General features: G+C 60.1%; 225 protein-coding genes, 6 tRNA genes, 3 rRNA genes and 2 pseudogenes (2 of these 236 only partly in view). 158 read left to right on the top strand and 78 right to left on the bottom strand.

What is annotated here, in order from left to right; translation table 11 throughout:
- The 3 genes in view from BLR69_RS18610 to BLR69_RS18600 are tightly spaced (at most 1 nt apart) and all read left to right on the top strand, a layout consistent with a single transcriptional unit that may run on beyond the window.
- Positions 1-379, top strand: partial view of an aminoglycoside phosphotransferase family protein gene (locus BLR69_RS18610; RefSeq protein WP_071494313.1) — the end only. The gene continues 647 nt to the left of window position 1, outside the view; the window shows 379 of its 1,026 coding nt (coding positions 648-1,026); the start codon falls outside the window, past its left edge; its stop codon occupies positions 377-379.
- The gene (gene murU / locus BLR69_RS18605) at positions 376-1,050 is read left to right on the top strand and encodes an N-acetylmuramate alpha-1-phosphate uridylyltransferase MurU (RefSeq protein ID WP_071494312.1); all 675 of its coding nucleotides are present in this window, start codon (positions 376-378) and stop codon (positions 1,048-1,050) included. The genes BLR69_RS18610 and murU overlap by 4 nt, the downstream gene beginning before the upstream one ends.
- Before the next feature lies 1 nt (position 1,051).
- Positions 1,052-1,819 (top strand): TerB family tellurite resistance protein, encoded by a 768-nt coding sequence (locus BLR69_RS18600; protein WP_071494311.1) that lies wholly within the window; start codon positions 1,052-1,054, stop codon positions 1,817-1,819.
- 3 nt (positions 1,820-1,822) lie between these two features.
- Here BLR69_RS18600 and BLR69_RS18595 read toward each other — a convergent pair whose 3' ends face one another.
- A complete protein-coding gene (locus BLR69_RS18595; RefSeq protein ID WP_071494310.1) occupies positions 1,823-2,797 on the bottom strand; it encodes an alpha/beta hydrolase family protein in 975 nt (324 codons plus the stop codon).
- A gap of 77 nt (positions 2,798-2,874) precedes the next feature.
- Here BLR69_RS18595 and BLR69_RS18590 point away from each other — a divergent pair, with 77 nt between their 5' ends.
- The 14 genes and pseudogenes from BLR69_RS18590 (at position 2,875) to BLR69_RS18525 (ending at position 17,867) form a co-directional block, all read left to right on the top strand.
- Positions 2,875-4,860 (top strand): PAS domain-containing sensor histidine kinase, encoded by a 1,986-nt coding sequence (locus BLR69_RS18590; protein WP_071494309.1) that lies wholly within the window; start codon positions 2,875-2,877, stop codon positions 4,858-4,860.
- 18 nt (positions 4,861-4,878) lie between these two features.
- The gene (locus BLR69_RS18585; protein ID WP_016977885.1) at positions 4,879-5,508 is read left to right on the top strand and encodes a response regulator; all 630 of its coding nucleotides are present in this window, start codon (positions 4,879-4,881) and stop codon (positions 5,506-5,508) included.
- 224 nt (positions 5,509-5,732) lie between these two features.
- Positions 5,733-6,845 (top strand): annotated as a pseudogene (locus tag BLR69_RS18580) (ABC transporter ATP-binding protein).
- Positions 6,846-6,888: 43 nt separating this feature from the next.
- Positions 6,889-7,929, top strand: a complete 1,041-nt coding sequence (locus tag BLR69_RS18575) for an ABC transporter substrate-binding protein (RefSeq protein WP_071494308.1) — start codon at positions 6,889-6,891, stop codon at positions 7,927-7,929.
- 156 nt (positions 7,930-8,085) lie between these two features.
- On the top strand, positions 8,086-9,318 hold the full coding sequence (locus BLR69_RS18570) for an ABC transporter permease (RefSeq protein ID WP_071494307.1): 1,233 nt from the start codon (positions 8,086-8,088) through the stop codon (positions 9,316-9,318).
- Positions 9,319-9,330: 12 nt separating this feature from the next.
- Complete coding sequence (locus BLR69_RS18565) at positions 9,331-10,155, top strand: ABC transporter permease (protein ID WP_017739612.1); 825 nt, start codon at positions 9,331-9,333, stop codon at positions 10,153-10,155.
- 85 nt (positions 10,156-10,240) lie between these two features.
- Positions 10,241-11,389, top strand: a complete 1,149-nt coding sequence (locus tag BLR69_RS18560) for an iron-containing alcohol dehydrogenase (RefSeq protein WP_071494306.1) — start codon at positions 10,241-10,243, stop codon at positions 11,387-11,389.
- 84 nt (positions 11,390-11,473) lie between these two features.
- Positions 11,474-12,148, top strand: a complete 675-nt coding sequence (rpe, locus tag BLR69_RS18555) for a ribulose-phosphate 3-epimerase (protein ID WP_025857056.1) — start codon at positions 11,474-11,476, stop codon at positions 12,146-12,148.
- Positions 12,145-12,963: a phosphoglycolate phosphatase gene (locus BLR69_RS18550; protein ID WP_071494305.1), complete on the top strand. Its 819-nt coding sequence runs from the start codon at positions 12,145-12,147 to the stop codon at positions 12,961-12,963. Before rpe ends, BLR69_RS18550 begins: the two co-directional genes overlap by 4 nt.
- Positions 12,964-13,033: 70 nt before the next feature.
- Positions 13,034-14,515 carry an anthranilate synthase component I gene (gene trpE / locus BLR69_RS18545; RefSeq protein WP_025857058.1) on the top strand — a complete coding sequence of 494 codons (1,482 nt, stop codon included), beginning with the start codon at positions 13,034-13,036 and terminating at the stop codon, positions 14,513-14,515.
- 10 nt (positions 14,516-14,525) lie between these two features.
- Positions 14,526-15,119 (top strand): aminodeoxychorismate/anthranilate synthase component II, encoded by a 594-nt coding sequence (locus BLR69_RS18540; RefSeq protein ID WP_071490220.1) that lies wholly within the window; start codon positions 14,526-14,528, stop codon positions 15,117-15,119.
- A 9-nt stretch (positions 15,120-15,128) separates the two neighbouring features.
- On the top strand, positions 15,129-16,178 hold the full coding sequence (gene trpD, locus BLR69_RS18535; protein WP_071494304.1) for an anthranilate phosphoribosyltransferase: 1,050 nt from the start codon (positions 15,129-15,131) through the stop codon (positions 16,176-16,178).
- Complete coding sequence (gene trpC, locus BLR69_RS18530) at positions 16,175-17,011, top strand: indole-3-glycerol phosphate synthase TrpC (RefSeq protein WP_071494303.1); 837 nt, start codon at positions 16,175-16,177, stop codon at positions 17,009-17,011. The genes trpD and trpC overlap by 4 nt, the downstream gene beginning before the upstream one ends.
- Positions 17,012-17,171: 160 nt before the next feature.
- On the top strand, positions 17,172-17,867 hold the full coding sequence (locus tag BLR69_RS18525) for a lipoate--protein ligase family protein (protein ID WP_071494302.1): 696 nt from the start codon (positions 17,172-17,174) through the stop codon (positions 17,865-17,867).
- On the opposite strand, the gene crp is transcribed toward BLR69_RS18525, so the two are convergent.
- Positions 17,864-18,508 (bottom strand): cAMP-activated global transcriptional regulator CRP, encoded by a 645-nt coding sequence (crp, locus tag BLR69_RS18520; protein ID WP_071494301.1) that lies wholly within the window; start codon positions 18,506-18,508, stop codon positions 17,864-17,866. The genes BLR69_RS18525 and crp overlap by 4 nt on opposite strands.
- A gap of 246 nt (positions 18,509-18,754) precedes the next feature.
- Between crp and BLR69_RS18515 the strand changes: the two genes are divergently transcribed.
- Positions 18,755-19,177 (top strand): OsmC family protein, encoded by a 423-nt coding sequence (locus BLR69_RS18515; RefSeq protein ID WP_005792019.1) that lies wholly within the window; start codon positions 18,755-18,757, stop codon positions 19,175-19,177.
- 126 nt (positions 19,178-19,303) lie between these two features.
- Here BLR69_RS18515 and coq7 read toward each other — a convergent pair whose 3' ends face one another.
- The 6 genes from coq7 to hemJ form a co-directional block, all read right to left on the bottom strand.
- Complete coding sequence (coq7, locus tag BLR69_RS18510) at positions 19,304-19,951, bottom strand: 2-polyprenyl-3-methyl-6-methoxy-1,4-benzoquinone monooxygenase (protein ID WP_015886151.1); 648 nt, start codon at positions 19,949-19,951, stop codon at positions 19,304-19,306.
- Positions 19,952-20,067: 116 nt separating this feature from the next.
- Complete coding sequence (locus BLR69_RS18505; protein WP_010206940.1) at positions 20,068-20,406, bottom strand: histidine triad nucleotide-binding protein; 339 nt, start codon at positions 20,404-20,406, stop codon at positions 20,068-20,070.
- A gap of 46 nt (positions 20,407-20,452) precedes the next feature.
- Complete coding sequence (locus BLR69_RS18500) at positions 20,453-21,241, bottom strand: SDR family NAD(P)-dependent oxidoreductase (RefSeq protein ID WP_071494300.1); 789 nt, start codon at positions 21,239-21,241, stop codon at positions 20,453-20,455.
- Positions 21,242-21,304: 63 nt separating this feature from the next.
- Entirely contained in the window at positions 21,305-22,267 is a 963-nt protein-coding gene (locus BLR69_RS18495; protein ID WP_071494299.1) for a DUF805 domain-containing protein, read from the bottom strand.
- A 69-nt stretch (positions 22,268-22,336) separates the two neighbouring features.
- On the bottom strand, positions 22,337-23,299 hold the full coding sequence (locus BLR69_RS18490; protein ID WP_071494298.1) for an NAD(P)H-dependent flavin oxidoreductase: 963 nt from the start codon (positions 23,297-23,299) through the stop codon (positions 22,337-22,339).
- A 24-nt stretch (positions 23,300-23,323) separates the two neighbouring features.
- Positions 23,324-23,752, bottom strand: coding sequence for a protoporphyrinogen oxidase HemJ (hemJ, locus tag BLR69_RS18485; RefSeq protein ID WP_071494297.1), 429 nt, complete (start codon positions 23,750-23,752; stop codon positions 23,324-23,326).
- 136 nt (positions 23,753-23,888) lie between these two features.
- Between hemJ and argC the strand changes: the two genes are divergently transcribed.
- Positions 23,889-24,923 carry an N-acetyl-gamma-glutamyl-phosphate reductase gene (gene argC, locus BLR69_RS18480; RefSeq protein WP_010206935.1) on the top strand — a complete coding sequence of 345 codons (1,035 nt, stop codon included), beginning with the start codon at positions 23,889-23,891 and terminating at the stop codon, positions 24,921-24,923.
- Between the two features lie 165 nt (positions 24,924-25,088).
- The gene (erpA, locus tag BLR69_RS18475; protein WP_003176443.1) at positions 25,089-25,439 is read left to right on the top strand and encodes an iron-sulfur cluster insertion protein ErpA; all 351 of its coding nucleotides are present in this window, start codon (positions 25,089-25,091) and stop codon (positions 25,437-25,439) included.
- Between the two features lie 67 nt (positions 25,440-25,506).
- Here erpA and BLR69_RS18470 read toward each other — a convergent pair whose 3' ends face one another.
- Positions 25,507-26,598 carry an anhydro-N-acetylmuramic acid kinase gene (locus BLR69_RS18470; RefSeq protein WP_071494296.1) on the bottom strand — a complete coding sequence of 364 codons (1,092 nt, stop codon included), beginning with the start codon at positions 26,596-26,598 and terminating at the stop codon, positions 25,507-25,509.
- A gap of 2 nt (positions 26,599-26,600) precedes the next feature.
- Complete coding sequence (locus tag BLR69_RS18465) at positions 26,601-28,019, bottom strand: peptidoglycan DD-metalloendopeptidase family protein (protein ID WP_071494295.1); 1,419 nt, start codon at positions 28,017-28,019, stop codon at positions 26,601-26,603.
- A gap of 209 nt (positions 28,020-28,228) precedes the next feature.
- Between BLR69_RS18465 and tyrS the strand changes: the two genes are divergently transcribed.
- The 55 genes from tyrS (at position 28,229) to bfr (ending at position 70,866) form a co-directional block, all read left to right on the top strand.
- The gene (tyrS, locus tag BLR69_RS18460; protein WP_071494294.1) at positions 28,229-29,428 is read left to right on the top strand and encodes a tyrosine--tRNA ligase; all 1,200 of its coding nucleotides are present in this window, start codon (positions 28,229-28,231) and stop codon (positions 29,426-29,428) included.
- A gap of 552 nt (positions 29,429-29,980) precedes the next feature.
- A 16S ribosomal RNA gene (locus BLR69_RS18455) occupies positions 29,981-31,517 on the top strand.
- Between the two features lie 161 nt (positions 31,518-31,678).
- Positions 31,679-31,755, top strand: a tRNA-Ile gene (locus tag BLR69_RS18450).
- A 30-nt stretch (positions 31,756-31,785) separates the two neighbouring features.
- Positions 31,786-31,861, top strand: a tRNA-Ala gene (locus BLR69_RS18445).
- A gap of 249 nt (positions 31,862-32,110) precedes the next feature.
- A 23S ribosomal RNA gene (locus BLR69_RS18440) occupies positions 32,111-35,002 on the top strand.
- Between the two features lie 155 nt (positions 35,003-35,157).
- Positions 35,158-35,273, top strand: a 5S ribosomal RNA gene (rrf, locus tag BLR69_RS18435).
- The 16S, 23S and 5S rRNA genes sit together here with 2 tRNA genes alongside, the layout of an rRNA operon.
- A gap of 168 nt (positions 35,274-35,441) precedes the next feature.
- Complete coding sequence (birA, locus tag BLR69_RS18430) at positions 35,442-36,401, top strand: bifunctional biotin--[acetyl-CoA-carboxylase] ligase/biotin operon repressor BirA (RefSeq protein WP_071493738.1); 960 nt, start codon at positions 35,442-35,444, stop codon at positions 36,399-36,401.
- Positions 36,391-37,140, top strand: coding sequence for a pantothenate kinase (locus BLR69_RS18425; protein WP_071493737.1), 750 nt, complete (start codon positions 36,391-36,393; stop codon positions 37,138-37,140). The genes birA and BLR69_RS18425 overlap by 11 nt, the downstream gene beginning before the upstream one ends.
- Before the next feature lie 7 nt (positions 37,141-37,147).
- Positions 37,148-37,594: a hypothetical protein gene (locus tag BLR69_RS18420; protein ID WP_071493736.1), complete on the top strand. Its 447-nt coding sequence runs from the start codon at positions 37,148-37,150 to the stop codon at positions 37,592-37,594.
- A 143-nt stretch (positions 37,595-37,737) separates the two neighbouring features.
- A tRNA-Tyr gene (locus BLR69_RS18415) sits at positions 37,738-37,822 on the top strand.
- Positions 37,823-37,846: 24 nt separating this feature from the next.
- A tRNA-Gly gene (locus tag BLR69_RS18410) sits at positions 37,847-37,920 on the top strand.
- Positions 37,921-37,945: 25 nt separating this feature from the next.
- A tRNA-Thr gene (locus BLR69_RS18405) sits at positions 37,946-38,021 on the top strand.
- Between the two features lie 162 nt (positions 38,022-38,183).
- Positions 38,184-38,259 (top strand) — tRNA-Trp (locus BLR69_RS18400).
- A 45-nt stretch (positions 38,260-38,304) separates the two neighbouring features.
- A complete protein-coding gene (gene secE / locus BLR69_RS18395) occupies positions 38,305-38,673 on the top strand; it encodes a preprotein translocase subunit SecE (RefSeq protein ID WP_003194658.1) in 369 nt (122 codons plus the stop codon).
- 9 nt (positions 38,674-38,682) lie between these two features.
- The gene (nusG, locus tag BLR69_RS18390; protein WP_003176436.1) at positions 38,683-39,216 is read left to right on the top strand and encodes a transcription termination/antitermination protein NusG; all 534 of its coding nucleotides are present in this window, start codon (positions 38,683-38,685) and stop codon (positions 39,214-39,216) included.
- A 117-nt stretch (positions 39,217-39,333) separates the two neighbouring features.
- Positions 39,334-39,765, top strand: a complete 432-nt coding sequence (rplK, locus tag BLR69_RS18385; protein ID WP_003176435.1) for a 50S ribosomal protein L11 — start codon at positions 39,334-39,336, stop codon at positions 39,763-39,765.
- Positions 39,765-40,460, top strand: a complete 696-nt coding sequence (gene rplA, locus BLR69_RS18380; protein WP_003232403.1) for a 50S ribosomal protein L1 — start codon at positions 39,765-39,767, stop codon at positions 40,458-40,460. The genes rplK and rplA overlap by 1 nt, the downstream gene beginning before the upstream one ends.
- 200 nt (positions 40,461-40,660) lie before the next feature.
- Positions 40,661-41,161, top strand: coding sequence for a 50S ribosomal protein L10 (gene rplJ, locus BLR69_RS18375; protein ID WP_016969477.1), 501 nt, complete (start codon positions 40,661-40,663; stop codon positions 41,159-41,161).
- 78 nt (positions 41,162-41,239) lie between these two features.
- On the top strand, positions 41,240-41,605 hold the full coding sequence (gene rplL, locus BLR69_RS18370; RefSeq protein WP_003210093.1) for a 50S ribosomal protein L7/L12: 366 nt from the start codon (positions 41,240-41,242) through the stop codon (positions 41,603-41,605).
- 219 nt (positions 41,606-41,824) lie between these two features.
- The gene (gene rpoB, locus BLR69_RS18365; RefSeq protein ID WP_071493735.1) at positions 41,825-45,898 is read left to right on the top strand and encodes a DNA-directed RNA polymerase subunit beta; all 4,074 of its coding nucleotides are present in this window, start codon (positions 41,825-41,827) and stop codon (positions 45,896-45,898) included.
- A 64-nt stretch (positions 45,899-45,962) separates the two neighbouring features.
- Positions 45,963-50,162 carry a DNA-directed RNA polymerase subunit beta' gene (gene rpoC, locus BLR69_RS18360; RefSeq protein ID WP_058424562.1) on the top strand — a complete coding sequence of 1,400 codons (4,200 nt, stop codon included), beginning with the start codon at positions 45,963-45,965 and terminating at the stop codon, positions 50,160-50,162.
- 216 nt (positions 50,163-50,378) lie between these two features.
- Positions 50,379-50,750 (top strand): 30S ribosomal protein S12, encoded by a 372-nt coding sequence (gene rpsL, locus BLR69_RS18355; RefSeq protein ID WP_002555494.1) that lies wholly within the window; start codon positions 50,379-50,381, stop codon positions 50,748-50,750.
- Positions 50,751-50,868: 118 nt separating this feature from the next.
- Positions 50,869-51,339 carry a 30S ribosomal protein S7 gene (gene rpsG / locus BLR69_RS18350; RefSeq protein WP_002555493.1) on the top strand — a complete coding sequence of 157 codons (471 nt, stop codon included), beginning with the start codon at positions 50,869-50,871 and terminating at the stop codon, positions 51,337-51,339.
- A 30-nt stretch (positions 51,340-51,369) separates the two neighbouring features.
- The gene (gene fusA, locus BLR69_RS18345; RefSeq protein ID WP_010206921.1) at positions 51,370-53,475 is read left to right on the top strand and encodes an elongation factor G; all 2,106 of its coding nucleotides are present in this window, start codon (positions 51,370-51,372) and stop codon (positions 53,473-53,475) included.
- Positions 53,476-53,505: 30 nt separating this feature from the next.
- Positions 53,506-54,699: an elongation factor Tu gene (gene tuf / locus BLR69_RS18340; RefSeq protein ID WP_003176426.1), complete on the top strand. Its 1,194-nt coding sequence runs from the start codon at positions 53,506-53,508 to the stop codon at positions 54,697-54,699.
- Positions 54,700-54,858: 159 nt separating this feature from the next.
- Positions 54,859-55,170, top strand: a complete 312-nt coding sequence (rpsJ, locus tag BLR69_RS18335; RefSeq protein WP_003186070.1) for a 30S ribosomal protein S10 — start codon at positions 54,859-54,861, stop codon at positions 55,168-55,170.
- A gap of 81 nt (positions 55,171-55,251) precedes the next feature.
- Positions 55,252-55,887 (top strand): 50S ribosomal protein L3, encoded by a 636-nt coding sequence (rplC, locus tag BLR69_RS18330; protein WP_003194649.1) that lies wholly within the window; start codon positions 55,252-55,254, stop codon positions 55,885-55,887.
- A gap of 12 nt (positions 55,888-55,899) precedes the next feature.
- Positions 55,900-56,502 (top strand): 50S ribosomal protein L4, encoded by a 603-nt coding sequence (gene rplD, locus BLR69_RS18325; protein ID WP_003176424.1) that lies wholly within the window; start codon positions 55,900-55,902, stop codon positions 56,500-56,502.
- Complete coding sequence (rplW, locus tag BLR69_RS18320; RefSeq protein ID WP_002555488.1) at positions 56,499-56,798, top strand: 50S ribosomal protein L23; 300 nt, start codon at positions 56,499-56,501, stop codon at positions 56,796-56,798. The genes rplD and rplW overlap by 4 nt, the downstream gene beginning before the upstream one ends.
- 14 nt (positions 56,799-56,812) lie before the next feature.
- Positions 56,813-57,637 (top strand): 50S ribosomal protein L2, encoded by an 825-nt coding sequence (gene rplB / locus BLR69_RS18315; RefSeq protein WP_003186055.1) that lies wholly within the window; start codon positions 56,813-56,815, stop codon positions 57,635-57,637.
- A 16-nt stretch (positions 57,638-57,653) separates the two neighbouring features.
- The gene (gene rpsS, locus BLR69_RS18310; protein WP_003232420.1) at positions 57,654-57,929 is read left to right on the top strand and encodes a 30S ribosomal protein S19; all 276 of its coding nucleotides are present in this window, start codon (positions 57,654-57,656) and stop codon (positions 57,927-57,929) included.
- 11 nt (positions 57,930-57,940) lie between these two features.
- Positions 57,941-58,273 carry a 50S ribosomal protein L22 gene (gene rplV, locus BLR69_RS18305; protein WP_003103908.1) on the top strand — a complete coding sequence of 111 codons (333 nt, stop codon included), beginning with the start codon at positions 57,941-57,943 and terminating at the stop codon, positions 58,271-58,273.
- A gap of 13 nt (positions 58,274-58,286) precedes the next feature.
- Positions 58,287-58,973, top strand: coding sequence for a 30S ribosomal protein S3 (gene rpsC, locus BLR69_RS18300; protein ID WP_003176422.1), 687 nt, complete (start codon positions 58,287-58,289; stop codon positions 58,971-58,973).
- 12 nt (positions 58,974-58,985) lie between these two features.
- Complete coding sequence (rplP, locus tag BLR69_RS18295) at positions 58,986-59,399, top strand: 50S ribosomal protein L16 (RefSeq protein WP_003176421.1); 414 nt, start codon at positions 58,986-58,988, stop codon at positions 59,397-59,399.
- Positions 59,399-59,590, top strand: a complete 192-nt coding sequence (gene rpmC, locus BLR69_RS18290; protein WP_002555481.1) for a 50S ribosomal protein L29 — start codon at positions 59,399-59,401, stop codon at positions 59,588-59,590. The genes rplP and rpmC overlap by 1 nt, the downstream gene beginning before the upstream one ends.
- Before the next feature lie 2 nt (positions 59,591-59,592).
- Positions 59,593-59,859, top strand: coding sequence for a 30S ribosomal protein S17 (gene rpsQ, locus BLR69_RS18285; protein ID WP_003176419.1), 267 nt, complete (start codon positions 59,593-59,595; stop codon positions 59,857-59,859).
- 23 nt (positions 59,860-59,882) lie between these two features.
- Entirely contained in the window at positions 59,883-60,251 is a 369-nt protein-coding gene (gene rplN, locus BLR69_RS18280) for a 50S ribosomal protein L14 (RefSeq protein ID WP_002555479.1), read from the top strand.
- A gap of 11 nt (positions 60,252-60,262) precedes the next feature.
- A complete protein-coding gene (gene rplX / locus BLR69_RS18275) occupies positions 60,263-60,577 on the top strand; it encodes a 50S ribosomal protein L24 (RefSeq protein ID WP_003176416.1) in 315 nt (104 codons plus the stop codon).
- A gap of 22 nt (positions 60,578-60,599) precedes the next feature.
- Positions 60,600-61,139, top strand: coding sequence for a 50S ribosomal protein L5 (gene rplE / locus BLR69_RS18270; protein WP_003194642.1), 540 nt, complete (start codon positions 60,600-60,602; stop codon positions 61,137-61,139).
- Positions 61,140-61,152: 13 nt separating this feature from the next.
- Entirely contained in the window at positions 61,153-61,458 is a 306-nt protein-coding gene (gene rpsN, locus BLR69_RS18265) for a 30S ribosomal protein S14 (protein ID WP_003176414.1), read from the top strand.
- A 206-nt stretch (positions 61,459-61,664) separates the two neighbouring features.
- Positions 61,665-62,057: a 30S ribosomal protein S8 gene (rpsH, locus tag BLR69_RS18260; RefSeq protein ID WP_010206883.1), complete on the top strand. Its 393-nt coding sequence runs from the start codon at positions 61,665-61,667 to the stop codon at positions 62,055-62,057.
- Positions 62,058-62,069: 12 nt separating this feature from the next.
- Positions 62,070-62,603, top strand: coding sequence for a 50S ribosomal protein L6 (gene rplF / locus BLR69_RS18255; protein WP_003194640.1), 534 nt, complete (start codon positions 62,070-62,072; stop codon positions 62,601-62,603).
- Positions 62,604-62,613: 10 nt separating this feature from the next.
- A complete protein-coding gene (gene rplR / locus BLR69_RS18250; RefSeq protein WP_003186037.1) occupies positions 62,614-62,964 on the top strand; it encodes a 50S ribosomal protein L18 in 351 nt (116 codons plus the stop codon).
- A gap of 3 nt (positions 62,965-62,967) precedes the next feature.
- On the top strand, positions 62,968-63,468 hold the full coding sequence (gene rpsE, locus BLR69_RS18245) for a 30S ribosomal protein S5 (protein WP_003176409.1): 501 nt from the start codon (positions 62,968-62,970) through the stop codon (positions 63,466-63,468).
- Positions 63,469-63,470: 2 nt separating this feature from the next.
- Positions 63,471-63,647: a 50S ribosomal protein L30 gene (gene rpmD / locus BLR69_RS18240; protein WP_003176408.1), complete on the top strand. Its 177-nt coding sequence runs from the start codon at positions 63,471-63,473 to the stop codon at positions 63,645-63,647.
- A gap of 3 nt (positions 63,648-63,650) precedes the next feature.
- Entirely contained in the window at positions 63,651-64,088 is a 438-nt protein-coding gene (gene rplO / locus BLR69_RS18235) for a 50S ribosomal protein L15 (RefSeq protein ID WP_003176407.1), read from the top strand.
- Positions 64,089-65,417 carry a preprotein translocase subunit SecY gene (gene secY, locus BLR69_RS18230; RefSeq protein WP_003176406.1) on the top strand — a complete coding sequence of 443 codons (1,329 nt, stop codon included), beginning with the start codon at positions 64,089-64,091 and terminating at the stop codon, positions 65,415-65,417.
- 28 nt (positions 65,418-65,445) lie between these two features.
- Positions 65,446-65,562, top strand: a complete 117-nt coding sequence (gene rpmJ, locus BLR69_RS18225) for a 50S ribosomal protein L36 (protein ID WP_002555468.1) — start codon at positions 65,446-65,448, stop codon at positions 65,560-65,562.
- Between the two features lie 129 nt (positions 65,563-65,691).
- The gene (gene rpsM, locus BLR69_RS18220) at positions 65,692-66,048 is read left to right on the top strand and encodes a 30S ribosomal protein S13 (RefSeq protein WP_024077676.1); all 357 of its coding nucleotides are present in this window, start codon (positions 65,692-65,694) and stop codon (positions 66,046-66,048) included.
- 30 nt (positions 66,049-66,078) lie between these two features.
- A complete protein-coding gene (gene rpsK / locus BLR69_RS18215; RefSeq protein ID WP_002555466.1) occupies positions 66,079-66,468 on the top strand; it encodes a 30S ribosomal protein S11 in 390 nt (129 codons plus the stop codon).
- Between the two features lie 18 nt (positions 66,469-66,486).
- Positions 66,487-67,107: a 30S ribosomal protein S4 gene (gene rpsD / locus BLR69_RS18210; protein WP_003176404.1), complete on the top strand. Its 621-nt coding sequence runs from the start codon at positions 66,487-66,489 to the stop codon at positions 67,105-67,107.
- 22 nt (positions 67,108-67,129) lie between these two features.
- A complete protein-coding gene (locus tag BLR69_RS18205) occupies positions 67,130-68,131 on the top strand; it encodes a DNA-directed RNA polymerase subunit alpha (RefSeq protein WP_003176403.1) in 1,002 nt (333 codons plus the stop codon).
- A gap of 41 nt (positions 68,132-68,172) precedes the next feature.
- Positions 68,173-68,559 (top strand): 50S ribosomal protein L17, encoded by a 387-nt coding sequence (gene rplQ, locus BLR69_RS18200; RefSeq protein WP_003176402.1) that lies wholly within the window; start codon positions 68,173-68,175, stop codon positions 68,557-68,559.
- 238 nt (positions 68,560-68,797) lie between these two features.
- A complete protein-coding gene (locus tag BLR69_RS18195) occupies positions 68,798-70,246 on the top strand; it encodes a catalase (protein WP_071493734.1) in 1,449 nt (482 codons plus the stop codon).
- A gap of 155 nt (positions 70,247-70,401) precedes the next feature.
- A complete protein-coding gene (gene bfr / locus BLR69_RS18190; RefSeq protein ID WP_071493733.1) occupies positions 70,402-70,866 on the top strand; it encodes a bacterioferritin in 465 nt (154 codons plus the stop codon).
- 66 nt (positions 70,867-70,932) lie between these two features.
- Here the strand turns inward: bfr and uvrA are convergent, their stop codons facing one another.
- Entirely contained in the window at positions 70,933-73,767 is a 2,835-nt protein-coding gene (uvrA, locus tag BLR69_RS18185; RefSeq protein ID WP_071493732.1) for an excinuclease ABC subunit UvrA, read from the bottom strand.
- Positions 73,768-73,945: 178 nt separating this feature from the next.
- Here uvrA and BLR69_RS18180 point away from each other — a divergent pair, with 178 nt between their 5' ends.
- Positions 73,946-75,340, top strand: coding sequence for an MFS transporter (locus BLR69_RS18180; protein ID WP_071493731.1), 1,395 nt, complete (start codon positions 73,946-73,948; stop codon positions 75,338-75,340).
- Positions 75,341-75,349: 9 nt separating this feature from the next.
- Positions 75,350-75,865 carry a single-stranded DNA-binding protein gene (locus BLR69_RS18175; RefSeq protein ID WP_003232445.1) on the top strand — a complete coding sequence of 172 codons (516 nt, stop codon included), beginning with the start codon at positions 75,350-75,352 and terminating at the stop codon, positions 75,863-75,865.
- Positions 75,866-75,922: 57 nt separating this feature from the next.
- On the opposite strand, the gene BLR69_RS18170 is transcribed toward BLR69_RS18175, so the two are convergent.
- A complete protein-coding gene (locus BLR69_RS18170) occupies positions 75,923-76,840 on the bottom strand; it encodes a LysR family transcriptional regulator (RefSeq protein ID WP_071493730.1) in 918 nt (305 codons plus the stop codon).
- Between the two features lie 102 nt (positions 76,841-76,942).
- On the opposite strand from BLR69_RS18170, the gene tam reads away from it, so the two are divergent.
- Complete coding sequence (gene tam, locus BLR69_RS18165) at positions 76,943-77,704, top strand: trans-aconitate 2-methyltransferase (protein WP_071493729.1); 762 nt, start codon at positions 76,943-76,945, stop codon at positions 77,702-77,704.
- A gap of 21 nt (positions 77,705-77,725) precedes the next feature.
- On the opposite strand, the gene BLR69_RS18160 is transcribed toward tam, so the two are convergent.
- Positions 77,726-78,289, bottom strand: coding sequence for a cysteine hydrolase family protein (locus BLR69_RS18160; RefSeq protein ID WP_071493728.1), 564 nt, complete (start codon positions 78,287-78,289; stop codon positions 77,726-77,728).
- A gap of 96 nt (positions 78,290-78,385) precedes the next feature.
- Here BLR69_RS18160 and BLR69_RS18155 point away from each other — a divergent pair, with 96 nt between their 5' ends.
- Complete coding sequence (locus BLR69_RS18155) at positions 78,386-79,345, top strand: GlxA family transcriptional regulator (protein ID WP_071493727.1); 960 nt, start codon at positions 78,386-78,388, stop codon at positions 79,343-79,345.
- A gap of 18 nt (positions 79,346-79,363) precedes the next feature.
- Here BLR69_RS18155 and BLR69_RS18150 read toward each other — a convergent pair whose 3' ends face one another.
- From BLR69_RS18150 to BLR69_RS18140, 3 genes are read right to left on the bottom strand one after another with little or no spacing between them, the layout of a single operon-like run.
- Positions 79,364-80,311, bottom strand: a complete 948-nt coding sequence (locus BLR69_RS18150) for a lysylphosphatidylglycerol synthase domain-containing protein (RefSeq protein WP_071493726.1) — start codon at positions 80,309-80,311, stop codon at positions 79,364-79,366.
- Positions 80,301-81,563, bottom strand: a complete 1,263-nt coding sequence (clsB, locus tag BLR69_RS18145) for a cardiolipin synthase ClsB (protein WP_071493725.1) — start codon at positions 81,561-81,563, stop codon at positions 80,301-80,303. Before clsB ends, BLR69_RS18150 begins: the two co-directional genes overlap by 11 nt.
- The gene (locus BLR69_RS18140) at positions 81,560-82,339 is read right to left on the bottom strand and encodes an endonuclease/exonuclease/phosphatase family protein (protein ID WP_071493724.1); all 780 of its coding nucleotides are present in this window, start codon (positions 82,337-82,339) and stop codon (positions 81,560-81,562) included. The genes clsB and BLR69_RS18140 overlap by 4 nt, the downstream gene beginning before the upstream one ends.
- Positions 82,340-82,495: 156 nt before the next feature.
- Between BLR69_RS18140 and BLR69_RS18135 the strand changes: the two genes are divergently transcribed.
- Together BLR69_RS18135 and BLR69_RS18130 are read left to right on the top strand one after the other, a co-directional pair.
- Positions 82,496-84,580, top strand: a complete 2,085-nt coding sequence (locus BLR69_RS18135; protein WP_071493723.1) for a mechanosensitive ion channel family protein — start codon at positions 82,496-82,498, stop codon at positions 84,578-84,580.
- Positions 84,581-84,666: 86 nt separating this feature from the next.
- Complete coding sequence (locus BLR69_RS18130; protein WP_076955295.1) at positions 84,667-85,551, top strand: sugar nucleotide-binding protein; 885 nt, start codon at positions 84,667-84,669, stop codon at positions 85,549-85,551.
- Between the two features lie 137 nt (positions 85,552-85,688).
- Here the strand turns inward: BLR69_RS18130 and BLR69_RS18125 are convergent, their stop codons facing one another.
- The 5 genes from BLR69_RS18125 to BLR69_RS18105 form a co-directional block, all read right to left on the bottom strand.
- Positions 85,689-86,387 (bottom strand): OmpW/AlkL family protein, encoded by a 699-nt coding sequence (locus tag BLR69_RS18125; protein ID WP_071493721.1) that lies wholly within the window; start codon positions 86,385-86,387, stop codon positions 85,689-85,691.
- A gap of 94 nt (positions 86,388-86,481) precedes the next feature.
- On the bottom strand, positions 86,482-86,994 hold the full coding sequence (locus tag BLR69_RS18120) for a DUF3299 domain-containing protein (RefSeq protein WP_071493720.1): 513 nt from the start codon (positions 86,992-86,994) through the stop codon (positions 86,482-86,484).
- An 11-nt stretch (positions 86,995-87,005) separates the two neighbouring features.
- Positions 87,006-88,271, bottom strand: a complete 1,266-nt coding sequence (locus BLR69_RS18115; RefSeq protein ID WP_071493719.1) for an ABC transporter permease — start codon at positions 88,269-88,271, stop codon at positions 87,006-87,008.
- A gap of 1 nt (position 88,272) precedes the next feature.
- On the bottom strand, positions 88,273-88,983 hold the full coding sequence (locus tag BLR69_RS18110) for an ABC transporter ATP-binding protein (protein WP_071493718.1): 711 nt from the start codon (positions 88,981-88,983) through the stop codon (positions 88,273-88,275).
- A 6-nt stretch (positions 88,984-88,989) separates the two neighbouring features.
- Entirely contained in the window at positions 88,990-89,580 is a 591-nt protein-coding gene (locus BLR69_RS18105; RefSeq protein ID WP_071493717.1) for a DUF2796 domain-containing protein, read from the bottom strand.
- Between the two features lie 130 nt (positions 89,581-89,710).
- Here BLR69_RS18105 and BLR69_RS18100 point away from each other — a divergent pair, with 130 nt between their 5' ends.
- Positions 89,711-90,058, top strand: a complete 348-nt coding sequence (locus BLR69_RS18100) for a hypothetical protein (protein WP_071493716.1) — start codon at positions 89,711-89,713, stop codon at positions 90,056-90,058.
- 31 nt (positions 90,059-90,089) lie between these two features.
- On the opposite strand, the gene trxA is transcribed toward BLR69_RS18100, so the two are convergent.
- Genes trxA through BLR69_RS18085 form a run of 3 tightly spaced genes read right to left on the bottom strand, consistent with a single transcriptional unit; the run spans position 90,090 to position 92,109 of the window.
- Entirely contained in the window at positions 90,090-90,962 is an 873-nt protein-coding gene (gene trxA, locus BLR69_RS18095; RefSeq protein WP_071493715.1) for a thioredoxin, read from the bottom strand.
- Positions 90,963-90,994: 32 nt separating this feature from the next.
- On the bottom strand, positions 90,995-91,657 hold the full coding sequence (locus BLR69_RS18090; protein ID WP_071493714.1) for a class I SAM-dependent methyltransferase: 663 nt from the start codon (positions 91,655-91,657) through the stop codon (positions 90,995-90,997).
- Positions 91,654-92,109 carry a YbaY family lipoprotein gene (locus BLR69_RS18085; protein ID WP_071493713.1) on the bottom strand — a complete coding sequence of 152 codons (456 nt, stop codon included), beginning with the start codon at positions 92,107-92,109 and terminating at the stop codon, positions 91,654-91,656. Before BLR69_RS18085 ends, BLR69_RS18090 begins: the two co-directional genes overlap by 4 nt.
- Positions 92,110-92,249: 140 nt before the next feature.
- Here BLR69_RS18085 and nrdR point away from each other — a divergent pair, with 140 nt between their 5' ends.
- The 11 genes from nrdR to BLR69_RS18030 all read left to right on the top strand — a co-directional run bounded on the left by nrdR (position 92,250) and on the right by BLR69_RS18030 (position 100,541).
- Positions 92,250-92,714 carry a transcriptional regulator NrdR gene (nrdR, locus tag BLR69_RS18080; RefSeq protein ID WP_010206843.1) on the top strand — a complete coding sequence of 155 codons (465 nt, stop codon included), beginning with the start codon at positions 92,250-92,252 and terminating at the stop codon, positions 92,712-92,714.
- The gene (ribD, locus tag BLR69_RS18075) at positions 92,711-93,847 is read left to right on the top strand and encodes a bifunctional diaminohydroxyphosphoribosylaminopyrimidine deaminase/5-amino-6-(5-phosphoribosylamino)uracil reductase RibD (RefSeq protein WP_071493712.1); all 1,137 of its coding nucleotides are present in this window, start codon (positions 92,711-92,713) and stop codon (positions 93,845-93,847) included. Before nrdR ends, ribD begins: the two co-directional genes overlap by 4 nt.
- 47 nt (positions 93,848-93,894) lie before the next feature.
- Positions 93,895-94,557: a riboflavin synthase gene (locus tag BLR69_RS18070; protein WP_071493711.1), complete on the top strand. Its 663-nt coding sequence runs from the start codon at positions 93,895-93,897 to the stop codon at positions 94,555-94,557.
- Between the two features lie 15 nt (positions 94,558-94,572).
- The gene (gene ribBA / locus BLR69_RS18065) at positions 94,573-95,664 is read left to right on the top strand and encodes a bifunctional 3,4-dihydroxy-2-butanone-4-phosphate synthase/GTP cyclohydrolase II (protein WP_071493710.1); all 1,092 of its coding nucleotides are present in this window, start codon (positions 94,573-94,575) and stop codon (positions 95,662-95,664) included.
- 90 nt (positions 95,665-95,754) lie between these two features.
- Complete coding sequence (gene ribH / locus BLR69_RS18060) at positions 95,755-96,231, top strand: 6,7-dimethyl-8-ribityllumazine synthase (RefSeq protein ID WP_003176356.1); 477 nt, start codon at positions 95,755-95,757, stop codon at positions 96,229-96,231.
- The gene (nusB, locus tag BLR69_RS18055; RefSeq protein WP_010206836.1) at positions 96,228-96,728 is read left to right on the top strand and encodes a transcription antitermination factor NusB; all 501 of its coding nucleotides are present in this window, start codon (positions 96,228-96,230) and stop codon (positions 96,726-96,728) included. Before ribH ends, nusB begins: the two co-directional genes overlap by 4 nt.
- An 18-nt stretch (positions 96,729-96,746) precedes the next feature.
- Positions 96,747-97,712: a thiamine-phosphate kinase gene (gene thiL, locus BLR69_RS18050; protein WP_071493709.1), complete on the top strand. Its 966-nt coding sequence runs from the start codon at positions 96,747-96,749 to the stop codon at positions 97,710-97,712.
- Between the two features lie 66 nt (positions 97,713-97,778).
- The gene (locus tag BLR69_RS18045; RefSeq protein ID WP_071493708.1) at positions 97,779-98,498 is read left to right on the top strand and encodes a substrate-binding periplasmic protein; all 720 of its coding nucleotides are present in this window, start codon (positions 97,779-97,781) and stop codon (positions 98,496-98,498) included.
- Between the two features lie 230 nt (positions 98,499-98,728).
- The gene (ribA, locus tag BLR69_RS18040; RefSeq protein ID WP_016978544.1) at positions 98,729-99,346 is read left to right on the top strand and encodes a GTP cyclohydrolase II; all 618 of its coding nucleotides are present in this window, start codon (positions 98,729-98,731) and stop codon (positions 99,344-99,346) included.
- Positions 99,343-99,762: a nuclear FMR1 interacting 1 family protein gene (locus BLR69_RS18035; RefSeq protein WP_071493707.1), complete on the top strand. Its 420-nt coding sequence runs from the start codon at positions 99,343-99,345 to the stop codon at positions 99,760-99,762. Before ribA ends, BLR69_RS18035 begins: the two co-directional genes overlap by 4 nt.
- Positions 99,759-100,541: a cobalamin-binding protein gene (locus BLR69_RS18030; protein WP_071493706.1), complete on the top strand. Its 783-nt coding sequence runs from the start codon at positions 99,759-99,761 to the stop codon at positions 100,539-100,541. The genes BLR69_RS18035 and BLR69_RS18030 overlap by 4 nt, the downstream gene beginning before the upstream one ends.
- Here the strand turns inward: BLR69_RS18030 and BLR69_RS18025 are convergent.
- The 7 genes from BLR69_RS18025 to ycaC all read right to left on the bottom strand — a co-directional run bounded on the left by BLR69_RS18025 (position 100,538) and on the right by ycaC (position 107,619).
- Positions 100,538-102,427 carry a TonB-dependent receptor domain-containing protein gene (locus tag BLR69_RS18025; protein WP_071493705.1) on the bottom strand — a complete coding sequence of 630 codons (1,890 nt, stop codon included), beginning with the start codon at positions 102,425-102,427 and terminating at the stop codon, positions 100,538-100,540. The genes BLR69_RS18030 and BLR69_RS18025 overlap by 4 nt on opposite strands.
- Before the next feature lie 141 nt (positions 102,428-102,568).
- Positions 102,569-104,467: a 1-deoxy-D-xylulose-5-phosphate synthase gene (gene dxs, locus BLR69_RS18020; protein WP_071493704.1), complete on the bottom strand. Its 1,899-nt coding sequence runs from the start codon at positions 104,465-104,467 to the stop codon at positions 102,569-102,571.
- Positions 104,468-104,577: 110 nt separating this feature from the next.
- Positions 104,578-105,465, bottom strand: coding sequence for a (2E,6E)-farnesyl diphosphate synthase (gene ispA, locus BLR69_RS18015; protein WP_071493703.1), 888 nt, complete (start codon positions 105,463-105,465; stop codon positions 104,578-104,580).
- The gene (locus tag BLR69_RS18010) at positions 105,462-105,704 is read right to left on the bottom strand and encodes an exodeoxyribonuclease VII small subunit (RefSeq protein ID WP_003176346.1); all 243 of its coding nucleotides are present in this window, start codon (positions 105,702-105,704) and stop codon (positions 105,462-105,464) included. Before BLR69_RS18010 ends, ispA begins: the two co-directional genes overlap by 4 nt.
- 124 nt (positions 105,705-105,828) lie before the next feature.
- Positions 105,829-106,206 (bottom strand): MerR family transcriptional regulator, encoded by a 378-nt coding sequence (locus BLR69_RS18005; protein ID WP_071493702.1) that lies wholly within the window; start codon positions 106,204-106,206, stop codon positions 105,829-105,831.
- Positions 106,145-106,789, bottom strand: a complete 645-nt coding sequence (locus BLR69_RS18000; protein ID WP_071493701.1) for an NAD(P)H-dependent oxidoreductase — start codon at positions 106,787-106,789, stop codon at positions 106,145-106,147. The genes BLR69_RS18005 and BLR69_RS18000 overlap by 62 nt, the downstream gene beginning before the upstream one ends.
- 197 nt (positions 106,790-106,986) lie before the next feature.
- Positions 106,987-107,619 (bottom strand): isochorismate family cysteine hydrolase YcaC, encoded by a 633-nt coding sequence (gene ycaC / locus BLR69_RS17995; protein WP_024077632.1) that lies wholly within the window; start codon positions 107,617-107,619, stop codon positions 106,987-106,989.
- 370 nt (positions 107,620-107,989) lie between these two features.
- On the opposite strand from ycaC, the gene BLR69_RS17990 reads away from it, so the two are divergent.
- From BLR69_RS17990 to BLR69_RS17955, 8 genes are read left to right on the top strand one after another with little or no spacing between them, the layout of a single operon-like run.
- Positions 107,990-108,571, top strand: coding sequence for a YjfI family protein (locus tag BLR69_RS17990; protein ID WP_071493700.1), 582 nt, complete (start codon positions 107,990-107,992; stop codon positions 108,569-108,571).
- Between the two features lie 17 nt (positions 108,572-108,588).
- Entirely contained in the window at positions 108,589-109,287 is a 699-nt protein-coding gene (locus tag BLR69_RS17985; RefSeq protein WP_071493699.1) for a PspA/IM30 family protein, read from the top strand.
- Positions 109,288-109,342: 55 nt separating this feature from the next.
- A complete protein-coding gene (locus BLR69_RS17980; RefSeq protein WP_071493698.1) occupies positions 109,343-109,903 on the top strand; it encodes a rhomboid family intramembrane serine protease in 561 nt (186 codons plus the stop codon).
- A 52-nt stretch (positions 109,904-109,955) separates the two neighbouring features.
- Entirely contained in the window at positions 109,956-110,990 is a 1,035-nt protein-coding gene (locus BLR69_RS17975) for an ion channel (RefSeq protein WP_071493697.1), read from the top strand.
- Positions 110,977-111,651: a DUF2491 family protein gene (locus BLR69_RS17970; RefSeq protein ID WP_071493696.1), complete on the top strand. Its 675-nt coding sequence runs from the start codon at positions 110,977-110,979 to the stop codon at positions 111,649-111,651. Before BLR69_RS17975 ends, BLR69_RS17970 begins: the two co-directional genes overlap by 14 nt.
- 15 nt (positions 111,652-111,666) lie before the next feature.
- Complete coding sequence (locus BLR69_RS17965; protein ID WP_071493695.1) at positions 111,667-112,095, top strand: DUF350 domain-containing protein; 429 nt, start codon at positions 111,667-111,669, stop codon at positions 112,093-112,095.
- 18 nt (positions 112,096-112,113) lie between these two features.
- Entirely contained in the window at positions 112,114-112,824 is a 711-nt protein-coding gene (locus tag BLR69_RS17960) for a DUF1190 domain-containing protein (RefSeq protein WP_071493694.1), read from the top strand.
- Positions 112,825-112,836: 12 nt separating this feature from the next.
- The gene (locus BLR69_RS17955; RefSeq protein ID WP_071493693.1) at positions 112,837-113,994 is read left to right on the top strand and encodes a glutathionylspermidine synthase family protein; all 1,158 of its coding nucleotides are present in this window, start codon (positions 112,837-112,839) and stop codon (positions 113,992-113,994) included.
- Positions 113,995-114,314: 320 nt separating this feature from the next.
- Here BLR69_RS17955 and BLR69_RS17945 read toward each other — a convergent pair whose 3' ends face one another.
- From BLR69_RS17945 to exaC, 9 genes are all read right to left on the bottom strand, one after another.
- The gene (locus tag BLR69_RS17945) at positions 114,315-115,091 is read right to left on the bottom strand and encodes a LexA family transcriptional regulator (protein ID WP_071493692.1); all 777 of its coding nucleotides are present in this window, start codon (positions 115,089-115,091) and stop codon (positions 114,315-114,317) included.
- 214 nt (positions 115,092-115,305) lie between these two features.
- Complete coding sequence (gene ppa / locus BLR69_RS17940; protein ID WP_003219382.1) at positions 115,306-115,833, bottom strand: inorganic diphosphatase; 528 nt, start codon at positions 115,831-115,833, stop codon at positions 115,306-115,308.
- 109 nt (positions 115,834-115,942) lie between these two features.
- Positions 115,943-116,758, bottom strand: a complete 816-nt coding sequence (locus BLR69_RS17935; protein WP_071493691.1) for a M90 family metallopeptidase — start codon at positions 116,756-116,758, stop codon at positions 115,943-115,945.
- Positions 116,759-116,764: 6 nt separating this feature from the next.
- Complete coding sequence (locus BLR69_RS17930) at positions 116,765-117,421, bottom strand: DedA family protein (RefSeq protein ID WP_058424604.1); 657 nt, start codon at positions 117,419-117,421, stop codon at positions 116,765-116,767.
- Positions 117,422-117,727: 306 nt separating this feature from the next.
- A complete protein-coding gene (locus BLR69_RS17925; protein ID WP_017735604.1) occupies positions 117,728-118,186 on the bottom strand; it encodes a GNAT family N-acetyltransferase in 459 nt (152 codons plus the stop codon).
- 92 nt (positions 118,187-118,278) lie between these two features.
- Entirely contained in the window at positions 118,279-119,112 is an 834-nt protein-coding gene (gene eutC, locus BLR69_RS17920; RefSeq protein WP_071493690.1) for an ethanolamine ammonia-lyase subunit EutC, read from the bottom strand.
- Positions 119,109-120,503 carry an ethanolamine ammonia-lyase subunit EutB gene (locus tag BLR69_RS17915; RefSeq protein WP_071493689.1) on the bottom strand — a complete coding sequence of 465 codons (1,395 nt, stop codon included), beginning with the start codon at positions 120,501-120,503 and terminating at the stop codon, positions 119,109-119,111. The genes eutC and BLR69_RS17915 overlap by 4 nt, the downstream gene beginning before the upstream one ends.
- Before the next feature lie 52 nt (positions 120,504-120,555).
- Positions 120,556-121,989, bottom strand: a complete 1,434-nt coding sequence (eat, locus tag BLR69_RS17910) for an ethanolamine permease (protein ID WP_071493688.1) — start codon at positions 121,987-121,989, stop codon at positions 120,556-120,558.
- A gap of 210 nt (positions 121,990-122,199) precedes the next feature.
- Entirely contained in the window at positions 122,200-123,720 is a 1,521-nt protein-coding gene (exaC, locus tag BLR69_RS17905; protein WP_071493687.1) for an acetaldehyde dehydrogenase ExaC, read from the bottom strand.
- A 272-nt stretch (positions 123,721-123,992) separates the two neighbouring features.
- Between exaC and BLR69_RS17900 the strand changes: the two genes are divergently transcribed.
- The 7 genes from BLR69_RS17900 (at position 123,993) to BLR69_RS17870 (ending at position 132,755) form a co-directional block, all read left to right on the top strand.
- Positions 123,993-125,882: a sigma-54-dependent Fis family transcriptional regulator gene (locus BLR69_RS17900; protein WP_071493686.1), complete on the top strand. Its 1,890-nt coding sequence runs from the start codon at positions 123,993-123,995 to the stop codon at positions 125,880-125,882.
- A 178-nt stretch (positions 125,883-126,060) separates the two neighbouring features.
- Positions 126,061-126,690, top strand: coding sequence for a hypothetical protein (locus tag BLR69_RS30800; RefSeq protein ID WP_134435000.1), 630 nt, complete (start codon positions 126,061-126,063; stop codon positions 126,688-126,690).
- On the top strand, positions 126,690-127,307 hold the full coding sequence (locus tag BLR69_RS17890) for a hypothetical protein (RefSeq protein ID WP_134434999.1): 618 nt from the start codon (positions 126,690-126,692) through the stop codon (positions 127,305-127,307). Before BLR69_RS30800 ends, BLR69_RS17890 begins: the two co-directional genes overlap by 1 nt.
- 177 nt (positions 127,308-127,484) lie before the next feature.
- Positions 127,485-130,427: a hypothetical protein gene (locus BLR69_RS17885; RefSeq protein WP_134434998.1), complete on the top strand. Its 2,943-nt coding sequence runs from the start codon at positions 127,485-127,487 to the stop codon at positions 130,425-130,427.
- 75 nt (positions 130,428-130,502) lie between these two features.
- Positions 130,503-131,852, top strand: a complete 1,350-nt coding sequence (gene mpl / locus BLR69_RS17880) for a UDP-N-acetylmuramate:L-alanyl-gamma-D-glutamyl-meso-diaminopimelate ligase (RefSeq protein WP_071493682.1) — start codon at positions 130,503-130,505, stop codon at positions 131,850-131,852.
- Entirely contained in the window at positions 131,849-132,478 is a 630-nt protein-coding gene (ubiX, locus tag BLR69_RS17875) for a flavin prenyltransferase UbiX (RefSeq protein WP_028618086.1), read from the top strand. Before mpl ends, ubiX begins: the two co-directional genes overlap by 4 nt.
- Entirely contained in the window at positions 132,471-132,755 is a 285-nt protein-coding gene (locus BLR69_RS17870) for a YceK/YidQ family lipoprotein (protein ID WP_071493681.1), read from the top strand. Before ubiX ends, BLR69_RS17870 begins: the two co-directional genes overlap by 8 nt.
- Before the next feature lie 113 nt (positions 132,756-132,868).
- Here BLR69_RS17870 and BLR69_RS17865 read toward each other — a convergent pair whose 3' ends face one another.
- From BLR69_RS17865 to BLR69_RS17855, 3 genes are all read right to left on the bottom strand, one after another.
- Positions 132,869-133,510, bottom strand: a complete 642-nt coding sequence (locus BLR69_RS17865; protein ID WP_058427782.1) for an oxidoreductase — start codon at positions 133,508-133,510, stop codon at positions 132,869-132,871.
- Positions 133,511-133,539: 29 nt separating this feature from the next.
- On the bottom strand, positions 133,540-135,258 hold the full coding sequence (locus tag BLR69_RS17860; RefSeq protein WP_071493680.1) for a C13 family peptidase: 1,719 nt from the start codon (positions 135,256-135,258) through the stop codon (positions 133,540-133,542).
- 105 nt (positions 135,259-135,363) lie between these two features.
- Positions 135,364-135,819, bottom strand: coding sequence for a MaoC family dehydratase (locus BLR69_RS17855; protein WP_003194496.1), 456 nt, complete (start codon positions 135,817-135,819; stop codon positions 135,364-135,366).
- 181 nt (positions 135,820-136,000) lie between these two features.
- Between BLR69_RS17855 and BLR69_RS17850 the strand changes: the two genes are divergently transcribed.
- From BLR69_RS17850 to BLR69_RS17840, 3 genes are read left to right on the top strand one after another with little or no spacing between them, the layout of a single operon-like run.
- On the top strand, positions 136,001-136,354 hold the full coding sequence (locus tag BLR69_RS17850; RefSeq protein WP_058427780.1) for a CidA/LrgA family protein: 354 nt from the start codon (positions 136,001-136,003) through the stop codon (positions 136,352-136,354).
- A complete protein-coding gene (locus BLR69_RS17845) occupies positions 136,351-137,067 on the top strand; it encodes an LrgB family protein (RefSeq protein WP_071493679.1) in 717 nt (238 codons plus the stop codon). Before BLR69_RS17850 ends, BLR69_RS17845 begins: the two co-directional genes overlap by 4 nt.
- Positions 137,068-137,088: 21 nt before the next feature.
- Positions 137,089-137,682 (top strand): LON peptidase substrate-binding domain-containing protein, encoded by a 594-nt coding sequence (locus BLR69_RS17840; protein ID WP_071493678.1) that lies wholly within the window; start codon positions 137,089-137,091, stop codon positions 137,680-137,682.
- Here BLR69_RS17840 and BLR69_RS17835 read toward each other — a convergent pair.
- Complete coding sequence (locus tag BLR69_RS17835; RefSeq protein WP_071493677.1) at positions 137,676-138,992, bottom strand: bifunctional DedA family/phosphatase PAP2 family protein; 1,317 nt, start codon at positions 138,990-138,992, stop codon at positions 137,676-137,678. The two genes, BLR69_RS17840 and BLR69_RS17835, sit on opposite strands and share 7 nt — an antisense overlap.
- 178 nt (positions 138,993-139,170) lie before the next feature.
- The gene (locus BLR69_RS17830; protein WP_071493742.1) at positions 139,171-139,854 is read right to left on the bottom strand and encodes a DNA-3-methyladenine glycosylase; all 684 of its coding nucleotides are present in this window, start codon (positions 139,852-139,854) and stop codon (positions 139,171-139,173) included.
- A 174-nt stretch (positions 139,855-140,028) separates the two neighbouring features.
- Here BLR69_RS17830 and BLR69_RS17825 point away from each other — a divergent pair, with 174 nt between their 5' ends.
- The 13 genes from BLR69_RS17825 to BLR69_RS17765 all read left to right on the top strand — a co-directional run bounded on the left by BLR69_RS17825 (position 140,029) and on the right by BLR69_RS17765 (position 152,503).
- Entirely contained in the window at positions 140,029-141,294 is a 1,266-nt protein-coding gene (locus BLR69_RS17825) for a glutamate-5-semialdehyde dehydrogenase (protein ID WP_071493676.1), read from the top strand.
- Positions 141,294-141,938, top strand: coding sequence for a nicotinate-nucleotide adenylyltransferase (gene nadD / locus BLR69_RS17820; RefSeq protein WP_071493675.1), 645 nt, complete (start codon positions 141,294-141,296; stop codon positions 141,936-141,938). The genes BLR69_RS17825 and nadD overlap by 1 nt, the downstream gene beginning before the upstream one ends.
- Before the next feature lie 69 nt (positions 141,939-142,007).
- Complete coding sequence (gene rsfS / locus BLR69_RS17815) at positions 142,008-142,502, top strand: ribosome silencing factor (RefSeq protein ID WP_003176298.1); 495 nt, start codon at positions 142,008-142,010, stop codon at positions 142,500-142,502.
- Positions 142,503-142,511: 9 nt separating this feature from the next.
- Positions 142,512-142,979, top strand: a complete 468-nt coding sequence (rlmH, locus tag BLR69_RS17810; RefSeq protein ID WP_003176297.1) for a 23S rRNA (pseudouridine(1915)-N(3))-methyltransferase RlmH — start codon at positions 142,512-142,514, stop codon at positions 142,977-142,979.
- 15 nt (positions 142,980-142,994) lie between these two features.
- A complete protein-coding gene (mrdA, locus tag BLR69_RS17805; RefSeq protein ID WP_071493674.1) occupies positions 142,995-144,893 on the top strand; it encodes a penicillin-binding protein 2 in 1,899 nt (632 codons plus the stop codon).
- 31 nt (positions 144,894-144,924) lie between these two features.
- On the top strand, positions 144,925-146,028 hold the full coding sequence (gene rodA, locus BLR69_RS17800; protein ID WP_042570827.1) for a rod shape-determining protein RodA: 1,104 nt from the start codon (positions 144,925-144,927) through the stop codon (positions 146,026-146,028).
- A gap of 17 nt (positions 146,029-146,045) precedes the next feature.
- Positions 146,046-147,056, top strand: a complete 1,011-nt coding sequence (gene mltB, locus BLR69_RS17795) for a lytic murein transglycosylase B (protein WP_071493673.1) — start codon at positions 146,046-146,048, stop codon at positions 147,054-147,056.
- Positions 147,056-148,054 carry a septal ring lytic transglycosylase RlpA family protein gene (locus tag BLR69_RS17790; RefSeq protein ID WP_071493672.1) on the top strand — a complete coding sequence of 333 codons (999 nt, stop codon included), beginning with the start codon at positions 147,056-147,058 and terminating at the stop codon, positions 148,052-148,054. Before mltB ends, BLR69_RS17790 begins: the two co-directional genes overlap by 1 nt.
- Positions 148,055-148,234: 180 nt before the next feature.
- Positions 148,235-149,392, top strand: a complete 1,158-nt coding sequence (locus BLR69_RS17785; protein ID WP_058427771.1) for a D-alanyl-D-alanine carboxypeptidase family protein — start codon at positions 148,235-148,237, stop codon at positions 149,390-149,392.
- An 84-nt stretch (positions 149,393-149,476) separates the two neighbouring features.
- On the top strand, positions 149,477-149,752 hold the full coding sequence (locus BLR69_RS17780) for a DUF493 domain-containing protein (protein ID WP_015886061.1): 276 nt from the start codon (positions 149,477-149,479) through the stop codon (positions 149,750-149,752).
- Positions 149,752-150,399 carry a lipoyl(octanoyl) transferase LipB gene (gene lipB, locus BLR69_RS17775; protein WP_058427770.1) on the top strand — a complete coding sequence of 216 codons (648 nt, stop codon included), beginning with the start codon at positions 149,752-149,754 and terminating at the stop codon, positions 150,397-150,399. Before BLR69_RS17780 ends, lipB begins: the two co-directional genes overlap by 1 nt.
- A 26-nt stretch (positions 150,400-150,425) precedes the next feature.
- On the top strand, positions 150,426-151,427 hold the full coding sequence (lipA, locus tag BLR69_RS17770; protein ID WP_166794335.1) for a lipoyl synthase: 1,002 nt from the start codon (positions 150,426-150,428) through the stop codon (positions 151,425-151,427).
- Between the two features lie 155 nt (positions 151,428-151,582).
- On the top strand, positions 151,583-152,503 hold the full coding sequence (locus BLR69_RS17765; RefSeq protein WP_071493671.1) for a S66 peptidase family protein: 921 nt from the start codon (positions 151,583-151,585) through the stop codon (positions 152,501-152,503).
- Positions 152,504-152,615: 112 nt separating this feature from the next.
- Here the strand turns inward: BLR69_RS17765 and BLR69_RS17760 are convergent, their stop codons facing one another.
- From BLR69_RS17760 to leuS, 5 genes are all read right to left on the bottom strand, one after another.
- Positions 152,616-153,941: a lytic murein transglycosylase gene (locus tag BLR69_RS17760; RefSeq protein WP_071493670.1), complete on the bottom strand. Its 1,326-nt coding sequence runs from the start codon at positions 153,939-153,941 to the stop codon at positions 152,616-152,618.
- A 61-nt stretch (positions 153,942-154,002) separates the two neighbouring features.
- A complete protein-coding gene (gene arfA, locus BLR69_RS17755) occupies positions 154,003-154,167 on the bottom strand; it encodes an alternative ribosome rescue factor ArfA (RefSeq protein ID WP_003176285.1) in 165 nt (54 codons plus the stop codon).
- A 221-nt stretch (positions 154,168-154,388) separates the two neighbouring features.
- Positions 154,389-155,426, bottom strand: a complete 1,038-nt coding sequence (gene holA / locus BLR69_RS17750) for a DNA polymerase III subunit delta (protein ID WP_058427766.1) — start codon at positions 155,424-155,426, stop codon at positions 154,389-154,391.
- Between the two features lie 39 nt (positions 155,427-155,465).
- Positions 155,466-156,071: an LPS-assembly lipoprotein LptE gene (locus BLR69_RS17745; RefSeq protein ID WP_071493669.1), complete on the bottom strand. Its 606-nt coding sequence runs from the start codon at positions 156,069-156,071 to the stop codon at positions 155,466-155,468.
- Positions 156,072-156,159: 88 nt separating this feature from the next.
- Entirely contained in the window at positions 156,160-158,766 is a 2,607-nt protein-coding gene (gene leuS, locus BLR69_RS17740) for a leucine--tRNA ligase (protein ID WP_071493668.1), read from the bottom strand.
- Positions 158,767-159,027: 261 nt separating this feature from the next.
- Between leuS and BLR69_RS17735 the strand changes: the two genes are divergently transcribed.
- Positions 159,028-159,345 (top strand): hypothetical protein, encoded by a 318-nt coding sequence (locus BLR69_RS17735; protein ID WP_058427763.1) that lies wholly within the window; start codon positions 159,028-159,030, stop codon positions 159,343-159,345.
- A gap of 98 nt (positions 159,346-159,443) precedes the next feature.
- Positions 159,444-160,205, top strand: coding sequence for a YdcF family protein (locus tag BLR69_RS17730; RefSeq protein WP_071493667.1), 762 nt, complete (start codon positions 159,444-159,446; stop codon positions 160,203-160,205).
- Between the two features lie 123 nt (positions 160,206-160,328).
- Here the strand turns inward: BLR69_RS17730 and lnt are convergent, their stop codons facing one another.
- The 5 genes from lnt to miaB all read right to left on the bottom strand — a co-directional run bounded on the left by lnt (position 160,329) and on the right by miaB (position 165,751).
- On the bottom strand, positions 160,329-161,852 hold the full coding sequence (lnt, locus tag BLR69_RS17725) for an apolipoprotein N-acyltransferase (RefSeq protein WP_071493666.1): 1,524 nt from the start codon (positions 161,850-161,852) through the stop codon (positions 160,329-160,331).
- Positions 161,853-161,860: 8 nt separating this feature from the next.
- Positions 161,861-162,700, bottom strand: coding sequence for an HlyC/CorC family transporter (locus tag BLR69_RS17720; RefSeq protein WP_010206772.1), 840 nt, complete (start codon positions 162,698-162,700; stop codon positions 161,861-161,863).
- Positions 162,701-162,741: 41 nt separating this feature from the next.
- A complete protein-coding gene (ybeY, locus tag BLR69_RS17715; protein WP_058427760.1) occupies positions 162,742-163,200 on the bottom strand; it encodes an rRNA maturation RNase YbeY in 459 nt (152 codons plus the stop codon).
- A complete protein-coding gene (locus BLR69_RS17710) occupies positions 163,193-164,197 on the bottom strand; it encodes a PhoH family protein (protein ID WP_058427759.1) in 1,005 nt (334 codons plus the stop codon). Before BLR69_RS17710 ends, ybeY begins: the two co-directional genes overlap by 8 nt.
- A 225-nt stretch (positions 164,198-164,422) precedes the next feature.
- Positions 164,423-165,751 (bottom strand): tRNA (N6-isopentenyl adenosine(37)-C2)-methylthiotransferase MiaB, encoded by a 1,329-nt coding sequence (miaB, locus tag BLR69_RS17705; protein ID WP_071493665.1) that lies wholly within the window; start codon positions 165,749-165,751, stop codon positions 164,423-164,425.
- 131 nt (positions 165,752-165,882) lie between these two features.
- On the opposite strand from miaB, the gene BLR69_RS17700 reads away from it, so the two are divergent.
- Positions 165,883-166,209: a DUF1820 family protein gene (locus BLR69_RS17700; protein ID WP_003194436.1), complete on the top strand. Its 327-nt coding sequence runs from the start codon at positions 165,883-165,885 to the stop codon at positions 166,207-166,209.
- An 8-nt stretch (positions 166,210-166,217) separates the two neighbouring features.
- On the opposite strand, the gene BLR69_RS17695 is transcribed toward BLR69_RS17700, so the two are convergent.
- From BLR69_RS17695 to BLR69_RS17680, 4 genes are all read right to left on the bottom strand, one after another.
- Positions 166,218-166,772 (bottom strand): tetratricopeptide repeat protein, encoded by a 555-nt coding sequence (locus BLR69_RS17695; protein WP_071489908.1) that lies wholly within the window; start codon positions 166,770-166,772, stop codon positions 166,218-166,220.
- 225 nt (positions 166,773-166,997) lie between these two features.
- Positions 166,998-168,281 (bottom strand): glutamate-1-semialdehyde 2,1-aminomutase, encoded by a 1,284-nt coding sequence (gene hemL, locus BLR69_RS17690; protein ID WP_016973898.1) that lies wholly within the window; start codon positions 168,279-168,281, stop codon positions 166,998-167,000.
- Between the two features lie 17 nt (positions 168,282-168,298).
- Complete coding sequence (gene thiE, locus BLR69_RS17685) at positions 168,299-168,922, bottom strand: thiamine phosphate synthase (protein ID WP_071493664.1); 624 nt, start codon at positions 168,920-168,922, stop codon at positions 168,299-168,301.
- 18 nt (positions 168,923-168,940) lie between these two features.
- Positions 168,941-169,738, bottom strand: a complete 798-nt coding sequence (locus BLR69_RS17680; RefSeq protein ID WP_071493663.1) for a hydroxymethylpyrimidine/phosphomethylpyrimidine kinase — start codon at positions 169,736-169,738, stop codon at positions 168,941-168,943.
- Between the two features lie 275 nt (positions 169,739-170,013).
- Between BLR69_RS17680 and BLR69_RS17675 the strand changes: the two genes are divergently transcribed.
- The 4 genes from BLR69_RS17675 to BLR69_RS17660 all read left to right on the top strand — a co-directional run bounded on the left by BLR69_RS17675 (position 170,014) and on the right by BLR69_RS17660 (position 176,488).
- A complete protein-coding gene (locus BLR69_RS17675) occupies positions 170,014-172,404 on the top strand; it encodes a hybrid sensor histidine kinase/response regulator (protein WP_071493662.1) in 2,391 nt (796 codons plus the stop codon).
- Positions 172,405-172,473: 69 nt separating this feature from the next.
- Positions 172,474-174,129, top strand: coding sequence for an acyl-CoA dehydrogenase family protein (locus BLR69_RS17670; protein ID WP_071493661.1), 1,656 nt, complete (start codon positions 172,474-172,476; stop codon positions 174,127-174,129).
- Positions 174,130-174,308: 179 nt separating this feature from the next.
- Positions 174,309-175,781: an AMP nucleosidase gene (amn, locus tag BLR69_RS17665; RefSeq protein ID WP_161630243.1), complete on the top strand. Its 1,473-nt coding sequence runs from the start codon at positions 174,309-174,311 to the stop codon at positions 175,779-175,781.
- A 71-nt stretch (positions 175,782-175,852) separates the two neighbouring features.
- Complete coding sequence (locus tag BLR69_RS17660; protein ID WP_071493660.1) at positions 175,853-176,488, top strand: pseudouridine synthase; 636 nt, start codon at positions 175,853-175,855, stop codon at positions 176,486-176,488.
- Here the strand turns inward: BLR69_RS17660 and BLR69_RS17655 are convergent.
- A complete protein-coding gene (locus BLR69_RS17655; RefSeq protein ID WP_025999909.1) occupies positions 176,483-176,692 on the bottom strand; it encodes a DUF2788 domain-containing protein in 210 nt (69 codons plus the stop codon). The two genes, BLR69_RS17660 and BLR69_RS17655, sit on opposite strands and share 6 nt — an antisense overlap.
- Before the next feature lie 76 nt (positions 176,693-176,768).
- Between BLR69_RS17655 and BLR69_RS31200 the strand changes: the two are divergent.
- Positions 176,769-176,891 (top strand): annotated as a pseudogene (locus BLR69_RS31200) (outer membrane lipoprotein carrier protein LolA); the annotation flags it as partial.
- An 11-nt stretch (positions 176,892-176,902) separates the two neighbouring features.
- Here the strand turns inward: BLR69_RS31200 and BLR69_RS17650 are convergent.
- Positions 176,903-177,382: an Lrp/AsnC family transcriptional regulator gene (locus tag BLR69_RS17650; RefSeq protein WP_003194418.1), complete on the bottom strand. Its 480-nt coding sequence runs from the start codon at positions 177,380-177,382 to the stop codon at positions 176,903-176,905.
- Positions 177,383-177,779: 397 nt separating this feature from the next.
- Here BLR69_RS17650 and BLR69_RS17645 point away from each other — a divergent pair, with 397 nt between their 5' ends.
- A complete protein-coding gene (locus BLR69_RS17645) occupies positions 177,780-178,814 on the top strand; it encodes a DUF6515 family protein (protein ID WP_071493659.1) in 1,035 nt (344 codons plus the stop codon).
- On the opposite strand, the gene BLR69_RS17640 is transcribed toward BLR69_RS17645, so the two are convergent.
- Positions 178,811-179,704 (bottom strand): cation diffusion facilitator family transporter, encoded by an 894-nt coding sequence (locus BLR69_RS17640; RefSeq protein ID WP_071493658.1) that lies wholly within the window; start codon positions 179,702-179,704, stop codon positions 178,811-178,813. The genes BLR69_RS17645 and BLR69_RS17640 overlap by 4 nt on opposite strands.
- Before the next feature lie 9 nt (positions 179,705-179,713).
- A complete protein-coding gene (locus BLR69_RS17635) occupies positions 179,714-180,133 on the bottom strand; it encodes a polyribonucleotide nucleotidyltransferase (RefSeq protein WP_071493657.1) in 420 nt (139 codons plus the stop codon).
- Positions 180,134-180,385: 252 nt separating this feature from the next.
- Here BLR69_RS17635 and hrpB point away from each other — a divergent pair, with 252 nt between their 5' ends.
- Complete coding sequence (hrpB, locus tag BLR69_RS17630) at positions 180,386-182,896, top strand: ATP-dependent helicase HrpB (RefSeq protein WP_071493656.1); 2,511 nt, start codon at positions 180,386-180,388, stop codon at positions 182,894-182,896.
- A gap of 40 nt (positions 182,897-182,936) precedes the next feature.
- Here hrpB and BLR69_RS17625 read toward each other — a convergent pair whose 3' ends face one another.
- On the bottom strand, positions 182,937-184,025 hold the full coding sequence (locus BLR69_RS17625) for an endonuclease/exonuclease/phosphatase family protein (protein ID WP_071493655.1): 1,089 nt from the start codon (positions 184,023-184,025) through the stop codon (positions 182,937-182,939).
- 40 nt (positions 184,026-184,065) lie between these two features.
- Positions 184,066-184,725 carry a YciC family protein gene (locus BLR69_RS17620; protein WP_071493741.1) on the bottom strand — a complete coding sequence of 220 codons (660 nt, stop codon included), beginning with the start codon at positions 184,723-184,725 and terminating at the stop codon, positions 184,066-184,068.
- Between the two features lie 176 nt (positions 184,726-184,901).
- On the opposite strand from BLR69_RS17620, the gene BLR69_RS17615 reads away from it, so the two are divergent.
- The 3 genes from BLR69_RS17615 to BLR69_RS17605 all read left to right on the top strand — a co-directional run bounded on the left by BLR69_RS17615 (position 184,902) and on the right by BLR69_RS17605 (position 186,889).
- A complete protein-coding gene (locus tag BLR69_RS17615) occupies positions 184,902-185,657 on the top strand; it encodes a DUF2076 domain-containing protein (RefSeq protein WP_071493654.1) in 756 nt (251 codons plus the stop codon).
- Positions 185,658-185,775: 118 nt separating this feature from the next.
- Positions 185,776-186,252, top strand: coding sequence for a LabA-like NYN domain-containing protein (locus BLR69_RS17610; protein WP_025858209.1), 477 nt, complete (start codon positions 185,776-185,778; stop codon positions 186,250-186,252).
- 25 nt (positions 186,253-186,277) lie between these two features.
- The gene (locus BLR69_RS17605) at positions 186,278-186,889 is read left to right on the top strand and encodes a 3'-5' exonuclease (RefSeq protein ID WP_071493653.1); all 612 of its coding nucleotides are present in this window, start codon (positions 186,278-186,280) and stop codon (positions 186,887-186,889) included.
- A 152-nt stretch (positions 186,890-187,041) separates the two neighbouring features.
- On the opposite strand, the gene BLR69_RS17600 is transcribed toward BLR69_RS17605, so the two are convergent.
- Positions 187,042-187,338: a DUF6124 family protein gene (locus tag BLR69_RS17600; protein WP_071493652.1), complete on the bottom strand. Its 297-nt coding sequence runs from the start codon at positions 187,336-187,338 to the stop codon at positions 187,042-187,044.
- Positions 187,339-187,832: 494 nt separating this feature from the next.
- On the opposite strand from BLR69_RS17600, the gene BLR69_RS17595 reads away from it, so the two are divergent.
- Positions 187,833-188,096 carry an acyl carrier protein gene (locus BLR69_RS17595; protein WP_058427743.1) on the top strand — a complete coding sequence of 88 codons (264 nt, stop codon included), beginning with the start codon at positions 187,833-187,835 and terminating at the stop codon, positions 188,094-188,096.
- Between the two features lie 89 nt (positions 188,097-188,185).
- On the opposite strand, the gene BLR69_RS17590 is transcribed toward BLR69_RS17595, so the two are convergent.
- Positions 188,186-188,647 (bottom strand): Lrp/AsnC family transcriptional regulator, encoded by a 462-nt coding sequence (locus BLR69_RS17590; RefSeq protein ID WP_010174823.1) that lies wholly within the window; start codon positions 188,645-188,647, stop codon positions 188,186-188,188.
- A 161-nt stretch (positions 188,648-188,808) separates the two neighbouring features.
- On the opposite strand from BLR69_RS17590, the gene yedA reads away from it, so the two are divergent.
- Together yedA and BLR69_RS17580 are read left to right on the top strand one after the other, a co-directional pair.
- The gene (yedA, locus tag BLR69_RS17585) at positions 188,809-189,705 is read left to right on the top strand and encodes a drug/metabolite exporter YedA (protein ID WP_071493651.1); all 897 of its coding nucleotides are present in this window, start codon (positions 188,809-188,811) and stop codon (positions 189,703-189,705) included.
- A gap of 48 nt (positions 189,706-189,753) precedes the next feature.
- Complete coding sequence (locus BLR69_RS17580) at positions 189,754-191,088, top strand: DEAD/DEAH box helicase (protein ID WP_071493650.1); 1,335 nt, start codon at positions 189,754-189,756, stop codon at positions 191,086-191,088.
- 121 nt (positions 191,089-191,209) lie between these two features.
- Here the strand turns inward: BLR69_RS17580 and BLR69_RS17575 are convergent, their stop codons facing one another.
- The 3 genes from BLR69_RS17575 to BLR69_RS17565 all read right to left on the bottom strand — a co-directional run bounded on the left by BLR69_RS17575 (position 191,210) and on the right by BLR69_RS17565 (position 196,740).
- The gene (locus BLR69_RS17575; protein WP_071493649.1) at positions 191,210-192,436 is read right to left on the bottom strand and encodes a TIGR03862 family flavoprotein; all 1,227 of its coding nucleotides are present in this window, start codon (positions 192,434-192,436) and stop codon (positions 191,210-191,212) included.
- A 73-nt stretch (positions 192,437-192,509) separates the two neighbouring features.
- The gene (locus BLR69_RS17570; RefSeq protein WP_071493648.1) at positions 192,510-195,590 is read right to left on the bottom strand and encodes a type III effector HrpK domain-containing protein; all 3,081 of its coding nucleotides are present in this window, start codon (positions 195,588-195,590) and stop codon (positions 192,510-192,512) included.
- Between the two features lie 229 nt (positions 195,591-195,819).
- On the bottom strand, positions 195,820-196,740 hold the full coding sequence (locus tag BLR69_RS17565) for a histone deacetylase family protein (protein ID WP_071493647.1): 921 nt from the start codon (positions 196,738-196,740) through the stop codon (positions 195,820-195,822).
- 75 nt (positions 196,741-196,815) lie between these two features.
- On the opposite strand from BLR69_RS17565, the gene BLR69_RS17560 reads away from it, so the two are divergent.
- From BLR69_RS17560 to BLR69_RS17550, 3 genes are all read left to right on the top strand, one after another.
- On the top strand, positions 196,816-197,385 hold the full coding sequence (locus BLR69_RS17560) for a GNAT family N-acetyltransferase (protein ID WP_071493646.1): 570 nt from the start codon (positions 196,816-196,818) through the stop codon (positions 197,383-197,385).
- Between the two features lie 158 nt (positions 197,386-197,543).
- Complete coding sequence (gene tesB / locus BLR69_RS17555; RefSeq protein ID WP_025858197.1) at positions 197,544-198,413, top strand: acyl-CoA thioesterase II; 870 nt, start codon at positions 197,544-197,546, stop codon at positions 198,411-198,413.
- Entirely contained in the window at positions 198,410-199,009 is a 600-nt protein-coding gene (locus BLR69_RS17550) for an HAD family hydrolase (protein ID WP_071493645.1), read from the top strand. Before tesB ends, BLR69_RS17550 begins: the two co-directional genes overlap by 4 nt.
- 100 nt (positions 199,010-199,109) lie before the next feature.
- Here BLR69_RS17550 and BLR69_RS17545 read toward each other — a convergent pair whose 3' ends face one another.
- The 3 genes from BLR69_RS17545 to BLR69_RS17535 are packed head-to-tail and all read right to left on the bottom strand — an operon-like array spanning position 199,110 to position 201,443.
- Positions 199,110-200,084 (bottom strand): hypothetical protein, encoded by a 975-nt coding sequence (locus tag BLR69_RS17545; protein WP_071493644.1) that lies wholly within the window; start codon positions 200,082-200,084, stop codon positions 199,110-199,112.
- On the bottom strand, positions 200,085-200,972 hold the full coding sequence (ypfJ, locus tag BLR69_RS17540) for a KPN_02809 family neutral zinc metallopeptidase (protein ID WP_071493643.1): 888 nt from the start codon (positions 200,970-200,972) through the stop codon (positions 200,085-200,087).
- Positions 200,973-201,026: 54 nt separating this feature from the next.
- On the bottom strand, positions 201,027-201,443 hold the full coding sequence (locus BLR69_RS17535; protein WP_071493642.1) for a membrane lipoprotein lipid attachment site-containing protein: 417 nt from the start codon (positions 201,441-201,443) through the stop codon (positions 201,027-201,029).
- A gap of 199 nt (positions 201,444-201,642) precedes the next feature.
- On the opposite strand from BLR69_RS17535, the gene BLR69_RS17530 reads away from it, so the two are divergent.
- On the top strand, positions 201,643-202,521 hold the full coding sequence (locus tag BLR69_RS17530) for a DMT family transporter (RefSeq protein ID WP_071493641.1): 879 nt from the start codon (positions 201,643-201,645) through the stop codon (positions 202,519-202,521).
- Positions 202,522-202,534: 13 nt separating this feature from the next.
- Here the strand turns inward: BLR69_RS17530 and BLR69_RS17525 are convergent, their stop codons facing one another.
- Positions 202,535-203,869 (bottom strand): MFS transporter, encoded by a 1,335-nt coding sequence (locus tag BLR69_RS17525; protein ID WP_071493640.1) that lies wholly within the window; start codon positions 203,867-203,869, stop codon positions 202,535-202,537.
- 220 nt (positions 203,870-204,089) lie between these two features.
- Here BLR69_RS17525 and quiC point away from each other — a divergent pair, with 220 nt between their 5' ends.
- A complete protein-coding gene (quiC, locus tag BLR69_RS17520; protein ID WP_071493639.1) occupies positions 204,090-205,991 on the top strand; it encodes a 3-dehydroshikimate dehydratase QuiC in 1,902 nt (633 codons plus the stop codon).
- 77 nt (positions 205,992-206,068) lie between these two features.
- The gene (locus tag BLR69_RS17515) at positions 206,069-206,710 is read left to right on the top strand and encodes a TetR/AcrR family transcriptional regulator (protein WP_033897904.1); all 642 of its coding nucleotides are present in this window, start codon (positions 206,069-206,071) and stop codon (positions 206,708-206,710) included.
- Positions 206,711-206,787: 77 nt separating this feature from the next.
- Here BLR69_RS17515 and BLR69_RS17510 read toward each other — a convergent pair whose 3' ends face one another.
- Positions 206,788-207,636 (bottom strand): shikimate dehydrogenase, encoded by an 849-nt coding sequence (locus BLR69_RS17510; protein WP_071493638.1) that lies wholly within the window; start codon positions 207,634-207,636, stop codon positions 206,788-206,790.
- Entirely contained in the window at positions 207,633-208,082 is a 450-nt protein-coding gene (gene aroQ, locus BLR69_RS17505; protein ID WP_010206717.1) for a type II 3-dehydroquinate dehydratase, read from the bottom strand. Before aroQ ends, BLR69_RS17510 begins: the two co-directional genes overlap by 4 nt.
- 207 nt (positions 208,083-208,289) lie before the next feature.
- On the opposite strand from aroQ, the gene BLR69_RS17500 reads away from it, so the two are divergent.
- The 9 genes from BLR69_RS17500 (at position 208,290) to BLR69_RS17460 (ending at position 219,030) form a co-directional block, all read left to right on the top strand.
- Positions 208,290-208,811 carry an RNA polymerase sigma factor gene (locus tag BLR69_RS17500; protein WP_058427728.1) on the top strand — a complete coding sequence of 174 codons (522 nt, stop codon included), beginning with the start codon at positions 208,290-208,292 and terminating at the stop codon, positions 208,809-208,811.
- Between the two features lie 63 nt (positions 208,812-208,874).
- Positions 208,875-209,873 (top strand): FecR family protein, encoded by a 999-nt coding sequence (locus tag BLR69_RS17495; RefSeq protein WP_071493637.1) that lies wholly within the window; start codon positions 208,875-208,877, stop codon positions 209,871-209,873.
- A 232-nt stretch (positions 209,874-210,105) separates the two neighbouring features.
- Complete coding sequence (locus tag BLR69_RS17490; RefSeq protein WP_071493636.1) at positions 210,106-212,763, top strand: TonB-dependent receptor; 2,658 nt, start codon at positions 210,106-210,108, stop codon at positions 212,761-212,763.
- Positions 212,764-212,844: 81 nt separating this feature from the next.
- Positions 212,845-213,465 (top strand): heme acquisition protein HasA, encoded by a 621-nt coding sequence (locus BLR69_RS17485; protein WP_071493635.1) that lies wholly within the window; start codon positions 212,845-212,847, stop codon positions 213,463-213,465.
- 162 nt (positions 213,466-213,627) lie between these two features.
- The gene (locus tag BLR69_RS17480; protein WP_071493634.1) at positions 213,628-215,364 is read left to right on the top strand and encodes a type I secretion system permease/ATPase; all 1,737 of its coding nucleotides are present in this window, start codon (positions 213,628-213,630) and stop codon (positions 215,362-215,364) included.
- Positions 215,361-216,686 carry an HlyD family type I secretion periplasmic adaptor subunit gene (locus tag BLR69_RS17475; protein ID WP_071493633.1) on the top strand — a complete coding sequence of 442 codons (1,326 nt, stop codon included), beginning with the start codon at positions 215,361-215,363 and terminating at the stop codon, positions 216,684-216,686. Before BLR69_RS17480 ends, BLR69_RS17475 begins: the two co-directional genes overlap by 4 nt.
- Entirely contained in the window at positions 216,683-217,999 is a 1,317-nt protein-coding gene (locus tag BLR69_RS17470; RefSeq protein ID WP_071493632.1) for a TolC family outer membrane protein, read from the top strand. The genes BLR69_RS17475 and BLR69_RS17470 overlap by 4 nt, the downstream gene beginning before the upstream one ends.
- Positions 218,000-218,134: 135 nt before the next feature.
- Positions 218,135-218,563, top strand: a complete 429-nt coding sequence (locus tag BLR69_RS17465; protein ID WP_071493631.1) for a DUF4160 domain-containing protein — start codon at positions 218,135-218,137, stop codon at positions 218,561-218,563.
- Entirely contained in the window at positions 218,560-219,030 is a 471-nt protein-coding gene (locus BLR69_RS17460) for a DUF2442 domain-containing protein (RefSeq protein WP_071493630.1), read from the top strand. The genes BLR69_RS17465 and BLR69_RS17460 overlap by 4 nt, the downstream gene beginning before the upstream one ends.
- Here BLR69_RS17460 and trmA read toward each other — a convergent pair.
- Together trmA and BLR69_RS17450 are read right to left on the bottom strand one after the other, a co-directional pair.
- Positions 219,013-220,092 (bottom strand): tRNA (uridine(54)-C5)-methyltransferase TrmA, encoded by a 1,080-nt coding sequence (gene trmA, locus BLR69_RS17455; RefSeq protein ID WP_071493629.1) that lies wholly within the window; start codon positions 220,090-220,092, stop codon positions 219,013-219,015. The genes BLR69_RS17460 and trmA overlap by 18 nt on opposite strands.
- Complete coding sequence (locus BLR69_RS17450) at positions 220,089-221,384, bottom strand: NCS2 family permease (protein ID WP_071493628.1); 1,296 nt, start codon at positions 221,382-221,384, stop codon at positions 220,089-220,091. The genes trmA and BLR69_RS17450 overlap by 4 nt, the downstream gene beginning before the upstream one ends.
- Before the next feature lie 173 nt (positions 221,385-221,557).
- Between BLR69_RS17450 and BLR69_RS17445 the strand changes: the two genes are divergently transcribed.
- The 3 genes from BLR69_RS17445 to BLR69_RS17435 all read left to right on the top strand — a co-directional run.
- The gene (locus BLR69_RS17445) at positions 221,558-222,004 is read left to right on the top strand and encodes a DUF4879 domain-containing protein (protein WP_071489947.1); all 447 of its coding nucleotides are present in this window, start codon (positions 221,558-221,560) and stop codon (positions 222,002-222,004) included.
- Positions 222,005-222,100: 96 nt separating this feature from the next.
- Positions 222,101-222,607 (top strand): (2Fe-2S)-binding protein, encoded by a 507-nt coding sequence (locus tag BLR69_RS17440; RefSeq protein ID WP_071493627.1) that lies wholly within the window; start codon positions 222,101-222,103, stop codon positions 222,605-222,607.
- Positions 222,604-222,987, top strand: partial view of an FAD binding domain-containing protein gene (locus BLR69_RS17435; RefSeq protein WP_071493626.1) — the 5' portion only. 606 nt of this gene lie beyond the right edge of the window; only the first 384 of its 990 coding nucleotides appear in the window; the start codon lies at positions 222,604-222,606; the stop codon falls past the right edge of the window. Before BLR69_RS17440 ends, BLR69_RS17435 begins: the two co-directional genes overlap by 4 nt.

The following is a 222,987-nucleotide window of genomic DNA, read 5'->3' as shown; positions in this document are numbered from 1 at the left end:
GGATTTCCAGGATGCGGTCTACGGGCCGGTCACCTATGACATCACCTGCCTGTTCAAGGACGCGTTCCTCAGTTGGCCCAAGGCCCGCGTGCGGGACTGGCAGCGCGGCTACTGGGAGCGTGCCGCGAAACTGGGCATCCCGGTGCAGGCGGACTTCGAGGACTTCCTGCGCGCCAGCGACCTGATGGGGGTGCAGCGCCATCTCAAGGTCATCGGCATCTTCGCGCGCATCTGCCATCGCGACGGCAAGCCACGTTACCTGGCCGATGTGCCGCGCTTCTTTGCCTATATAGAAGCGGTGCTGGCCGACCGCCCGGAGCTGAGCGAACTGGGTGAATTGCTCGCCAGCCTGCGCCAGCCCGCCGAGGCAGGCGTATGAAGGCGATGATCCTGGCGGCCGGCAAAGGCGAGCGGATGCGTCCGCTCACCTTGCATACGCCCAAACCGCTGGTGCAGGCCGGCGGCAAGCGCCTGATCGAATATCACCTGGAGGCGCTGGCCAAGGCCGGCTTCACGGATATTGTGATCAACCATGCCTGGCTCGGCCAACAGATCGAGAGTTACCTGGGGGATGGTGCGCAGTTTGGCGTGCGCATCCGTTATTCCGCCGAGGGTGAGCCGCTGGAAACCGGCGGCGGGATTTTCCAGGCACTGCCGTTGCTGGGGGATGAACCGTTCCTGGTGGTCAATGGCGACATCTGGACCGATTACGACTTCACCCGGCTCAAGCAACCGCTTCAGGGTCTGGCCCATCTGGTGATGGTCGATAATCCGGCGCATCACCCCTCGGGTGGCGATTTCTACCTGGATCAAGGTTTGCTTCATGATGCGGCGGCCGGTGCCGATAACCTGACCTTCAGTGGCATTTCCGTGCTCGACCCCAAGCTGTTCGAGGGGTGCAGCGCGGGTGCCTTCAAGCTGGCGCCGCTGTTGCGGGCAGCCATGGCCAAAGGTCTGGTAACGGGGGAACACATGGCGGGACGCTGGATTGACGTCGGCACGCTGGAGCGCCTGGCACAGGTCGAAACCCTGCTGACAGCGGGGCAGTAGCATGCTGTGGCCAGGGACGCTGATCGGCGCGGGGGCTGGCTTTGCCATTGCCAGTATTCCGGGGGCCATGTTGGGTGCACTGTTGGGGCAGGCGCTGGACCGCCGCCTGCAACTGCACAGCTGGGCGCAATTGCGCGAGCGCCTAGGTGGGCGCCCAGCGTTGCGCAACGACGAGTTGTTGTTTGTGTTGCTGGGGCGTCTGGCCAAGAGCAATGGACGCGTGGTCGATGGGCATATCCATCAGGCGCGCCAGGAGATGCGTTCGCTGGACATGACCGAGTCGGCCCAGCGCCGTGCCATTGCGGCGTTCAATCGCGGCAAGTCCGGCGCTGACCGGGTGCGCAGCTACTTGCGTGTGCTCAAGGCGCAGCCCCATGCCGCCGAAGGTGTCTTGCGCGCGTGCTGGCGTATGGCGTGGGCCGATGGCAAGGCGGATGACGCCGAGCGCGACCTGATCGACCTGTGGGGCAAATGGCTGGGCTGGACGCCACAACAGCTCCAGGCGTTGGCCGCTGACTTCAAGCCTGAGCACAGGCCATTGGTCAGTCGCGGCATCACGTATCAGGAGGCGTTGCGCTTGCTGGGAGTGACGGCCACCACCGAGCCATCGGGAATCAAGCAGGCTTATCGCCGGCTGCTCAGTCGCCATCACCCGGACAAGATTGCCGGCACGGGTGCCAGCCCCGCGCAGGTGCGTGAGGCGACCGAGCGTACCCGTGAATTGCACAACGCCTATACGTTGATTCGCGAGCGCCGGGATTTTCGCTAGGTTTCAGTCGACGCTGGCCTGCGGGCTCAACCAGCCGCGAACCCTGCGATACAACTGCTCCTGCCCGGCATCACTGTTGCCGGGCAAGGCTTTCAACGACACCTGCTTGTAACCGTCATTCTTCAAGCGCTTGGCCGCCTGGGCGCGGGCCACGGCGTTTTTGCGTGATTGAGCGCTGTCTTGATAGAAGACATCGGCGGTCGGCAACTTCAGGCCGGGGGCCAGTTGTTGCACATCCGGATGGCGCCCGGTAGGCGTCTGCGCCGCGACCATGACGAACTTCTGCACCTGGGACGGCTGCTTCTCGCTCAAATAACGTGCGGCCCACCAGGCGCCGGTGCCATGCCCTAGCAGTACCACGCTACGTGCGCTCTGGGTCTGGGCGAAGGCCACGGCGGCGTCGATGCGCGCGAAGATGCGCGAAGCGTCGCTCTTGTCCTGTTCATCGGCGCCAGGTACCACGGCCGGGTCGGTGCCTTCGGCTTCGGCGCTGGCGGCTTGTTCGATAGGTTTGTCGGCGGTACTCGCCTCTTTGCTACTGGTGTCGACGGTGGCCTTGGGCGCTTCCATCACGCGTGGTGGCAGGGTGTCCACAGTCACATCCGGCAGCGACAGGCTGAGGGTGCCCCAATCGGCATCTGGCAATTTGTGCCGCAACGGGCTGATTGCTTGCGGCCAGTCAGCACTTTCGCCGGCGCCCGGTACGATAATCACCACACCCTCGGGCTCGGCGCTGTTGGCCGGTTTCCACAGGGCGAGGAATGAATCGCTGCCGGCCTGCAATTGTTGCTGTTCCTGTTGCGGTATTTTGCGCTCCAGGGCGCTGGCCTCCTCCTGGCTACGCTCGAGCAAAGGCTGGCGTTCGACCGGTTTTTCGGCGGCCGGTGCAGGGGCGTCAGCGGCCTGTGCGGAAAAGGCACTGGTAATAAGTAGCGACAGGCACAATGCTGGCAGTGCCGAACGGTGAACAAAGGGCATCGTAAATTCCCGGCCAGAAGTGATTCCGGCAGCCTAATGGGTTGGTCAGTATTTGTCAGTGATGTGAGACGTCAATCATGGTTTTTCGCTGTCTGCTGGTTATCGGCTGTTGGTGCCTTGCCTTGATGGCCAATGCCGCCACTGTGCCCGCCACGCCCCAGGCGCAGCTCAATGCGCAGCAACGCGAGTGGCTGGCCCAGCACCCGGAGCTGCGGGTGGGCCTGGTGTTGCAGGCGCCCTACGCGCAATACGACCGGCGTTTGCAACGGCTGTCCGGGGCGAACGTCGAGTTGATGCAGTGGTTGGCCAGGGCACTGAACATCGAGCTGACCTGGCGCAACTTCCCCAACCAGGAGCAACTGGAAGCCGCCGTGCGCGAGGGCGAAGTGGACATCGCCCCCGGCCTGCAACAAACCCCGGCCGGTTTACGCCTATGGTTGTTCACCGACCCTTATATGCGTGTGCCGCAGCACATTGTCGGTATCCGCGAGGGCGCTGGTGCGGTGGAGTTGGAGAAACTCGATGAGCAATCCCGCGTCGCCGTGCGCATGCCCAGCGCCGTGGCGGACTACCTGCGCAGCACCTACCCCGGCCTCAACCTGCAAGGCGTGCCGATGGAGCGCCAGGCCCTGCAGCTATTGGTGAGCCAGCAGGCACGCTACGCAGTGGTGGATGAGGCGCAATTGAGTCGCTTGTCCGGCGAGGCGGAGTTCGCCGGGCTGGCGGTGGTGGGGGATATCGGCCTGCCACAGTTGCTGCGGGTGGCCACGCGCCGGGAGTGGCCGGAGCTGGCCAGCATCATGGAAAGCGCCTTGCGCGCCATCCCCGCCCGCGACCTGGACCAATTGCATAGCCGCTGGCTGCAACCCAAGTACCCACGCCTGACGGAAACCCCGGGTCTGTGGCAAAACCTCAGCCTGTTGCTGGGCCTGTTTTTGCTCGCCAGTCTGGCTGTCGTGTTCTGGCAGCGCCGCCAGCAACGGGTGCTCGAACATGGCCTACTGGCCGCCCGCGAAGAAAGCGCCGCCCGCGCCGAAGCCTTGCGGCTGACGCAGTTTTCCATTGATCAGAGCACCGTGGGCATCTTGTGGGTCAACTGGGACAGTCATGTGCGCTACGCCAATCGCGCCGCTGAAAGCATGCTGGGCTACGGCTCCGGAGCACTGATCGAGCGGCCATTGGCTGACCTGGATCCAAGCCTGGACATGGACCGCTGGCTCAACCTGTGGAAACGCGCGCGAGCCAGCGAAGACGGCCCGCAGAACTTTGCCGCCGATTGCCGGCGTGCCGATGGCAGCATCCTGCCGACCAACGTGTCCTTGAGTTTTCTGCGGTTTGCCGAGGCTGAATACCTGGTGGTCTACCTTAACGACGTCACCGAGTTGCGCCGGACGTTGGCCGCGTTACTGCAAAGTGAAGCGCAGCTGCGCGAACTGTCCGCGCACCTGGAAACGGTGCGTGAAGAAGAAAAGGCCCGTATCGCCCGTGAAGTGCACGACGAACTCGGGCAGATGCTCACAGTGCTCAAGCTCGAAACCTCGATGTGCGAGCTGGCCTATGCGCAACTCGACCCCGGTTTGCACGAGCGCTTGAACAGCATGAAGCGCCTGATCGCCCAGTTATTCCAATTGGTACGCGATGTGGCGACGGCGCTGCGCCCGCCGATCCTGGATGCCGGCATTGCCTCGGCCATCGAATGGCAGGCGCGACGTTTCGAGGCGCGCACACAAATCCCCTGCCTGGTCCAGGTGCCGGATAATCTTCCGACCCTGAGCGATGCCAAGGCCATCGGCCTGTTCCGCATCCTGCAGGAGGCGCTGACCAATGTGATGCGCCATGCCCAGGCGCATACTGTCGAACTGACCTTGGCATTGGAAGGCACGCATCTGCGGCTGACCATCAGTGATGACGGCGTCGGTTTCGTCCAGGCCCAGGGCCGTCCCGTATCGTTCGGCCTGGTCGGTATGCGCGAGCGGGTGCTGATCATGGGCGGGCAATTAAGCCTGGACAGCGAGTTGGGGGAGGGCACCACCCTGAGTGTCACGGTGCCGTTGGATGCATAACACCAAGAGGAAAGCCCTGTGATCCGTGTACTGGTAGCCGAAGACCACACCATTGTTCGTGAAGGCATCAAGCAGTTGATCGGCCTGGCCAAGGACCTGCTGGTGGTCGGTGAGGCGAGCAATGGCGAGCAGTTGCTGGAGACCTTGCGCCACGTGGCCTGCGAGGTGGTGCTGCTGGACATCTCGATGCCCGGCGTCAACGGCCTGGAAGCGATTGCGCGCATCCGTGCGCTGAACAATCCGCCGGCCATCCTGGTGTTGTCGATGCACGACGAAGCGCAAATGGCCGCCCGTGCCTTGAAGGTGGGTGCCGCGGGTTATGCCACCAAGGACAGTGACCCGGCGCTGTTGCTCACGGCGATCCGCAAAGTAGCGGCCGGCGGGCGCTACATCGACCCGGACCTGGCTGACCGCATGGTCTTCGAAGTCGGCCTCACCGACACCCGGCCGTTGCATTCGCTGCTTTCCGAGCGCGAGTTCTCGGTTTTCGAACGCCTGGCCCAGGGTGCCAATGTCAACGATATCGCCCAGCAGTTGGCGCTGAGTAGCAAGACCATCAGCACCCACAAGGCGCGGTTGATGCAGAAGCTCAATATCACCTCGCTGGCCGAGTTGGTGAAGTACGCCATGGAGCACAAGCTGCTCTAAGCACATACCTGATAACGACACCGCGAAAAACCCGCCGAGCCCATTCTTGCCGCTTGCCGCTCACCCCTTGGCGCTGCACCGTCCCGTATGCGTCATCTGTGTAGGGCAATCCCTACCCCCAACCTTCCATCCGGCTGATGCAATTCTCTCCTGGCCCCCGATTTCCGGGGCCTTGCGCCTGGACTACGCTTGTTCCACAGCAGTCCAAACAAAAAGGTGCGGGTATGAGCGAGGTGGATTCAAATGATGTGCTGGTCAGCTTTCGTGGCGTGCAGAAGAGCTACGACGGCGAGAACCTGATCGTCAAAGACCTCAACCTGGAGATTCGCAAGGGCGAGTTCCTCACCCTGCTCGGGCCTTCCGGTTCGGGCAAGACCACCAGCCTGATGATGCTCGCCGGCTTCGAGACGCCGACCGCAGGGGAAATCCAGCTGGCCGGGCGGTCCATCAACAACGTGCCGCCGCACAAGCGTGACATCGGCATGGTGTTCCAGAACTACGCCTTGTTCCCGCACATGACCGTCGCCGAGAACCTGGCGTTCCCGCTGTCGGTACGGGGCTTGAGCAAGACCGATATCAGCGAGCGGGTCAAACGCGTGTTGAGCATGGTCCAGCTCGATGCCTTCGCCCAGCGCTACCCGGCGCAACTCTCTGGCGGCCAGCAACAGCGAGTGGCGCTGGCCCGGGCGCTGGTGTTCGAACCGCAATTGGTGCTGATGGACGAACCCCTCGGCGCCCTCGACAAGCAACTGCGCGAACACATGCAGATGGAAATCAAGCACCTGCACCAGCGTCTCGGTGTGACCGTGGTGTATGTGACCCATGACTAGGGCGAGGCGCTGACCATGTCCGACCGCGTGGCGGTGTTCCATCAGGGCGAGATCCAACAGATCGCCGCGCCGCGCACCTTGTACGAAGAACCGAAGAACACCTTCGTCGCCAACTTCATCGGTGAGAACAACCGCCTCAATGGCCGCCTGCACAGCCACACCGGCGAGCGCTGCGTAGTGGAGCTGGCGCGGGGTGAGAAGGTCGAGGCGCTGGCGGTGAACGTCGGCCAGGTCGGCGGCCCGGTAACCCTCTCGGTGCGCCCGGAGCGCGTCAGCCTCAATGGTTCCAGCGAAAGCTGCGTCAACCGTTTCTCGGGGCGGGTGGCGGAATTCATCTACCTGGGCGACCACGTGCGCGTGCGCCTGGAAGTCTGCGGCAAGACCGATTTTTTTGTGAAACAACCGATTGCCGAGCTGGACCCAGCCCTGGCGGTCGGCGACGTGGTACCGATTGGCTGGCAAGTCGAGCACGTTCGCGCACTCGACCCACTTCTAGAGGCGAATTGATCGCCCCCTGGCTTCACCAACCCTGCACGTGGAGAGAACAACAATGTTGAGATCCCTTAAGTATTCGGCGCTGGCCATTGGCTTGATCGGCGCAACCCAGGCCATGGCCGGCCCGGACCTGACGGTCGTGTCCTTCGGTGGCGCGAACAAGGCGGCCCAGGTCAAGGCGTTCTACGCGCCGTGGGAAAGAGCGGGCAATGGCAAGATCGTCGCCGGCGAGTACAACGGTGAAATGGCCAAGGTGAAAGCCATGGTCGACACCAAAAGCGTGTCCTGGGACCTGGTGGAAGTGGAATCGCCGGAACTGTCCCGCGGTTGCGACGAAGACATGTTCGAGCCGCTGGACCCGAAACTGTTCGGCAACACCGCCGACTACGTGAAAGGCGCGATCCAGCCTTGCGGCGTGGGTTTCTTCGTGTGGTCGACCGTGCTGGCCTACAACGCCGACAAACTCACCTCCGCCCCCACCAGTTGGGCAGATTTCTGGGACACCAAGAAATTCCCGGGCAAGCGCGGCCTGCGTAAAGGCGCCAAGTACACCCTGGAATTCGCCTTGATGGCCGACGGCGTGGCGCCGAAAGACGTGTACAAAGTGTTGGCCGGTAAAGATGGCCAGGACCGTGCATTCAAGAAACTCGATGAACTCAAACCGTCGATCCAGTGGTGGGAAGCCGGCGCACAGCCGCCGCAGTACCTCGCTTCCGGTGATGTGGTGATGAGCTCGGCCTACAACGGCCGCATCGCCGCCGTACAGAAAGAAAGCAACCTCAAGGTGGTGTGGAACGGCGGCATCTACGACTTCGACGCCTGGGCCATCCCTAAAGGCCTGGCCAAGGACCGTGCCGAAGCGGCGAAGAAATTCATCGCCTTCTCGGTACAACCTCAGCAACAGAAGACCTACTCGGAAAACATCGCCTACGGCCCGGCCAACACCCAAGCCGTGCCGTTGCTGGCCAAGGACATCCTCAAGGACATGCCGACCACCCCGGAAAACATCGCCAACCAGGTGCAGATCGATGTGAGCTTCTGGGCGGATAACGGCGAGCAGCTGGAGCAGCGCTTCAACTCTTGGGCGGCCAAGTAACAACTGTGTGTGAACCCCTGTAGGAGCGAGCTTGCTCGCGAAGATCGTTAACGAAAACGCAGCGTGTCTGGTTTGACGCGGCGCTCTCAGGTTCTTCGCGAGCAAGCTCGCTCCTACAGAGGGATAGCGATTCATTTTTAATATCCGGAGTTTGTCATGGTCATCGCTGCTCCCAGTCCCACTCTAAAACAGCGCCTGGCGCGTGCCGAGCGGCTCAATCGCTGGAAGGCCCAGGCCTTGATTGCGCCGCTGGTGCTGTTCTTGCTGCTGGTGTTCCTGGTGCCGATCATTGCGTTGCTGTTCAAGAGCGTCGGCAACCAGGAAGTGGTGGGTGGCTTGCCGCGTACCGTGGTTGCGGTGACGGCCTGGGACGGCCGTGGCTTGCCGGGTGAACCGGTGTACCAGGCCCTCAGCGAGGATCTGGGCGAAGCGCGCAAGAACCAGACCCTGGGCGATCTGTCCAAGCGCTTGAACATGGAACTGGCCGGCTACCGCAGCCTGCTGACCAAAACCGCGCGGGCGCTGCCGTTCAGTGAAGCGCCCGGCTCTTATAAAGAAGCGTTGGAAAACCTCGATGAACGCTGGGGCGACCCGGCGTACTGGCAGGCGATCCGGCGCAACACCAGCAGTCTGACGCCGTTCTACCTGCTGGCGGCCGTCGACCATCGCATCGACGACCTTGGCGAAGTCGCCCCGGCCACGCCGGACCAGGCGATCTACCTGGACATCTTCGCCCGTACCTTCTGGATGGGCCTGGTGATTACGGCCATCTGCCTGCTGCTGGCCTATCCCTTGGCGTACCTGCTGGCCAACCTGCCGGCGCGCAAGAGCAACTTGCTGATGATCCTGGTGTTGTTGCCGTTCTGGACCTCGATCCTGGTACGGGTAGCGGCGTGGATCGTGTTGCTGCAATCGGGCGGCCTGATCAACAGCGCGTTGATGGGCATGGGCCTGATCGATAAACCCTTGGAGCTGGTGTTCAACCGCACCGGGGTCTACATCTCGATGGTGCACATTCTGCTGCCGTTCATGATCCTGCCGATCTACAGCGTGATGAAGGGCATCTCGCCCACCTACATGCGTGCGGCTATTTCCCTGGGTTGCCACCCGTTCACCAGCTTCTGGCGCGTGTACTTCCCGCAGACCTATGCCGGCGTCGGCGCCGGCTGCCTATTGGTGTTCATCCTGGCGATTGGTTACTACATCACCCCGGCCCTGCTGGGCAGCCCGAACGACCAGATGGTCAGCTACTTCGTGGCGTTCTACACCAACACCAGTATCAACTGGGGCATGGCGACGGCGTTGGGCGGCTTGCTGCTGCTGGCCACCGTGGTGCTGTACCTGATCTACAACCGGCTGGTGGGCGCCAGTCGCCTGCGCCTGAGCTGAGGAGACCTTGCGATGCTGAGCCCTTATATGTCGCCCGTTGAACGGGTCTGGTTCTACAGCTTGCGGATCCTCTGCGGCTTGATCCTGTTGTTCTTGATCCTGCCGGTGCTGGTGATCATCCCGCTGTCGTTCAACAGCGGCAGTTTCCTGGTGTACCCGCTGCAAGGTTTTTCGCTGCACTGGTACCAGGATTTCTTCGCCTCCGCCGAGTGGATGCGGGCGCTGAAGAACAGCATCATCGTTGCGCCGGCGGCCACGGTGTTGGCGATGGTCTTCGGCACTCTGGCGGCCATCGGGCTGACCCGTGGCAATTTCCCCGGCAAGGCGCTGGTGATGGCGCTGGTGATTTCACCGATGGTGGTGCCGGTGGTGATTATCGGTGTGGCCAGCTACCTGTTCTTTGCACCGTTGGGCCTGGGCAACAGCTTCTTCTCGTTGATCGTGGTGCATGCGGTGCTGGGCGTACCGTTTGTGATCATCACGGTGTCGGCCACGTTGCAGGGGTTCAACCACAACCTGGTGCGGGCGGCCGCCAGTCTCGGGGCTTCGCCACTCACGGCATTCCGCCGGGTGACCTTGCCGTTGATCGCGCCGGGGGTAATTTCCGGCGCGCTGTTTGCCTTCGCCACGTCGTTCGATGAAGTGGTGGTGACGCTGTTCCTCGCCGGCCCTGAGCAAGCGACTTTGCCGCGCCAGATGTTCAGCGGCATCCGCGAAAACCTCAGCCCGACGATCGCGGCGGCGGCAACCTTGTTGATTGCCTTCTCGGTGTTGCTGTTGTTGACCCTGGAATGGCTGCGTGGGCGTAGCGAGAAATTGCGTACAGCGCAGGTGTAAAGACCATTCGCCCGATGAATGGCTGACAACACGCCATAAGGAGCTACTCTTGTGCCAGCCCATTTCTTAATAAGAGGCCGCGCACATGAGTACTTCCTCATTCAAGATCGCCCACAAACTGCTGACCGGCGCTGGCGCCATCGAACAACTGGCCTTTGAGCTCACCCGCCTGGATGTGGACAACCCGCTGATCGTCACCGACGCCGCGCTGGTCAAGTCCGGCACCGTCGCGCTGGCCCTCGAACACTTGGGCGAGCGCACCTACGAAATTTTCGACCGCGTACTGCCCGACCCGGAAATCGCCATCGTCGAAGATTGCATGCGCGCTTACCGCGAAGGCGGGCATGACGGCCTGATCGGCATGGGCGGTGGCAGCGCCATCGATATCGCCAAAAGTGTTGCCGCCTACGCCGGTTACCACGGTGCGCTGGCGGACCTCTTTGGCGTCGACCAGGTGCCGCGCAAAGGCCCGCCGCTGATTGCCATCCCGACCACGGCCGGCACGGGTTCGGAGGTGACCAATGTGGCGATCCTCTCCGACAAGGCCGCACAGCTTAAAAAAGGCATCGTCAGCGACTACCTGCTCCCGGATGTGGCGCTGATCAGCCCGCAAATGACCCTGACCTGCCCGCGCAGCGTCACCGCCGCCAGTGGCGTAGATGCGCTGGTGCATGCCATCGAATCCTACCTGTCGCTGAATGCCTCGCCGATCACTGATGCGTTGGCGATTGGCGCGATCAAGCTGATCGCCAATGCATTGCCCAAGGCCTACGCCAACCCGGCCAACCTGCAGGCCCGCGACGACATGGCCACTGCCAGCCTGATGGCCGGCATGGCGTTCGGCAATGCCGGGGTGGGGGCGGTGCATGCGTTGGCGTATCCGCTGGGTGGGCGCTTCAATATCGCCCACGGCGTGAGCAATGCGTTGTTGCTGCCCTACGTGATGCACTGGAACAAGCTGGCCTGTGTCGAGCGCATGCAGGACATCGCCCAGGCGATGGGCGTGAATGTCACCGGCTTGAGCGTCAACGATGCCGCCGACCAAGCCGTCGAGGCGATGACGCGACTGTGTGCCGCAGTGGAGATCCCGGCGGGCTTGCGCAGTTTCGGGGTGCCCGAGGACGCGATCCCAGCCATGGCGGTAGAAGCGGCGGGTATTGAGCGCTTGATGCGCAACAATCCACGCAAGCTCAGCGCGGCCGATATCGAGAAAATCTATCGGGCGGCTTACTAACCGTTGAGTTAGGTCACGGTGCGCGCGGCAAAGCATGAGGTATACAATGCGCGCCATCGTGATTTAGCTCAAAAAAGGTGCGTCATGCAGCCCTTCGTCATTGCTCCATCGATTCTCTCCGCCGACTTCGCCCGCCTGGGTGAGGAAGTGGACAAGGTGTTGGCCGCGGGTGCCGACTTCGTGCACTTCGATGTCATGGACAACCACTACGTACCCAACCTGACCATCGGCCCGATGGTGTGTGCGGCGCTGCGCAAGTATGGCATCACCGCGCCGATCGATGCGCACCTGATGGTCAGTCCGGTGGATCGCATCATCGGTGACTTCGTGGAAGCCGGCGCGACCTACATCACCTTCCATCCGGAAGCCTCGCTGCACGTCGACCGCACCCTGCAACTGATCCGCGAAGGCGGCTGCAAGGCGGGCCTGGTGTTCAACCCGGCCACGCCGTTGAGTGTGCTCGAGTACGTGATGGACAAGGTCGACATGATCCTGCTGATGAGCGTCAACCCAGGCTTTGGCGGGCAGAAGTTCATTCCGGGCACCCTGAACAAGCTGCGTGAAGCCCGCGCGCTGATCGATGCTTCCGGCCGCGACATCCGCCTGGAGATCGACGGCGGGGTCAACGTCAACAATATCCGTGAAATCGCAGCGGCCGGTGCCGACACTTTCGTGGCCGGCTCGGCGATCTTCAATGCACCGGACTACCAGGAAGTCATCGACAAGATGCGTGCCGAACTGGCGCTGGCGCGTCCATGAGCGGCTTTGAGCAGCTGTTCCCCGGCAAATTGCCACGGCTGGTGATGTTCGATCTGGACGGTACCTTGATCGACTCGGTGCCCGACCTGGCGGCGGCGGTGGACGAGATGCTGCTCAAGCTGGGGCGCAAGCCCGCCGGGATCGAGTCGGTGCGTGAGTGGGTCGGCAACGGCGTGCACATGCTGGTACGCCGGGCCTTGGCCAACCATATCGATGCCGAAGGTGTCGATGAGGTCGAGGCTGAACACGCCCTGGAACTGTTCAACGCCGCCTATGAAGACGGCCACGAACTGACCGTGGTTTACCCCGGCGTGCGTGACACCCTCAAATGGCTGAGCAAGCAGGGCGTAGAAATGGCCCTGATCACCAACAAGCCGGAACGCTTCGTCGCGCCGCTGCTGGACCAGATGAAAATCGGTCGGTATTTCCGGTGGATCATCGGTGGCGACACTCTGCCGCAGAAAAAACCCGACCCGGCGGCGCTGTTTTTCGTGATGAAAATGGCCAATATCCCGGCTTCGCAGTCGTTGTTTGTCGGCGATTCGCGCAGTGATGTGCAGGCGGCGAAGGCCGCAGGTGTGCAGTGTGTGGCCCTCAGCTACGGCTATAACCATGGTCGGCCGATCGCCGAAGAGTCGCCGGCAATGGTCATTGATGACCTGCGCCTGTTAATCCCCGGTTGCTTGGGAGCGGGCGCTGAGATAACGTTGCCCGATACCGATCCGTCCCCTTCTGGAAATTCCATCGTGGTGGTCACTCGCAAACTCTGGATGAAAGTCATCAAGGCCCTGGCCCGCTGGCGTTGGCGCGCCTGACTGATCCTGGCCGCGCCCTGCGGCACGTTTGCATACCTGACTGTTAGACCCTCAAGCCACGAGGCATATCATGACCCGCGAAGAATTCCTGCGTTTGGCCGCTGCCGGCTACAACCGCATTCCCCTGGCCTGCGAAACCCTGGCCGACTTCGACACGCCGCTGTCGATCTATCTGAAACTGGCCGACGAGCCTAATTCCTACCTGCTCGAGTCGGTACAGGGCGGCGAGAAGTGGGGGCGTTACTCGATCATAGGCCTGCCGTGCCGCACGGTGCTGCGGGTACATGACCATCATGTGAGCATTACCCATGATGGCGTCGAGATCGAAAGCCATGATGTCGAAGACCCGTTGGCGTTCGTCGAAGCCTTCAAGGCGCGCTACAACGTGCCGACCATTGCCGGCCTGCCGCGCTTCAACGGCGGCCTGGTGGGGTACTTCGGTTATGACTGCGTGCGTTATGTGGAAAAACGTTTGGGCAAGTGCCCGAATCCGGACCCGCTGGGCGTGCCGGACATCCTGCTGATGGTCTCCGATGCGGTCGTGGTGTTCGACAACCTCGCCGGCAAGATGCACGCAATCGTGCTTGCCGACCCGTCCCAGGCCGATGCGTTCGAGCAAGGCCGTGCCAGCCTCGAAGCCCTGCTGGAAAAACTGCGCCAGCCGATCACTCCGCGTCGCGGCCTGGACCTCAGCCGTCCGCCGGCGGCCGACCCGGTGTTTCGCTCCAGCTTTACCCAGGATGATTACGAGCGCGCTGTCGATACCATCAAGGAATACATCCTCGCCGGTGACTGTATGCAGGTGGTGCCGTCGCAACGTATGTCCATCGACTTCAAGGCTGCGCCGATCGATCTGTACCGTGCATTGCGCTGCTTCAACCCCACGCCGTACATGTACTTCTTCAACTTTGGTGACTTCCACGTGGTAGGCAGCTCGCCAGAAGTGCTGGTACGTGTCGAAGACAACCTGATCACCGTGCGCCCGATCGCCGGCACGCGCCCACGGGGTGCGACTGAAGAAGCCGACCTGGCGCTGGAAGAAGACCTGCTGAGCGACGACAAGGAAATCGCCGAGCACCTGATGCTCATCGACCTGGGCCGTAACGACACTGGGCGGGTCTCGGAAATCGGTTCGGTGAAGCTCACCGAGAAGATGGTGATCGAGCGTTACTCCAATGTGATGCATATCGTCTCCAACGTTACCGGCGAGTTGAAGGCTGGCCTGACCGCGATGGACGCGTTGCGCGCGATTCTGCCGGCGGGCACCTTGTCGGGTGCGCCGAAGATCCGCGCGATGGAAATCATCGACGAGCTGGAGCCGGTCAAGCGCGGCGTCTACGGCGGCGCCGTGGGTTATTTCGCCTGGAACGGCAACATGGACACAGCCATTGCGATTCGCACGGCCGTGATCAAGGACGGGGAGCTGCACGTGCAGGCCGGTGGCGGGATTGTCGCCGACTCGGTGCCGGCCCTCGAATGGGAAGAAACCCTGAACAAGCGCCGCGCGATGTTCCGCGCCGTTGCGCTGGCTGAACAGACCCCCAATTCCTGAGGTTTCCCCCATGTTGCTGATGATTGATAACTACGATTCCTTTACCTACAACGTTGTGCAGTACCTGGGCGAGCTGGGTGCAGAGGTCAAGGTGGTGCGCAACGACGAACTGACCGTCGCCGAGATCGCTGCCCTGAACCCGGAGCGCATCGTGGTTTCGCCCGGCCCGTGCACGCCGACTGAGGCGGGCATTTCCCTGGAAGCGATCCAGTATTTCGCCGGCAAGCTGCCGATCCTGGGCGTATGCCTGGGCCACCAGTCCATCGGCCAGGCCTTTGGCGGTGACGTGGTGCGTGCACGGCAGGTGATGCACGGTAAGACCAGTCCGGTATTCCATCATGATCAGGGCGTGTTCCATGGGCTTAACTTGCCGGTGACCGTGACCCGCTACCATTCGCTGGTGGTCAAGCGCGAAACCCTGCCGGATTGCCTGGAACTGACCGCCTGGACCCAACTGGAGGACGGCTCGGTCGACGAGATCATGGGCCTGCGCCACAAGACACTGAATATCGAAGGGGTGCAATTTCACCCCGAGTCGATCCTGACCGAGCAGGGCTACGAGCTGTTCGCCAATTTTCTCAAGCAGAGCGGCGGCACGCGCTAAGGACTTTCCATGGATATCAAGACTGCCCTGAGCCGTATTGTCGGCCACCTGGACCTGAGCACCGCTGAAATGAGCGATGTGATGCGCGAGATCATGACCGGTCAATGCACCGACGCGCAGATCGGCGCGTTCATGATGGCCATGCGTATGAAGAGCGAGAGCATCGACGAGATTGTCGGCGCCGTGTCGGTGATGCGCGAGTTGGCGGACAAGGTTGAGCTCAAGACCCTCGACGGTGTCGTCGACGTGGTTGGCACCGGCGGTGACGGTGCGAACATTTTCAACGTGTCGACGGCGTCTTCTTTTGTCGTCGCAGCGGCGGGCTGCACCGTGGCCAAGCATGGTAACCGTGCGGTCTCCGGCAAGAGCGGCAGTGCCGACTTGCTGGAAGCGGCGGGCATCTACCTGAACCTGACCCCGGTGCAAGTGGCGCGCTGCATCGACAGCGTCGGCATTGGCTTCATGTTTGCCCAGTCCCACCATGGTGCGATGAAGCACGCCGCCGGCCCGCGCAAGGACCTCGGCCTGCGCACCCTGTTCAACATGCTCGGCCCGCTTACGAATCCGGCCGGTGTGAAACACCAGGTGGTGGGCGTGTTCAGCCAGGCGCTGTGCCGACCATTGGCCGAAGTGCTGCAACGCCTGGGCAGCAAGCATGTGCTGGTGGTGCACTCCAAGGATGGCCTGGACGAATTCAGCCTGGCAGCGCCGACCTTCGTGGCGGAGCTGAAGAATGACCAGATCACCGAATACTGGGTCGAACCGGAAGACTTGGGCATGAAGAGCCAGAGCCTGCACGGCCTGGCGGTGGAAAGCCCGGCGGCGTCCCTGGAACTGATTCGCGATGCCCTGGGGCGTCGCAAGACCGAGAACGGGCAAAAAGCGGCTGAGATGATTGTTTTGAACGCTGGCGCGGCACTTTACGCAGCCGATCACGCCTATAGTCTTAAGGAAGGTGTCGCCTTGGCCCACGATGCGCTGCACACCGGTCTGGCTCGTGAGAAGCTCGAAGAGCTGGGAGCATTCACCGCAGTATTCAAGATGGAGAATGAAGGATGAGTGTGCCAACCGTTCTGGAAAAGATCCTGGCCCGCAAGGCTGAAGAAGTCGCCGAGCGCCGTGCCCGCGTGAGCCTGGCCGAGTTGGAAGCCCAGGCAAAGATCGCCGACGCACCCCGCGGCTTCGCCAATGCATTGATCGCCCAGGCCAAGCAGAAGCAACCGGCCGTGATCGCCGAGGTTAAGAAAGCCTCGCCGAGCAAAGGCGTGATTCGCGAACACTTTGTGCCATCGGAAATCGCCGTCAGCTATGAGAAGGGTGGGGCGACTTGCCTGTCCGTGTTGACCGATATCGACTACTTCCAGGGTTCCGACCTGTTCCTGCAGCAGGCTCGCGCCGCGTGCAAGTTGCCGGTGATCCGCAAGGATTTCATGGTCGACCCTTACCAGATCGTCGAAGCCCGTGCCCTGGGCGCCGACTGCGTGCTGCTGATCGTTTCCGCGCTGGATGACGTGAAGATGGCCGAGCTGGCTGCCGTCGCCAAAAGCGTCGGCCTCGACGTGCTGGTGGAAGTGCACGACGGTGATGAGTTGGAACGCGCCCTGAAAACCCTCGACACACCGCTGGTGGGGGTCAACAACCGTAACCTGCACACCTTCGAAGTCAGCCTGGAAAACACCCTCGACCTGCTGCCGCGCATCCCGCGTGACCGTCTGGTGATTACCGAGAGTGGCATCGTCAACCGCGCCGATGTTGAGTTGATGGAGATCAGCGGCGTTTACTCGTTCCTGGTGGGCGAGACGTTCATGCGTGCCGAGAACCCGGGAGCTGAATTGCAGCGCCTATTCTTCCCGGAGCGTGGTGTGGCGGTCAGTGGCTCGACATTAGACTGACTTGAACACGATCAAGATTTGAAATGCAGTCTAAATGTGGGAGCGGGCTTGCTAGCGAAGGCGGTGGGTCAGTCACTGAATATGTGTCTGATGTACCGTATTCGCGAGCAAGCCCGCTCCCACATGGGATCTTGTGTTTATTCAGATAGGTAGGTGTTTGATGGTTAAGCCGGTGTCGATGACTGTTGAAACTGGGTTGGCCGCCGAGCAAGACCTGCTGGCTGCTGTTTGCGCAGGTGAGCGGGAGTATGGGTTGTTGTTCTGGCAACCCAGCGACCAGGCTTTGGTTATGCCGCGTCGGTTGAGCCGCTTGCCGGCCTTTGAAACTGCCAGCCAAGTCTCCGCCGACGCCGGTTGGCCGGTGCTGCTGCGTGAAACCGGCGGCGAGCCGGTGCCGCAGTCGAGCGCCACGGTCAACATCGCCCTGGTCTACGCCCCGCCGCGCAGTGAAGGCGACCAGAATCGTATCGAAACCGGTTACTTGCGTTTATGCCAACCGATCTGCGACTTGCTGATCGAGTTGGGTGGCGAAGCGTCTGTCGGCGAGATCGACGGCGCATTTTGCGACGGTCGCTACAACGTCAATCTCAATGGTCGCAAAATGGTTGGCACTGCCCAGCGCTGGCGTCAAAGCGGGGGGCGCCCGGTGGGCCTGGTGCACGGTGCACTGTTGCTGGAAAACGATCGTGAAGAACTGATCGCGGCGGTCAACCGCTTCAATCAAGCCTGCGGTCTCGACCAACGGGTGCGTGCCGAGAGCCATATCGCCCTGCACGAAGCCTTCCCGGCGCCGGATGCGATCAGCCGGCTCGACACCTTGTACCGTCAGATGTTGGCCAGCTTCCTGCCGGTTTAACGGGTCCCGAACACCACCATCGTCTTGCCTTTGACGTGCACCAGGTTGCGTTCTTCCAGGTCTTTGAGCACGCGTCCGACCATCTCCCGTGAACAGCCGACAATGCGCCCGATTTCCTGGCGCGTGACCTTGATCTGCATGCCATCGGGGTGCGTCATGGCGTCGGGTTGCTTGCACAGGTCAAGCAGGCAGCGGGCAACGCGGCCGGTGACGTCGAAGAATGCCAGGTCGCCGACTTTGCGTGTGGTATCGCGCAGTCGTTGCGCAATCTGGCCGCTGAGGACGTAAAGGATATCCGGGTCGTGCTGGGCCAGTTCGCGGAACTTGGCGTAGCTGATCTCGGCCACTTCGCACTCGACCTTGGCGCGCACCCATGCGCTGCGTTCCTGCTCCTTGCCGGCTTGTTCGAACAGCCCCAGCTCCCCAAAAAAATCCCCGGTGTTCAGGTAGGCGATGATCATTTCGCGACCGTCTTCATCTTCGATCAGGATGGTGACCGAGCCTTTGATGATGAAGAACAGCGTTTCGGAACGTTCGCCGGCGCAGATGATGTTGTGCTTGGCCGGGTAGCGGCGGCGCTGGCAATGCATCAACAGTTTGTCGAGATTCTTGATCTTGGGTATGGGAGTAAGGGCAACCATGGTTGTATCCCGAAAAGACTGCGCGAAATAGTTGGAGTTGTTGTATTCATCGGTATCGGCATTGATACACGCTGTATAAAGGGTGGCATTACGCCATCGATTTGGCGTCAGCTTAACAGACACATTCTGACTCGATTAACCAATTTTCCGCGCAAACCCTGCTATTGATCGCTTTTGTGCGAAACGCTGAGGCACGGAGGCGCTGTGCTAAGCTGGCGACCCTTTTTTTACAGTGGAGTCTGGGCGATGAAGGCACGCATCCAATGGGCGGGCGAAGCCATGTTCCTCGGTGAGTCGGGCAGTGGTCATGTGGTGGTCATGGACGGCCCGCCGGAAGCCGGTGGCCGCAACCTGGGCGTTCGCCCGATGGAAATGCTCCTGCTTGGCGTAGGCGGTTGCAGCAATTTCGACGTGGTCAGCATCCTGAAGAAGTCGCGCCAGGCTGTGGAGAGCTGCGAAGCCTTCCTGGAAGCCGAGCGTGCCACTGAAGATCCGAAGGTATTCACCAAGATCCATATGCATTTCGTGGTGAAGGGCCGGGCGCTGAAAGAGGCGCAGGTGAAGCGCGCTATCGAACTGTCGGCTGAGAAGTATTGCTCGGCGTCGATCATGCTGGGCGCGGCCGGTGTGGCCATCACCCATGATTACGAGATCATCGAGCTGGGTTGATTGACCGAGCACTACTGTAGGAGCGAGCTTGCTCGCGAAAAACTTCAACGATGACGCGGGCATCCAGAATGTCCGAGTCGCCTGAGGCGTTCTTCGCGAGCAAGCTCGCTCCTACAGGGGGTTGCTTTAGATTCGGTACGTGCTTTTAGTCATGACCTTGGCCAATAGGCTCATGCCAAACCGCACCGGCGCTGGAAAGCGAAAACCACCGGCATCCAGTGCGCTTTCTGCGTGATGTTCTTCATCGATACGCATCTGTTCAAGAATGGCCCGGGATTTTTCGTCTTCGGCCGGCAGTTGTTCCAGATGCTCGTCCAGGTGTTTGCACACCTGATGTTCAGTCGCTGCGACAAAGCCCAGGCTGACCTTATCGCTGATCAGGCCGGCAGCGGCGCCGATCCCAAACGATAAACCGTAAAACAGCGGATTCAACACACTTGGGTGACTGCCCAGTTGGCGAATGCGTTGTTCGCACCAGGCCAGGTGATCGATTTCTTCCTCGGCGGCATGCTCCATGGCGGCGCGAACCTGCGGCAGCTTGGCGGTCAGCGCCTGGCCTTGGTACAGCGCCTGGGCACAGACTTCGCCGGTATGGTTGATACGCATCAGGCCGGCGACGTGGCGGGTCTCGGTCTCGCTCATCTGCGCGTCGGGCTGCACGATGGCGGGCGAGGGGCGATACGGTTGGCCGCTGAAGGGCAGCAGCGTGCGCATAGCCATGTCGGCTTGCAGCAACAGACGGTCAATCGGCGAGTAGTGACGTTGGGTAGTCATGCTGACCTCTGGGAAGAATCTCGGCGGCCAGTTTACCGCAAGAGAGGGGCAAGCGTTTGCGTTGCGTCAAGGGCATTGGGTCGCAGCCAGGGGCCGCGACCCTTGTTCGGGGGGAATCAGCCCGGCGGCCAGTTCATCTGGCGCTGACCCAGCACATGCATATGGATGTGATAAACGGTTTGCCCGCCTTTCGGGTTGCAGTTCATCACCACCCGAAAGCCTTCCTCACAGCCTTGTTCCACGGCTAGGCGTTGGGCAGTGAACAGAATATGGCCGGCCAAGGCTTTGTCTTCTTCGGTCAGGTCATTGAGGGTGGGGATGTGCTTCTTGGGAATGACCAGGAAATGCACAGGTGCCGCCGGATGAATGTCCTTGAACGCCAGGACCTGGTCATCTTCGTAGATGATGTCCGCGGGTATTTCTCTGTTGATGATCTTGGTGAACAGAGTATCCACAGCTGTTTCTCCATTATGAAAGTGCAGGGTGAGTGTACCCAGCCAGTCAGCGCGGGCAATAGGCCTTGTTGATGGCGCCGGCGATCTTGCGGGTCAGCCAGCGTGGGCTGAAGCGTGGGCTGAAGGCGATCCAGCGGTTGCGACGGCCAGGAATGATGATGGCTTTGTTCTTTTCCAGGGCGCGCACGGTATAGAGTGCCACTTCTTCGGGGCTCATCAGCTGTTGGCTGCGGTCGAGCTTGGCGGTGTCCATTTGCGCAGTGCCGAAAAATGCGGTGCGCGTCGGGCCGGGGCAGAGGACCGAGACCTTGATGCCGCAGGTCTTCAACTCTTCACGCAGGCCTTCGGAGAAATGCAACACATAGGCTTTGCTGGCGTAGTAGGTACTCATCCAGGGGCCGGGCTGGAATGCCGCCACGGATGCCACGTTGAGAATCTGCCCGCCACCGTGCAGCGCCATGGTGTTGCCAAGGGCGTGGCACATGCGGGTCAGTGCGAGGACGTTGACCTCGATGAGGTCTTGTTCGGTCATCCAGTCCTGGGCCAGGAATGGCCCGCTGGTGCCGATACCGGCGCAGTTCACCAGCAGGTCGATCTGGCGCTCGCCTTCCTCAAGCTCCAGCAGGAACCCGGACAAGCGCAGCGGCTCGCCCAGGTCGCAGGCCCGGAACAGCACCTCGACGCCAAAGCGTTGGGTCAATTCGATTGCAATGCTTTCCAACTGATCACGCTGGCGGGCCACCAGAATCAAGCTGCGGCCGCGGCGGGCCAATGCTTCGGACAATGCCAGGCCGATGCCACTGGAGGCGCCGGTGATCAGAGCGTAACGGGTCATGCCTTTCTCCATCGCAACGCCGCCGTGCCCGTGACAGAGGCATCACAGGCCGGGGGCGTTTCTTCACTGTTCCGGAGAGTCTACAGGTTCGTCTGCTTCATCAGCACTTTGCGCTTCGTCTTCTTCTACAGTCGTAGCTTGATCAGCGTCTTCATCGGAGGTGATGGAGCTGCTTTCATAGCTGCTGTCCATGTTGGCTTCGAGCTGGTTCAGGTAGCCGTTCATGCCCAGGGTGACCACGACGGCCAGCATCACCGGAATAAACGCCAACCACAGTGCCGCCAGGACTTTCACCGCCGTGGAGTTGCGTGGCGGTGGTGCACCGTACTGGTTGGCGCCCGCATTGCCCGGCAATACGAGCAATAGGATCGGGAAGACGCTGTTCACCAGTGGCACCAGGTTGAGGAGGTACAACCAGCCCGACCAGCCCAGGTCATGCAGGCGCTGCACGCCGATCTGCACACTGACCCACACCAGCGCCACAAACAGCGCGAGACCCAGCAGTACACCGATGATGGTGCCCGCAATCGGTGATGCGGTGGCCACGGCAAAGCTGACGGTGCTGATGATGCCGCCCGCAACCAGCATCGCCAGGGTCAGCACCAGGGTCCATGCCAGGTAGCGCAGGCGACCGATGCGGCCATGGATAGTGAAGACTTTGAGAGTGGAGTACTCCGGCAGGTCATCACCTACTGCTGCGCGGGGAGGAGCATAAGGTGAGGCGGCCGGACGAGCGAAGTCAGAGGGGCCGGAATCCGTCTCGTGGGTTTCGGCCAGGCTGAAGGCCACGGGCTGTTCAGGTTCGATACGTGCGTCGACACCGGCGTTTTTCAGCGCGGTGAGGTAGGTTTCCGCATCCGGGCGGGACAGGTCGCGCTTGAGCGCCACCGGGCGGCCGGTAAAGAGCTTCTCGATGGCTTCGACTTCGCTCTTGAACAGCTCGGCCAGGTTCAGTTTGGCCGTGGTGCTTTCGACACCCGGGAGCAAGGCTCCATCAAACACAATCTTGAAACGGTTGTCGCTCATGCGGGCTTCCTTGTCACTTGTTCAGGGAGGTGGTGCAAGCCTGCTCAGTCGGCAGGCCTGGCGGTTGGGTCAGCGTGGCCAGCGCAGGTGCGCGGCCTGTTCGCGTGCCTTGCGGTATTCGGCATCCAGGCGGGCAACGAGTTCATCGACGCTGGGCAAATCATCAATCTCACCGACGCCTTGGCCGGCCGACCATACAGTCTTCCAGGCCTTGGCCTCATCGCTCAACGGCTTGAGCTTGGAGCCGAAGTTGACTTCACCTTTGCCTTGCAGCGCGGCGAGGTCGAAACCGGCGTTTTCCAGGCTCTGGCGCATAAAGCTGGCGGGTACGCCGGAGACAGCGGGAGTGTGCACGATGTCGGCGGCGCGCGATGTGAGCAGCATCTCTTTATACGCATCCGGGGCATGGCTTTCGGTGGTGCCGATAAAGCGCGTGCCGAAATAGGCCAGGTCCGCGCCCAGCAGTTGGGCGGCGAGTATCTCATGCCCGTGGTTGAGGCAGCCGGCTAGCAGCAGGGTTTTGTCGAAGAACTGGCGAATCTCGGCAATCAGCGAGAATGGGCTCCAGGTGCCGGCATGCCCGCCGGCGCCTGCGGCGACGGCGATCAGGCCATCCACGCCGGCTTCGGCGGCCTTCTCGGCATGGCGGCGGGTGGTGACGTCGTGGAACACCAGGCCGCCGTAGCTGTGCACGGCGTCCACCAGCTCTTTGACCGCCCCCAGGCTGGTGATGATGATCGGCACTTTATGCTCGACGCAGATCGCCAGGTCTGCCTCCAGCCGTGGGTTGCTGTGGTGCACGATCAGGTTGACGGCGTAAGGCGCAGGGTTGTCCAGCAGCGCCAGGCCCGCTTCGATCTCTTCCAGCCAGGCCTTGAAACCACTGCTTTCGCGTTGGTTGAGCGCCGGAAAACTCCCGACCACTCCATTGCGGCAGCACGCCAGGACCAGTTGCGGGTTGGAGATGAGGAACATCGGCGCCGCCACGACGGGCAGGCGCAGACGTTGTTCAAGCAGAGCGGGCAGCGACATTGGAGGTACCCCGAGTAATTGAAGTTAGAACGGTTTGACCACGACCAAAATTACGATAGCCAGCAATATCAGAACGGGCACTTCATTGAACCAGCGATAAAAGACATGGCTGCGGGTGTTTTCGCCACGGGCAAAGCGTTTTACCTGCGCGCCGCACATATGGTGGTAGCCGATGAGCAATACGACGAGGGTCAGCTTGGCGTGAATCCACCCGCCCGACTGAAAGATGCTTGGGTTCAGGTAGATCAGCCAGCCGCCGAAAATCAGCGTGGCAATCATTGCCGGTCCCATGATGCCGCGGTACAGCTTGCGCTCCATGACACTGAAACGCTCTTTGCTGACGGTGTCCTCGCTTTGGGCGTGGTAGACGAACAGGCGTGGCAAGTAGAACAGCCCGGCAAACCAGCAGACGATGCTGACGATGTGGAAGGCTTTGATCCATAGATAGAGCATTTCTAGTTATTCCCAGGTTCACGGTAACTGAAGATAGTAGTGGCTCATGCGCCCGTACGTCACGTTGACGGTTGTCGCAGGACGATACGGCCCCTATTATCGACGGCTTTCCAGTGGGTTCGTTGAGGGCAGGTTTATGGTCAAGGTCGGTATCGTCGGCGGCACGGGTTATACCGGTGTCGAATTGCTGCGTCTGTTGGCTCAGCATCCGCAAGCTGAGGTAGTGGTCATCACCTCCCGATCCGAGGCCGGGCTGGCCGTGGCCGATATGTACCCGAACCTGCGAGGCCACTATGACGGCCTGGCGTTCAGCGTGCCGGACATCAAGACCTTGGGCGCCTGCGATGTGGTGTTCTTCGCCACGCCGCACGGGGTTGCCCATGCGCTGGCCGGTGAACTGTTGGCTGCGGGTACCAAGGTCATCGACCTCTCGGCGGACTTCCGTCTGCAGGACGCTGACGAGTGGGCCAAATGGTACGGCCAGCCGCACGGCGCGCCGGAGTTGTTGGAAGAGGCGGTGTACGGCCTGCCGGAAGTGAATCGTGAACAGATCAAGCAAGCGCGCCTGATTGCGGTGCCAGGTTGCTATCCAACCGCCACACAGTTGGGCTTCCTGCCATTGCTGGAAGCGGGGCTGGCGGACGCTTCGCGCTTGATCGCGGACTGCAAATCGGGCGTCAGCGGTGCCGGTCGTGGTGCTGCGGTCGGTTCGCTGTACTCTGAAACGTCGGAAAGCATGAAGGCTTATGCGGTAAAAGGGCATCGTCACTTGCCGGAAATTCGCCAGGGGCTGCGCCGTGCGGCTGGGAAGGATGTGGGCCTGACCTTCGTTCCGCACTTGACCCCAATGATCCGTGGCATTCACTCCACGTTGTACGCCACTGTGGTCGATCGCTCGGTCGACCTGCAGGCGCTGTTCGAAAAACGGTATGCCAACGAACCGTTTGTCGATGTGATGCCGGCCGGCAGCCATCCGGAAACCCGCAGCGTGCGCGGTGCCAACGTGTGCCGGATTGCCGTGCACCGCCCGCAGGATGGTGACCTGGTCGTGGTGTTGTCGGTGATCGATAACCTGGTCAAGGGCGCGTCCGGCCAGGCGGTGCAGAACATGAACATCCTGTTTGGCCTGGATGAGAAGTTGGGCCTGTCCCACGCGGGCATGCTGCCTTAAGGCTGTTTCGTCGCTAAGCAAAAGGCCCGTTGATCGGGCCTTTTGTGTTTTTAATGGCGACAGCGCAGATTGATATACCGTAACAATAGTTGACCGCTTTTCTAGGAGAAGCGGATAATGCCGGGCATTACGCATATGGCGGCGCTACGCCGGGAGATTATCAGCATGAGCGTTGAATCCTTCACCCCCACGGCTTTGCAATTCACCCACGGTGCTGCGCACAAGGTGAAGAGCCTGGTCGATGAAGAGGGTAATGATCGCTTGAAGCTGCGCGTATTCGTTACGGGCGGCGGTTGTTCAGGGTTTCAGTACGGTTTTACCTTCGATGAAGATGTGGCCGATGATGACACCATCGTTGAGCGCGAGGGCGTGAGCCTGGTTGTGGACCCGATGAGCTTCCAATACCTGGCAGGTGCTGAGGTGGATTACCAGGAAGGTCTGGAGGGTTCGCGTTTCGTGATCAAGAACCCTAACGCTACAACCACCTGTGGTTGCGGGTCTTCGTTCTCGATCTGATCGGTAGCGGATGCAAAAACGCCGCTTGGCTGTGATGGGCCAAGCGGCGTTTTGCTGTCTGGAGATTTTACGCTGGGTAGATGGCGCCCAGTACCCTAAGTCCTCGTGCCCCGGTGACACTTGGGCGGTTGGCTGCGATACCTTCGAGGCAGCAATGGGCCAGCCAGGCGAAGGCCATGGCCTCGACCCAGTCGGGGTCTACGCCGTAGGCGGCGGTGCTGCTGACTTGAATTGACGGTAGCAGGGCGGCCAGGCGATTCATCAGCGTGGCGTTGTGGGCGCCGCCACCACACACCAGCAGTGTTTCGGTCTGGGGTTGGGCAGACTGCAGGGACTCGGTGACGGTCAGTGCGGTCAGTTCCAGCAGGGTGGCCTGAACATCCTGAGGCTCGAATGTTGGTAAGCGACCCAGGTGTTGGTGCAGCCACGCCAGATTGAACACTTCGCGGCCGGTGCTCTTGGGGCCCGTGGTCACGAAGAAAGGGTCGCTGAGCAGGGCGTTCAGTAGCGCAGGCTCGACCTTGCCGCTGGCCGCCCAATGGCCATCACGGTCAAAGTGTTCACCGCGTTGCTGGTGAATCCAAACATCCAGCAGGACGTTGCCTGGGCCGCAGTCGAAGCCGGCTACAGGTTTGCCGGTCTCAATCAGACTGAGGTTGCTGAAACCTCCAACATTCAATACGGCACGGTTACCGCTGTGCTCGCCAAACAGTGCTTCATGGAACGCAGGGACCAATGGGGCGCCCTGGCCGCCGGCGGCGACGTCGCGGCTACGGAAATCGCTGACCACCGTGATGCCTGTGAGCTCGGTGAGCAAGGCCGGGTAGCCGATCTGTACGGTAAAGCCCCGGGCGGGTTCATGGCGGATGGTCTGGCCATGGCTGCCAATCGCGCGAATGTCCTGGGGCTTGAGGTTTTGCTGGTCGAGTAAAGCGTGGATACCTTGAGCAGCAAGATTTACCCAGTTCTGTTGGGCAATGGCTGAGCGGGCGATCTCATCCGGCCCGCTGGCGCAAAGAGCAAGCAGCTCGGTGCGCAGGGTATCGGGCATGGGAATGTAGTGTGCGGCGATCAGCTTGATCGCCGGGGACTGCTCGATCAAGGCGATGTCCAGGCCATCAAGGCTGGTCCCGGACATCACACCGATATAGAGCGCCATACTTAACGCTTCGCCGAAGCCAGCAGGGTGGAGCGCTCTTGATCCATGCGCGCCATCAACGGCTGGCTCTGTTGCATGAAGCGGGCGCGTTCAGCCTTGGCGATCGGGTCGGCCATGGGCAGTTTCTGGCCCAGTGGGTCGACGTGAACGCCATTGACCTGGAACTCATAGTGCAAGTGCGGACCGGTGGACAGCCCGGTAGTGCCGATATAGCCAATCACCTGGCCTTGTTTCACGGTGCCGCCGGTTTGCACGCCTTTGGCGAAGCCTTGCATATGGCCATACAGCGTACGGTAGGTATTGCCGTGCTGGATGATCACGGTATTGCCGTAGCCGCCACGACGCCCTGCCAACAGGACTTTACCGTCACCGGCTGCCTTGATCGGCGTGCCACGTGGTGCGGCGTAATCGACCCCTTTGTGGGCGCGGATTTTGTTCAGAATTGGATGCTTGCGACCCATGGAGAAACGCGAGCTAATACGAGCGAAGTCCACCGGCGTACGGATGAAGGCCTTGCGCATGCTGTTGCCGTCGGCGGTGTAGTAGCTGCTGTTGCCTTGTTTGTTGGTGTAACGCACGGCGGTGTAGGTCTTGCCGCGGTTAGTGAAGCGTGCGGAGAGAATGTTGCCGGTGCCGACGACTTTGCCATTGGCGACTTTCTGCTCGTAGATCACGTCGAATTCGTCGCCTTGGCGGATGTCCTGAGCGAAGTCGATGTCGTAGCCGAACACGCTGGCCATATCCATGGTCATGCTGTGGGACAGGCCTGCCCGCGCGGCGGATTGTGACAGGGAGCTGTTGATCACGCCGTGTACGTAGGCGGAGCGCATGACCGGTTTGGTGGTGATGCGATTGAAGGCAAAGCCTTTGGCACCCTTTGTCAGAGTAATGCTTTCGAGGTCGCTGACATTGCTGTGCAGGTTGTTCAGCTGGCCATCGGGGGTGAATTCAAATTCGAGCTTCTGGCCGTGCTTGAGCTGAGTGAACTGTTTGGCTTGTTTGTCGCTGGCGAGTACTTCATTGACCGTGGTAGCGGGAAGGCCAACTTTCTCGAACAGGGTCGATAGCGTATCGCCTTTGGCCACGATGACTTCGCGGTGCTGAGGGTTCTTGGCCGCGTCGGCAACAGGTGCTGATGAGCTCTGGGTAGCTTGTTGGGTGTCTTCGGGACTGCTTTCTATCTGGGCGAACGGCGATTCGGTGGCCGCGTTTGTGGCTTGCTGCGCGTCGGAAGCGTCTTGATCTTGTGTCAGTTGTTCAACTGGGCTTTCCAGGTCAAGGCTCAGGGATGTTCGTTTGGCTTCTACGTCACTGGAAGGGAATACCAGGAGTGCCAGGCTGAGAAGGGCAGCGATACCACTTGCGGCGAGCAGGTGGGTCTTCGGGTAAAGCGGCGGCGCTTTAGACGGTTCAGTGGTCATAGGTAATTTTGACTTTGAAGATGAAATGGAAAAGATGAATGACATGATGAAGATGAAATAACTGTATAAAATATAACCAAATCATCTGTGGCGCAAGCTCGCGAACGCTGGGCTTGCTGAACGGTGTCCGTTCGCAGGGCAAAACTTGTAATTAGTCCCTGATCTTGTATGGTTGGTTCCCTTTTGAATCTGAGCCTTGCGGGTCTGTTATGAAGTCGGTTGAAGAGCAGCTAGCGCTGATAAAACGTGGTGCGGAAGAACTGTTGGTCGAAGCTGAGCTGATCGAAAAGCTCAAGCGTGGTCAGCCCCTGCGTATTAAGGCTGGCTTTGATCCGACTGCGCCGGATCTGCACCTGGGGCATACCGTGCTTATTAATAAGCTGCGCCAGTTCCAGGAGTTGGGGCACCAGGTCATCTTCCTTATAGGTGACTTCACCGGAATGATCGGTGATCCGAGCGGCAAGAGCGCCACGCGTCCGCCGCTGACCCGTGAGCAGGTGCTTGATAATGCCGAGACCTACAAGACTCAGGTATTCAAGATTCTCGATCCGGCCAAGACCGAAGTGGCGTTCAACTCCACTTGGATGGATCAGATGGGGCCGGCGGACTTCATTCGCTTGACCTCTCAGTACACTGTTGCGCGCATGCTTGAGCGTGATGACTTCGACAAGCGCTACTCCACCAATCAGCCGATCGCCATTCACGAGTTCCTCTATCCGTTGGTTCAGGGCTATGACTCGGTAGCGTTGCGTGCGGACGTTGAGCTGGGCGGCACTGATCAAAAGTTCAACCTGTTGATGGGGCGTGAGCTCCAGCGTGCATATGGGCAGGAAGCCCAGTGCATCCTGACCATGCCGTTGTTGGAAGGGTTGGATGGCGTCAAGAAGATGTCCAAGTCCCTGGGGAACTATGTCGGTATCCAGGAGGCGCCGGGCGTTATGTACGGCAAGCTGGTTTCGATTCCTGATGCTTTGATGTGGCGTTACTTCGAGTTGCTGAGCTTCCGGTCGATGGATGAAATCAATGCGCTGCGTGCTGATGTAGAGGCAGGCGCTAATCCGCGTGACGTGAAGATTAAGCTGGCGGAAGAGATTGTTGCGCGTTTCCATGGTGAAGATGCTGCGGCCAACGCTCACCGCGCTGCGGGTAATCGCATGAAGGATGGGGAGCTGCCTGATGATCTGCCGGAGATCGAGCTGTCTGCTGCCGAGGCGATGCCGATTGCTGCTGTGCTTAATAAGGCGGGCCTGGTTAAGAACTCGGCAGTTGCACGCGACCTTCTGGGCTCGGGTGGTGTGCGTATAGATGGTGAGGTTGTGGATCGCACCTTTATATACGAGCTAGGTGCTACCCACGTTTGTCAGGCTGGGAAGAAGTCATTTGCGCGTATTACGCTCAAATCCGAATAAAACTGAAATTAGGTGTTGACGGCGAATTATATCTGTCTATAATTCGCCCCACTTCCGGCGCAGTCGAAACGGAAAATTCCTTGGTAAACAAAGAGTTACGCGGAATTCGACAGCGACTTGCTTCAGATCATCGAAGTCCAGAAGGAGTTGGTAGAGCAGTGTTGTTTGGCTCTATTAACGTTTCGATCCTCTCGGTCGAAAGTGGAGAAAAGAGGTGTTGACAGCAGCGTGTAACGCTGTAGAATTCGCCTACCGCTAACGAGAGATCGGAAGCGCAAGTGGTTGAAGTTGTTGAAGAAATCTTCGAAAACTTCTGAAAATAATCACTTGACAGCAAATGAGGCTGCTGTAGAATGCGCGCCTCGGTTGAGACGAAACATCTTAACCAACCGCTCTTTAACAACTGAATCAAGCAATTCGTGTGGGTGCTTGTGGAGTCAGACTGATAGTCAACAAGATTATCAGCATCACAAGTTACTCCGCGAGAAATCAAAGATGTAACCAACGATTGCTGAGCCAAGTTTAGGGTTTCTTAAAAACCCAAAGATGTTTGAACTGAAGAGTTTGATCATGGCTCAGATTGAACGCTGGCGGCAGGCCTAACACATGCAAGTCGAGCGGTAGAGAGAAGCTTGCTTCTCTTGAGAGCGGCGGACGGGTGAGTAATGCCTAGGAATCTGCCTGGTAGTGGGGGATAACGTTCGGAAACGGACGCTAATACCGCATACGTCCTACGGGAGAAAGCAGGGGACCTTCGGGCCTTGCGCTATCAGATGAGCCTAGGTCGGATTAGCTAGTTGGTGGGGTAATGGCTCACCAAGGCGACGATCCGTAACTGGTCTGAGAGGATGATCAGTCACACTGGAACTGAGACACGGTCCAGACTCCTACGGGAGGCAGCAGTGGGGAATATTGGACAATGGGCGAAAGCCTGATCCAGCCATGCCGCGTGTGTGAAGAAGGTCTTCGGATTGTAAAGCACTTTAAGTTGGGAGGAAGGGTTGTAGATTAATACTCTGCAATTTTGACGTTACCGACAGAATAAGCACCGGCTAACTCTGTGCCAGCAGCCGCGGTAATACAGAGGGTGCAAGCGTTAATCGGAATTACTGGGCGTAAAGCGCGCGTAGGTGGTTTGTTAAGTTGGATGTGAAATCCCCGGGCTCAACCTGGGAACTGCATTCAAAACTGACTGACTAGAGTATGGTAGAGGGTGGTGGAATTTCCTGTGTAGCGGTGAAATGCGTAGATATAGGAAGGAACACCAGTGGCGAAGGCGACCACCTGGACTAATACTGACACTGAGGTGCGAAAGCGTGGGGAGCAAACAGGATTAGATACCCTGGTAGTCCACGCCGTAAACGATGTCAACTAGCCGTTGGAAGCCTTGAGCTTTTAGTGGCGCAGCTAACGCATTAAGTTGACCGCCTGGGGAGTACGGCCGCAAGGTTAAAACTCAAATGAATTGACGGGGGCCCGCACAAGCGGTGGAGCATGTGGTTTAATTCGAAGCAACGCGAAGAACCTTACCAGGCCTTGACATCCAATGAACTTTCTAGAGATAGATTGGTGCCTTCGGGAACATTGAGACAGGTGCTGCATGGCTGTCGTCAGCTCGTGTCGTGAGATGTTGGGTTAAGTCCCGTAACGAGCGCAACCCTTGTCCTTAGTTACCAGCACGTAATGGTGGGCACTCTAAGGAGACTGCCGGTGACAAACCGGAGGAAGGTGGGGATGACGTCAAGTCATCATGGCCCTTACGGCCTGGGCTACACACGTGCTACAATGGTCGGTACAGAGGGTTGCCAAGCCGCGAGGTGGAGCTAATCCCATAAAACCGATCGTAGTCCGGATCGCAGTCTGCAACTCGACTGCGTGAAGTCGGAATCGCTAGTAATCGCGAATCAGAATGTCGCGGTGAATACGTTCCCGGGCCTTGTACACACCGCCCGTCACACCATGGGAGTGGGTTGCACCAGAAGTAGCTAGTCTAACCTTCGGGAGGACGGTTACCACGGTGTGATTCATGACTGGGGTGAAGTCGTAACAAGGTAGCCGTAGGGGAACCTGCGGCTGGATCACCTCCTTAATCGACGACATCAGCTGCTCCATAAGTTCCCACACGAATTGCTTGATTCATTGAAGAAGACGATAAGAAGCAGCCAGAGATGGATGTAGCTTAGTTGGTTAGAGCGCACCCCATGCTCTGTGGTAAAGAGCAGGGTGAGGTCGGCCTTGTAGCTCGAAATTGGGTCTGTAGCTCAGTTGGTTAGAGCGCACCCCTGATAAGGGTGAGGTCGGCAGTTCGAATCTGCCCAGACCCACCAATTTTGTGTGGGAAACGCCTGTAGAAATACGGGGCCATAGCTCAGCTGGGAGAGCGCCTGCCTTGCACGCAGGAGGTCAACGGTTCGATCCCGTTTGGCTCCACCACTACTGCTTCTGAAAGTTTTGAAAGCTTAGAAATGAGCATTCCACCAAGACGGTGATGAATGTTGATTTCTAGTCTTTGATTAGATCGTTCTTTAAAAATTTGGGTATGTGATAGAAAGATAGACTGAACGTTACTTTCACTGGTAACGGATCAGGCTAAGGTAAAATTTGTGAGTTCTCGTAATTGAGAAATTCGAATTTTCGGCGAATGTCGTCTTCACAGTATAACCAGATTGCTTGGGGTTATATGGTCAAGTGAAGAAGCGCATACGGTGGATGCCTTGGCAGTCAGAGGCGATGAAAGACGTGGTAGCCTGCGAAAAGCTTCGGGGAGTCGGCAAACAGACTTTGATCCGGAGATGTCTGAATGGGGGAACCCAGCCATCATAAGATGGTTATCTTGTACTGAATACATAGGTGCAAGAGGCGAACCAGGGGAACTGAAACATCTAAGTACCCTGAGGAAAAGAAATCAACCGAGATTCCCTTAGTAGTGGCGAGCGAACGGGGACTAGCCCTTAAGTGGCTTTGAGATTAGCGGAACGCTCTGGAAAGTGCGGCCATAGTGGGTGATAGCCCTGTACGCGAAAATCTCTTAGTCATGAAATCGAGTAGGACGGAGCACGAGAAACTTTGTCTGAATATGGGGGGACCATCCTCCAAGGCTAAATACTACTGACTGACCGATAGTGAACTAGTACCGTGAGGGAAAGGCGAAAAGAACCCCGGAGAGGGGAGTGAAATAGATCCTGAAACCGTATGCGTACAAGCAGTGGGAGCCTACTTTGTTAGGTGACTGCGTACCTTTTGTATAATGGGTCAGCGACTTATTTTCAGTGGCGAGCTTAACCGAATAGGGGAGGCGTAGCGAAAGCGAGTCTTAATAGGGCGTCTAGTCGCTGGGAATAGACCCGAAACCGGGCGATCTATCCATGGGCAGGTTGAAGGTTGGGTAACACTAACTGGAGGACCGAACCGACTACCGTTGAAAAGTTAGCGGATGACCTGTGGATCGGAGTGAAAGGCTAATCAAGCTCGGAGATAGCTGGTTCTCCTCGAAAGCTATTTAGGTAGCGCCTCATGTATCACTGTAGGGGGTAGAGCACTGTTTCGGCTAGGGGGTCATCCCGACTTACCAAACCGATGCAAACTCCGAATACCTACAAGTGCCGAGCATGGGAGACACACGGCGGGTGCTAACGTCCGTCGTGAAAAGGGAAACAACCCAGACCGTCAGCTAAGGTCCCAAAGTTATGGTTAAGTGGGAAACGATGTGGGAAGGCTTAGACAGCTAGGAGGTTGGCTTAGAAGCAGCCACCCTTTAAAGAAAGCGTAATAGCTCACTAGTCGAGTCGGCCTGCGCGGAAGATGTAACGGGGCTCAAACCATACACCGAAGCTACGGGTATCACGTAAGTGATGCGGTAGAGGAGCGTTCTGTAAGCCTGTGAAGGTGAGTTGAGAAGCTTGCTGGAGGTATCAGAAGTGCGAATGCTGACATGAGTAACGACAATGGGTGTGAAAAACACCCACGCCGAAAGACCAAGGTTTCCTGCGCAACGTTAATCGACGCAGGGTTAGTCGGTCCCTAAGGCGAGGCTGAAAAGCGTAGTCGATGGAAAACAGGTTAATATTCCTGTACTTCTGGTTATTGCGATGGAGGGACGGAGAAGGCTAGGCCAGCTTGGCGTTGGTTGTCCAAGTTTAAGGTGGTAGGCTGAGATCTTAGGTAAATCCGGGATCTTAAGGCCGAGAGCTGATGACGAGTTAACTTTTAGTTAACGAAGTGGTTGATGCCATGCTTCCAAGAAAAGCTTCTAAGCTTCAGGTAACCAGGAACCGTACCCCAAACCGACACAGGTGGTTGGGTAGAGAATACCAAGGCGCTTGAGAGAACTCGGGTGAAGGAACTAGGCAAAATGGCACCGTAACTTCGGGAGAAGGTGCGCCGGTGAGGGTGAAGGACTTGCTCCGTAAGCTCATGCCGGTCGAAGATACCAGGCCGCTGCGACTGTTTATTAAAAACACAGCACTCTGCAAACACGAAAGTGGACGTATAGGGTGTGACGCCTGCCCGGTGCCGGAAGGTTAATTGATGGGGTTAGCTAACGCGAAGCTCTTGATCGAAGCCCCGGTAAACGGCGGCCGTAACTATAACGGTCCTAAGGTAGCGAAATTCCTTGTCGGGTAAGTTCCGACCTGCACGAATGGCGTAACGATGGCGGCGCTGTCTCCACCCGAGACTCAGTGAAATTGAAATCGCTGTGAAGATGCAGTGTATCCGCGGCTAGACGGAAAGACCCCGTGAACCTTTACTATAGCTTTGCACTGGACTTTGAATTTGCTTGTGTAGGATAGGTGGGAGGCTTTGAAGCGTGGACGCCAGTTCGCGTGGAGCCATCCTTGAAATACCACCCTGGCAACTTTGAGGTTCTAACTCAGGTCCGTTATCCGGATCGAGGACAGTGTATGGTGGGTAGTTTGACTGGGGCGGTCTCCTCCTAAAGAGTAACGGAGGAGTACGAAGGTGCGCTCAGACCGGTCGGAAATCGGTCGTAGAGTATAAAGGCAAAAGCGCGCTTGACTGCGAGACAGACACGTCGAGCAGGTACGAAAGTAGGTCTTAGTGATCCGGTGGTTCTGTATGGAAGGGCCATCGCTCAACGGATAAAAGGTACTCCGGGGATAACAGGCTGATACCGCCCAAGAGTTCATATCGACGGCGGTGTTTGGCACCTCGATGTCGGCTCATCACATCCTGGGGCTGAAGCCGGTCCCAAGGGTATGGCTGTTCGCCATTTAAAGTGGTACGCGAGCTGGGTTTAGAACGTCGTGAGACAGTTCGGTCCCTATCTGCCGTGGACGTTTGAGATTTGAGAGGGGCTGCTCCTAGTACGAGAGGACCGGAGTGGACGAACCTCTGGTGTTCCGGTTGTCACGCCAGTGGCATTGCCGGGTAGCTATGTTCGGAATAGATAACCGCTGAAAGCATCTAAGCGGGAAACTAGCCTCAAGATGAGATCTCACTGGAACCTTGAGTTCCCTGAAGGGCCGTCGAAGACTACGACGTTGATAGGTTGGGTGTGTAAGCGCTGTGAGGCGTTGAGCTAACCAATACTAATTGCCCGTGAGGCTTGACCATATAACACCCAAGCAATTTGACTACTCTAACGAGCATCAGATTGCGGTGTGTGAAGACGAAATGAACCGAAAGTTCGACGTTCACAAAACACCGAAAGCTGTCACATACCCAATTTGCTGAAGCGAGGCCTAGGCCACGACTCAGTACCCGAATTTCTTGACGACCATAGAGCATTGGAACCACCTGATCCCATCCCGAACTCAGTAGTGAAACGATGCATCGCCGATGGTAGTGTGGGGTTTCCCCATGTGAGAGTAGGTCATCGTCAAGATTAAATTCCAAAACCCCTGATTGCTAACGCAGTCAGGGGTTTTGTTTTGGGCGGTCGAAAAGTGCGATTAGGCTCGTGTCTTTAATCTCCAGTTCTAAAGTCTGCCCTTTCTATGCAATGACCTTGCGCATGGCTATCATGCCTGCCTCATTGTGAGGCGATACTTGCATGCTGACGTTGTTAAAACTTCTGAAAGATGGCCGATTCCACTCCGGAGAAGCACTTGGTGTCGCCCTTGGCGTCAGTCGCAGTGCTGTCTGGAAGCAGCTGCAGCACCTGGAGGCAGAGCTGAATCTGCCAATCCACAAGGTGCGAGGGAGGGGGTATCAGTTGGCATCACCGCTGGTGTTCTTGAGTGCTGAAGAGATCGCGCTGAATGCGCCATCCTTGGCATGGCCCGTTCATATCTCTGACTCCATTGACTCCACGAATGCTGAAGCTTTGCGGCTTGTGGAGGCTGGCTGCGCGGCGCCGTTCCTGGTGCTCGCGGAGCAGCAAACTGCGGGAAGAGGCAGGAGAGGGCGAAAGTGGGTCAGTCCGTTCGCACAAAACGTTTATTACAGCCTCGTGTTGCGTATTGAGGCAGGTCTACGGCAATTGGAGGGACTAAGCCTGGTTGTGGGCTTGGCAGTCATGCAAGCCTTGCGAGAGTCGGGGGTACATGGCGCGACCCTGAAGTGGCCAAACGATGTTTTGGTAGGACAGAAGAAAATTGCTGGAATTTTGCTGGAGTTGGTAGGGGATCCCGCGGATATCTGTCACGTAGTCCTCGGAATCGGTATCAACGTGAATATGCAGAGGGCGGACGAGGTAGATCAGCAATGGACCTCAGTACAGCTTGAGACGGGGGCTCCGGTGGATCGAAATCTTCTGGTGTCGCGATTGGGGCGACAGCTGCAAGGCTACCTTGAGCGGCATCGGGAAGGCGGTTTTATCGCGCTTCAAGGAGAGTGGGAGCAAAATCACGCCTGGCAGGGCCGGCCAGTCTCCCTCATAGCGGGTGTCAACCAGGTCGATGGGGTTGTGCTGGGAGTAGATCGCCAGGGGGCATTGCGTTTGAATGTTGATGGTGTCGAGAAAGTCTACAGTGGTGGTGAGTTAAGCCTGAGGTTGCGTGATGATTCTTGAGCTCGACTGTGGAAATAGCTTTATCAAATGGCGTGTCCTTGATGCTGATAGCCCTGGTGCCTCGTCGGAGGGGATTGTTGGATCGGATTTGGCATTGATTGAAAGTCTGTTGGCGCTTCCTGGATTGTTGCTGACGCGCTGCCGATTGGTGAGCGTTCGTGCTCTGGAGGAAACAAGCAAGTTGGTCGCGGCTCTTCATGAGGCATTCGGTATTGCTGTTTCGTGTGCTGCTCCCGCGCGCGCGATGGCTGGCGTGCGCAACGGCTACGAAGATTTCGAGCGCCTGGGTCTTGATCGCTGGTTAGCGATGCTTGGTGGATTCAAGCTCGCGCGAGGCGCTTGCCTTGTGCTTGATTTTGGTACTGCAGCCACAGCAGATTTTATTGCGGCGGATGGCGAGCACTTGGGTGGTTTCATCTGCCCGGGTATGTCTCTCATGAGAAATCAACTGCGAACTCATACGCGCAAGATACGTTATGGCGATGCGGCTGCTGAAAGGGCGCTTGAGCGCCTTTCCCCTGGTCGTACGACCGTTGAGGCGGTAGAGCGCGGCTGTACACTGATGCTCAGGGGGTTTGTATTGACTCAGTTGGAGTTGGCACGAAGCTACTGGGGGGATGATTTCACTGTGTTCCTGACTGGGGGGGATGCTGATTTGGTGGTGGATGCAGTGCCGCAGGCGCGACTCGTGCCGGATCTAGTGTTTGTTGGTTTGGCGATGGCTTGTCCTTTGTCCTGAGGTGGTTATGCGTTGGCTTTTTTTGCTTTTACTTGTTCTCAACGCCTTCTATTACATATGGCACCAACAGGAAGCGCCGTTGCGAGCTAAAGATGTAACGCCTCTGAGTCTTTACAAGGGCTCACAGCAGGATATCCGCCTGCTCAGTGAGTCATCTGATGCTGTGGTGCGCAGAGATCGCGTGAAAACACCCGAAGTGCAAAATACTTGCCTGTATATCGGTGGTTTTGCGGATGAGCGTCAAGCGCAGTCTGTTGAGCAGCGGCTCACAAGCCTGGATATAAAGGTCAAGCTTCTATTGCTCAATACTCCGGATGCCTCCGGTTACTGGCTGCGTGTAGCCCCTGAAAGTCGACGCCTGGCTGACGATCTGCCCTTTGAAAACCTTGCTAAGGAATTCAATGAGTTAAAACATAAAATAATGTTGTGCGAAGGCGTTGCATCTCTCGAATAGTTTGCATAGAATGGCGCCCGCTTCGCAGTGAAGACCTTTAAGGTCTACAGTGTGAAGCGAAGGTCAACGCAGCTAACCTCATATTTTTAAATGAGAAAATGCTTGACAGAAGGTCGGCGTAATGTAAAATGCCGGCTCGCTTAGGAGGGGTTCCCGAGCGGCCAAAGGGATCAGACTGTAAATCTGACGTCTACGACTTCGAAGGTTCGAATCCTTCCCCCTCCACCATTTTTAGCGTGAGCTGCAAGCTCCGCGGGTATAGTTTAGTGGTAGAACCTCAGCCTTCCAAGCTGATGATGCGGGTTCGATTCCCGCTACCCGCTCCAAGTTTGCAGGTTGTGCAAGTGTTTCGCTCTTGTAGCTCAGTTGGTAGAGCACACCCTTGGTAAGGGTGAGGTCAGCGGTTCAAATCCGCTCAAGAGCTCCATATGACAAGGCAGATATGAAAATATCTGCCTTTGTTTTAACAGCTGCCTCGGCTTGTTGGTGTTGTATCTGGCTTTTATCGTCGGATGATTTCAAGTCTAGTGGGGTTGGTTGTTGTAAAGTCTTTTTCAGGCCTGCATAATGGTCGGCCTGATTTTGTTTTAGGTCAGTAGCTCAATTGGCAGAGCGACGGTCTCCAAAACCGTAGGTTGGGGGTTCGATTCCCTCCTGACCTGCCAGATTCACGTGGTGTATCTGGCTTTCTTTTCACAGGATCTTCATAGATGACTCCTAAGGCTGAAGCTCAAAGCTCTCGTTTCGATCTGGTCAAGTGGCTCGCAGTAGTCGCCTTGGTGGTCGTAGGCGTTGTTGGCAATCAGTACTATTCTGCTTCGCCGATCCTGTACCGCGTACTCGCTTTGCTTGCCCTCGCTGCTGTAGCTGCCTTTGTAGGCCTGCAGACTGCCAAAGGCAAGTCTTTCGCGGTCCTGGTAAAGGAAGCTCGCACCGAAATTCGTAAAGTCGTTTGGCCGACTCGCCAAGAAACTACGCAGACCACGTTGATCGTTGTGGCTGTTGTTCTGGTTATGGCGTTGCTGTTGTGGGGGCTTGATTCCCTGCTCGGTTGGCTTGTTTCCTTGATTGTTGGCTAAGGGTGTCCCGTGGCTAAGCGTTGGTACGTTGTGCATGCTTACTCGGGTTACGAGAAGCATGTTATGCGCTCTTTGCTGGAGCGCGTAAAGCTGGCAGGCATGGAAGATGGCTTCGGCGAAATTCTGGTTCCCACTGAAGAAGTGGTTGAAATGCGGAATGGTCAGAAGCGCAAAAGCGAACGTAAGTTCTTTCCAGGCTATGTGCTGGTTCAGATGGACATGAATGAAGGTACTTGGCACCTGGTCAAGGACACTCCTCGTGTTATGGGTTTCATTGGCGGTACCGCTGATAAGCCTGCTCCCATTACCGACAAGGAGGCGGAAGCGATTCTGCGTCGTGTTGCTGATGGTAGTGACAAGCCTAAGCCGAAGACGTTGTTCGAGCCGGGTGAGGTTGTTCGTGTCACAGACGGTCCGTTTGCTGATTTTAACGGTACTGTCGAAGAAGTTAACTACGAAAAGAGCCGGATCCAAGTGGCAGTGCTCATTTTCGGTCGCTCTACTCCGGTAGAGTTGGAGTTCAGCCAGGTCGAGAAGGTCTAGCTGAGCAAGCATCCCAACCCCGCAGCCTTAGGCTGTGGGGTTTTGTCGTCACTGGGATAAACGCGCAAGTAACCGGGGAGCCTTTCGAGGCGTTCGAACCCGTAATTGGAGTGCCTCATGGCCAAGAAGATTACCGCTTACATCAAGCTGCAAGTGAAGGCCGCTCAGGCCAACCCTAGCCCACCCGTCGGTCCAGCTCTGGGTCAGCACGGCGTGAACATCATGGAGTTCTGCAAGGCCTTCAACGCCCGTACTCAGGGTCTTGAGCCAGGTCTGCCGACTCCAGTGATCATCACTGTATACAGCGACCGTAGCTTTACTTTCGAAACCAAGTCGACTCCGGCTTCGGTTCTGTTGAAGAAGGCTGCTGGTCTGACTAGCGGTTCCGCTCGTCCGAACACCGTTAAGGTTGGCACCGTAACTCGTGCTCAGCTGGAAGAAATCGCGAAAACCAAAAACGCGGATCTGACTGCAGCTGATATGGATGCAGCCGTGCGTACCATCGCCGGTTCTGCTCGTAGCATGGGCCTTAACGTGGAGGGTGTGTAATGGCTAAGCTGACCAAGCGCCAAAAGGCTATCGCCGGCAAAATCGAAGCAGGCAAGGCCTACAACTTTGTAGACGCCGCTGCCCTGCTGACCGAGCTGTCGACTGTCAAGTTCAGCGAGTCCGTTGACGTTGCTGTAAACCTGGGTGTTGACCCACGTAAATCCGACCAGGTCGTTCGTAGCGCTACTGTGCTGCCACACGGTACTGGCAAGACTGTACGTGTAGCTGTCTTCACCCAGGGCCCGGCAGCTGAAGCTGCTCTGGCTGCTGGCGCTGACCGCGTTGGCATGGACGACCTGGCTGCCGAAATGAAAGGCGGCGACCTGAACTACGACGTAGTTATTGCATCCCCGGATGCAATGCGTGTTGTAGGTCAGTTGGGTCAGATCCTGGGTCCACGTGGTCTGATGCCTAACCCGAAAGTCGGCACCGTAACGCCAGACGTAGCTACCGCGGTTAAAAACGCCAAGGCTGGTCAGGTTCGTTATCGCACCGACAAAAACGGCATCATTCACACCTCCGTTGGCAAAGTCGGCTTCGATGCCGTCAAGCTGAAGGAAAACGTTGAGGCCCTGATCGCTGATCTCAAGCGTATCAAGCCAGCTTCCTCGAAAGGTATCTACGTCAAGCGCGTTACCCTGAGCACCACTATGGGCCCAGGTCTGGTCATCGACCAAGGCTCGTTGGACGTATAAGACACAGATTGACGCGAGAGATCGCGCCAATTGAAAAAAATTGGGGTCCCTGCCTGGCGGGGGCTATCCAAGACCGTAGGCGACGCAAGTCTTAAACCAAAAGCCTACGCAGATGGTGCTCCCGGTTCCTTACCGAATCAGACACCAAAACGACATCCGGCTCCGGCCAGATGAAACGGTAACAAGCAGGAGTTAAACCCGTGGCAATTAATCTCGAAGACAAGAAGGCCATCGTCGCTGAAGTCAACGAGGCTGCCAAAGCTGCTCTGTCCGCTGTCGTGGCTGATGCCCGTGGTGTGACAGTAGGCGCTATGACCGGACTCCGTAAAGAGGCTCGTGAAGCTGGCGTATACGTACGTGTTGTACGTAACACCCTGCTCAAACGCGCTGTTGCTGACACTGAATACAGTGTCCTCAACGACGTGTTCACCGGCCCGACTCTGATCGCGTTCTCCAAAGAACATCCAGGCGCTGCTGCCCGTTTGTTCAAGGAATTCGCCAAGAGTCAGGATAAGTTCGAGATCAAGGCAGCTGCGTTCGAGGGCAAGTTCCTCGCAGCTAACCAAATCGACGTACTGGCAACACTGCCGACCCGCGACGAAGCCATTTCGCAGCTGATGAGCGTGATTCAAGGCGCTACCAGCAAGCTGGCTCGTACTCTGGCCGCAGTTCGCGAGCAAAAAGAAGCTGCCGCAGCCTAAGGCTGAGCGACTTCTCTCGCGTATTTTTGTTTATTTCGATGGCCGAGTAGGCCGTCCCCCAATTCAGGAAATACAGCAATGTCTATCTCCCAAGACGATATCCTCAACGCCGTAGCTGAAATGTCGGTTCTGCAGGTTGTTGAGCTGATCAAAGCTTTCGAAGAAAAATTCGGCGTTTCCGCTGCCGCTGCTTCCGCTGGCCCAGCTGTTGCTGCTGTTGCTGCTGAAGAGCAAACCGAATTCAACGTCATGCTGCTGGAAGCTGGCGAGAAGAAAGTAAACGTGATCAAGGCAGTACGTGAACTGACCGGTCTGGGCCTGAAAGAAGCCAAGGCTGTAGTTGACGGCGCTCCTGCCCAGGTTCTGGAAGCAGTGTCGAAAGACGCCGCTGACAAAGCCAAAGCAGTGCTGGAAGAAGCAGGCGCTAAAGTCGAGCTGAAGTAAGCATCGACCTTGCGTCTCCAGCCCAAGCGTTAAGCTGAAGGCTGATGGCTGGTGGCTCTTGCCACCGGCCTTTTTCCGTTCTTGGCTGTCGACTCGGTCGCCGCCAATAACGCGCTGTAACCACCCGATGCGGTGGTGCAAACCATGGGGTTTGCAAGATTTTCTGGCTGCTCCCGTCGGAGGGGCCAAACAAGCAGGTGACCAAGCTGGGGAACGCTGATGGCTTACTCATATACTGAGAAAAAACGTATCCGCAAGGACTTTAGCAAGTTGCCGGACGTCATGGATGTCCCGTACCTTCTGGCTATCCAGCTGGATTCGTATCGTGAATTCTTGCAGGCGGGAGCGACCAAAGATCAGTTCCGCGACGTGGGCCTGCATGCGGCCTTCAAATCCGTTTTCCCGATCATCAGCTACTCCGGCAATGCTGCGCTGGAGTACGTCGGTTATCGCCTGGGCGAACCGGCATTTGATGTCAAAGAATGCGTGTTGCGCGGTGTTACTTACGCCGTACCTTTGCGGGTAAAAGTGCGCCTGATCATTTTCGACAAAGAATCGTCGAACAAAGCGATCAAGGACATCAAAGAGCAAGAAGTCTACATGGGCGAAATCCCATTGATGACCGAGAACGGTACCTTCGTTATCAACGGTACCGAGCGTGTAATCGTTTCCCAGCTGCACCGTTCCCCGGGCGTGTTCTTCGACCACGACCGCGGCAAGACGCACAGCTCCGGCAAGCTCCTGTACTCCGCGCGGATCATTCCGTACCGTGGTTCGTGGTTGGACTTCGAGTTCGACCCGAAAGACTGCGTGTTCGTGCGTATCGACCGTCGTCGCAAGCTGCCGGCCTCGGTACTGCTGCGCGCGCTCGGTTACACCACCGAGCAAGTGCTGGACGCCTTCTACACCACTAACGTATTCAGCCTGAAGGATGAAACCCTCAGCCTGGAACTGATCGCATCGCGTTTGCGTGGTGAAATTGCTGTCCTGGACATCCAGGATGAGAAAGGCAAGGTCATCGTTGAAGCGGGTCGTCGTATCACGGCGCGCCACATCAACCAGATCGAAAAAGCCGGTATCAAGTCGCTCGACGTTCCTTTGGAATACGTCCTGGGTCGCACCACCGCCAAGGTCATCGTCCACCCGGCTACAGGCGAAATCCTGGCTGAGTGCAACACCGAGCTGAACACCGAGATCCTGGCCAAAATCGCCAAGGCTCAGGTCGTTCGCATCGAGACCCTGTATACCAACGACATCGACTGCGGTCCGTTCATCTCCGACACTCTGAAGATCGACTCCACCAGCAACCAATTGGAAGCGCTGGTCGAGATCTATCGCATGATGCGTCCTGGTGAGCCACCAACCAAAGACGCTGCCGAGACCCTGTTCAACAACCTGTTCTTCAGCCCTGAGCGCTATGACCTGTCTGCGGTCGGCCGGATGAAGTTCAACCGTCGTATCGGTCGTACCGAAATCGAAGGTTCGGGCGTGCTGTGCAAGGAAGACATCGTCGCGGTACTGAAGACCCTGGTCGACATCCGTAACGGTAAAGGCATCGTCGATGACATCGACCACCTGGGTAACCGTCGTGTTCGCTGCGTAGGCGAAATGGCCGAGAACCAGTTCCGCGTTGGCCTGGTGCGTGTTGAGCGTGCGGTCAAAGAGCGTCTGTCGATGGCTGAAAGCGAAGGCCTGATGCCGCAAGACCTGATCAACGCCAAGCCAGTGGCTGCGGCGGTGAAAGAGTTCTTCGGTTCCAGCCAGCTTTCCCAGTTCATGGACCAGAACAACCCGCTCTCCGAGATCACCCACAAGCGCCGTGTTTCTGCACTGGGCCCAGGCGGTCTGACCCGTGAGCGTGCAGGCTTTGAAGTGCGTGACGTACACCCGACGCACTACGGTCGTGTTTGCCCGATCGAAACGCCGGAAGGTCCGAACATCGGTCTGATCAACTCCCTGGCTGCCTATGCGCGCACCAACCAGTATGGCTTCCTCGAGAGCCCGTACCGCGTGGTGAAAGACGCCCTGGTCACCGACGAGATCGTGTTCCTGTCCGCCATTGAAGAAGCTGATCACGTGATCGCTCAGGCTTCGGCCACGATGAACGACAAGAAAGTCCTGATCGACGAGCTGGTAGCTGTTCGTCACTTGAACGAGTTCACTGTCAAGGCGCCGGAAGACGTCACCTTGATGGACGTTTCGCCGAAGCAGGTAGTTTCGGTAGCAGCGTCGCTGATCCCGTTCCTGGAACACGATGACGCCAACCGTGCGTTGATGGGTTCCAACATGCAGCGTCAAGCTGTACCGACCCTGCGCGCTGACAAGCCGCTGGTAGGTACCGGCATGGAGCGTAACGTAGCCCGTGACTCCGGCGTTTGCGTCGTGGCTCGCCGTGGCGGCGTAATTGACTCCGTTGATGCCAGCCGTATCGTGGTTCGTGTTGCCGATGACGAAGTTGAAACTGGCGAAGCCGGTGTCGACATCTACAACCTGACCAAATACACCCGTTCGAACCAGAACACCTGCATCAACCAGCGTCCGCTGGTGAGCAAGGGTGATCGCGTTCAGCGTAGCGATATCATGGCCGACGGCCCGTCCACCGACATGGGTGAACTGGCACTGGGTCAGAACATGCGCATCGCGTTCATGGCATGGAACGGCTTCAACTTCGAAGACTCCATCTGCCTGTCCGAGCGTGTCGTTCAAGAAGACCGCTTCACCACGATCCACATTCAGGAACTGACCTGTGTGGCCCGTGACACCAAGCTTGGCCCAGAGGAAATCACTGCAGACATCCCGAACGTGGGTGAAGCTGCACTGAACAAACTGGACGAAGCCGGTATCGTTTACGTAGGTGCTGAAGTAGGCGCAGGCGACATCCTGGTCGGTAAGGTCACTCCGAAAGGCGAGACCCAACTGACCCCGGAAGAAAAACTGCTGCGTGCCATCTTCGGTGAAAAAGCCAGCGACGTTAAAGACACCTCCCTGCGTGTACCTACCGGTACCAAAGGTACTGTCATCGACGTACAGGTCTTCACCCGTGACGGCGTTGAGCGTGATGCTCGTGCACTGTCCATTGAGAAGACCCAGCTCGACGAGATCCGCAAGGACCTGAACGAAGAGTTCCGTATCGTTGAAGGCGCGACCTTCGAGCGTCTGCGTTCCGCTCTGGTAGGCCACAAGGCTGAAGGCGGCGCAGGTCTGAAGAAAGGTCAGGATATCACCGACGAAATCCTCGACGGTCTTGAGCACGGCCAGTGGTTCAAGCTGCGCATGGCTGAAGATGCTCTGAACGAGCAGCTCGAGAAAGCCCAGGCCTACATCGTTGATCGCCGCCGTCTGCTGGACGACAAGTTCGAAGACAAGAAGCGCAAACTGCAGCAGGGCGATGACCTGGCTCCAGGTGTGCTGAAAATCGTCAAGGTTTACCTGGCAATCCGTCGCCGCATCCAGCCGGGCGACAAGATGGCCGGTCGTCACGGTAACAAGGGTGTGGTCTCCGTGATCATGCCGGTTGAAGACATGCCGCACGATGCCAATGGCACCCCGGTCGACGTCGTCCTCAACCCATTGGGCGTACCTTCGCGTATGAACGTTGGTCAGATCCTTGAAACCCACCTGGGCCTCGCGGCCAAAGGTCTGGGCGAGAAGATCAACCGTATGATCGAAGAGCAGCGCAAGGTCGCTGACCTGCGTAAGTTCCTGCACGAGATCTACAACGAGATCGGCGGTCGCAACGAAGAGCTGGACACCTTCTCCGACCAGGAAATTCTGGATCTGGCGAAGAACCTGCGCGGCGGCGTTCCAATGGCTACCCCGGTGTTCGACGGTGCCAAGGAAAGCGAAATCAAGGCCATGCTCAAACTGGCAGATCTGCCAGAAAGCGGCCAGATGCAGCTGTTCGACGGCCGTACCGGCAACAAGTTCGAGCGCCCGGTTACTGTTGGCTACATGTACATGCTGAAGCTGAACCACTTGGTAGACGACAAGATGCACGCGCGTTCTACCGGTTCGTACAGCCTGGTTACCCAGCAGCCGCTGGGTGGTAAGGCTCAGTTCGGTGGTCAGCGTTTCGGGGAGATGGAGGTCTGGGCACTGGAAGCATACGGTGCTGCTTACACTCTGCAAGAAATGCTCACAGTGAAGTCGGACGATGTGAACGGTCGGACCAAGATGTACAAAAACATCGTGGACGGCGATCACCGTATGGAGCCGGGCATGCCCGAGTCCTTCAACGTGTTGATCAAAGAAATTCGTTCCCTCGGCATCGATATCGATCTGGAAACCGAATAACACGTGACGCGAATCGAGAGCGTGGCAGTGATGCCCGCTCTCTGCTCCGCCAGGAGGAAAGGCCTTGAAAGACCTACTGAATTTGCTGAAAAACCAGGGTCAAGTCGAAGAGTTCGACGCCATCCGTATTGGGTTGGCATCGCCTGAGATGATCCGTTCGTGGTCGTTCGGTGAAGTTAAAAAGCCGGAAACCATCAACTACCGTACGTTCAAACCTGAGCGTGACGGCCTGTTCTGCGCCAAGATCTTTGGCCCGGTAAAGGATTACGAGTGCCTGTGCGGTAAGTACAAGCGCTTGAAGCACCGTGGTGTGATCTGCGAGAAGTGCGGCGTTGAAGTGGCGCTGGCCAAGGTTCGTCGTGAGCGCATGGCGCACATCGAACTGGCTTCGCCGGTTGCCCATATCTGGTTCCTGAAATCGCTGCCGTCCCGTATCGGCTTGCTGATGGACATGACCCTGCGTGATATCGAACGTGTTCTCTACTTCGAGAGCTATGTCGTTATCGATCCAGGCATGACCACCCTTGAAAAAGGTCAGTTGCTGAACGACGAGCAGTACTTCGAAGCGTTGGAAGAGTTCGGCGACGATTTTGATGCCCGTATGGGGGCCGAAGCTGTCCGCGAACTGCTGCACGCTATCGACCTGGAGCACGAGATTGGCCGTCTGCGTGAAGAGATTCCGCAAACCAACTCCGAAACCAAGATCAAGAAACTGTCCAAGCGTCTGAAGTTGATGGAAGCCTTCCAGGGTTCCGGCAACTTGCCAGAGTGGATGGTGCTGACCGTTCTGCCGGTTCTGCCGCCAGACCTGCGTCCGTTGGTACCGTTGGATGGTGGTCGTTTCGCGACTTCCGACCTCAACGACCTGTACCGTCGCGTGATCAACCGTAACAACCGCTTGAAGCGCCTGCTTGATCTGTCCGCTCCGGACATCATCGTGCGCAACGAAAAGCGTATGTTGCAAGAAGCTGTCGATGCCTTGCTCGACAACGGTCGTCGTGGCCGTGCTATCACCGGTTCGAACAAGCGTCCTCTGAAATCCCTGGCTGACATGATCAAGGGTAAGCAAGGTCGTTTCCGTCAGAACTTGCTCGGTAAGCGTGTTGACTACTCCGGTCGTTCGGTAATTACCGTAGGTCCGACCCTGCGTCTGCACCAGTGCGGTCTGCCTAAGAAGATGGCACTTGAGCTGTTCAAGCCATTCATTTTCGGCAAGCTGGAAATGCGCGGTCTCGCGACCACCATCAAAGCGGCCAAGAAAATGGTCGAGCGCGAACTGCCAGAGGTCTGGGACGTTCTCGCCGAAGTGATCCGCGAACACCCGGTTCTCCTCAACCGTGCACCGACCCTTCACCGTCTGGGTATCCAGGCGTTTGAACCGGTATTGATCGAAGGTAAGGCTATCCAGCTGCACCCGTTGGTCTGTGCTGCGTACAACGCCGACTTCGACGGCGACCAAATGGCCGTGCACGTACCGCTGACACTGGAAGCCCAGTTGGAAGCGCGTGCGTTGATGATGTCCACCAACAACATTCTGTCGCCAGCCAACGGTGAGCCAATCATCGTTCCGTCGCAGGACGTTGTATTGGGTCTGTACTACATGACGCGTGAAGCGATCAACGCCAAGGGCGAAGGTCGTGTGTTCGCTGACCTGCAAGAAGTTGACCGTGTGTTCCGTGCCGGCGAAGCCGCACTGCACGCCAAGGTCAAAGTGCGGATCAACGAAACCGTCAACGATCGTGATGGCGGCAGCGTGAGCAACACTCGTATTGTCGACACTACTGTCGGTCGTGCGTTGTTGTACCAGGTTGTGCCAAAAGGTCTGTCGTACGACGTCGTCAACCTGCCGATGAAGAAGAAGGCGATCTCCAAGCTGATCAACCAGTGCTACCGCGTGGTTGGTTTGAAAGAGACCGTGATCTTCGCTGACCAGTTGATGTACACCGGTTTTGCCTATTCGACTATTTCCGGCGTTTCCATCGGTGTTAACGACTTCGTTATCCCGGATGAAAAAGCCCGCATCATCAGTGCTGCTACTGATGAAGTGAAAGAGATCGAAAGCCAGTACGCCTCCGGCCTGGTAACCCAGGGTGAGAAGTACAACAAGGTAATCGACCTTTGGTCGAAGGCTAACGACGAAGTTTCCAAGGCGATGATGGCCAACCTCTCGAAAGAGAAAGTCATCGACCGTCACGGCGACGAAGTTGACCAAGAGTCCTTTAACTCGATGTACATGATGGCCGACTCGGGCGCACGGGGTTCTGCTGCGCAGATCCGTCAGCTCGCCGGTATGCGTGGCCTGATGGCCAAGCCGGACGGTTCTATCATCGAAACGCCGATCACTGCGAACTTCCGTGAAGGTTTGAGCGTACTTCAGTACTTCATCTCGACTCACGGTGCTCGTAAGGGTCTTGCGGATACCGCGTTGAAAACCGCTAACTCCGGTTACCTGACTCGCCGTCTGGTAGACGTTGCACAAGATCTGGTTGTAACCGAGATCGATTGCGGCACCGAGCACGGCCTGCTGATGACGCCGCACATTGAAGGCGGTGACGTTGTAGAGCCGTTGGGTGAGCGCGTATTGGGTCGTGTTATTGCCCGTGACGTATTCAAGCCAGGTACTGAGGAAGTCATCGTTCCTGCCGGCACCTTGGTAGATGAGAAGTGGGTCGAGTTCATCGAACTCAACAGCATCGACGAAGTGATCGTTCGCTCGCCGATCAGCTGCGAAACCCGCTACGGCATTTGCGCCAAGTGCTACGGCCGTGACTTGGCTCGTGGTCACCAGGTGAACATCGGTGAAGCGGTCGGCGTTATCGCTGCCCAGTCCATCGGTGAGCCGGGTACCCAGCTGACCATGCGTACATTCCACATCGGTGGTGCGGCAAGCCGGACCTCCGCAGCTGATAGCGTTCAGGTGAAGAATGGCGGTACTGTCCGTCTGCACAACCTGAAACACGTTGAGCGAGTGGATGGCCACCTGGTTGCTGTGTCTCGTTCCGGTGAGCTGGCAATCGCTGATGACTACGGTCGTGAGCGTGAGCGTTACAAGCTGCCGTACGGTGCTGTTATTTCGGTTAAAGAAGGTGACAAGGTCGACGCTGGCGCAATCGTGGCCAAGTGGGATCCGCACACTCACCCAATCGTTACCGAAATGAAAGGTACCGTGACCTACGTGGGCATGGAAGAAGGCATCACGATCAAACGTCAGACTGACGAATTGACCGGTATGACCAACATTGAAGTACTCGACGCCAAAGATCGTCCAGCTGCTGGCAAGGACATCCGTCCTGCCGTGAAGATGGTTGATGACAACGGCAAGGATCTGTTGCTGCCAGGCACTGACGTAATCGCTCAGTACTTCCTGCCAGCCAACGCCCTGGTCGGTGTAGCGGATGGTGCGAAGATCGCGATCGGTGATGTTATCGCGCGTATCCCGCAAGAAACTTCGAAAACCCGTGACATCACCGGTGGTCTGCCGCGTGTTGCTGACTTGTTCGAAGCTCGTCGTCCAAAAGAAGCGTCGATTCTGGCTGAAGTCAGCGGCACCATCGCGTTCGGTAAGGAGACCAAGGGCAAGCGCCGTCTGGTCATTACCCCGAACGACGGTAGCGATCCGTACGAAGAGCTGATTCCGAAGTGGCGTCACCTGAACGTCTTCGAAGGCGAACAGGTAAACCGCGGCGAAGTTATCTCTGACGGTCCAAGTGATCCGCACGACATCCTGCGTCTGTTGGGTGTGAGTGCACTGGCCAAGTACATCGTTAACGAGATCCAGGACGTTTACCGCCTGCAAGGCGTGAAGATCAACGATAAGCACATCGAGACCATCCTGCGTCAGATGCTGCGTAAAGTTGAAATCGCTGAATCCGGCGATTCCAGTTTCATCAAGGGCGACCAGATGGAATTGACTCACGTACTGGTGGAAAACGAGCGCTTGGCGACCGAAGACAAATTCGTGTCCAAGTTCACTCGCGTGCTACTGGGTATCACCAAGGCGTCGTTGTCGACTGAATCGTTCATCTCGGCGGCTTCCTTCCAGGAGACCACCCGCGTACTGACCGAAGCAGCGGTAACCGGCAAGCGCGATTACCTGCGCGGCCTGAAAGAAAACGTGGTTGTGGGTCGTCTGATCCCAGCCGGTACCGGTTTGGCTTACCACAGCGAGCGTAAGCGTCGCCGTGATGCTGACAAGCCGTTGCGCGTAAGCGCCAGTGAAGTGGAAGCTGCACTGACCGAAGCGCTGAACTCCAGCGGTAACTGAGTTCTGCACTAGATAAGTCTGGGCCCCGGCAGCCCCATTCGTCGGATCGAGGCATTTTTGCCCCGGTTCGGTGAGTGGGGATGTCGGGGCCTTGCCTTGACTGGGGGCAAGATCCTCTTTAGACTCTTGTACCCCTAAATTTGGCGGGAATTCGTTCCTGCCATTTTGCTTTTCTTGCAAGACAATAGCGTCGCAAGACAACAGTGGAGCTAGTAGATGGCAACTATCAACCAGCTGGTACGTCAGCCGCGTAAGCGTATCGTCGAGAAATCCGACGTGCCTGCGCTGCAGAACTGCCCGCAACGTCGTGGCGTATGCACTCGCGTGTATACCACTACGCCGAAAAAACCTAACTCGGCACTGCGTAAAGTATGCCGTGTGCGCCTGACCAACGGTTTCGAGGTTTCCTCGTACATCGGTGGTGAAGGTCACAACCTGCAAGAGCACAGCGTGGTACTGATCCGCGGCGGTCGTGTAAAAGACTTGCCAGGTGTTCGTTACCACACCGTACGCGGCTCCTTGGATACTTCCGGCGTTAAAGGTCGTAACCAGGGTCGTTCGAAGTACGGTACCAAGAAGCCTAAGTAGTAGCGGCTTTTTGTAACACTGAATCATCTTATTTTCTGAGTCGATAAGAGTAAGGTCGGAGGCGTCCCGAAAGGGCACCGATTCCGAGCGAACCTGAAGACCGTTTGAGGGCTTATCCATGCCAAGAAGACGCGTAGCAGCCAAGCGCGAAGTGCTTGACGATCCAAAATACGGAAGCCAAATCCTGGCCAAGTTCATGAACCACGTGATGGAAAGCGGCAAGAAAGCCGTTGCCGAGCGTATCGTTTATGGCGCGCTGGAGAAGGTTAAAGAACGCAAGAACAGCGATCCCCTGGAAATCTTCGAGAAAGCTCTCGACGCCATCGCTCCGCTGGTCGAAGTGAAGTCGCGCCGTGTAGGCGGTGCTACTTACCAGGTTCCGGTCGAAGTTCGCCCGTCCCGTCGTAACGCTCTGGCAATGCGCTGGTTGGTAGACTTCGCCCGTAAGCGCGGCGAGAAGTCTATGGCTCTGCGTTTGGCCGGCGAGCTGTTGGACGCTGCTGAAGGTAAAGGTGCTGCTGTTAAGAAGCGTGAAGACGTGCACCGTATGGCTGAAGCTAACAAAGCTTTCTCGCACTACCGCTTCTAATCTTAGCTTCACTAATTTTGCGAGGGCTTTATGGCTCGTACTACTCCGATTAGCCGCTACCGTAACATCGGTATCGTTGCTCACGTGGATGCTGGTAAAACCACCACCACCGAGCGCGTACTGTTTTACACCGGCAAAAGTCACAAAATGGGCGAGGTGCATGATGGCGCCGCGACCACAGACTGGATGGTTCAGGAGCAGGAGCGTGGTATTACCATTACTTCTGCTGCTATTACCGCCTTCTGGAAAGGTTCCGAGAAGCAGTACAAAGACGAGCACCGTTTCAACGTAATCGATACCCCGGGCCACGTAGACTTCACCATTGAAGTTGAACGTTCCCTGCGCGTACTCGACGGCGCTGTCGTTGTGTTCTGCGGTACCTCGGGTGTTGAGCCTCAGTCGGAAACCGTATGGCGTCAAGCCAACAAGTACGGCGTTCCACGTCTTGTTTACGTAAACAAGATGGACCGTGCTGGTGCCAACTTCCTGCGCGTGATCGGTCAGATCAAGCAGCGTCTGGGTCACACCCCGGTGCCAATCCAATTGGCTATCGGTTCCGAAGATAACTTCCAGGGTCAGATTGATCTGATCAACATGGAAGCTGTTTACTGGAATGATTCCGACAAAGGTATGGTTCCTGTTCGCAAGCCTATCCCTGCAGAGTTGCAGGAACTGGCTGACGAGTGGCGCAACAACATGGTGGAGGCTGCGGCCGAAGCCAGCGAAGAGCTGATGAACAAGTACCTCGAAGGTGAAGAACTCACCAACGTGGAAATCAAGGCTGCTCTGCGTCAGCGTACTATCGCTGGTGAGATCGTCCTGGCTGTTTGCGGTTCTTCCTTCAAGAACAAGGGTGTTCCCCTGGTTCTCGACGCCGTTATCGACTACCTGCCGGCTCCAACCGACATTCCTGCTATCAAGGGTACCAATCCTGATAACGAGGAAGAAGAAATGGAGCGTCACGCCGATGACAGCGAGCCGTTCTCGGCTCTGGCGTTCAAGATCGCAACCGACCCATTCGTGGGTACTTTGACCTTCGTCCGTGTTTACTCGGGCGTGTTGGCCTCCGGCGACGGCGTGATCAACTCGGTTAAAGGCAAGAAAGAGCGCGTGGGTCGTATGGTGCAAATGCACGCAAACGCCCGTGAAGAGATCAAGGAAGTGCGCGCTGGTGACATCGCGGCCCTGATCGGCATGAAGGACGTCACCACGGGTGAGACTTTGTGCGACGCTGCCAAGCCAATCATCCTGGTTCGCATGGACTTCCCGGAGCCGGTTATTTCGGTTGCCGTAGAGCCTAAGACCAAGGATGACCAGGAAAAAATGGGTATCGCTCTGGGCAAGCTTGCTCAGGAAGATCCATCTTTCCGCGTCAAGACTGATGAAGAGACTGGTCAAACGATCATCTCCGGCATGGGCGAGCTGCACCTGGACATCCTGGTTGACCGGATGCGCCGTGAGTTCAACGTCGAAGCCAACATCGGTAAGCCTCAGGTTTCCTATCGTGAGCGCATCACGAAGAACTGTGAAATCGAAGGCAAGTTCGTTCGTCAGTCCGGCGGTCGTGGTCAGTTCGGTCACTGCTGGATCCGTTTTGCTCCTGCTGACGAAGGTCAGGAGGGTCTGCAATTCGTGAACGAAGTAGTGGGTGGTGTGGTTCCTAAGGAATACATCCCTGCTATCCAGAAGGGTATCGAAGAGCAGATGAAGAACGGTGTTGTTGCCGGCTATCCGCTGATCGGCCTGAAAGCAACCGTTTTTGACGGTTCTTACCACGACGTCGACTCCAACGAGATGGCGTTCAAGGTGGCTGCTTCCATGGCAACCAAGCAACTGGCCCAGAAGGGCGGTGGTGAGTTGCTTGAGCCAATCATGGCGGTAGAAGTTGTTACACCTGAAGACTATATGGGTGATGTCATGGGCGACCTGAACCGTCGTCGCGGCATGATCTTGGGTATGGAGGACACGGTTTCCGGCAAAGTGATTCGCGCCGAGGTTCCGTTGGGTGAGATGTTCGGTTATGCGACCGACGTTCGCTCCATGTCCCAGGGTCGCGCAAGCTACTCTATGGAATTCAAAAAATACAACACAGCTCCGGCGCACATCGCTGAAACTGTATCCAAAAAACAAGGCTGATTCAGTCCTTTAGGCAAGGAGTTAATTGTCGTGGCTAAAGAAAAATTTGATCGTTCCCTACCGCACGTCAACGTTGGCACCATCGGTCACGTTGACCACGGTAAAACCACTCTGACTGCTGCTCTGACTCGCGTTTGCTCCGAAGTTTTCGGTTCCGCAATCGTTGATTTCGATAAAATCGACAGCGCACCAGAAGAAAAAGCTCGTGGTATCACCATCAACACCGCGCACGTTGAATACAACTCGCTGATCCGTCACTACGCTCACGTTGACTGCCCAGGTCACGCTGACTATGTGAAGAACATGATCACCGGTGCTGCTCAAATGGACGGCGCTATCCTGGTTTGCTCGGCCGCTGATGGTCCGATGCCACAAACCCGTGAGCACATCCTGCTGTCCCGTCAGGTAGGTGTTCCGTACATCGTGGTTTACCTGAACAAGGCTGACCTGGTAGACGACGCCGAGCTGCTGGAGCTGGTTGAGATGGAAGTGCGCGATCTGCTGAGCACTTACGACTTCCCAGGCGACGACACTCCGATCATCATCGGTTCTGCTCGTATGGCTCTGGAAGGCAAAGACGACAACGAAATGGGCACCACGTCCGTTCGTAAACTGGTTGAGACTCTGGACAGCTACATCCCAGATCCAGTCCGTGTTATCGACAAGCCGTTCCTGATGCCAATCGAAGACGTATTCTCGATCTCCGGTCGCGGTACTGTTGTAACTGGTCGTATCGAGCGCGGTATCGTCAAGGTTCAAGATCCACTGGAAATCGTTGGTCTGCGTGACACTACCGTCACCACCTGCACCGGTGTTGAAATGTTCCGTAAACTGCTCGACGAAGGTCGTGCTGGCGAGAACTGCGGCGTTCTGCTGCGTGGTACCAAGCGTGACGACGTTGAGCGTGGTCAGGTTCTGGTCAAGCCAGGTTCGGTTAAGCCGCACACCAAGTTCGAAGCTGAAGTGTACGTGCTGAGCAAAGAAGAAGGCGGTCGTCACACTCCGTTCTTCAAAGGCTACCGTCCACAGTTCTACTTCCGTACTACCGACGTAACTGGTAACTGCGAACTGCCGGAAGGCGTAGAAATGGTAATGCCAGGCGACAACATCAAAATGGTTGTCACCCTGATCAAAACCATCGCTATGGAAGACGGTCTGCGTTTCGCAATCCGTGAAGGCGGCCGTACCGTTGGTGCTGGCGTTGTAGCTAAAATCATCGAGTAATTATCTCTTCTGAGATAGCTCTGATGTTTTGAAAAGGCCCCCGCTCAGCGGGGGCCTTTTTTATTGGGTTGACACCTATCAGGGCCGTCTATAGAATTGCGCCTCCTTTTAACGGGCGTATTGCGCTCGCTGGGAATAGCAGCCGGAGTCTGAAATCCAATGCAAAATCAGCAAATCCGTATCAGGTTGAAGGCTTTTGACCATCGCCTGATCGACCAATCCACCCAGGAAATCGTGGAAACCGCGAAACGTACTGGTGCACAAGTGCGTGGTCCAATTCCACTGCCTACCCGTAAAGAGCGGTTCACCGTTCTGGTCTCCCCGCACGTCAACAAAGACGCGCGTGACCAGTACGAGATCCGTACTCATAAGCGCGTACTGGACATCGTCCAGCCAACGGATAAAACCGTTGATGCACTTATGAAGCTCGATCTGGCGGCCGGTGTGGAAGTACAGATCAGCCTCGGCTAAGACTCGGGTCTTAGTCGTGTAACGCTCTGAAATGGGCGGCCATAGCGGGTGAAAGCCCCGTACACTCATGAGGTTTACAACATGACTATTGGTGTAGTCGGTCGTAAATGCGGTATGACCCGTATTTTCACCGAAGAAGGTGTCTCCATTCCGGTCACGGTCATTGAGATCGAGCCGAATCGCGTCACCCAGTTCAAAACTGAAGAAACCGATGGCTATCGTGCAGTGCAAGTCACTGTCGGCGAGCGTCGTGCTTCGCGTGTGACTGCTGCTCAAGCAGGCCACTTCGCTAAAGCAAACGTTGCAGCTGGTCGCACTGTTATGGAGTTCCGTCTTGAAGACGGCGACTACCAGGCTGGCGATCTGATCAACGCTGAAATCTTCGCTGCTGGTCAACTGGTTGATGTAACCGGTCAGTCCAAAGGTAAAGGCTTCCAGGGTACGATCAAGCGTTGGAATTTCCGTGGCCAAGACAACACTCACGGTAACTCCGTTTCCCACCGCGTCCCGGGCTCTATTGGCCAGTGCCAGACTCCTGGTCGTGTATTCAAGGGCAAAAAAATGTCCGGTCATATGGGCGCTGAGCGCGTGACCGTGCAGTCCCTCGAAGTAGTGCGCGTCGACGCTGAACGCAATCTGTTGTTGGTCAAGGGTGCTGTTCCTGGCGCTACTGGCGGCAACCTGGTTGTACGTCCAGCGGCCAAGGCTCGCGGTTAAGGGGAAGCTGACATGCAATTAAATGTAAATGACGCTCAAGCGATCGAAGTTTCCGAACTGACATTTGGCGGCGAATTCAACGAGACGCTGGTTCACCAAGCAGTCGTGGCCTACATGGCCGGCGGCCGTCAAGGTAGCAAGCAGCAAAAGACCCGTTCCGACGTGCGTGGTGGCGGTAAGCGCCCTTGGCGTCAGAAAGGTACTGGCCGTGCTCGTGCCGGTACTATCCGTAGCCCAATCTGGCGTGGCGGCGGTACCACTTTCGCAGCTCGTCCGCAGGATCACTCGCAGAAGCTCAACAAGAAGATGTACCGCGCAGCTCTGCGCTCCATTCTTGCTGAACTCGTGCGTACTGACCGTCTGGTCGTGGTTCAGGACTTCGCTGTTGAAAGCCCGAAAACCAAAGATCTGCTGGGCAAACTGAACAACATGAGCCTGACCGACGTTTTGATCGTGTCGGAAGCTGTTGATCAGAACCTGTACCTGGCTGCTCGCAACCTGCCACACGTTGATGTCCGTGACGTGCAAGGTTCCGATCCAGTTAGTCTGATCGCATACGACAAGGTGTTGATCACCGTGTCGGCCGTGAAGAAATTCGAGGAGCTGCTGGGATGAACCAGGAACGCGTATTTAAAGTTCTGCTTGGCCCGCACGTTTCCGAAAAGGCTACGGTTCTGGCTGACAAGAAAGGCCAGTTCGTTTTCAAGGTTGCAACTGACGCAACCAAGCTGGAAATCAAGAAGGCCGTCGAAAGCCTGTTCAGCGTGAAAGTAGAGCGTGTTACTACCCTGAATGTTCTGGGTAAGAGCAAGCGCACTGCTCGCGGTCTGGGCAAGCGTAATGACTGGAAGAAGGCAGTTATCTCCCTTCAGCCAGGCCAAGATCTCGATTTCAGCAGCAGTGCTGAGTAAGGAAGGGGTGCATCATGGCAATCGTTAAATGCAAACCGACTTCCCCTGGCCGCCGTTTTGTGGTCAAGGTGGTCAACCAGGAGCTGCATAAAGGCGCTCCTCACGCACCGCTGCTCGAGAAAAAATCGAAGTCTGGTGGTCGTAACAACAATGGTCGTATTACCACTCGTCACATCGGTGGTGGCCATAAGCAGCATTATCGTCTGGTCGACTTCCGTCGCAACGACAAAGATGGCATCGCTGCCACTGTCGAGCGTATCGAATACGATCCAAACCGTACTGCTCACATCGCTCTGCTGCTGTACGCAGATGGCGAGCGTCGCTACATCATCGCCCCTAAAGGCGTGAGCGCTGGCGACCAGCTGATCGCAGGTGCCCTGGCGCCGATCAAGCCGGGCAACGCTCTGCAACTGCGCAACATTCCAGTTGGTAGCACCGTACACGGCATCGAATTGAAGCCAGGTAAAGGCGCGCAAATCGCTCGTTCCGCTGGTGCTTCGGCTCAGCTGATCGCTCGTGAAGGTGTCTACGTGACCCTGCGTCTGCGTTCTGGTGAGATGCGTAAAGTGCTGGCTGAATGCCGCGCGACCCTGGGCGAAGTCTCGAACTCCGAGCACAGCCTGCGTTCGCTGGGTAAAGCTGGTGCCAAACGCTGGCGTGGCGTTCGCCCAACCGTTCGTGGTGTTGCCATGAACCCGGTTGACCACCCACACGGTGGTGGTGAAGGTCGTACCTCTGGTGGTCGTCATCCGGTATCGCCATGGGGCTTCCCGACTAAGGGCGCGAAGACTCGTGGTAATAAGCGTACCGACAAAATGATCGTCCGTCGTCGCAAGTAAATAGAGGGATACGACAGTGCCACGTTCTCTGAAAAAAGGTCCTTTTATTGATCTTCACCTACTGAAGAAGATCGAAGTGGCGGCGGAAAAGAACGATCGCAAACCAGTTAAGACCTGGTCGCGTCGTTCGATGATCCTGCCACAAATGGTCGGTCTGACCATCGCTGTACACAACGGTCGCTTGCACGTCCCAGTTCTCGTGAACGAAGACATGGTCGGCCACAAACTAGGCGAGTTTGCCGGTACCCGCACTTATCGTGGGCACGTGGCAGACAAGAAAGCCAAGCGTTAAGGGGTAAGGAAATGGAAGTAGCCGCTAAGTTGTCGGGCGCTCGAATCTCCGCCCAGAAAGCCCGCTTGGTCGCCGACCAGATCCGCGGGAAGAAGGTGGGCGAAGCGCTCAACCTGTTGGCTTTCAGCAGTAAGAAAGCCGCCGAGATCATGAAGAAAGTGCTGGAGTCGGCCGTAGCCAACGCCGAGCATAACGAAGGCGCAGACGTTGATGACCTGAAGGTCAGCACCGTTTTCGTCAACGAAGGGCGTTCGCTGAAGCGCATCATGCCACGTGCCAAAGGCCGTGCTGATCGCATCGTCAAGCGGTCTTGCCATATCACTGTCAAGGTTGCTGACAAGTAACGGAGTCGAAGAGATGGGTCAGAAAGTACATCCCATTGGCATTCGCCTGGGAATCGTCAAGGAGCACACCTCCGTCTGGTACGCAGACGGTCGGACTTATGCGGACTACTTGTTCGCTGATCTGAAGGTGCGTGAGTATCTCCAAGACAAACTAAAAAGCGCGTCCGTAAGCCGTATCGATATCCATCGTCCGGCGCAAACTGCACGTATCACCATCCACACCGCTCGTCCAGGTATCGTTATCGGGAAGAAAGGTGAAGATGTTGAGAAACTGCGTCAGGACCTGACCAAGCAAATGGGTGTGCCTGTGCACATCAATATCGAAGAGATCCGCAAGCCGGAGCTCGACGGTATGCTGGTTGCGCAGAGCGTAGCTCAGCAGCTGGAGCGTCGCGTAATGTTCCGTCGCGCTATGAAGCGCGCTGTACAGAACGCCATGCGCATTGGTGCCAAAGGCATCAAAATCCAAGTGAGCGGTCGTCTCGGCGGTGCTGAAATCGCACGTACTGAATGGTATCGCGAAGGTCGTGTGCCACTGCACACCCTGCGTGCCGACATCGACTATGCCAACTACGAAGCTCACACCACTTACGGTGTGATCGGTGTAAAGGTTTGGATCTTCAAAGGCGAAGTAATTGGTGGTCGCCAAGAAGAACTGAAACCACAAGCACCAGCGCCTCGTAAAAAAGCTGCTAAGTAAGGGGTACGCCAAATGTTGCAACCTAAGCGTACGAAGTTCCGCAAGCAGATGACAGGCCACAACCGTGGTCTGGCTCAGCGCGGTAGCAAAGTCAGCTTCGGCGAGTTCGCGCTGAAGTCTGTAGCTCGTGGTCGTCTCACCGCTCGTCAGATCGAGTCAGCGCGTCGTGCACTGACCCGTCACGTGAAACGTGGCGGCAAGATCTGGATCCGTGTATTCCCGGACAAGCCGATCTCCAAAAAACCTCTCGAGGTTCGGATGGGTAAAGGTAAGGGTAACGTGGAATACTGGGTAGCCCAGATTCAGCCAGGCAAAGTCCTGTATGAAATCGAGGGCGTTTCTGAAGAGCTGGCGCGTGAGGCTTTCGCCCTGGCTGCTGCAAAGCTGCCGCTCGCCACCTCCTTTGTTAAACGGACGGTGATGTGATGAAAGCGAATGAACTTCGTGAAAAATCCGCACAGCAGCTGAACGAGCAACTGCTCGGCCTGCTGCGCGACCAGTTCAATCTGCGTATGCAGAAAGCAACTGGCCAGTTGGGGCAGTCTCATCTGCTCTCGCAAGTTAAGCGTGACATCGCTCGCGTGAAGACTGTGCTCAACCAGCAGGCAGGTAAGTGATCATGGCTGAAGCCGAAAAGACTGTCCGTACGCTGACTGGCCGTGTTGTCAGCGACAAGATGGACAAAACCATCACCGTTCTGATCGAGCGTCGCGTTAAGCACCCGATCTACGGTAAATATGTTAAGCGTTCGACTAAGCTGCACGCGCACGACGAAACCAATCAGTGCCACATCGGCGACAAAGTCACTATTCGTGAAACTCGTCCGCTGGCCAAGACCAAGTCTTGGGCACTGGTTGATGTTCTCGAACGCGCTGTGGAAGTCTAAGGACTAGGGGTCGGAGAAATTATATGATTCAGACTCAATCCATGCTCGATGTGGCCGATAACAGCGGCGCTCGCCGTGTTATGTGCATCAAGGTGCTGGGTGGCTCCCATCGTCGTTACGCTGGTATCGGTGACATCATCAAAGTTACCGTGAAGGAAGCAATTCCTCGCGGTAAAGTGAAAAAAGGCCAAGTGATGACTGCTGTTGTAGTCCGCACTCGTCACGGCGTACGTCGTGCTGATGGCTCCATTATCCGCTTTGATGGCAACGCTGCTGTTCTTCTGAACAACAAGCAAGAGCCGATCGGCACCCGTATCTTTGGGCCAGTGACCCGTGAACTTCGTACTGAGAAGTTCATGAAGATCGTCTCGCTCGCCCCAGAAGTGCTGTAAGGAGATCCGACATGCAAAAGATTCGTCGTGACGACGAGATCATCGTGATCGCCGGCAAAGACAAAGGTAAGCGCGGTAAGGTGCTTAAGGTTCTCGCTAATAACCGTCTGGTTATCGGTGGTCTGAACCTGGTCAAGCGTCATACCAAGCCTAACCCGATGTCGGGCGTGCAGGGCGGTATCGTCGAGAAAGAAGCTCCGCTGGACGCTTCTAACGTCGCCATCTTCAACGGCGAAACCAACAAGGCTGACCGCGTTGGTTTCAAAGTAGAAGACGGTAAGAAAATTCGTGTCTTCAAGTCGACCCAAAAAGCGGTTGATGCTTGAACACTGCTAGGTAGATTAGACCATGGCACGACTACAAGAGATTTACCGGAAGGAAATCGCCCCTAAGCTTAAGGAAGAACTTAAGCTTGGGAACGTGATGGAAGTTCCGCGCGTTACCAAAATCACCCTGAACATGGGTCTGGGCGAAGCGATCGGTGACAAAAAAGTCATCGAGCACGCTGTTGCTGACCTGGAAAAGATCACCGGCCAGAAAGTCGTTGTGACCTACGCTCGGAAATCCATCGCTGGCTTTAAAGTCCGTGAAGGTTGGCCGATCGGCGTCAAAGTGACCCTGCGCCGTGAGCGTATGTATGAGTTCCTGGATCGTCTGCTGTCGATCTCCCTGCCTCGGGTTCGCGACTTCCGCGGCCTGAATGCCAAGTCCTTCGATGGTCGTGGTAACTACAGCATGGGCGTGAAAGAGCAGATCATCTTCCCGGAAATCGACTACGACAAGATCGATGCTCTCCGCGGTCTGGACATCACCCTGACCACCACTGCCAAGAACGATGATGAAGGTCGCGCCCTGTTGCGTGCTTTCAAATTCCCGTTCCGCAACTGATTGGAGTAGGACCATGGCCAAGATGAGCATGAAAAACCGCGAGCTGAAGCGTCAGCTCACGGTTGCCAAGTACGCCAAGAAGCGTGCAGCACTGAAAGCAATCATCGTTGATCTGAACGCAAGTCCAGAAGCACGTTGGGAAGCGACAGTTGCCCTGCAGAAGCAGCCACGTGACGCAAGCGCCTCGCGCATGCGTAACCGCTGCCGCCTGACCGGTCGTCCACACGGCGTTTACCGCAAGTTCGGCCTCGGCCGTAACAAACTGCGTGAAGCGGCAATGCGTGGTGACGTACCAGGTCTGGTTAAAGCCAGCTGGTAAGTACTTTCGAAGTCCAAGTGGTTCGCATCGCAAGATAACGACCACCGGTGACCTTGAATCTGGAACAAGCCCCTTTTGGGGCTTGTTTCATTTCTGGAGTGTGTCTAAAATACGCGGCTCGCCTGAGCCCGTGTGTTTTACCCGGAGATTCTCGGCGACATATGTAGCCGCAAGGCTAATTTTTTTGTATTAGGAGCGTCTAGCCCATGAGTATGCAGGACCCGTTAGCGGACATGCTAACTCGTATCCGTAATGCCCAGATGGCTGAAAAGTCCGTCGTAAGCATGCCATCTTCCAAGTTGAAGGTAGCTGTTGCCAAAGTCCTGAAAGACGAAGGCTACATTGCGGGTTATCAGATCAGCAGCGATGTAAAAGCACTGCTGTCCATCGAGCTGAAGTACTTCGAAGGCCGTTCGGTCATCGAGGAAGTGAAGCGCGTTAGCCGTCCAGGCCTGCGTCAGTACAAGTCCGCTGAAGATCTGCCGAAAGTTCGTGGCGGTCTGGGCGTGTCTATCGTCTCCACCAACAAAGGTGTGATGACGGATCGTGCTGCGCGCGCTGCCGGTGTCGGCGGCGAAGTTCTTTGCACTGTGTTCTAAGGGGGGATAAGCATGTCTCGCGTCGCTAAGAACCCCGTTAAGCTGCCAGCCGGTGTCGAAGTCAAATTCGCAGGCCAACAGCTTTCGGTGAAGGGTGCCAAGGGTACTCTTGAACTGAACATCCATTCGTCCGTTGAGATCGTTGAAGAAGCTGGTGAGCTGCGTTTCGCTGCTCGCAATGGCGATCAACAAACTCGCGCAATGGCCGGTACCACGCGTGCGTTGGTAAACAACATGGTCCAAGGCGTAAGCCAAGGCTTCGAGCGTAAGCTCCAGCTGGTCGGTGTTGGTTACAAAGCGCAAGCAAAAGGCACGGTTTTGAACCTGGCCCTTGGCTTCTCGCACCCTGTGGATTACGAACTGCCAGCGGGCATCACTGCTGAGACCCCTAGCCAGACCGATATCCTGATCAAGGGCATCGACAAGCAGCTGGTAGGTCAAGTGGCCGCTGAGATCCGCGACTTCCGTCCACCAGAGCCGTACAAAGGCAAAGGTGTGCGCTACGCGGACGAAGTCGTCCGTCGTAAAGAAGCCAAGAAGAAGTAGGGCATAGCAAATGACCGACAAAAAAGTTACTCGACTGCGTCGCGCTCGCAAAGCACGCCTGAAAATGCACGAACTCGAAGTCGTGCGTCTCTGCGTGTTCCGCTCGTCGCAGCACATCTACGCCCAGGTCATCTCGGCCGACGGCAACAAAGTCCTGGCAAGCGCCTCGACTTTGGATAAAGAACTGCGTGATGGTGCCACCGGCAACATCGACGCGGCCACAAAGGTTGGCCAGCTGGTCGCTACGCGTGCTAAGGCCGCTGGCGTCTCGCAAGTGGCTTTCGACCGCTCTGGCTTCAAGTACCACGGTCGCGTGAAAGCGCTGGCTGATGCTGCTCGTGAAGCTGGGCTGGAGTTCTAAGTTATGTCAAATAACGACCAAAAGCGCGACGAAGGCTACATTGAGAAGCTGGTTCAAGTTAACCGCGTAGCCAAAACCGTTAAAGGCGGCCGTATCTTCACTTTCACCGCGTTGACCGTGGTAGGTGATGGTAAAGGGCGTGTTGGCTTCGGCCGTGGCAAGTCACGTGAAGTGCCTGCTGCGATCCAGAAGGCAATGGAAGCTGCTCGTCGCAATATGATCCAAGTTGATCTGAACGGCACCACTCTGCAGTACGCAATGAAGTCCGCCCATGGCGCTTCGAAGGTGTACATGCAGCCTGCTTCTGAAGGTACCGGTATCATCGCTGGCGGCGCTATGCGTGCTGTCCTCGAAGTTGCTGGCGTTCAGAACGTTCTGGCCAAGTGCTACGGCTCGACTAACCCGGTAAACGTGGTTCACGCCACTTTCAAAGGTTTGAAAGCTATGCAATCTCCTGAGTCCATCGCTGCCAAGCGTGGTCTGACTGTCAAGGAGATCTTCTGATCATGGCTACCGTTAAAGTAACGCTGATCAAAAGCATGACCGGCCGCATCCCTAACCACAAACTGTGTGTTAAAGGTCTGGGTCTGCGTCGCATCGGTCACACTGTAGAAGTCCAGGATACTCCCGAGAATCGCGGGATGATCAACAAGGCTTACTACATGCTGCGTGTAGAGGGTTAATCGATGAAACTCAATGATCTGAGTCCAGCGCCGGGTTCCCGTCGCGAAAAGCATCGTCCGGGCCGTGGTATCGGTAGCGGTTTGGGTAAGACTGGTGGCCGTGGCCACAAAGGTCAAACCTCCCGCTCCGGTGGCACCATCGCTCCAGGCTTTGAAGGCGGTCAACAGCCGCTGCATCGTCGCCTGCCTAAGTTCGGTTTCGTTTCCCTGAAGGCCATGGATCGCGCAGAAGTGCGTCTGTCCGAGCTGGCTAAAGTGGAAGGCGACATCGTTACTGTGCAGACCCTGAAAGATGCCAACGTGATCAACGTCAACGTGCAGCGTGTGAAAATCATGCTGTCCGGTGAAGTGACTCGCGCTGTCACTATCGGCAAGGGAATCGGCGCCACCAAAGGTGCGCGTTCGGCTATCGAAGCAGCTGGCGGCAAGTTCGAGGAATAAATGGCTAAGCAAGGTGCTCTCTCAGCGCTCGGCAAAGGCGGTATGTCTGAACTTTGGGCTCGTCTGCGTTTTCTGTTCCTGGCGATTATCGTCTACCGAATAGGCGCACACATCCCGGTTCCAGGTATCAACCCGGACCGACTCGCAGACCTGTTTCGACAGAATGAGGGGACCATTCTTAGCTTGTTCAACATGTTTTCCGGCGGCGCGCTGGAACGGATGAGCATCTTTGCACTGGGGATCATGCCGTACATCTCGGCATCGATCATCATGCAACTGATGACCGCCGTCAGCCCGCAGCTGGAGCAGTTGAAGAAGGAAGGTGAAGCTGGCCGTCGCAAGATTAGCCAGTACACCCGCTACGGCACTGTCATCCTCGCCTTGGTCCAAGCTATCGGCATGTCCGTTGGCCTGGCCGGGCAGGGTGTTGCGTTCACTGGTGACTTTGGCTTCCATTTCGTCGCGGTATCCACTTTTGTGGCTGGTGCGATGTTCATGATGTGGCTGGGTGAGCAGATTACTGAGCGTGGTGTTGGCAACGGTATCTCGATGTTGATTTTCGCAGGTATCGTCGCCGGTCTTCCGAGAGCGATTGGGCAGTCTTTCGAGTCTGCACGTCAGGGTGATATCAACATTTTTGCCTTGGTTGCCATCGGTTTGCTGGCAGTAGCGATTATCGGTTTTGTGGTGTTCATTGAGCGTGGCCAGCGTCGTATTGCTGTTCACTACGCCAAGCGTCAGCAGGGCCGTAAGGTTTTTGCTGCGCAGACCAGCCACTTACCGCTGAAAGTGAATATGGCCGGTGTTATTCCGGCAATTTTCGCGAGCAGCATTTTGCTGTTTCCGGCTTCGTTGGGTACCTGGTTTGGTCAGTCTGAAAATATGGGCTGGCTGCAGGACCTCTCTCAGTCGATCGCTCCTGGTCAGCCGTTGAATATTCTGCTGTTTAGTGCAGGGATTATTTTCTTCTGCTTCTTCTATACGGCGTTGATGTTCAATCCGAAAGACGTAGCGGAAAACCTGAAGAAGTCCGGTGCCTTTATTCCGGGCATCCGTCCAGGTGAGCAGTCTGCACGCTACATTGATGGCGTTCTGACTCGTTTGACCCTGTTCGGTGCTCTATATATGACGGCCGTGTGCTTGTTGCCCCAGTTCCTGGTGGTTGCAGCAAACGTTCCGTTCTACCTTGGCGGGACCTCGTTGCTGATCGTGGTCGTGGTTGTGATGGACTTCATGTCCCAAGTACAATCGCACCTCGTTTCGCACCAGTACGAATCCCTGATGAAGAAAGCCAACCTGAAGGGCTACGGCAGCGGCATGTTGCGCTGAGTACCCCATAAGGTTCGAGGAGTTGGTGATGAAAGTTCGTGCATCGGTGAAAAAGCTGTGCCGTAACTGCAAGATTATTCGCCGCGAAGGTGTTGTTCGAGTAATTTGCAGCGCGGAACCGCGTCACAAACAGCGCCAAGGCTGAGTGTGATCCGCTTGAAGCCCGGCAGCTAGTGCGCTGCCGGGTTGATTATTTGTTATTACAGCGATATTATCTCGCGCCCTATTTCTTGGCTTCCGGGGCGTAGGTAGCTGTCAATTGGAGTCCCACTGAATGGCCCGTATTGCAGGCGTTAACATTCCAGATAACAAGCACACTGTTATCTCGCTGACCTACATCTATGGTGTTGGTCGCACTACTGCGCAGAAAATTTGCGCAGTTGCTGGGGTAAACCCAGCCGCTAAGATCAAGGATCTGAGCGACGAGCAGATTGAATTGCTGCGTGGCGAAGTGGCGAAGTTCACCACTGAAGGTGACCTGCGTCGCGAAATCAACATGAAAATCAAGCGTTTGATGGACCTCGGTTGCTATCGCGGTCTGCGTCATCGTCGTGGTCTTCCAGTGCGCGGTCAGCGTACCAAGACTAACGCGCGTACCCGTAAAGGTCCGCGTAAGCCGATCCGCAAGTAATCGCCCCAGCGAATCGACAGGAAAATTATCATGGCAAAACCTGCTGCTCGTCCTCGTAAAAAAGTTAAAAAGACAGTGGTTGATGGCATCGCCCACATCCATGCTTCTTTTAACAACACCATCGTGACCATCACCGACCGTCAAGGTAACGCGCTTTCTTGGGCTACCTCCGGTGGTTCGGGTTTCCGCGGTTCCCGCAAGTCCACCCCGTTTGCTGCTCAAGTAGCTGCTGAACGTGCTGGTCAAGCTGCGCTGGAATACGGCCTGAAAAACCTCGACGTTAACGTCAAAGGTCCAGGTCCAGGTCGTGAGTCTGCTGTCCGTGCTTTGAACGGCTGTGGCTATAAGATCGCCAGCATCACCGACGTGACGCCAATCCCGCACAACGGGTGCCGTCCGCCGAAGAAGCGCCGCGTGTAATCCAGGAGATTGTAAAGAATGGCTCGTTACATTGGTCCAAAATGCAAACTCGCTCGTCGCGAAGGCACCGATCTCTTCCTGAAGAGCGGCGTGCGCGCGATCGAATCGAAGTGCAACATTGAAGCAGCACCTGGTATCCACGGCCAACGCCGCGGTCGCCAGTCCGATTACGGCACCCAACTGCGTGAAAAGCAGAAGGTCCGTCGTATCTACGGCGTTCTCGAGCGTCAGTTCAGCGGCTACTACAAAGAAGCTGCTGGCAAGAAAGGTGCAACCGGTGAAAACCTGCTGCAACTGCTCGAATGCCGTCTGGACAACGTTGTATACCGTATGGGCTTTGGTTCGACTCGTGCCGAATCCCGTCAGCTGGTATCGCACAAGTCGATCAGCGTTAACGGTCAGACCGTAAACGTTCCGTCCTACCAGGTTCGTGCTGGTGACGTGGTCGCAGTTCGCGAGAAAGCAAAAAACCAACTTCGCATTGTCCAAGCTCTCGATCTGTGTGCCCAACGTGGCCGCGTAGAATGGGTAGAAGTAGACACTGAGAAGAAGTCGGGCGTTTTCAAGAACGTTCCTGCTCGCAGTGATCTGTCCGCCGACATCAACGAAAGCCTGATTGTCGAGCTCTACTCCAAGTAAGGGCTAGAAAATAGGTGCATCCATGCAGATTTCGGTAAATGAGTTCCTGACACCCCGCCACATTGATGTGCAGGTTGTCAGTCCAACCCGCGCCAAAATTACTCTCGAGCCTCTCGAGCGTGGTTTTGGCCACACCCTGGGCAACGCGCTACGCCGCATCCTGTTGTCCTCAATGCCCGGCTGTGCAGTAGTCGAGGCCGAGATTGACGGTGTGCTCCACGAGTACAGCGCCATCGAAGGTGTACAGGAAGACGTAATTGAAATCCTGTTGAACCTTAAAGGTCTGGCTATCAAGCTGCACGGCCGTGACGAAGTTACGCTGACCTTGTCGAAGAAGGGTTCGGGGGTGGTTACCGCTGCCGATATTCAGCTGGATCATGATGTCGAGATCGTTAACCCCGATCACGTAATCGCTAACCTGGCGTCTAACGGCGCCCTGAACATGAAGCTCACTGTAGCTCGTGGTCGTGGTTATGAACCGGCCGACTCGCGTCAGAGCGATGAAGACGAAAGCCGCAGCATTGGTCGCTTGCAGCTTGACTCTTCGTTCAGCCCGGTTCGCCGTATCGCATACGTGGTGGAAAACGCCCGTGTCGAACAGCGTACTAACCTGGACAAGCTGGTTATTGATCTGGAAACCAACGGTACCCTGGATCCTGAAGAGGCTATCCGCCGCGCTGCAACCATCCTGCAACAGCAGTTGGCTGCGTTCGTCGACCTCAAAGGTGACAGCGAACCAGTGGTAATCGAGCAGGAAGACGAGATCGATCCGATCCTGCTTCGCCCGGTTGACGATCTGGAACTGACTGTACGTTCGGCTAACTGCCTTAAGGCGGAAAACATTTACTACATCGGTGACCTGATTCAGCGTACCGAAGTAGAACTGTTGAAGACTCCGAACCTGGGCAAGAAATCCTTGACTGAAATCAAGGACGTTCTGGCCTCCCGCGGTCTGTCCCTCGGCATGCGCCTCGACAACTGGCCGCCTGCAAGTCTTAAGAAGGACGACAAGGCGACTGCCTGATCGTCGTAATCACCGAACGTGAGTTTGGTAAGGAATGAACCATGCGTCATCGTAAAAGTGGTCGTCACCTGAGCCGTACCAGCTCGCACCGCAAGGCCATGTTCCAAAACATGGCGGTGTCGCTGTTCGAGCACGAGCTGATCAAAACTACACTGCCGAAAGCTAAAGAACTGCGTCGCGTTGCTGAGCCGCTGATCACTTTGGCCAAGACAGACAGCCTGGCTAACCGCCGTCTGGCTTTCGACCGTACTCGTTCGAAAGCTATTGTTGGTAAGCTCTTCAACGACCTGGGCAAGCGTTACGCTACCCGTGAGGGTGGCTACCTGCGCATCCTCAAGTGCGGTTTCCGCGCTGGCGACAACGCGCCTATGGCGTACGTCGAGTTGGTTGATCGTGCTACTGCTGGCGAAGCTGTAAGCGCCGAGTAAGACGACAAGCTGTAACGAAGAACCGGGCCTAGTGCCCGGTTTTTTGTGCGCGTAAGAAAAGCGCGATTTGTACAATTTTCTGTCGGTTGTGCTTGGCACTATGAGTCGCGGGGAGTTTGGTAGTTATTTTCTATCGAAGCCTACAATTTAATGAATTTGTAGACGTCATATTGATGATCAATACTCCCTCCAAGCCGATTAGCCGGCAGTTCCAAGTCCGACCTGAGGGAAATTGAACATGAGCCAGAATAAAATCCTTACTACCGCCAGCGGCGCTCCCGTTGCGGACAACCAGAATTCCCGTTCTGCCGGCCCGCGCGGTCCGTTGCTCCTCGATGATTTTCATCTGATCGAGAAGCTCGCTCACTTCAACCGCGAAAACATCCCTGAGCGCCGCGTACACGCCAAGGGCTCGGGTGCCTACGGGACCTTCACGGTTACCCAAGACATTACTCAATACACCAGCGCCAAACTGTTCGAATCTGTCGGTAAGCAAACGCCTACCTTCTTGCGGTTCTCCACTGTGGGTGGCGAACGCGGTTCGGCTGACACCGAGCGCGACCCACGCGGCTTCGCCCTGAAGTTCTATACCGAAGAAGGCAACTGGGACATCGTTGGCAACAACACCCCGGTATTCTTCATTCGCGACCCATTGAAGTTCCCTGACTTCATCCACACCCAGAAGCGTCTGCCGCAAAGCAACCTGAAGAGCGCGCAAATGATGTGGGACTTCTGGTCTCACTCGCCAGAGGCGCTGCACCAGGTCACCATCCTGTTCTCGGACCGTGGCATCCCTGATGGCTACCGCCACATGCACGGCTTTGGCAGCCACACCTATAGCCTGATCAACGCCAAGGGCGAGCGTCACTGGGTCAAGTGGCACTACAAGACCAAACAGGGCATCAAGAATCTGGCACCCGCCGAAGCTGCTCGCCTGGCCGGTACTGATCCGGACTATGCCCAGCGCGATCTGTTTGGTGCGATCGAGCGCGGTGATTTCCCGAAATGGCGCGTGTGCATCCAGATCATGACCGAGGCCCAGGCCAACGCTCATTACGAGAATCCTTTCGATGTGACCAAAACCTGGTCGCAGAAGGAATTCCCTTTGATTGAAGTCGGCGAACTGGAGTTGAACCGCAACCCGCAGAACTACTTTGCTGAAGTGGAACAAGCCGCATTCGGCCCAAGCAACATGGTTCCAGGCGTCGGCCTGTCGCCGGATCGCATGCTGCAAGGTCGTGTATTCGCCTACGCAGATGCCCACCGCTACCGTGTCGGCACCAATCACCAGCACTTGCCGGTGAACGCCCCACGTAGCCCGGTGAACAGCTACCAGCGTGATGGTTCGATGGCGTTCGGCAGCAACGGCGGTGCAGCACCTAACTACGAGCCGAACAGCTACTCCGATGCGCCTAAACAAGCACCTCAATACGCTGAGCCTGCCTTGGCCTTGAGCGGTGCGGCTGATCGCTACGATCACCGTGAAGACACCGATTACTACAGCCATGCCGGTGCACTGTTCCGCTTGATGAGCGATGAGCAGAAAGACTTGCTCACCAACAACATTGCCGGCGCAATGGGGGGTGTTTCCACTGACGTAGTTCAGCGCCAGCTGCAGCATTTCTATAAGGCCGATCCGGCTTATGGAGAAGCAATCGCAAAGGCACTGGGTGTATCGCTTAACTGACTCTAAACGATAAGCAGAACCGCCCTCATTTGGGCGGTTTTTGCGTTAAATCCGCCACTTTTCTCGGAAAATCTTCACTTTTCTGCCGTTGGTCCCGTGACCTTCGAGTCATCATGGTTCAAACTACAGACTTTCAAGCAGGGAGATGTAGGGCGATGCAAGGTCACCCCGACGTAATCGATTACCTCAACACGTTGCTGACGGGCGAACTGGCGGCTCGTGACCAATATTTCATCCACTCGCGTATGTACGAAGACTGGGGCTTTACTGAGCTCTACGAGCGTATCAACCACGAAATGGAAGAAGAGGCACAGCACGCCGACGCACTGATGCGCCGTATCCTCATGCTCGAAGGCACGCCGCGTATGCGTCCCGATGACCTGGATGTGGGCACCACGGTCCCTGACATGCTCGCTGCCGACCTGCGCCTCGAGTACAAGGTCCGCGCCGCGCTTTGCAAAGGCATCGAGCTCTGTGAGCAGCACAGCGACTTTGTCACGCGGGAAATCCTGCGCGTGCAGTTGAATGACACCGAAGAAGATCACACCTACTGGCTGGAAAAGCAGTTGGGCCTGATCAAGCTGGTCGGCCTTGAGAATTACCTGCAATCGCAGTTCTGATTCCCGGATACGAAAAAGCCCCTGTCACCGTAAAGTGACAGGGGCTTTTTATTGAGCCTGGAAAAGTCAGGCCCGGTCGCGTTCCAGCAACGGCTTCAAGTAGTAACCAGTGTGCGACTGCGGCATTTCGGAGACCTGTTCCGGCGTGCCCACAGCGATAATCTGGCCACCCTTGGAACCACCTTCCGGCCCAAGGTCTACGAGCCAATCGGCGGTCTTGATCACGTCAAGGTTGTGCTCGATCACTACCACGGTGTTGCCGTGGTCGCGCAGGCGGTGCAGCACGTCCAACAGTTGCTGGATATCCGCGAAGTGCAGGCCGGTGGTCGGCTCATCAAGGATATACAGGGTCTTGCCGGTATCGCGCTTTGACAGCTCGCGGGACAGTTTCACCCGTTGCGCTTCACCACCGGACAGCGTGGTCGCCGACTGCCCCAGCTTGATATACGACAGGCCCACATCCATCAGGGTCTGCAGCTTGCGCGCCAGTGCCGGAACGGCGTCGAAGAACTCCCGCGCTTCCTCGATGGTCATCTCGAGGGTTTCGTGGATGCTCTTGCCCTTGTATTTGATCTCCAGCGTTTCGCGGTTATAGCGCTTGCTCTTGCACACATCGCACGGCACGTAGATGTCCGGGAGGAAGTGCATCTCCACCTTGATCAAGCCATCGCCCTGGCACGCTTCACAGCGGCCACCCTTGACGTTGAACGAGAACCGGCCCGGTCCGTAGCCCCGTGAGCGGGATTCCGGTACGCCCGCAAACAGCTCACGAATCGGTGTGAACAGTCCAGTGTAGGTTGCCGGGTTGGAGCGTGGGGTACGGCCAATCGGGCTTTGGTCGATATCGACCACCTTATCCAGGTGTTCCAGGCCCTTGATGCTGTCATGGGCCGCCGCTTCCAGGGTGGTCGCGCCATTCAGGGCGGTGGCACTCAAGGGGAACAGCGTGTTGTTGATCAGCGTCGACTTGCCGGAGCCGGAAACACCGGTCACGCAGGTCAGCAGGCCCAGCGGGATTTCCAGGTCAACATTGCGCAGGTTATTACCACGCGCGCCTTTGAGGTGCAGCGCCAGCTTCTTGTTGCGTGGCGTACGCTTTGCCGGTACTTCGATCTTCACCCGGCCGGACAGGTACTTGCCGGTCAGCGAGTCCGGGTGCGCCATGACTTCGGCAGGCGTGCCCTCGGCGACAATATGTCCGCCATGCACGCCCGCGCCCGGGCCGATATCAACCACGTAATCCGCCAGGCGAATCGCGTCTTCATCGTGCTCGACCACGATCACCGTGTTGCCGATATCCCTCAGGTGTTTCAACGTACCGAGCAGGCGATCGTTGTCCCGTTGATGCAAACCAATCGACGGCTCATCAAGAATGTACAACACCCCCACGAGACCGGCGCCAATCTGGCTGGCCAGGCGGATGCGCTGTGCTTCGCCGCCAGACAAGGTATCGGCGCTGCGATCCAGCGACAGGTAATCCAGGCCAACGTCGACCAGGAATTGCAGCCGCTCGCGGATTTCCTTGAGGATCTTGTCGGCGATCTCCCCACGGCGACCGGTCAGCTTGAGCACGCCAAAGTACTCGCAGGCATCACCGATCGGCAGATTGGTCACCGCCGGCAATGTTTTCTCGCCCACCCAGACATGCCGCGCCTCACGACGCAGGCGAGTGCCGCGGCAATCCGGGCAAGGCTGGGTGCTGAGGAATTTCGCCAGCTCTTCGCGCACGCTGGCCGATTCGGTCTCGCGGTAGCGGCGCTCAAGGTTCGGCACAATGCCTTCGAACGGGTGGGAGCGCTTGACGATATCGCCACGGTCGTTCAGGTACTTGAAGTCGACGTTCTGCGAACCGCTGCCGTGAAGAATGACCTTCTGCTGGTCCGCCGGCAGTTGGTTGAAGGGCACTTCCAGACTGAATTTATAGTGTGCCGCCAACGACCCCAGCATCTGGAAGTAATAGACGTTGCGTCTGTCCCAGCCGCGTATGGCGCCCTCCGCCAGCGTCAGGTCACCGTTGACCAGGCGCTTGATGTCGAAGAACTGCTTCACGCCCAGGCCATCGCAGGTCGGGCAGGCGCCGGCCGGGTTGTTGAAGGAAAACAGCTTGGGTTCCAGTTCGCTGATGGCGTGGCCGCAGATCGGGCAGGCAAAGCGCGCGGAGAAGATGATTTCTTCGCCCGGCTCGTCGTCCATCGGCGCCACCAGTGCAATACCGTCGGCCAGTTTCAATGCGGTTTCAAAGGATTCCGCCAGGCGCTGCTGCAGGTCGGCGCGCACCTTGAAGCGGTCGACCACGACATCGATAGAGTGCTTCTTCTGCTTGTCGAGCTTCGGCGCTTCGTCCAGCTCATACAGCTTGCCGTTGATCCGCGCGCGCACAAAACCTTGCGCCCGCAGCTCTTCGAAGACGGAAAGGTGTTCGCCCTTGCGCTCACGGATCACCGGTGCCAGCAGCATCAGCTTGGCGCCTTCCGGCTGGGCCAGTACCAGGTCGACCATCTGGCTGACGGTCTGGGCTTCCAGGGGAATGTCGTGGTCCGGGCAACGCGGAATACCCACGCGTGCATACAGCAGGCGCAGGTAGTCGTAGATTTCGGTGATGGTGCCCACGGTGGAACGCGGGTTATGAGAAGTCGACTTCTGCTCGATGGAGATCGCCGGCGACAGACCTTCAATGGTGTCGACATCGGGCTTTTCCATCATCGACAGGAACTGCCGGGCATAGGCCGACAGCGATTCCACATAGCGGCGCTGGCCTTCGGCATACAGTGTGTCGAACGCCAGCGACGATTTGCCGGACCCGGACAAGCCGGTGATGACGATCAGTTTGTCCCGGGGCAGGGTCAGGTCGATGTTTTTCAGGTTGTGGGTTCTAGCCCCACGAATCAGGATCTTGTCCAAGATGGCCTCGCACGGCGGGCATAAATAATGCCGGAGTATACGGCTAAAGACTGGATGAATATACACTGTCAAAAGGCCGTGTGCAGCCTTAGATGAAAGCTGCGCGGCAAAGCGCCGCATATACCCTCTCAATCGATGGGACTGGTAGAATCGCCGCCGGTTCACACGAGGTTTTTCCATGCACGATCCCCACAGCGAACGCATGAGTAGCGGCGAGACCCGAGCGGCAAGCGGTCTGGCCCTGGTGTTCGCCTTCCGTATGCTGGGCATGTTTATGGTGTTGCCGGTGCTGGCGACCTATGGCATGGATCTCGCTGGCGCGACCCCTGCATTGATCGGTCTGGCCATTGGTGCCTATGGCCTGACCCAGGCGATTTTTCAGATACCGTTCGGGATCATTTCCGACCGCATTGGTCGCCGCCCGGTGATCTACCTGGGGCTGATCGTGTTTGCCCTCGGGAGCGTGCTCGCGGCTCAAGCCGATTCCATCTGGGGCGTGATCGCCGGGCGTATCCTCCAAGGCGCCGGCGCGATTTCTGCTGCGGTCATGGCGTTGCTGTCGGACCTGACCCGCGAACAACACCGCACCAAGGCCATGGCCATGATCGGCATGACCATCGGCCTGTCGTTTGCCGTGGCCATGGTGGTCGGCCCCTTGCTGACCCGCGCGTTCGGGCTGCACGGGCTGTTTCTCGCCACCGGCGGCATGGCGCTGTTCGGCATCGTGATCGTGGCCTTTATGGTGCCGCGTTCCACCGGCACGTTGCAGCACCGTGAGTCCGGCGTTGCGCGCAAAGCCTTGTTGCCGACGCTCAAGCACCCGGACCTGCTGCGCCTGGATTTAGGTATCTTTGTATTGCACGCCATGCTGATGTGCAGCTTTGTTGCGTTGCCCCTCGCGCTGGTGGAAAAAGCCGGCCTGCCGAAGGAACAGCACTGGTGGGTCTACCTCACAGCGTTGCTGATTTCGTTCTTCGCCATGATCCCGTTCATCATCTACGGCGAGAAGAAACGCAAAATGAAACGAGTTTTGCTCGGCGCCGTCGCGACGCTGATGCTCACTGAGCTATTCTTCTGGCAGTTCGGCGACAGCCTGCGGGCGCTGGTAATCGGCACGGTGGTGTTCTTCACCGCGTTCAACCTGCTGGAGGCATCGTTGCCTTCGCTGATCAGTAAAGTTTCACCGGCCGGCGGCAAAGGGACGGCGATGGGGGTGTATTCCACCAGCCAGTTCCTGGGTTCCGCACTGGGCGGCATCATGGGTGGCTGGATGTTCCAGCATGGCGGTTTGTCGGTTGTGTTCCTTGGATGCGCAGGTCTGGCTGCCCTCTGGCTGGCCTTTGCTGTTACCATGCGCGAACCTCCCTATGTGACGAGTCTGCGTTTGCCGTTATCGCCCGAAGCGATCCGCGAAGCCGGTCTGGTCGAGCGCCTCAAGGCCGTTACTGGGGTTACCGATGCCGTGGTTGTTGCTGAAGAAGCCGCCATCTACATCAAATTGGACACCGAATTATTGGATCGCGCGACGCTCGAGCAACTGGTCAATCCAGTGTCGACAGCGCGCCCAGCCTAGGAGAACGTTATGGCCCGTGGGGTTAACAAAGTCATATTGGTCGGTACGTGCGGCCAGGATCCCGAAGTTCGCTACTTGCCTAACGGTAACGCCGTGACCAACCTGAGTCTGGCGACCAGCGAACAGTGGACCGACAAGCAGACCGGCCAGAAGGTCGAGAAAACCGAATGGCACCGTGTGTCGATGTTCGGCAAGGTCGCAGAGATCGCCGGCGAGTACCTGCGCAAAGGTTCGCAGGTCTACATCGAAGGCAAGCTGCAGACCCGCGAGTGGGAAAAAGACGGCATCAAACGTTACACCACTGAAATCGTGGTCGACATGCAAGGCACCATGCAGCTGCTGGGCGGCCGTCCACAGGGCGACCAACAGGGCCAGGGCGGCATGTCCAACTCGGCACCGCGTCCACAGCAGTCGCGTCCGCAGCCAAGCCAGCAGCCGCAGCGTGAGTCGCGCCCAGCGCCACAACAGGCCGCGCCGCAGCCCGCTCCGGATTTCGACAGCTTTGATGACGATATCCCGTTCTGAGGTTTAAAACCCGGAACACACAGAACCCCCGCTGGCTAAGGCCTCGGGGGTTTTTTATTACCCGTGATCAGCTTCAGTCGACGCGGCGGTGACAACCATCTCCTTGAACCGCTGCAACACCGCCGAACCATCATCTATCCGCGTCGCCAAATGCAACGGCGCCACCAGGCTGCGACACTCCGTCAGTTCCCGATAAACGATGCCGTCCCCGCGCAGGCGCTGCATCGACGCCGGGACGATAGACACCCCAAGCCCCGCCGCCACCAGGCTCAGGGTCGCGGTCATGCGCGGGGCTTCCTGGACCACCTTTGGGCTGAACCCTGCCTCACGGCAGGCCACCAGAATCGCGTCGTACAAGCCCAATCCCACGCGCCGCCGATACAGCACGAAAGATTCCGTCGCCAGCGCTGCCAAGGGCAGGGGAGATCCCCAGTTGATTGCCAAGGGATGCTCCGTCGGTAGCGCCAGTAACATGGGTTCCACCAGGATAGGTTCGTCCTGCAGTGATTGCGTCCCGCTAAGGGGCGAGCGGATAAACGCCGCATCGAGCTTCTCGTGCATTAACGCGTCCAGCAGTTCGCCGGTCCCGGCTTCCTCCAGCACCACTGTCACGCCAACAAAGGTTTCGCGAAACCGCCGCAATACACTCGGCACAAAGGGATGCAGCGCCGCCGAGCTGGTAAACCCGATCGCCAGGCGCCCACGCTCACCGCGTGCGGCGCGGCGCACCAACTCTGCAATTCCGTCTGCCTGGGCGAGAATCTGCCGCGCTTCGTCCAGTAACGCGAGCCCGGCTGTAGTGGGGCGTACGCCACGGGGCAAACGCTCCATCAAGACCACCCCCAATTCGGCCTCAAGACTTTGCAACATCCGCGTCAACGGTGGCTGCTGCATGCCTAAGCGTTCGGCGGCACGGGTGATATAGCCTTCTTCGGCAATGGCAATGAAGGCCTTGAGTTGGCGAAGTTCCAGCATTGGGATACTTTTCAGGTATGGGAGTGCGTCAATCCTGGCATTTGTTCTCATGGCTCACAAGATTTAGGCTTGCAGCCACCCTCAAAAAGAAGGAAAGCCGTGATGACCTGGTCAGCCAAGCAGTACACGATGTTTGAACAGCAGCGCACCCGTCCCGTTCGCGACCTGGTTGCGGCCATTCCAAACACTGACGTCCGCACCGCCGTGGACCTGGGCTGCGGCCCCGGCAACTCCACCGAAGTGCTGGCCGAGCGCTTTCCTCAAGCCCATGTCACCGGCATGGACAGCTCCGATGACATGCTGGCCGACGCCCGTAAACGGCTGCCGGCGCTGAACTTCGAACTGGCGGATATCGGTGCCTGGAAGCCTGCGCAAGCCTTCGATGTGATCCTGGCCAACGCGTCCCTGCAATGGCTGCCGGACCACGCCACGCTGTACCCGCACCTGGTTCACCAACTGACCCCTGGCGGTACGCTGGCGGTACAAACCCCGGACAATCTTGATGAGCCCGCCCATCGGCTGGCCCGCGAAGTCGCCGCCGATGGCCCCTGGTCTAAAAAAATCGGCGCGGTCAAACACAATGAGCGCCACGCCGCGAGTTACTACTACGAGCTGCTGAGTCAGCACTGCAGCACCGTCGATGTGTGGCGCACCACCTATCTCCACCCGCTGGCGGATCACGCGGCAGTGGTGGAGTGGTTCAAAGCCTCGGCGCTGAGACCCTTTCTCGCACCGTTGACTGGCGATGAAAAAGCCGCGTTCCTACAGGAATACCAGGCGCGGATCACCCAGGCTTACCCAGCCTTGGCCGATGGCACCGTGCTGCTGCCGTTTCCGCGCCTGTTCATCATCGCGACCCGCTGACGCCGTAGCGACAAGTGGCGGTCATGCCGCCGCTGCTTGCGCCTTCAGGTATTCATCCGCAGACACCACACCCGCATAACCAAACGCAAGCGACGCCATGTAGGCGCCATGCACCTGCGCCGCCGGGATCACCTGCCCATTGAATTCCAGGTCCCGAGTCGCACAGGCGTCATGAATCACTGTAACCCTGTAGCCCAGGTCCGCCGCCGCCCGCACCACCGCGTCGATGCACATATGGCTCATGCTGCCGACCACCACCAGGTCCGTGATGCTGCGCTGTTCCAGCAGGGCACGCAGGTTGGTCTCGCGGAACGCATTCACGAAATGCTTGAGCACCACTGGCTCATTGCCCTCGTTCAGCACTTTGCCATGCAGGTGCGCGCCCTTGGAGCCCGGCGTGAAGAATGGCGCGTCATCGGAGGTGAACTCATGACGTACATGAATCACCGCATCACCCGTCTTGCGAAACGCTTGCAGCACCTGCGCAGCCTTGTCCGCCGCGGCGTCAACGCCGTCAAGTGGCCACTTGCCCTGGGGGAAGTAGTCGTTCTGGATATCGATTAGGATGAGCGCTTGCTTGGCCATGTGTGTTGCCTCGTGATGGGTTGATGGGCCCAGTATCTTAGCTGGCGCCCGCACCTGGCATTGGCTGCACCGACAATAACAGGGGGAAAACTGACAATGGTCGTTGTTGAGCTGGGCGTGTTGATCTACCAGGGGGCGCAACTGGCCGCCGTGCACGGCTTGACCGACCTGTTCGGCGTGGCCAATCGCATCGCCGCCGAGCATCAATCCGCGCAGTTGCCATTGCTGCGGGTCAGCCATTGGCAGGTGGACACCGCCGGCACACCGGTGCGCGTCTTCAGCAGCCATCCCGGTCCCGAGCAACCGATGATGGCGGTGCTGGTGCCGCCGTCGATCGGTGAGTTTACAGAAGAGCAGGCACCCCCAGCGCTGCTGGAATGGATTCGCCAACAACACGCGGCAGGCACGGTACTGGGCGGTGTGTGCATTGGCTCGATCATGCTGGCGCGCAGTGGACTGCTCGACGGGCGCAGCGCTACCACCCATTGGTCTTCCGCCAAGTCTTTCGCCACCCGCTACCCGGCGGTGCGCCTGGAGGCCGACAAGCCTATCGTCGATGACGGCGACTTGATCACCACCGCCGGCTTGATGGCCTGGTCCGAACTCGGCCTGCGTCTGGTCGACCGCCTGATGGGCCCGAGCATTGCGGCGGACACGGCGCGTTTCCTGGTGATCGAGCACAGTGACAGTGCCAGCCAATGTGGTAGTAACTTCGCGCCGATTCTTGGCCACGGTGATGCGGCCATTCTCAAGGTTCAGCACTGGTTGCAGGCCAGCGGGGCGGTGGATGTCTCTCTTGCGGCGATGGCTCAGGAAGCCGGGTTGGAAGAGCGCACTTTCCTACGGCGCTTTCGCAACGCCACTGGCTTGAAACCCACCGAATACTGCCAGCACCTACGAGTGGGCAAGGCGCGACAGATGCTGGAGTTCACCAACGGCACTATCGACCATATCGCCTGGACGGTGGGCTATCAGGACCCCAGCGCCTTTCGTGCGACGTTCAAGAAAATCACTGGCCTGGCGCCCAGCGATTACCGCAGCCGCTTTGGGGTTTGAGTCACCGCCGGCAGTGAATCAGGCAGGTGCCTTCTTCACCCGCAATGCCTTGGCCTTCGCCTCCACACCTAGGTACATCACCAGCGCAATCAGCAGCGGCACAATGAAATAAATGGCGCGGTACGCAATCAGCCCGGCGAGCAAGCTGCCCCGCGACGCTTCATGCTGCAACAACGCAATGAACACTGCCTCCAGCACGCCCAGCCCGGCGGGGATATGGGTGAGAACCCCGGCAATCGCGCTGATCAGCAACACACCCAATACCAACGGATAGTCGAGCTTGGCCGGCAACAGCGTGAAAATCACCGCCGCCATCAGCGACCAGTTCAACGCTCCCAACAGCAACTGCAAACACGCCATGCGCACCGACGGCAGGTTGATTTCCATACCGCGAACCGTCCACGCCCGCTTTTTCGAAAACTGGCAGGCCACCAGGTAACCCAGGCTGGCCAGCACCAACAACGCGCCGATGCCTTGTAATGCCGTGGTGCTGACTTTCCACCCCGGTGGCATCGTGACCAGGCCGCTGCTGAACACCACCCCGGCAATTGCCATGTAACCAAACCAGTTGGTAGCCAGGCTCAGGCCGAGGATCTTGGCGATATTGCCGGTGCTTACGCCCAACCGCGAATACAGCCGATAACGCATGGCGATGCCGCCCACCCACGCGCTCAGGTTGAGGTTGAACGCATAGCTGATGATGCCCACCGGCAAGATCTGCTTCCACACCAAGTTCTGGCGGATGTAGGTGCGGCCAATCAAGTCGAAGCTGGCGTACACCAGGAAACTGCACAGCGTCAGCGCACTCGCGATCAGCAGCGTGCGTAGCTTGAAGTCGCCCAGGGTCTGCACCACTTCACTCCAGTCGATGCGTCGCGCGAGCAGAGTGAACAGCACGATCAGCAGCAGGAAGAAGGCGATTGTCAGCGGTTTCTTCCACTGTTTGAACCGGGATTCAGCGGTCATTGGCCTGGCTCCCAATGGGTTTCAGACGTGGCTTGTGGGCAGGTAGCCAACCCGTCAAGGCCGGGAAGTGACGCATCACATGAAACACCAGGAAACCCACGGTCAATCGCCAGAGCCACAGGCGTGGCTTGCGGTTTTCCGGCATGGTCTGGCAATGGTTTTTGGCGAGTGTTTCCAGGCGCTCGTACAGCTGTTGATTGAACCCTCGGTCGCGGATCAACACGTTGGCTTCCAGGTTCAGCGACAGGCTCAACGGGTCCAGGTTACTCGAACCCACGGTGCTCCATTCGTCATCCACCAGCGCCACCTTGCCGTGCAGTGGCCGCTGGCAATACTCGTGAATCACGACGCCATCCTTGAGCAGATAGTCGTAGAGCATGCGCGCCGCCAACTTGGCCAACAGCACGTCGGGCTGGCCCTGCATGATCAGCTGAACGTGCACGCCACGGCGTGCGGCGTTGCGGATTTCGCGCAGCAGGCGGTAGCCGGGGAAGAAGTAGGCGTTGGCGATCACCACGCGCTGTTGCGCCTTGCTCAGTGCATGGATATACGCCTCTTCGATGTCATCGCGATGCTGCACGTTGTCGCGGTAGATCAAGCGCACCAGGCCTTCACCGTTGTCGCTGGACCACAACGCAGGCCGCTGCTGGCGCCGCCGCCAACCACGTCGCGTACGCACCTGGCGGCCACTTTGGGCCAGGGCGAAATGATGCAGGTCGGCCACCGCCGGGCCTGTCACCCGCACCGCATAATCTTGCTTGGCTTCGGGGCCGAAATCGCCCAGGTGATCGGCGGAAAAGTTGATCCCGCCGATAAACGCGACTTCGGCGTCCACCACCACAATCTTGCGATGCAAGCGGCGAAACCAATTGGTACGGATGCCCAGGGTCTTGGATGCGGGGTCAAACATCTGCACGATGACGCCAGCCTCGGCCAGCTCGCCAAGAAAGGGCTGGCTCAATTCGCCACAGCCGAATCCGTCCAGGCTTGCCACCACCTTTACCCCGCGCTGCGCGGCCTCGATCAGAATGCCTTGCAGCTCGTGGCCCACCTTGTCTTCGAAAAGAATGAAGGTCTCCAGCAGGATCTCCCGCCGCGCCACGCGCATGGCCTCGAACACCTTGGGGAAGTACGCCTCGCCGTTCTCCAGCAACTCGATCTGGTTGCCGCTCTGCCAGCCGTAATCCAGGTCGCGGGCCTTGGCCTCGTCGGGCGGTTGGTCGGTGGCGATGTGTTCTACGGCGACGTTCATAGTTCGATCTCCACCGACAGCGGCACATGGTCCGACAGATGGGACCAGGGCCGTGTGGTCAGTACCCGGGCGTTATGCACCTTCAAATTGCGCACGTAGATCCGGTCCAGCGGCAGCAACGGCAGACGCGCCGGGAACGTGCGTGCGGGTTTGCCGTGGGTTTCGACAAACACTTCCTTGAGACCGCTGCGGCTCAGGTCGGCCTTTTGTCGCCAGTCGTTGAAATCACCGGCAACAATTAACGGCGCGTCGGCCGGGATCTCGCTGATGCGCTGCTCGATCAGGCGCAATTGCTGTTGGCGATGCACCTCGCGCAGGCCCAGGTGAATACAGATGGCATGCACCTCCTGGCCGGTGCCCGGCAGGCGTAGCACGCAATGCAGCAGGCCACGGTTTTCATGGCCGCTCTGGGAGATGTCGAGGTTGTCGTAGCGCACGATCTGGAATTTCGACAGCAACGCGTTGCCGTGGTCGCCGTGGGGGTAGACCGCGTTGCGGCCGTAGGCGTATTGCGGCCAGATGCTGTCGGCCAGGAACTCGTACTGCGGCATATTCGGCCAGTCGCTGAAGCGCTGCGGATGACGCTCGTGGGTGCCGTGGATTTCCTGCAGGAACACCATGTCGGCACCCACACTGCGCACCGCTTCACGTAGCTCCGGCAGGATGAAGCGTCGATTCAAGGCGGTGAAGCCCTTGTGGATATTGACCGTCAACACCGTGAAGCGAGTGATGGCGACACTGGGGGTGATGGGCACCCAGTCGGGGATCGCAGCCATGATTGCTCCTGTGAAAGAAGTGGGGGCCTGGCCCCCGTGTATGGCTGACTGTGATTTTTGGCTGAAAGTTTCCGGCTTCCTACAGACGGCAGAGGGGAACGTTCAAGGCGCAAACCCGTCAGTTCCTTACAGACCCTTTTGAAGGAGCCCGGTGTTTTGCTGAATCCCAAGACTGCATTACTGCTCGGCGTGCTGCTGTTTTGCGGCAGTGGCGCGCTACACGCTGCGGCCACTGCGCCGGAACCCGAAGCGCCGGCCAAGCCGGAGCTGCTGGTGGAAGGTGGCCTTCTCGGAGCGATCAGCTCCAGCATTGATGATGTTCAGCAGAAGCTGGACCTCAACCAGAACTTCATTGACGAATGGCGCCTGCGCGCCGACCGGGCCGCGAACGAAGTCGGCCGCCTGGTCAACCAGACCGCTGAGCGTTCGCCTTGGAGCGTCGCCGGGGACTTTCTGTTGCTGTCCGGGGTGTGGGTCGGCGCCTTTACGCTGCTGACGCTACTGGGGCGTGTGATGGTGCGACGCCTGGGGCAACGCATGTTTTTCGCACGGCGCAAACGCTTCCAGGCCGTGCTCGGCTATGTCGTGCCGTACACACTCCCGGCTTTGGTTTGCCTGCCCCTCACGTTGTACATCAGCCATTTTCTACCGACCTCCGTGGGTCGCGCGCTGGCGCTGTGTTTTGCCTACGCCACCAGCAGCGGCATCTTTTCCACCTCAATGCTGTTGTGCGTGATCGTCATGTTCAATGTTGGCCACAAACGCCCGGCGGTGCAGATCATTCGCGACTACTGCCCCAAGCCGCTGTTCCTGATCGGCTTCCTCGCCGCCCTCAGCGACGCGCTCACCAGCCCGCAGATCGCACGCCAATTGGGCGGTAATATCACCAGTAGCATCGCGGTATTCACCGGCCTGTTTGCGACGGTGATCTTCGGCGTGCTGGTGGTTCGCCTGCGCCGCCCGGTCGCCCACCTGATCCGCAATCGGCCTTTGGCCCAGCGCCTCAAACACCCGGCCCTGCAGCAATCACTGCGCATCTTTTCGGGGCTCTGGTACTGGCCGATCCTGCTGATGGTGCTGGTCTCGGCGATCAACCTGATCGGTGCCGGCGACGACAACCAGAAGGTGCTGCGCTGTGCGTTGTTCACCACGATCCTGCTGATCGGCACGGTATTTCTCAGTACGGTACTGCAACACCTGTTCAAATCCCGCAGCCAGGTGGCAATCCAGCGCAGCAGTGCCTACAAAGAGCGCTTCCTCAGTCTGCTGCATGCGCTGTTGCGCATCGTCATGGCGGTGGCGTTTATCGAAGTGCTCGGGCGTATCTGGGGCGTGTCGTTGTTTGAATTCGCCGAGCGCAACTCGATTGGTCGCGCGATCAGCGACTCCCTCAGCAGCATCGGCCTGATCCTGCTGATGACCTGGCTGTTCTGGGTGGTGCTCGACACGGCGATCCAGGAAGCGCTGAAACCGCCGGTCAACAAACGCTCCAGCCGCCAACCCAGTACGCGGGTGAAAACCATCCTGCCGCTGCTGCGCAATGCGGTGAAAATCATCCTGGTGGTGATCTGTGCAATCACCACCATGGCCAACCTCGGCATCAACGTCGCCCCGTTGCTGGCGGGTGCCGGGGTGGTCGGCCTGGCGATCGGTTTCGGCTCCCAGCAACTGGTGCAGGACGTGATCACCGGCCTGTTCATCATCATCGAAGACACCCTGTCCATCGGCGATTGGGTGGTGCTCGACTCCGGCCATGCCGGCACCGTCGAAGGCCTGACCATCCGCACCCTGCGCCTGCGCGACGGCAAGGGCTTTGTGCACTCGGTGCCGTTTGGCCAGATCAAGGCGGTCACCAACCAGTCGCGGCAATTTGCCTATGCGTTCTTCTCGGTGCAGTTCACCTACGACACGGACGTGGACAAGGCAGTGGAGTTGATCCGTGAAGCGGGGCAGTCGATCCGCGACGACGTATTCCTCAAGTACAACCTGCAAGGGCCGCTGGAGGTATTTGGCGTGGACAAGATGGACCTCAACGGCGTGGTGCTGACGGCGCAGTTCCGCACGGTGTCGGGCGGGCAGTATGCGGTGAGCCGTGCGTTCAACCAGCGCCTGAAAAAGCTTGTGGATAACTGTGCCGAGGTGCACTTCGCGCAGACTTATCCACAGCAGGTCATGGTGCCTGCGCGGGCGGCCCTTGAGCAGGAGCCTGGGGAGGTTGACGCGAAGATAGTTAATCCGTGACGGTTGCGCTACAAACCCGCAAAATGCAACGATTCTGGCCAATACCAGAAAACCTTCGTTCCAAACAGACCGGGCCTGCTCAATCTATGCGAATGCGCCTTATGTTACTGGGCGGCGGGAATGCCCTCGGGCAGGCGCTGATTCGCCTCGGTGCAGAGGAAGACATCGGTTTCCTCGCACCCAAACCGCCCCAAGACGGCTGGGATGCCGCAAGCCTCACCCAATTGCTCGACGACACCCGTCCCGATGCGTTGATCAACCTCGCCTACTACTTCGACTGGTTCCAGGCCGAAGCGGTCAGCGAAACCCGCCTGGCTGCCCAGGAGTTCGCCATCGAGCGCCTGGCCGAGCTGTGCCAACACCACAACATCACCTTGTTGCAACCGTCCAGCTACCGCGTGTTCGATGGCTCCCGCGCCACCGCCTACAGCGAAAAAGACGAGCCGGTGCCCCTGGGCCTGCGTGGCCAGGCGTTGTGGCGTATCGAACAGAGCGTGCGCGCCACCTGCCCGCAACATGTGCTGTTGCGGTTCGGCTGGCTGCTGGATGACAGCGTCGACGGCACTCTCGGGCGCTTCCTGGCCCGGGCCGAGAAGCCGGATGAGTTGCTGATGGCGGACGACCGACGCGGCAACCCGACACCGGTGGATGACGCGGCACGGGTGATCATTTCGGTGCTCAAGCAACTCGATTGTGCGGCGCCGTTGTGGGGCACTTACCACTACGCCGGCCATGAAGCGACCACGCCGTTGGCGCTGGGCCAGGCGATTCTCACCGAAGCGCGCAACTACCATCCGTTGGCGATCGAGTCCCCCACCGCCCAGGCCCATGCGGCCCGGCCGGATGCGAGTGAAGAACCGCAACACGCGGTGCTCGCCTGCAAGAAAATCCTCCACACGTTCGGCATCAAGCCACGGGCGTGGCGGGCGGGGTTGCCGGCATTGCTGGACCGTTACTACCGCCATACCTGAAGAAACATAGAACCAAAATGTGGGAGCGGGCTTGCTCGCGAAGACGGAGTGTCAGTCAACAGATTCATTGACTGACCCACCGCTTTCGCGAGCAAGCCCGCTCCCACATTTGCTATGCGGTGTTTGTTGGATCTCAGTTAGAACTTGTAGCCGATACCCACCATGTAAACCATCGGGTCCACGTCAACGTTCACCTTGGCGCGAGTACCTTGGCCCAGGGCATTGTTGTCCACGGTGGCCTTGGTGCTGATGTCGATGTAGCGCGCCTGGGCGTTGATCATCCACTTGTCGTTGATCATATAGTCGGCGCCGATCTGTGCGGCCCAGCCCCAGGAGTTCTCAGCCTTGAAGTTGCTGAAGCCTGCGCCTTGGGCACGGCTGCCGACGTGCTCGTCGTAGATCCAGGTGTAGTTGATACCGGTGCCCACGTACGGCTGGAAGGCCGACTTGTTGTCCAGTGGGTAGTACACGACGCTCAGGGTCGGCGGCAGGTGTTTCAGGGTGCCGAGCTTGCCGTTGGCGGCGCCGAGGGCGGTGCCCTTGATCTTCACGTCATGCTCGAACGGCGTGGCGGCCAGCAGTTCGATACCGACGTGGTTGGTCAGCATGTACGCGAAGTTCAAGCCCAACTGAGTGTCGCTGCTCATGGTCGCCTTGCCGCCCAGGTTGGCACCGGCCAACGGGCCTTGGTCAACCTTGACGTGGCCGCTGTCGGCCTTCGGGTTCACGGTGATTGCACCGGCGCGAACCAGAATGTCGCCCGCTTCGTGAGCGTGTGCGACGGGGGCAACGAGGGCGAGCGCGAAGAGGGACGCGCCGAGCAGAGACTTGTTCATGGGAGCTCCAAAGGACGTTTAAAAGTTGTAGGTCCAATGGTAAAGATCGTTCCGTTCGGTCTTTTGACTCAGCTCAATGAAAGGGCGATAAGCGTTATTCGGGCAATTCGTACATGTAAATCTTCTCGGCCTCCATCTGGTAACCGGCATCGGCGAGCTCGCTGGTGGACGGTTTGACCTGCATTGCACCCTCGATCCAGTACGGCTGATACAGCTCATCGAGCTTCACGCCGATTTCGCTTTTGACATGCACGATCTGGTTCGACGGCGGCGGCGGCACATGGATGCATGCGCCGAAATACGGCACCAGCAAGAACTCGGTGGTGCGGCCGTTTTCACTGACTTCCAGTGGCACGATGTAGCCGGGCAAGCGAATGTGCTGGCCATCGAGCGCTGGCACCACCGGCGCGTTGGGCAGGTCCTGCTTGGCTGCGGGGGCCGATTCCAGGGCATCCGCCATGCTGGAGAGATTGTGCAGGGGTTGCATGTTCGGCACTTCCGGCGGGGCATCCGGCGGTATCAGCTCCGACCATGTCAGTTCTTTAGGCTCGGCTGCCCAGGCGGGCAGGGCAAGCAGCAGCAACAGTGCAAACAGGACGCGACGCATCAAGGCCTTCCTCATAAACGTATGGACAGGCCATCGGCCAGGGATTGCCGATAGGCGCGCCACGCGGGCACGCTGCCCATCAACAGCGCGGCGCCCAGGATACCGGCGAGCAGCGTCCATTCATATTCGCTCGGCCACGACATCGGCAGGTCCAGGCCGTAGTTGGCCTGCAGATACCCGCGTGAAGCGGCGATGCACACATACAACAACCCCACGCCGGCGATCACGCCGGACAACGCCAGGGCGAAGGCTTCGAAGACCAACAGCGTCGCGATATGCCAGGGCCGTGCACCCACCGAACGCAAGATCGCCATTTCGCGGCGGCGTTCGTTGAGGCTGGTGAGGATCGCCGTGAGCATGCCGATCAAGCCGGTGAGCACCACAAACAGCGAGATCACGAACAGCGCTTTTTCGGCGGTGCCCATCATGCTCCACAGCTCTTGCAGCGCCACGCCGGGCAGGATCGCCAGCATCGGCTCGCCACGAAATTCGTTGATCTCCCGTTGCAGGGCGAAGGTGGAGATCTTGTTGTTCAGGCCGAGCATGAACGCGGTGATGGCCTGCGGCGTGAGGTCCATGTTGCGCGCCTGGTCGGCGCTGATGCGGCCTTTGCCCTGGGCCGGCACGCCGTTGTGCCAGTCGATGTGGATCGCTTCCATGCCGCCGAGGCTGATGTGCAAGGTGCGGTCCACCGGGGTGCCGGTGCGCTTGAGAATGCCGACCACGGTGAACGGTTTGTCATCGTGCTTGACCAGGCTGACCACCGCTACGCCATGGGCCAGTACCAGTTTGTCGCCGAGTTTGTAGTGCAACGCGTCGGCGACTTCGGCGCCGAGTACCACTTCGAACGGGTCGGTGGCGAAGGCGCGACCGCTGGCCAGTTCGAGGTTCTGCTTGCGCCCGTATTGGTAGTGCTCGAAGTAGGATTCGTTGGTGCCCATCACGCGGTAGCCGCGGTGGGAGTCGCCGAGGGAAATCGGAATCGCCCATTTCACCTGGGGGCTGGCGGCGAAGTGTTCGAAGCTGTCCCAACGGATGTTGTTGGTGGCGTTGCCGATGCGGAACACCGAGTACAGCAGCAGGTTCACTGAACCGGAACGGGCGCCGACGATCAGGTCGGTGCCGCTGATGGTGCTGGCAAAGCTGTTGCGCGCTTCAACGCGCACGCGTTCCACCGCGAGTAGCAAGCAGACTGAAAGCGCGATGGCGAACGCGGTGAGAATCGCGGTAAAACGGCGGTTAGCCAGGCTGGCCATGGCTAGACGGAACAGATACATCTCAAACCTCTGCGGGCGTGGCGGCGCGATTGAGTTCGGCCAGCGACAGGTTGCGGTCGAACAGCGAGGCCAGACTCTGGTCGTGGCTGACAAACAACAGGCTGGCGCCCGCTTCGCGGCACTCGGCGAACAGCAGTTGCAGGAAAGCTTCGCGGGCGTCGTAGTCCAGGGCCGAGGTGGGTTCGTCGGCGATCACCAACTCCGGCTGACCGATCAGTGCGCGGGCGGCGGCGACGCGTTGTTGCTGGCCGATGGACAGCGAGTCGGCGCGGCGTTCCAGCAGGTCTTTGTCTTTCAAACCCAGGTGCGCGAGCAGGGCTGCGGCGGCCTGATCAACGCTGCCATGGCGCTGCTTGGCGCGCTGCGCTCGCAGTTTGGAAAAGTGGCAAGGCAACTCGACGTTCTCGCGCACCGACAGGAACGGCAGCAGGTTGAACTGCTGGAAGATATAGCCGGTGTGGTCGACGCGAAAACGGTCGCGGGCGCCGGCCGAGAGTTCGGTCAGCTCCTGGCCGAGCAGGCGGATGCTGCCCTGGCTGGGTTTCTGCACGCCGCCGAGCAAGCCGAGCAGGGTGGTTTTGCCACTGCCGCTCGGGCCCTTGAGAAACAAGGTTTCCCCCGCTTCCAGGCGGAACGCGGGGATATCCAGCAACTGTGGATGACCGGGCCAGTTGAAGCCTAGGTCGGACAGTTCGATCAATGCGTGGGTCATGTGAACTCAGAACTTCAGAGTGGCTGCTGTGGCCGTCGCTTCCACACCTTGTTGGCCGCTCGGGCCGATCAGTTGTACCTGAATTTTCTGGGTGGCGGGGAAGGTCTTGAATACCTGGGTCAGGTCCAGGTTGCTCAGCGCTGTCGGCGTGGCGCAGGTGAACTGGTAGTGGGCGTGAATTTCGCTGTGGTCGTGATGATGCTCGTGGGCGCCGTCTTTGGCGTCATCATCGTCGTCGTCATGGTCGGCTTCGGGCTTATCGCCGAACAGCGGGCTGTTGAGTTCCTGGCTGCTGACCACACAACCGGCGGCCTTGGGCAGGTTGAACAGGACGACTGGGTTTTCCAGCTGTTTGCGTGCAGCGGCGACCTTGGCTTTGTCCGCCGGGGTGGTGGCCAGGTGTTCAAAACCCACCAGGTTCATCGCCGGGCTGTCCAGTTCAAGCTCCAGGGCCTGGCCGTCGAGTACCGCGTTGAGGCGGCCGACGCCATGCTCGTGGGCGCCAAGGCTGCCGTGTTCATGGTCGTGATCATCATGGGCATGGGCAACCGCCAATGGCAGCAGGGCGAACGGCAAAGCAAGCAACAGACGGCGCATGGGAAGACTCCAGAACATGAAAGTTGTGTTATGTGATCTTATAACAATAGCGTCAGAGTTTGACCGCCCGCTTGGCGTTGCGCAAGCCGCATGGGAGCATGCCCGTCAGAAAAGTGCAGGAGTAAGGACGATGTTGCGAATTCGTGGAACCGTCGGCGACCTGCCGGTGGACTTGACCCTGGAGCTGGATGACGGCGACTGGGCACGGCTGGGCGCGCAATTGCAGGCGACGCCTGTCCCCGCTGCAGCGCCAGTGGAACCGGTCAAGCAGAATGACGACCTGTGGCAGAACGCCCAGGACCTGTTGCGCAAGGCCGGGCAGCTCAGCGGCCTGGAATTGCTCGATCAGTTGGAAGGATTGGCCGGCGATGCGGTGTCAGGCAAGCGCCTGCTGGTGCGCTTGCGCCATAGCGCCCATGTCAAGGTCAGCAGCGGCGGGGATACGCCCCTTTATACCTGGACCCACACCCCCTTGTAGGAGCGAGCAAGCTCGCTCCTACAGTGGAGGGTTAATACAACGCGGCAAACAACTTGCGGCGGTACACGCTCACCAGCGGGTGATCATTGCCCAGCAGTTCGAACACCTGCAGCAAAGTCTTGTGCGGCAGACCTTCGCTGTAGCTGCGGTTGCGGATGAACAACTTGAGCAAACCTTCCAGCGCCGCGTCGTACTGCTGGCGCGCCAATTGCTGGATCGTCAACTGGTAGGCCGCTTCATCGTCCTGCGGATTTTGCGCCAGGCGGCTTTTCAGGTCGGCGGCGTCGGGCAGGTCGGCCGCCTGGCGCAGGAAGGTGATCTGCGCCTTGGCCCCGGCGAGAGCGGCCTTGTGGTCGTCGCTTTTCACCGCGTCCAGCACAGTCTGGGCTTCGCCCAATTCACCACGCTCGGCCAGGCAGCGTGCGTAGAGGATCAACGCGGCAGCGTTGGTGTTGTCTTCGCCCAACAGCGCGACCAGCACCGCTTCGGCGTCGCTGATGCGACCTTCGGCAAACAGTGCTTGAGCCTGTTCCAGCGGATCGGCTGCAGCCGGCGGTGGCATCTGCACATGCGGTTCCAGCATCGCCCGCACCGCCGACTCCGGCTGCGCCCCGGCAAACCCGTCCACCGGCTGGCCATCCTTGAATAGCACCACCGTCGGCAGGCTGCGAATACCAAAACGCGCAACGATATCCTGCTCGGCCTCGCAGTCGACCTTGGCCAGCAGCAACTCACCCTGATAACTCTCGGCAATCTGCGCCAGCAGCGGCATCAACGCCTTGCACGGCGCGCACCACTCGGCCCAGAAGTCCACCAGTACAAGTTTTTCAAAGGAGTTCTGGATCACCGCCTGGTCAAAATTGGCGGTAGTGACGTCGAAGATGTACGGCGTGGGCTGACTCATGGGGCGTCTCGAATAAAGCGGGAATGGGGCAACTATAAGGGCTGGCGCCGCGAATGGTACAGGCTCACCTTGCGAAACTCCCAAGGCTCCGCCAGGTCGGGCAATGTCAGCGCATCAAGGATCTCCAGCCTTTGATAATCCGGGTGCTGAAAATCTCTTACTCGCGAATCCGCCACCAGCGTTTCGCGGCCACGGGTCAGGAACTGATCCAGCAGCGGAAGGTTCGCGCGGTCGTAGAGCACGTCGGCCACCAGGATCAGGTCGAAGCGATCGGCTTCGGCAAAAAAGTCTGCGGAGTAACCCAGTTCCACACCGTTGAGCTCGGCATTCGCCCGGCAGGCCGCCAGCGCCAGCGGGTCGAGGTCGCAGGCCACCACTTCCAGGGCGCCCGCTTTGACGGCCGCAATCCCGGCCACGCCGGAGCCGGCGCCAAAGTCCAGTACGCGCTTGCCTGCAACCCACTCCGGGTTCGCCGCCAGGTAGCGCGCCAACGCCAGGCCACTGGCCCAGCAAAAACTCCAGTAGGGCGGTTCATGCAGGATGCGCCGGGTTTCCTCGGGGCTGAAGGCGCGGTCCATGTTGTCCGCATCCAGCAACCACAACGACAACTCGGTGCCCTGCAGTGGGCAGGGCACCAAGTGTGCGTCGCCGATCAGTTCGCTCAGGGCGGCTTGCAGGCCCAGCGGTGGCGTCATGGGGCCTTGATGAGTTGCAGGGGGCCGGTGGTCTGGGTGATCGCCTGGGTGATGCGCACGGCGGGCAAGTGCAGGATCAACTGGCCGGACTGGCTGGCGCGACCGCGCAACTCAACCCGCGCACCGACCGGGAACGCCTCGGGGTTGAAGCGCAGGCGAAAGGCCAACGGTTGACCATTGCCGGTCAACACGCTGCTGGCCAGCAATTGCTGCGGGCGCGAACGGTCGTCGATCACCAGCAGCGCCATCTCGACTTCGGCACCGGCCGGAATGTTGCTCAGGCTGCCGCTGATTTCCCGCTGATAGGCGGGCAGGGGGCCGAGGTCTTCAATACCGGGGACTTTTTTCTCTTGCGCGGGCGTCGGTTGAGGCGTGGTCGGTTTGGGGGCTTCGCTGCTGCAGGCGACCAGGAAACTGAACAGGGTGATCAAAACAAGTGGTCGTAACTGCATGTACGGCTCCAGAAAGGACAAAATCCGTGGCTTAAAAAATATGAAACATAATAGTCAGCCTATATACCGTAAAGGCTATGGCTTGTCTTGCCACGGGGATGCGCTACCATGGCCCTCCCTTTATTTGTTGCCTGCCCACCATGCACTGTCCCTTCTGCGGTGCCAACGACACCAAGGTCATTGACTCGCGTCTGGTCGCCGAGGGCGATCAAGTGCGTCGCCGGCGCGAATGCCTGGCCTGCGGTGAACGTTTCACCACCTTCGAAACCGCCGAACTGGTGTTGCCGCGCCTGATCAAATCCGACGGCAGTCGCCAACCCTTCGACGAAGAAAAACTGCGCGCTGGTATGCAGCGTGCCCTGGAAAAACGCCCGGTGAGTGTCGAGCGGCTGGAGGCGGCGCTGGTGCATATCAAGCACAAGCTGCGTGCCACCGGCGAGCGCGAGGTCAAGAGCCTGGTGGTGGGAGAGTTGGTGATGGGCGAGCTGCAAAAGCTCGACGAAGTCGCCTACATCCGTTTCGCCTCGGTGTATCGACGCTTCCAGGACCTCAATGAGTTCCGCGAAGAAATCGACCGCCTGGCCCGGGAGCCTGCCAAAGAATGAACCCACCGTCTGCCGAACAAGCGGTGCTCGACGCCCATTACATGGCCCGCGCCCTGGAACTCGCGCGCAAGGGTTTGTACACCACCCATCCCAATCCGCGTGTGGGCTGCGTGATTGTGCGCGATGGGCAGATTGTCGGCGAAGGCTGGCACGAGCGCACCGGCGAACCCCATGCCGAACCCAACGCCCTGCGTGCCGCCGGTGACAAGGCCCGTGGCGCCACGGTGTACGTGACCCTCGAACCCTGCAGCCACCATGGGCGCACGCCGCCGTGCGCGGACGCGTTGGTAACGGCCGGTGTCGCACGTGTGGTGGCCGGCATGCAGGACCCGAACCCCGAAGTGGCCGGGCGCGGCATGCAGCGTTTGGCGCAGGCCGGGATCGAGGTCCTCAGTGGCGTTCTGGAAGCCCAGGCCCGCGCGTTGAATCCGGGGTTTCTCAAGCGCATGGAACACGGCCTGCCCTTCGTGCGGGTCAAGCTGGCGATGAGCCTGGACGGTCGCACTGCCATGGCCAGCGGCGAAAGCCAATGGATCACCGGCCCTGCTGCCCGCGCCGCTGTGCAGCGCCTGCGTGCCGAGGCCAGTGTGGTGCTGACCGGCGCCGATACGGTGCTGGCCGACGGCGCCCGCCTGACCGTGCGCGCCGCCGAACTCGGTCTGGACGAAGCCACCACGGCGCTCGCCATGTCGCGTCCGCCGTTGCGCGTGCTGATCGATGGCCGTTTGCGCGTGCCGCTCAATGCCCCGTTCTTCAAGGCCGGGCCGGCGTTGGTAATCACCTGTGTGACCCCGGAGAACCAGTTCCCCCGTGGCCCCGAGTGCCTGGTGGTGCCGGGCGTCGATGGCCAGGTTGATCTGCGTTCGGCGTTGGTCGCCTTGGCCGCCCGTGGCGTCAACGAAGTGTTGGTAGAGGCTGGCCCAAGCCTGGCGGGGGCATTTGCCCAGCAAGGCCTGGTGGATGAGTACGTGATATTCATCGCCGGCAAGTTCCTCGGTTCCGCCGCCCGGCCTTTGCTGGACTGGCCGCTTGAGAAACTGGCCGACGCCCCCCAACTCAAGATCACTGAAATGCGTGCTGTAGGCGACGACTGGCGAGTCACTGCCATCCCGCTTCCACCCGCGAGCGTATAATTCTGACCGGGCGCTCAAGTGCCCGTCCCGTTCTCCAGGAGAAGGCCATGTTCACCGGCATTATCGAATCCATCGGCAGCATCCGCGCCATGACTCCCAAGGGCGGCGACGTGCGCCTGCTGGTTGAAACCGGCAAGTTGGACCTGGGCGACGTCAAGCTGGGCGACAGCATCGCCGTCAGCGGCGTGTGCCTCACCGTCATCGAACTGCCGGGCAACGGCTTTGCCGCCGACGTCAGCCGGGAAACCCTGGACTGCACCGCGATGAACGACCTCAAGGCCGGCAGCCCAGTGAACCTGGAAAAGGCCCTGACCCCGACCACCCGCCTCGGCGGTCACCTGGTCAGCGGCCACGTCGACGGCGTCGGCGAAGTGGTATCGCGCAGCGAAAACGCGCGTGCGGTGGAATTCCGCATCCGCGCGCCCAAAGAGCTGGCCAAGTACATCGCCCACAAAGGCTCGATCACCGTCGATGGCACCAGCCTCACCGTGAACGCCGTGAACGGCGCCGAATTTGAACTGACCATCATTCCCCACACCCTCAGCGAAACCATCATGGCGTCTTACCAGCCGGGTCGCCGGGTGAACCTGGAAGTGGACTTGCTTGCCCGTTACCTGGAGCGCCTGTTGCTGGGCGAAAAGGCCGCAGAGCCTGTAACCGGGAACATCACCGAAAGTTTTCTGGCCGCTAACGGCTACCTGAAATCCTGACCAAGGGGGTGCCGCGTGGCGCTCAATAGCATCGAAGAACTGGTTGAAGACATCCGCCAAGGCAAGATGGTCATCCTGATGGATGACGAAGACCGCGAGAACGAAGGCGACATCATCATGGCCGCCGAGGCCTGCAAGCCTGAGCACATCAACTTCATGGCCAAGCACGCCCGTGGGCTGATCTGCATGCCCATGAGCCGTGAGCGCTGCGAGTTGCTCAAGCTGCCATTGATGGCGCCGCGCAATGGCTCGGGTTTTGGCACCAAGTTCACCGTATCGATTGAAGCCACTACCGGCGTCACCACCGGGATTTCCGCCGCCGACCGCGCCCGTACGGTACAAGCCGCCGCCGCGAAAGATGCCAAGGCCGAAGACATCGTGAGCCCTGGCCACATCTTCCCGCTGATGGCCCAACCGGGCGGCACCCTGGCCCGTGCCGGCCACACCGAGGCCGCCTGCGACCTGGCGCGCATGGCCGGTTTCGAGCCGAGCGGCGTGATCTGCGAAGTGATGAACGACGACGGCACCATGGCCCGTCGCACCGAACTCGAAGCCTTTGCCGCCGAACACAACCTCAAGATCGGCACCATTGCCGACCTGATTCACTACCGCATGATCCACGAACGTACCGTTCAGCGGATTGCCGAGCAGCCGCTGGACAGTGAACTGGGCCAATTCAATTTGGTGACCTACCGTGATTCGGTGGAAGGCGATGTGCACATGGCCCTGACCCTGGGCAACATCTGCGCCGAAGAGCCGACCCTGGTGCGGGTGCACAACATGGACCCATTGCGCGACCTGCTGATGGTCAAGCAGCCGGGCCGTTGGAGCCTGCGCGCCGCCATGGCTGCGGTCTCCGAGGCAGGCAGCGGTGTGGTGCTGTTGCTCGGCCATCCGTTGGATGGCGATGTGCTGCTGGCGCATATCCGCGAAACGGCGGACCACGCGCCGGTGAAAAAACCGACCACCTACAGCATCGTCGGTGCCGGTTCGCAGATCCTGCGTGACCTGGGCGTGCGCAAAATGCGCCTGATGAGCGCACCGATGAAATTTAATGCGATATCCGGTTTCGACCTGGAAGTAGTAGAATACGTGCCCTCCGAATAAAGGCCGGCGATTTTCGCCCCTTGTTCGCGGTTCAAATATCACTAAGGGACGCGTCATACACGCGTCCCGGCTCTTTAAGAGATTTGTCGAATGACCCTGAAGACCATCGAAGGTACCTTCATCGCCCCCAAAGGCCGCTATGCCCTGGTGGTTGGCCGCTTCAACAGCTTCGTGGTTGAAAGCCTGGTAAGCGGTGCCGTTGACGCCCTGGTTCGCCACGGCGTTAGCGAAAGCGACATCACCATCATCCGTGCCCCTGGCGCCTTCGAAATTCCACTGGTTGCGCAAAAAGTTGCTCAACAGGGTGAATACGCGGCGATCATCGCCCTGGGCGCGGTCATTCGTGGCGGCACGCCGCACTTCGAATACGTGGCTGGCGAATGCACCAAGGGCCTGGCCCAGGTGTCCATGGAGTTCGGCGTACCGGTTGCGTTCGGCGTGCTGACCGTGGATTCCATCGAACAAGCCATCGAGCGTTCCGGCACCAAGGCCGGCAACAAAGGCGCTGAAGCTGCCCTGTCCGCCCTGGAAATGGTCAGCCTGCTGTCGCAGTTGGAGGCCAAGTGATTTCCGACGAGAGCGACAACTTCAACCCGCGCGAGCCACGTCCAGCCGATGCTGGCAAACCGTCCAAGAACGAGAAGCGTCGCGCTGCTCGTCAGTTGGCGACCCAGGCGCTTTATCAGCGTCACCTGGCGGGCGCGTCGTTGAACGAGATCGAAGCACAGTTTCGCGTCGACAACGATTTCACTTTCGCCGACCTGCCGTACTTCCACGACATCCTGCACGGTGTACATGCCCATCTGACCGAGATCGATACAGCCCTGGCGCCTTGCCTGGACCTGACCATCGAAGAGCTGGACCCGGTTGAGCTGTGCGTGATGCGCCTGTCGGCCTGGGAGCTGCTGTATCGCGTCGACGTGCCATACCGCGTGGTGATCAACGAAGGCATCGAACTGGCGAAAGTCTACGGTTCGACCGACGGCCACAAGTTCGTCAACGGCGTGCTCGACAAGCTGGCCCCGCGCCTGCGTGAAGCCGAAGTGAAGGCGTACAAGCGCTGAATCGCGCTTGAAACCTGAATGGGCGAGTTTGAGCTGATCCGCAACTACTTCGCCGCCGCGCCCTGTGCGCAGGGCGGTGAAGGCATTGCGTTGGGGATCGGCGATGACTGCGCCTTGCTGGCGCTTCCCGCTGGGGAGCAGTTGGCGATCTCCACCGATACTCTGGTGGCCGGGGTGCATTTTGCCGACCCCTGCGACCCCTTCCTGCTTGGCCAGCGCTCGTTGGCCGTGGCGGTGAGCGACCTGGCGGCCATGGGCGCCAACCCCCTCGCATTTACCCTTGCCTTGACCACGCCGACCGTCGATGCCGATTGGCTGCAACGCTATGCCCAAGGGTTGAACCTTATGGCGCAACGCTGCGGTGTGGGCCTGGTGGGCGGCGATACCACCCGTGGCCCCCTGAGCTTGACCCTGACCGTGTTCGGTCGTGTGCCGGCCGGGCAAGCCTTGACCCGCAGCGGTGCGCAGCCGGGTGACCTGCTGTGTGTCGGCGGCGAGCTGGGCAATGCCGCCGGTGCCTTGCCACTGGTATTGGGCCAGCGCAGCGCCGACACAGCCATCGCCGAGCCGTTGCTTGCCCACTACTGGTCGCCGCAGCCGCAGTTGGCCCTGGGGCTGGTGCTGCGTGGCAAGGCTACGTCTGCGATGGATATTTCCGACGGACTCCTGGCCGATTGCGGGCATATCGCGATGGCGTCAAAGGTCAGCCTGTTGATCGAGCGCGAGCGCTTGCCACTGTCCCAGGCGCTGCTGGCGTTTGTCGGCGCTGATGAGGCGCGCGTGGCAGCCCTGAGTGGGGGGGATGACTACGTGCTGGCGTTCACACTGCCATCCGCCGAACTGGCGCCGTTGCTGGCCGATGGTTGGCCGATCCATGTGATCGGCCGGGTCGAGGCAGGGCAGGGCGTTACGTTGCTCGATGGCAACGGGCAGGACATCACGCCGGCCATCCGTGGTTATCAGCATTTTCGCGAGACGCCCTGAATCGGCGACCTGCGCTACCCTCTATAGCGTTATCAAGGATGCAAGGCCCTGTAGGAGGTCGTCACCATGGATGTGCGCCGCTGGCTGCTGATACTGCTGTGTGCCTTTACGGCCGTGGTCCAGGCGCAGGACGTGCCTGGCAAGATCATGCTGGCCAGTGAGGAATGGAACGACTACACCAACAAAGACGGCACGGGCCTGGCCTGGGATGTGTTGCGTCAGGTCTTCGAGCCCACCGGCATCAAATTGCAGACCCGCTCCGTGCCTTACACCCGTTCGGTCGGCCTGGCCCAACGCGGCGAGGTGGATGGCTGGGTCGGTTCCTACCGCGATGAAGCCGAAGGCGTGTTGTACCCCCACTGGAACTTTGACTCCGACCATATCTACGCCCTCGGGCTGGCCAGTACGCCGGCGCCAACCGTGGTCACGCTGGGCAACTTCCGCCTGGCCTGGGTGCGCGGCTACAAGTATGAGGAGTACTTGCCCAATGTGCGCCGTTTCAACCAGGTCGAGCGCCGCGACGGCATTTTGCCGATGCTGCAACACGGCCGTGCGGACTTCTACATTGATGCGTTGACCGAGGCGAAATACGTGCTCAATCAGGCGGATGATCGCTCAAAGTTCGCCTTGACCCATATCGCTGAACTCCCGCTCTACATCGGGTTTGCCGACAACGATCGAGGGCGTAGCCTCATGGCCGTATTCGACGAACGCATGGCGGCCCTGGTGAAAAGCGGCGAGTTGAAGCCGATATTCGAGCGCTGGAAACAACCCTATCCGTTCTAGATTCCTGTAGGAGCGAGCTTGCTCGCGAAAAATATTAACGATAACGCTGGCAGTCTGGGTGAACGCGGCGCTTGCGGATTTTTCGCGAGCAAGCTCGCTCCTACACATAGAACCAAGATGAAGGCCAATCGAACCTATTGATCTTTATCAGCGATAATTCAGCTTAAGCGTCTGTAGGAACCTGCTGTTACAATGGCCGCCTTTGTAAAAACTGAAATCAGGAGCACACGGTGCCCGTCGTTTTCGTCGCCGCTTCCAAGCTGCCTACCCCTTTTGCCACGTTCACCATGAACGGCTTCCTCGAAGAAGCCACCGGGCGCGAGCATGTCGTGCTCAGCCTGGGCGATATCGCCGATGGTGCGCCGGTGCTTGGCCGGGTGCACTCCGAATGCCTGACTGGTGATGCGTTGTTCAGCCAGCGTTGCGACTGCGGTTCGCAACTGGAAGCCGCCATGCGCGCGATCGCCCGTGAGGGGCGTGGTGTGCTGCTTTACCTGCGCCAGGAAGGCCGTGGTATTGGCCTGATGAACAAGATCCGCGCCTACGAGCTGCAAGATGGCGGCGCCGATACTGTCGAGGCCAACGAGCGCCTGGGCTTTGCCGCCGACCAGCGTGACTACGCGATCTGCCTGCCGATGCTCGAGCACCTGGGCGTCAAATCCCTGCGTTTGATGACCAACAACCCGCGCAAGGTCAAGGCCTTGACCGAGATGGGCATCACCGTGGCCGAGCGTGTGCCGCTGCACACCGGGCACAACCCGCACAACAAACTCTACCTGGCCACCAAGGCCAGCAAGCTCGACCACATGATGGGCAACGAGCACCAGGGCGAGGTCGACCGCGCGTGACCCGAGGCCAGGTGAAACGGCGACTGTCCTTCAATTGGTGGCAGTACCTGGCCCTGGCGCTGCTCCCCCTGTTTGTACTCAACCTGGTGTTCGGCCAGGCCGAATCCCTGCTGCCGGTGCTGGCCATGCCGTTCTTCATTGCCGGCGTGGCCTCGATGTTCCTCAGCCTGCGCTACTTCAACGGCTATAAACACGCGTTGATCGCCACCTCCAAAGCCCTCGATACCCCCGAAGAACCGGCTGCCTGGATCACCCTGGCGGCCCGTCGGCGTACGGCGTTGCTGGTTGCCGCCGTACCGGCCTGGATCGGCGCGTTGTCGGTCTTCGTCGGGTTGGAAGCGGTGCCGCTGTTCCTGTTGGCGCTGTCCACCGTGGTGCTGTTCTACCTCTACCGCATTCCCCGCCAACTGGGATGATTCGTCACTGGCTGGCAGTGTTGCTGGTATTCAGTGCCCAGGCGCTGGCGGCCGAGCGTGTGGTGAGCCTGGCGCCGTCCCTCTCTGAAATCGTGGTCGAACTGGGCGCAGCCGATGTGCTGGTCGGCGTGCTCGACGGCGGCGAACGCCCGGCAGCGTTGGTGCAAGTGCCATCAGTGGGGCAATACGGTCAGTTGGACATGGAGCGCCTGCTCAGCCTCAAGCCCGACCTGATCCTCCTCTGGCCCGGCAGCGTCGGCCCGGCCCAGCGTGAGCAACTGCAGCGGCTGAATATCCCGGTGTACGTCGCCGAACCCCATAGCCTTGAACAGCTCACCACCCAGGTCCAGGCCATTGCCGAGCAATTGGGCCGCGCTGACGCGGGTCGACGGTTGGCCGCGCAGTTGCGCCAACGCCTGGCCGAGCTGCGTCAGCGCTATCAGCGCGCCGAGCCATTGCGCGTGTTTTACCAGGTATGGAATCAGCCGCTGTACACCGTGGGTGGCGGGCAGATCATCAGCGATGCGTTAAGGGTGTGCGGCGCGCGCAATGTGTTTGATGATCTCAAGCTGCCGGCGCCGCAGGTGAGCATCGAGTCGGTGTTGCAGCGTGATCCGCAGATGATTCTGGTGGGCGACCAGGCGCAGAAGGACGCCTGGAAGGTCTGGCCGACGATGGTTGAGCGGGTGCGGCTGGTGCCGGATAAAGGCCTGGAGCGGCCCAGCGGGCAGATGCTGGAAGCCGTGGCCCGATTGTGTGAAGTGATCGTGCCCGGCTAGAGGTCCGGCGTCCAGGTCACGCCAAGCATCAGCGCCCGGCCTTCTTCCCGGTAGCCATATTGCTGGCCCTGGTACTGATACAGTGCCCGGCTGTAGGCCTTGTCCAGCAGGTTATCGAGCTTCATGCTCAGCGTGACTTCACGGTTCAGCGTCCAACTGGCGCGCAGCCCGAGCAATCCATAGCCAGCCAACGGTTGCTGGTTCTTCGCGTCGTCGTAGCTGCTGCTGACCGCTTGCCAGCTGGCGCCGACGCCGAATTGGTCGAATTGGCGATCCAGGTCCAGGCTCACGGTGCGCCTGGCGCGACGTGCCAGCGTACGCCCGGAATCGCGGTCTCGTGGATCAATCAGTGCCAGCCCCAGGCTGCCTTGCCAGCCGAACAGCTCTTGCTTGAGCGCGGCTTCGAAGCCGTTGATGCGCGCTGAGCTGACGTTTTGCGGGCCATCGCTGTCGAACACGATCGCATCCTGGATGTCGGTGCGGTACAGCGAAGCTTCCAGACGGCTGGTGTCGCTGAGTTGGCTACGCCATTGCACTTCGTAGCTTTTCGAGGTTTCGGGCTTCAGGTTCGGGTTGCTGTTCTTGAAGCCGTACTCGTCCGGGTAATACAGGTCATTGAACGTCGGGGCACGGAAGCCCTCGCTGTAGCTCAACAGCAGGTCATTGTCCGGGTTGACCGGCAACGTCAGGGTGCCGCTCCAGCTGTTATGCCCGCCAAACTGCTGGTTCTGGTCACGCCGCAGGCCCAGCTCGGTGGAAAACCATTCGCCATGGAAGCGGTGCTGCACAAAGGCCGCACGGTTCCAGCGGCTGTTTTCGGTGAGGGTGGTGGAGCCGTGAAAGCGGTCTTCGTACCAGTCACCGCCGAGAATCAGGCTGTTCTGCTCGTTCAGCGTCAGGTCGTTCTGCCAGTTGACCGAGTCGCGGTAAGTGTTGAACACGCTGAAGTCATCGCTGAGGGTGTCGCGCTTGGTGTCGCGGTTCTCGCTATGACCCAGTTCCAGGCGCGATTGCCAGCGCTCGTTGAGCGTGGCGTCGATATAGCCGCTGGCGCTGCTCACGGTGTAATCGGTGTAGGGTTTTTGCCCCACTGTTTGCCCGGTGGCGAGGTCGTAGCGGCCGAAGCTGTTGTCGTATTCCGACTTGCCCCGGTTATCCAACAGGTTGAACCCCACCTCCAGCGCATCGCTGAACGAATGGCTGAGGTTCAGGCTGAGGGACTGGTTGCGGTAGGCATCATGGTCGCCATCGCTGGGGAACGAGGTGTGCGTTGAGTTGATACCGGCGGTTTCATCCAGGCTCGCGCCAAGGTTGAAACGCGTGTGCTCATCGCCGCCGGAGAGGCCGAGGCTGCGCTCCCAGGTCTTATTACTGCCAAACCCGAGCTTCAGACGTGGTTGCAGGCCCTGCCCGGCATTGCGCCGGGTGAACACCTGGATCACCCCGCCAATCGCATCGCTGCCGTAGATCACCGAACGTGAGCCGCGCAGTACTTCGACCCGCTCGATCTGGTCGACGTTCAGATATTGCAGGCCGCTGTCGCCGGAGGTGGTATTGGCGATGCGCTGGCCGTCCACCAACACCAGGCTTTGTGCGGATTTGGTGCCACGGATATAAATCCCCGGCAGGCTGCCGCGACCACCGGTAGGCGCTACCTGCACGCCGGGTACGCGGCTGAGCAGGTCGGTGAGGCTGGTGGGTTGCAGGCGATCGATGTCGTCGCGGGTGAACACGCTGTTGGCGGCGCTGCTGTCGTTGCGCGCCTGGACCTGGCGGTTGGCGCTGATGACCACGTTGGGGAGCTTCAGCGCGTCGTCGCGGGTGTCGGCGAATAGTTCGGGGGAGGTCAGGAGTAACAGGGGCAGGGTGAGGCGAAGGCGATTCATGAGCTGTCCATGGCATTTGAAGGTGGCACAAATCAAATGTGGGAGGGGGCTTGCCCCCGATGGCGTCGTGTCAGTCAGCAAAGTCTTTGACTGAAGCACCGCTATCGGGGGCAAGCCCCCTCCCACATGTTGATCCGGTTTCTACAGGCCCAGCAGTGCCATGCGCTCGCGCACCGAAGCTTCGATACCGGCCTCGTCCAACCCACACTCCGCCAGCATCTGCGCCGGTTTGGCATGTTCGACGTACGCATCCGGCAAGCCCAGGTGCAGCACCGACTTGAGGATATTCTCCCGCGCCAGGAACTCGCTGACCGCCGCACCAGCGCCGCCCATGATGGCGTTTTCTTCGACGGTCACCAGCAGCTCATGGTTGCCGGCAATTTCGCGCACCAGGGCTTCATCCAGGGGTTTGACGAAGCGCATGTCGACCACAGTGGCGTCGACCTTCTCGGCGACTTTGAGTGCTTCGGCCAATTGCACGCCGAACACCAGGAAGGCGGCCTTGCTGCCTTGGCGACGCACGATGCCCTTGCCGATCTCGATAGGCTCAAGGTCCTTTTCGATCACTGCATTCGGGCCATTGCCGCGCGGGTAGCGCACGGCGGCCGGGCCGTTGTACAGGTGGCCGGTGCTGAGCATCTTGCGCAGTTCGTTTTCGTCGCTCGGTGTCATCACCAACATGCCGGGGATGCAGCGCAAGTAGGACAGGTCGAAGCTGCCGGCGTGGGTCGGGCCGTCTTCGCCCACCAGGCCGGCGCGGTCGATGGCGAACAGTACGTCGAGGTTCTGCACCGCCACGTCATGCACCAATTGGTCGTAACCGCGTTGCAGGAAGGTGGAGTAGATCGCCACCACTGGCTTGGCGCCTTCACAGGCCATGCCGGCGGCAAACGTGACCGCGTGCTGCTCGGCAATCGCCACATCGAAATAGCGCAGCGGGAAACGCTCGCTGAACGCCACCAGGTCGGAGCCTTCCTTCATCGCCGGGGTAATGCCCACCAGGCGCGGGTCGGCGGCGGCCATGTCGCACAGCCATTCGCCGAACACACCGGAGTACTTCGGCCCGCTGGCTTTTTTCGGCGCGGCGGCGGGGGCGTCCAGGGGTTCCAGCTTGGTGATGGCGTGGTAGCCGATCGGGTCGACTTCCGCCGGGGCGAAGCCTTTGCCTTTCTTGGTGACGATATGCAGGAACTGCGGGCCCTTGAGGTCACGCATGTTGCGCAGCGTGGCGATCAGGGTCGGCAGGTCGTGGCCGTCGATGGGACCGATGTAGTTCCAGCCCAGTTCTTCGAACAGCGTGCCGGGCACCAGCATGCCCTTGGCATATTCTTCGGTACGCCGGGCAATTTCCCACGCGCCGGGCAGACGCGAGAGCACCTTCTTGCTGCCTTCACGCATGCTGGCGTAGGTGCGGCTGGAGAGGATCTTGGCCAGGTAGTTGGACAGGCCGCCGACGTTGCGCGAGATCGACATGTCGTTGTCGTTGAGGATCACCAGCATGTTGGCGTCCACTTCCGGCGCATGGTTGAGCGCTTCGAAGGCCATGCCGGCGGTCAGCGCGCCATCACCGATCACGGCAATTGCCTTGCGGTCGCTGCGTTGCAGGCGGGCGGCAATCGCCATGCCCAGCGCGGCGCTGATGGAGGTGCTGGAGTGGCCGACGCCAAAGGTGTCGTACTCGCTCTCGGCGCGGCGCGGAAAGGCGGCGATGCCGTCCTTCTGGCGCAGGGTGCCCATCTGTTCGCGGCGGCCGGTGAGGATTTTATGCGGATACGCCTGATGGCCCACATCCCACACCAGCCGGTCGTCCGGGGTGTCGAACACGTAATGCAGGGCGATGGTCAGCTCGATGACGCCCAGGCCGGCACCAAAATGCCCACCGGTCTGGCCGACCGTGTAGAGCAATTCCAGGCGCAACTCATCGGCCAGGGTTTCCAGCTCGGCTTCACCGAGTCGACGCAGGCCGGCCGGCGTGACAGCACGGTCGAGCAGGGGCGTGGACGGGCGCTTGCGGGGAATCTCTTGAAACGTCGTGGGCATCAGGCGAATCGTTATAGGTATAGAAGAGGCGGCAGTTTACCTCAAGCATCGCAAACTGCCCACGCAGAGCGCCGAACTTGGCCGATATGCGGCCCTAAAGGCCGCCGTTATCAGTGCCGACGTTCGACGATATACCGCGCCAAGTCACGCAGTGGCTCGGCCGCCGCGTCGAAAGGTCGCAGGGCATCCAGGGCCTGGTCGCGCAGTTCCAGGGCATAGGCCTTGGCGGCTTCCAGCCCGAGCAGCGCAGGATAAGTCGGTTTGTCCCGAGCGATATCGGCGCCTTGGCGTTTGCCCAGGGTGGCGGTGTCACTTTCTACGTCGAGAATGTCGTCCTGCACCTGGAACGCCAGGCCGATGGCCAGTGAGTAGGTCTTCAGTGCGGCCAACTGAGCGGCGTCGGCCCGCCCGCTGGCAAGTGCTCCCAGGTGTACGGCGGCTTCGATCAGGGCACCGGTCTTGTGGCGGTGCATGTATTCCAGCGCCTGTTGATCAAGCTTCTGGCCGACCGAGCCGAGGTCGATGGCCTGGCCGCCGACCATGCCGGCCGGGCCTGCCGCCACGGCCAGGGCGGTGACCATGCGCAAACGGATCTCGGCATTCACGCTGCTCAATGCCGGGTCCAGCAGTGCGCTGAACGCCAGGCTTTGCAGGCCGTCACCGGCGAGGATTGCGCAGGCTTCATCGAAGGCTTTGTGGGTGGTGGGCTGGCCGCGACGCAGATCGTCGTCGTCCATCGCCGGCAAATCGTCATGCACCAGGGAGTAGGCGTGGATCAACTCCACCGCACAGGCCGCGCCGTTGGCCTGTTCGGCGCTTGCGCCCAAGGCTTCGCAGGCAGCGTAGGCCAGCAACGGACGCACGCGCTTGCCACCATTCATCACGCTGTAGCGCATGGCTTCATAAAGACGCTTGAGTTCGGGACTTGGCGCAACAAACAAGGGTTCCAACGCCGCATTGACCCGGGCTTGGCTACTGGCCTGATACGCGTCGATCATTCGGGCTGTTCCGCATCGAAAGGTTCTTCGGCCAACTCCCCGTCACGTTCCAGCAACACCTGCACCTTCTGCTCCGCCTGCGCCAGGGCGCTTTGGCAGTCACGGGTCAGGCCGATGCCTTGCTCAAACGCCGTCAGCGAGTCTTCCAGCGACAACTCGCCGTTCTCCAGCCGCTCGACCAGGGTTTGCAGGTCGGCGAGGGATTGTTCGAAATCGAGTGCAACTTTTTTGCGGGCCATGGCGGCTATTCCGGTAGACGGTAAACCGGCGCGACACTAGCAGACATGGGGACTCTGGGCAAATGAGCGGGGAGGATGCTCAGGGCTATGAGCCGAATAAGCGGTCTATTCGGCTCATCGCCGGTCAGGAACTTTGCGCCATTGAGGAACACTGTCCTTGTGCTGTTTTTAGCTGTGTTTCAAAAGCCTGCAATCCCACATGCATTTCCTGCAACCTGGCAATTTTCAGGACTAGTTCCTGTTTTTTGCCCGCGATGGCCTGATCCGCCCGATCCCAAGGCAATTCACCACCTGCATGGCCTTGAAGGATTTCCTGCAACTCCTTGAGCTTGAACCCCAACTGCTGTGCGCACTTGATGAACATCAGCAACTCCACGCTCTGCTCCGAATAGACCCGGTACTGGCCTTGGCGCTGCGGCGCGGGCAGAAGCCCGATCGCTTCATAATGACGAATCGCCTTGATGGTCGTGCCGGACAACTGCGCGGCTTTGCCGATGTACATGAAAACTCCCTTTTCCGATTAAAGCGCCGGCCTGTTCCAGCCACCGGTCCCGCTGCGCGGCAGTAGAGCCCAACACCGGCCCCAACAGCAACGTCTTGGTCGTCTCGACCCCACACAGGCCCAGCGCGGTCTTGCGCATCTGGTGGATGCCGGGCATGCGGTAGAACCAGCGGTAATACCACGGCGGCGTGTCCAGGGTCGCCAACAGGTGAGCGGTCCGGCCACTCAGGAGTTTGTCGGGAAACGCCTTGCCTGTTTGGTACTTGAAGGCAAAACCGGGTAGGAAAACGCGGTCGATAAAGCCCTTCATCAAGGCAGGGATGCCGCCCCACCAGATTGGGAAAACGAATGTCAGGTGGGTGGCCCAGAGGATGTCGGATTGGGCACTGAGCAAGTCGGGTTCCAGCGGTTGGATCTGGCTGTAGCCATGGTGCAGGACGGGGTCGAAAGCCAGGTCGCCCAAGCGCAGGACACGCACTTCATGGCCTGCGGTTTTTGCAGCGTGGGTGTAGGTGTCGGCCAGGGCAGAGCAAAAGCTGTTTGCGGATGGATGGCCGAGAATAATCAGGATGTGCGTTGGCATGGGTGAGGTCCTGAACAGGGCGTTTCAGGGTAGGGGTTGCCGTATAGGGGAGAGTCAACAAATGTTGGTCGGGGTACCGTTTTAAGAGTCAACCTTTTCAAGGCCTTCAGGTAGAACTGGCGGTAAGTAACCTGTGGCCTGCGCACAGCAACAAAAGCCTGCTTTTCAGAGCAGGCTTATGGCGAGGTTCAGTTGATTTACTTCTGATGAGCCGTCAGCGCCGCATAACCATTCATCAAATTGCGATAGTTAGGAATGCGCTGGGACAACAGGTTCCCCAGGCCTTCGATATCGTTGCGCCAGTCGCGGTGCAGCTCACAGGCCACCGAGAACCAGTTCATCATCTGTGCTCCGGCCTGGGTCATCCGGCTCCACGCCGCTTGTTGCACCGTGGTGTTGAACGTGCCCGAGGCATCGGTCACCACGAACACATCAAACCCTTCCGCCAGCGCCGACAAGGTCGGGAACGCTACGCACACATCGGTGACCACACCGGCAATGATGATCTGCTTGCGGCCGGTGGCCTTGATTGCCTTGACGAAGTCTTCGTTGTCCCACGCATTGATCTGGCCAGGGCGGGCGATGTACGGCGCGTCCGGGAACATCTCTTTCAGCTCCGGCACCAGCGGGCCGTTGGGGCCTTGTTCGAAGCTGGTGGTGAGGATGGTCGGCAGGTTGAAGAACTTGGCCAGGTCAGCCAGGGCGAGCACGTTGTTCTTGAACTCGTTGGGCGAGAAGTCCTGCACCAGGGAGATCAGGCCGGTCTGGTGGTCGACCAGCAGGACTACGGCGTCGTCTTTGTTGAGGCGGTTGTAGGTTGCAGTGCTCATGGTTGAATCCTTTTTTGTTTGGGTTGGTTGGGCGTTGCGTTCAACATGGGCACAGATTAATGGGTGGGCTGCGGGGGATAAATCGGCTGGGATAGGTAATACCGTCAACTCAAAGGAGACAATTGTCTCTTGAGCAAGAAGCCGGGTCCTTTTTGTGACAGGAAAATGTAAGGAAAAAAATCTCACGCGTGAGCTATTGAGAAGCGCGAAAATAGCCTGTAGATTTTCTCACGCGTGAGTTTTTCACAACGAGGTCAGCACCATGAAAAGCAGCTCTCCATCGAGCCCGCCAACAGGGCCCGATACCGATTCAGCCAGCCTTCAGGGAGAGCGCTTGAAGCCGTCCGCGAAAAAACCATCGAGCTTTTACATGAAGCAGATGCGCGCGGGCCTGGCGGCCGCCGGCTATGTGAAACACGAGACTTGGGTGCTTCCCGAAAACCGAAGCCTGCTCAAGCAGATGGAGAAACAGCTTCGCCAGCCGATCCTGGCTGGCTCATTCATGTCGGAGAATTTCATGAGCGCAGGTAACAACTGGAATATCGACCGCCTCTTCACGGCGCTTCAGGCTTTGGACGAAGTGGTCTCCAACGACATTACGCTTTCTCTGGTTCAAGGTTCCGAGTCGAGCATCAAGCTGGAGATGAACGACTTCGGCGGCTTGCCGATTTACATCGCGGTAGTGGGCGAGCAGATCATCGTCGACACGGTGCTGGTCGATGTGGAGTCCATCAACGATGTCGCGAAATTCAATGACGCGGTGTTGCGCAGCCGGGAAATGTTCCCGCTGTCCTCCATCGGTATCGAGTCCATGCCGAACGGGCAGGTGGTCTACAACATGTTCGGCGCATTGAGCTCCGACTCCAGCCTGACCAACATCGTGACCGAGGTGAAAACCCTGGTCGACAACGTGCAACGCGCCAGCGAAGCCTTTGAACGTTTCTTCAATTAAGCATTCGGGAGTATCCAATGACTCAATCCATCTGGAGCAAACTGTTCACCGCGCTGCGTGGCGGTGCCAGCGAAGTCGGCGAATCAATCGTCGACCAGCAGGCCCTGCGCATTCTCGATCAGGAAATTCGCGATGCAGACACCGCGCTGGCCAATGCCAAGCGTGAGCTGGTCAGCATCATGGCCAAGCACAAGCTGGCGACGGATCGCGTCGGCGAGTACGACGCCAAGATCAAGGACCTGGAGTCCAAGGCGATGGCCGCCCTGCAGGCCAATCGTGAAGACCTCGCCCTGGAAGTGGCCGAAGCCATTTCGACCCTGACCAGCGAGCGGGACGCCGAGCACAAGCAGGCCACCGAGTTCGGCGCCTACGCGGACAGCATGCGCAAGGACATCACCAAGGCCGAAAGCCGCATCAAAAGCCTGCGCCAGCAAGTGGACATGGCCAAGGCGCGTGAAAGCGTGCAGAAGGCTCAGGTCAGCGCCTCCATCGCCAGCGGTGGGGCCAACGGCAAGCTGGAGACCGCCGTCGGTACGCTGAATCGTCTGCAGGCCAAGCAGCAGCAACGTGCCGCTGAACTGCAAGCCCAGGACGAACTGGCCGAAGCGTCGACCGGTACCGACCTGGAACGCAAGCTGCGCGAAGCCGGCATCACGCCGAACGAAGGCAGCGCCAATGCGATTCTGGAACGGCTGAAGCAAAAGTCGGCCGAGTAAGTAACGGCGGTGCAGGAAGGGCAGTGTCTGCCCTTCTTCTTATGTCGAGGTCAGGATGGATGCCCTGAAGGGTTTCAAGACAATCGCAGGCCTGGCGCTGTTCATGGTCGTGTTGCAACTGGTCAATGTCGCGACCGGTTACAGCCTCATGGCATTCGGCCTGGTCCCGAGAACGCTGCAGGGGCTGTTCGGCATCCTCGCCTCACCGTTTTTGCACGGGTCGTTTGCGCACCTCAGCGCGAACCTGATTGCTTTTTTGATCCTGGGCACGCTGGTCATTATCGAAGGGCTCAATCGATTTGTGACCGTCAGCGCGATCATCATCCTGCTGGGCGGCTCGCTGGTCTGGCTGTTCGGTTTTGCGGGCGTGCACGTGGGGGCCAGCGGTTGGGTCTTCGGTCTGTGGGCCTACCTGTTGTCGCGCGCCTGGTTCCGTCGGAGCTGGAGCAACCTGACAACGGCCGCTGTGGTGGCGGTGCTGTATGGCGGACTGGTCCTTGGCTTTCTGCCTCGCCAGGGCGTTTCATTTGAGGGGCATTTGTTTGGTGCATTCGCCGGATTTATTGCAGCCAAGGTACTTCTCTCTACGCCGCGCAGCAGGTTTAATGCCGGCTGAACGCACTTGCGCCTCCAGGCGATGACAAGTACCCAGGGAATCAGGGGCAAGAATGTCGATTTTTCTGTTGTTGCGCAGGTACGCCTCGTCCCTGTTTCACCGCTTCGGCTGGGCGGGCCTGGTCATCGCCTTGGGCGTACACCTGAGCACGGCTTATCTGGGCCTGGTGGTGCTGGGCGAACAGCACCTCACCGCCTTCGCCACGTTTGTTTACTTCTATCTCACCACCACGCTGACCGTCGGCTATGGCGATCTTGCACCGCAGACTTCCGCCGGGCGGGTTTTCGTGGCTGCCTGGATCATGCTCGGCGGCATTGCGCTGCTGACCGCAGCCATCGGCAAAACCACCAGCAGCGTCATCGATGCATGGAGAAAAGGCATGAAGGGCAAAGGCGATTTCACCGGCAAGGTCGGGCATACCGTGCTGATTGGCTGGGAAGGCGAATCCAGTGAACGGGTGATCAAGTTGCTGCTGCAGGACGAAACCTCGAACGACAACCTGATCGTCATCTGCGACTGCGCCCTCGACGAAAACCCGATGCCGGGCAAAGCGGCATTTGTCCGCGGTGACAGCCTGTCTTCCACTGCGTTATTGCTGCGTGCCGGTGTGCCCGGTGCCGAGCGTGTACTGGTGCGAACCCCGTCTGACGACCTGACGTTGGCCACGGTGCTGGCGGTGAATCAACTCAACCCTGTGGGGCATGTGGTCGCGCACTTCAATGAAAGCGAAATTGCCGCACTCGCCAGCTCCTACGCGCCGCGCCTGGAATGCACCTCAAGCATGGCCATCGAGATGCTGGTACGCGCCTCTCAGGACCCAGGTTCGTCGGTGGTCATCAATGAACTGCTGTGCGTGGGGCAGGGCGCCACCCAATACCTGATGAAATTGCCCGAGGCCTTTGAAGCCACCTTCGGCGACCTGTACACCCGGATGAAAGAGCACCACAACGCCACCCTCATCGGCTATCGCGCCAAAGGCGCCCAGCAACCGTCGATCAACCCGCCCAGCGCCACGCGCGTAGAGGGTGGCGAACTCTTCTACATCGCCTCCACCCGCCTCAAGGAAATCTCCAATGGGATGGTTTAAACAGTTGATGGGGCTCGAGGCCCCGAACGCGAACCCACAACCGAACCACGCCGCCGCCGACCCCCTGCCCACCACTGGGCCGCTGGGTCTGGCACCGGGCAAAGGCGTGATGTTCGACAGCACCCTGAAATTGTTGCTGGATGGCAAAACCTCGGTGGTCATCCCCGGTTCCCAGGAAATCTGGAGCAATGGCACCGTCGACCTCGGGCAGTCCACCTGGCTGTCGCGCTACTACATGAACGACGAAGACTACTGGTTGCAGGTGCACACCACGGGTGACATCGCCGGGCAGGTCGAGTCCGTCATCCTGTTCAACTACCTCAGTTACGTCACCATCAGCAGCGAAGCCGAACTGCGCCGGCTGGCGGGGCCGCAGAGCCTGATCGGGTTGCCGACCTACACTCACGACGGCGTCGAATACGCGCGCGTATGGGGCAGCGAGGAAGGCCAGACCGAACTGGTGGCCATGAGCGAGCGCGTGATCAACCCCGAGGATTCCTACAGCGTCGAGCACCGCTCGATGCTATATGCCCGTGACACCGGCCTGACCGATCGACGCGAGTTCCTGCTGTTTTCCGTCGAAGAAGACGCCGAAGGCACCATCAGCCTGAGCATTTCGCTGGGCATTTCGCTGTACACAACCGACCTGAACGCGCTCTAAACAAGGAAGCCATTCATGCTAGAAGCTCTCTCCATCTCCCTGAACAAAGCCGCCGTGCTCGGATTTGTGATCTACATCCTCGGGGCCGCCGTACTGTTCGCGCTGTTCCAGTTCATCTACACCCGCATCACCCCGCACAAGGAGTTCGAGCTGATCCGTGCGGGTAACGTCTCCGCGGCAGTCGCCCTGGGCGGTGCCATCGTCGGTTTCGCCATTCCGGCGAGCAACGTGATTGCCTACTCGGTCAGCGTGCTCGACTTTGTCGTCTGGGCAGTGATCGCCGCCGTCGTCCAACTGTTGGCCTTTTTGCTGACCAGCCTGGTGCTCAAAGGCACGTCCCAGCGCATCAAGAACGGCGAACTCGCGGCCGGCATCTACGTCGCCGCCGTGGCCATCAGCGTTGGCATGTTGAATGCCGCGTGCATGACGCCTACCCAGAACTGATCGCGCACGGAGCTCCCGATGAAACGAAGCAAGTACGTCCAGCTGTCGCTGGCAGCGTCGGTCGCCATGGCGATTTCCGGCTGCGGCCCGACGGAAAAAACCTACGACCTGCAGAAGAAGTACAACTTCCAGTCCGTCCAGCAGTGCGCCGATGAAAAACTGCCGGTGGACGTCTGCTCGGACGCCTACATGACCGCCATGGCCGAGCACCGCCGCATTGCACCGGTGTACGACAGCCAGGCCGATTGCGATGCCGACTTTGTCGCCGACTGGTGCCAGCAGGACTCCACCGGCAAGTTCATCCCCCGGCTGGGCGGTTTCGAACTGACCGCCGAAGGCCAGGTGACACAATCCCAGGTCGACGCGGCCAACGCTCAAGCCGGCTCCCAAGCGAACAGTGGCGGCTCAGGCTTTTCCACCAGCAGCCTGCTGACCGGCCTGCTGATCGGCAACATGCTGAGCAACAATCGCAACAGCTACCGCTCCGAACCGGTGTACCGCTATCGCGATGATCGTGGCAACTACGGCAACTCGACGCTCAACCAGCGCGTCTCCAATGGCGCGACCTTCGGCCGTTCCAACCAGGCCCGCTACGGCAGCAGCAATTACACCAATACGCTGCGCACGCCCAGCAAGTCGAGCTCCGTGGCGTCGGCCACCTCCCGTGGCGGCTTCGGCAGCAAGGCCAGCGCACGCAGCGGCTGGGGCGGCGGTGGGTCGAGCAGTTAAGGAAGACGCGCCATGAAGAAGATCCACTGCGCAGAACGTCATGACTGGAAACAGACCGCCGACAGCCTCGGCTTTCTGTTCCACACCATCGACAACGAACCCTACTGGGACGAAAGCGCGTACTACCAGTTCACGCTCAAGCAAATCGAGCAAGACCTCGAAGACCCGACCACCGAGATCCACGACATGTGCATGGACCTCGTCGCCCGCGTGGTCCACAGCGAAGAACTGCTCGACCGCCTGAGCATCCCCGCGCCCTTCTACGACATGATCCGCACCTCATGGCTCGAAGGCCACCCGCACCTCTACGGGCGCATGGACTTCTCCTACAACGGCACCGGCCCTGCCAAGCTGCTCGAACTCAACTACGACACCCCCACCAGCCTCTACGAAGCCGCGGCGTTCCAATGGGGCTGGCTGGAACAATGCATCGAACGCGGCCTGCTGCCCAAACACGCCGACCAATTCAACAGCATCGACACCAAACTGCACCAGGCCTTCGCCCAACTGCAGGTCAACCAGCCGTTCTACTTCGCCTCGATGAAAGACTCGGTCGAAGACAAAGGCACCACCGACTACCTGCGCCTCGTCGCAGAAAAAGTCGGTATCGAATCCCGCCACATCGACATCGAAGACATCGGCCTGACCGCAGAAGGTCGCTTCGTGGACCTTGAAGATCGCTGGATTCCCCACCTGTTCAAGCTGCATGCCTGGGAGTTCATCTTTCACGAACCCTTCGGTGCGGCGATTGCCCAGTGCGACACGCAGTTTTTCGAGCCCGCGTGGAAATCCATCCTGTCCAATAAAGGCATCCTGCCGTTGTTGTGGGAGTTCAACAAAGGTCACCCGAATTTGCTGGCGGCTCACCTGGATACCGAGCCGGGTAAAGCTGTGCCAAAGGGCTGGGTGCGCAAGCCGTTCTTCTCGCGGGAAGGAGCGAACATCGAGCTGCAAACGGCGGATGGGGTGGTTGTGAAGGAGGATGGGCCATATACGGATGCGCCGTTTATCCTTCAGGAATTTGCGCCGCTGCCACGGTTTGGGGACAGCTATACGTTAATTGGGTCCTGGGTGATTGGGGACCAGGCGGCCGGCATTGGGGTGCGGGAGGATAATAGTTTGATTACGAAGGATTCGAGTCGGTTTTTGCCGCATTTGATACTTGATTGAGCGTCTTAATATCTGGAATAGACAGCCGGAAGACGATGGGCCGTAAATCGCTCCATTTTGGTCATTCAACTGTCCAGCAGTGTGTTGGGCAGTTGGCTTTGGAGTTTTACAGACATTAAAAAGCCGGCTTGTGGCCGGCTTCTCGGGGACTGCTTCAGCTTGTTTTTGACAAACCTCACCAGCCTTCAAATCGCTCAGCCCACATCACGTCTGGCTGAATAGTAGGGGCATCCGCGGGAACTCCTCCGCTTCGCCGGGCAAGGTGGATAGCGCAAAGCCACCCCCTGCCAAATGTGGGCCGCATGATACCCACATTCACCTCAGTTGCCCACCTCCGGATCCGATTTAGAGCCTTCCCAGCCCAATAAATGCTCATCCAGCGGCACGGGCGGGCGGCGGTTATTCAGGGTGGACCACCAGAATACCCAGCCCACAATCTGGAAGTTTTGCTCGAAGCGCTGCTCGTAGGTGAGGTATTCGTCGGGATGCTCGCCGGCATTGTGGCTGCGCATGCGCAACCCGCCCCCAGGTCGGTTGTAGAGGTATTTGATGCGCAGCATGCCGTCGTGTTCTACCGCGTAGATTTCGCCGTCGATGATTTGCGTGCGGCCTCGGTCGATGGCGAGGGTGGCGCCTTGTTGGATGATGTCGATCATGCTGTTGTCGACCATGTAGGCGCCCAGGGCGCGGTCGGGTTTTACGTTGAGGGCCTGGAGGGTGTGAAGGGTGATGCGGATGCATTCGGTAGAGGTGAATGAGGGGTGGAGGTCGATCTCCACGTCGGTTTTTTCCGGGACGCAGGCGGGGCCTGTGAGGTATTTGCCGCTGGCTTCGCGGGTGGTGGGCAGTCCTTTTCGTGAGCTCGGGCCTTCCAGCAGGAAGTTGGCCGGTGGGTGTTTGGGGCCTTCGCCGGTGCGCAGCCAACGGCTGGAGATGCACAGCAGTTCTGCGATCTCGTTGAGTCGGCCCATGGGTACACCGCGCTTGAACCAGTTGTTCACGTGCTGGGGCGTGACACCGCGGTTCTTGGCGAAGTCGGAGGCGGAAAGATGAACTTCCCGTAGTAGCGCTTTTAAACGATCACCTGATGTATTCATAAACGCAGAGTTTACTGGCCGGAATTAGAGATCAAATAAACCATGCGTTGAGTTGCGCTTGTAGGGTTTTGCTTAGTTGTAGCCTGATACTTCGGATTTCGTTTTAAGTTAAACGTTGTTTATAAAGTATTGAACTTGTTGTTTAATTTTTCCCACAAAAAAAGCCCCGAATGATCGGGGCTTTTTCAATTGCCGAGGCAATGAGGAGCGGGTATCAGCCTTTGTAGGCGGCAACCGACTTCAGGATCTCGGCGCGGGCGGCGTCTGCGTTGCCCCAACCGTCGATCTTCACCCATTTGCCTTTTTCGAGGTCTTTGTAGTTCTCGAAGAAGTGTTTGATCTGCTCCAGCAACAGCGGCGGCAGGTCGGTGTATTCCTTCACGTCCACGTACAGCTGAGACAGCTTGTCGTGTGGCACCGCGATCACTTTGGCGTCGCCGCCGCCGTCGTCGGTCATGTTCAGGATGCCGACCGGGCGAGCACGGATAACCGAACCTGGGGTCACTGGGTAAGGGGTTACCACCAGCACGTCGAGGGGGTCACCATCGTCAGCCAGGGTGTTGGGGATGAAACCGTAGTTGGCCGGGTAGAACATCGGGGTGGCCATGAAACGGTCAACGAACAGGCAGTCGCTGTCTTTGTCGATTTCGTATTTGATCGGCGCGTGGTTGGCCGGAATCTCGATGGCGACGTAGATGTCGTTCGGCAGGTCTTTGCCAGCCGGAATCTTGCTGTAGCTCATTGGGCGTTGCCCCCGTTAATTGGCCATGAAACATGGCCGGATTGGCCTAAAAGTGGCGGCGATTATAGGCACATTCTGACGCCGATGCCATGCGCCAGACGTCGTACGGTCATTCGCCCTGTGGCTGATAGCGCGGGTCGCTGGCTTGCAGTTGGCTGAGGCGGGCCAGGGGATCCTGGCGATAAAATCGGCTGAGTTGGGCGTACACCTGTGGATAACGGCTGACCAATAAATCCGGGGCGCTGAAAAAATATTCGCTGGTGACGGCAAAGAATTCAGCGGGGTTTTCGGCGGCGTAGGGGTCGATCTCGGTCTCGGCGTCCGGGTTGGCGTCCAGCTGGCGATTGAGGTCGTCGTAGGCGCTCTGCATCACGCTGGCCCACTCCTGCACGCGCATGTCGTGGTGCAGCGGTGGCAGGCCGTTGGCGTCGCCGTTGAGCATGTCGAGCTTGTGGGCCAGTTCGTGGATGACCAGGTTGTAGCCTTCCCACTGACCGCTGGACAGCACGCCGGGCCAGGCGAGTATCACTGGGCCTTGTTGCCAGGCTTCGCCGCTGTGCTCGCCGTCCCACTCGTGTTCGACACCGCTGCTGTCGCGGTGGCGCTGGGGGCTGAGGAAGTCGTCGGGGTACAGCACGATTTCGTGGAAACCCTGGTACCAGTCGAGGTCGCCCAGGTTCATCAGCGGCAGTTGCGCCTGGGCGGCGAGCAGCAGGCGTTGTTCCTGGTGCAGTTCGACGCCGGGCAGGGCGGTCAGGTGTTTTTCGGCGAGGAACAGCACGCAGGCTTCGCGCAGCCACTGGTCCTGCTCGGCGCTGATGCCGTCGAGAAAGGTCAGGTGGTGGCGCACCCGTTGCCAGGTGTCATCGGCAATCGGGTGCTTGGCCAGCAAGCGCCGGCGACGCCAGGCGCTGAGGGACCACATCGCAGGTTACTGCGGCTTGGCTTCGGAGGACGCGCGGCCAAACCGGCTGCGGAACACACCAATGATCATCGGCACCAGCGACAGCAGGATGATGAACACCACCAGCAGCGACAGGTTTTTCTTGATGAACGGCACGTTGCCGAAAAAGTAGCCCAGGGTCACCAGGCCGCCGACCCAGAGGATGGTGCCGAATACGCTGAAGCCGAAGAAGCGCGGGTAGGGCATTTTTGCGATGCCGGCCACGAACGGCGCGAAGGTGCGCAGGATCGGCAGGAAGCGCGCCAATGTCACGGTTTTGCCGCCGTGCTTGTCGTAGAAGTCGTGGGTCTTTTGCAGGTAGTCGCGGCGGAAGATCTTCGAGTTCGGGTTGCTGAACAAGCGCTCCCCGGCCGTTCGCCCGATCACATAGTTGGTGCTGTCGCCCAGGATCGCCGCCAGCATCAACAGGCCAGCCAGCAGCACCGGGTCCATGCCGCCGCCCGCAGCGACTGCGCCAGCGATGAACAGCAACGAATCACCCGGCAGGAACGGCATGACCACCAGGCCGGTTTCGCAAAAGATGACCAGGAACAGAATGGCGTAGATCCACGGACCGTAATTGGTTACCAGCAGGTCGAGGTAGACGTCGAGATGCAGGATAAGGTCGAGCGGGTTGAAATCCATGGATGGCACCTGTGTGGATGGCCCGACTCAGCAGGCCTGTGCGGAAGCTCGGGTAATAAGGCTACAAGTGTATGCCGCATTTCTTACAACCCTGAAAGGTCCGCATTATACGGATTGAGAGGTGAAAAGCGTGTTGGTTTTGTAGCGAAGGATGTCGTGGTAATTTCGGGCAAACATCCAGTCTGAATGTGGGAGGGGGCTTGCCCCCGATGGGGTAATGTCAGTCAATACATCTGATACTGACCCACCGCAATCGGGGGCAAGCCCCCTCCCACAGGGGATTTGTGGTGTTTTTGATAGCGGTGTTCAGTCTTCACTGATCGGCAACACGTAGTTCTTGAACTCCGTGTCTTCGCGAAACCCAATGGACTCATAGGTCTTCTGCGCCACTTCGTTGTCACTGCTGGTCGACACGCGCAGTCGCACCGCGTGGGTCTCCTTGGCCATCTTCTTCGCTGTGCGCATCAGGTTGTCCGCCACCAGTTGCCGGCGTGCATCTTCAGCCACATAGATGTCATTGAGGATCCACACCCGCTTGAGCGACAGCGACGAAAAGCTCGGATACAGCTGGCAAAACCCCAGCAGCTTCTTGTCATCATCATCCGCCAGGGCCAGGTAGATCACCGACTCCTTGCGGCGCAGGCGCTTTTCCAGAAAGGCCCGCGACGAATCCGGGAACGGCAAAGCCCCGTAGAACTCACGGTATTTGACGAACAGCGGGGTCAACAGGTCCAGGTGTTCCAGGGTCGCTTGAGTAATCCGCATGCCAGGCCTCAACTTCCAAATGGGGGATGACCACACAAGCGGCCGTGACTCGATGCTGCCTAATGGCGCGAAAAAGCGCAATCGTGCAGCGATCAGTCATCCGGTGAACTGAGTAGGAAATTGCCTTTCATCAGGTCCGGATCATCCGATTCGATGGTCTGCACCTGCGCCTCGTCCTTGAGATTGACCCCCGACAGCTGCCGGCGACACGCCTCTCGCATCAAGTAAAGCAGGCGGTGAGCGGCCATGCCGTAGCTCAGGCCTTCCAGGCGCACATTGGAGATGCAGTTGCGATAGGCGTCGGTGAGGCCGACCTTGGGGTTGTAGGTGAAATACAGGCCCAGGCTGTCCGGCGAGCTGAGGCCCGGCCGTTCGCCGATCAGGATGACGGTCATCTTGGCCCCGAGCAATTGACCCACTTCATCCGCCACCGCCACGCGGCCCTGTTCCACCAGGATGACCGGCGCCAAGGACCAACCGTCTGCGCTGCTCTGTTCTTCCAGGCGTGTCAGAAATGGCAAGGTGTGTTTGTGCACCGCCAATGCCGACAGGCCATCGGCGACCACCACCGCCAAGTCCACGCCGCCGGGATTGGCCGATGCATGATCGCGCAGCAATTGGGCCGACTCATCGCTCAGGCGCCGCCCCAGGTCCGGGCGTTGCAGGTACAGGTGGCGGTCGGTGGCAGCACTGTGCAGCAACAGGCTGTCACGCCCACGCTCGGCCAACTGACTGCGCAGGCCCGCATGGTCGAAGGGCAGATGCACCGCATCCCGTGCCTGGGCGTGGGCAAACTGGAAATCCAGCTGTGCGCTAGTGGGGATGCTGGTGCCGGTGCGGCCCAGGGCAATACGGGCTGGCGTCAGGCGGCGCAGTTCCAGCCATGGGTTCTCAGGCAGGTCGAGTTGCACAGGCGGCTCCTTCATCCCAATTGCGCCAAGGCTTGGCGAAACGCCGGTGGCAGGCTGTTGCCGAAGTGCACCTTGCCGTCGGCTTGCGTAAAGATGCCCATTTTCGCCAGCCACTGCTCAAACTCCGGCGCCGGTTTCAACCCCAGGGTCTGGCGGGCGTACAAGGCGTCGTGAAACGAAGTGGTCTGGTAGTTGAGCATGATGTCGTCGGAGCCGGGAATGCCCATGATGAAGTTGATCCCGGCCACGCCCAGCAGGGTCAGCAGGGTGTCCATGTCGTCCTGGTCGGCTTCGGCGTGGTTGGTGTAGCAGATGTCACAGCCCATCGGCACGCCGAGCAGCTTGCCGCAGAAGTGGTCTTCGAGGCCGGCGCGGATGATCTGCTTGCCGTTGTACAGGTATTCGGGGCCGATAAAGCCTACGACGGTATTCACCAAAAACGGTTTGAAATGTCGCGCCACCGCGTAGGCGCGGGTTTCGCAGGTTTGCTGGTCGACGCCAAAGTGCGCGTTGGCCGACAAGGCGCTGCCCTGGCCGGTTTCGAAATACATCAGGTTCTGGCCCAAGGTGCCGCGATTGAGGCTCAAGCCCGCTTCGTAACCTTCCTGCAGCACGCTCAGGCTGATGCCGAAGCTGGCGTTGGCCGCCTCGGTGCCGGCAATCGACTGGAACACCAGGTCCAGCGGTACGCCACGGTTGATCGCCTCGATGGAGGTGGTGACGTGGGTCAGCACGCAGGCCTGGGTGGGGATTTCATAGCGTTGGATGATCGCGTCGAGCATCTCCAGCATGGCGCAGATCGAGGCGATGCTGTCGGTGGCCGGGTTGATGCCAATCATGGCGTCGCCGTTGCCGTACAGCAGGCCATCGAGAATGCTCGCGGCGATGCCGGCCGGTTCGTCTGTCGGATGGTTGGGCTGCAGCCGCGTGGACAAGCGCCCGCGCAGGCCCAGGGTGCCGCGAAACTGCGTGACCACGCGGATCTTCTGCGCGACCAGTACCAGGTCCTGCACGCGCATGATCTTCGACACGGCAGCGGCCATTTCCGGTGTCAGCCCTGGCGCCAAGGCGCGTAGGGAATGTTCATCGGCTGCGTCGCTGAGCAGCCAGTCGCGCAGGCCGCCGACGGTCAGGTGGCTGACGGCGGTAAACGCCTGTTTATCGTGGGTATCGATGATCAGCCGGGTGACTTCATCGCTTTCGTAGGGGATCAGCACTTCTTCGAGAAAGTGTTTCAGCGGGATATTCGCCAACGCCATTTGCGCGGCCACCCGTTCACCGTCGTTCTGCGCGGCGACGCCGGCGAGAAAGTCCCCGGAGCGTGCCGGGCTGGCCTTGGCCATCACGTCCTTGAGGCTGTCGAAGCGGTAGGTCTGTGCACCCACCGCGTGGGAAAAACTTGCCATACAGTGTCTCCTTGGCGACGCAGGCACGCGCCTGCGTCGAGGTTTACGGCTATCAGTGCAAGGCGGCCTCTGCGGCCTGGATCGCCGCGAATTCCTCTTCGGGCGTGCCCGCTACCAAGTGATGCCGGCTGTAGAAAGCAAAGTAAGCAATTAATACTCCATAGATGATGGCGGCGCCAATCACCACCCGTGGATCCACCAGAAAGCCCGCCACCACGGCCACGCAGGCCAGCACCAAGGCCATGCCGGAGGTGAACATGCCGCCCGGCGTGCGGTATGGACGGTCCATTTTGGGGCGACGGATGCGCAGGGTGATGTGTGCGGCCATCATCAGCACGTAGGAAATGGTCGCGCCAAACACCGCCACCAGAATCAGCAGGTCACCCTGGCCGGTCAGCGACAGGCCAAAACCGATGATGCCGGGGATGACCAGGGCCAGTACCGGCGCCTTGCTTTTGTTGGTCTCGGACAGTTTGCGTGGCAGGTAGCCGGCACGCGACAGCGCGAAGATTTGTCGCGAATAGGCGTAGATAATCGAGAAAAAGCTCGCGATCAGGCCCGCCAGGCCTACTAGATTTACGAAACTACCCATCCAGGTGGAACCGCCATAGGACAAGGCCAGCGCTTCAACCAGCGGGTTGCCGGATTTGATCAGGGCGTAGGTCCCGGCACCGCCCGGCGCGATCACCAGGATCAGCAAGGCAAAGCTGGTCAGCACCACAATGGCGCCGATCAGGCCGCGCGGCAGGTCGCGTTTCGGGTTCTTGGTTTCTTCGGCGGCCAGCGGCACACCCTCGACGGCCAGGAAAAACCAGATGGCATAGGGGATTGCCGCCCACACACCCACATAGCCGAACGGCAGGAACGTACTGGCGCCCTTGGCCTCGGTCACCGGGATGTCCAGCAGGTTGGCGACACTGAAGTGCGGCACCATCGACACCAGGAATACACCCAAGGCAATCGCGGCCACGGCGGTAATCACAAACATCAACTTCAAGGCTTCACCGACGCCAAAGATGTGGATGCCGATAAAGATGATGTAGAACGCCAGGTAAATCATCCAGCCGCCGATGCCGAACAGTGACTCGCAATACGCGCCGATAAACACCGCGATGGCGGCGGGGGCGATGGCGTATTCGATCAGGATGGCAGTGCCGGTGAGGAACCCTCCCCACGGCCCGAATGCACTGCGGGCGAAGCCGTAGCCACCACCGGCGGTGGGGATCATGGAAGACAGTTCGGCCAAAGAAAAGCACATGCACAGGTACATGGTGGCCATCAGCAATGTGGCCAGGAACATACCGCCCCAGCCACCCTGGGCCAGGCCGAAGTTCCAGCCGGCGTAGTCGCCGGAGATCACGTAGGCAACGCCAAGGCCGACCAGCAGCACCCAGCCGGCGGCGCCTTTTTTCAGTTCGCGTTGTTGGAAGTATTGGGAGTCGACTTTTTCGAAGTCGACAGAAGAACTTGTAGGTTCGCTAGACATGGGAAAAGTACCTTCCGTTGTTATTGTTTTAACTCGGCCTCTTCGTGCCGAATGCACTTCGCAAGTACTTATGAAGACTTAAATGTGGGAGCGGGCTTGCTCGCGAAAGCGGTGGGTCAGTTAATAAATCAGTGACTGTTAGACCGCTTTCGCGAGCAAGCCCGCTCCCACATTTTTAATTGCATTTCAACTGTGAGAGCGGGTTGTCAGTTAGAAGAACCCAAGAGGATTAATGTCGTAACTCACCAGCAAGTTCTTGGTCTGCTGGTAGTGATCCAACATCATCTTGTGGGTTTCACGTCCAACGCCGGACTTCTTGTAGCCACCGAACGCGGCATGCGCCGGGTAGAGGTGGTAGCAGTTGGTCCACACGCGGCCCGCCTTGATCGCGCGGCCCATGCGGTAGGCGCGGTTGATGTCGCGGGTCCACACGCCGGCGCCCAGGCCGAACTCGGTGTCGTTGGCGATCGCAAGGGCTTCGGCTTCGTCCTTGAAAGTGGTGATGCTCACCACCGGGCCGAAGATTTCTTCCTGGAACACACGCATCTCGTTGGTGCCCTTGAGCAGGGTCGGCTGGATGTAATAGCCGCCGGCCATGTCACCGGTGAGCTTCTCGACCTTGCCGCCGGTGAGCAGTTGCGCGCCTTCGCCCTTGGCGATTTCCAGGTAGGACAGGATCTTGTCGAACTGCTGCTCGGACGCCTGGGCGCCGACCATGGTGTCGGTGTCCAACGGGTCGCCGCGTTTGATCGACTCGATCTTCTTCATCACCACTTTCATGAAGTCGTCGTAGATCGACTCTTCCACCAGCGCACGGGAAGGGCAGGTGCACACTTCGCCCTGGTTGAAGAACGCCAGTACCAGGCCTTCGGCGGCCTTTTCGATGAACGAAGGTTCGGCTTTCATGATGTCGGCGAAGAAGATGTTCGGCGACTTGCCGCCCAACTCAACGGTGGACGGAATGATGTTCTCGGCCGCCGCATGCATGATGTGCGAACCCACCGGGGTGGAGCCGGTGAAGGCAATCTTGGCGATGCGCTTGCTGGTGGCCAGGGCTTCGCCGGCTTCCTTGCCGAAACCGTGCACCACGTTCAGCACGCCGGGGGGCAGCAGGTCGCCGATCACTTCCAGCAGCACGTTGATGCCCAGCGGGGTTTGCTCGGCGGGCTTGAGCACCACGCAGTTACCGGCGGCCAGCGCCGGGGCGAGTTTCCACGCGGCCATCAGCAGCGGGAAGTTCCACGGGATGATCTGGCCGACCACGCCCAGTGGCTCATGAAAGTGATAGGACGCAGTGTGCTCGTTGATTTCGGCACTGGTGCCTTCCTGGGCGCGGATGCAACCGGCGAAGTAGCGGAAGTGGTCGGCGGCCAGCGGGATGTCGGCGTTGAGGGTTTCACGCACCGCCTTGCCGTTGTCCCAGGTTTCGGTGATGGCCAGCAGTTCGAGGTTCTGTTCGATGCGGTCGGCGATTTTCAGCAGGACCAGCGAGCGGTCCTGGGCCGAGGTCTTGCCCCAGGCGTCGGCGGCGGCGTGGGCGGCGTCCAGGGCCTTGTCGATATCTTTGGCGGTGGAGCGCGGGAATTCGGCGATTGCCTTGCCGTTGACCGGCGAAGTGTTGGTGAAATAGTTGCCATCGACCGGCGCAACGAACTCGCCACCGATGTAGTTGCCGTATTTGGCCTTGAACGAAACGATGGCGCCTTCAGTACCGGGGTGTGCGTAACGCATGGTGGGTATCTCCTGGCTTTTATGTTTATTGGGAGCGCAGCGCAGCGAGCGCTTGATAAGCGTAGAGCAAAGGTTGGGCCACTGCTGTGTGAGCCAGCTAAATCAAAGGGTTGGGCATTGTTGCAAGGCGTTGCTGTGGCAGGGCTGATACAGCCTGTGTGACAGTTTGTGCCATAAACGGTACGGCCCGTGACCGGCGGGTCGGCCCGGGATTGCATTGCCTGGATGGCTGGGGGATGCTGGGGGTTCTGACGCAGGGAGAATAATAAGAAATGCACAACGATCATTTCAGTCGCCATGCCCAGCAAGTGCTCACTGTGGCGCATGGCCGCGATCCGTCCAGCGATCCCTCCATCGCCCGCTCCTGGCTGCGTTGCCTGGAGGACTACCACCTCGACCCTGCGCAAACCATCGCCCCCACCGTGCTTGAGCACGGCCGTTTGCTGGAAAGCCGCGAGCGTCTGCAACAGGTGCTGCACATCGCCGGCAGCGAGATGAACAGCCTGCATCAGCAGCTGTCCGGCGCCGGGCATGCGGTGCTGCTGACCGATGCGCGGGGCGTGATCCTCAACTGTGTCACCGCGCCATCCGAGCGCAAGATCTTCGAGCGCGCCGGGCTGTGGCTCGGTGCCGATTGGAGCGAAGCGTGCGAAGGCACCAATGGCATCGGCACCTGCCTGGTGGAGCGCCAATCCCTGACCATTCATCGTGACGAACACTTCCGTGGCCGCCATACCGGGCTGACCTGTTCGGCGAGCCCGGTGTTCGATCCCCATGGCGATCTGCTGGCTGTGCTGGATGTGTCATCCGCACGGGAAGCGGCGTCGCGTCAGAGCCAGTTCCACACCATGGCGCTGGTCAATCTGTCGGCGAAGATGATCGAGAGTTGTTACTTCCTGCGTCATTTCGAAAACCATTGGCTGCTGCGTTTTCATCTGCAGGCGGAGTCGGTGGGGTTGTTCAGCGAAGGGTTGCTGGCGTTTGATGGGGAAGGGCGCATCTGTGCGGTCAACCAGAGTGCGTTGAACCTGTTGGGGCAACGGCGTGACGGGTTGTTGGGGCAGCCAGTAGAGGCATTTTTCGATTGCTCCCTGGATCAATTGCTCGGCCGCGCCAGCGCGAATGCCACGGCCAGTTGGCCCTTGCGCACGCGGGATGGCCGGCATCTGTTCGCCGCTTTGCGTGGGCAAGCGCGCAGCGCGTCAGCCCCCATCGCCAAGCCTGAGCCTTCACGGCTGCCCAGCATTTGCCTGGGCGATTCGGCGATGCAAGATGATTTTCGCAAAGCGCTGCGGGTATTTGAGCGTGATGTGCCACTGCTCATCAATGGCGAGACCGGCTCCGGTAAAGAAGCCTTCGCCAAGGCTGTGCACCACGCCAGTCAGCGCGCCGGTAAAGCGTTTGTAGCGCTCAATTGCGCGGCCATTCCGGAAAGCCTGATTGAAAGCGAGCTATTCGGCTATCGTGGGGGCAGTTTCACCGGTGCCCTCAAGGATGGCATGCGCGGCAAGCTCCAACAGGCCGACGGTGGCACACTCTTCCTTGACGAAATCGGTGATATGCCACTGGCTTTGCAGACCCGTCTTTTAAGGGTGCTGGAGGATCGCCTAGTGGTCCCCATCGGCGGCGAGCCTCAAGCCGTGGATGTCCGGATTATCAGCGCCACGCACCGAAACCTGTGTGAGCGCGTGCGGGCCGGCAGCTTCCGCGAAGACCTGTATTACCGGCTTAACGGCCTGGAAATTGGCTTGCCGGCGTTACGTGAACGCAGTGACAAGTCGCAATTGCTGGACTTCCTGCTGAGGGAGGAGGCCGGTGAGCAATCGGTCAGTGTGGAGCCCGCAGCGCGCGAGGCATTGCTGGCCTTCGCCTGGCCGGGCAATGTCCGTCAGTTGCGCACGGTATTGCGCACACTGGTGGCACTCAGCGATGACGGGTGGATAGGGATGTTGGATCTGCCCGGTATGGTGCAATACACCCCTGTTCAACACGCCAACGAGTCACTCCTCGATAATGCCGAGCGCCAGACGTTGCTGACGGCATTGGAGCAACAGCACTGGCATATGACGTGCACGGCGCAAGCGCTGGGAATAAGTCGTAATACTCTTTATAGGAAGTTGCGCAAATATAAAATTCAACGGCGTGCGGCGGTATCTAGTTAATGTGAGCGTGCTCTGAAGTTTTTATGGCAGTCTTTAGATTCGGGTGGGGCGCTTTATCTAATAGGCAGTGATGGGTGCAGGCCGGAGGGAACTGTTTTTTTACCGGTGACCACGTAATGAACAGAAGCCATAAGGTTTCGCTGTTGGATTTAATATCCGTTCATGATGAGGTGGCTATATGCCGACAATCAAACCACCCGCGGTTAATGTATCTAAACCTCTGCCGGGGCCGTCTAAAGCGGTTCCGCATTACGCGCCTTCAGGCAGTTATTATAATAAGGAAGGGCGGCTGGTCAATAAGCAAGGTCAGTTGCTCAATGACAAAGGGCAGGCGATTAATAAACAAGGCCATCTGATTAATTCGAATAACCAGCGGATCAACGAACATGGACAACGGGTTAATAATAACGGTCAAGCCGTCGATAACAAGGGCCGCCTGATCAATGAAAAGGGGCATTTGATAAATGCCCAAGGCAAGCTTGTCAATGAGAAAAATCAGCTCGTCGACCCCCAGGGCCGCTTGATCGATCACTCGGGTCGCTTGGTCAGCGCTGAGGGGCACTTGGTGGATAGGGATGGAAAGCGCGTCAATCGAGAAGGCTTTCTGATTGATCGCACTGGAAGGCCGCTCGATAAGAACGGCAAGGTAGCAAGGGATCAGGCCAGCGCCGTCAAGGGCAATAACGAGCCTCATGTGCAAACGCTTCCGCCCAAAATCAACCAACAGATCATCGATTGGAAGAACAAAGTCCCTGCGCCCGCTGCTACGCCTAAAATGACGATTGCGGAAAAGCCACGACCCGGATGATGAATGCCGAAAAAATGGTCAAGTCTGGTGTGATTCCATCGTCGCCATCTGTGGCGCATGTCGCGCGCGATGCGGCGATCAGTGCCGGGATAACAGGGATAGTGTCCGCGCCAATTAACATTGGGGCATATGCCGGGTCTACGGCCGCTTCTGAACAAATCAAGGCGTCCTATCTACCTCAACCCATGATTCCGCCGACGCCCAGCGGTAAGTCTGTGGTCGAGCGTCCAGAGGCGCCAGTGGCCACTGACCTCAATAATCTCTATTCGAGAATGAATGAGGCTCAGGTGCTTGCGTTCACGGTGGCCAATCAGTCGATGGTGCTCAAGTTTGGGGATACCGAAACGGGTTTTTTGCCGGATCAAAACTGGTCGAAAGATCCGCTGGAGCGCATGAGCCAACTTGAAAACCTGTTGGACTTCGCTGAGCAACATACGAAGGATGTTGCCGATCAATATGAAGTTTTCTTCAAACCTCATCTGGCTGCTGAACCCGCTGCCGGTGGTGTTGAAGGACTGGAAAGTCGCATGAATACACTCGAAGAACGAATAGCCAAGGTGAGTAAGGCACAGGCTGATATCTTGCTGAAATTGGAAAAGCGCGCGAGTAAAGAGTGAGCGGGTCTGCGCAAAATATCGTTGTTGGCTTTTGCAGTGAATGTTGATTTTACAACGTCGATAGGGAAGGTTTAGTAGACGGTCATTGGGAGTAAGCCTGGCGCTGAATGGAGTCTCTGTGACAGGCTTTTATGAAAGATTGCCCCGTCGTGCGCAATAGCTTTCGAGAATGTCGCCATGATTTCCAACTATCTGGATTCATCACGTTCTATACCGCTTTATCCTCAAACCGATTCGCCGATAGATAACAAATTTAACGGTGCAACTCCTCCAGATAAATCCATAACTTTCCCCCCCTCACGATATCGACGCAGTGCCGAGTCTCCACAAACGGCTGATTATGGTGGGCTACTCACCAAAGAAGTCCCTTTGGCGGCTGACGCCCAAGCCAAATTACGCCAGGTAGTTGCCACTTGGAAAACCGCTCAACCGAAAGCAAAAACTGATGAAGCCAGCGGTATGCCGAGCCTTGTCGAACTCTTGCGGCTTACCCTTCCTGAACCCTTACGGTCTGGTAAGGGTGAACCTGAAAAAATCCTTAACGCCATTCTCGATTCTCCAGAAGGCATGGCGTTGGCCAGGTTGCTCCAGGACAGCATCGACGCAGTACCCACGGCTACCAGCCTGCAGGAAGTACTGCTTAGCGCGCTATTGTTGGATGTGGATTCGGCAGGAGGCCTGGAGCGTAATAATCTGGCAGGGTACTCGTTGCGTCAGCCAGATAATTGGGGCTACAGCGCTGCGCAAATTGTCACGCGTTTTGAAGAGCATCTGGCCACTCGGTTCGGCGAAGCCAATGCCAAAATCATCGCCTTTCAACTGTTGTCGGTGTCTGCCCCCGAGTTTCTCGTAAAGGAGCTGCCCTCGGCGCTGGTGTATGGTTCCCACCAATGGGCCTCCTTCAGTGCAGCGGTGGCTCGGCAAGAGGCGAGTCACCCGGGATCAACGCATGCGAAAACCTATGCGCAGATCATGGAACTCGATGAGAGAGCGCCTGTTTCTGAGCTTGAAAAGCTTCAGCAACAACTCGCTCAGATGACGGCCGTTATCGACTGGGGTATTGCCAACGGCATTATTGTTGAAAAAAGCGATGATGCGTACACCCCCGAGGAAGTCGAAAGCGCATTGAAGGCCATGCAAGCACAGTATAAAACCTTGGCTGATTCCGTTGATGCGCTGTCCACGGCGATGCCAACCCGGCGAGAGTTGGCGCTCGTTGAGCTGAGGCGCGTGTATGGCGTCGAAAATGAAGCTTTTTTTGAGCAGAAGCTGCTGGCGGATGTCCCGCCGGGGTCGCCCGGCCGAAAAGCCTATTCGCTGCTGGATATTTACATGTCAGGTGATCTGGGTAAGCACTTCTGGATCTCCAGCGACCCTGACTTCAATACCGTGAAAGTGAATTTGGGTTTTCAGAAGTTACCAAATATCAAACAGCAGTTTGATGAAAGCTTCGACAAATACATCCAAGGGCTCAAGGACGGTTTTGCCGCGCAGTTTAAGTATCAACTCTCATTGCTCCCGCTCGAAGATCGGCGGCTGATTGAATACGGCAAGGTCACGACATTCTCTCTCCAGACGCCCGGTGTCAATCAGGGCCCCGTCAGCGCCGATCATAAAATTCAAGCGTATATAGGCAGCGGCGCGGTACTTATCAGGGCTGAACGTGATGGGAAGGTTTGTCATTATTTGTATTCACCCGCGCAGGGCCGAATCATCAAGGATGCCGACCCTTCCAGGCCCGGCCTGCAGTTTCCAGGCTCTCGTTTGTACTTCTCCATGTCGCTGCCTGATTCGCCGGGCGGTAAAGCACCACCGGTTACTATCCTGTGGCAGGCAGTCGGTAGTACATCGCCGAAAAACGACCCGGTGGACTTTTCCGCCTATCGTATCTATCCCTCCAAATCGTTGGAGGCCGGTATACCCGGAGAGCATCCCGCCCCGCCGACGACTTTTTTTTCGTCTAAAACCGATGAACTGTCAGTCGCTGTCGGTGCTTATTTCACGCGAGGTTTGGATGAGGCGAAAGCAACGGCCAATGGCAGCACAGAGCAAGAGCGGGAAAGCGCGCGTTCACAGGCCGTCAAGGCGTTCTTTTTAAGCCTGATTCCTTTCTACAGTGCGGTTGAAAGTTTTATTAATGGCAGGCCCGCTGAAGGCTTTTTCAATTTAGTGCTGGATGTGTTTGGCTTTTTTATTCCGGGGTTAAAAGGCGGGGTCCAAGGCGTCAAGCAGGGTGTTAGAGCCGGATTGGGCACGACGCTGAATTTCATCAAGGGTTTTGGCAAGGCCGGCGTGAAAGCGCTTAACCCTCTAGCAGGTATTTATGACGTGGGCCGTGGTGTATTTAAACTGGGTAAGGCCGGCTTTAAAAAAATCAGCCGTCTTGGCGGGCGTGGCCGCAGTTTTGATCTTCCCCAACCAGGCAACAAAGACGGGATTGCCGAAGGCCTCTACAGGCCGTTGGGCGCTAATAGCGATGCGGTTCCCGTCGTTGCCGTGGAGCGCAACGGAAAATGGTATGCCTTCGACCCTGTGACCCAAACGCCATACGGTGCGCCATTGAAGGACTTTGTCCAGTCCTCTGCTTCCGCTTTTGTCGGTCAGGTCAAGCGCTGGGCAATGGAAGCGGTGACCGATGCTGGCATTGTGGCAGCTGTCATTGAGGTGCAAAAAGCTCTTCAAAACCACTATGAGCGTCCTGCTGCTCCTGGCGGCGGTATTAACCCCGGCGACGTAGAAGTTGCAGACCTGGGCCCGGCAGTTGAACCCGTTGACCCTGCCCTTCGCGCTCGCGTCGACGCTGCAACGCAGGGCGCCAGTGAGTTGGGTAAGTTGTTGTTGCAATTGATGCCGGGTGTTGTGGTGGACATCCCGGAATGGTCCAGCGAACCGCTGCAGGCCGTCGATCAGTTGGAGGCTTTCGTGGAGTTGCTTGAGGAACTCACCATTGATCTTGCACAGGCTTATGAGGTTTTCTTCAAGCCGTACAAACACGAAGACTCCGTCAGTCAAGGCAACGGGGACGTTGCGGATCGACTGAACACAATTGAGAAAAAAATAGCTGCCATACGTGACGCGCTGACGCAGGTGTCGACACGGCATACGCAAGCCGCCGCATAGCGTGGGCGGCTCACCTAAAGAGTGCGATTTCCCCGTCCCTGCGCTAACCTGCCTCGATGTTTTACGAGGTCGACTATGCACATTCATATTCTCGGTATTTGCGGCACATTCATGGGCTCGATGGCGGTTCTGGCCAAAGAACTGGGCCATCACGTCACCGGCTCCGACGCCAACGTCTATCCGCCCATGAGTACGCAACTCGAGGCCCAGGGTATCGAGCTGACCCAAGGCTACGACCCGGCGCAATTCGACCCGGTCCCGGACCTCGTGGTGATCGGCAATGCCATGTCCCGTGGCAACCCGGCGGTCGAATACGTCCTTAATAAAGGTTTGCCTTATGTGTCTGGCCCGCAGTGGCTGGCCGACCATGTATTGCAAGGCCGTTGGGTATTGGCAGTCGCCGGCACCCACGGCAAGACCACCACCAGTAGCATGCTGGCCTGGGTGCTGGAGCACGCGGGCATGAGCCCGGGTTTCCTGATCGGTGGCGTGCCGCAGAACTTCTCGGTGTCGGCCCGCCTGGGCGACACGCCGTTCTTCGTGATCGAGGCGGATGAATACGACAGCGCGTTCTTCGACAAACGCTCCAAGTTCGTTCACTACCGCCCACGCACCGCGATCTTGAACAACCTCGAGTTCGATCACGCCGACATCTTCCCTGACCTCGCGGCCATCGAGCGCCAGTTCCACCACTTGGTGCGGACCATTCCCAGCGAAGGCCTGGTGATCCACCCGACCACCGAGCCGGCCTTGCAGCGCGTAATCGAGATGGGTTGCTGGACCCCGGTGCAAACCACCGGCACGGGCGGGCAGTGGCAGGTCAAGTTACTCAGTGAAGACGGTTCGCGCTTTGAAGTGCTGTTCGAAGGTGAAGCCCAGGGCATCGTCGAGTGGGACATGACCGGCCAGCATAACGTTGCCAACGCTTTGGTGACCCTGGCGGCTGCGCGGCATGTAGGTGTGGTGCCGTCCATGGGCATTGCCGCGCTGAGTGCATTCAAGAGTGTGAAGCGGCGTATGGAAAAAGTCGCCGATGTGAATGGGATTACCATCTACGACGACTTTGCCCACCACCCCACGGCGATTGCCACCACCCTGGATGGGCTGCGCAAGCGGGTTGGCGATGCGCCGATCATCGCGATTGTCGAGCCGCGCTCCAACTCGATGAAGCTTGGCGCGCACCGCGACGGCCTGCCGGAAAGTGTCAACGACGCCGACCAGGTGGTCTGGTACGCACCGGCCAACCTCGGCTGGGACCTGCCGGCGATTGCCGCCTTGTGCACCGTACCGTCCATCGTCTGCGACTCCATCGAAGACATCATCGAACACGTCAAACACCAGGCTAAGCCAGGCACCCATGTGGTGGTCATGAGCAACGGTGGCTTTGGCGGCCTGCATGGCAAACTGGCCGAGGCGTTGAAATGAGCGGCCCTGAGCGCGTCACCCTGGCGATGACCGGCGCATCCGGTGCGCCCTATGGTCTTCGCCTGCTCGATTGCCTGGTGCGTGAAGACCGCGAGGTGCACTTCCTGATCTCCAAGGCCGCGCAGTTGGTGATGGCCACCGAGACCGACGTGGCGCTGCCACCCAAGGTGCAGACCATGCAGGCATTTCTCACCGAATACACCGGTGCGGCGGCGGGGCAGATCAAGGTCTACGGTAAAGAAGACTGGATGTCGCCGGTGGCGTCCGGCTCCGGTGCGCCGGCGGCGATGGTGGTGGTGCCGTGTTCCACGGGCACTTTGTCGGCGATTGCCACGGGGGCCTGTAACAACCTGATCGAACGGGCGGCGGACGTGACCTTGAAAGAGCGCCGCCAGTTGATCTTGGTACCCCGTGAGGCGCCTTACTCCAGTATTCACCTGGAGCATATGCTCAAGTTGTCGAACATGGGCGTGACCATTCTGCCGGCCTCTCCGGGTTTCTATCACCAGCCGCAGACCATCGATGATCTGGTGGACTTTGTGGTGGCGCGCATTCTCAACCTGTTGAACATTCCCCAGGACATGCTGCCACGTTGGGGCGAGCACCATTTGAGCAGCGATGAATAAGGCACTGTTGGTCCTGCTGGCGCTGCAACTGACGGGCTGTGCCACCGCACGGACGTTGGACGCGGCGCAACCGGGCGCACCGGTGGTGTATGCCGGCACGCGGTTGGATTTGTATGCAATGAATGGCGGCTGCTGCGCCAAGGACAGGTTTGGTGCCGAGGCGCCGGGTTATCCTGGGGTGGATCTGCCGGCGAGTGCGTTGCTCGATACCTTGTTGTTGCCGCTGTCGGTGTTGACGGTACTTGGGGTTGGCTTCAACGCTACGGGTGGTCTTTAAATGACAAGTGGCTGTGCTGGCCTCATCGCGGGCAAGCCCGGCTCCCACAGGGAACGCATTCCACATGTGGGAGCTGGCTTGCCTGCGATGACGCCCTTCCGTTCACCACAAAACTACTTGCCTAGCTTGCGCAACTCGTCCGACTCCACCACCCGCACCCCATCCTGTTCTTCCAGCGCCAGGCGCCACATGGCGCGGGCCAGTTCGCACACTTCGATGCCACGGTATTTGCCCGGAATCAATCGCGACAGCGGCCCGGCCAGTTGCTCCGCCAGGCGCGGTTCCAAGCGCTCCCCCAGCAACAACGATGGCCGCACGATGGTCAGTTGTGGCCAGTCCTGCGCCCTCAAGGCTTGCTCCATTTCCCCCTTGACCCGGTTGTAGAACACCGAGGATTTCGGGTCGGCGCCAATTGCGCTGATCACGATCAGGTGCCGCGCGCCCATTTCCCGCGCGCGCTTGGCGAAGGCCACGACCATGTCCAGGTCAACCGCGCGAAAGGCGGCTTCGGAGCCGGCTTGTTTGATGGTGGTGCCCAGGCAGCAGAAAGCGATATCGACGCGGCCGCTCAGTTGCGGCAAGAACACCGCCGGGTCGCCTACCGGGTTTTCCAGGTGAGGGTGTTCGGCCAGCGGCTTGCGGCTGGGTGCGAGCACGCGGGTCACGGTGGGTTCGTTGAGCAGGCGGTCGAGCAGGTGTTCGCCAGTAAGGCCTGTGGCTCCGGCGAGCAAGATATGCTGAGGCGTCAGGTACATGGTGTTTCCCCCTTGTTACACGTTACAGCTTAGTTGCCTTTGGCTTCCTTGCTATCCATTGAGACGCTTTCCAGCGCCTTTCGTGCCTGCTGTTTGCGTAATAGTTGCCAATGGGCGATCACACCCTTCGGGGCCCAGATCTGCGGTTCGGAGGCTTCGAAGTTGTCCGCCTGTTCGCGTTCGGCCACATGCAGTTGCGCCAGCTTGAAGGCTTGCTGCAAGTCGTCGGTCTGGTTGAGGGCTTGGGCGAAGAGGGCGTCGCCGAAGTAGGTGAAGTCGGCTTCCTCGGAGCAGCCGAAGGACACGCGGTCTGCCCGGGAGGCGGTCATGATCAGCGTGTGCTCATCCTTCAAGGCGGGGATGAAGCCGCCGGAGTAGCAGGCCGAAATCACCACGATCTTGTCGCGGTTCTTCAGTGGCGCCAGCACGGCGGCCAGCTCATCGGCTGGCAGGTCGGCCAGCTCCATGCGCGGTTGGTCCAGCACCAGTTCGTGTTCGTGAGTACCGTGGCTGGTCATGTAGATGAACACCAGGTCTTCCGGGCCAGTGCGTTCGGCCAGGGTTTGCACGGCGCGGCGCAAGCTTTCGCGGGTGGCCAGGGGGCGATCGGTGATGTGATCGCGGTGGTTGACCAGGCGAATCTGCCCGCGTGCGCCGAAGCGGGTGGCGAGCATGTTGCTGACATAATCGGCTTCGCGCAGGAACACACTTTGTTTACCGTCGCCGGCCACGGCCAGGGTGTACAGCTCCACGGCGGGGGTGGAGGCAGGCACGGCGGCGAGGGCAGCATCCAGCAGGCGGCCTTGGGCCAGCACGCCAATTTCCAATGGGTCGGGCAGCAGTTTGCCGTCGGCATCACGTACGCGCATGCCATTGACCCAGGTGCCGGCCTGCACGGTGCCATCGGTGAGCACCAGGGTGCCTTTGCCTTGATAGCTGTCGCTGTCGAAACCGCCGATATAGAAGCTGCCATCGGTGAGGTTCAGGCGGCCTTCGCCGGTAAAGCGCCAATCAGCGAACTGGCCGACGTAGTGGCTGCCGTCTACACCGATCAACTCGCCCTTGCCGCTGAGCGCGCCTTCCTTGAACTGGCCGATCCACACGTCGCCGTCGGCATTCTCGTAGCGGCCCTTGCCGTTGAGCTGGTTCTGCTTGAACTGGCCAACATAGATGTCGCCATCGGCGCTGTTGAAGGTGCCATTGCCTTCCAGCTGGCCATCGACGAAGTGGCCGCTGAACTGGTTGCCGCTGTCGTCGTTGCGCTGGCCTTCGCCATTCGGTTTGCCGTGGGCGAACTGGCCCTGGTACTGGCTGCCGTCCGCCAGTTCCAGGCGACCGAGGCCGGAATACTGGTCGTCCTTGAATTCGCCGCGGTAGGTCATTTGCCCCTCTTTGAGGGTGCCTTCGCCATTGCGTCGTCCGTTCTTGAAACCACCGACATAGTGGCTGCCCGCCGTGGTCAGGCTGCCCTGGCCATCGAACAGGCCTTGCTGGAACCGGCCTTTATAGACCTCGCCGTTGCTGCCATGCCATTCGCCCTGGCCGTGCCACTGGCCCTTGTCGAACTGCCCGGCGTACCAGCTGCCGTTGGGGTAGTCCACACGGCCCTGGCCCTGCAGCAAGCCATCGACCACATCGCCCCGGTAGCGGCCGCCATCGGGCAGGCGCGCATCGGGCGGCAACAGCGATTCGCCGTCTCCGCAAGCGGTGAGCAACAGGGCAAGGGCGAGGGGAGCGAGTGGGCGCATAGCGGGATCCGGATAATTGAGCGCCGAGTATGCCGCAGCTGCGAGTTTCATACATAAATTTACATACCCTGTGGTGAGGTTTATTTCCTCACCACAGGCGCGGTCTTACACGAAGCAGAGGGACAACGACTCGGCAATGTAAGCCGGTTTTTCCTGGCCTTCGATTTCCAGGGTGGCGGTGGCTTTGAACAGCCACTGGCCTGGCTTTTTCTCGGTGACATCGGTCAGGGTCACGTTCAGGCGCACCTTGGAATTGACCTTCACCGGCTGGATGAAGCGCACGCTGTCCAGCCCATAGTTGACCGCCATCTTCAGGCCTTCGGGCATGATCAGGATGTCTTCCATCAGCTTGGGCATCAGTGACAACGACAGGAAACCGTGGGCAATGGTGCTGCCGAACGGGGTTTGCGCGGCCTTGACCGGGTCGACATGGATGAACTGATGATCGCCCGTGGCCTCGGCGAACAGGTTGATGCGCGCCTGGTCGATGGTGAGCCATTCGGAACGTCCCAGTTCCTTGCCGACATAGTCTTTGAGCTGCGCTACGGGTACATAGGGCATTGCGTCTCTCCTTGGTTCATCATTTTTGCCGCCCTGCAGGGCGTGTTTTTTATGGGCTACAGAGAACCAATGTAGATCATCATGGCCAATCGGCCCGGTCAACCCACCATGCTTTTGGCGAATGCCGATGCATAGGGCGGGCATGCTTATAATGCGGGCGAGTTTCGAGGGGGAAGAACGGATGCTGTTACGGGGCCTGACCTGGCTGGTGCTGTTTCAACTGATCGGCACCGCGATCAATCATTTGCTGGTGCCGGTGCTGCCGGGGCCGATCATCGGGCTGCTGCTGATGCTGGGCTTTCTGGTCTGGCGCGGCGAAGTCGGCGAGCCATTGAGCCTGGCCGCCAGCAGCCTTTTGCGTTACCTGCCGTTGCTGCTGGTGCCGCCGGCGGTGGGCGTGATGGTTTACGCCAAGGACATCGCTGCGGACTTCTGGGCCATCGTCGGCGCGCTGGTGTTATCGCTGGTGATTGCCATGGGCTTTGTCGGCGTGTTGATGCAGCAGATGGTCAAGCGCAAGGAGAAGGACCAATGACCGTCGACTGGCAGGGCGCCTGGATGGCGGTGATCCATCACCCGTTGTTCGGCATTGGCATCACCCTCGGTGCCTATCAACTGGTACTGGCCGGTTTCGAGAAAACCCGCTGGATCTTCCTGCAACCGGTACTGGTGTCCATGCTACTGGTGATCGGCGTGCTGATCAGCTGTGGCCTGAGCTACGCCGAGTACCGCAAGAGCACCGAGATCATGGGCATCCTGCTGGGCCCGGCGACGGTGGCCCTGGCGGTGCCGCTCTATTTGAACCTGCGGCGTATTCGCCAATTGTTCTGGCCGATTTTTACTACGCTGGTGATAGGCGGGGTGTTGGCCACCGGCCTTTGCGTACTGCTGGGCTGGTGGTTTGGCGCCGAACATAGGATGTTGATGACCATGGCGCCCAAGTCGGTGACCTCACCGATCGCCATGCTGGTGGCCGAGCAGATCGGCGGTGTGGCGGCATTGGCGGCGGTGTTTGTGCTGATCACCGGGGTGATCGGCGCGATGATCGGCCCGGCCTACCTGTCGCGGCTCGGCGTGCACAGCCCTGAGGCGCGAGGCATGGCCCTGGGCATGACCGCCCACGCGGTCGGCACCTCGGTGGCGTTGCAGGAAAGCGAAGAGTGCGGCGCCTTTGCGGCGCTGGCCATGAGTCTGATGGGCGTGGCCACGGCAGTGTTCCTGCCGCTGGCTGTGTCGGTGATCGTTTAAACCGGGTTTAAGGAAACCTTTATGAGTCTGGCGCTGTTCCCGCTCAATACCGTGCTGTTCCCAGGCTGCACTCTCGACCTGCAACTGTTCGAGGCGCGCTACCTGGACATGATTGCCCGCTGCATGAAAAAGGGCGAAAGCTTCGGCGTGGTGTGCATCCTCGACGGCAAGGAAGTGGGCCTGGCCCCGGACGGTTACGCGTTGATTGGGTGCGAGGCACTGATCCGCGACTTCAAGCAGCAGGACAATGGCCTGCTGGGGATTCGTGTCGAAGGTGGTCGCCGGTTCCGGGTGCGCGACGCCGGCGTGCAGAAAGACCAACTGCTGGTGGCCGACGTGCAGTGGCTCGAAGAACTGCCGGACCAACCGCTGGAAGAAGAGGACGCTGACCTGCTGGCGTTACTCCAGGCCTTGGCCGAGCACCCGATGGTGGCCTCGCTGGACATGGACGCCCACGCCGACGGGCAGCAAGCCTTGGGCAATCAGCTGGCGTATCTGCTGCCCTTCACCGAGGCCGACAAGATCGACCTGTTGCAACTCGATGATCCGCAGCAGCGCCTGGATGCGATCCAGATGCTGCTCGATGAGTTGCAGGGCGAGCTGTTCACTCAATAGGCATAACGCAGCAGGGCGTGGGGCGTGCCGGTGAGGGCGATAAAGCTGAGCACCGCCACCAACGCCGGCAGCAACAGCCACCAGGCTTTTTGCGGCATGGCCGGCAGTGGGCTGCGGTACTGGCTGACACCCAGGCTGAACGCACACACCGTCATCGCCAGCAGCGTGCCGGCCAGGATGTCCGTGGGCCAATGCGCGCCGAGGTAGACCCGCGACAACGCGATGAACGCGGCGGGAATACAGCCCAGCAGCATCCAGGTCAGGCGCAACCGGATGGGTTGCCCGCGCCCGGCCAGGACCGCCAGGGCCAGGAAGAACGCAAATGCGCCGGATGCATGGCCGCTGGGCATACTGAAACTGGTCAGCGGGTCTGTGAGGATTTCCGGGCGGCCACGGGCAAAAAACAGCTTGGTTCCGGTGTTGATTACAGCCGCCCCGGCGAGAGTCGCGCCGACAAACAGCGCATGGCGCCATTGCCGAGCCACTAGCAGCAAGCCGGTAAACACGGCACTGGCGACGAACATCTTCTTGAACTCGCCCAGTTGGGTGATGCGCACCATTACTTCGTCCAGCCAGGGGCTGCGGTGTTCCTGCACCAGGGCGCTCAGGCCCTGGTCAAAATCGTTGAGATGGGGGTAGCCGATAAACAAGGCGATCAACATCGTCAGGCTGGCGCAACCGATCCATAGGGTGGCACGACGATGGCCGCGCAGGCTGCTGTTCAAGCTCAGGCCCACCACCACCGCGATACAGGCGGCTACCACCCCCGCTTCAGGCCAGAAACCCTCCGGCAATGGCAGGCGGAACGCCGCGCCGGTTGCCCAGCCTGGCAGCAGGTACGCCACCGACCAGCCCGCCGCCGCCACGATGCTCACCGCCGCGAAGCGCGGGAAGGGCATGTCGCACATCCCGGCCACCATCGGCAACATGGGCCGCAGGGGGCCGATGAAGCGCCCGACCAGCAGGCTGGCAATGCCGTACTTGTGGAAGTAGGTTTCGGCGCCGTTCATCCACTCAGGGTGATGACGCAAGCCGGGCAAACGCCGGATGTTCTGATGGAAATGTCGCCCCAGGTAGTAGGAAACCCCGTCGCCCAGCAAGCCGCCGAGGAAACCCAGCAACAGGGTTTCGCTCAGTGACAGCGCGCCGCTGCCGGCGAGGGCGGCAATGGCAAACAACAATACCGTGCCTGGCACGATCAGCCCGGCGATGGCCAGGCATTCCACACAGGCGACAATAAACACCGCGACCGCCAGCCATTCGGGGTTCAGGGTCAACCAGCCGGTAATGCTATCGAGCCATTGGCCCATACACTCAACTCCATTATTGAAATACATAACTTGAGACAGTGAAGATCAACTGTGGGAGCGGGCTTGCTCGCGAATGCGGTGTGTCAGCAATGCATGCATTGACTGACACACCGCATTCGCGAGCAAGCCCGCTCCCACATTGGTTCTGCGTCAATGCAGACTTCAATGTTCCATTGGCTCAAACCCATAAATAATCCCGGCCTTCGACCTGGCCCCGGCGCAGCGGGTTCCGCGTGCAATAAGGCGCATAACCAGCATCGACGAAGCGGTACATCAGGTGTTCATCACGTCCGCTGGGGATACCCAGGCGGGTGGTCTGGATGATCTGGGCCGGGGTCTGCCCCACATCCTCCACGTAGAGCCGTTCCTGATCGAAGCGCTTGGCGTCCCACATCGGAACTTTCAGCCCCAGGGCTTTGCACAGCAGGGTCTGGCCGGCGCACAGCTTTTGCGAGGCGCGGGGGCTGCCGTCGGGGTTCGGGTTATTCAACAACATCTGCGCCAGGCTCGCCGGGCCGGATAATTCATCGACCCATGGATAGGCTGATTTGATCAACACGGCATTGCCTGGCCCATGGGCGCTGAAGTTCAGCGAATCGCCACCGCGGGCGTAGTACATGTAGATATGCCCGCCATCCAGAAACAAAGCCTTACGCTTTTCTGTGTAGCCCAATGAGGCGTGACTGCCTTTTTCCGCCACGTAATAAGCTTCGGTTTCGATAATTCGCGCCGAAAGCCAGGTTTCGCCGACGCGATGGCGGATGACTTTTCCGAGCAGTTCCCGCGCAAGTGTTTGCGCGTCACGGTCGAAGAAGCAGTCGGGCAGGGCGCTGGCGGGGAGTCGGGGCGATGAACTGGGCATGGCGGTCAGGGTAAATACGGCAAAATGTGACGGAATCATAACAACTCCCGCCTTAATTACTGCTGAACCCCAGGTTTTTACAGTTCATTTCGACCATCCGCCCCTCACCGCTGTCAGTCGGGCGGCGTCACAGCTATAATCTGCCGCTTTCCTCCCTGCCAAGACTCCCTGACCATGACTGAGTCCGTTCTTGACTACATGACCCGCCTGGGTCGCGCTGCCCGTCAGGCCTCGCGGTTGATCGCCCGTGCGAGCACCGCGCAGAAGAACCGTGCCCTGCTGGCCGCCGCCGATGCTCTGGATGCTTCGCGCTCCGAGCTCAGCGCCGCCAACGAACTGGACCTGGCCAACGGCCGCGCCAATGGCCTGGAGCCGGCCCTGCTGGACCGCCTGGCCCTGACCCCGACACGTATCGACGACATGATCGAAGGCCTGCGTCAGGTGGCCAAGCTGCCTGACCCCATCGGTGAAATCCGCGACATGCGTTACCTGCCGTCCGGCATCCAGGTCGGCAAGATGCGCGTGCCCCTGGGCGTGATCGGCATCATTTATGAGTCGCGTCCGAACGTGACCATCGACGCCGCGAGCCTGTGCCTCAAGTCCGGCAACGCCACCATCCTGCGCGGCGGCTCCGAGGCGATCAATTCCAACCGTGCCATCGCGGCCTGCATCCAGCAGGGCCTGGCCGTGGCCGAGTTGCCCGCCGAAGTGGTGCAAGTGGTGGAAACCACCGACCGCGCCGCCGTGGGCGCGCTGATCACCATGCCGGAATTCGTCGACGTGATCGTTCCGCGCGGTGGCAAGAGCCTGATCGAACGCGTCAGCCGCGATGCCAAGGTGCCTGTGATCAAGCACCTGGACGGCGTGTGCCACGTGTACATCGACATCGCCGCCGACATCGACAAGGCGATCCGCATCGCCGACAACGCCAAGACCCACCGCTACGCCCCGTGCAACACCATGGAAACCCTGCTGGTGCACGTCGGCATTGCCGAGCGCGTGCTGCCGCCGCTGGCTGCCATCTACCGCGACAAGGGCGTTGAATTGCGCGGTTGCGAGCGCACCCGTGCGCTGCTGGGCGCGGACGTGATCGAGGCGACCGAGCTGGACTGGTACACCGAATACACCGCGCCGATCCTGTCGATCAAGATCGTCGATGACCTCGACGAGGCTATCGAACACATCAACACCTACGGTTCCAAGCACACCGATGCCATCGTCTCCGAGCATTTCAGCGATGCGCGGCGCTTCCTCAACGAAGTGGATTCCGCTTCGGTGATGATCAACGCCTCGACGCGCTTTGCCGACGGCTTCGAATACGGCCTGGGCGCGGAGATCGGGATTTCCACCGACAAGCTCCACGCCCGCGGCCCGGTCGGGCTGGAAGGCCTGACCAGCGAGAAGTACGTGGTGTTCGGCGACGGTCATGTGCGCACTTGATGGGTAAACGCATCGGGCTGCTCGGCGGTACCTTCGACCCCGTGCACATCGGCCATTTGCGCAGTGCCCTGGAAGTCGCGGATGCCCTCGCGCTGGACGAGCTGCGCGTGATGCCCAACGCGCGCCCGCCCCATCGCGATACGCCTCAGGTGTCGCCGCAGCAACGCCTTGAGATGGTGCGCCTGGCGGTGGAAGGCATAACGCCGCTGGTGGTGGACGACCGCGAACTCAAGCGCGATAAACCGTCCTACACTGTTGACACTCTGGAACTGATACGTGCCGAGTTGGCCGCGGATGACCAGTTGTTTTTGCTTCTGGGCTGGGACGCTTTTTGCGGCCTGCCCTCTTGGCATCGCTGGGAGGAACTCCTCCAGCATTGCCACATCCTGGTTCTGCAACGCCCGGATGCCGACAGCGAACCGCCGGATGCCTTGCGCAACCTGCTGGCCGCGCGGTCGGTAAGTGACCCCTTGGCCCTGACCGGGCCGAACGGGAATATTGCATTCGTCTGGCAGACCCCGCTTGCGGTGTCCGCCACCCAGATCCGTCAACTGCTGGCCAGCGGGAAGTCGGTACGTTTCCTGGTGCCTGACGCGGTCCTGGCCTACATCGATGCGCACGGGCTTTACCGTGCGTCGAACTGAAAAGGCGCGCTTGAACGCACGAAAATTCGTGCAGCAAGCGCCCGAACATACGAGCAAAACGAGTTTTATATGACGAACAAAGACGTAAGCAAAGTTAAGCGCAAAGGCACCTTCAAAAGCGCGCCATTGCCGGTTGAAGCCCACGTAGGCCCGGAACTGGCCGGCGAAGAGCTGGTAAAGGTCGCGGTGGCTGCCCTGGAAGACGTTAAAGCCCAGGACATCCAGGTGCTGGACGTGCGCGACAAGCAAAGCATCACCGACTTCATGATCATCGCCACCGGTACCTCGAACCGTCAGATCGGCGCGATGCTCGATAAAGTCCGTGAAGCCGTCAAAGCCCAAGGCGTGAAGCCGCTGGGTGAAGAAGGCAAGGGCGACAGCGACTGGGTGCTGCTGGACATGGACGATGTGATCGTTCACATGATGACCTCTAACGCCCGCCAGTTCTACGACCTGGAGCGTCTGTGGAAAGGCGCCGAGCAGAGCCGTGCCGCCGATGGCAAGCACCACAGCCCGGAAGTGGGCCACGCGCACTTCGACAAGCTGAACAAAGACCAGGAATAAGGAACGGCTGTGCGCCTGCGTCTGATTGCTGTCGGTTCACGCATGCCCAAGTGGGTGGAAGAAGGCTGGCACGAGTATGCCAAGCGTCTGCCCGCCGAGCTGTCGCTGGAACTGGTAGAGATACCGCTCAATACCCGGGGCAAGAATGCCGATGTGGCGCGCTTTATCCGTCAGGAAGGCGAAGCCATGTTGGCCAAGGTCGGCCCCAACGAGCGCATCGTCACCCTCGAAGTGCACGGCAAGCCCTGGAGCACCGAGCAACTGGCGGTGGAGCTGGATCGCTGGCGCCTGGACTCGCGTACGGTCAACTTCATGGTCGGTGGCCCCGAAGGGCTGGCGCCGGAAGTCTGCGCGCGGGCGGACCAGCGCTGGTCGCTGTCGGCGTTGACGCTGCCGCACCCGTTGGTAAGGATCCTGATTGGTGAACAGCTGTATCGCGCCTGGACAGTCCTGTCCGGGCACCCTTACCACAAATAATCTGCGCCCCTCCCGATGACCCAACCGATCCGCATCAAGGACCACGAGAAAGACGCACGTCTCGTACGCGCACGCGTGGTGTTTGGCGCAATCATGGTGGTGGCGTTGTTGGGTGTGCTGATCGCCCGCCTGTATTTCCTGCAGGTGATCCAGTACGACTATCACTCCACGCTGTCGGAAAACAACCGGGTGCATGTGCAGCCGATCCCGCCGACCCGTGGGCTGATTTTCGACCGTAATGGCGTGGTGGTGGCGGACAACCGGCCCAGCTTCAGCCTGAGCATGACCCGCGAGCGCTCCGGCGACTGGCAGCATATCCTCGATGTGATCGTCGAGGTGCTGCAGCTGACGCCGGAAGACCGGGTGATCTTCGAGAAACGCATGAAGCAGGGGCGCCGGCCTTTCGAGCCGGTGCCGATCCTGTTCGAGCTGACCGAAGAGCAGATCGCGCGGATCGCGGTGAACCAGTTCCGTCTGCCGGGTGTGGAAGTGGTGGCGCAGTTGGTGCGGCATTACCCGCAAGGGCCGCACTTTGCCCACTCCGTTGGCTACATGGGGCGGATCAACGAGAAAGAGCTGAAAACCCTCGATCCGGTGAATTACAGCGGCACCCACCATATCGGCAAGACCGGCATCGAGCGTTTCTACGAGCCCGAGTTGCACGGTCAGGTGGGTTACGAGGAAGTCGAGACCAACGCCCGTGGCCGCGTGCTGCGGGTGCTCAAGCGTACCGACCCGGTGCCGGGCAAGGACATCGTGCTGAGCCTGGACATCAAGCTGCAGGAAGCCGCGGAGATGGCCCTGGGCGGGCGGCGCGGCGCGGTGGTTGCGCTGGACCCGACTACCGGCGAAGTTCTGGCGATGGTCAGCCAGCCGAGTTTCGACCCCAACCTGTTTGTGACCGGGATCAGCTTCAAGGCCTACGCCGAGTTGCGTGATTCCATCGACCGCCCGCTGTTCAACCGCGTGTTGCGCGGCCTGTATCCTCCGGGTTCGACCATCAAGCCGGCGGTGGCGATTGCCGGACTGGACGCAGGCGTGGTCACGGCCTCCAGCCGTGTGTTCGACCCGGGCTATTACATGCTGCCCAACTACGATCACAAATACCGTAACTGGAACCGCACCGGTGACGGCTATGTCGACCTGGACACCGCGATCATGCGCTCCAACGACACCTATTTTTACGACCTGGCCCACAAGCTCGGGATCGATCGCCTATCCGCCTATATGGGCAAGTTCGGTCTCGGCCAGAAAGTCTCCCTGGATATGTTCGAGGAATCCCCCGGCCTGATGCCATCGCGGGAGTGGAAGCGCGCCACCCGCCGCCAGGCGTGGTTCCCAGGCGAAACCCTGATCCTCGGTATCGGTCAGGGCTACATGCAGGCCACGCCGCTGCAACTGGCGCAGGCCACGGCGTTGGTCGCCAACAAAGGCATCTGGAACCGTCCACACCTGGCCAAGACCATCGAGGGCGAGAAACCTCTGGATGAAAACCCGATCCCCGACATCGTGCTGCGCGATCCGTCCGACTGGACCAAGGTCAACCACGGCATGCAGCAAGTGATGCACGGCGCCCGTGGCACCGCACGCAAGGCGGCCATCGGCGCGCAGTACCGCATTGCCGGCAAGAGCGGTACCGCCCAGGTGGTGGCGATCAAGCAGGGCGAAAAATACGACCGCTCCAAGGTCCAGGAGCGCCACCGCGACCACGCCTTGTTTGTCGGCTTTGCCCCGGCGGACGACCCGAAGATCGTGGTGGCAGTGATGGTCGAGAACGGCGAGTCCGGCTCAGGCGTCGCGGCGCCCGTGGTGCGCCAAGTGATGGACGCCTGGCTGTTGGCCGACGACGGCAGGCTTAAGCCCGAATACGGCGGCCCCCCTTCAAGCACCGAGGTTACGGCCCGTGAAGAGTAATTTTGACCGCATCCTCTCGAGTGAGGATGTGATGCGTCGCCGTGCGACGTTGCTGCAACGCATGCACATTGATGGCCCGTTGCTGATCCTGCTGCTGACCCTGGCGGCCGGTAGCCTGTTCGTGCTGTATTCGGCCAGCGGCAAGAACTGGGACCTGCTGATCAAGCAAGCGTCGTCGTTCGGCCTGGGGCTGCTGTCGATGGTGGTGATCGCCCAGTTGGAGCCGCGCTTCATGGCGCGCTGGGTGCCGTTGGGCTACGTCGCCGGGGTGTTGCTGCTGGTGGTGGTGGACGTGATGGGCCACAACGCCATGGGCGCGACCCGCTGGATCAACATTCCGGGGGTGATTCGCTTCCAACCGTCGGAATTCATGAAGATCCTGATGCCGGCGACCATCGCATGGTACCTGTCCAAGCGCACCTTGCCGCCGCAGCTCAAGCACGTGGGCATCAGCCTGATCCTGATTGGCGTGCCGTTCATCCTGATCGTGCGCCAGCCCGACCTCGGCACCTCGCTGCTGATCCTGGCGGGCGGTGCGTTCGTGCTGTTCATGGGCGGCCTGCGCTGGCGCTGGATCCTCAGCGTGCTCGCCGCCGCCGTGCCGGTGGCCGTGGCCATGTGGTTCTTCTTTATGCACGACTACCAGAAGCAGCGAATTCTCACGTTCCTCGACCCGGAAAGCGATCCGCTGGGCACCGGCTGGAACATCATCCAGTCGAAGGCCGCCATCGGTTCCGGCGGCGTATTTGGTAAGGGTTGGTTACTGGGCACCCAGTCGCATCTGGACTTTTTGCCCGAGAGCCACACCGACTTCATTATTGCGGTGATGGGCGAGGAGTTCGGCTTGGTGGGCATTTGCGCGCTGTTGCTGATCTATCTGCTATTGATTGGTCGTGGCCTGGTGATCACCGCGCAGGCGCAGACGCTGTTCGGCAAATTGCTCGCCGGCGCCCTGACCATGACTTTTTTTGTTTACGTTTTCGTCAACATCGGTATGGTCAGTGGCCTGTTGCCGGTGGTTGGGGTGCCGTTGCCATTCATTAGCTACGGCGGAACTTCGCTGGTGACATTGCTGTCAGCGTTTGGGGTTTTGATGTCGATTCATACGCATCGCAAATGGATCGCACAGGTTTGAATAAGGTGAAGATGTCAATGCAAGTAATGCGCGGCTGGGCGACTCGGCACGCGTCCTGGATGGGCCTGATTGGGCTGCTGGGCGCAACGCAAGAGGCGCAGGCCGGTGACTACGATGGTTCACCCCAGGTCGCCGAATTTGTCGGTGAGATGACCCGCGACTATGGTTTCGCCGGTGAACAGCTGATGGGCGTGTTCCGCGAAGCCCAGAAAAAGCAGGCGATCCTCGACGCCATCTCGCGCCCCGCCGAACGTGTGAAGCAGTGGAAGGAATATCGCCCGATGTTCCTCACCGACGCCCGCGTAGCCCGTGGGGTGGACTTCTGGCGCCAGCATGAGGCAGTACTGGCCCGGGCCGAGCAGGAATATGGTGTGCCGGCCCAGGTCATCGTTGCGATCATCGGCATTGAAACCTTCTACGGGCGCAATACCGGCAGCTACCGGGTCATCGACGCCTTGTCGACCCTGGGCTTCGATTACCCGCCCCGCGCCGAGTTCTTCCGCAAGGAACTGCGCGAATTCCTGCTGTTGGCCCGCGAAGAGCAGGTCGACCCGTTGACCCTCAAGGGCTCCTACGCCGGTGCGATGGGCTTGCCGCAGTTCATGCCGAGCAGCTTCCGCGCCTACGCAGTGGATTTTGACGGCGACGGGCATATCAATATCTGGAGCAACCCTGACGACGCCATCGGCAGCGTAGCCAGCTACTTCAAACGCCATGGCTGGGTCGCTGGCGAACCGGTGGTGATCCGCGCCGATGTCAGTGGGGAGCGCGCCGATGAAGGCCTGACCCAGGGCATCGAGCCGGCCAAGACGGTCGGGGAGTTGCGGGCGCTGGGCTGGTCGAGTCAGAATGCGCTGCCTGACGAGATGCCGGTCACGGCATTCCGCCTTGAGGGCGAAAACGGCCCGGAATACTGGATGGGCCTGAAGAATTTCTACGCAATCACGCGTTATAACCGCAGTGTGATGTACGCCATGGCCGTGCATCAGCTGTCAGACATGCTGGTCCAAGCACGGGGCACTAAGTAATGCGGGCATCGCCGTTCAATCAACCGCTCAAGCTGGTGGCGTTCGTCGCGTTGTCCCTGCTGGTCGTCAGTTGCTCCACCAGCCGCGGTCCGGTGCAGAAGTCCGGGGGCACCGCAGTTCGTTCCCAGCCGGGCCTGGACATCAACCGTGCGCACAAAGACGGCGCGCCGTGGTGGGATGTCGATGTGTCGAAGATCCCGGACGCCACGCCCACCCTGCACACCGGTGCCTACAAGGCCAACCCGTACACCGTGCTGGGCAAGACCTATTTCCCGCTGCAGGAATCCAAGACCTACGTGCAATCGGGCACGGCGTCCTGGTACGGCACCAAGTTCCACGGCCAGAACACCGCCAACGGCGAAGTGTATGACTTGTATGGCATGAGCGCGGCGCACAAGACCCTGCCGCTGCCGAGCTATGTGCGGGTGACCAACCTGGACAACAACCGCACGGTGATCCTGCGCGTCAACGACCGTGGGCCGTTTTACTCGGACCGCATCATCGACCTGTCCTACGCCGCCGCGAAGAAACTCGGCTACGCCGAAACCGGCACCGCGCGGGTCAAGGTCGAAGGCATCGACCCGGCGCAGTACTGGGCCCAGCGCGGCAAGCCGGCGCCATTGATGCTCAACGAGCCGCAGACCCCGCAACCGCAAATCACCGCATCGGCCGGCAAGTTCGAGCAGTGGACGCCGCCGCCACAACAGCACGCCCCGGACACCGTGGCTGTGCCGCAGGCTGCCCAGGGTGCTTCGCTGGCCGGTGGCCAATACTTGCAGGTGGGCGCTTTCGCCAACCCGGATGCGGCAGAACTGTTAAGGTCCAAGCTCAGCAGCATGGTCAACGCGCCGGTGTTCATCAGCTCCATCGTGCGTAACCAGCAGACGTTGCACCGTGTGCGCATGGGCCCGATCGGCTCGCCGAGCGAAGTGGCGCAAGTGCAGAACAGCGTGCGCCTGGCCAACCTGGGGCAACCCAGCGTAGTCACCGCTGAATAAAACAGAATTGATGGTTCTGGCCCGTGCGCGGGCTTGAACCCTGGTTGTTGGCTCGTTGAACAATAAAAACCCAGGGGCAAGGGGTGAGCAGGCAACCGAACACGTGACAGTCTGGTAGCGGGCTGTCTGAATAAGTTTTGCCCGCGAGGGCAAGTTTCCATAAGCAATTTCGAGAGACGGATGAACATCACCACCTTAGCCAAACGCACGTGCCTGCTTCTTTCGCTGATCATCACCCCGGCCGCCTGGGCGGTTGAAATGGTGCCGGCTTCCCCGCAACTGGCTGCCAAGGCCTGGGTCCTCATGGATGCCGCCAGCGGCAACGTGCTGGTCGAGAACAACGGTGACCAGCGCCTGCCACCGGCCAGCCTGACCAAACTGATGACCGCCTACATCGCGACCCTGGAAATCCGTCGCGGCCAGATCGGCGAGAACGACCCGGTCACCGTCAGCGAAAACGCCTGGCGTACCGGCGGTTCGCGGATGTTCATCAAGGTCGGTTCGCAGGTGACTGTGAGCGACCTGTTGCACGGCATCATCATCCAGTCCGGTAACGACGCCAGCGTCGCCCTGGCCGAGCATATTGCCGGCAGCGAAGATGCATTCGCCGACATGATGAACAAAACCGTGGCCGACCTGGGCATGACCAACAGCCACTTCATGAACCCGACCGGCCTGCCGAACCCGGAGCACTACTCGTCGGCTCACGACATGGCGATCCTGGCGCGCGCGATCATTCGTGTCGACCCGGTGCACTACGCGATCTACTCCCAGAAGGAATTCTTCTGGAACAACATCAAGCAGCCTAACCGCAACCTGCTGCTGTGGCGCGACAAGACCGTCGACGGTCTGAAAACCGGCCACACCGAAGAAGCCGGCTACTGCATGGTGTCGTCCGCTGTCCGTGACGGCCAGCGCCTGATCGCCGTAGTCTTCGGCACCAACAGCGAACAGGCCCGTGCGGCCGAGACGCAAAAGCTGCTGACCTACGGTTTCCGTTTCTTCGAAACCCAGACCTTCTACCAGAAAGGTGCTGAACTGGCGACCGCGCCGGTGTGGAAGGGCGCTACCTCCCAAGTCAAGGCCGGCCTGGCTGAAGACCTGACCCTGACCATGCCTAAAGGCCAGTTGAAGAAGCTTGCTGCCAGCATGACCATGAACCCGCAACTGGTTGCGCCCATCGCCAAGGGCGACGTGATCGGTAAAGTCGAAGTGAAGCTGGACGACAAGGTGGTGCACAGCGCCGACCTGATCGCCCTGGACGCCGTCGACGAAGGTGGTATCTTCCGCCGCGTGTGGGATAGCATCCGTCTATTCTTCTACAGCCTGTTCAACTGATTGTGTGCACCTGCAAAGCCCCGTGTTGATCCGACACGGGGCTTTGCCCGTCGCCACGGCTTACGCTTACGAGGCCGTTACGCCATGACCGATAAAGAAGTAAAGGCGCCAAAGATCGAATTCCCGGTGGTGGACTATCCCATCAAGGTGATCAGCGATACCGGTGTCGGCCGTAAAGACCTGATCCTTGAGATCGTGCGTAAACACGCAACGATCAACGATCAGCGCGTGGATGAACGCTCCAGTTCAACCGGCAAATACACCACGATCCAGTTGCACATCGTTGCGACGGATCAGGACCAGCTCTACAACATCAACAGTGAACTGCGGGCCACCGGCTTCGTGCACATGGTGCTGTGATGTCACAGGTCCTGGGCTTTCGCGAGCTCGGCCGGATGGACTACGAGCCCGTCTGGCACGCCATGCAGCGCTTCACCAACGAGCGCGGCACCTCGGCCCCCGATGAGATCTGGCTGGTGGAACACCCACCGGTGTTTACCCAGGGCCAGGCCGGCAAGGCCGAACATCTGCTGCTGCCGGGGGAAATTCCGGTGGTGCAGGTCGACCGAGGTGGCCAAGTGACTTACCATGGGCCGGGTCAACTGGTGGCCTACTTGCTGCTGGATGTGCGCAAGCTGGGGTTCGGCGTGCGCGACTTGGTCAGCCGCATGGAGGCTTGCCTGATCGAGCTGCTGGCCAGTTACGGCGTGAGCGCCGCAGCCAAGCCGGATGCGCCGGGTGTGTACGTTGATGGCGCGAAAATCGCCTCCCTGGGGCTGCGTATTCGCCACGGCTGTTCCTTTCATGGCCTGGCCCTGAACGTGGACATGGACCTGGCGCCGTTCCGGCGGATCAACCCGTGTGGCTATGCCGGGTTGGCAATGACGCAACTGAGTGACCACGCCACACCGATTAAATTTGCCGAGGTAAGTGCCCGGCTGCGTGCGCAGCTCGTCAAACACCTCGACTATGCTGAGCAGACGACCCTGACGGGCGGAATCGACTGATTATGACTACTGATGCAGTGCAAACCATGATCCCGACGGTGGACGTTACCGAACGCCCAGCCCCGGCCCCGCGTGCCAAGGTGGAAGCCGGCGTCAAGCTGCGCGGCGCCGAGAAGGTTGCACGCATCCCGGTGAAGATCATTCCGACCACCGAACTGCCGAAGAAACCAGACTGGATCCGCGTGCGCATCCCGGTTTCGCCGGAAGTCGACCGTATCAAGGCGCTGCTGCGCAAGCACAAGCTGCACAGCGTGTGCGAAGAGGCCTCCTGCCCTAACCTGGGTGAGTGCTTCTCCGGCGGCACCGCCACCTTCATGATCATGGGTGACATCTGCACCCGTCGCTGCCCGTTCTGCGACGTCGGCCACGGACGTCCGAAGCCACTGGACGTCAACGAGCCGGAAAGCCTGGCCATCGCCATCGCCGACCTGCGCCTCAAGTACGTGGTGATCACTTCGGTAGATCGCGACGACCTGCGTGACGGTGGTGCCCAGCACTTTGCCGACTGCATTCGCGAAATCCGCAAGCTGTCGCCGAACGTGATGCTCGAAACCCTGGTCCCGGACTACCGTGGCCGTATGGACGTGGCGCTGGAAATCACCGCCGCCGAGCCGCCTGATGTGTTCAACCACAACCTCGAAACCGTGCCACGCCTGTACAAGGCTGCGCGTCCAGGTTCGGATTACCAGTGGTCGCTGACCCTGCTGCAGAAATTCAAGCAGATGATGCCGCACATCCCGACCAAGTCCGGCCTGATGCTGGGCCTGGGCGAGACCGACGAAGAAGTCATCGAAGTCATGAAACGCATGCGCGAACACGACATCGACATGCTGACCCTGGGCCAATACCTGCAACCGTCCCGCAGCCACTTGCCGGTGCAGCGTTTTGTGCACCCGGACACCTTCGCCTGGTTCGCCGAGGAAGGCTACAAGATGGGCTTCAAGAACGTGGCGTCTGGCCCGCTGGTGCGCTCCTCGTACCATGCGGACGAGCAGGCCAAGCTGGTCAAGGCGAGCCTGGTTTCGTAACTCGCACCGCAATTGAATGTGGATGCGGGCTTGTGTGGGAGCGGGCTTGCTCGCGAATACGGAGTGTCAGTCAACTAATCAGGTGACTGACACTCCGTATTCGCGAGCAAGCCCGCTCCCACATTTGGTTCTGCGTTGGTTAAGGAGAATTGAGGATGACTGTCGCCGTACCTGCCCTTCGCTCCGAAGGCACCATCGCCCTGATCGCCCCCGCCGGCCCCGCCACCCTGGACGTCGAAAAAGCCGGCCAATGGATGCGCTCCCGCGGCTACGACCTGCGCATTTTCCCAGGTGTCTACGAACGCGACGGCTACCTCGCCGGCAGCGATGAAACCCGCCTCAACGACCTGCACAAAGCCTTCGCCGACCCTGACGTCGACGCCATCTTCTGCCTGCGCGGCGGCTACGGCACGCCGCGTCTGCTCGATAGCCTGGACTTCGACCTGCTGCGTGCCAATGCCAAACCCTTCGTGGGTTACAGCGACATCACAGCGCTGCATCTGGCAATCAGCCGCTACGCGGGTTTCGTGACCTTCCACGGGCCGATGCTCAACGCCGACCTGTTGGGCGACAAGCAACCGCCTACCGAGTCTTCATTGTTCAGCCTGCTGCGCGGCCAGTTGGGTGCTGGCAGCGAATTGATGCACCCGGTGGCATACCCGCTGACTACAATCGAGCCTGGCATCGCCTGTGGGCGCTTGCTGGGCGGCAACCTGTCGATGATCGCGGCAGTCATGGGCACACCCTTTGAGATCGACGCAGAAGGCATCATCCTGTTGATCGAGGACGTCAACGAGCCGATCTACCGCATCGACCGCCTGCTGACGCACCTGCGCCTGGCGGGCAAGCTGGCGCAGGTTGCCGGTGTACTGGTAGGGGACGTGGCGGGTGTGGATAAGGTTGCGTTGGAGCGCTTGCTCAAGCAGACCTTCGAGCCGTTGCGCATCCCGGTGTTGTCCGGTTGGCGCAGTGGGCATTGTGACCCGAACCTGACGTTGCCGATGGGCGCATTGGTGCGGTTGGATGCGGGGGAGCAGCGGTTGGTGTTGGAGCAGGATGTAGTGTTCAAAGCCTGAGTTTTTGCGGCCTGTCAGGCCGTCATCGGGGGCAAGCCCCCTCCCACAATGGAATGCTGTCGAAATGTGGGAGGGGGCTTGCCCCCGATAGCAATAGCCGCCATAAGCCAATCTAGCGGTTCTGCAACGACTCCAGCAGCTTCACCGTCGGATACCCATCCGCCGGCCAGCCCAAGGCCTGCTGCGCCGCACGAATCGCCTTGCGTGTATTGGCGCCGATAATCCCGTCAGGGTTGCCCGCGTCATAGCCGTTGGCACTCAAGGCCGTCTGCAAGTCGATGCGCTGCGAGCGGCTCAATGGCAATTCATCTTTCGGCCAATCGCCACGAATCACGCCGCCGCCACCGAAACGTTCCGACAGCAGGCCGACCGCCAAAGCGTAGGACGACGAGTTGTTGTACTTGAGGATCGCACGGAAGTTATCCAGCACCAGGAACGCCGGGCCGCGATAACCGGCCGGTAACAGCAGGGCAGCGGAGAGTTGGTCGACGTTGGGTGGCATGCTCGCACCCGGTGGCAGTTGGATGCCCAGTTTCAGCCATTCTGCGACCGTCTTGCGGATGCCGCCATCGGCCAGGGCGTAGTCGAAGTTCGCCGGCAATTGTTTCACCTCAAAACCCCACGGCTGGCCTCTCTGCCAGCCGGAGCTTTGCAGGTAGTGTGCGGTGGAGGCGAGGGCGTCTGCCGGGCTGTTCCAGATATCGCGGCGACCGTCGCCATCGAAGTCCACGGCGTGGGTGTTGTAGGTGGTCGGGATAAATTGGGTCTGGCCCATGGCACCGGCCCAGGAGCCTTTCATCTGGTCAGCCTGGATATCACCGTGCTGGATGATCTGCAGCGCCGCCAGCAACTGCGCCTGGGCAAATGCCGGGCGACGGCCTTCGTAGGCCAGGGTCGCCAGCGAGCGGATTACCGAGTTGTTGCCCTGGAACTGGCCGAAGTTACTCTCCATGCCCCACACTGACACCAGCGCCTGGCGGTCGACGCCATAACGTTGTTCGATGCTTTGCAGGATGTCGGCGTACTTGACCAGCAACGCCTGGCCGTTGCGCACGCGCACGGGCGACAGGGCGCCGTCGAGGTATTCCCACACCGGGCGGGAAAATTCCGGCTGGCTGCGGTCGGCGCGGATCACCGCCATGTCGGGGGTGACGTTGGCGAATGCGGTGTCGAACACGGCGGCGGTGATGCCGGCCTGCAGTGCTTGCACGCGGAAGGCCGCTTGCCATTCGGCAAAGGTCTGGGTCGGTTGGATATCAAGATTGTCCACGGCCAGCGGGGCCACGACAGCGGGCGCAATCACAGGGGCGGTCTGGAGCTTGGGCAGCGGTTGAGCGTCGGCGGCGGTGGGTTTCTCCGCGCAGGCGACGAGCAGAATGAGGCTGGAGGCAGCGATCAGTTGGCGAAAGTGCCAACGACGGGAAAGACTAGAGGGCATGCACAGGTCCAGGGATTGCAAATCAGGTGCAGACCTTATCATGCCAGAGGGCTGCTTGCCTTCAGGCAGCCAGAAAGTAAGAAGCCTCCCAGCTATTAGACTGGAAGGCTTCGCGGCGGTAGCTGCCTTTGCCCTTGCCGGCGCGTTCCTGACGGCTGCGGAACAGTGGCTGGGCGATGATGGATTTGGCCTTGTTGGGGCCATGCTTGGATGGCTTTTTGCTCATGGTTTTTACTCGCTTGGGATGGGTGGAGTGGCGCAAATGATCTGCCGAAGTTCTGCCGCTGTAAAGCTCGGCGAAGTGTAGGAAAAGTGGGCACGGTCAAAACTGTGGGAGCGGGCTTGCTCGCGAATGCGGTGCGTCAGACCCTGATGTGTTGAATGGCGCACCGCCTTCGCGAGCAAGCCCGCTCCCACATTGGATTTGTGGTGTTTTTGAGAGAGGGTTTATTCGGCAGGCAGGGTCAGGCGCTGACCGGCCATCAACAGCGACAAGCGGCTAAGACTCATCCACGGTGAACCAGCGGCCTGGCCCTTGATCTGCGCGTCGATGCGCTGCGCTTCCAGCAGCAATTGCGCCCAGCGTTGCGCCGAGTGCCGTTGCAGCGCTTTGCTCATCAAGGGTTTGCGCTTGTCCCACACTGGCGGCTTGGCCTGGCTGAAGCATTTGTCCAGCGGCGTACCCTGGCTGTATTGCAGGGCAATATTGGCCAGCACCCGCAGTTCACGGGCCAGGGCCCAGAGAATCACTGGCGGTTCCACGCCTTCGCCGCGCAGGCCTTCGAGCATGCGCAGGGCGTGAGCGGGCTCACCGTTGAGGATCGCATCCACCAGCCCGAACACATCGAAGCGCGCGCTATCGGCCACAGCGCCCTGGACGGTCTCGACGGTAATCTGCCCGTCTTCGGCCATCAGCTTGAGCTTTTCGATCTCCTGGGCAGCGGCCAGCAAGTTGCCTTCAACCCGGGCGGCGATCAACTCGACCGCGTCCTGGGTTGCCGACAGCCCCGATTGGGACAGGCGTTGGCGAATCCATTGCGGCAACTGGCTGCTGTCCACCGGCCAGATCTGGATGAACTGGGTCTGTGCGCCTTCTACCAGCGCCTTGCCCCACTTGGTTTTCTGCGCGCTGCCATCAAGCTTGGGCAGGCTGATCAACAACACCGTGTCTTCGGCGGGGCGCGAGCAGTATTCCATCAGGGCGGCTGCGCCCTTGTCGCCAGGCTTGCCTGAAGGCAGGCGCAGTTCCAGCAGGCGCTTCTCGGCAAACAGCGACATGCTTGCACCGGCCTGCAGCAGCGTGCCCCAGTCGAAGCTGGCGTCGGCGCTGAAGACCTGGCGTTCGTCGAAACCTTGCTGGCGTGCCGCAGTGCGAATGGCGTCGGCGGCTTCCTGACACAGCAGCGGATCATCACCGCTGACGATGTAGACAGGCGCAAGGCCACCTTGCAGGTGTTTGGCGAGTTGGGCGGGGGCGAGTTTCATAGGCAGGGTAAACGGGGCGCTTGGGGCGCCCCGTCTGGCTTACTCGACAGGGACTTCAACAGGCGATTGTTTCGGCGTGTTGTCTTCGTACTCTTTGGCGGCTTTCAGCGCGTCGGCGTCGGCCTTGGCCTTGTTGTCAGCCTGTTGCTGCAGGGTCTCCAGTTGTTCCGGAGTCAGCATGGACAGGCGCAGCACCATGCGCTGTACCAGTTCGCGACGCATTTCCTTGCGCACTTGCTGGATTTCGGAATCCGAACCCACCAGGTTGTTGCCATCGTGGCTGACCACTTTCTGCACCTGGATCTTGTCACCCATCAGCGGCAGATGATCGCGGCCCTGGATTTCGAAGTTGAGCGCAGTGTTCAGTTCGATGTCGGACGCACGCCCGGCGCTGGCGTAACTCAGGTTACGCTGGGTTTCTCTCTCGTCCACCAGGAACAGTTTGTACGTCGCGCCGGTATAGACGTGCACGCCGCTGTTTTCCAGCACCTGACGCAACTGCGTCACCGTATCGCCGTAGGCGTTGCGGGCGCTGACGTCGAGTTCCTTGATCGTCAGGTCATTGGTGCCGGTACCGCGCAGCTGGAAGCCGCAAGCGCTCAGCAGCACGGCAAGGCCCATCACCAGCAAATTGCGTTTAATCATTTTGTTGCTCCCCTTGAAACCATGTGGGCCTTATCGAGGCCCTGAAGGCTTTGTTCGACGCAGGGCCCAAACCCTGCGCCCGATCCGATTAGCTCGCGACGATATTGACCAGTTTGCCAGGCACCACGATCACTTTGCGGATCGTCAGGCCTTCGGTAAAGCGCAGCACGTTCTCGTTGACGCGGGCAGCCGCCTCGACGTCTTCGCGGCTGGCCGTGGCCGGCATGTCGATCTGACCACGCAGTTTGCCGTTGACCTGGATCACCAGTTGCAGCGTGTCCTGTACCAGGGCGCTGTCATCCTGCACCGGCCAGCGCGCATCGATGACGGCGTCGCTGTGGCCCAAACGGTTCCACAGGTCGTGGCTGATGTGCGGCGTGATCGGCGCCAGCAGCAGGGTGACTGTTTCCAGGCCTTCCTGTACCAGTGCACGATCCTGCTCAGTCACTTGTGGCGCTTTTTCCAGTACGTTCATCAGCGTCATCACCTGGGCGATGGCGGTGTTGAACTTGTGGTTCTGGCCTACGTCCTGGCTGGCTTGCTTGATGGCCAGGTGGGTGCTGCGGCGAATGAGTTTCTGCTCGTCGCTCAAGGCGGCCACATCCAGTTTGCCCGGCAGGCCTTGGCTGATATGAGCGTGCGCCAGGCGCCAGACGCGCTTGAGGAAACGGTGCGAGCCTTCGACGCCGGAGTCGGACCATTCGGCGCTCATGTCAGGCGGCGAGGCGAACATCATGAACAGGCGGCAGGTGTCGGCACCGAACTGATCGATCATCGACTGCGGGTCAACGCCGTTGTTCTTCGACTTGGCCATCTTCTCGGTGCCGCCGATTTCCACCGGCAGGCCGTCGGCGATCAGCTTGGCGCTGATGACCTTGGCTTTGCTGTCGCGCTCAAGCTCGACGTCAGCCGGGTTGAACCAGGTGTAGGCGCCGTTGGCTTCACGGCGATAGTAGGTCTCGGCGACCACCATGCCCTGGGTCAGCAGGTTCTTGAACGGCTCATCGGAGCTCACCAGGCCTTCGTCGCGCATCAGCTTGTGGAAGAAGCGCGCGTATAGCAGGTGCAGGATGGCGTGTTCGATACCGCCGATGTACTGGTCAACCGGCAACCAGTGGTCGGCCGCGGATTTCTCTACCAGGCCGCCTTCATAGTGCGGCGAGGCGTAACGGGCGTAGTACCACGAGGACTCGACGAAGGTGTCCATGGTGTCGGTTTCACGCTTGGCAGGCGCGCCGCATTTCGGGCAACTGCACTCGTAGAACTCGGGCATGCGCGCCAGCGGCGAACCGGCCCCGTCCGGCACCACGTCTTCCGGCAGGACGACCGGCAGTTGGTCTTCCGGTACTGGCACGTCGCCACAGCTTTGGCAGTGGATGATCGGGATCGGGCAGCCCCAGTAGCGCTGGCGGCTGATGCCCCAGTCGCGCAGGCGGAACTGGGTGCGCGAGGCGCCGAGGTTTTTCTTGACCAGCGCCACTTCGATGGCGTCGAAAGCGCCCTGGAAATCCAGGCCGTCGAACTCGCCGGAGTTGATCAGCGTGCCGTGCTCGCCGTAGGCGTCTTGCCACGGGGCCGGGTTGGTATCGCCCGAGCTGGTGCGCACCACGGACTTGATCGGCAGGCTGTACTTGGTGGCGAATTCGAAATCGCGCTCGTCGTGGGCCGGCACAGCCATTACTGCGCCATCGCCGTAGTGCATCAGCACGTAGTTGGCGACCCATACCGGCAACTTCTCGCCAGTCAATGGATGTTCAACAAACAGCCCGGTGGGCAGGCCTTTTTTCTCCTGGGTGGCGACGTCGGCTTCGGCCACGCTGCCGCCTTTGCATTCGGCGATGAACGCCTGCAGCTCAGGGTTGTTCTGCGCGGCCTGGGTGGCCAGTGGGTGCTCGGCGGCGACCGCAACGTAGGTCGCGCCCATCAGGGTGTCCGGACGGGTAGTGAATACTTTGAGTGCGCCCGCTGCGCCGATCGAGTCGACGTTGTACGGGAACTGCACTTCCATGCCCTTGGACTTGCCGATCCAGTTGCGTTGCATGGTCTTGACCTGTTCCGGCCAGCCCGGCAGGTCGTCGAGGCTCGACAAGAGTTCATCCGCGTAGGCGGTGATCTTGAAGTAGTACATCGGGATTTCGCGCTTTTCGATCAGCGCGCCGGAGCGCCAGCCGCGACCGTCGATCACTTGCTCGTTGGCAAGGACGGTCTGGTCGATCGGGTCCCAGTTCACGGTGCCGCTCTTTTTGTAGATCACGCCTTTTTCGAACAGGCGGGTGAACAGCCATTGTTCCCAGCGGTAGTAGTCCGGCTTGCAGGTGGTGACTTCGCGGGACCAGTCCACCGCCAGACCCAGACTGCGCAGCTGGGACTTCATGTAGGCGATGTTTTCGTAGGTCCACTTGGCGGGCGCCACGTTGTTTTTCATCGCGGCGTTTTCCGCCGGCATGCCGAAGGCATCCCAACCCATGGGTTGCAGGACGTTCTTGCCTTGCATGCGCTGGTAACGGGAAATCACGTCGCCGATGGTGTAGTTACGCACGTGCCCCATGTGTAGCTTGCCGCTGGGGTAAGGGAACATCGATAGGCAGTAGTAAGTCTCCTTGCCTGGCTGTTCACTGACTTCAAAGGACTTTTGCTCGTCCCAGAAGGTTTGGGCGGCATTTTCTATTTCACGGGGCTGATATTGTTCGTGCATGGCTACTTTTGAACTGAATAGGGGTGGCCTAATCCTCTTCGGTGCAACATTCAGGTTGATCGACACCAAAAAGCGGCGCGTCCGTGCCCAAACCCTGCGGGAAGTGGAGTTACAGGAAGCGCCGTAGCATACATGACCCCACTCTATCGAGGGAAACCCTGATTGCTCTGGCAGGGCCGTCTGTCGCGGCGCCGGGCAGGCGCAGCCACGGGGGCTACGCTGTTTATTGGGGAGCAAGTCTTTCTTCAATGAGGTGAGGGGATGGTTGAATCGCAGCGAATCGTAACGAAACCGGAAATCTACGAAGGACTGATCGACCGATTGGGTCGTGCATTGGATGCAGCGAGGACAGCGGGCCGATTGCGTGATGAGCGGCCTGTGGAGTTGGAACTGCGTGGTTTGACCCGCGCGGAGCTGGAACTGATCAAGGCTTATCTGGAACGGAATGGGCGCGGTGCGCCTCCTCTGGTGGCAACCCCGCCACCCAAGGAGCCCACGCACTCTGCCAAGGTGGTGTGGCTCAAGGACTTGTCGGTCGGTCGCGGCCCGGAAAAACGCCGCTTCGTACGCTACAAGTAGTTCACTCCCCCAGAGCAACACCTTCGCGTCATGTCACGGTAAAGATTGTCGCTAAACCCAGTTACACCTTAGGCTTCGGGCATCTTTGGAGATGCCCGATGCCTATTCGTTACTTCATTAAACAACTGCTCCTGCCGCCCGGCATTTTCTTGCTGCTGCTGGCCCTTGCCTGGTGGTTTCGGCGCAGCCGGCCACGCTTGGCGGGTTGCTGCTTTGCGCTGGGGTTTGGCGGCATGTGGCTGATCAGCCTGCCGGTGATGGTTGAGTGGGGCGCACGTGCCCTGGAGACCGAACCGCCGTTGGCGCGAGAAGACTGGTCGACGCTGGCACAGCGCGCCGATGCAATCGTGGTGTTGGGCTCCGGACGTGAGCGCGGTGACCCGGCTTGGGGCGCCGACCAACCTACGGGTATCGGCCTTGAGCGCCAGCGCTATGCCGCGCGACTGGCCAAGGCTTCCGGGTTGCCGGTGCTGACGACCGGCGGCCTGCATTACGGCACGCCGCCCAGCGAGGCGGAGTTGATGGCGGTATCGATGCAGGATGACTTCGGCGTGACGGTGCGCTGGAAGGAAGAGCGCAGCCGAACCACCTGGGAAAACGCGCAGATGAGCGCAGAAATTCTCTTGCCCCAGGGCATCAAGCGCGTGGTGGTGGTGACCCAGGCCTGGCACATGCCGCGTTCGGTGTGGAGCTTCGAGAAAGCCGGTTTTACCGTGGTGCCGGCGCCGGTGGGGTTCCTGGGCGTGGACAACGCCCGGCCACTGGGTGGCTGGATGCCGGAGTTTGTGTCGGTATGGCGCAGTGGGCAGTTGATCAATGAGGCGGTGGGGCAGATAGGCTATCGGTTGTTTTACCGATAACACGGCAGATCAACATGTGGGAGGGGGCTTGCCCCCGATAGCAGAGTGTCAGTCAGTACATCTGATACTGATACACAGCCATCGGGGGCAAGCCCCCTCCCACATTGGGTTTGTGTTTATCTGTCAGACGGTTTTGGACATGCGGCCAGCCAGCAGTGCCCAGCCGAACAGCCCCAGGCACAGGATGATCAGTGGCCACGAACGCCATTGCAGGTACGGCGTGAGGTTGTGCATCGGCACCACTTCGCCGTAGAGGATCCCACGTTCGAATTGCGGGATCTGCGCAGTGATCTGCCCGAACGGGTTGATCAGGCCGGTCACGCCATTGTTGGTGGCGCGGATCATCCAGCGCCCCGCCTCCAGTGCACGCATCTGCGCCATTTGCAGGTGCTGCAACGGGCCAATCGAGCGGCCGAACCAGGTGTCGTTGCTGATGGTCAGCAGCAGATCGCTCTGCGCCGACAGGCCGGCGGCGAATTCCGGGTACACCACTTCGTAGCAAATGAACGGCGCAATCTGATAGCCCTTGGCCTGCAGCATCGCCTGGTCCGAGGGGCCGCGGGCGAAGTCCGACATCGGCAGGTCGAAGAAGGCAATCAGGCCGCGCAGCATGTCTTGCAATGGCACGTACTCACCGAACGGCACCAGTTTCTGCTTGAGGTAGGTGCCGTCGCCTTCGCCGACCACGGTGATGCCGTTGAAGTAGCGCTTCTGGTGGTGCACTTCCTGGCGGATCGGTACCCCGGTGATCAGCGCGGAGTGCCGGTCGGCGGCGAACTTGCCCATCATGCCCAGGTAGCCCTCGACGGACTCCTTGAGCACCGGCACCGCCGTTTCCGGCCATACCAGCAAATCGACACGCTTGGAACTGAAGCTCATGTCGCGATACAGCGCGAGCTGCGCGTTGAGCTGCTCCGGGTCCCACTTCATGCTCTGTTCAACGTTGCCCTGGATGGCGGCTACGCTCAGCGGCGCGCCAGACGGACTGGTCCAGGCGTGATGCTTGAGCGCCAGGCCGATCGCCCAGGGTGCTACCAGCAACACCAGGCCGGCACCGATAAACGCGTTACGCCTGCCGGCCAGCAGGCGCGGCAGGTTGCACAGCAGGGCGGCGGTGAGTGCCAGGGCAAAGGAGATCAGCCACATCCCGCCCAGCGGCGCGAGGCCGGTGAGGGGGCCGTCGAGTTGGCTGTAGCCGGAGTACAGCCACGGGAACCCGGTAAGGAACCAGCCGCGAAACGCCTCCTGGCCGACCCACAACGCTGCGAATGTCAGCGCATCCGCCAGCGGCGCTTCGTTGCGGCGCAACCAGCGCGCCCACAACCAGGCGGGCAGGGCGAAGAACCAGGCGATGGCGGCGGTGAACAACAGCATCAGGAACCCCGCCAGCAACACCGAAGCGCCGCCGAAGTGGTGGATGCTGTAGTAGATCCAGCTGGTTCCCGCGCCAAACAGGCCGAAGCCGAAACACCAGCCACGGCCCAGCGCCTGGCGTGGCGTCAGTTCTCGCAGCCCGACATAGAACAGGCCGACCGCCACCAGCGCAAACGGCCATAGGTCGAAGGGCGCCAGCGCCAGGGTGGTGATGGCGCCGGCCACCACGGCCAGCAAATTACCGGGCCAGCCGGGGCGAGTTAGGCGCTGCATGTCATTCCTTAGCGGGCAATGGGTGTCAGGCGGATCAGGTGAATGCGACGGCTATCGGCATTCAGGATTCGGAAGCGATACGCGCCGATCTCGGTGGTTTCGTTACGTTTTGGCAAGTGGCCAAACGCACTCATCACCAGGCCGCCCACGGTATCGAACTCGTCATCGGAAAATTCGCTGTCGAAGAACTCGTTGAAGTTCTCGATCGGCGTCAGCGCCTTGATCAGGAAGTCACCGCTGGGCAGTGGCTTGATGTAGCTGTCTTCTTCGACGTCGTGTTCGTCTTCGATATCGCCGACGATCTGTTCGAGCACGTCTTCAATCGTTACCAGGCCAGCTACGCCGCCGTATTCGTCGATCACAATGGCCATGTGATTGTGGTTGGCGCGGAATTCGCGCAGCAGCACATTCAGGCGCTTGGACTCAGGCACGAAGGTGGCCGGACGCAGCAGGTCCTTGATGTTGAAGCTGTCGCCGTTCTCCTTGAGGATCAGCGGCAGCAGGTCCTTGGCCAGCAGGACGCCCATGACATCGTCATGGCTTTCACCGATCACCGGGTAGCGCGAGTGCGCCGAGTCGATCACGGCCGGGAGGAACTCCCGTGGGGTCTGGGTCGCCTTGATGCTGATCATCTGCGAGCGCGGGACCATGATGTCCCGCACTTGCAGGTCAGCCACCTGGATGGCGCCCTCGACAATGGCCAGCGCTTCGCTGTCCAGCAACTTGTTCTGATGGGCCTCGCGCAGCAGCTCCAGCAGCTCCTGGCGGTTTTTCGGCTCGTGGGCAAAAGCCTGGGTCAGTTTACCCAGCCATGACTTCTGCCCGTTGCTCGATCGGTCTTCGCTCATAGCGATTACTCTGAATCCTTTGTTGTTACAGTTGAGTGTTTTTAAGTTTCGTCGTCGGCATAAGGGTCCGGATGACCCAGTTCTGCAAGCAACGTTTGTTCCAGTGTTTCCATTTCCTCGGCTTCGTCATCGTCTATATGGTCGTAACCCAAGAGATGCAAGCAGCCGTGGATGACTAGATGGGCCCAATGGGCCTCAAGTTCCTTGCCTTGTTCCTTCGCTTCGCGCTCCACCACCGCGACACAGATGACCAGGTCGCCCAGCAACGGGATATCCAGCAGCTCATCCGGCACGTCGGCGGGGAAGGACAGCACGTTGGTCGCGTAATCCTTTTGGCGCCAGGTGTGATTCAGTTCGCGGCCTTCGGGCTCGTCCACCAGGCGAATGGTCAGTTCCGAGTCGGCGGTGCGCTGGCGCAGGGCCAGGGCGCACCATTGACGGAACTGGGCTTCGCTGGGGGCGGGCGCTTCGGTGGCCAGCTGCAGGTCTAGCTCAAGCATCGCGGCGAACGTCCTTGGACAGCCCGTCGTCACGGTGTTCGAAGCGCTCGTAGGCCTCGACGATGCGCTGTACCAGCGGGTGGCGAACCACATCCTTGGGCATGAAGTGCGTAAAGCTGATGCCCGGCACGTCCTTGAGCACCTCGATCACCTGGCCCAGGCCCGACTTGGTGCCCTTGGGCAGGTCGACCTGGGTGATGTCGCCGGTGATCACGGCGGTGGAGCCGAAACCGATGCGGGTGAGGAACATCTTCATCTGCTCGACCGTGGTGTTCTGGCTTTCGTCGAGGATGATGAAGCTGTTGTTCAAGGTGCGACCGCGCATGTAGGCCAGCGGGGCGATCTCGATCACCTGGCGTTCGATCAGCTTGGCCACGTATTCGAAGCCGAGCATCTCATACAGCGCGTCGTAGAGCGGGCGCAAGTACGGGTCGATCTTCTGGGCGAGGTCACCGGGCAGGAAGCCGAGCTTCTCGCCAGCCTCGACCGCCGGGCGTACCAGCAGGATGCGGCGCACTTGCTCGCGTTCCAGCGCATCGACCGCGCAGGCCACGGCCAGGTAGGTCTTGCCGGTACCGGCGGGGCCGATGCCGAAGTTGATGTCGTTGCCAAGGATTTCCTTGACGTACTTCTGCTGATTCAAGCCGCGCGGGCGAATCATGCCTTTTTTGGTACGCAGGGCCACGCTGGCTTCAGCCACGGGGTTGTTGGCCAGGTCTTCGACGGCCGATTCCTGCAGGTACAGGTGCACGGTTTCCGGCGACAGCTCGCTACCCTTGGTTTCACGGTAGAGGCGACGCAGCAGGTTTTCTGCGGACGTGGTGTGTTGGGGTTCACCAATGAGCTCGAACTGATTGCCGCGATTGCGGATCTCGATGCTCAGGCGTTGTTCGATCAGGCGCAGGTGCTCGTCGAACTGTCCGCACAGATTGGCGAAACGGCGAGCCTCAAACGGCTCGAGGAGAAAACGATGGGGTTCTGCGATGGGTGCGTTCAAGGTTGTTTTTAGCCGCCCTTTGGCTGTTGAGGTGAAATAGAGAATAACGCCAGTGGCGCGGGTACGAAAGCACTTACGTTATCGGAATGTTGCGCAGTGCCAATGTGGGAGCGGGCTTGCTCGCGAATGCGGTCTCTCAGTAACAGATGTATTGACTGATACACCGCATTCGCGAGCAAGCCCGCTCCCACATTTTGATCTCCATCAGTCAGACCCATTGATGGGTTATTGGATCAACGAGCCACGCAACGAATGCGGTTGCGCCGCATCGATATGTACATCGGCAAACTGGCCGATCAGGGTCGGATTATCGCAGCGGAAGTTTACGATTCGGTTGTTCTCGGTACGCCCCTGCAATTCGCCCGGGTCTTTTTTCGAATAGTCGGTGACCAGGATGCGCTGGATGGACCCGACCATTTGTCGGCTGATCTCGAAACCCTGCTGGTTCAAGCGGTGTTGCAGCGCATTGAGGCGCTCTTTTTTCAACGCTTCCGGGGTCTCGTCCGCCAGGTCGGCCGCCGGGGTCCCGGGGCGTTGACTGTAGACGAACGAGTAGGAGAAGTCGAAACCGACGTCTTCGATCAGCTTCATGGTCTGCTCGAAGTCTTTCTCGGTCTCGCCGGGGAAACCGACGATAAAGTCCGAGCTGATGCAGATGCCCGGCACCGCTGCGCGCAATTTGCGCAGTTTGGATTTGTATTCCAGGGCGGTGTGGTTGCGCTTCATGGCTGCGAGGATGCGGTCCGAGCCCGATTGCACCGGCAAGTGCAGGTGCTTGACCAGTTCCGGGACTTCAGCGTGGGCCTGGATCAGGCTGTCGGAGAACTCCAGCGGGTGTGAGGTGGTGTAGCGGATGCGCTCGATACCGTCCACGGCCGCCACCACGCGGATCAGCTCCGCCAGGTCGGCCAGGCGGCCGTCATGGGTCTGGCCGCGATAGCCATTGACGTTCTGGCCCAGCAGGGTCACTTCACGCACACCGTTTTCGGCCAGGTGGATGATTTCCGACAGCACGTCGTCAAACGGCCGACTGACTTCTTCACCGCGGGTGTAGGGCACCACGCAGAAGGTGCAGTACTTGCTGCAGCCTTCCATCACCGATACGTAGGCGCTTGGCCCGTCGATACGCGGCTCGGGCAAGTGGTCGAATTTTTCGATTTCCGGGAACGACACATCCACCTGTGGCAGCTTGGTGACGCGCGCGGCATCGATCATTTCCGGCAGGCGGTGCAGGGTCTGTGGGCCGAAAACTACGTCGACATAAGGTGCGCGGTCGCGGATCGCGGCACCTTCCTGGCTGGCCACGCAACCGCCGACGGCGATCACCATGTCCGGGTTGGCCAGTTTCAATTCGCGCCAGCGGCCCAACTGCGAGTACACACGGTCCTGGGCCCGCTCGCGGATCGAGCAGGTATTGAGCAGGATTACGTCGGCATCTTCGGCGCGGGCGGTGACTTCCAGGGCCTGGTGTTCGCCCAGCAGATCGACCATGCGCGAGCTGTCGTACTCGTTCATCTGGCAACCGTGGGTTTCGATGTAAAGCTTCTTGGCCATGGGAATCGTCAACTGGTGGTAAAGAACCGCGCATTATAGGGGGCATGCCCATTGGTTCCTAGCGTTGTGCATCGGGTGCCATGCTATAGTTCGCGCCCTCTTTTATATCCCCGATGTGTTGTTCGCCCACCATGACCAAACGTGAAGCTCCAATCTACAAGGTGATTTTCCTCAACCAGGGCCAGGTGTTCGAAATGTACGCCAAGCAGATCTATCAAAGTGATCTGTGGGGTTTCCTGGAGGTGGAAGAGTTCGTCTTTGGCGAGCGCACCCAGTTGGTTGTCGACCCGGGCGAAGAGAAGCTCAAGGCGCAGTTCGAAGGCGTGGTGCGCAGTTTTGTGCCGATGCATTCGATTGTGCGCATCGATGAAGTCGAGCGCTTGGGCACGCCGAAGATCAGCGAGGCACGGGGTACCAGCAATGTGATGCCATTTCCGATGCCAATGCCGGAGAAGTAAGGCGGCTGTCAGGGCAGGGGTGAGAAGGGCGAACGCCCATCGGCGCTCTGCAGTTCCAAAAGGTAATTGCGGAAAATCTGGCCCAGCACCTGGGTCGCCACTTCCAGTTCATCGCGCTGCATGTGCTCGGCGACTTCGTCGGCGGTGTCCAGCGCGTCTTCAGCGCCGTTGACCGCGGCCATTTTCAGCACGATATACGCCTGGACGTTATTGGCCGGCACCCCTTCGCCCTTGAAGAACATGTTGCCCAGTTGGAATTGCGCCTGGGCATGGCCCTGCAACGAGGCTTTCTCGAAGTAGCTCAAGGCCTTGTTGAGGTCGCGGGCAGGGTTCTTGCTGTCGTGGAAGTACTCGCCCAACTCGTATTGCGCCTGCGCATCCCCGCCGTCGGCCTGTTTCTGGCACGCGCTCAGGGCTTCGGCCTGGCTGTCTGGCTGGGTATTGAGGGTGCAACGACCCATCGCTGGGATTAACAACGAGTTGCCGCCTGCTTGTGCATGTGCCAGCAGCGGCTGAAGGAGCAACAGGCAGCCCAGTACCAGGGTGCGGCCGGTGCGTTTCATGGGAATCGACTTACCTCTGACGGGGCACGCGGACCCTCGGGGGATCCAATAAGCGCGCATTATGAAATAAGCAGGCCTCTGCTTACAAAGTCTTTACTCGTTTTTCTGCTGCTTGGGCAAGTTATCTGCCGGATTGCAGGTGAATTCTCGGAAAAACTCGGAAATATCTGTAAGCAAAGTAGCAAATCAGACACCGTTTGCGCGGTGCCTGATGGTTGCGGCCTATTACTTCAGTGCGGCGAAGGCGCGTTCGGCGGCGTCGAGGGTCAGTTTCAGCTCGGCTTCGCCATGGGCGATCGAGGTGAAGCCGGCTTCGAAAGCGCTCGGTGCCAGGTACACGCCGCCTTCCAGCATCAGGTGGAAGAAGCGTTTGAACAGATCGGCATCGCTGCCCATCACGTCATCAAAGGTGACGATATCGTCGGCGCCGCTGAAGTACAGGCCGAACATGCCGCCGGCCTGGGTGGTGACAAATGGAATGCCAGCGGCATCGGCGCGCTGTTGCAGGCCGTCGAGCAGGCGTGTGGTGTAGTCGGTCAGCTCGGCGTGGAAGCCTGGGCGGCTGATCAGGCGCAGGGTGGTGAGGCCGGCGGCCATGGCCAGTGGGTTACCCGACAAGGTGCCCGCCTGATACACCGGGCCCAGCGGCGCGATGTGCTGCATGATCTCGCGCTTGCCGCCGAAGCAGCCCACCGGCATGCCGCCGCCGATGATCTTGCCGAAGGTGCTCAGGTCCGGCGTGACGCCGTAGTGCGCCTGGGCGCCGCCGAGGGCGACGCGGAAACCGGTCATCACTTCGTCGAAAATCAGCACCACACCGTGTTTGTCGCACTGCTCGCGCAGGCCTTCGAGAAAGCCCGGCGCCGGCGGTACGCAGTTCATGTTGCCGGCCACCGGTTCGACGATGATGCACGCCACATCCTGGCCCACTTCATTGAGCATCTGCTCGACGGCGGCGATGTCGTTGAACGGCAGGGTCAGGGTGTGTTTGGCAAACGCCGCCGGTACACCGGCCGAGCTTGGCACGCCCTGGGTCAGCAGGCCGGAACCGGCCTTGACCAACAGGCTGTCGGAGTGGCCATGGTAGCAACCTTCGAACTTGATGATGCTGTCGCGGCCGGTGAAACCACGGGCCAGGCGGATCGCGCTCATGGTGGCTTCGGTGCCGGAGCTGACCATGCGCACCATTTCCATCGACGGTACGATCGAGCAGACCAGGTCCGCCATCTCGGTTTCCATGGCGGTCGGCGCGCCGTAGGACAGGCCGTGTTCCAGCTGTTTGCGCACCGCATCCAGCACGTCCGGGTGGCTGTGGCCGAGAATCATCGGGCCCCAGGAACCCACGTAGTCCACGTAGCGCTTGTCATCTTCGTCGGTGACGTAGGCGCCTTCGGCATGCTTGAAGAACAGCGGCGTACCGCCCACGCTCTTGAACGCACGCACGGGGGAGTTCACACCGCCGGGGATGTGTTTCTGGGCATTGGCAAACAGCGTTTCGGAACGGGACATGATGAGGCTCTCTAAAATCAAATCTTAAGAAGGGCGTTGAACGCGCGGGCTCGGCGCGTGACTTCCTGGGTTGTGTCGGCGCCAAACAGGCCGTGCACCACCGCCAGCAGGTCGGCACCGTGGGCCACCAGGGGCTCGGCGTTCTCCAGGGTAATGCCGCCGATCACGCAGATTGGCAACTGCAGGCGCGCCCGGGCCTGGGCCAGCATCTCGACAGTGGCGGCAGGCGCGCCGGGCTTGGTGTTGGAATTGAAAAAACGACCGAAGGCGACGTAGCTGGCGCCTTCCTTGGCCGCCTGCTCGGCCAGTTCGATCTGGCTGTGGCAGGTGGAACCGATGATGGCCTTGGAGCCAAGCAGGGCGCGGGCCGGGGTCAGCGGGCCGTCGGTCTGGCCCAGGTGCACGCCGACGCCGAGGCGTGCGGCCAGTTCGGCGTCGTCGTTGATAATGAGTTGGGTCTTGTAGCGCGAACACAGCTCTCGCAGCTTCTCTGCTTCACGCAGGCGCCGGGCTTCGTCGCTGCTTTTGTCGCGGTATTGCAGCAGGGTCACGCCACCGTCCAGCGCCGCTTCGACGTAGGCGAGGAATTTGCCGGCCAACAGTTGGCTGTCGGTAATGGCGTAAAGGCCACGTAGTTTCATCAGGCAGGCCTCGTGCTGTTAAGAGCAGAAATCCAGCGGCAGACGGCGCGGCACAAACTGGCCCTGGCCGAGTTGTTCGGCGTCACGCAGGGTGCGCCAAGTGTAGTTGAGGGCCGATTGCACGGCGCTGGCCAGGCCTTCGCCCTGGGCCAGACGCCCAGCCAGTGCGCTGGCCAGCGTGCAGCCCGAACCGTGATAGCTACCGGGCAGGCGCTGGCAGGTAAAGGTCTGACGTGTGCCGTCACGGCTATACAGTCGGTTATGCACTTCGTGCTCATCGCCATGCCCACCGGTAATCAGCAGGTGTTTGATGAACGGCAACAGCTTCTCGGCGCACTCGTCCGCCGTGCCTTCAGGCAGTTCGGCAAGGATGCGAGCTTCCGGCAGGTTCGGTGTGGCAATCAGTGACAACGGCAACAGCCGCTCGCGCATCGCATAGCCCACTTCGTCCTTGCCCAGGCTGCCGCCGCCGCCGGCGCGCAGTACCGGGTCGCACACCACCGGCAGGTGCGGATGCGCCTGCAACAGTTCGACCACGGTGTCGACCATCGCGGTGGAGCCGAGCATGCCGAGCTTGACCGCCGCCACTTCGGAGTCGGCGAGCACGGCATTGGCCTGGGCCAGCACCCACTCGCGGTCGAGCACGCGGAAATCGCTGACGTTGACCGTGTTCTGCACAGTCAGCGCGGTGACGGCCGGAGCCGCATGGCAACCCTGGGCGAGCAGGGCTTCGATATCTGCCTGCAAGCCGGCGCCACCACTGGGATCATGGCCGGAGAGACAGAGGACAACGGGGCGAGAGCTGTAGATATTCATGGTGCGCGAGCTTACCACCAAACGCTTTTGGCGGGGCTGTTGCGCGAAGGAGGATTTTCACCGCGGGTGGAAGGTTTCAGCAACCCAAATGAGTGCGCGCGAATTGCTGAAAGCCCCGTTCTAGAGCCTTTCAAAAAATTATTTCAATGGTGTCTAATAGCCTTTAGTGGCTATGCTAGAGTGGATCCAAACGACTAACTGTATTGCCGGTATACGTCTTCTCAAAAGGAATGGGGGGCTTTTTGACATAACCGGACAGGCCACGCTGGGGCTCTATGCGCTATTTGCTGATTTTATTGTTGTGCGGGCTGCCGATGCTCGCCAGCGCCATTGAGTTCAACCAGGACACGCGAAGCCTGCCGCTGGGGCGAGCCCTGCAAGTGCTCGAAGACCCCACCGATGCCCTCACCATCGCCGATGTCAGCGCACCCTCCGCCGTCACGCTATTCAAATCCCACGATAAAGACACGCTCAATGCCGGTTACTCACGTTCGGTGTTCTGGCTCAAAGTCAATCTGCACTACCTGCCCAAGAATCCCGAAGCTCAGCGTACCTGGTTGCTGGAGCTGGCCTACCCGCCGCTCGACCATCTGGATCTGTACCTGCCCGACAGCACCGGCACCTATCGCCTCGCCGGGCGCACAGGGGATGCGTTGCCGTTTGCCGCCCGTGAGATTCGCCAGAACAACTACCTGTTCAAGCTCGACTTCACGCCGGGCGAAGCAAAAACCGTCTACCTGCGCCTGCAAAGCGAAGGCTCGATCCAGGCGCCGTTGACGCTGTGGTCCAGCACCGCGTATCTGGAGCAACAGCCGCTGCGCCTGTATGTGTTGGGCCTGATCTATGGCGTGTTGCTGGGCATGCTGGTGTACAACCTGTTCATCTATCTCAGCGTGCGCGACACCAGCTACCTCTATTACATCCTGTATATCGCTTCATTCGGCATGTACCAGCTGTCGGTCAATGGCGCGGCAGTGGAGTACTTCTGGCCGGACAACCCGTGGTGGGCGAATGCCGCGACACCGTTCCTGATTGGCTCGGCGGCGTTGTTCGGCAGCCTGTTTGCGCGCAGCTTTCTGCACACGGCCCAGCACAGTCGCTGGATCAACCGTCTGTTGCTGGCGCTGGTGGCGTGCGGCGGTGTGGTGATGCTGCTGTCGTTGATGACCAGCTATGCGCTAGCGCTGCGCCTGGCCACCGGCTTGGCACTGGTGTTTACCGTGACCATCTTTGTCGCAGCCATCAAGGCCTGGTATTGCGGGCAGCGGGTGGCGCGCTATTTCATCATCGCCTGGTCGGCGTTCCTGCTCGGCGGGGTGGTGAATACCCTGATGGTTTTGGGCTACCTGCCGAATGTGTTCCTGACCATGTACGCCAGCCAGATCGGTTCGGCGATCGAAGTGGCGCTGTTGTCCCTGGCCCTGGCAGACCGCATCAACGCGATGCGCGAGCAACAGGCGCAGATCCTGTTCGATGCCAGCCAGAAGCTCGAAGTGCTCAACCTGCAATTGGCCCGCAGCAACCGCCTGAAGGATGAATTCCTCGCCACCCTGACCCACGAATTGCGCACCCCGATGAACGGCGTGATCGGCTCCCTCGAACTCATGCAGACGGTGCCGCTGGATGCGGACATGGCGCAATACCAGCAAACCGCCGCCGGCTCGGCGCGGGACATGATGCGCATGGTCAACGGTATCCTTACCCTCACCGAGCTGCAGGCCGGGCGCCTGGTTGCACAGCCCAAGGTGTTCAGCCTGCGCGGTACGCTCGACACCTTGCGCCAGCAGTTCAGCGCCAGCGCCCAGAGCAAGGGCCTGGCGTTTTCCATCGACGTGGCGGACGAGCTGCCGGACCGTGTGCTGGGCGACGCCGACAAACTGTTGCAGTGCCTCGATTGCCTGCTGGATAACGCCTTTAAATTCACCCACGAAGGTTCGGTGCGCCTGCGGGTGGTTGGCGTGCCCCACAGCGACGGCCTCCTGCGCCTGAGCTTTATCGTCACCGATACCGGGATCGGCTTTGCTTTCCTTGACGAGGCCACCCTGTACCAGCGCTTCTTCCAGCTGGATGGCTCCACCACCCGTGAATACGGTGGCCTGGGCATCGGCCTGGCCATCTGCCGGCAACTGATCGAGCTGCTGGGCGGGCGCCTTACCCATCATTCCGAACCGCGCAAAGGCAGCCGCTTCCAACTGGAGGTGGAGGTCCGCCCGGTCGCGCCCGAGTCCAAGCCAGCGCCGGACAAGCAACGTGCGCCCCAGGAGTGCTCGGTGCTGCTGGTGGATGACAACAGCGTCGGCCAGTTGGCGGTGCGCGGCATGCTGCTCAAGCTCGGTTACCGGGTGAAAACCGTGGACAGCGGCCCGAACGCGTTGGCGGCGTTGCAGGCGGCGGATTTCGACGCAGTGCTGTTGGATATTCCCGAGGGTGGTTTCTCGTTGTGCTGTCAGATTCGTGCGCTGCCGGGCTGTGGCGAATTACCAGTGATTGCCTTGAGCACGTCGCTGAAGGTGTCGGAACGTGAGGGGTGCCATGGCATCGGGATTTCCGAGCGCCTGGCCAAGCCTGTGCGTTTCGAGGCATTGCAGGCGGTGTTGGAGCGTCGGTTGTTGCACCCTTTAGAGGGCAAAAGCGCCGGACAATCGGCGGGTATGCCACTTTTTTAAGGGGTATGACGGTGCTTAACTGAAAAGCAGGCCTCAACTGAACGTGGCCTTTTTTCTTGGAGGCCCGTCATGAACCTGCATCAATTTGCCGAAACCCACGACGTCACCAACCAGCCGCCGTCCCTGGATGGCGCCAACCTGTACCGTATCGACTTGCCCCTGCAGGAATGGTCGCGTCGCTTTGGCGCCGGCTGGGCGCAGGCGCGTATCGATGCCTACGGTGCGTTGGCGGGCGGGCCGTTGATGGACGCCGGGTTCCTGGCCAACCATAACAAGCCGGTGTTCAACAGCCATGACCGGTATGGTCATCGCATCGACCTCGTGGAGTTTCATCCGGCTTATCACGAACTGATGCGCACCGCCGTCGAACACGGTTTGCCCTCCTTGCCCTGGGCCCATCCGCAGTCCGGCGCCCACGTGGCCCGCGCCGCCATGACCTACCTGCACAGCCAGGCCGAAGCCGGTACCGGCTGCCCGCTGACCATGACCTTCGCCTGTGTGCCAGCGCTGCGTTTGCAGCCGGACCTGGCCAATATCTGGGTGCCGAAAGTCCTCAATAACCAATACGATTCGCGCAACGTTGGCATCGCCCACAAGGCCGGTGCCACCATCGGCATGGCCATGACCGAGAAGCAGGGCGGCACCGATGTGCGGGCCAACACCACCCGCGCTTACCCGGTGGGCACCGGCGGGCCAGGGCAGGCCTATGAACTGGTGGGCCACAAGTGGTTCTGTTCGGCACCGATGTGCGACGCGTTCCTCACCTTGGCCCAGACCGACAAAGGTCTCACCTGCTTCCTGCTGCCCCGGCACCGTCCGGATGACACACGCAACCAGTTCTACATCCAGCGCCTGAAAAACAAACTCGGCAACTGCTCCAATGCCTCCAGCGAAGTGGAGTTCCGGGGTGCCCTGGCCTGGATGATCGGCGAAGAAGGCCGTGGCGTGCCGACTATCATCGAGATGGTCGCCATGACTCGCTTCGATTGCATGGTCGGCTCCAGCGCCCTGATGCGCCAGGCGCTGACCCAGGCCAGCCATCACTGTGCCCACCGTGCGGTCGGCGGGCGCGTACTCAGCGAGCAGCCCCTGATGCAGAACGTACTGGCGGACCTGGCGCTGGAAAGCGAGTCCGCACTGGCCCTGAGCCTGCGCATGGGCCGGGCGCTGGATCATCTGGACGATGAACAGGAAGCCAAGTTCGCCCGGCTGGTGACGGCGGTGGGCAAGTATTGGATCTGCAAGCGCGCGCCGGCGATGATCAACGAGGCCGCTGAATGCATGGGCGGCGCGGGGTACGTCGAGGACAGCATCCTGCCGCGTCTTTACCGTGAAGCACCGGTGAACTCGACCTGGGAAGGTTCCGGCAATGTGCAGTGCCTGGACGTGCTGCGGGCGTTGTCGAAAGAGCCGGGCGTGCTGGAGGCGTTGTTTGTCGAACTGGGGGATGGGCATGGCGACAAGTTGCTTGCGCGTCATATCGAACAGCTCAAGTCGGCATTCATGGACACCCAGGATATCCAGTACCGTGCGCGACAACTTACCGAGGACATCGCCGTGGCGTTGCAGGCCAAGCTGTTGCTGGAGGCGGGGAATGCGGTGGTCAGTGATGGGTTTATCGCCAGCCGGTTGGGCGAATCGTCCGCTCGGGTATACGGCACCTTGCCGCGTGGTGTGGATGTGGCGGCGCTCGTCGCCCGCTCCACCCCCAATCCATCGGACTAAATGCAGTAAAAATATGGGAGGGGGCTTGCCCCCGATAGCGGTGTGTCAGCGATAGATGTGTTGGCTGACAGTCAGCTATCGGGGGCAAGCCCCCTTCCCACATTTACCGCATTCCAACTCTGGTGTTTCGGTGAGGCCGGGATACAGGCAAGATAAAGGCCTGCAAGTCAGAACACAGGATGCTTACCGTGACCGAAGCTTTTGTTGTCGTTCAAACCGCTGAAGAAGCCGTGGACCGGCTGGCGGCCCTGCATGAGCGTGCCACTGGCGCGCTCAATCAAGCCCTCAAGCAATACCTCAAAGACCGCGTCGAGCCCGACGCCGAGCAACGTGCGCTGTTTCGCTACCCGGAACTGCGCCTGACCTACCACTGCCACGGCGAAGTCCCACAGACCACCCGGGCGTATGCCAAGGTTCAACTACCAGGAACCTACAGCGTCACCGTCACCCATCCTGCGGCGTTCCGTAAGTACCTGCTGGAGCAACTGGTGCCGCTGATGCACGACTTCACCGTGACCGTGGAAGTCGGCGTGAGCCAGCAGAACATCCCGTACCCCTACGTGGTGGAGCAGGGCGATGAGCTGGCTGGTTCCGGTGTGACTGCCGCGACCCTGGCCCGTGTGTTCCCCAGCACCGACCTGTCGGCCGCCACCGATGGCATCGCCGATGGCCTGTACGACTGGGAAAACACCGACCCGCTGCCGCTGGCGCTGTTCGATGCGGCACGCGTGGACTTCTCCCTGCGCCGCCTGGTGCACTACACCGGTAGCGACTGGCGCCATGTGCAGCCGTGGATCCTGCTGACCAACTACCACCGTTATGTAGACCAGTTCATCCTGCATGGCCTGGAGCAACTGCGCAGCGACCCGCGCTTTATCCGCATGGTGCTGCCAGGCAACGTGGTGATCGACAAAAGCATGGACCACGGCGAAGCCTCGGCGATTGCCGCCGGCGTGGTGTGGCACCGTTACCAGATGCCGGCCTACCACCTGCAGGCCACCGATGGCCACGGCGTGACCCTGGTAAACATCGGCGTCGGCCCGTCCAACGCCAAGAACATCACCGATCACCTGGCCGTGCTGCGTCCACATTGCTGGCTGATGATCGGCCACTGTGGCGGCCTGCGCCAATCCCAGACCATCGGCGACTACGTACTGGCCCACGCTTATATGCGCCGCGACGGCATTCTCGACCGCGTGGTGCCGCCGAACATTCCGATCCCGGCGCTGGCTGAAGTGCAGCTTGCGTTGCAGCAAGCGGCCGCCAACGTTACCGGCGAAAAAGGCGAAGAGCTGAAAAAACGCCTGCGTACCGGCACCGTGTTGACCTACGACGACCGTAACTGGGAACTGCGCTGGGCCCAGGAGCGGCCACTGATCAACCTGTCCCGCGCCGTGGCCGTGGACATGGAAAGCGGCACCATCGCCGCGCAAGGCTATCGGTTGCGTGTGCCGTACGGCACCTTGTTGTGCGTATCGGACAAGCCGCTGCACAGCGAAATCAAGCTGCCGGGTTCGGCCAACGCGTTCTATGAGCGTGCGGTCAGCCAGCACTTGAAGATCGGTATCGAGGCGGTGGACCTACTGCGCACCGAACTCAACTCGCTGCACTCGCGCAAACTGCGCAGCTTCGACGAGCCGCCGTTCCGCTAAGCGGTTGGGATGGTCATTTAACGGTCAGGCCACTAGCATTGTCGGTCCTGACCGTTAGATGTTCCTTTGCCATGTCCCGTCCCACCCGTCCCGATTCGCGCCGCCCTGGCGTGAAACCCCCGTATTCCGCTGCGCGGCGTGTCGCCAAGGCGCCTCCGGCCGAGCCGAAGTTGATCCTGTTCAATAAACCGTTCGATGTGCTGACCCAGTTCAGCGACGAAGGCGGGCGCGCGACGCTCAAGGATTTCATCGATATCCCCGGCATCTACCCGGCGGGCCGCCTGGACCGTGACAGCGAAGGCCTGTTGCTGCTAACCAACGATGGTCAGTTACAGGCGCGCATCGCCGACCCCAGGCACAAGCTGGCGAAAACCTACTGGGTGCAGGTGGAAGGCGAACCCACCGAAGAACAGTTGCAGCGCCTGCGCAAAGGCGTGGAACTGAACGACGGCATGACCTTGCCCGCCGAGGCGCGGCAGTTGGATGAGCCCGAACTGTGGCCGCGCAACCCGCCCGTGCGCTTTCGCAAAAGCGTCCCGACGCACTGGCTGGAACTGGTCATTCGTGAGGGGCGCAACCGTCAGGTACGGCGCATGACCGCTGCTGTCGGTTTGCCTACCTTGCGCCTGGTGCGCGTGCGGATTGGCGATTGGTCGATCGATGGCCTCGACCAAGGCCAGTGGAAGGAAGTGCCGGCGCGCTTATAAGGCGCCGGACTCGATCAGGCCGATCACCACGCTCTTGATGATGAACGCGGCCACGCCCAGGCCCAGCACGAAGAACAGGATGAACGAGCCAAAGCGCCCGGCCTTGGACTTCTTCGCCAGGTCCCAGACGATAAAGCCCATGAAAATGATCAGGATGGTGACCAGGCCGGTCATCATCCATTCTTCGAAGAGGGCGGGGTCGATGTTGTTCATGGGGAGCTTCCGACAGGGCAAGCGGCAAGTATACGGCAGTGTTCCGGCTCAGCATTGACCTGCGTCGGTGCGTCGCACGCAGATCCCAGTAGGAGCGAGCTTGCTCGCGAAGATCGTTAACGATGACTCGGGCATCCTGAATGAGCGTGGCGCTCTCAGGTTTTTCGCGAGCAAGCTCGCTCCTACAGTTGATGTGCGCAATCAGGTGCGCAGGTGGGTCAGTGGCAGTTCGGTACTGTTCAACACCTGGTTCAGCACAAAGCTCGACCGCACGCTGGTCACACCTTCGATGCGGGTCAGATGCCCCAGCAGCAATTTCTGGTAGTGGTCCATATCTGGCACCACCACCTTCAATTGATAGTCCGCATCCATACCCGTCACCAGGCTGCACTCCAGTACTTGCGGCAGGGTGCGAATGGCCGCCTCAAAATTCTCAAAGCGCTCCGGGGTGTGGCGGTCCATGCCGATCAGCACGTAGGCCGTCAGGCTCAGGCCGAGCATCTTGCGGTCGAGCAGGGCAACCTGGCGGGCGATGTAGCCGTCGTCCTCCAACTGCTTGACCCGGCGCGAGCACGGCGAAGGCGACAAGCCGATGCGTTCGGCCAACTCCTGGTTGGAGATCCTCGCATCACGTTGCAATTCCGCCAAAATACTCAGGTCGTATCGGTCAAGCTTGCTCATTGGGTTGGCCTTTGTCGTAACTATTGCGGTGAATTATCTATCAAGGGTTAAAAATTGCGCAAGCACTGTTTATTGACGCAATCTTCGCAATCATCTGTCGGGCGCCTACGGGTATCTTTATCAACAGAATCACCGCCTGGACAACAGTCCACAGCAGCACGCCCAATCAGGCCTGCTGCGGCCGCCACCCCAGCAGGGTTGAGCCGGCCTCCAGGCTGCACACTGTCCACAAGACGGCGTGAGGTGAGCCAACGCCAAAAGCGTTGAGCACGGACGAAGTTCTCAAGGGGTGGCCGACGGGTCACCCCTTTTCTTTTGCCTGCTGATAACCTGTCCGCGAACCGGGCCTGGCTTTTCCAGTCTCATGGACAGGCCCTAATCCGCAGTGAGGAATAGCATGAAGCGCATCTGGCGTATGGCAGGTGTAGGTTTGCTGATGGTCACCGTTGGCGCCCAGGCAGTGGCCGACGAACGTGACAACGGGCCGCGCGGTGACGGCGGCGGCCAGCATGAAAGAGGGCCGGAGGGCGGGCGACCTGGGGGGGGTAATGAGCCGCCGCGTCCGCAGAACAATCAGCCTCGGCCGGAAAACAATCAGCCCCGCCCGCAGAATCAGCATTTTGATCGTGGTGGCCAAAACGGTGGTGGCCAATGGCAAGGGCGCCCCCAAGGTAATGAGCAGGGGCGGCCGCAGCCTCAACCACAGCCACAGCCGTCGAACAACCTGCCGATCCAGAGTCGCCCCGACACCGTGCGCCAGACCCAGGAACCGCGCCAGGGCTACTACCGCGACATCCCGCGCCGCAATGACGGCAACCCGCATTGGGAAGCCGGCGGCCCAGGCTCGCGCCCCGGCGATAACCGCTGGCCCGGTCGTCCCGATGGGCATGGCAATGGCTGGGGCCCAGGCCCGCAACATCGCCCAGGCTATGTAATCGACCGCTTCCCCGACCGCAACTACCGCGTGCCTTACCGAGGCCAGGATTATTTCTACTCCGGCGGCTATTGGTATCGCCCGCAAGGCCCGCGTTATGTAGTGGTGACGCCACCCTACGGCATCCGCGTGCATTACCTGCCGGACTACGCGCGCGAAGTGTGGGTAGGCAGTGCGCTGTTCTTCCTTGCGGCCGGTGCCTATTACACCTACGAAAGCAGCTCCCAGCAGTACGTGGTGGTGCAACCACCGACGCAGGTGCCGACACCGCCGCCCGCGCCGCAAGGCAATGGCTATGACGTGGTGGCGTATCCTGTCAACGGCCAATCGCCGGCCCAGGTGCAGCAGGACGGTTATGACTGTTATCGCTGGGCAGTGCAGCAAAGCGGTTTCGACCCGCAGCAAGTGACCTACGCGCCTGACCCGGCGGTGGTGCAAACCTACCGCCAGGCCCAGGGCAACTGCCTGAGCAGTCGCGGCTATCAGGTGCAGTACTAGGGTTTATTGCCCGTGACCACTTCCCGTGGGTCGGCGTGTACCAGCACTTCGGCACGCGGGTAGGCTTTGTGAATCGCATCGGCGGCCTGGTCGCTGATGCCGTGGGCCACTGACAGCGTCAATTCCCCGGGCAGTTCCAGGTGCAGTTGCACAAACCAGTGGCTGCCGGAAATCCGCGTGCGCAAATCATGCGCGCCCAATACTCCCGGTACGCCACGGGCCAGTTCCAGCATGTGCTGGCTCACGTCCGGCGGCAGTTCTTCATCCATCAACACCGCGAAGCTTTCCCGGGCGATCTGGATCGCGCTCCACAAGATGTAGGCGGCAATGCCCAGGCCGAACCAGGCGTCGACTTGATGGTAGCCAAAGCCCGCGAGCACCAGCGCCACCAGGATGCTGCCGTTGAGCATCAGGTCCGAGCGATAGTGCAGCGAATCGGCGCGCACGGCGTTGGAGCCGGTTTCGCGGATCACCCGGTGTTGCAGCATCAACAACGCCACAGTCAGCACCAGGGAAAACACAATCACGCCAATGCTCAGCCACGGTGCGCCGACCGGCTCCGGGTGTTGCAGGCGCTGGTAGGCCTGGAATGCGATCAGCACCGCGCTGCCGCCGATAAACAGCGCCTGGGCCATGCCGGACAGCGATTCGGCCTTGCCATGCCCATAGCGGTGATCGTCATCGGCAGGGCGCAGGGCGTAGTGCACTGCGAGCAAATTCAACAGCGAGGTCACGCCGTCCAACAGCGAGTCGGTCAACCCGGCGAGCATGCTCACCGAGCCGCTGAGCCACCAGGCGATGGCCTTGGTGATAATCAGCGCACAGGCCACGCCCACCGAAGCGCGGGTGGCCAGGCGCAAGAGCCTGGCGTGTTCGGGACTGCTGGTCATGGACGGTCCTTAGGCAGCGGGTTGCAGGCCCAGGGATGCGAGTTGCTGCACGCTGCCCTTGAACTGGATCATGCGCGGGTCATCCAGCGGCAGGCGGTGGCCGGTTTCCTTCTGGATGATGCTTTGCAGCTTGGCGTTGTCGACCTTGCCATCGGCGCCGATGGCGTCGTGGAGTTTGGCCGGGTCGACCTGGGCGGTCTTGCCCGGTTCGAAATAGATGGCGCCGGTGGCGAAGTCCACCCCGAAGGCGATCAGGCCGGGGATCACATAGAACAGCAGGCCCACGGCATCGAGCACGGCGATGGTCGGGTCGATCTTACCGTCGATCTGGCCACGACGGTCCGGGTAGAAGATCGAACCGCAGGCCGTCAATTGGCTCAGCAGGGTGACGGCGAGGACACCGCCGATGACACGGGAAGCGATACGCATAACATTCTCCTGAACACGATTTAAAGAGGACTATAAGCTAGATCGGCTGAACGACGCCGTTCCAATGTGGGAGCTGGCTTGCCTGCGATTGCGGTGGTTCAGTCAGAAGTGCATTGGCTGACACGCCGCAATCGCAGGCAAGCCAGCTCCCACCTTTGATTGCATTCGCAATTGAAGTGGGTGGCGTTTCTGAGACCATCGTCGGCACTCGGCAGTTCGCCGTTATACTCGCCGCTCTGCTTTGGAGCCAGTATGAATTCGTTGCCGATCGATGAAGTTTTACCCGCCCTGCGTGACGCCTTGGCGAATCGCCATGAAGCCGTGCTGGAAGCACCGCCCGGCGCCGGTAAAACCACCCGTGTGCCTTTGGCGTTATTGAACGAGCCCTGGCTGGCCGGGCAGACCATCCTGATGCTCGAACCTCGCCGCCTGGCCGCCCGTGCGGCGGCCGAACGCTTGGCCAGCGAGCTGGGAGAAAAGGTCGGTGAAACCGTCGGCTACCGCATTCGCCTCGACAGCAAAGTCGGCCCCAACACGCGTATCGAAGTGGTCACCGAAGGCATCCTCACCCGTCGCCTGCAAGACGACCCTGCGCTGGAGGGCGTGGGCCTGTTGATCTTCGACGAATTCCACGAGCGCAGCCTCGATGCCGACCTGGCGCTAGCGCTGAGCCTCAACGGCCGCGAGCTGTTTCGCGACGAGCAACCGCTGAAAATTCTGCTGATGTCCGCCACCCTCGAAGGCGAGCGCCTGGCCAGCCTGCTGGACGACGCGCCGATCCTGCGCAGCCAAGGGCGCATGTTCCCGGTGCAGATGCGCTGGGGCCGCCCTTATCAGCCCGGCGAATTTATCGAACCGCGCGTGGTGCAGACCATCCTCGAAGCCCTGCATGACGAAACCGGCAGTGTGCTGGTGTTCTTGCCGGGGCAGGCGGAGATTCGCCGGGTCAATCAGCAATTAGCGGATGCCCTGGGCGAGCGCAGCGATGTGCTGTTGTGCCCGCTGCATGGCGAACTGGACCTCAATGCCCAACGCGCCGCCATCGACCCGGCGCCTGCCGGTAAACGCAAAGTGGTGCTGGCGACCAATATTGCCGAGACCAGCCTCACCATCAACGGCGTGCGTGTAGTGATCGATGCTGGGCTGGCACTGGTTCCGCGTTTCGACCCGGGCAGCGGCATGACCCGCCTCGACACCCAGCGTATTTCTCGCGCTAGCGCCACCCAGCGCGCCGGTCGGGCAGGGCGCCTGGAGCCGGGCGTGTGTTATCGCCTATGGTCTGAGGACCAACACGAAGGCCTGGCCGCCTATGGCAGCGCGGAAATCCTCGCCGCCGACCTGGCCGGCCTGGCCCTGCAGTTGGCGCGCTGGGGCGTCACGCCCACCCAACTGGTGTGGCTGGATGTGCCGCCCACCGCCGCGTATGCCCAGGCCCAGGATTTGCTGGTGCGTCTCGGCGCGTTGAATGACGACACACTCACCGCCCACGGCCAGAAAATGGCCGAACTGCCGGCCCACCCGCGTATCGCCCATCTGCTGTTGCGCGGGCAGGACCTGGGGCTGGCAAGCACCGCGTACGATGTCGCCGCGCTGTTGGGCGAGCGCGACATCCTGCGCGGCGGCGGTGCGGATTTACACAGTCGCCTGGCGCTGCTGTCCGGTGAAGAACGCGCGCGCGGTACTCAAGGCGGCGTGCAACGGGCCAAACAATTGGCCCGACAATATCGCGGCTACTTGAGAGGTCAGGCCACGCAACCCGTGGCGGATCCCGATCATCCGCGTTGGCTCGGCGCTCTGTTGGCGCTGGCCTATCCGGACCGCGTCGCCCAGCAACGTCGCCCAGGCGGCGCCGAATACCGCCTGGCCAACGGTCGTGCCGCGCTGTTCGCCGAGGCCGACAGTTTGATGAAACAGCCCTGGCTGGTGATTGCCGACCTGGGCAGCCGCCAGGGCCAGCGTGAAGAGCGCATCTACCTGGCGGCTGATTTTGACCCGGCGCTGTTCGACACGGTGCTTGCCGAGCAGGTGCGCAACGTCGATCAACTTGACTGGGACGAGCGCGAAGGCGTGCTACGCGCCGAGCGCCAACGCAAAGTCGGCGAACTGGTGCTCAGCCGCGAACCGCTCACCGGCCTCGACGAGTCCGCGCGCAGCCAGGCGCTGGTCAACCTGGTGCGTCGCAAAGGCCTGGAGCTGCTGCCGTGGACGCCGGAACTGCGCCAATGGCAGGCCCGCGTCATGCTGCTGCGCCACCTCGACGCCGGCAAAGCCAGCGAATGGCCGGATATCAGCGATAAGGCTTTGCTCGCCAGCCTCGAACACTGGCTGATGCCTTACCTGGGCAAAGTCTCGCGTCTGAGCCATTTTGCCAATCTGGATATTTCCAGCTTCTTGCATAACCTGCTGCCATGGCCGCTGCCTCAGCGTCTGGACGAGCTGGCGCCGCAGCATGTGAAAGTGCCGTCGGGCTCGTCGGTGCGGCTGGACTACAGCGAACAGCCGCCGATCCTGGCGGTGCGCTTGCAGGAATTGTTCGGGCTGGCCGACACCCCGCGCATTGCTGGTGGGCGCCAGGTGGTCAAGTTGCACCTGTTGTCCCCTGCCCGGCGACCGGTGCAGGTGACGCAGGATCTGGCGAACTTCTGGCGCAGTACCTACGCCGAGGTGAAGAAGGATCTGAAGGGGCGCTACCCCAAGCATTACTGGCCGGATGATCCGTTGGTGGCCGAGGCAACAGCGCGGATCAAACCCCGCAAGTCGTAACACCACAGGTCCAACTGTGGGAGGGGGCTTGTGTTGTTGGTTATGGCGCGGGGGGGAGCAGGAACCGGGCGATCACGGGCAGGTGGTTGGAAATGCGCAAGGTATCTTCCTGCCGCACTTTCGCTTCGACCCGCTTGATCCGCGGGCTGTAGAACAGGTAATCCAGTGTTCGGTCCGGCCCTTCCATACTGGGGTCGTTGGGGAAGTGGGTCAGCCACTTTTCACGGTCAATCCCGCTGGATTGGCTGTTGCTCGGGATCATCGGGTATTTGTCCCACAGCAGGTGCAGCTCGCTGTCTGGCGAATACTGCCCGCGTTTGGTGGCGTCCAGGCGCAGGAACTGGCCCAGGGGCAGCAGGTTGAAATCCCCGCCGATCAGCCAGGGCGTGCCACGGCCTTCGAATTTATCCAGCAACTTGACCGTGGTTTGTACCTGCTCCAGCACCGCGCTGCGCCCTGGGGCGTCACCGTCCAGGCGCGTGTTGAGCACCGCCAGTTGGCCGCCGTCGCTCAGGGGCAGGTAAGTCAGCAGCAACGCCGGCTTGGGTTGGAACTGGCGGCTGAGGATGTTGGCCTCGGGCGCTGGCAATTGCAGGCGTTCGGCGTGTTCGATCTGATAGCGGCTGAGTGTCGCGAGCTTGCGGCCGACGCTGCCGAAGATATGCCAATCGGGCACGAAGTCGGCTTTCCAGTCGAAGGCCTGGGCGCTGCATGGGTACAGGTCGACCAGGCGTTCTTGCAGCAGGGCCAGTTGGTCCTGATAGTGGGAAGGCTTGGCGTTTTCGTCGAGTTCCTGCAACAGCAGGATGTCGGGTTGTTCGTCGCGGATCACTCGCGCCACTTCGTCGAGGCTGGCGGCCATGTCCTCAACGGTGGGGCGGTCATCCGGGCCGCTGCCATCGGCGGTGTCGTACCAGAACACATAGTTCTTGCCGGCCAGGTATTGCACGTTCCAGGTCATGACCTTGAGCGCCTGCCCCGGCAGCAGCGTGGGCGCACGCGGCGCGACGCAACTCACCGGCAGGGTTTCCTTGGGCTCGGGGCGCCAGGTCAGGCTGTAGACCATGGCTGCAAACAGCCCCGCGATGATCAGCAGGCTCAGCAAGGTGATGCGCAATAAACGGGTCATCGGCTCGGCTTATAGCGTTTCAGAGGTGGCACGGAGCATATCACCGCGCGTCGGCATCGCCACCGATCAGCATGAATAAACGGAACAGCACCACGCTGGTAAACAGCTGCAGGAAGCTGTGGGCGCTGTCCAGAAACAGGCCCAGCAGCGGCGCAGGCGTGGGGTAGGCCGCCACACTGGCACCCTTGAGCAGCCACAGTGGCGTCATCACGCACAGCAGGCACACCAGGATTCGCCAGAAATGCCCACGGCTCAGGCGGAAACTTTCCTTCATCGCTTCCAGCGCCGGCATGCCGCGCAGCACCAGCAGGTACTCGGCAAACGCCAGCACCACCATCAGCCACAGGCCCGGCAGGAAATACAGCGACAACCCTAGCAGAATCAGCAGTGTGCTCATGGCCGTCAGCAGGGCAAAGCGTGGCCACAGGGTCAGGGCCATGGCCCATACATCCTTGGTGCGCGGCGACTCGCCACGGGTGCGGGCATCCAGAAACAGGATCAACGCCCCGGTGTACAGCGGGTACACCAGCAACCCCACCACCACGCTGTAGCCGGGGAATGCATCCTCGCCCACGATGTGGTTGAGCACCTGTTGCAGCAGGGCTTCGAAAATCACCAACGGCAAGCACAACTGGACGATGGCGCCCAGGTTGCGTTGGGTGAAACGGAAGGAGTCGCGCAGCACGTCTAACGGATTCATCAAGTTCATCGCAGGCCTGAAAGCAAGGGCAACACTTTAACCGATCATCACCGGCGGTAAGCAAACGTAAACCTTGAGTAAAGACTATTGAAACAACTCGTAACACCCCCATAACTGGAATGGCGCCTGATCACAGGCGACACCACGATTTCTACCGGCAATCTAACGAGGTCGCCATGAACAGCGAAGAGCAAACCCTGATCGATGGACTGTTTTCACGGTTGCAACAAGCCGAAACGGACTCAGCCCCCCGCGACGCCCAGGCCGAAGCGCGGATCAAGGAGCACATGACGCGCCAACCGGCGGCCGGGTACTACATGACCCAGTCGATCCTGGTGCAGGAACATGCGCTCAAGAGCCTCGACGCGCAGAACAAGCAGCAGGCGCAGCAGATCCAGCAATTGCAGGACGAGCTGCAACAGGCCAAAGCGTCCGCGCAGCCTGCTCCGGCCAGCGGTGGGTTCCTGTCGAGCATCTTTGGCGGTGGCTCCCGCGACCCGCAACCCGCGCAGAGCGCCCCGGCTGCTTCCGGTGGCGGCTGGCGTGAACCGGGACGGCCAGGCTTCAGCCAGCCTGCGCCGCAGCAGAACTACGGCGCCCCCCAGCAGAACTATCAACAACCGCCGCAGGCGCCAGCGGCCCCCATCGGCAGTGGCTTCCTCGGCGGCGCGATGAAAACTGCTGCCGGCGTGGCCGGTGGTGTGTTGCTCGCCGAAGGTATCAGCAGCCTGTTCCATCACAACCAGCAGCCGCAGGTGGTGGAGGAAATCATCGAGCAACCCGCACCGGCCAGCGATCAAGGCGGCTGGGGCAATGCCGACCAGAACTACGCCGGCAATGACAGCTGGGGTAGCAACAACTCGGACAGCTTCGCTGACAGCGATTATTCCGACGATTCGTCTTCCTTCGGCGACGACGATTCCTTCGTCTGACCCACCTCAGACCGGGGCGACCAGTCGCCTCGGTCTGATTTTTCCCGACAACCTCGTCGCGACTGGCATACTTGCAGCCTTTCCGGGCCCTGGCGCCTGGCTGTCATGAGGAAGTGCGGTGAAAAAAATTGCAGTGTTCGCCGATGTACAAAACCTCTACTACACCGTCCGCCAGGCCTATGGTTGCCACTTCAACTACGCCGCGTTGTGGGCTGACATCAGCGCGCGCGGGCAGATTGTCGAGGCCTATGCCTATGCCATCGACCGTGGCGACAGCAAGCAGCAGCAGTTCCAGCAAATTCTGCGCAACCTCGGCTTTACGGTAAAACTCAAGCCGTACATCCAGCGCAGCGACGGTTCAGCCAAGGGCGACTGGGACGTGGGCATCACCCTCGACATCATGGACGCCGCCGACCACGTCGATGAAATTGTGCTGGCCTCCGGCGACGGGGATTTCGACATGCTGCTCGACCGGGTTATCCACAAGCATGGCGTCGAAGCCGTGGCCTATGGCGTGCCGGGGCTGACGGCCAATTCATTGATACGCGCCGCCAGCCGCTACGTGCCGATCGAAGGCGCTTTGTTGCTTAAATAGATCTTCAGATGGAGTTGGAACAGGTTTGGAACGTATAGCGGTCATCGACTTTGAAACCACCGGCATCACCCCGAGCAGCCACTGCCGCGCCACGGAAATCGCGGTGGTCATCCTTGAGCGTGGCCAGATTGTGGACCGTTACCAGAGCCTGATGAATGCCGGTGTACGCGTGCCGAGTTTTATCGAACAACTCACCGGCATCAGCAACGCCATGCTGCGCAGCGCGCCGCCGGCGGAGCGGGTGATGAACGAGGTCAATGAGTTCGTCGGGACGACGCCGCTGATGGCGCACAACGCTGCGTTTGACCAGAAGTTCTGGGACTACGAGCTCGGCTTGATCCGCCGTACCCGTTTACAGAAATTTGCCTGCTCGCTGTTGTTGGCGCGCCGCCTGATGCCGTCTGCGCCCAATCACAAGCTCGGCACGCTGAACGCCTTCGCTCAGCTGCCCCACACCGGGAAGGCTCACCGGGCGATGGCGGATGCGGAGATGGCGGCCAACCTCACGGCGCACCTGGCCCAGGAACTGCGCCGCACCCACGGCTTGCGCGAACTGTCCCATGACCTGCTGTGCACCTTGCAGAAAGTGCCGGCGGCGAAGATCAATGAGCATTTGAAGAAGCATCGCGGGTTCTAACGTCGCCACACGCCCCAAAACACTGAGCTCTGAATGTGAAAATCAACATGTGGGAGGGGGCTTGCCCCCGATAGCGGCCTGTCAGCTACAGATGTATTGGCTGACCCACTGCCATCGGGGGCAAGCCCCCTCCCACATGGGTTCTGCGGTGTTTAGCGAGGCTGCACACAGGCCAACGCCCGATCCACCACCCCCTTCGCCATCTCCACCAAATGCATCACCGCCCGCTGTTCTGCCTTCATCGCCTCCTTCGATGAATGCGCCGTCTCCACCGCGCAATGCAGCAAATCGGCCGCGTGGGCCAGGGCGTCTTCGAAGCTCAGATTGTCGTTCAGGGTGAAGGTGGGCGCATCCGGGGCGGAGGCTTTTAGGTAGTAGTCGATGGCTCGGCGGTTGAGCAGTGCGTCTTCGCTGAGGAAACGGGGTGGATCGGGGGTTACTTTGACCATGGTGTAACTTCTCCGCTAGGTAAGAAGCTGCAACCGTTCGCTTGCACACGAATGAGGGTGGCAGCAGTACGCGGGTGTGCAAGACCGGGGCGGAAAACCCAGCAGGCCGAATGGCCTCCCGCGCACAGCTGCCATAACGTGCCGGCGCCTGATAAAGCAGGCGTTGGATGGTAGGGCTTTTGCGCATTTTCCACTGATCGGACTTGCACGTCCGTTCACCGAACATTCGATGAAGCGGCGAGACTAGCTACCTGATCCGACGGAAACAAGGCCGTCGGATTCTCTCGGAAACGTCCTTCAAATGAAAGAGATGGGTCTTGCTGGCCATTGAAAACCTGGCTTTTGAAGGCGGGTTTCTGAATGGTCAGTAGGCAGAATCCTAGCGCTGCCTAGGACCCTTCTGTTTTTCCGCTTCATCCACCTACTACCTCATTCTGCGACCTACCATCCCGCCTGCCATTTACGTACAGATCAGTGCACCTATGAGGCAAGAAATGGAAGGTAATCTCACCCGGGCCGAGATCAGCGAAAAGGTGATTCAACTGTTCGTCGACATCATTGGCTTCATCGACCGAAGCCAGGTGACGGAACAAACGGATTTCATCCGCGACTTCAAGATCATTGATGACGACCTGACCTGCTTCGTCATGCAGATCAAATGGCAGTTCAACCTGCAAGCCACTCAGGCTGACTGGGATCACATCACCACGATCAAGCAGATTGTCGATTTGATTGTTGAGCGCTCAAATCTGCTTTGATGCAACGGACGTCATTTCAGGCAAGCCAGCTCCCACAGTGGGAATGCATTTCAAATGTGGGAGCCGGGCTTGCCCGCGATGGAGGCGGTTCAGCCGCCATTTTTCCCATTCCCCTCCAACTGCCCCAACGGCACCCGCCGCTCTATCGCACTCGACAAAATAATCGAGGTCTTGCTGAACCCGAACTTCGCCACCCGGTTGATCAAGCTCTCCAACTCCGGCATCGAGCCCACCGCCGCCTGCATGATCACGCACGGGTCACCGGTCACCCGATGGCATTCCGTCAGCTCAGGGATTTCCGCCAATGCGTCATAAACCTTCTGGCTCCCATGATTGGTCAGTCGCAGTTCAATCACGCATTGGATCGGCAACCCCACCTTGGATAAGTCCACCTTGGCCTGATACCCGGTGATGACCCCGCTGGCCTCCAACTTGGCCACGCGCTCGGCCACCGCTGGGGCTGACAGGTTCACCGTGCGCGCCAGTTGCGCATAGGAAGCGCGGCCGTCTTCGAGCAGGGCGCTGAGGAGCATGCGGTCGTATTTGTCCATGATAAGGCTCCAGTTACGCGTGGCTTTCGAAAGCACGGGTTATAGCCTTCACAACCATGCTTTGAAAAGTGTATCGGCGTTTTAAACAGGTTTTGTAACTTATGTTTATCGACCTGCCTTTTTAGAATAAGCCTCTCTTCTCTCTGCCTTAGAGCTGCCCAATGCCTGGCCCACGTCGCTTTCCTTTACCGTTGATCGCTGCCTTTTTTGCGCTGTATGTGATTTGGGGGTCCACCTACCTGGTCATCCGCATTGGCGTGGAGTACTGGCCGCCGTTGATGCTGGGCGGGATTCGCTTTCTGGTGGCCGGGTTGGCAATGTATGGCTTTTTGCGCTGGCGCGGGGCGCCGGCGCCGACCAGGGTGCAGTGGAAGGCGGCGGCGAAGATTGGCGTTCTGCTGCTGACCTTCGGTAATGGCGCGGTGACGGTGGCCGAACACACCGGTGTCGCCTCCGGCGTGGCTGCGCTGGCGGTAGCGACGGTGCCATTGTTCACCTTGTTGTGCGGCTATTTCTGGGGCGCGCGCAATACCCGCCTGGAGTGGGCCGGGGTGGTGCTGGGGATTATCGGCATCGCCATGCTCAACATGGGCTCCAACCTGCAATCAAGCCCGACCGGCGCGATGCTGTTGCTGTTTGCCGCCGCGTCCTGGGCCTTCGGTTCGGTGTGGAGCAAGCACTTGCCGTTGCCAGCGGGCGCGATGGCCAGCGCGGCGGAAATGATCATCGCCGGTGCCTTGCTGTTGGTGGGCAGTGCGCTGACCGGTGAGCGGTTGCACGCGGTGCCACCGATCGAGGGCTGGCTGGCCCTGGCTTACCTGGCGGTATTCGGTTCGATCATCGCCTTCAACGCCTACATGTACCTGCTCAAGCACGTGCGTCCGGCGGCGGCGACCAGCTATGCCTACGTCAACCCGGCGGTGGCGGTATTGCTGGGGATTGTGTTCGTGGGTGAGACCATCGGCGTCGAAGAAGCCCTGGCGATGCTGGTGATTATCAGCGCGGTGCTGTTGATCAGCCTGCCCCAGTGGCGCAAGCCCAAGCCGGAAATAAGGTAAACTGCGGCGCATTGCGACCTTGCGCTGAATTTTTCCTACGGTAAACACATGACTTTCGCCACCCTTGGCCTGATCGAACCCTTGCTGCGCGCCCTTGAGACGCTTGGCTACCAGACCCCGACGCCGGTGCAGGCGCAAGCCATTCCGGCGGTGCTGGCCGGTCGCGACCTGATGGCCGCAGCCCAGACCGGCACCGGCAAGACCGCCGGTTTCGCCTTGCCGCTCCTGCAACTGCTGACGATGGAAGGGCCGAAAGTCGCCGCCAACTCGGCGCGCGCGTTGATCCTGTGCCCGACCCGCGAGCTGGCCGAGCAGGTTCACGCCAGTGTTGCCGAGTACGCCCAGCACCTGCCGCTGACCACCTATGCGGTGTACGGCGGCGTGAGCATCAACCCGCAGATGATGAAGCTGCGCAAGGGCGTCGACATCCTGGTCGCCACGCCGGGCCGCCTGATCGACCTGTTCCGCCAGAACGCGCTGAAACTCAACCAGCTGCAAACCCTGGTGCTCGACGAAGCCGACCGCATGCTCGACCTGGGCTTCTCCGAAGAGCTGGCGAACATCTACCGCATGCTGCCGAAAAAGCGTCAGACCTTGCTGTTCTCCGCGACTTTCTCCGATGACATCCGCCTGCTGGCCGGGCAGATGCTCAACGACCCGCTGAGCATCGAAGTCAGCCCGCGCAACGTCGCCGCCAACACCGTGAAGCAATGGGTGGTGCCGGTGGACAAGAAGCGCAAGCCGGAGCTGTTTGTGCACCTGATGCGCAAAGGCCGCTGGAAGCAGGTGCTGGTGTTCGCCAAGACCCGTAACGGCGTGGATGCGCTGGTGGATAAGTTGCAGGGCCTGGGCATCAACGCCGATGGCATCCATGGTGACAAGCCGCAAGCCACCCGCCAACGTGCGCTGGACCGTTTCAAATCGAGTGATGTGCAGATCCTGGTAGCCACTGATGTGGCGGCCCGTGGCCTGGACATCGAAGATTTGCCGTTGGTGGTCAACTTCGACTTGCCGATCGTGGCTGAAGACTACATCCACCGTATCGGCCGTACCGGCCGTGCGGGTAATACCGGTGAGGCGATTTCCCTGGTGTGTGCCGATGAAGTGAACATGCTGTCGGCCATCGAGATGCTCACGCGTCAGACCTTGACCCGCAAGATGGAGCCGGACTTCGAACCGGAACACCGCGTGCCGGACACCGATGCCAGCGGGCAAGTGGTGAAGAAGCCGAAGAAACCGAAGAAACCTAAAACGTCCGGTGGTGGCGGTAAGCGCAACCTGGGCAAGTGGGTGGACAGCGGGGACGTGGCGCCGGCGGAGCCGTCGATCAAACCGGTGCGCAAGGTGCCGGTGTTCAATACCGGGCCGCGTAAGAAGAAGTGATTTTTCGGCGCTGCTGATGGCCTCATCGGGGGCAAGCCCCCTCCCACACTTTGATGTGTGAATACCGTCAAATGTGGGAGGGGGCTTGCCCCCGATGGCGGCCTTGAATTCAGCGCAAATCTCAGCGATTAAGCCACTCCAACATCCCCCGCCCAGCCGCTCTGCCGCTGGCAAAACACCCCGTCAACAGATACCCGCCGGTCGGCGCCTCCCAATCCAGCATCTCCCCCGCACAAAACACGCCTGGCAACTGCTTGAGCATCAGCCGCTCATCCAGCGCCTCGAAGGGTACGCCGCCGGCAGTGCTGATCGCTTCATCCATCGGCCGGGTCTTCACCAGGGTCAAGGGCAGCGCCTTGATATCCACCGCCAACTGCGCCAGATCATTGAAGTGGTCGGCCGGCGCCAACTCGCGCAGCAGTGCGGCTTTTACCCCATCCAAGCCCAACTGACTGTGCAGGTGTTTGCTCATCGAACGTGAGCCACGGGGTTTGGCCAGCGCGGCCTGAACCTTGTCCAGCGGCTTGCTCGGCAGCAGGTCGATGTGCACGGTGGCCGAACCGTTGCGGTTGATCGCTTCGCGAATCGGCGCCGACAGCGCGTAGATCAAGCTGCCTTCGATGCCGGTGGCGGTGATCACGCATTCGCCCAGCCGAGGCTTGTCATCCCCTAAACCAATGGCGACGTTTTTTAACGGCGCGCCAGCGAATTTGCTGACCATCAATTCGCTCCAGGCCGACACCTCGAAGCCGCAATTGCTCGGTTGCAACGCGGTGCAGGGCACGCCACGATCCTCCAGCAATTTGAGCCACACACCATCGGAGCCCAGGCGCGACCAACTGCCGCCGCCAAGGGCCAGCAGCACGGCATTGCTGTGGACAGTTTTTTCGCCTTCGGGGCTGTGGATAAGTAAGTCGCCCTCGGCATTCCAGCCTACCCAACGATGCCGGGTGTGGATAACCACGCCCTGATCGCGCAGGCGCTTGAGCCAGGCACGTAAAAGCGGTGCGGCTTTCATATCCGTAGGAAACATCCGGCCTGAGGTGCCGACAAAGGTCTCGATGCCTAAGCCATGAATCCACTCGCATAATGCTTCGGCCCCAAACGCCCGCAGCAAAGGCGCCATGTGCGGCGCACGTTCGGCATAGCGCGACAGAAACGCCGGGTATGCTTCGGAATGGGTGATGTTCATGCCACCCACGCCGGCCAGCAGGAACTTGCGCCCCACGGACGGCATGCCGTCGTACAGGTCCACCCGCACGCCTGCCTGGCTCAGGACTTCAGCGGCCATCAACCCGGCAGGGCCGCCGCCGATGATGGCAACGTGGGAGGGAGCAGTAGCGGACATCGGCAGGCCTGGTCAAAAACAAAGGGCGCCCATTGTAAGCAATGCGCGCCCCCTGCCGTTAGGCAAAAAGTACTCAGGCAAAACCAGTGTTGGCGTATGGCGAATACTCGTCCGAACGGTCGGCGTCGGTGATCGGGCCGCCGGTCAGGCCGTATTTATCCAGGGTCGGCACCAGGTTGCCAAAGAACGCGTCCTGCTGTTTTTCCCGCTTCACCACCTCGATGATCGGGAACACAAACGACGTCACGATGCCCACGCCCGCTGCAGCCCAGCCGAGTACACCGGCGAAGGTGCCGGCAATCGCCGCCGCATCCGCCACGCCGAACAGGCCGGCGCCGCCTTCAATAATCGAGGCCACCGCCGCGCCGGTGCCCAGGGCGCCGCTGGTGAGGGAGAAACCGGCGTTGACTTTGTCGCCGGCAAACGCGCTGTTGACCCCACTGATCAGGCCGAACACGCCGCCGATGAAGCTGCCGGTGCCGCCGACGATCTTGCCCAGGTTGCCCAGGCGGTTGAGGCCATCGGTGTTCTGCACCATTTTGCCGGTGGGGAAGTCGCCGATGCCCTGGGGTTTGTTCGGGTCAATCGGCGTGGGTTTCCAGGTCATGCCGTAGCCGGCCTCCTTGGCGTACTTGGTGCCGCCTTCGATGATCAGCCCGGCGAACTGCATGCCCGCCGCCACGCGCCCGGCGTTGTCCGCCGGGCTGTTACCGCCGGTGGCGGAGCGCGCCGCGAGTACGCCACCGGCCAGCAGCGCACTGCCGATATGCAGCAGGCCCTGTTTATAAGAGTCGCTGACGTTGAGCTTCAGCCCGTCAACGGCCTTGGGCAGTACGTCGCTGATCTTCTGGCCCTGACGGTTCACGTCCCACATCGAGCGGATCAACGAGATCGCGTCCTGCGGCTTGATCTGCGCACCGCTGGCGTCCTTGAACATGTCCGGGTCGTCGGCCATGGCTTTGTCGATGATGGCTGTGGTCTTGGCCTCGTCGAAGTTGCCATTGGCATCGCCGAACGCGCCCTTGAGCACGTCATCGTTGGCGCCGTTGACCAGGGAGTCGGACACCGCCTGGTTGACGTATTGCTGCACCGTCGACGAATCCTGGGCCGAGACCTTGTCGCCGAGGAACGCCTTGAGCAACTCCGCCTTGGCCGCGTATTGGCCGATGGCGCTCATCGGGTCGGCGTTCGGCTGGGCGAGGGCGTCTTGCAGGTCTTTGCCGTTGAGGATGTGGTCTTTGAAGAACTGCTCGATGTCCCCGGACTTGCCGGATTTTTCGGCAATGACGCTAAGGTCCACATGGCCGTCGCCACCCAGGGCCAGGTCGGTGAGGGTGGCGTCGGTGCCGGCCAGGCTCAGGGCGTCGATCAACGACAGCGGTTTGCCATCAGCCCCTTTGGTGGCCAGGGCGGTGTTGAGCACATTGCCGCTGTTGATCTGGCCGTCCTGGTAGGCCTGCAGTTCGTGCTTGATCGCCGGGTCGCTGTTGACGATATCGCGCATGCCGGAGGCCTGGTTCTGCGAGAGGAAGGTCTTCACGTCCGGGTCACTGGAAAGCTTGGCGACGGCGGCGTCGAGCTGGTCGGTGACCTTGGATTTGGTCGGGTTGAGGTGGTATTGGGTATCGGCGGTGATCCCGGCGTACAGGTCGCCATCGCCCACCTTGTCACTGGCGGCCATGCGTGCGCGGGCGTCGCTGATTTCCATCATCACCGCGGCTTTGGTTTTGCCGTCGTAGTTCTCCGGGTGTTCGAGCACGTCCTTGGTCAGCTTGGAGGTGTCGACGTCGGCCACCGAGCTGCGCACCGAGGCGTTGCTGAGCATCATCAACACGCCGTGGTCGTCCTTGGGCGCCTGGTTTTCCAGCCAGGCGCCGATGTTTTTCTGTTGGGTGATGCCGTCAGCCTTCGCGGTGGCGGGCAGGTCGCCGGCCATGTCGAGGGTGCGCAGCATGCCGGGGGTGGACCAATAGCCAGCGGCACCGGTGAGTTCGGGGCTCAGGCCTGAGTCATCCTTGATCGCCTTGAGATTGGCGGTGTTCAGGCTGCCGTTGTTGGCGCGCTGGTTGGGGCCCTGCATCTCCGGGCCGGCGCTGCTCACCAGGGAAATGTTGGCCATGACGATGGCGGCGGACTTGGCGTTTTCCTTGGCCAGGCTCGTGGCGTCCGGGTTCTTGCTGAGAAAGGTGCTGTAGGACTTCGAAGCGGCCGACAGGTCCTTGTTGGATTGGCTGATGAATTTATCCACATCGGCGTGGGTAATCACCCCGTCGCTTTTGCCCAGGCCGCCGCTGTCCAGGGCGTTCATCAGGCTCGGGCTGCCGGCCAGGTACTTGAGGCAGGCCTGGGCTTCGGGGGGCAGGTCGGCGGGTGGGTTGGAGAAGTCGATGGGGCGGTCGTGCAGGCCCCATTTGTCCCAGTTGTCGCTGAGCATTTTCGAGGCGGCGCGCGGGCGATCGAGGTCGCGCTCTTCCTGGGTCGGCGTGCCGCTGGTGTTGCCGACAATCTTGTCACAGTCCTTGGCGCTGGCGTATTTGGAATTGTCGATCCAATTGGTGTCCACGGCGCCGTCTACGCCAAAGATGCCGTTGGACTCCTTGACCACCGAGGCATACAGGTCGGGGCTGATGGCCTGGGACACGATGATCTTGTCGCCGGAGGCGGTTTCGTAGCGGATCAGCCCGTGGCCGAGCTCTTCCGGCGTGCCCACTAGACTCACGCTGCCAGCTTCGTCGGCACCGGCCAGGCGGTAGCCTGCGTTTTTGCTGTCGTTGATCAGGCCCCAGGTCTCGCCATCGGACTTCACTTTTTCGTACAGGTCGCTGTTGGTTTCCTTACTCACGACCACCTTATCGCCCGACAGGGTTTCGTAGCGAATCATCCCCGGTCCTACTTCATCGGCCGGGCCGATGGCTTTGTAGGTGTCCAGGCCCGGTGCGGCGTCGCCGGCCTGGGCGATGCGGTAGCCGTCGGCCTTGCTGGAGGCGAGGGCAGGGTTGTCGGTCACCGCCAGCACCTTGAAGTTGCCGGGGTGGGCGGCGTCCTTGAAGCCGGACAGGGCGCGGGACATTGCCGCGTCGAAGGTGGCGGCGACTTTCTTCAGGGCGTCGTCATTGCCGGGCGTCAAGCTGCTGCCGATCTTGTAGGTTGCCATCGCTGGGTACTCTGAAAGCGGAAGAGGCCCTCAGGTTGATGGCGGGGTGCGGCAGTTTTGTTGCAAAACGGCCATAAATGCCATGTTCCACAACGTTTCACGGTGGTGGAAAAGATTCTGGTTAAAAAACGTACAGTTTCCTACGGGCTATACCGGTTCTGGCTTTCAGCGCCTTACGCTCAAGTTATCCACAGGTGGTTCCACAGGCATTGTGGGTAACGCCCACGGTTCAGTGACAACCTGATGACGTCCACACCCGTTGCGCACTGTGGTGCAGGATGCCGTGGCGGCGGGCCAGGGCCGGGCGGTCCTTGCTGTAGCCGCCGCCGATCACGCCCATCACCGGGATGTCGCGGCCCAGGCAGTGGCGCATCACGCTTTCATCGCGGGCAGCCACCCCTTCGTCTGTCAGCTTGAGGTAGCCGAGGGCGTCGTCCTTGTGCACATCGACGCCGGCGTCGTACAGCACCAGGTCGGGCTGGTAGAGCGGCAGCAAGTAGTTGAGGGCATCGTCCACCACCTTGAGGTAGTCGGCGTCGGCCATGCCCATCGGCAGCGGGATGTCCCAGTCGCTCTGGGCCTTGCGGGCGGGGAAGTTCTTTTCGCAGTGCAGCGATACGGTGATGGCGTCCGGCGTGTCGTGGAGGATGCGTGCCGTGCCATCGCCCTGGTGCACGTCGCAATCGAAGATCAGCACGCGGTTGACCCTGCCGCTGGCCAGTAGGTAATGGCTGATCACCGCCAGGTCATTGAAGATGCAGAAGCCCGCCGGGTAATCGTAGTGGGCGTGGTGGGTGCCGCCGGCCAGGTGGCAGGCCAGGCCGTGTTCCAACGCCTGCTCCGTCGCCAGGATGGAACCGCCGACCGCGCGCACGGTGCGCCGGGCCAGGGCTTCGTTCCAGGGTAGGCCGAGGCGGCGCTGGTCTTCGCGGGACAACTCGCCGCCCATGTAGCGTTCGATATACCCCGCGTCATGGGCCAGGGCCAGAATCTCTGGCGGGCACAGTTGCGGGCGCAGCAGTTGGCTGTCCTCGGTCAGTCCCGTGAACACCAGGTGGTCGCGCAACAGGCGGAACTTGTCCATGGGGAACCGGTGTTCCGCCGGGAACTCGGGGCTGTAGTCATCGTGGTAGATCAATGGCAAAGGCATGGGATTTTCTGACGGGAACCTGCGACGCATCTTACCCGCGTTGTACACTCACGCACATGGCAAGGGAGGGGACCCATGGAGCCGATACTCGAATTGGAAAGCGCGCGTCTTTTGTTGCGCCAATGGCGCGACAGCGACCTGCCGGACTTTGCGCGCATGTGCGCCGACCCGCAGGTGATGCGTTATTTCCCGGCCACACTGAGCCACCTGGAAAGCGCCGCGTTGATCGGCCGCATTCGCGGTCATTTCGCCGAATATGGCTTTGGCCTGTGGGCCTTGCAACGCAAGGACACCGGGGAATTCATCGGCCTCACCGGGTTGCTGAATGTCAGCTTCGATGCCGATTTTACCCCGGCGGTAGAAATCGGCTGGCGCCTGGCCCGCGAACACTGGGGCCTGGGCTATGCCAGTGAGGCCGCGTGGACGGCATTGCGCTGTGGTTTTGATCGTCTGAACCTGGACGAGATTGTCGCCTTCACCACGGAAGCCAATCTGCCATCACAAAAAGTCATGCAGGCCATCGGTATGCATTACGATCCCCAGGCAGATTTTGAACACCCCAAGGTCGCAGCCGATGACCCGCTGCGCCATCATGTTTTGTACCGCATCACCCGTGCCCAATGGTTGGACACGCTGCACGGATAGGCAGGCGGTCATGCTCAATAGACCCTGTAGGAGCGAGCTCGCTCGCGAAGAACGCACAAGCGCCACGGTAGACCTGAAGCGCTGCGTTATCGTTAACGACCTTCGCGAGCAAGCTCGCTCCTACAGGTAGACACCGTTTTGCTCTGAGGAGAGTTTTAATGAGCCAAGTATTGGAAGATCTGGTGGACCTGCTGACCCTGGAGCCGATCGAGGAAAACCTCTTTCGCGGCCGCAGCCAGGACCTGGGTTTTCGCCAACTGTTCGGCGGCCAGGTGCTCGGCCAGTCGCTGTCGGCCGCCAGCCAGACGGTAGAAGAAGCGCGGCATGTGCATTCGCTGCACGGTTATTTCCTGCGCCCCGGTGATGCGAAATTGCCGGTGGTGTACTCGGTGGACCGCGTGCGCGACGGCGGCAGCTTCAGCACGCGCCGTGTGACGGCGATCCAGAAGGGCCACCCGATCTTCACCTGCACCACCTCGTTCCAGTACGACGAACAAGGCTTCGACCACCAGACCACCATGCCGGTGGTGGTCGGCCCGGAAAACCTGCCCTCGGAGCTGGAGCTGACCCAGCAGCGTGCGCACCTGATCCCCGAGCACATGCGTGACAAGCTGCTGTGCCCCAAGCCGATCGAAGTGCGCCCGGTCACCGAGAAAGACCCGTTCAACCCGCAGCCGTCCGACCCGGTCAAATACGTGTGGTTCCGCGCCGACGGCGCCCTGGCCGACGCACCGGCGCTGCACAAATACCTGCTGGCCTACGCCTCGGACTTCGGCCTGCTGACCACCTCGCTGCTGCCCCATGGCAAAACCGTATGGCAGAAAGATATGCAGGTCGCCAGCCTCGACCACGCGCTGTGGTTCCACGCCGACCTGCGTGCCGATGACTGGCTGCTCTACGCTATGGACAGCCCGTGGGCCGGCAATTCGCGGGGTTTCTCCCGTGGCAGTGTGTACAACCGCGCCGGGCAACTGGTGGCCTCGGTGACCCAGGAAGGGCTGATTCGCCATCGCAAGGATTGGGCATGAGCCTGACGGACGTTAGACATTGGGTATTCGACATGGACGGCACCCTTACGGTGGCCGTGCATGATTTCGCGGCCATTCGCGTAGCGTTGGAAATCCCGCCCGAAGACGACATCCTCACGCACCTGGCGGCGTTGCCGGAGGAAGTTGCAGCGGCCAAGCATGCCTGGCTGCTGGAGCATGAGCGCGAGCTGGCGTTGGGTTCGGTGGCTGCCGCCGGTGCGGTGGACCTGGTGCGCGAACTGGCCGGGCGTGGCTATCGCCTGGGCATCCTGACCCGCAATGCGCGGGAGTTGGCGCATATCACCCTAGAAGCCATTGGCCTGGCGGACTGCTTTGCCGTCGAGGACGTGCTGGGGCGGGATGATGCGCAACCCAAGCCCGATCCGGACGGCCTGCTGAAACTGGCGGCGGCATGGGAAGTAGCGCCCAGCGAGATGGTGATGGTCGGCGATTACCGCTTCGATCTGGATTGTGGCCGGGCGGCGGGGACGCGGACGGTGTTGGTGAATCTGCCGGAGAACCCGTGGCCGGAGTTGGCGGATTGGCATGCATCGGACTGCGCGGTGCTGCATCAGATGATCCAGCCCAGACAATAGAGACCAACTGTGGGAGGGGGCTTGCCCCCGATAGCGGTGTATAAATCAGCACATGTGTAGTTGGCAGACCGCAATCGGGGGGCAAGCCCCCTCCCACAGGTTATGGCGTGAACAGTACTTTCTGGCCCTCGGGCGACGTAAACATCCCATCCCCGTTATGCCCCACTCCCGGCACTTCCACCAGCGTGTGGCTCAACTGCGGATGCCGCTGCTTGAGGTAGTCAAAGTAGTTGTGCCCACGAATCAGGCGGTACGCGCCCTGGGTCTCGGCGGCGCAGCTTTTGTCCAGCGCCGGGTGGTTCGGGTCGGTGTCCTGCTGGCCCAGCAGGTAGGTGATATTGCGTGACACGTAAGCCTGCTCAAGCTGTTGGGCGCTCTGACCCTTGGCGTAGTCGGGCAGGTTGTGCAGGCCGTACTTCCAGTCGTTGAAGCCGGGGCAACTCGCGGTGTCGAACTTCACTGGGCGTTGTGGGGTGAAGTAGGCGTAGGACGAAGGGTTGGCCACCACGTAACGCAGGCTGATGCCTTCGGTTTGCAGCAGCGGGTGGTCGTGGCCGGTGAGGGCGAAGCGCTGCACCACCTGACCACCACCGGAATGACCAGCGACCACGATTTCTTTCAGCGCCGGGAACAGCTTGCGGTTGCCCAGGTGCTTGATGATCTGGTCGAGGGCGCCGTAGGAGCTGATGTGCCCCGGACTGGTGGAGGGCTCGCCGGCCATCCAGTCATTGCCGTTCCAGCGCAACACCTGGTTGTCCAGATGGTTGTGCTTCACGTCGGACTCATTGAGAAACTGCGGTGCAATCACCAGCGTGTTGGGGGCCTGGCCGGCGTGCTCGGCGGCGTCTTCAGCGCTTTGCAGGTAGGTCTGCGCATTGCGCAGGCGGCCATGCACGATGATCAGCGCGCGGGTGACCTGGGGCAGCGGCTGGCGCCAGTCCTGGCTCAAGCCCAGGCTGAGATCGCCGGCCTCCAGGTGGAAGCGATCGGGGCTGACTTCCTTGACGCCGTGTTCGGCGGCCCAGGTTGAACAGGTGACTAACAAGCCCAGCAGCAATCCCAATCGTTTATTCATTTAAAGGCTCTTGGCGGTAAACGTGTCGCATTGAGTGATCTGGCCCTGGGCGAAGCCGGTCTTGAACCAGCGAACCCGCTGTGCCGAGGTGCCGTGGGTAAACGAGTCCGGCACAACACGCCCCTGACCCTGTTGCTGCAGACGGTCATCGCCAATGGCGTTGGCCGCATTCAGTGCTTCTTCAATGTCGCCGGGCTCCAGCCAGTTGAGGCGCTTTTGCGCACGGTTGGCCCACACCCCAGCGAAGCAGTCGGCTTGCAGTTCCTGGCGTACCAGCAGGCCACCGTCGCCCTGCATCTGCCGGCCTTGCTGGCGTGCTGCCTGGATCTTCGCGGAGATACCCAGCAAGGTCTGCACGTGGTGCCCGACTTCGTGGGCGATCACGTAGGCTTGGGCGAAATCACCAGCGGCCTGGAAGCGCTGCGACATTTCCCGGAAGAAATCCAGGTCCAGGTACACCTGCTGGTCAGCCGGGCAATAGAACGGGCCGCTGGCCGAGGTGGCCCCTCCGCAGGCGGAATTGACCCGGCCGCGGAACAGAATCAGTTTCGGGTTCTTGTAGGCCAAGCCATTTTCCTGGAACACCTGGCCCCAGGTGTCTTCGGTATCGCCCAGGACAGCGCGGACAAAATCCGCCTGCTCATCGTTGGCCGGTGGCGCTTGGCGCGTCTGCGTGCTCACTGACGGTGCCTGCTCCATCTGGCCGGTCAATTGGCCGAGGAGCTGCATCGGGTCCTGGCCGGTCAGCCAGCCGATGCCGACGATCAGCACGATGGCCGTGAGGCTCAGGCCCTTGCCGCCCCCAAAGCGCATACCGCCCCCACCGCCGCCGCTGTCATCGCGGGCGTCGACCACGTTGTCGCTGCGTCGGCCTTTTTTCCATAGCATGGGGCAATCCTCTTTGATGAACGGTCCTACAGGGATGTGGGTTGAGTATGGCCGTTATTGGCGGCAATACCCTTCGCCAGTATCGACGATCAGGCAATCCTTTTTATCCGCCAACCATTTCAAACCGGTGGCTTCGCCGTCGCCGGCGCTCAGTTGCTGCGGGCCGTCCGGACGGGTAAAGGCGATGCCGTCTTCGTTGGCTTCACCTTTGAAGGTGCCGGAGTCGTCCTCATCAAGGCCGTATTTCATGGTCAGGATGTAGTGACCCCGGCCGATGCTGTCGTCCTTGGCGATGGTGAGGTTGAGGCCTTCGACGCCGATCCACTTGCCGACCCATTTGTCGGTGGGCGGTGTCGCCGGCACCAGGGTGGCTTGTACGGACGCCGGAGCGGGCTTGGGGGCTGGCTTCTCTTCCTTGTTACACGCAGTGAGCAGGGCAAGGGTAGACAGAACAAAGACAGTTTTTTTCATAGCAGCAAGGCCTTGGTTAAAAAATGTGCGACACGGCGATCAACGTGCAGCGTTGGACTCGAATCCCGTGATTTAGTGCGCTGTTCGCACAGTGTTTGGTTATGCTCTGGGGGCAGGCGCAGGACCGGCTGCTAGATTACCGGGTTGAGTGCTACCTCGCTTAGACCTCAGCGTTCAGCTCGCCACGCAAGAGAATCCGATGACCGTCAGTACTCCCCTTTCCGGCGTCAACCACCCCTTAAAAGGCATTTTGCTGATTGTACTGGCGACGTTCCTGTTCTCCAGCCATGACGCCTTGTCCAAATACCTGGCCGGGTTTTATCCGATCGTGATGGTGGTGTGGGCGCGATACCTGGTGCACACCTTGTTGATGGCCGGCATCTTCCTGCCGCAATCGGGTCTGCGCGTATTGCGCAGCAAGCGGCCGGGGATGCAGGTGGTGCGGGCGCTGTGTCTATTGGGTACGAGCTTGTTTTTCACCGCGGCGCTGCATTACATCCCGCTGGCGGAGGCCACGGCGGTGAACTTCCTCGCACCGATCCTGGTGACGGCGCTCTCGGTACCGTTGCTGGGCGAGCAGGTGACGCGCGGCCAGTGGTTGGCGGTGATCTGTGGCTTTGTCGGTGTGCTGATCATCATCCACCCCGGTGGTGAGCTGTTTACCCCGGCGGTGTTACTGCCGCTGTGTTCAGCGCTGTTTTTTTGCTTCTACCAATTGCTCACGCGCATTCTCAGCCAATATGACACGCCTACCACCAGCAACTTCTTCGCCGGCTTGTGCAATACCTTGTTGGTGAGTGCGATGGTGCCTTTCTTCTGGCAGGTCCCGACGCTGTGGCATGGCGTGTTGATGCTGGCGCTGGGCACTTGCGGGATGATCGCGCACTTGTTTCTTACCCAGGCGTTCCGCGTGGCGGCGCCGGCCTTGCTGGCGCCGTTCGGCTATTGCCAGATCGTGTTCGCGGGGTTATTGGGCTGGCTGGTGTTCAATCACGCCCCGGACCTGACCACGGTGGTCGGTATCGGGGTGATCTGCATGAGCGGGCTGGCCGCTGCCTGGCAGCAGCGGCGCCGGTAGCTGAGACGATAGATCAAACGTCTACGGTCGGGATCTTGCGCGGTGCCATGAAGTACATCCAGGTCAGCGCAATGAAGTACATCGCCGGGATCAGGGTGAACAACACGGTGTAGTTGTTGTTCGTGACCGTGAGGATGTGGCCGACGATCTGGGTCATGAACATGCCGCCGATGGCCGCGCACATGCCACCAAAACCGAACACCGTGCTCATCATGTGCTTGGGCGTGTAGTCCATCACCAGGCTCCAGATGTTGGCGGTCCAGGCCTGGTGCGCGCCAATCGCCAGGGAGATGGCAAACACCGCGACCCACAACTGGCTGGAGCCGGCAGCCATGATCACGCCGACGATGCAGCAGGCAAACAGCAGCATCGACAGCAACCGCGCCTTGATCGAATTCATGCCTCGGCCGATCAGGAACGACGACAGAATCCCTCCGCCCACGCTGCCGAAGTCGGCGGTCAGGTAGATGATGATCAGCGGGATACCCATCTGGGTCACGTTGATGCCCAGGTTGTATTGCTGGTTCAGGAACGGCGGCAGCCAGTACAGGTAGAACCAGAACACCGGCGCGGTCAGCGAGTAGGCGAGGGCGAAGGCCCAGGTGCCGCGCATGCGCAGGATGCGGCTGAAGGGCACGCGGGGTTGTTCTGGTTCGACTTCCTGCTGCACGTAGTCCAGTTCGGACTGTTTAACGGTGGGATGGTCTTCCGGGTTGAAGTATTTCAAGCCCCAGAACAGTAGCCAGATCCCGCCGAGCGCCGACATGCACAGGAACGCCGCCTGCCAGCCCCACACGTGCAGGATCAACGGCAGCAGCATCGGCGTCATCATCGCGCCAACGTTGGTGCCGGCGTTGAAGATACCGGTGGCCACTGCCCGTTCGCCGGCCGGGAACCACAGGCGTGTGGTCTTGACACAGGCCGGGTAGTTGGCGGCTTCGGTCAGCCCGAGAATGAAACGACAGACCATGAAGCCCACCGCCGAGGTGGCCAGGCCGTGGGCGCCGGTGGCCAGGCTCCACAACAGGACCGCGCAAAAAAACACGCGTTTCACGCCGACCCGGTCGATCAAGCGACCCTGCAGCACAAAGCCGATGGCGTAGCCGACCTGGAACCAGAAGTTGATGTTGGCGTAGTCCATCGCCGTCCAGCTCATCTCCTTGGCGAGGATAGGCTGCATCACGCCCAATGCGGCGCGGTCGATGTAGTTGAGGGTGGTGGCGAAGAACACCAGGGCCAACATGCCCCAGCGCGTTTTACCCACGGCCAGGGCGCCGCGGATCTTGTCGCCGATGCCGGCGTGCGGGGTGCCCGGGCGGTCGGCCAGGACGGAGTTTTGCAGAGGCATGAGGTCGTACCCGTTTTTTGAAATTTTTATGGTGTGTTCTGGGTCTTGTTACTGAATCGATGGTGCGCAGTGGCTAAAAAATCGTCAATTCGCCAAAACGGCTTTGTGTTCGATAATCGCACCAAAAACTAACCGGTTCGTACATTTTAATTGCTGTGAACAGTTTAGCGGCCAATAATTTGCCGTAAATAAGACGCGCCTTAAATGCCGGGAGTCGCCCATGCAACGCTCTATTGCCACCGTTTCCTTGAGCGGAACCCTGCCGGAGAAACTCGAAGCCATCGCGGCGGCCGGGTTCGACGGTGTAGAAATCTTCGAAAACGACCTGTTGTATTACGACGGTAGCCCCCGCGAAGTTAGGCAAATGTGTGCCGACCTGGGCATTGCCATCACCTTGTTCCAACCGTTTCGTGACTTCGAAGGTTGCCGCCGTGACCGCCTGGCCCGCAACCTGGAACGCGCCGAACGCAAATTCGACTTGATGCAGGAACTGGGCACCGATCTGGTGCTGGTGTGCAGCAATGCCTCGGCTGACTGTGTGGGCGACGAGCGCATTTTGCTCGATGACCTCAGCCTGCTCGCCGAACACGCCGGCCGTCGTGGCTTGCGCATCGGTTATGAAGCGCTGGCCTGGGGCAAGCATGTGAACACCTGGCAACAGGTGTGGAACCTGGTACGTCAGGTCGATCATCCGAGCCTTGGCGTATTGCTCGACAGCTTCCACACCCTGTCCCTCAAGGGCGACCCGAGCGCGATTGCCGAGATCCCCGGCGACAAGATTTTCTTCGTGCAAATGGCTGACGCGCCGATCCTGGCCATGGACGTGTTGGAGTGGAGTCGGCATTTCCGCTGCTTCCCCGGCCAAGGCGAATTCGACCTGGCGGGCTTCCTCGCGCCGATCATCAAGAGCGGCTACACCGGGCCATTGTCCCTGGAAATTTTCAACGACGGCTTCCGCGCCGCGCCCACTCGTGCGAATGCGGCGGATGGCCTGCGCTCCCTGCTGTACCTGGAGGAGAAAACCCGCGAACGCCTGAAACAGCAAGCACCGGCGCAACCGGTGGAGATTCTGTTTGATACCCCTGCTGCCAGCGAATACGACGGCATCGAGTTCCTCGAATTCGCCGTGGACGAGAGCCTTGGCGCCAAGCTGACCCATTGGCTGGAACGCCTGGGTTTCGTCAAGGCCGGGCAGCATCGCTCCAAGAGCGTGAGCTTGTTGCGCCAGGGCGATATCAACCTGATCCTCAACTGTGAACCCTATTCGTTTGCCCACAACTTTTTCGAAGCCCATGGACCGTCGTTGTGCGCCACCGCGATTCGGGTCAAGGACAGCGCCAAGGCCCTGGAGCGGGCGGTGGCGTACAAGGGGCAACCGTATCGTGGCCTGGTCGGGCCGAATGAGCTGGAGCTGGCGGCGGTGCGTGCGCCGGATGGCAGCCTGATCTACTTGGTGGACCCCAGCGAAGGCGCGCTATACGACACTGACTTCAACCTGCAGCCCGCAGCGTCGTCCAGCGGCGGCTTGCTGCGCATCGACCACATGGCCATGGCCTTGCCGGCTGATAGCCTCGACAGCTGGGTGCTGTTCTACAAGAGCCTGCTGGATTTCGAAGCCGATGACGAAGTGGTGCTGCCCGACCCTTATGGCTTGGTGAAAAGCCGCGCGCTGCGCAGCCGTTGCAGCTCGATCCGCCTGCCGCTGAACATTTCCGAGAACCGCAACACCGCGATTTCCCACGCGCTGTCGAGCTATCGCGGCTCGGGCGTGCACCACATTGCGTTCGACTGTGCGGACATTTTCGCCGAAGTGCGCCGCGCCAAAGAGGCCGGGGTGCCGCTGCTGGATATCCCGCTCAACTATTACGACGACCTGGCGGCGCGTTTCGATTTCGACGATGAGTTCCTCAGTGAGCTGGCGTACTACAACGTGCTGTACGACCGCGACGCCCAGGGCGGTGAGTTGTTTCATGTGTACACCGAACCCTTCGAAGGGCGGTTTTTCTTCGAGATCATCCAGCGCAAGAACGGTTATGCCGGCTACGGCGCGGCCAACGTGGCGGTGCGCCTGGCGGCCATGGCCAAATCGCGCAGCGGCGCGGTGCGCCAGGCGCGTTTATAACGGCGGTTGCGGTGCTTCCTTCGGCGCCCATCGCGGCCCATAATCACGGCCTGCATAACACTGGCCGTGAGCGCACCATGACCACCGAGGCACCTCGCAAGAGTCGTAAGAACAATCCGGAAAAGACCCGCGAAAACATACTCCAGGAAGCCATCGTCGAGTTTGTCCAGCAGGGCCTTTCCGGCGCTCGCGTGGACGCGATCGCCGAGCGCATCCACACCTCCAAGCGCATGATCTATTACTACTTCGGCAGCAAGGAGCAGTTGTACGTCGAGGTGCTGGAGAAACTCTACGGCGACATCCGCAATACCGAGACCCGCATGAACCTGACGGCCCTGGAACCGCGTGAAGCGATCCGGCGGCTGGTGGAGTTCACCTTTGATCACCATGACCAGAACGTGGATTTCGTGCGCATTGTCAGCATCGAAAATATCCACAATGCCGAGTATGTGAAGCGCACAGACACCATCAAGGCGATGAACAGCAAGATCCTTGAAGGGCTGGGGGAAACCTTGCGCCGTGGTGCCGAACTGGGCTTGTTCCGCGAAGGGCTGGAGCCGCTGGACGTGCACCTGCTGATCAACTCGTTCAGCTTTTACCGGGTGTCCAACCGCCACACCTTCAGTGAGATTTTTCAGATCGACCTGTCGGATGAGGCGGTTAAACAGCGGCATAGGGACATGATTTGTGATTCGGTGATGCGTTACCTCCAGGCCTGAAGTCTCAGGTTGGAATGCATTCAAAATGTGGGAGGGGGCTTGCCCCCTCCCACATTTGGATTTTTATTCCTACTCAGTCAGGTATTCATGCTTTGGAAATGCGCCAGCATGCGCTGCGCATCCGGCATTTCCCCACTGAATAGCTCAAACGCCTTCACTGCCTGAAACACCGCCATGTTGCCGCCATCCAGGGTGCGGCAACCCAAGGCACGGGCATCGTGCAGCAGTTCGGTTTCCAGCGGGAAATACACGATTTCCGCCACCCACAGTTCCGCCCGTAAAAAGGCGGCGGGCACCGGTGTGCCGGGAAGCTTGGCCATGCCCATCGGCGTGGTGTTCACCAGGCCATCGGCTTCGGCCACGGCGTTTTTTACGTTATTGCCCACTTGGGCGCGGCCCGGCCCGAAACGCAGCGTGAGGTTATCCACAAGGTCGCGGGCGCGGGCGGGGTCCACGTCGAAAATACTCAACTGTTGCACCCCCTCGGCCAGCAGCGCATGGGCTACCGCCGCACCCGCGCCGCCGGCGCCCATCTGCACCACGTGTTGGCGGGCGACGTCACTCAAGTTGCGCCGAAACCCTTCGGCAAATCCCAGGCAATCGGTGTTGTGGCCGATGCGTTTGCCGTCCTTGAACACCACCGTATTGACCGCGCCAATACCGCGGGCCTCGTCGGATAATTCATCGAGCAATGGCAGGACCGCCTGCTTGCACGGGTAGGTAATGTTCAGCCCGGTAAAGCCCATGAGTTCGGCGGCGCGCAGTAGATCGGGCAGGGCGTCGATGTCCAGGTGCCGGGGTTCAAGGTCGATCAGGCGGTACAGGTAGCGCAGGCCTTGGGCATCGCCTTCGTGTTCATGCAGCGCGGGCGTACGAGAGGCCTGGATACCGGCGCCGATCAGGCCGGCGAGAATGCGCGGTTTCATCGGGCTGACCCTTTGAGCAACTGGCTGAAGTGTTCCAGCGCCAAGTGGTAGCCGTGGCTGCCGAACCCTGCGAGCACGGCCTTCGCGATGGGTGACACAAAGGAGTGATGACGGAACGCTTCGCGGGCATGCACGTTGGAGAGATGCACTTCGATCACCGGCACTTCACTGGCCACCAGCGCATCACGAATCGCTACCGAGGTGTGGGTCCAGGCCGCCGGGTTGATCACGATACCGGCGCAGCGGGCGCGGGCGCCGTGGATCCAGTCGAGCAGTTCGCCTTCGTGGTTGGTCTGGCGGAATTCGATTTTCAGGCCCAGTTGTTCAGCGCTGCGGCCGCACAAGGCAGCAACATCAGCCAGGGTTTCATGGCCGTAAGTAGCGGGCTCGCGGGTGCCGAGCAGGTTGAGGTTGGGGCCGTTGAGCACCAGCACGATAGGCGGCATGGGGCGTCTCTCCACAGTTATTGTTCGTTATGGAGATAAAATGTACTGATTGGTTAATTTGGTCAATTGATCAGTGCGGATGTGTTCGATTACCGAACTGTTAATCAGGCCTGTCATACCGCCGGATCAGATTAGATATCAATTGAAAATCATTCTCGACAACGCTTAAGATGCCCGCCTGTTTCCTTAACATTCCAGGGAGTCGGTTTGTCGGACGTGGATCTCAAAGGCCTGTTTCTCAAGCACGCCGATACCTTGCGCGGGTATCTGGCGCGCAAGGTACGGGACCCGCAGTTGGCCGCAGACCTGGTGCAGGAGAGCTTCCTGCGCCTGGCCGAAAAGCCGGCCGGCGAGCGCATCGACAACTCCCAGGGCTATCTCTATCGAACGGCGAGCAATCTGCTGATCGACCATATTCGCCAGGAAGCGCGGCGTAAGACTGACTCCGTGCCCCACGAGGCGCTGGCCGAGATTGAAGATGACGTGGCCGGGTTGGAGGCTCAGGCAATGGCGCAGCAACAGCGACAGGCATTGAAGCAGGCACTGGCGGAGTTGCCGGAACGCACCCAGCAGATTTTCCGCCTCAACCGCATCGAAGGCATGACCCACGCCCAGGTCGCCCGGCACCTGGACATCTCTGACAGCTCCGTCCAAAAGCATCTGGCCAAAGCATTGGCCTACGTGATGCAGCGCTTGCAGGAAGGCGAGAGGGCGCCATCCGACGAATGAATTACCGAAAAAAGTCCGTTCACTCGTCACAGCGTTATATAACGAAAAATTCGAGATTCACACGTGAATAGCCAGGGTCCGCAACAGCACAGCATTACCGAGGCGGCCGCCGAGTGGGCGGTGCGCTTGCACGCCGGTGCCCTGACCGAACAGGAGCAGGCCGAGTTGCGGCATTGGATCGCCTGCGACAGCCGCCACGAAGCGGCATTGCGCTTTGCCGAACAGACCTGGGCGGCATTGGGCGACGTGTACAAGGAACCGCCGGTGAACCGCCAGCGCCCGCCAGCGGCGACGCTGCCTGTGCGCCGGGCCAAGCGGCGCCGGCCATGGCAACGTGCGGCGGCCGTCGCGCTGGTCGTGGTGGTGGCCGGTGTCGGCTGGATGCGCGGGCCGGACGTGTTGCTGCGCATGCAAGCGGACTACATCACCGAAAAAGGCGAAGTGCGCACCGTGCACCTGGCCGATGGCAGCAAGGTCGAGCTGGATTCCGGCAGTGCCATCCGCCTGGATTACGACGGTGTGCAACGCCGTATCAGCCTGCTGCAAGGCTCGGCGATCTTTGATGTGGCACCGAGGGTGGGCGAAGAAACCCGACCGTTCGTGGTGCAGAGCGCCGGCGGGCAGACGCGGGCGCTGGGCACGCGGTTTGTGGTGGAGCGCGAGGGCGACAGCCAGGCGTGGACCGGCGTGTTGGAGCACAGTGTCGAGGTCACGCTGCAAGCTGTCCCGAAAAAAGGTCCGGCCGACAGAGTGGTCAAGGAAGGCCAGGCCGTACGCTACAGCACTCAGGAAGGCATCGTGCCTTTGGATCAGCTCGACGTAGCGCGCGCCACCAGTTGGCGACGCGGTGTGTTGATTTTTGATCGCCAGCCGTTGGCCAAAGTCATCGAACAGCTCAACCGCTACCGCCCCGGGCGCGTGGTGTTGACCGACTCGGCATTGGGCGATCGCGAAGTCAGCGGCGTGTTCCGCCTCGACATGCTCGACACCGCCTTCGACACGCTCACCCAGGAACTGCAAGTGCAACGCTTGGACCTGGCAGGCCTCAGCCTGATCTATTGATCCCTCCCCTGTAGGAGCGAGCTTGCTCGCGAAAAACGTCAACGATAACGCGTGCATTCAGGTTGAGCGCGTCGTCTATGCGCGCTTCGCGAGCAAGCTCGCTCCTACAGGTTTATTGGCCTTCTGAAAAAACTTTCAAAAAAACCTTACTGACTTCCTGCGCGTCGCACGTCTTGCTAGGTGAGAAGCATTCGCATAAACAAGAAAGCGCTCAGCGCAGGGAACCACAGAAATGTCAGCACTCAACAAGGGGCGTATCACCGCAAGCCGGTTAGCCCTGGCCATCCACTTGGGCCTGTTCGCCGCAGTCGCTCCAGTATTCGCTGCTCAGTCTCAGGCGAATGCGGCGCAACCTGCGGTGCTGATGCTGGATATCCCCGCGCAACCCCTGGGCAGTGCCGTGCTGGCATTCGCCGACCAGGCCGGCCTGCAAGTGCTGTTCGACAGCCAGCGCCTGGCCGGTTTGCAGAGCACGGCCGTGAAGGGACAATACAGCGTGCAGGAAGGTCTGGCGCGTCTGCTGGGGAATGCGCCAGTGGAGTATCGCTTCAATGGCGAGCGCCAAGTCACCCTGACCCGCGTGGAGCAGAGCGGCGCCGCGTTGGCGCTGGCGACCACCACGATTACCGGCCTGAACCCCAACGACTGGGTGTATTCATCGCCACGCTCGGTGAGTGTGGTCGGTCGCGAACAACTGGACCGCAACCCGCCACGGCATGCCGCGGAAATGCTCGAAGAGGCGCCGGGCGTCTACTCGGCGGTCAGCCAGCAAGACCCTGGCCTGTCGGTGAACATTCGCGGTATCCAGGACTATGGCCGGGTCAACATGTCGGTGGACGGCATGCGCCAGAACTACCAGCAAAGTGGTCACCAGCAACGTAATGGCACGCTGTATGTCGACCCGGAATTGCTGTCGGAAGTTGTGATCGAGAAGGGCGCTACTTCGACGATGGGTGGCGCTGGGGTGATCGGCGGGGTGGCCAATTTTCGCACCGTGGAAGCCGCCGACCTGCTCAAGGGCGGCAAGGAAATCGGTGGGCGCATCCGTTTGACCACCGGGTTGGGCGGGCGCAGCAACGGCACGCATTTTATCGGCAGTTCGGCGTTTGCCGTGGGCACCGATGTGTGGGACATGCTGGTGGCCGCCAGTGAGCGTCACCTCGGTGACTACAAACCCGGCACCCGGGGCAGCATCGGCGAGTTGCGCACCGGCAGTTCCTTCCTGCCGGCCAGTGAAGACCGGATCAAGAATTCCACTGTCGAGTACACCGGCTCGGTGATGCGTTCGCGCCTGCTCAAGCTGGGTCTGAACCTGCCGGTGGATCAGCGCCTGCAACTGAGCTACCTGACCACCGAAGTCGACTACGACGACGTCAACATGATGACCGCCGAAAAAGCCCAGCTCTGGGAGAAACTCGGCAGCAGCAACGTCACGGCGCAGAACTTCGCGTTGGACTACAGCTACACGCCGGACAACCCGCTGATCGATTTCAAGGCCAAGCTCTACTACGTCGACACCCGCAATGACCAGACCACGCTGACCCGTGGCAGCAGCAAGGGCTACGACGTCACCTATCAGACCAACACCTATGGTGTGCAGGCGCAGAATATTTCGACCGTTGCCTTGAGCGAGCTGTCGGTGATCAAGGCCAACTACGGCCTGGAGTTTTTCTACGACAAGGTCCGGCCGGACTCCAACCAGATGGTGGCTGCCGATTCGGCGGTGACGGCCTCGGCGGCGGAAAGCATCACGCCCAAAGGTGATCGGGCAATGGGCAGCTTGTTCGCGCGCCTGGACTACGACTACGACAACTGGCTGAACCTCAATGCCGGGTTGCGTTATGACCGTTATCGGCTGCGCGGCGAAACCGGGCTGAACACGCGCACCTTCATCATCGGCACCACGCGACAAATCGGCCTGCCCATGACCTATGACGTGGATCGGGAAGAGGGGCATTTCTCGCCGACCTTCGGCCTGTCGGTCAAGCCCGGCGTGGATTGGTTGCAACTGTTCGCCACTTACGGCAAGGGCTGGCGCCCGCCGGCAGTCACTGAAAGCCTGGTCAGCGGCCGGCCCCACGGCGGCGGTTCGGAGTCGATTCTGCCCAACCCCTACTTGAAACCTGAAAAGTCCACGGCGTGGGAGGTCGGCTTCAATGTGCTCAAGGAAGACTTGTTGTTCGCCGACGACCGTGTGGGCATGAAGGTGTCCTACTTCAACACCCGCGTCGATGACTTTTCCTACATGGCCCTGGGCGTGCAGCCGCCCGGTTATGGCATCGCCAATATTGGCAACGCGGCTTACGTCAACAACCTGGAGACCACACGTTTTCGTGGCCTCGAATACCAGTTGGATTACGACGCGGGTTTTGCCTACGGCCAGGTCAACTACACGCGCATGCTTGGCAGCAACAAGTTCTGCAGCAAGACCGCATGGCTGGGGGGCGTTACCAAGACCCAGAAACGCCCCGGCAACCGGACACCGGTGGACGCGATGGTGCCGGACGACCTAGCCAATGGCGCCGTGGGTTGCAACGCCATCCTCGGATCTTCCGAGCACATGCCAATGGATCGTGGCACCGCGACGCTGGGGGCGCGTTTCTTCGAGCGCACGTTGGATGTGGGGGTTCGCGCCCGTTACAGCGCCGGCTACTACGTGAAAGGCGGCGTTGGCGTGACCACTTCACAGACGGGCGTCTACCCCGCCGACTGGAAGCCTTACACCGTCTATGACCTGTACAGCAGCTACCGCGCTACCGACCAATTGACCTTGCGCCTGGCCATGGAAAACGTCACCGACCGCGCCTACCTGGTGCCCCTGGGCGATGTGCTCGCCTTCACCCTGGGCCGTGGGCGAACCCTGCAGGGCACCGTTGAATATCAGTTCTGACCGATTTTGCCCAGTGACGGGCAAAACCACAGCAGGCACCGGCTTGCTGCGGAGTTATCACCCCATGACTTGGAGTTTTGCATGAGCATTTCTATTTCATACAGCACGAGCTACGCCACGAACACCGTTGCCCAGTACCTGAGCGACTGGTCGGCTTACTTTGGTGACCTGAACCACCGTGAAGGGTCGGTCAAAGAGGGTGTGAACACCGGTGGTTTCAATCCTGGGCCGTTCGACGGCACCCAATATGGCGTATCGAGCACTGCCAGCGATGCCGCAGTAGTGGCCGAGGGCAGCCTGCATTACACCCTGTTCAATCCGCCTTCGCATACGCTGTGGGGTTCGCTCGACTCACTGACCTTTGGCGACACCCTCGCCGGTGGCGCAGCCAGCGGTGGCTACACCGTCGCCAGCCAGGAAGTCAGCTTCACCAACCTGGGCCTGTCGAGCCTGCAGTCCGAAGGCCGCGACGGCCAGGTGCACAAAATTGTCTACGGCCTGATGAGCGGTGACAGCTCGGCATTGGTCTCGGCGATCGATGCCCTGCTCAAGGACATCGACCCAAGCCTGTCGGTCAACTCGACGTTCGACCAGCTGGCGGCTGCCGGTGTGGCACATCTGGATTCGGCTGCGGTTGCAGCCTCCGATGTGGCCCTGGTGGGTGTGCAGGACGTGCCTCAGGACTTCGCCCTGGCCGCTTAAGCAAAAAAGCGAATGGAAGATCGCTCTCCCATTCGCCGCATGACACACCGCCGTCGCCCAAGCCTTCTATTTCTTCAGCGACGGCGGTGCCGAATTCTGCGCAGCGTCGTACAGCCTGTCAACGCGACGGCGCTGCCCGCTCAACCCTTTGAGAATCCCCAGATGCGCCACGCCGGCAACGAAACCCTGGCCGCCCTCACGGCCTATAAAAGTGGCTTCCTCAACATCGGCCTGTTCTCGGCGGTGATCAACCTGCTGATGATCGCTCCGGCGCTGTACATGCTGCAGGTGTACGACCGGGTGCTGGCCTCGGGCAATCAGATGACCCTGCTCATGCTGACGCTGATGATCCTCGGCCTGTTCGGCCTGATGGGCGCGTTGGAGTGGGTGCGCAGCCAGGTGGTGATCCGCCTCGGCACGCAGATGGACATGCGCTTGAACCAGCGGGTGTACGACGCCGCCTTCGAAGCGCAACTCAAGGGCGGCACCCAGGCGGCCGGCCAGGCGCTGCATGACCTGACCACCCTGCGGCAGTTCGCCACCGGCCAGGCGTTGTTCGCGTTCTTCGATGCGCCGTGGTTTCCGGTGTACCTGTTGGTGATCTTCCTGTTTCACCCCTGGCTTGGGCTGTTGGCACTGGTCGGCGCAGTGCTGTTGATTGTACTGGCGTGGGTCAACCATCACGTCAGCCAGGCGCCGATGGCCCTGGCCAGCCAGCTGTCGATCAGCGCCAGCCAACAGGCCACGGCCAACCTGCGCAATGCCGACACCATTGAAGCCATGGGCATGCTCGCCACGTTGCGCGCGCGTTGGTTCGGCCAGCACCAGGCGTTCCTGGCACAACAGAACCTGGCCAGTGAAAAGACCGCGACCGTCACCGCCTGGTCCAAGGGCGTGCGCCTGGCGTTGCAGTCGCTGGTTCTGGGGCTGGGTGCCTTGCTCGCGGTGCAGGGCGCCATCACGCCGGGGATGATGATTGCCGGTTCGATCCTCATGGGCCGCGTGCTCAGCCCGATCGACCAGTTGATCGGCGTGTGGAAGCAGTGGGGCTCGGCGCGCCTGGCGTTTGAGCGTTTGTCACAGATGCTGGAGGCCAACCCGGCACGGCTCGAACGCATGAGCCTGCCGGTACCCAAGGGCCAACTGAGCGTCGAGCAAATCAGCGCCTGTGCCCCCGGCAGCCGTCGACCGGCGCTGGCCAATTTGGGCTTCAGCCTGGCGGCGGGCGAGGTGCTGGGGGTGATCGGGCCGTCGGGCTGCGGCAAGTCCACCCTGGCGCGGATACTGGTGGGCGCCTGGGCACCCTTGGCCGGCAAGGTGCGTCTGGACGGTGCCGACCTGGCCCTGTGGGACAAGCAGCAACTGGGCCCGCACATCGGCTACCTGCCGCAGGACATCCAGTTGTTCGCCGGCAGCATCGCGCAAAACATTGCACGGTTTGCCGAGGTCGAGGCGGACAAAGTGCTTGCCGCCGCGCAAATGGCCGGCGTGCATGAGCTGATTCTGCAACTGCCCCTGGGCTACGACACTCCATTGGGGGAGGGTGGTGCTGGATTGTCCGGTGGCCAGAAACAGCGGGTCGCCCTGGCGCGTGCGCTGTACGGCCTGCCTGCGTTGATCGTGCTGGACGAGCCCAACGCCAACCTCGATGAAGTCGGCGAACAAGCCCTGCTCCAAGCCATCGCCCAGCTCAAGCAACAGCGCCGCACGGTGATCCTGATCACCCATAAGCCCAACGTGCTGACCCTGACGGACCAGTTGCTGATCCTCAAGGACGGTCAGTTGCAGGCCTTCGGGCCGACGGCGCGGGTGCTGGAGGCACGGCAGAAACCGGCAGCGAGCAAGCCGGTGTCGACCCTGAGCATGAGTTACCGCCTCGGTGAAGGAAAACCGGCATGAACCAGAGCAAACCCGTGCTGATCAGTGATGCGCCGAACAATGTGCTGACGCTGGATGATAAAAAATATTCACGTTTGGGTTGGCTGTTGGTGCTCGGCGGCTTTGCCGGCTTCCTTGGCTGGGCGGCGTTGGCGCCACTGGACAAAGGCGTGGCGGTGCCGGGCAAGGTCATGGTTTCGGGTCATCGCAAGACGGTGCAGCATCCGGCCGGGGGGATCGTGGAACGTATCGACGTGCGCGACGGTGATGTGGTCAGCGCCGGCCAGGTCCTGCTGCGCTTGAAGGAAACCCCCTTGCGCGGGCAGATGCAGTCCCTGCGCAGCCAGTACCTGGCGTCCCTGGCCAGCGAAGCGCGTTTAAGTGCCGAAAGCGAAGGGCTGGCGGCGATCACCTTCGGCCCGGAACTGCTCAACGATCCTGAGGCGACCGGCACGCTGAGCCTGCAACGGCAACTGTTCCATAGCCGTGCCCAGGCACTCGCCACCGAGCAACAAGGCCTGCGCGAAACCATCGCCGGCGCCGAGGCGCAGTTGCGTGGCACGCGGGATTCGCAGGCAAGCAAAGTCCAGCAACGGGCCGCGTTGAATGAGCAACTGCAAGGCCTGCGCGAGTTGGCGCGTGACGGTTATATCCCGCGCAACCGCCTGCTCGACAGCGAGCGCCTGTATTCCCAGATCGATGGCGCCATCGCCGAAGACTACGGCCGCATCGGCCAGTTGCAGCGCCAGGTGATGGAACTGCGCCTGCGCATCCGCCAGCTTGGCGAAGACTTCCAGAAAGACCTGCGCGGCCAGCTGGCCGAGACCCGCACCCGCAGCGACGACCTGCGCAATCGCCTGGCTTCGGCCGAGTTCGAACTGGCCAACAGTCTGGTGCGAGCGCCGGCATCCGGGGTGGTGGTGGGCTTGGACGTGTACACCGAAGGTGGCGTGATCAAGCCCGGCCAGGCGTTGATGGACATCGTGCCCCAGGGCGAGCCCTTGTTGGTGGAGGCGCGGGTGCCGGTGCAGATGGTCGACAAAGTGCATCCGGGCTTGCCGGTGGAGTTGATGTTCTCGGCGTTCAACCAATCCACCACGCCACGGGTGGCCGGTGAGGTGACGCTGGTCTCTGCCGACCGCCAGGTCGATGAGCGCACCGACGAGCCGTATTACACGCTGCGCGCCCAGGTCAGCGCGGCGGGCATGCAGCAACTGGACGGCGTGCTGATCCGCCCGGGCATGCCGGTGGAAACCTTCGTCAAGACCGGTGAGCGCTCGATGCTCAACTACCTGTTCAAACCCCTGATGGATCGCACCCACATGGCGCTGGTGGAAGAATGAAGGCGCTGTTGTTTACCTTGTGTTTGGGTTGCACCTCGGCGGCGCACGCCTTGGGTTTGCTGGAGGCCTACGACTTGGCCCTGCGCAATGATCCGACCTTCCAGGCAGCCATCCAGGAGCGTGAGGGCGGTGAAGAAAATCGTGCGATCGGTCGTGCGGCGTTGTTGCCCAATTTATCGTGGAGCTATAACAATTCGCGCAATGAATCCGAAGTGACGGCGGGGGATGTCAAAAGCGACCGTGATTACCGCAGTTATGCCTCGACCCTGACCTTGCAGCAACCGCTGCTGGATTACGAAGCCTACGCGCGCTTTCGCCAGGGCACCGCCCAGGCCTTGATGGCTGATGAACGCTTTCGTGGCAAGAGCCAGGAACTGGCGGTGCGGGTGCTCAATGCCTACAGCCAGGCGTTGCTGGCCCAGGAGCGTATCGAGCTGAGCCGCGCGCAGAAACGTGCGTATGCCGAGCGCCTGCAACTCAATGATCGCCTGCTCAAAGGCGGCGAAGGCACCCGTACCGATGTGCTGGAAACCCAGGCGCGCCTGAGCTTGGCGCAGGCCGAAGAGATCGAATCCCAGGATACCCAGGACAGTGCCCTGCGTGAGTTGGAGGCCATCGTCGGCCAACCGTTGCAGATCGAAGAGCTGGCGCCGCTGACCCGTCAATTCGACATCCCGCCCCTGGAGCCCAACCGCTTCGAGACCTGGCGCGAACTGGCCATGGCCAACAACCCGGAGCTTAAATCCCAGCACCACGCATTGGACGTGGCCTCCTATGAAGTGGAGCGCAAGCGCGCCGGGCACCTGCCCAAGGTCAGCCTGTACGCCACCAGCCGCCAGACCAACTCCGACTCGGAAAGCAGCTACAACCAGAAGTACGACACCAACACGGTCGGCATCCAGGTCAGCCTGCCGCTGTTCGCGGGCGGCGGCGTGTCGGCCTCCACGCGTCAGGCAGCCAACCAACTGTCCCAGGCCCAATACGAACTGGACGCGCAAACCTCGGCCACGCTGGTGGAGTTGCGCAAGCAGTTCAACCTCAATACCAGCGGCGCGGCCAAGGTGCGCGCCTATGAAATGGCGGTCAGCTCTGCCACGGCGTTGGTTGCTGCGACGAAAAAGAGTGTTGCCGGTGGTGAGCGGGTCAACCTCGACGTGCTCGACGCCGAGCAACAACTGTTCACTGCCCGCCGCGACCTGGCGAATGCGCGGCATGCGTATCTGCTGGCGAGGATTCAGTTGAAGTATTACGCGGGGTTGCTGAGCGAGCAGGATCTGCAGGCGTTGGCGGAGTATTTCCAGCCCTCGGCATGAGTGGTTACAACCCGGCCTTCGCCGGGTTTTTTCTGCTTACTAGTCTGTGAAACAGCTTCGTGTAGATGAAGCCGGTTGTCGGGTGGCAGGGGAAAATTGTTACCTGGCGGAAAATAACCTAACGGATGGGTTACGATGAGAGTAGGCGCTTACAAGGGATATGTGATTTCGGTGTTCATCAGGGATGAGCATTGCCCGCCCCATGTGCATGTGCGGGGCAAGGAATGGGATGCGCGTTTTCGTTTCAGTTCTCTGGATGGGGACGTGGAGTTGTGGGACGTAGAGCCTGAGCGGCGGCAGCCACCCATGGCGGTTTTGAAAGAAATACGCGGGGCGATCATGCAGCGGCACTACTTGGCACGGGCACGCAGGATCTGGTGGGAATACCTGCAAACGGTCTGCCTGGAGAATCATTCCTGGGATTGGGAGGCCCGCGAGGTGTTGCCTGGGCTGATCATTCAGCCTGGAGTTTATGTGATCGCGCGTGCCCGGCACGATGTCGTGGGGCAGAAAACAATTTTGAATCTGGTCAGGGCACCGGGTTTTGTGGAGATTGAACTATGAAGCAAATCGTAAAAGCCAAAGTTGTACCCTATAAACCGCTCACTGAGGCCGATGTAGAAAAGGCGATAGCCCGAGGGCGCAAGACGCGGCACCTTTATGCCCGCGCCAGTTCTGTGCGTTATGAAGACAACTGCCTTTCCATCGGCTTCAGCGACGGCAGCCGCGTTGTACTGCCGGTGGCTGGCCTGCCCGAGTTCGCGGGGTTTTCCCTGGAGGACTTTGAGCAACTGGAAGTCGGCTTTGGCGGAAAGGCGCTGTGCTGTGAGGCCCAAGACCTGGACGTTTCGATCACTGGCCTGATTGCCACCAGCAAACCCCTGATGGACCTGGCGATCAGCCTGGTTGCTTCGCGCAACGGTCGCAAAAGCAGCGCCGCCAAAGCCGCCGCCGCCCGCGCCAATGGCAAGAAGGGCGGACGGCCGCGCAAGAAGCAGCCGGAGGACGCCGAGTTACCGCCGAGTCAATAACACCCCGGATTCCATATGGTGCGTCCACGGAAACTGGTCAAACATCGCGCATTTCGTAATCGTGTGCGTGTCATGCAGTTGCGCAATGTTCGCCGCCAACGTCTCCGGGTTGCAGGAGATGTAGAGGACGTTGTCGAAGCGCCGGGTCAGTTCGCAGGTGTCCGGGTCCATGCCGGCGCGCGGCGGGTCGACGAACACGCTGCCGAACTCGTAGCGCTTCAGGTCGATGCCGTGCAGGCGACGGAATGGGCGCACTTCGTTGAGTGCTTCGGTGAGCTCTTCGGCGGAGAGGCGCACCAGGGTGACGTTACCCACCGCGTTTTCATCAAGGTTGCTCAGCGCCGCATTCACTGAGGTCTTGCTGATCTCGGTGGCCAGCACGTTGCGCACGCGCGTCGCCAGGGGCAGGGTGAAGTTGCCGTTGCCGCAGTACAGTTCCAGCAGATCATCCGGGCGATCGCCCAGGGCTTCATAGGCCCAGTTGAGCATCTTCTGGTTCACCGTGCCGTTGGGCTGGGTGAAGGCACCTTCGGGCTGGCGGTAGCTGAAGGTACGGCCGCCGACTTCAAGCTTTTCCACCACGTAGTCATGGCCGATCACATCGCGCTTGCCCTTGGAGCGGCCGATGATGCTGACATTCAAGTCGGCAGCCAGCTGGTTTGCGGCGGTGTGCCAGTGCTCGTCCAGCGGGCGGTGATAGCACAGGGTGATCATCGCATCGCCAGCCAGGGTGGTGAGGAACTCCACCTGGAACAGCTTGTGGCTCAGGGCGGCGCTGGCTTGCCAGGCGGCCTTGAGCTGCGGCATCAACTGGTTGATGCGCTGGCTGGCGATGGGGAACTCATCGATCAGGATCGGCGTGCGCTTGTCGTCCTGGGAGAACATCGCATAGTGGCGCTCACCACCTTCGCGCCACAGGCGGAACTCCGCGCGCAGGCGGAAATGCTGCAGCGGCGAGTCGAAGACCTGCGGCTCGGGCGCGTCGAACGGTGCCAACAGGTCACGCAAGCGCGTGACCTTGTCGTGCAGTTGAGCGGTGTAGCGTGCGGCGTCAAAAGTCATGCGTTGAACCAGCCCAGCTTGATCACAAACAGAATCGACAGAATCACCAGCGCCGGGTTCAGCTCACGGTAGCGGCCCGAAAGCAGCTTGATGGCGGTCCAGGCGATGAAACCGAAGGCGATGCCGTTGGCGATGGAGTAGGTGAAAGGCATCGCCAGGGCGGTGATCACCACCGGCGCTGCAACGGTAATGTCGTCCCAGTCGATTTCGGCCAGGCCCTGGGTCATCAGCACCGCCACGAACAGCAGGGCCGGCGCGGTGGCGAAGGCTGGGACGCTGGCGGCCAGTGGCGAGAAGAACAACGCCAGCAGGAACAGGATCGCGACCACGATGGCAGTCAAGCCGGTACGGCCACCGGCGCTCACGCCCGCAGCCGATTCGATGTAGCTGGTGGTGGTCGAGGTGCCGAGCAGGGAACCGGCCATGGCGGCGGTACTGTCGGCGATCAGCGCACGGCCCATTTTCGGCATGTGGCCATCCTTGCCCATCAGGCCGGCACGCTTGGCCACGCCGATCAGGGTGCCGGAGTTATCGAACAGGTCGACGAACAGGAAGGCGAAGATCACGCTGACCAGGCCGATATCCAGCGCGCCCTTGATATCCAGCTGCAGGAAGGTCGGGGCCAGGGATGGCGGCATCGACGTCACGCCGCCAAAAGGCGTGACGCCCAGCAGGATGGAAACAATGGTCACCGCCAGGATGCCGATCAACACCGCGCCGCGCACGGCCAAGGCTTCCAGGGCAACGATCAGCACGAAACCGAGGGTGGCGAGAATCGGTGCCGGTTGTTTCAAGTCGCCCAGGCCCACCATGGTGGCCGGGTTGCTGACCACGATCCCGGCGTTGTGCAGGGCGATCAAGGCCAGGAACAGGCCGATACCGGCGGCAATCGCCGAGCGCAGGGGCAGGGGGATGGCGTTGATGATCCATTCACGGATACGGAAGATCGACAGCAGGAAGAACAACACCGCCGAAATAAACACCGCACCCAGCGCCACCTGCCAGGTGTGGCCCATGTGCAGCACCACGGTGTAGGTGAAGAAGGCATTGAGGCCCATGCCCGGCGCGAGGGCGATCGGGTAGTTGGCGATCAGGCCCATCACGGTCGAACCGATGGCGGCCGCCAGGCAGGTCGCGACGAACACCGCGCCCTTGTCCATGCCGGTCTCGCCGAGGATGCTCGGGTTCACGAACAGGATGTAGGCCATGGCCAGGAATGTCGTGATGCCCGCGAGGATCTCGGTGCGCACGTTGGTGTTGTGTGCCTTGAGTTGAAACAGCTTTTCCAGCATGCCTGCTCCCTGTGACGCTCTGTGGCGTCGTGATTTGTTGACCTCTAAGTCAAAGCACAAACTGCGCCAAGCGCCTTTGGTTTCAGAGAGGATCGGAAAAAGCGGCGCATCATACCAGCAGCCGAGGCCTTGAGGCATACTGCGCCGACGTTTAAACGAAGGTCATCTGCAACATGAAAAACGCCAGCCCGTGGAGTCTAGCCCTGATCCCCTGTATCAGCCTGTTGCTCGGCGCAGCACCGGCCTGGGGCGCGACTGCACCGCCGTTGAGCGAAGTGAGGGTGTTCAAGGTTGAATCGGCGGCGTGCACGGAAACCATCCCGGAGCGCGCACAAAGCACGCAGATGTGCACGCACCGTGGGCCTACGAAAGTGTCAGTCATGGAAGTCGGCCTGGGCAACAACCCCATGGGCCGCTTTGATGGCGCAGAGCTCAATGGGCAGCGCACGGCGGTCTGCCAGGTGGGCAACATCAGCGAGGCCTGCAATGGGGCCGGTACGCTGATGGGCTACATCTATGTGTTCGACCTGAACGTGGAGGCCCAGGGCTGGTTCCAATACAGCAATTCCTCGATCAACCCTCCGCAGAACACCCTGACCACGCTGCTCAATATCCGCTGATCAATCACCTTGAACGCTCATTACCCCGGGAAGTCGTACCCCTGAGACGGCGACTTCCCTGAACGCCGCGGATGTCCACCAACCCGTGAGGTGTTTATGAGCGCAACCCCCAATGGCGCGGCGGCCCAACCGTTCGTCAGCCACTCGATACGCCTGAGCCTCAACGGCCAGGATCGCCAACTGGATGTGTTGCCCTGGACCACACTGCTCGACCTGCTGCGCGAGCAACTTGACCTTGTCGGCAGCAAAAAAGGCTGCGACCACGGCCAATGCGGCGCCTGCACGGTGTTGCGCGATGGCAAGCGGATCAATGCCTGCCTGACCCTGGCGGTGATGTGCGACGGCGCCGAGCTGACCACCATCGAAGGCCTGGCCGACGGCGACCAACTGCACCCGATGCAGCAGGCGTTTATCAAGCATGACGCCTTCCAATGCGGCTACTGCACCCCCGGCCAGATCTGTTCCGCCGTGGGCCTGGCCAACGAAGGCCGCGCCCACGACACCGCGCAAATCCAGGAATTGATGAGCGGCAACCTGTGCCGCTGTGGCGCCTACAGCAATATCCGCGATGCCATCGAGGAAGTCCTGGAGGGCAAACCATGAACCCCTTCCATTACAGCCGGCCGACCGGCGTACAGGAGGCCGTGCACCTCAGCAGCGCTGCATCGCGCTTTATCGCCGGGGGCACCAACCTGCTGGACCTGATGAAAGAAAACATCAGCCGCCCCGAACATCTCATTGATATCACCGGCCTGCCGTTGCATGACATTCAGCAGACGGCCACTGGCGGGCTGTTGATTGGCGCCCTGGTGAGCAATGCCGACCTGGCCTGGCATCCGCTGATCGAACAGCATTATCCCTTGCTTTCCCAGGCCATCCTCGCGGGTGCCTCGCCGCAACTGCGCAACATGGCCAGTACCGGTGGCAACCTGCTGCAACGCACCCGTTGCTACTACTTCTATGACGCCACGGTGCCGTGCAAC

Source organism: Pseudomonas azotoformans (assembly GCF_900103345.1).
Classification (GTDB): domain Bacteria; phylum Pseudomonadota; class Gammaproteobacteria; order Pseudomonadales; family Pseudomonadaceae; genus Aquipseudomonas; species Aquipseudomonas azotoformans.
This window is presented reverse-complemented; position numbering and strand designations above follow the sequence as displayed.

Excerpts from the sequence above, each read along its gene's own strand:
- murU (WP_071494312.1), top strand. The coding sequence starts at position 376 with ATGAAGGCGATGATCCTGGCGGCCGGCAAAGGCGAGCGGATGCGTCCG.
- BLR69_RS18600 (WP_071494311.1), top strand. The coding sequence starts at position 1,052 with ATGCTGTGGCCAGGGACGCTGATCGGCGCGGGGGCTGGCTTTGCCATT.
- BLR69_RS18595 (WP_071494310.1), bottom strand. The coding sequence starts at position 2,797 with ATGCCCTTTGTTCACCGTTCGGCACTGCCAGCATTGTGCCTGTCGCTA.
- BLR69_RS18590 (WP_071494309.1), top strand. The coding sequence starts at position 2,875 with ATGGTTTTTCGCTGTCTGCTGGTTATCGGCTGTTGGTGCCTTGCCTTG.
- BLR69_RS18575 (WP_071494308.1), top strand. The coding sequence starts at position 6,889 with ATGTTGAGATCCCTTAAGTATTCGGCGCTGGCCATTGGCTTGATCGGC.
- BLR69_RS18570 (WP_071494307.1), top strand. The coding sequence starts at position 8,086 with ATGGTCATCGCTGCTCCCAGTCCCACTCTAAAACAGCGCCTGGCGCGT.
- BLR69_RS18565 (WP_017739612.1), top strand. The coding sequence starts at position 9,331 with ATGCTGAGCCCTTATATGTCGCCCGTTGAACGGGTCTGGTTCTACAGC.
- BLR69_RS18560 (WP_071494306.1), top strand. The coding sequence starts at position 10,241 with ATGAGTACTTCCTCATTCAAGATCGCCCACAAACTGCTGACCGGCGCT.
- rpe (WP_025857056.1), top strand. The coding sequence starts at position 11,474 with ATGCAGCCCTTCGTCATTGCTCCATCGATTCTCTCCGCCGACTTCGCC.
- BLR69_RS18550 (WP_071494305.1), top strand. The coding sequence starts at position 12,145 with ATGAGCGGCTTTGAGCAGCTGTTCCCCGGCAAATTGCCACGGCTGGTG.
- trpE (WP_025857058.1), top strand. The coding sequence starts at position 13,034 with ATGACCCGCGAAGAATTCCTGCGTTTGGCCGCTGCCGGCTACAACCGC.
- BLR69_RS18540 (WP_071490220.1), top strand. The coding sequence starts at position 14,526 with ATGTTGCTGATGATTGATAACTACGATTCCTTTACCTACAACGTTGTG.
- trpD (WP_071494304.1), top strand. The coding sequence starts at position 15,129 with ATGGATATCAAGACTGCCCTGAGCCGTATTGTCGGCCACCTGGACCTG.
- trpC (WP_071494303.1), top strand. The coding sequence starts at position 16,175 with ATGAGTGTGCCAACCGTTCTGGAAAAGATCCTGGCCCGCAAGGCTGAA.
- BLR69_RS18525 (WP_071494302.1), top strand. The coding sequence starts at position 17,172 with ATGGTTAAGCCGGTGTCGATGACTGTTGAAACTGGGTTGGCCGCCGAG.
- crp (WP_071494301.1), bottom strand. The coding sequence starts at position 18,508 with ATGGTTGCCCTTACTCCCATACCCAAGATCAAGAATCTCGACAAACTG.
- BLR69_RS18515 (WP_005792019.1), top strand. The coding sequence starts at position 18,755 with ATGAAGGCACGCATCCAATGGGCGGGCGAAGCCATGTTCCTCGGTGAG.
- coq7 (WP_015886151.1), bottom strand. The coding sequence starts at position 19,951 with ATGACTACCCAACGTCACTACTCGCCGATTGACCGTCTGTTGCTGCAA.
- BLR69_RS18500 (WP_071494300.1), bottom strand. The coding sequence starts at position 21,241 with ATGACCCGTTACGCTCTGATCACCGGCGCCTCCAGTGGCATCGGCCTG.
- BLR69_RS18495 (WP_071494299.1), bottom strand. The coding sequence starts at position 22,267 with ATGAGCGACAACCGTTTCAAGATTGTGTTTGATGGAGCCTTGCTCCCG.
- BLR69_RS18490 (WP_071494298.1), bottom strand. The coding sequence starts at position 23,299 with ATGTCGCTGCCCGCTCTGCTTGAACAACGTCTGCGCCTGCCCGTCGTG.
- hemJ (WP_071494297.1), bottom strand. The coding sequence starts at position 23,752 with ATGCTCTATCTATGGATCAAAGCCTTCCACATCGTCAGCATCGTCTGC.
- argC (WP_010206935.1), top strand. The coding sequence starts at position 23,889 with ATGGTCAAGGTCGGTATCGTCGGCGGCACGGGTTATACCGGTGTCGAA.
- erpA (WP_003176443.1), top strand. The coding sequence starts at position 25,089 with ATGAGCGTTGAATCCTTCACCCCCACGGCTTTGCAATTCACCCACGGT.
- BLR69_RS18470 (WP_071494296.1), bottom strand. The coding sequence starts at position 26,598 with ATGGCGCTCTATATCGGTGTGATGTCCGGGACCAGCCTTGATGGCCTG.
- BLR69_RS18465 (WP_071494295.1), bottom strand. The coding sequence starts at position 28,019 with ATGACCACTGAACCGTCTAAAGCGCCGCCGCTTTACCCGAAGACCCAC.
- tyrS (WP_071494294.1), top strand. The coding sequence starts at position 28,229 with ATGAAGTCGGTTGAAGAGCAGCTAGCGCTGATAAAACGTGGTGCGGAA.
- birA (WP_071493738.1), top strand. The coding sequence starts at position 35,442 with ATGCTGACGTTGTTAAAACTTCTGAAAGATGGCCGATTCCACTCCGGA.
- BLR69_RS18425 (WP_071493737.1), top strand. The coding sequence starts at position 36,391 with ATGATTCTTGAGCTCGACTGTGGAAATAGCTTTATCAAATGGCGTGTC.
- BLR69_RS18420 (WP_071493736.1), top strand. The coding sequence starts at position 37,148 with ATGCGTTGGCTTTTTTTGCTTTTACTTGTTCTCAACGCCTTCTATTAC.
- secE (WP_003194658.1), top strand. The coding sequence starts at position 38,305 with ATGACTCCTAAGGCTGAAGCTCAAAGCTCTCGTTTCGATCTGGTCAAG.
- rplK (WP_003176435.1), top strand. The coding sequence starts at position 39,334 with ATGGCCAAGAAGATTACCGCTTACATCAAGCTGCAAGTGAAGGCCGCT.
- rplA (WP_003232403.1), top strand. The coding sequence starts at position 39,765 with ATGGCTAAGCTGACCAAGCGCCAAAAGGCTATCGCCGGCAAAATCGAA.
- rplL (WP_003210093.1), top strand. The coding sequence starts at position 41,240 with ATGTCTATCTCCCAAGACGATATCCTCAACGCCGTAGCTGAAATGTCG.
- rpoB (WP_071493735.1), top strand. The coding sequence starts at position 41,825 with ATGGCTTACTCATATACTGAGAAAAAACGTATCCGCAAGGACTTTAGC.
- rpsL (WP_002555494.1), top strand. The coding sequence starts at position 50,379 with ATGGCAACTATCAACCAGCTGGTACGTCAGCCGCGTAAGCGTATCGTC.
- rpsG (WP_002555493.1), top strand. The coding sequence starts at position 50,869 with ATGCCAAGAAGACGCGTAGCAGCCAAGCGCGAAGTGCTTGACGATCCA.
- fusA (WP_010206921.1), top strand. The coding sequence starts at position 51,370 with ATGGCTCGTACTACTCCGATTAGCCGCTACCGTAACATCGGTATCGTT.
- rpsJ (WP_003186070.1), top strand. The coding sequence starts at position 54,859 with ATGCAAAATCAGCAAATCCGTATCAGGTTGAAGGCTTTTGACCATCGC.
- rplC (WP_003194649.1), top strand. The coding sequence starts at position 55,252 with ATGACTATTGGTGTAGTCGGTCGTAAATGCGGTATGACCCGTATTTTC.
- rplD (WP_003176424.1), top strand. The coding sequence starts at position 55,900 with ATGCAATTAAATGTAAATGACGCTCAAGCGATCGAAGTTTCCGAACTG.
- rplW (WP_002555488.1), top strand. The coding sequence starts at position 56,499 with ATGAACCAGGAACGCGTATTTAAAGTTCTGCTTGGCCCGCACGTTTCC.
- rplB (WP_003186055.1), top strand. The coding sequence starts at position 56,813 with ATGGCAATCGTTAAATGCAAACCGACTTCCCCTGGCCGCCGTTTTGTG.
- rplV (WP_003103908.1), top strand. The coding sequence starts at position 57,941 with ATGGAAGTAGCCGCTAAGTTGTCGGGCGCTCGAATCTCCGCCCAGAAA.
- rpsC (WP_003176422.1), top strand. The coding sequence starts at position 58,287 with ATGGGTCAGAAAGTACATCCCATTGGCATTCGCCTGGGAATCGTCAAG.
- rplP (WP_003176421.1), top strand. The coding sequence starts at position 58,986 with ATGTTGCAACCTAAGCGTACGAAGTTCCGCAAGCAGATGACAGGCCAC.
- rpmC (WP_002555481.1), top strand. The coding sequence starts at position 59,399 with ATGAAAGCGAATGAACTTCGTGAAAAATCCGCACAGCAGCTGAACGAG.
- rpsQ (WP_003176419.1), top strand. The coding sequence starts at position 59,593 with ATGGCTGAAGCCGAAAAGACTGTCCGTACGCTGACTGGCCGTGTTGTC.
- rplN (WP_002555479.1), top strand. The coding sequence starts at position 59,883 with ATGATTCAGACTCAATCCATGCTCGATGTGGCCGATAACAGCGGCGCT.
- rplX (WP_003176416.1), top strand. The coding sequence starts at position 60,263 with ATGCAAAAGATTCGTCGTGACGACGAGATCATCGTGATCGCCGGCAAA.
- rplE (WP_003194642.1), top strand. The coding sequence starts at position 60,600 with ATGGCACGACTACAAGAGATTTACCGGAAGGAAATCGCCCCTAAGCTT.
- rpsN (WP_003176414.1), top strand. The coding sequence starts at position 61,153 with ATGGCCAAGATGAGCATGAAAAACCGCGAGCTGAAGCGTCAGCTCACG.
- rpsH (WP_010206883.1), top strand. The coding sequence starts at position 61,665 with ATGAGTATGCAGGACCCGTTAGCGGACATGCTAACTCGTATCCGTAAT.
- rplF (WP_003194640.1), top strand. The coding sequence starts at position 62,070 with ATGTCTCGCGTCGCTAAGAACCCCGTTAAGCTGCCAGCCGGTGTCGAA.
- rplR (WP_003186037.1), top strand. The coding sequence starts at position 62,614 with ATGACCGACAAAAAAGTTACTCGACTGCGTCGCGCTCGCAAAGCACGC.
- rpsE (WP_003176409.1), top strand. The coding sequence starts at position 62,968 with ATGTCAAATAACGACCAAAAGCGCGACGAAGGCTACATTGAGAAGCTG.
- rpmD (WP_003176408.1), top strand. The coding sequence starts at position 63,471 with ATGGCTACCGTTAAAGTAACGCTGATCAAAAGCATGACCGGCCGCATC.
- rplO (WP_003176407.1), top strand. The coding sequence starts at position 63,651 with ATGAAACTCAATGATCTGAGTCCAGCGCCGGGTTCCCGTCGCGAAAAG.
- secY (WP_003176406.1), top strand. The coding sequence starts at position 64,089 with ATGGCTAAGCAAGGTGCTCTCTCAGCGCTCGGCAAAGGCGGTATGTCT.
- rpmJ (WP_002555468.1), top strand. The coding sequence starts at position 65,446 with ATGAAAGTTCGTGCATCGGTGAAAAAGCTGTGCCGTAACTGCAAGATT.
- rpsM (WP_024077676.1), top strand. The coding sequence starts at position 65,692 with ATGGCCCGTATTGCAGGCGTTAACATTCCAGATAACAAGCACACTGTT.
- rpsK (WP_002555466.1), top strand. The coding sequence starts at position 66,079 with ATGGCAAAACCTGCTGCTCGTCCTCGTAAAAAAGTTAAAAAGACAGTG.
- rpsD (WP_003176404.1), top strand. The coding sequence starts at position 66,487 with ATGGCTCGTTACATTGGTCCAAAATGCAAACTCGCTCGTCGCGAAGGC.
- BLR69_RS18205 (WP_003176403.1), top strand. The coding sequence starts at position 67,130 with ATGCAGATTTCGGTAAATGAGTTCCTGACACCCCGCCACATTGATGTG.
- rplQ (WP_003176402.1), top strand. The coding sequence starts at position 68,173 with ATGCGTCATCGTAAAAGTGGTCGTCACCTGAGCCGTACCAGCTCGCAC.
- BLR69_RS18195 (WP_071493734.1), top strand. The coding sequence starts at position 68,798 with ATGAGCCAGAATAAAATCCTTACTACCGCCAGCGGCGCTCCCGTTGCG.
- bfr (WP_071493733.1), top strand. The coding sequence starts at position 70,402 with ATGCAAGGTCACCCCGACGTAATCGATTACCTCAACACGTTGCTGACG.
- BLR69_RS18180 (WP_071493731.1), top strand. The coding sequence starts at position 73,946 with ATGCACGATCCCCACAGCGAACGCATGAGTAGCGGCGAGACCCGAGCG.
- BLR69_RS18175 (WP_003232445.1), top strand. The coding sequence starts at position 75,350 with ATGGCCCGTGGGGTTAACAAAGTCATATTGGTCGGTACGTGCGGCCAG.
- BLR69_RS18170 (WP_071493730.1), bottom strand. The coding sequence starts at position 76,840 with ATGCTGGAACTTCGCCAACTCAAGGCCTTCATTGCCATTGCCGAAGAA.
- tam (WP_071493729.1), top strand. The coding sequence starts at position 76,943 with ATGACCTGGTCAGCCAAGCAGTACACGATGTTTGAACAGCAGCGCACC.
- BLR69_RS18160 (WP_071493728.1), bottom strand. The coding sequence starts at position 78,289 with ATGGCCAAGCAAGCGCTCATCCTAATCGATATCCAGAACGACTACTTC.
- BLR69_RS18155 (WP_071493727.1), top strand. The coding sequence starts at position 78,386 with ATGGTCGTTGTTGAGCTGGGCGTGTTGATCTACCAGGGGGCGCAACTG.
- BLR69_RS18150 (WP_071493726.1), bottom strand. The coding sequence starts at position 80,311 with ATGACCGCTGAATCCCGGTTCAAACAGTGGAAGAAACCGCTGACAATC.
- clsB (WP_071493725.1), bottom strand. The coding sequence starts at position 81,563 with ATGAACGTCGCCGTAGAACACATCGCCACCGACCAACCGCCCGACGAG.
- BLR69_RS18140 (WP_071493724.1), bottom strand. The coding sequence starts at position 82,339 with ATGGCTGCGATCCCCGACTGGGTGCCCATCACCCCCAGTGTCGCCATC.
- BLR69_RS18130 (WP_076955295.1), top strand. The coding sequence starts at position 84,667 with ATGCGAATGCGCCTTATGTTACTGGGCGGCGGGAATGCCCTCGGGCAG.
- BLR69_RS18125 (WP_071493721.1), bottom strand. The coding sequence starts at position 86,387 with ATGAACAAGTCTCTGCTCGGCGCGTCCCTCTTCGCGCTCGCCCTCGTT.
- BLR69_RS18120 (WP_071493720.1), bottom strand. The coding sequence starts at position 86,994 with ATGCGTCGCGTCCTGTTTGCACTGTTGCTGCTGCTTGCCCTGCCCGCC.
- BLR69_RS18115 (WP_071493719.1), bottom strand. The coding sequence starts at position 88,271 with ATGTATCTGTTCCGTCTAGCCATGGCCAGCCTGGCTAACCGCCGTTTT.
- BLR69_RS18110 (WP_071493718.1), bottom strand. The coding sequence starts at position 88,983 with ATGACCCACGCATTGATCGAACTGTCCGACCTAGGCTTCAACTGGCCC.
- BLR69_RS18105 (WP_071493717.1), bottom strand. The coding sequence starts at position 89,580 with ATGCGCCGTCTGTTGCTTGCTTTGCCGTTCGCCCTGCTGCCATTGGCG.
- BLR69_RS18100 (WP_071493716.1), top strand. The coding sequence starts at position 89,711 with ATGTTGCGAATTCGTGGAACCGTCGGCGACCTGCCGGTGGACTTGACC.
- trxA (WP_071493715.1), bottom strand. The coding sequence starts at position 90,962 with ATGAGTCAGCCCACGCCGTACATCTTCGACGTCACTACCGCCAATTTT.
- BLR69_RS18090 (WP_071493714.1), bottom strand. The coding sequence starts at position 91,657 with ATGACGCCACCGCTGGGCCTGCAAGCCGCCCTGAGCGAACTGATCGGC.
- BLR69_RS18085 (WP_071493713.1), bottom strand. The coding sequence starts at position 92,109 with ATGCAGTTACGACCACTTGTTTTGATCACCCTGTTCAGTTTCCTGGTC.
- nrdR (WP_010206843.1), top strand. The coding sequence starts at position 92,250 with ATGCACTGTCCCTTCTGCGGTGCCAACGACACCAAGGTCATTGACTCG.
- ribD (WP_071493712.1), top strand. The coding sequence starts at position 92,711 with ATGAACCCACCGTCTGCCGAACAAGCGGTGCTCGACGCCCATTACATG.
- BLR69_RS18070 (WP_071493711.1), top strand. The coding sequence starts at position 93,895 with ATGTTCACCGGCATTATCGAATCCATCGGCAGCATCCGCGCCATGACT.
- ribH (WP_003176356.1), top strand. The coding sequence starts at position 95,755 with ATGACCCTGAAGACCATCGAAGGTACCTTCATCGCCCCCAAAGGCCGC.
- thiL (WP_071493709.1), top strand. The coding sequence starts at position 96,747 with ATGGGCGAGTTTGAGCTGATCCGCAACTACTTCGCCGCCGCGCCCTGT.
- BLR69_RS18045 (WP_071493708.1), top strand. The coding sequence starts at position 97,779 with ATGGATGTGCGCCGCTGGCTGCTGATACTGCTGTGTGCCTTTACGGCC.
- BLR69_RS18030 (WP_071493706.1), top strand. The coding sequence starts at position 99,759 with ATGATTCGTCACTGGCTGGCAGTGTTGCTGGTATTCAGTGCCCAGGCG.
- BLR69_RS18025 (WP_071493705.1), bottom strand. The coding sequence starts at position 102,427 with ATGAATCGCCTTCGCCTCACCCTGCCCCTGTTACTCCTGACCTCCCCC.
- dxs (WP_071493704.1), bottom strand. The coding sequence starts at position 104,467 with ATGCCCACGACGTTTCAAGAGATTCCCCGCAAGCGCCCGTCCACGCCC.
- ispA (WP_071493703.1), bottom strand. The coding sequence starts at position 105,465 with ATGATCGACGCGTATCAGGCCAGTAGCCAAGCCCGGGTCAATGCGGCG.
- BLR69_RS18010 (WP_003176346.1), bottom strand. The coding sequence starts at position 105,704 with ATGGCCCGCAAAAAAGTTGCACTCGATTTCGAACAATCCCTCGCCGAC.
- BLR69_RS18005 (WP_071493702.1), bottom strand. The coding sequence starts at position 106,206 with ATGTACATCGGCAAAGCCGCGCAGTTGTCCGGCACGACCATCAAGGCG.
- BLR69_RS18000 (WP_071493701.1), bottom strand. The coding sequence starts at position 106,789 with ATGCCAACGCACATCCTGATTATTCTCGGCCATCCATCCGCAAACAGC.
- ycaC (WP_024077632.1), bottom strand. The coding sequence starts at position 107,619 with ATGAGCACTGCAACCTACAACCGCCTCAACAAAGACGACGCCGTAGTC.
- BLR69_RS17990 (WP_071493700.1), top strand. The coding sequence starts at position 107,990 with ATGAAGCAGATGCGCGCGGGCCTGGCGGCCGCCGGCTATGTGAAACAC.
- BLR69_RS17985 (WP_071493699.1), top strand. The coding sequence starts at position 108,589 with ATGACTCAATCCATCTGGAGCAAACTGTTCACCGCGCTGCGTGGCGGT.
- BLR69_RS17980 (WP_071493698.1), top strand. The coding sequence starts at position 109,343 with ATGGATGCCCTGAAGGGTTTCAAGACAATCGCAGGCCTGGCGCTGTTC.
- BLR69_RS17975 (WP_071493697.1), top strand. The coding sequence starts at position 109,956 with ATGTCGATTTTTCTGTTGTTGCGCAGGTACGCCTCGTCCCTGTTTCAC.
- BLR69_RS17970 (WP_071493696.1), top strand. The coding sequence starts at position 110,977 with ATGGGATGGTTTAAACAGTTGATGGGGCTCGAGGCCCCGAACGCGAAC.
- BLR69_RS17965 (WP_071493695.1), top strand. The coding sequence starts at position 111,667 with ATGCTAGAAGCTCTCTCCATCTCCCTGAACAAAGCCGCCGTGCTCGGA.
- BLR69_RS17960 (WP_071493694.1), top strand. The coding sequence starts at position 112,114 with ATGAAACGAAGCAAGTACGTCCAGCTGTCGCTGGCAGCGTCGGTCGCC.
- BLR69_RS17955 (WP_071493693.1), top strand. The coding sequence starts at position 112,837 with ATGAAGAAGATCCACTGCGCAGAACGTCATGACTGGAAACAGACCGCC.
- BLR69_RS17945 (WP_071493692.1), bottom strand. The coding sequence starts at position 115,091 with ATGAATACATCAGGTGATCGTTTAAAAGCGCTACTACGGGAAGTTCAT.
- ppa (WP_003219382.1), bottom strand. The coding sequence starts at position 115,833 with ATGAGCTACAGCAAGATTCCGGCTGGCAAAGACCTGCCGAACGACATC.
- BLR69_RS17935 (WP_071493691.1), bottom strand. The coding sequence starts at position 116,758 with ATGTGGTCCCTCAGCGCCTGGCGTCGCCGGCGCTTGCTGGCCAAGCAC.
- BLR69_RS17930 (WP_058424604.1), bottom strand. The coding sequence starts at position 117,421 with ATGGATTTCAACCCGCTCGACCTTATCCTGCATCTCGACGTCTACCTC.
- BLR69_RS17925 (WP_017735604.1), bottom strand. The coding sequence starts at position 118,186 with ATGCGGATTACTCAAGCGACCCTGGAACACCTGGACCTGTTGACCCCG.
- eutC (WP_071493690.1), bottom strand. The coding sequence starts at position 119,112 with ATGAAGGAGCCGCCTGTGCAACTCGACCTGCCTGAGAACCCATGGCTG.
- BLR69_RS17915 (WP_071493689.1), bottom strand. The coding sequence starts at position 120,503 with ATGGCAAGTTTTTCCCACGCGGTGGGTGCACAGACCTACCGCTTCGAC.
- eat (WP_071493688.1), bottom strand. The coding sequence starts at position 121,989 with ATGTCTAGCGAACCTACAAGTTCTTCTGTCGACTTCGAAAAAGTCGAC.
- exaC (WP_071493687.1), bottom strand. The coding sequence starts at position 123,720 with ATGCGTTACGCACACCCCGGTACTGAAGGCGCCATCGTTTCGTTCAAG.
- BLR69_RS17900 (WP_071493686.1), top strand. The coding sequence starts at position 123,993 with ATGCACAACGATCATTTCAGTCGCCATGCCCAGCAAGTGCTCACTGTG.
- BLR69_RS30800 (WP_134435000.1), top strand. The coding sequence starts at position 126,061 with ATGCCGACAATCAAACCACCCGCGGTTAATGTATCTAAACCTCTGCCG.
- BLR69_RS17890 (WP_134434999.1), top strand. The coding sequence starts at position 126,690 with ATGAATGCCGAAAAAATGGTCAAGTCTGGTGTGATTCCATCGTCGCCA.
- BLR69_RS17885 (WP_134434998.1), top strand. The coding sequence starts at position 127,485 with ATGATTTCCAACTATCTGGATTCATCACGTTCTATACCGCTTTATCCT.
- mpl (WP_071493682.1), top strand. The coding sequence starts at position 130,503 with ATGCACATTCATATTCTCGGTATTTGCGGCACATTCATGGGCTCGATG.
- ubiX (WP_028618086.1), top strand. The coding sequence starts at position 131,849 with ATGAGCGGCCCTGAGCGCGTCACCCTGGCGATGACCGGCGCATCCGGT.
- BLR69_RS17870 (WP_071493681.1), top strand. The coding sequence starts at position 132,471 with ATGAATAAGGCACTGTTGGTCCTGCTGGCGCTGCAACTGACGGGCTGT.
- BLR69_RS17865 (WP_058427782.1), bottom strand. The coding sequence starts at position 133,510 with ATGTACCTGACGCCTCAGCATATCTTGCTCGCCGGAGCCACAGGCCTT.
- BLR69_RS17860 (WP_071493680.1), bottom strand. The coding sequence starts at position 135,258 with ATGCGCCCACTCGCTCCCCTCGCCCTTGCCCTGTTGCTCACCGCTTGC.
- BLR69_RS17855 (WP_003194496.1), bottom strand. The coding sequence starts at position 135,819 with ATGCCCTATGTACCCGTAGCGCAGCTCAAAGACTATGTCGGCAAGGAA.
- BLR69_RS17850 (WP_058427780.1), top strand. The coding sequence starts at position 136,001 with ATGCTGTTACGGGGCCTGACCTGGCTGGTGCTGTTTCAACTGATCGGC.
- BLR69_RS17845 (WP_071493679.1), top strand. The coding sequence starts at position 136,351 with ATGACCGTCGACTGGCAGGGCGCCTGGATGGCGGTGATCCATCACCCG.
- BLR69_RS17840 (WP_071493678.1), top strand. The coding sequence starts at position 137,089 with ATGAGTCTGGCGCTGTTCCCGCTCAATACCGTGCTGTTCCCAGGCTGC.
- BLR69_RS17835 (WP_071493677.1), bottom strand. The coding sequence starts at position 138,992 with ATGGGCCAATGGCTCGATAGCATTACCGGCTGGTTGACCCTGAACCCC.
- BLR69_RS17830 (WP_071493742.1), bottom strand. The coding sequence starts at position 139,854 with ATGCCCAGTTCATCGCCCCGACTCCCCGCCAGCGCCCTGCCCGACTGC.
- BLR69_RS17825 (WP_071493676.1), top strand. The coding sequence starts at position 140,029 with ATGACTGAGTCCGTTCTTGACTACATGACCCGCCTGGGTCGCGCTGCC.
- nadD (WP_071493675.1), top strand. The coding sequence starts at position 141,294 with ATGGGTAAACGCATCGGGCTGCTCGGCGGTACCTTCGACCCCGTGCAC.
- rsfS (WP_003176298.1), top strand. The coding sequence starts at position 142,008 with ATGACGAACAAAGACGTAAGCAAAGTTAAGCGCAAAGGCACCTTCAAA.
- mrdA (WP_071493674.1), top strand. The coding sequence starts at position 142,995 with ATGACCCAACCGATCCGCATCAAGGACCACGAGAAAGACGCACGTCTC.
- rodA (WP_042570827.1), top strand. The coding sequence starts at position 144,925 with ATGCGTCGCCGTGCGACGTTGCTGCAACGCATGCACATTGATGGCCCG.
- mltB (WP_071493673.1), top strand. The coding sequence starts at position 146,046 with ATGCAAGTAATGCGCGGCTGGGCGACTCGGCACGCGTCCTGGATGGGC.
- BLR69_RS17790 (WP_071493672.1), top strand. The coding sequence starts at position 147,056 with ATGCGGGCATCGCCGTTCAATCAACCGCTCAAGCTGGTGGCGTTCGTC.
- BLR69_RS17785 (WP_058427771.1), top strand. The coding sequence starts at position 148,235 with ATGAACATCACCACCTTAGCCAAACGCACGTGCCTGCTTCTTTCGCTG.
- BLR69_RS17780 (WP_015886061.1), top strand. The coding sequence starts at position 149,477 with ATGACCGATAAAGAAGTAAAGGCGCCAAAGATCGAATTCCCGGTGGTG.
- lipB (WP_058427770.1), top strand. The coding sequence starts at position 149,752 with ATGTCACAGGTCCTGGGCTTTCGCGAGCTCGGCCGGATGGACTACGAG.
- lipA (WP_166794335.1), top strand. The coding sequence starts at position 150,426 with ATGATCCCGACGGTGGACGTTACCGAACGCCCAGCCCCGGCCCCGCGT.
- BLR69_RS17765 (WP_071493671.1), top strand. The coding sequence starts at position 151,583 with ATGACTGTCGCCGTACCTGCCCTTCGCTCCGAAGGCACCATCGCCCTG.
- BLR69_RS17760 (WP_071493670.1), bottom strand. The coding sequence starts at position 153,941 with ATGCCCTCTAGTCTTTCCCGTCGTTGGCACTTTCGCCAACTGATCGCT.
- arfA (WP_003176285.1), bottom strand. The coding sequence starts at position 154,167 with ATGAGCAAAAAGCCATCCAAGCATGGCCCCAACAAGGCCAAATCCATC.
- holA (WP_058427766.1), bottom strand. The coding sequence starts at position 155,426 with ATGAAACTCGCCCCCGCCCAACTCGCCAAACACCTGCAAGGTGGCCTT.
- BLR69_RS17745 (WP_071493669.1), bottom strand. The coding sequence starts at position 156,071 with ATGATTAAACGCAATTTGCTGGTGATGGGCCTTGCCGTGCTGCTGAGC.
- leuS (WP_071493668.1), bottom strand. The coding sequence starts at position 158,766 with ATGCACGAACAATATCAGCCCCGTGAAATAGAAAATGCCGCCCAAACC.
- BLR69_RS17735 (WP_058427763.1), top strand. The coding sequence starts at position 159,028 with ATGGTTGAATCGCAGCGAATCGTAACGAAACCGGAAATCTACGAAGGA.
- BLR69_RS17730 (WP_071493667.1), top strand. The coding sequence starts at position 159,444 with ATGCCTATTCGTTACTTCATTAAACAACTGCTCCTGCCGCCCGGCATT.
- lnt (WP_071493666.1), bottom strand. The coding sequence starts at position 161,852 with ATGCAGCGCCTAACTCGCCCCGGCTGGCCCGGTAATTTGCTGGCCGTG.
- BLR69_RS17720 (WP_010206772.1), bottom strand. The coding sequence starts at position 162,700 with ATGAGCGAAGACCGATCGAGCAACGGGCAGAAGTCATGGCTGGGTAAA.
- ybeY (WP_058427760.1), bottom strand. The coding sequence starts at position 163,200 with ATGCTTGAGCTAGACCTGCAGCTGGCCACCGAAGCGCCCGCCCCCAGC.
- miaB (WP_071493665.1), bottom strand. The coding sequence starts at position 165,751 with ATGGCCAAGAAGCTTTACATCGAAACCCACGGTTGCCAGATGAACGAG.
- BLR69_RS17700 (WP_003194436.1), top strand. The coding sequence starts at position 165,883 with ATGACCAAACGTGAAGCTCCAATCTACAAGGTGATTTTCCTCAACCAG.
- BLR69_RS17695 (WP_071489908.1), bottom strand. The coding sequence starts at position 166,772 with ATGAAACGCACCGGCCGCACCCTGGTACTGGGCTGCCTGTTGCTCCTT.
- hemL (WP_016973898.1), bottom strand. The coding sequence starts at position 168,281 with ATGTCCCGTTCCGAAACGCTGTTTGCCAATGCCCAGAAACACATCCCC.
- thiE (WP_071493664.1), bottom strand. The coding sequence starts at position 168,922 with ATGAAACTACGTGGCCTTTACGCCATTACCGACAGCCAACTGTTGGCC.
- BLR69_RS17680 (WP_071493663.1), bottom strand. The coding sequence starts at position 169,738 with ATGAATATCTACAGCTCTCGCCCCGTTGTCCTCTGTCTCTCCGGCCAT.
- BLR69_RS17675 (WP_071493662.1), top strand. The coding sequence starts at position 170,014 with ATGCGCTATTTGCTGATTTTATTGTTGTGCGGGCTGCCGATGCTCGCC.
- BLR69_RS17670 (WP_071493661.1), top strand. The coding sequence starts at position 172,474 with ATGAACCTGCATCAATTTGCCGAAACCCACGACGTCACCAACCAGCCG.
- amn (WP_161630243.1), top strand. The coding sequence starts at position 174,309 with ATGCTTACCGTGACCGAAGCTTTTGTTGTCGTTCAAACCGCTGAAGAA.
- BLR69_RS17660 (WP_071493660.1), top strand. The coding sequence starts at position 175,853 with ATGTCCCGTCCCACCCGTCCCGATTCGCGCCGCCCTGGCGTGAAACCC.
- BLR69_RS17650 (WP_003194418.1), bottom strand. The coding sequence starts at position 177,382 with ATGAGCAAGCTTGACCGATACGACCTGAGTATTTTGGCGGAATTGCAA.
- BLR69_RS17645 (WP_071493659.1), top strand. The coding sequence starts at position 177,780 with ATGAAGCGCATCTGGCGTATGGCAGGTGTAGGTTTGCTGATGGTCACC.
- BLR69_RS17640 (WP_071493658.1), bottom strand. The coding sequence starts at position 179,704 with ATGACCAGCAGTCCCGAACACGCCAGGCTCTTGCGCCTGGCCACCCGC.
- BLR69_RS17635 (WP_071493657.1), bottom strand. The coding sequence starts at position 180,133 with ATGCGTATCGCTTCCCGTGTCATCGGCGGTGTCCTCGCCGTCACCCTG.
- hrpB (WP_071493656.1), top strand. The coding sequence starts at position 180,386 with ATGAATTCGTTGCCGATCGATGAAGTTTTACCCGCCCTGCGTGACGCC.
- BLR69_RS17625 (WP_071493655.1), bottom strand. The coding sequence starts at position 184,025 with ATGACCCGTTTATTGCGCATCACCTTGCTGAGCCTGCTGATCATCGCG.
- BLR69_RS17620 (WP_071493741.1), bottom strand. The coding sequence starts at position 184,725 with ATGAATCCGTTAGACGTGCTGCGCGACTCCTTCCGTTTCACCCAACGC.
- BLR69_RS17615 (WP_071493654.1), top strand. The coding sequence starts at position 184,902 with ATGAACAGCGAAGAGCAAACCCTGATCGATGGACTGTTTTCACGGTTG.
- BLR69_RS17600 (WP_071493652.1), bottom strand. The coding sequence starts at position 187,338 with ATGGTCAAAGTAACCCCCGATCCACCCCGTTTCCTCAGCGAAGACGCA.
- BLR69_RS17595 (WP_058427743.1), top strand. The coding sequence starts at position 187,833 with ATGGAAGGTAATCTCACCCGGGCCGAGATCAGCGAAAAGGTGATTCAA.
- BLR69_RS17590 (WP_010174823.1), bottom strand. The coding sequence starts at position 188,647 with ATGGACAAATACGACCGCATGCTCCTCAGCGCCCTGCTCGAAGACGGC.
- yedA (WP_071493651.1), top strand. The coding sequence starts at position 188,809 with ATGCCTGGCCCACGTCGCTTTCCTTTACCGTTGATCGCTGCCTTTTTT.
- BLR69_RS17580 (WP_071493650.1), top strand. The coding sequence starts at position 189,754 with ATGACTTTCGCCACCCTTGGCCTGATCGAACCCTTGCTGCGCGCCCTT.
- BLR69_RS17575 (WP_071493649.1), bottom strand. The coding sequence starts at position 192,436 with ATGTCCGCTACTGCTCCCTCCCACGTTGCCATCATCGGCGGCGGCCCT.
- BLR69_RS17570 (WP_071493648.1), bottom strand. The coding sequence starts at position 195,590 with ATGGCAACCTACAAGATCGGCAGCAGCTTGACGCCCGGCAATGACGAC.
- BLR69_RS17565 (WP_071493647.1), bottom strand. The coding sequence starts at position 196,740 with ATGCCTTTGCCATTGATCTACCACGATGACTACAGCCCCGAGTTCCCG.
- BLR69_RS17560 (WP_071493646.1), top strand. The coding sequence starts at position 196,816 with ATGGAGCCGATACTCGAATTGGAAAGCGCGCGTCTTTTGTTGCGCCAA.
- tesB (WP_025858197.1), top strand. The coding sequence starts at position 197,544 with ATGAGCCAAGTATTGGAAGATCTGGTGGACCTGCTGACCCTGGAGCCG.
- BLR69_RS17550 (WP_071493645.1), top strand. The coding sequence starts at position 198,410 with ATGAGCCTGACGGACGTTAGACATTGGGTATTCGACATGGACGGCACC.
- BLR69_RS17545 (WP_071493644.1), bottom strand. The coding sequence starts at position 200,084 with ATGAATAAACGATTGGGATTGCTGCTGGGCTTGTTAGTCACCTGTTCA.
- ypfJ (WP_071493643.1), bottom strand. The coding sequence starts at position 200,972 with ATGCTATGGAAAAAAGGCCGACGCAGCGACAACGTGGTCGACGCCCGC.
- BLR69_RS17535 (WP_071493642.1), bottom strand. The coding sequence starts at position 201,443 with ATGAAAAAAACTGTCTTTGTTCTGTCTACCCTTGCCCTGCTCACTGCG.
- BLR69_RS17530 (WP_071493641.1), top strand. The coding sequence starts at position 201,643 with ATGACCGTCAGTACTCCCCTTTCCGGCGTCAACCACCCCTTAAAAGGC.
- BLR69_RS17525 (WP_071493640.1), bottom strand. The coding sequence starts at position 203,869 with ATGCCTCTGCAAAACTCCGTCCTGGCCGACCGCCCGGGCACCCCGCAC.
- quiC (WP_071493639.1), top strand. The coding sequence starts at position 204,090 with ATGCAACGCTCTATTGCCACCGTTTCCTTGAGCGGAACCCTGCCGGAG.
- BLR69_RS17515 (WP_033897904.1), top strand. The coding sequence starts at position 206,069 with ATGACCACCGAGGCACCTCGCAAGAGTCGTAAGAACAATCCGGAAAAG.
- BLR69_RS17510 (WP_071493638.1), bottom strand. The coding sequence starts at position 207,636 with ATGAAACCGCGCATTCTCGCCGGCCTGATCGGCGCCGGTATCCAGGCC.
- aroQ (WP_010206717.1), bottom strand. The coding sequence starts at position 208,082 with ATGCCGCCTATCGTGCTGGTGCTCAACGGCCCCAACCTCAACCTGCTC.
- BLR69_RS17490 (WP_071493636.1), top strand. The coding sequence starts at position 210,106 with ATGTCAGCACTCAACAAGGGGCGTATCACCGCAAGCCGGTTAGCCCTG.
- BLR69_RS17485 (WP_071493635.1), top strand. The coding sequence starts at position 212,845 with ATGAGCATTTCTATTTCATACAGCACGAGCTACGCCACGAACACCGTT.
- BLR69_RS17480 (WP_071493634.1), top strand. The coding sequence starts at position 213,628 with ATGCGCCACGCCGGCAACGAAACCCTGGCCGCCCTCACGGCCTATAAA.
- BLR69_RS17475 (WP_071493633.1), top strand. The coding sequence starts at position 215,361 with ATGAACCAGAGCAAACCCGTGCTGATCAGTGATGCGCCGAACAATGTG.
- BLR69_RS17470 (WP_071493632.1), top strand. The coding sequence starts at position 216,683 with ATGAAGGCGCTGTTGTTTACCTTGTGTTTGGGTTGCACCTCGGCGGCG.
- BLR69_RS17465 (WP_071493631.1), top strand. The coding sequence starts at position 218,135 with ATGAGAGTAGGCGCTTACAAGGGATATGTGATTTCGGTGTTCATCAGG.
- BLR69_RS17460 (WP_071493630.1), top strand. The coding sequence starts at position 218,560 with ATGAAGCAAATCGTAAAAGCCAAAGTTGTACCCTATAAACCGCTCACT.
- trmA (WP_071493629.1), bottom strand. The coding sequence starts at position 220,092 with ATGACTTTTGACGCCGCACGCTACACCGCTCAACTGCACGACAAGGTC.
- BLR69_RS17450 (WP_071493628.1), bottom strand. The coding sequence starts at position 221,384 with ATGCTGGAAAAGCTGTTTCAACTCAAGGCACACAACACCAACGTGCGC.
- BLR69_RS17445 (WP_071489947.1), top strand. The coding sequence starts at position 221,558 with ATGAAAAACGCCAGCCCGTGGAGTCTAGCCCTGATCCCCTGTATCAGC.
- BLR69_RS17440 (WP_071493627.1), top strand. The coding sequence starts at position 222,101 with ATGAGCGCAACCCCCAATGGCGCGGCGGCCCAACCGTTCGTCAGCCAC.